The sequence below is a fragment of the Bradyrhizobium sp. Gha genome (assembly GCF_900113735.1).
Taxonomy (GTDB): Bacteria; Pseudomonadota; Alphaproteobacteria; order Rhizobiales; family Xanthobacteraceae; genus Bradyrhizobium.
On the sequence record NZ_FOQM01000016.1, the window covers coordinates 1 to 163,194 of the forward strand.

Consider the following 163,194-nt stretch of genomic DNA (forward strand, 5'->3'; position numbering starts at 1 on the left):
CCCGGCTCCGCCATGCGCGAACTCGCGCTGACCCGCTTGTCTTCCTTCGGCATCAAGAAGGCAAACGCAATGGCTTTGCGTCGCCCAGTCGACCCCGACGAACCATTGTGCACCGTCGACCATGATAGGGATCTCCTCCTCGTTCTCGAAGCGGGCCACCGCGATCCTGATCGATCCCTGTACTGGCGCTCTCGGCGCAATGACCTCCTACTGGATCTCGATCGCGGCCGCTCCGTCGGGGCGCGGTTCCTACGCAGGTGCTCAGGCACAGGTGGATAAGGCTGCTCCCGGCAGATCGGCCCGTGCTGCCAGTCTACATCATTGGACTGGCGCCGAACGACAAGAAGGGTACAGGGTGGGTCAGGCGAAGCCGTAAGCCACCACTTCTCTATCCGAGAAAGCAGAAGTCGTGGGTCGCGCTGCGCTAAGCCATCCTACGAGACCTTCTTCTTTGCTATAGTTCGACTCAAGCCCAACAACCCGGCGGTCGAACCATGCAATCTCCACCCTCCATCGCCACCAAGTCCTTCACCGACGCGGGTCTTGCCGTCGCCCGTCTTGAGGAGATCTACGAACGCAACACCAAATTCCTGCGCGACCGGTTCGAGGCTTATGTCGCCGGCGAGGCGATCACGACGCGGGTGCGGGCTTATTATCCCTTTGTCCGTCTCACCACTGCGACGCATGCGCGGCTGGATTCGCGTCTCGCTTATGGCTTCGTCGCCGGTCCAGGCGTGCATGAGACCAGCGTGACGCGCCCGGATCTGTTTCGCGCCTATCTGACCGAGCAGATCGGCCTGTTGATCCAGAACCACGATGTGCCCGTCGAGATCGGCGAGTCCGCCGAGCCGATCCCGATCCACTTCGCCTATCGCCGAGACATCAACATCGAAGCCGCCATCACCACCAGCGAGAATTCGCCGGTCGCGCGATCGCTGCGCGATGCGTTCGACGTGCCTGACCTGGCCACCATGGATGATTCCATCGCCGACGGCACCTTCGAGCTTCACCCCGGCGCGCCGGAGCCGCTGTCGCTGTTCCGTGCCGCCCGCGTCGATTATTCGCTGCGGCGGCTCTACCACTACACCGGCACTGATCCCGAGCATTTCCAGAATTTCGTGATCTTCACCAACTACCAGTTCTATGTCGATGCCTTCGCGCAGCTCTGCCAGCAGCGGCTTCAGTCCGGCGAGATCGGCCTCGAAGCATTCGTCGCGCCCGGCAACATGATCACGCATAGCGGCGGCGCAACGACCGGAGACGCGCCTGCGCGTGCGCCGCAGATGCCGGCCTTTCATCTGAAGATGCCCGGCTATCGCGGCATCAGCCTGATCAATATCGGCACCGGTCCGTCCAATGCGCGCAACGTCACCGATCATGTCGCGGTGCTGCGGCCGCATGCCTGGCTGATGCTCGGACATTGTGCCGGCTTGCGCAACACGCAACGGCTCGGCGATTACGTGCTCGCGCATGGTTACGTGCGCGAGGACCACGTGCTCGATCGCGAGCTGCCGCTGTGGGTGCCGATCCCGGCGCTGGCCGAGATGCAGGTCGCGCTGGAGCAAGCGGTCGAGGACGTCACCGGGCTCGAGGGGTTCGAGCTCAAGCGCCTGATGCGCACCGGCACTGTCGCCAGCGTCGACAACCGCAATTGGGAGATTTCCGGGCCCGAAGTGATCCGCCGCTTGTCGCAGTCCCGCGCGGTTGCGCTGGACATGGAATCGGCCGCGATCGCCGCCAATGGTTATCGCTTCCGCGTACCCTATGGCACGCTGCTTTGCGTCTCCGACAAGCCGCTGCATGGCGAGATCAAGCTCGCCGGCATGGCCAGCGAGTTCTATCGCCGCCGCGTCGGCCAGCATCTCGATATCGGGCTGAAGGCGCTGGAACGGCTCAAGCAGCAGGAATCCGAGCGGCTGCATTCGCGCAAGCTCCGCAGCTTCGCCGAGGTTGCGTTTCAGTAAGGACAACAGAACTGTCATACGAACGCTGATGTCTCCATGCGCACAGCGCCCCGGAATATTGCCGTCGAGGCAGGGTTATCAATTCGTCCGGGGCCGCTTGAAACGTCACAGGAGACGAAGATGTTCGCGAGAATGATCAGGCTCGTCACGCTGGGTACATTTGCGGCAGCCTTATTGAACGCGCCGGCGTTTGCCGCGGGCGGCGGAGGTGGGGGTGGAGGCGGCGGGGGCGGAGGCGGAGCCGACCCCTTTGCTGCGGCGTCTTCGAGCCAGCAGCAACCGCAGCCGGTCTATCCAAAGCGGACGGGCACCAAGGCAACCCAGAAGGGCAAGAAGCCGCAAAACCAGTCCAGTATCGACGATCCCGCATTCGCGGCCGGCTACCGCATGGCCTATGACACCATCTACGAGCGCAACGATTATGCGACTGCGATCGCGCAATTGAAGTCGCTTGGTCATGACGACCATCCGAACGTCGCCAACCTCATCGGCTACTCCTACCGCAAGCTTGGGGACTACGAGCAGTCGCAGGTCTGGTACGAGCGCGCGCTGAATGCGGATCCGAACCACGTCCTGACGTGGCAGTATTATGGTCTGTGGCAGCTCGAGCGTGGTAACCGCGAGCAAGCGCTCTATCACCTCAGCCGCATCGCAGCCATCTGCGGGACGGATTGCGAGGAGTATCGATCGCTGGCCGCGGCCCTCGACAAGCCGACCGGAACTGCGTTCGCCTATTGACGTCAGCGAAGCGCCCGCGCTGTTGCGGGACTCCGCATGACGGCCTGTCTCCTGGCGTGGATGGTGACAAAGCGCCAGATTTTCAGCATTGTCCCGTTCGGGGGAGCGAACGGGACAAATGGATGCCGCTGACGCGCGACAAGATCATCGGCCATGACGTCGAACGTCTGGCCTTTCGCTTCACCATGATGAGCGGCGACGAGGTCGTGCAATGCCAGATCAGCGATGCCGCGATGGACGAGCTCGCCGGCATGCAGGGCACCGAGAGCAGCGCGCGGCAGGCGCAATTTACGTCACTGCGCCAGACCATCGAACGGATCGCGTCGGATCTTTACGACGAGGCGCCGCGGTTCAAAGGCTATGTGGTGCGGATTTTTGTGCGGCATTTGGCAGGGTGATTGCTGCTGGCGCTCGAAAGCTCACCCCTCCAGCTTCCTCAGCAACAGCTTCAACGCAGAGGCGGCGAACACCTGCATGTTGGCGAACCTGTCGTTGCTCCCGGTCTCCAGCGTCATCACCTCCGCTGCCGGTCCGGCAACGGCCATGCAGCTATGGCCGGCGGCATCGCCGTAGCGGTTGCCGGTCGGGCCGGCCGCGCCGGTCTCGGACAGGCCCCAGTCGGAGCTGAAGCGGCCGCGCATCTGCTCGGCCAGGAGCTTCGCATAGGGCTCCGAGGACGAGCGAAACCCCTTCATTCCTTCGTCCGAAATATCCATCAGCACGCGCCGGGCGTCACGGGTATAGACCACCGCGCCGCCAAGGAAATACGCTGACGCGCCGGGAACGGCGAGCAGGCTCGCCGCGATCAGACCGCCGGTGGAGGATTCCGCGACTGCAATGGTCTGCTTGCGCGCGATCAGTTTTGCTGCGACCTGTTCCGCAATGCCGACGAGTTCTTTCATTCCTTGACCTCTTATTCCTGCGCAAACGAGCTCAGCCTTCCTAGCATATGCCAGCGGCCTTGGCCGAGTTGCGGGTGACGGGCAGGCCTGCTTGAATAGCGACAACGCGGAGCGGCCGGGTACCGCCCGCGAGAAGAGGAAACGTGAGAAGGGAGACGTGATGGCGTCCCTGATCGCGGGTGGCGTGGATTGCGATGTGCATCCAGCCGTGCCGCATCTGACCAGCCTGCTACCTTACCTGAACGACTACTGGCGCGACCAGGTGACGACGCGCGGCATGGTCGATCTCGTCTCGCAATCCTACCCAAAGAACTCGCCGATCGTGGCGCGGCCCGATTGGCGCCCAGAGAATGGCAAGCCGGGCGAAAGCCTGGCGGACATGCAGCGTCATGTGCTCGATCCCTTCCAGCTCAAGCACGCCATCTGCAATCCGCTCTATGGCGTGCAGATGGTGTTTTCCGAAGACATGCAGACTGCCTTCTGCCGCGCGCTGAATGAGTGGCTGGCGAAGGAGTGGCTCGATCGCGATTCCCGGCTGCGCGGCTCGATCGTGATCCCGACGCAGACCGTCGAGAAATCTGTCGTCGAGATCGAACGCTGCGCGCAGGACAAGCGTTTCGTGCAGGTGCTGATGCTTGTCATGGGCGACACGCCGCTCGGCAAGCGCGCGCTGTGGCCGATCTATGAGGCGGCGGAGCGGCTCGATTTGCCGATCGGCATCCACGCGGGTTCCGCCTATCACAATCCGCCGACTGCGGTAGGCTGGGGTTCCTACCATATCGAGGATTATGCCGGTCAGGCCCAGGCGTTCCAGACCCAACTCACCAGCCTCATCGTCGAGGGCGTGTTCGCCAAATATCCGCGGCTGAAAATGGTCATGCTGGAATCCGGCGTCTCCTGGCTCTCGCCCTATCTCTGGCGCCTGCACAAGTTCTGGCGCGGGGTGCGGATGGAGACGCCCTGGGTCGATCGCGCGCCGCTCGAGATTGTGCGCAGCAACATCCGTTTCTCATTACAGCCATTTGATGCGCCGCCGGACGAGGCGACATTAATTCGCCTGTTTGATCATATGCAGTCCGACCAATTGGTCCTATTCTCCACGGACTATCCGCACTGGCAGTTCGACGGCCAGGACGCTCTGCCCGCGGGTCTTACCCCCGATCTCGTGCGCAAGATCATGATCGACAATCCGCATGCAACCTATCCCCGTCTGACGTGAGCCCGCTGCCAAAGGAGGCAAGGCGATGAATATCCAGTTCCGTGAGAGCCAAGAAGCCGCTTCCCCCCTGATATCAAAGACTGCGATTGCGGACTGCGACATCCATCCGGCACGCGCAACGCGGACCGAGCTCTATCCTTATTTGGCCAAACGCTGGCAGCATCACCTCGAAGTCTACGGCGTTCATGCCTATCAGGGCATGATGGAAGGACCGCCTTATCCGAAGGCCCAGCCAAACGCGTCGCGCCGCGACGCCTATCCGCCGGAAGGCGGGCCGCAGGGATCGTCGCTCTCCTTCATGCAGAAGCAGCTGCTCGATCCGAACAATGTGCAGCTTGGCGTGCTCAATCCACTCAACACCGGGCAGGGTATCCGCAATCACGACCTCTCGGCGGCACTCTGCTCGGCGGTCAACGACTGGCAGATCGACAAATGGACCAGCAAGGACAAGCGGCTGAAAGCCTCGATCGTCGTCGGCAATGAAGACGGTTTGTCGGCCGCGGCCGAAATCCGGGAGCGCGCCGGCGACAAGAACTTCGTTCAGGTGCTGCTGCTCAGCCGCAATGTCGAGCCGCTCGGTCAGCGCCGCTACTGGCCGATTTATCAGGCCGCGGAGGAGGCGGGCTTGCCGGTCGGTGTCCACGCTTTCGGCTTTGGCGGCAACCCGATCACGCCGTCAGGATGGCCGTCTTATTACATCGAGGAGATGGTCGGGCATTCGCAGTGCCAGCAATCGGCGTTGGCGAGTCTCGTGCTCGAAGGCGTGTTCGAGCGCTTCCCGAAATTGAAGATGGTGATGATCGAGGCCGGTTTCGGCTGGGCGCCGTCGCTGGCTTGGCGGCTCGACAAGGTCTGGCAGCGCCTGCGCAGCGAGGTGCCGCATGTGAAGAGGCCGCCGTCGGAATATATCCGCGAGCAGGTGTGGTGGACGACGCAGCCGATGGAAGATCCTGAAAGCCGCGAGGACCTGTTCGATGTCATCAAATGGATCGGCTGGGATAGATTGTTGTTCGCGACCGACTATCCGCATTGGGATTATGACGAGCCGTCGCGCGTGCTGCCGGCGGGCGTGAGCGAGGCCAACCGCGAGGCGTTTTATCTTGGGAATGCACGCGCGCTCTACGGGATCAATTGATGGCGCGGCATGTGATTGCCGCGGTCGATGAGCTTCCGCCCGGCACGCGAAAATTTCTGGAGATCGACGGACGGCCGATCGCGGTCTTCAACATCAAGGGCGAGTATTTCGGGCTGATGAACCGTTGCCCGCACCAGGGCGCGGCGCTGTGCGAGGGACCGCTGATCGGGCTCGCGCAGTCAAAGGAACCGGGCGAGATCGCGTATACGAAGCTCGGCGAGATCATTCGCTGCCCCTGGCACGGCTGGGAGTTCGACATCCGCACCGGCCAGTCCTATTGCGATCCCCGCCGCTTTCGCGTGAAGGCCTACCCGGCGCGTGCTGAGCCGGGCGCGGCTGTGGTGAAGGGGCCGTATGTCGCCGAGACTGTCACGGTGAAGGTCGAGAGCGACTACGTGGTGGTGGAGCTCTAACCCTAGTGTCCTGCCGCCGGCTCCGTTGCCGTATCGTATGCCGGCACCGCCTGCTTGCCGCCGCGATAGACGATCAGTGCGGCGATGATGCCGAGCGCCGCGCCGAACATGAGCCAGTATGCCGGCGAGGCTTTGTCCCCGTTGGTCGCGCTGATCAGTTTGGTCGCGATGGCGGGCGTGGACGTGCCGAAGATGCCGGCGGCCAATGCGAAGGCGATCGAGAAACAGGTGGTCCGGACATGTGCCGGCACGATCTCGACCAGGCATCCCAGCATGGTGCCGCTGTAGACGCCAAAGTAGAACGAAAACATCATCTGCACCGCCAGCAATTTGCCGAGGGTTGGCTCCGCGGCGAGCCAGCGCAACGCCGGATACGCGGTGAGCAGCGAGAGGATGGCGATGGTGACCAGGACTGGCTTGCGGCCGATCCGGTCAGATACCGCGCCGCCGACCGGATTCCAGATGAAGTTGGTTACCGCGACCAGAAGGGTCACCAGCAACGTCCCCGTCGGTGAGAGGTTCAGCTGCTTGCCGAAGCCGGGGGCGTAGACCGTGATGAAGTAGAAGGTTGTCGTGGTCAGCACGGCGATCATCATGCCGAGGATGACGATGCGCCAGTTCGCGATCGCCGAAGCAAACACTTCGCGCGCGGTCGGATGCTTCTTCATGGCCAGGAAGGCCGGCGTTTCCTCGAGCGAGCGCCGTAACATGAAAATGACGGGGATGATGATGCAGCCGACGAAGAACGGGATACGCCACTTCGCGATTCCGCCGAAGACATCCAGGAAGGTGTCGCCCGGCATGGCTTCTCTCAGGATGAAGCCGATGATCGCCGCGACGAAGATCGCGACCTGCTGACTGGACGACTGGAACGAGGTGTAGAAGCCGCGATTGCCTGGTGTCGCGATTTCGGACAGGTAAACAGAGACGCCGCCAAGCTCCACGCCGGCCGAGAACCCCTGGATCAGGCGGCCGATCAGGACGATGACCGGAGCGGCAACACCGATCGCCGCGTAAGACGGGCAGAACGCGATCACCACGGTGCCGAGCGCCATGAGCGCCAGCGTAACGATCAGGCCCTGGCGTCGACCGATGCGATCGATGTAGGAGCCGAGCACGATGGCGCCCACGGGGCGCATCAGCGCGCCGAGCCAGAACACGCCATATGCGTTGAGCAGCGCGGCGGTGTCGTCGGCAGCAGGGAAAAACGCCTTCGCGATGTCCTGCGCATAGAAGCCGAACAGGAAAAAGTCGAACTGTTCGAGGAAATTGCCCGATGTTGCGCGCAGGATCGCGCCGATGCGAGACTTGATCTGGGGCGGATTGGTTGATGCGGCTGGTCCGGCCATGACGCTATTCCCTCAAAACGTGGCCGGACCGAAGCTGGTTTCTCGCAGCATGCGACAGATGTGTGGTGCGGCAATCCGACATACCCCTGCGGGCTGCCCATCCCGGAGTCAATGAATTTCAGGCTCCAGGCTGTTGATTCCGTGAGTCTTATTTTGCGTTGCAGCAATCAGCCATTGCCGGAACGCAGCGAGCTTCGGTGTCTCGCGGCGGCCGTCCGGTGAGACGAGATAGAAACCGGCATTCGACGGCAGCGCGATTCTGAAGGGCACCACGAGACGGCCTTTGGCGATGTCGTCCTGCACGTAGGACGTCCGTCCCATCGCGACCCCCATGCCGTCGATTGCCGCCTGCACGGTCATGAACGTCATGTCGAAGGTGATGCCGGGCTGCTGCGACATGCCCGTCGCGAGGCCCGCCGCGGTCAGCCAGAGGCGCCAATCATCGCTGTTGTTGGTGTGTAGCAGCACGTGGTCTTTCAGATCCGCAGGTGTACGCAACGGCTTGTCGCCACGCAGCAGCGACGGGCTGCACACGGGAAACAACTCATCCGCCATCAACCAATCGGCTCGCACGCCCGGCCATTGGCCGCGCCCATAGCGGATGGCGGCATCGACGTTGTCGCGCTGGAAATCGACCAGGCTCGTCGATGTGGTGATGCGGACGTCGATGCCGGGGTGGCTCTCCTGGAAATCGGTCAGCCGCGGCAGCAGCCACTTTGCGGCGAGGGATGCAATGGTCGAGACCGTCAGCACCTTGTCGTCGTCCTTGCGCAGCAGACGGTCGGTGGCCAGACGAAGGTCATTGAACGCGGCGCGCACACCCGGCAGGTAGTCGCGCGCTTCCGGCGTCAGCGCCAGTGCGCGGTTCTGCCGGATGAACAGGCGGATGCCGAGTTCCTCCTCCAGCCTGCGGATCTGATGGCTGATCGCGGTCTGGGTCACGTTCAGTTCGCTTGCCGCCAGCGTGAAGCTGAGATGGCGCGCCGCAGCCTCAAACGCCCGCAATCCGTTCAGGGAGGGTAATCTGGCAGTCATTTGGCAGCAGGGTGCATGAGCTTATATCATGCGAAAGGGTACAAAATGTCGTTTGTGGCAGCGCACTGAGAAGCAGATATTAGCCTGCAAGTTAGCTCAAGGCGCTGAAAATGTCCACTTTGACCCACAATTCAATGACAAATCGTCATGCACCGGGCCTGATCCAGCAGATCGGCGAGACCCTCCATATCTGGCATGAGCGCTACCGGACCCGACGTGAGCTGAGCAATTGGACCGCCCGCGACCTCCATGACGTCGGCCTGTCCTGGACCGACATTGCCTACGAGGCCGACAAACCCTTCTGGCGGGCCTGATTGGCCGCCAGGCCGGCGTCGCCTGATCACAGGGGCGCCGGCGGTCCCTTCTTCAGACATTCTCCCTTCAGGGCTCATGTCATGAGCACTTATCGCCTGGAAGACCTGGCGCAATATTCGGACAGGCTGCGCACCCGGCAAGGCGAGGCCCTCAACGTCCGCTTCGTCGAGCCTGGCGACACCGACGAGCTTCAGCATTACTTCCGTTCGCTCTCGACCCGCTCCCGCTACAACCGCTTCTTCGGCGCGATCAGTGAGCTGCCGAAGGGGCTGTTGCACGACTTCCTCGCGGTCGGCGAGCGTGAGCGTTTCACCGTCGTTGCGACCAGGGCGGTCGATGGCTTCGAGACGATCGTTGCCGAGGCGCGCTATGCTCTTCATGAGGAGACATCGACGCTCGAGTTCGGCCTCTCGGTCGACGACCGCTGGCATGGTCACGGCATCGCGACTGCGCTTCTGAAAAATCTCGAATGCCGCGCCGCCGCGCTCGGCGCCCAGCATATCTTCGGCGACACGCTGCGCTCCAACCAGACCATGATCTCGCTCGCGCGCAAATCCGGGTTTGCTTTCGTCAATCATCCCGACGACTGGAAGCTGGTGCGCTTCGAAAAGGAGATCCACGTCGCGCCAAAGGACATTCCGTGCGCGAGTTGGCGTCTCGCCGCACTTTCCCGTCAGGCCGAACGCCCCTCAGCCTCGGCCTGACATCACTCCAAGCCCGGCCTGGCCAAGCCAGAGCCGGGCTTTTTTTGCTCTCACACAGCGAAGCGCCTACTTCCCCGTGAACACCGCTTTCCGTTTCTCGATGAACGCCTGCACCGCCTCCTTGTGATCCGCTGTCGTGGTCAGGCGGATCAGGCGTTCGGCTTCGTGATCCCTGGCGGTCTCGAAATCGAACTGCAGGGCCTCGTCGAGATTGTCCTTCATGTAGCGCAGCGCCAGGCGCGGGCCCTCGGCGAGGGATTTTGCCAGGGCGATCGCCTCGGCTTGCAGCCTGTCGTCGGGCACGACACGGTTGACGAGGCCGATCGTCTCGGCGCGCGCGGCATCGACGCGATCGCCGGTGAACAGCAGCTCGCGCGCCCGCGCGGTGCCGACAAGGCGCGTCAACAGCCAGGCGATGCCGTAATCGCCCGAGAGCGCGACGCGGGCGTAGCCGGTGGCGACGAAGGCCGATTGCGCGGCAATGCGGATGTCGCAGGCCATGGCGAGGGCCAGCCCGGCGCCGACCGCGGGGCCGGGCAGGGCTGCGATGGTCGGCTTGCGCACCGACACCAGCGCGCCGGTCAGCAGCCGCTGTCGCTCCTGGAGATCGGCGACACGATCCTCCAGCGACATTTCCAGCTTCTTGGGGGCGCGATGCGCACCCATGCCCTTGACGTTGCCTCCGGCGCAGAACGCCGCCCCGGCGCCGGTGATGAGCAGTGCGCCGACATCGGGATTCTCGCCGCAGCTGCGGATCATCGTCCGCAGGGCCGGCGTCAGGGTGTCCGACAGCGAGTTGCGCGCCTCCGGCCGGTTCAGCGTGATCACAGCGACACGGTCGCGAATGAGGCAGAGCAGTTCGCTCGTGCCGGTATCGATGGTGGTTTCCGTGCTCATGCTACGTCCCTCAAAACTTCTCGACCCAGGGACGCAGCTCCAGCTCCCAGCTCCAGGCGCTGCGTGGTTGCTGCAATACGTTCCAATAGCTCTGCGCGATCGCATCGGGATCGAGCATCGAATCCGGCCTGTCTGCTGCCTCCGCGCGTGTCGCGCTGCGGATGCCCCCGTCGATCACGAAATGCGCAACATGGATGCCCTGGGGCGAGAGCTCCCGCGCCATGCTCTGCGCCAGCCCGCGCAGCGCGAACTTGCCCATCGCAAATGGGGCGGATTGCGCATAGCCCTTGACGCTGGCCGAAGCGCCGGTGAACAGGATCGCGCCATGCTTGCTCGGCAGCATGCGCTTCGCCGCCTGCTGCGCCACCAGGAAGCCGCCATAGGCGCTGACCGCGATCGCGTTCGCGACGTCGGCCGGAACCAGGTCGACGAACGGTCCGCGGGCGCGGCCGCTGGCGTTGTAGACGACGAGATCGGGCGCGCCGATCTCGCGCTCGACCAGGCCGAACAGGCGTTCGACCTCCTCGGGCTCGGTGGCGTTGCAGGCATAGGCCTTGGCGCCGATCTCGCCACAGAGCGCGCCAAGCTTCTCGATCTTGCGCGCGGCCAGCGCGACGCGGATGCCTTGCGCGGACAGCAGCCGCGCCAGCGAGGCGCTCAGGCCTTCGCCGGCGCCGACGATGAGTGCGATCTTGTATGTCGGGTGTTCCATGATGTGGTCTCTGGCGTGATCTCTCGGGGACGGGAGCCGCTGATCTATGCATCCGCTATGCGGGCAACCAGCCGGGGCGTTGGAGCAGTCGATCACAATTCCGCAGAGCGAATTGCTCCTTCATGGCGATCATGCCTCCTTGACAATTTGCGGCTTTATCGCTGCTCGCGGCGGGAGCATGATCGACATCATCTCAAGCGGCAAGCGTCAAGAATGCCGCCGGGCGGAAGCGAAGAGGACGATCATGCACGAGCCGGTCACAGCGCAGCCGAATGATGTCGCGGCCGCACCGTCGGGTCTCCTGGCGCCCGATACATCAGGCATGAACTTCTATCGTGCCGATCAGGCGCTCACTGATGTCCTGCGCATCCATCTGCCGGACAGCCTTTTCCGCCATATCGAGCCGCATCTCGATCGCCTCGGCGAACTGGCCGGCGGCCGTCTCGACGAATGTGCGCGGCTTGCCGACCGGCACACCCCGGTGCTGCACCAGCGCGACAAGTTCGGTCGCGACGTGCAGTGGATCGAATATCATCCTGCCTATCGTGAGCTGGAGAACGCCGCCTTTGGCGAGTTCGGCATCCATGCGCTCTCGAACCGCAAGGGCATCATGGGCTGGCCGGACAAATATCCTGTTGTGGCCAAGCACGCCTTCACGTTTCTGTTCAACCAGACCGAGTTCGGCATGGGATGCCCGGTCAACGTCACCGACGGCTGCGCCAAGCTGCTGGCGAACTTCGGCAGCGAAGCGCTGAAGGCGAAATATCTCGATGGCCTGACCCAGACCGACATGAGCAAGCTGACCCAGGGCGGCCAGTTCATGACCGAGAAGGAAGGGGGCTCCGACGTCGGCACCCTGACCACGCGCGCGGTGCAGGAGGGTGATCATTGGCGCCTCTATGGCGAGAAATGGTTCTGCTCGAACGCCGATGCGAAAGTCGTGATGCTGCTGGCGCGGCCCGAGGGCGCCGGCCCCGGCACGCGCGGTGTCGGGCTGTTCCTGATGCCGCGCTTCCTCGATGACGGCTCGCAGAACCAGTACCGGATCGTGCGTCTGAAAGACAAGCTCGGCACGCGTTCGATGGCCTCGGGCGAGATCAAGCTCGAAGGCGCGATCGCCTATGCCGTAGGCCGGCTCGACCGCGGCTTCGTGCAGATGGCCGAGATGGTCAATTCGTCGCGGCTCTCCAATGGCGTGAAATCGACCGCGCTGATGCGCCGTGCCTATCATGATGCGCTTGCCGTGGCGAAGAACCGCGTCGTGTTCGGCAACCGTATCATCGATCTGCCGCTCGGCCGGCGCCAGATGCTGAAGATCATGCTGCCGGTCGAGCAGGCGCTCTCGATGAGCTTTCTGACTGCCGACGCGCTCGATCGCGCGGAAGCCGGTCGCCAGGATGCGGCGGCGCTGCTGCGTATCCTGACGCCGACGCTGAAATTTCGCGCCACCCGTGACGCGCGAAAAGTCTGCGGCGATGCGCTCGAGATGCGTGGCGGCATCGGCTATATCGAGGAATTCGCCACGGCGCGTTTGCTGCGCGACGCGCATCTCGGCTCCGTCTGGGAAGGCACCGGCAACATCGTCGCGATCGATGCGCTGCGGCGCGCCGTCGGCCGCCACGGCGCGGAATCCGCGCTGGCAGCCGATCTGCATGCCCGGCTGGACGACAGTGCCTCCGTGCCGCAGGTCTGGCGCGACAAGCTGCGCGGCTTTGTCGATCGGGCCGTCGGCTTTGCGCGCGAGGTCGCTGGCAAGGCTGACAACGAAGCCGATGCGCGCCGGGCGACGAGCCTGCTCTATCACGTCGCAAGCGCGGTCGCGCTGGCCTGGGAAGCGCACCGCATCCACGAGATGCGGGGCGACGCGCGCCGGCTGCTCTTGTCGCGGCTGGTGATCGACCATCGCGTGATGCCGAGCGATCCGTTCCGGCTGACGGAAAATGTTGCGCGGGCGAAGATCGCGGAGCTGCTGCTCGGCGATCGCCACGCTTCCATGAGCGACGTTGGCGAACTGGTTGTGGCGGCGTAGGCTTACTTCACCTCTCCATTCGGGAGAGGTGAAGAGCCGACGACAAACGACAAAACAGCAAACGAGGGAGCACTCGATGAAGGCCGCCGTCCTTTATGAAGTCAACACGCCGCTGGTCATCGAGGATGTCAGCCTGCCGAAGCCCGGCCCGCGCGAGGTGTTGATCCGTACCGCGGTCGCGGGCCTTTGCCACTCCGACCTGCATTTCATGGAAGGCCTTTATCCGCATCCGCTGCCGGCGGTGCTCGGGCATGAATCGGCCGGGATCGTCGAGCAGGTCGGCTCGGATGTCACCTACGTCAAGCCCGGCGACCACGTCGTGACGTGTCTTTCGGTGTTCTGCGGCACCTGCGATAATTGCACGACCGGCCGCACCGTGCTCTGCACCGACACCACCGTGAAGATGTTGCCGGGCGCGTCGAACCGGATGCAGTGGAACAGACCGGAGAAGCTGAACCAGTTCCTCAACCTCTCGTCCTTTGCCGAGCAGATGCTGGTGCACGAGAACGCGATCGTCAAAATCCGCGAGGAGATGCCGCTCGATCTCGCGGCGTTGATCGGCTGCGGCGTCATCACCGGCTACGGCGCAGTGGTGAACACAGCGAAGGTGACTGCGGGTGAGACCGTCGCCGTGATCGGCTGCGGCGGCGTCGGCATGGCCACGATCAATGGCGCGCAGATCGCCGGCGCCGGCCGCATCATCGCCATCGACACCAATCCGGCCAAGCTGCAACTCGCGACCAAGCTGGGCGCGACCGACATCATCAATCCCGCTGACGGCGACGTGGTGAAGCAGGTGCGCGATCTCACCAACGGCGGCGTGCATCATTCCTTCGAGGTGCTCGGCCGCAAGGAGACCGCCGAGCAGGCGTTCGGCATGCTCGCCTCCGGCGGCACCGCCACCATCGTCGGCATGATCCCGTTCGGCCAGAAGATCGAGCTGCACGGCTTTGACTTTTTGCGCGAGCGCCGGATCCAGGGCTCGTCCATGGGCTCGAACCACTTTCGTGTGGACATGCCGCGCCTGGTCGATTTCTACTTGCGCGGCCGGCTGCACCTGGAGGACTGGATTTCGGCCAAGCTGAAGCTCCCCGAGATCAACGAGGGTTTTGCCAACATGAAGGCGGGCAAGACGCTGCGCAGCGTGATTGTGTTCGATAGCTGAGCCACGAAGCGCGAACGGGCGCCGTCATTGCGAGGAGCGCAGCGACGAAGCAATCCAGATTGCCGCCGTGGAAAGATTCTGGATTGCTTCGCTGCGCTCGCAATGACGAGGCGGACGTCAATCGTCAAACATCTTCGGCGGCACGAAGCCGCCGAATTCGCGCTCGATCAGCTCGGCAAGCTTCAGCGGCGTGCGGTCTTCCAGCCACGGGCCGACGATCTGGACGCCGACCGGCAGTCCGTCCGGGGCAAAGCCTGTCGGAATCGCGGTCGCGGGCAGGCCGGGCAATGTCGCGATGCCGGGCCAGGCGAGCTGGTCGGTATAGACCCGCTCCTTGCCGTCGATCACGATTCGGCGCTGCTCCTGATCTTCCGAGTGATCGTGAGGATAAGCCGGCGTTGGCATGATCGGGCAGATCACGGCATCGAAGGATTTGAACAGCTCGTGCCATTGCGCGCGCAGCCGCGTCCGGCCGCCGCGGGCGATCAGCCAATCGCGATGGCTGAGCGCGATGCCGCGCAGGCGTTCGGCCTGCAGGCTGTTGTTGTCGGCCGGCAATGTGGCTGCTGCTGCAACTGCGCCGGCGTAGAATTCGGGCAGAAAGCTGGCAGCGAGGAACGACAGCAGCATCCGCATATAGAGGCGCGAGGACGCCGCGAAATCCGGCAGCAGCGGACTGCTGCGCTCGATCTTGACGCCAGCCTTGGCGAGGTTGTCGGCGAGCGTGTTGATGCTGCCGCGCACGGCGGCGTCGGTCGGTAGCACCGGATCGGTGTCAATCACGAGGACGCGGAAGTCTTTCAGCGAGCCGTGACGCGCGGCAGGAAGTTCGAGCCGGTAGGCCTTGCCGTTCTCGAGCGGATCGGGGCCGGCCATGACGTCGAGCAGCAAGGATAGATCGCCGGCGCTCCGTGCCATCGGGCCGATCACCGCGAGATCGCGCTCGTAGGCCAGGGGCGGAGCAGGCGGTGGCGTATGGCCGCGCGATGGCAACAGATCGAAGGTCGGCTTGTGCGCGTAAACGCCGCAATGAAACGCCGGCACGCGCAGCGAGCCACCGATGTCGGAGCCGATCGAGAGCGGACCATAGCCCGCGGCCAGCGCCGCAGAGGAGCCGCCGGAGGATCCGCCGGGCGTGCGGCCGAGATCGTAGGGGTTGTTGGTCGTGCCGTAGACGTCATTGTAGCTCTGCCAATCGGCGAGCGCGAGCGGCACGTTGGTCTTGCCGAGCACGATGGTGCCGGCGTCCTTCACGCGCGTGACCGGCAGCGCGTCTTCCTCGGCAATGAAGTCCCTGTGCGCGGGATCGCCCCAGGTCGTGGGCAGGCCGGCGATATTGTAGGATTCCTTCACCGTCATGGGCAGGCCGAGCAGCGGTTTCCGCTCGCCGCGGGCCAATGCGGCGTCAGCCTCGCGTGCGGCGTCCAGCGCGCGGTCGAAGTCGCGGACACAGATCGCGTTGACCTTGCCGTCGTGACGTTCGATGCGGTCGATCGCATCCTGCGTGAGCTCGACCGAAGAAACCTTCTTCGCGGTCAATGCGGCCGACAGCTCGATCGCGCTCTTGAAACTCCATTCCGATTTCGCCACGGCATGCTCCTGCGCTTGACTGAGAAATGATGCGCAGTTTTATCCCATGTCGCAACCGCTGTTTGATCGTGGTTGATCTGTCTGGAATGTCATCCGGGCAGCATTCGCTGCATCACGCGGTCGCGATAGACGAAGATATGTACGAGCGCGGACGCGATGTGAATGCCGATGGTGACGAGCAACGCCCATTCCATGGCCTGGTGGAGGCCATCAATGGTCCGGCCGGCCGCCGCATTGTCGGACGCGAGCATCGGCAGCGGCACGATATAGAAGAACGAGACGGACCAGCCGCGGAAGGACGCAAACAGCCAGCCCGAGACCGTCGTTGCCAGCACCAGCGCGTAGAGCAGCCAGTGGACGGCCTCCGAGGACAAGCGCTGCCAGCCGGGCAGCGAGCTTTCAGGCGCGACGGGATGGGTGAGACGCCAGATAAGGCGGAGCGCTGTCAGCAACAGGACCGTCAGGCCAATCGACATGTGAAAGGTCATGCCGGCCCCCGGGTTCATGCCGCGATGGATATCCGGCATCAGCCAGCCGATGGGGTATTGCACGGCCAGCAGGGCCACGATGAGCCAGTGGAAGAACTTGGCGGGCGTGCCGTATTGAAGGCGGGTGGTCATGAGGATCCTGGCATTGAGCGGTCGCGCCCGTCAGGGCTGGAAGCCGCGCACGGCAGCATGGGTGAACGGATTGACTGGTCCGCTCATGCGATAGCTCCCCTCCGGCTTTTGTCCCGGCACGGGAAAGGCATAGCCGATGATGGTCTTCACCACGAAACGGTCGGACGCCGGCGTCAACCCGTAGCCGACGCCAAAGTTCACATCGAACACGCCGGCCTTGAAGTCGGTGACGGCAAACAGCGTGTGCTGCTGGTCGGCGAGCTTGCTGAAATTTCCGATCTGGCCGAAGTCGGCGTAATATTCGAACCCGGCAAAGACATCGTTGCCGAGATTGCGGGCCAGCCGGGCGGCGGGTGCAAAATCGGCTTCACCCTTGCTGCCGAAGCCGATATCCACGATCGGGTTCACGATGAATTCATATTCCGAGTTGCGCACGCCGATGATGGGGCGGATCTCCAATCCCCATCGTGTCTGCGCGAATTTCGGCATTTCGTAGCTCAGCTCGAAATTGACGCCATAGAAGAAATTTCGTTGTTCGGCGTGTGGCGAGACGAACAGCGTGCGCAGCTTGAACGCGTCGGACAGGAATTGCCGGTCCTGCACCGCGAACGGCAGATAAAGCCCGAGCTCCCACCAGTCGGTCATGCCGTAGGCGAATTCGGGCGTACCGTTGAGGCTGTGGTTGGACGGAAAGCCTCCAGGGAACGGCGGATCCTTCTGTCCGAGCGCCACATAGTTGAGATGTTGCTGGATGGTGAACTGGCCCACCTCGGCAATGCCGGCATTGTAGACCTGGATCTCGTCGGTGGCGCGAGCGTTCGACGCAAGCAGGATCAATATGCTAGCCAGGCTCGCGACAGCAAGAACATGTGAACGGTGTTGCTTCATCACGCTCGCCTCAGGCCGCCCCGATCAATATCCCCACCGCCAGCACGATCGCGCCGCCGAGCACGATCTGGAAGACGGCCTGCAGGAACGGCGTATCCATATAGCGCGCGCGGATGAAGGCGATCGCCCACAATTCGAAGAACACGACGATGCCGGCGATTCCGGTCGCGATCCAGAATGCGTTGGCCCAATGGTCGGGCACGAGATAGGGCATGGTATGGCCGAGCCCGCCGAGCGTCGTCATCGCGCCGCAAGTGATGCCGCGCAGCCAGGGCGAGCCGCGTCCCGTGAGCGAACCATCGTCGGACAGCGCTTCCGCAAAGCCCATGCTGATGCCCGCGCCGATCGAGGCGGCGAGGCCGACGAGGAAAGTCTGCCAGTTCTGGTGCGTGGCGAAAGCCGCCGCGAACAATGGTGCCAAGGTCGAGACCGAACCGTCCATCAGGCCGGCGAGGCCCGGCTGCACATATTGCAGCACGAACATGCGTCGCCGCGTGCGGTCTTCCTCGGCGCGCACATCCGGTTTCAAGATCTCGTCGGTGAGCGCGACCGCGCGGTTCTCGTGATGTTTTTCTTCCTCTGCGAGGTCGCCGAGCAAACGGCGCACGCCGACATCCTCGGCCTGCTCGGCGGCACGCGCGTAAAAGCGCTCGGCCTCGAGCTCCATGGTCTCGACCTCTTTCCGGATCGTGTCGAGCGGCAGGTTCTTGGTCAGCCAGATCGGGCGCCGGCGCAGAAAGCCTTTGACGTCCTCGCGGCGGATCGGCGGCAGATGCGCACCAAACCGTTCTTCATAGAGCTTCAGCAGCCGATGCCGGTGTCCCCGTTCTTCCTCGGCCATTTCCTCAAATATCTTGGCCGTATCAGGGTAGCGCTCCCGCAGGTCCTCGGCGAAGCTCATATAGATGCGGCTGTCCTCCTCCTCGGAGGCAATCGCGACCGCAAGCACCTCGCGCTCGGTCAAATCAGCAAAGCTCTTCACCGGATCGCCCTGTTTAGGTAGTTTAGAATTGTTCTAAACTCATATAGGCCGCAATTCGTTCAGGGTCAATTCACGCCTCCTGCGCGAACGCTTGCATCCGAAGGGGCATGACAATGTTAGTTCAATGCATTCAGACGGGGCCCGGCTTACGGCTTCGAACTTTGCAACTGTGGCTGGACGGGTGAACGATGGACAAGGTCAAGTTTCGTCTCAACAATCCGCGGCTGGCGCCGCGTCGCACCAAGCTTGAAATCCCCGGGTGGGCCGGCAAGCGTGAGCCTCGTGCGGATGGTTCGCGAGAGCAGGTCTGGCATTGCGTGCCTTTTTCCGAGGGTGCGCAATACGGCATCGAGCTGTTCTATCCCTATGATTTCGAGCTTCACGTCACGACCAAAGCTGGTCAGTTGCTGCTCGAGGCCGATTGGGGTGATCCGCCGGAAGGCGGCGCGGAATGGCCGCCGTTTCGCAAATTTGGTGACGCCTTCTACACCTATCAGATATTGCTCGATCTGAAGGTCGAAAAAGGCCTGGCGGTTCGTACCGAGCCGCATCCGCGATTCTATACGGATCCGACTGACGCAGTGCCGATCGCCGTCCCTGCGCTGATCCGCAATTGGTGGCCCATGATGTTCTTCTGCGTCTTCAAGGCCCCGGCGGAGGGGCGAACCCACATCTTCCGGCCCAACGAGCCCTTCGCGCAAATCATCGTCATTCCCGAGGAAGCCAATTTCGAGCTGGAGCACATGGGCGAAGAAGAAGCGGCAGAGCGCGAGCTGCAGGCGCGCCGCATCTACCACAACAGGCCCAAACTAGCGGCCGGGACCGAGTGGACCTCCTCATCTGATACGGTGTTCGACGGCACTTACCGGCACCTGCATCGCGCGGCAAAGGACAAGGCTCGCAACGAACAGGGCGGATGATGTTTCTGGCCGTGGTCCTTCGTCCGGAATAAGTGTTCCCGGCGCTGATGCGCGATTCTGCTTAAATTTCTTGGTTTCCGGCCAACGAAAACAAAACAGGACCCGGAGGTCCTGTTCGTCTCATTGCTGACGTCGCGCCTTCAGTAGTCGCGGCGATAGAAGCTGTGGTGGTGATGATGGTGATGATGGTGGTAATACCGCCGATACCGCGGCACCACGACGACCGGCGCTTCGTCGTAATAGCGATAGCGCCGATAGAAGCTGTGGTGATGATGGTGATGATGGTGGTGGTAGAATTGAGCCACCTGAACATTTTCGCTGGCTTTTGGCCGGGGCGCTTCATCGATGGCTTGCAGAATGGCGCCGGCGTTTGCGATCGGCTCCAGCAAATCGGCGTAGGAATTCGCCTGTAGGACGTCCGTCGGTGCAGGCGCCGCTTGGGCGGTGCCGAGCGTTCCGAGCGTCGCCACTGCTCCCAACAATCCGGCGATCTTCTTGTCCAATGTCGTTCTCCATCGTCGCCGGACCCAATTTCCGGTATCTCGCAACGCCAGATGTTGCCGGATGTTCCCTGAACCGCAGATTAATCCCTTATGGCGAGAGCTTGGCGTCGCTTCAGCCGAAAGAGGGTGCGGTGCGGTAGAGAAATTGTAACAACAGGGCGCTCACCTCGGCCGGCTGCTCCTGCTGCACCCAATGGCCGGCGCCATCGATGAGATGGCAGCCGAGCATCTTCGTGCAGCCTCGCCCCTGCATGGCCTCAAACACGCCGGGGCGCTGATAGGTGCCCCAGTCCTGTTTGCCGGAGATGAAGCAGGAGGGGACGTCGATGCTGCGGCCTGAGAACAGCTGCATCTCGTCGTTGAGCATGCCTGACGTCACGTAACGATACCATTGCAGTCCGCCCTGGAATCCGGTGCGGCCATATTCGGCAGTGTAGAAGGCCAGATCGCTGTCCGGCAGCCATTGGTTGGCCGCGATCGCGGCGGGCGAGGGCATTTCCTTCGCAACCGTCTCGGCCATCGTCTTGCCGAGGTCCATCACGTAATAGGTCGGCAGCTTGGCGAGTTCGTCCGCTGACCACGACTTCAGCGGGTATGGCTCGTTGCCGGCCCAGTCCGCGCTCTTGTGATGATAATAGGCGCGCAGGAAATCATGCACGCCTTGCGGTGCATGCTGCATGTCGGCGTTGGCTGGGCGTGTCGCATAGTACCATTGATAGTGGATGCGCGGACGCGGTAACGCGGCGAGCTCGCGATGCACGTGGTCTTCGACCGCCGGCTTCGCTGGCGCATCGGCGGTGTTGAACGGCAACGGCGGTGCTCCGCCGAACGGCGCGCTCATCAGCGTCACCGAACGAAACACGTCGGGCCGGATCAGCGCGCACCAGGCCGCGACCGGACTGCCGAAATCGTGTCCGGCGAGATCGACCTGCTTGTAGCCGAACGCCGATACCAGCGAGAGTGCATCGCGCACCAGGTTGAGGAGCGAGAACGGCGTGAGATCGTCATCGTAATCCGCTTGCCATCCGGTGGTGCGGCCATAGCCGCGCTGGTCGGGCGCGAGCACGTGATAGCCGGCGGCCGCGAGTGTCGGCATCACCTTGCGCCAGGAGAAGGCGAGCTCGGGAAAGCCGTGCAGCAAGAGGATGCAGGGTCGGCCCTTGGTCTCAAAGCCGGCTTCCAGCACATGCATGCGCAAGCCGTTGACACCCTCGACATAGCGCGAGCGGATACCGGCCGGTAGGGGGATATCAGGGAGTGCTGTCATCGTTTCTGTCTACCCTACGGAATCTCGCTAAACCGCCGCACACACAAACGCGTTGCCCTTGCGCTTGATCTTGCCGACCGAGGGAGAGGGGAAATGCGCGGTGCAGCACAGGGTATCCGTGTCAGCATAGCGCTCCAGAAACCTGCGGCGCGTCGTGGCCGCCTTGACCGGATCGACATCGAATTTGATCGACAGCTCCGGATAAAGCGTCTGCAACGGCGAGTGCATGAGGTCGCCGGAGAACACCGCGTCGTCCTTGCCGCGTCCCATCACGATCGCGACGTGGCCGGGCGTATGGCCGGGCGTCGGCACGATCCGGACGTGGTCGCCGATCTGGTGATCATTGCCGACCAGCTCATGCCTGTTGGCCTCGACCACCGGCAGCACGCTATCGACGAAGGGCGGGATCGCCGTCGTCGCATTCTGCTCGAACCAGTGATCGTATTCCTGCTTGGCGATAAGGTAGCGCGCCCTTGGGAAGGTCGGCACCCAGCGGCCGTTCTCCAGCCGCGTGTTCCAGCCGACGTGATCGACATGCAGGTGCGTGCACATCACGAAATCGATGTCATCGACCGAGACGCCGGCGGCATTGAGCGCGCGCAAATATGTGTCGTCGGTCTTCATGTTCCATTTCGGACGATTGGGCCGCGGCTTGTCGTTGCCGATGCAGCTGTCGATCAGGATGGTGTGATGCGGCGTCTTCACCACATAGGACTGGAAGCACAGCATCAGCACGTCATTGTCGTCGAGCGCTTTGGCCTGCTTCATCCAGGCGCGGTTCTCGGCCAGCAATTCCGGCGTCAGCCCGGGGATCATCTCCAGTGCCGGGACGAACGAGGTCTCCTGCTCGATGACACGCTGAATGCTGAGATCGCCGACCGCATATTTCAGGCTCATGCTCGCTTTCCTTCGTGATCAATGCGCATCGCGCACGGATGGAATGACGATATTGGAGAGGATGTCCATCGCGGCCAGGCCTTCCTTCGGTTGGCCGTATTGCGCGGCTGAAGTCATCATCACGAGATCAAGCTCGGGCACGATGAAAAGGCGCTGACCGCCCCAGCCGAAGGCGGCGACCCATTTGATCTCCTTGCCGCCGGCCAGCGAGCGGCCCATCCACCATTGATAGCCATAGAACAGCGTGCCGCCGAAATAGCCGACCGCCTGGAAACGCGGCGTGACCGATTGCGCGATCCAGTCGGTCGAGACGATATGTTGGCCCTTCCACGCGCCGCGATTGAGCACCAGTTGGCCGATCTTGGCCGCATCGCGCGGCCTCAGGCGCAGGCCGGCGGCCGCAGCGATCTTGCCGTTCTTAAAAGGCTTCCATTCGAGATCGGCGATGCCGAGCGGCTGGAACAGTGCCTCGCGCGCGAACGCCTCCAGCGGCTGTTTCGAAACGCGCTCGATGATGTTGCCGAGCAGTTCCGTGCCGCCCCCACTATAGGTCCATAGCGTGTCGGGCGGTGCTGCGATCGGTCGCGACAATATGTAGCCGAGTGAATCCGGCTCGGTGACGAGATGCGGCTCGTCGTTATCAGGATCGGTCCAGGCCCGCGCCTCGTCCCATTTGAAGCCTGATGACATCGTCAGCAGATGGCGCAGCGTGATGGCGTCCCATCCCGGCTGCTTCACCGCCGCGTAGTCGGGAAAGAATTTCAGGACGGGCTCATCGATGCCTGCGATGAGCTTGCGGTCGATCGCGATTCCAACCAGCAGTGACGTCACGCTCTTGCTCACCGAGCGCATATCGTGCTTCGTCGTTGCGGCGAATTCGTACTGGCCGTCGGGCTGTCCCCAAGGCTCGTCGTAGCCGGGAAAATACTGCTCGAAGACGAGCTTGCCATGCCTGATGACGACGACCGAATGGACCGCGGTTGCCCGCTGAGCGAGTCGCGGGGCGATGGCGCAAAGCTTCGCGGCGTCCATGCCCACACTGTCGGGCGAGGCGATCTCCCAGCCATCGTCGATCGCTGCAGGCGCTCCGCAGGCCTGATCGGTCGGTCCAGGCGGCATGCTCTCCGCCCATAGATTGGTGGCTGAGACGGAGAGCGCGAGCACGAGGCTCGCACTGAGACTTGTGAGGCGGGAGAAGCGATCGCGCATCCTTACCCTGCCTGTTCCCACTACGCCGCTGGCGGCACCGAGATCTTCACCGAGTGTCGCTCCAGCATCTTCTGGTGGAAGGCGTCGAGTTTCGGATAGGCCTTGCGCCAACCGCAATCGGCGAAGCGGAAGTCAGCGTAGCCGAGCACGCAAACAAGGCCGATCTGCGAAATGTCGAACGGGCCGTTCAGCACATCGGGCATGTTCTCGAAGCGCGCCATGCCGGTCCAGGCCCGGTTCCAATGGTCATCCGACCACGCCTGCCATTGCAGGCCCTGCGGCCGCACCATCTTCTCGTAACGGCACAGCAGCATGGAATCGAGCATGCCGTTGATCAGCGAATGATTGGTCTTGGCTTTCCAGCGCCGCGGACCGTAATCCGGGATCAAGCTGCCGCCGGCCATCTCGTTGAGATATTCGACGATGACATAGGAATCCAGAATGACGTCGCCGTCATCAGTGATCAGCACCGGCAGCTTCTTCAGCGGCGTGATCTTCGAATAGTCCTCGTTGACCGTGCCGGGCGTGACCGTTGCCGGCGTGAATTCGATCTTGTCGATCAGCCCGAGCTCGATCGCGGCGATGCGCACCTTGCGGGCGAAGGGCGAGGCGGGGGAGAAGGAAAGTTTCATGGGAAATGTCCTGCGGGGTGATCGGCAGTTGGCTTTCGTCATTGCGAGCGAAGCGAAGCAATCCAGTCTGTTTCCGGCGAAATAGTCTGGATTGCTTCGTCGCCAGCGCAAAGTTGCTTCGCAATTTTGTCGCGGGCTCCTCGCAATGACGAGGAGAGAGCGCAGCCTTACGCCGCCACGATCTCCTGGCGCTGCTCGCCGAGGCCTTCGATGCCGAGCGTGATGACGTCGCCGACGTTGAGGAAGGTCGGCGGCTTCATGCCGAGGCCGACGCCGGGCGGGGTGCCCGTCGTGATGATGTCGCCCGGCAGCAGCGTCATGAACTGCGAGACGTAGGAGACACACTTGGCCATCGAGAAGATCATGGTCTTGGTCGAGCCGGTCTGGCGCCGCTGGCCGTTGACGTCGAGCCACATCGACAGGTTCTGCACGTCCTTGATCTCGTCCTTGGTGGCGAGCCAGGGCCCGAGCGGGCCGAACGTGTCGTGCGACTTGCCCTTGGTCCATTGGCCCAGGCGCTCGGTCTGGAAGTTGCGCTCGGAGACGTCGTTGCAGACGCAATAGCCGGCGACGTGGTTCAGCGCGTCGGCTTCCGAGACGTATTTGGCCTGGGTGCCGATGATGGCCGCGATCTCGACCTCCCAGTCGAGCTTGGTCGAGCCGCGCGGCTTCTCGACGTTATCGTTCGGACCTGACAGTGAGGTGTTGGCCTTCATGAAGATGATCGGCTCGGACGGAATAGCGGCGCCGGTCTCCTTGGCGTGGTCGCTGTAATTGAGGCCGATCGCGACGAATTTCGAGATGCCGGTGACGGGCGCGCCGAAGCGCGGCTTTCCGGAGACGGCGGGCAGGGAGGCCGGATCGATGGCCGCGAGCTTCTTGAGGCTGTCAGGCGAATAGGCCTCGCCGGTCAGATCCTTCACATGCGCCGACAGGTCGCGCAACTGGCCGGATTTGTCGATCAGGCCGGGCTTTTCCGCACCCTTTTCGCCATAACGAACAAGCTTCATTCTCGTCTCTCCCTGAGTGGACTGATCGGTTGAACAGCTTCATGGAACAGGGCCGCGGTAAATTCAACCGCCGAAAAGGACGCGCATTGCAGCCCCCTTAATTCGGTGGGACGAGCGAGGTTTCTTGCCTCGGACGCTTCTCCGCGTCCGGGACACGGCATCATCCCAGCGCCACAAATTTGAACGCCTCTCCCTCCCGCCTGACATGCCCGGCCGAGAAATGCCCGCCGATCACCAGCGTCGGCGTATCGGCAAATCGGCCGAACAGCGCGGCCCGCGTCGCGGCCGACTGAGCTTGGTCGGAATCCGCGGTGGAGGACCAGCCGAGATGTGCCATCTGGCAGGGGTGATGGGCGACGTCGCCGGTCAGGAGTCCCTGTTCGCCGTCCGAATGGATCAGGATGCTCATATGGCCGGGGCTGTGGCCGGGTGTCGGGATCGTGCTGATCTCGTCCGAGAGGCGGTGGTCGCTCGGGATCAGATCGGCGCGGTCGGCATCGACGATCGGCTTCACGGAATCGTTAAAGACGGCCTGCTTGTCCGGCTCGGACGAATTCTCGCGCCAGTGCTCGTACTCGGTGCGGCCAAACACGTAGCGCGCCCTTGGGAAGGCCGGCAGCCATTCGCCGCCGACCAGTTTCGTATTCCAGCCGACATGGTCGACATGGAGATGCGTGCACAGCACGGTATCGATGCTGTCAGGCGGAAAGCCCGCAGCCGCCATGATCTCCAGAAACGGCGTGTTGCGGTTATTCCAGGTCGGGACGCCGCGGCCCTGCTTGTCATTGCCAAGGCCGGTGTCGACCACGATGCGCCGCGTCGGCGTCTCCACCACCAGCGAATGGATCGACATTTTCAGCCGGCCTTCTTCGGTGGCGAAATGCGGGATCAGCCAGGGAAGCTTCCGAATTTCATCATTGGTCGCGGCCGGCAGGATGAACCGGGTCGAGCCGACCGTCTCCATCTCCACCACTTTGGTGATTTTGACCTTGCCCACCTTCCACTGCATCGGGCGTCCCTCGTTTTCTTGGTTTCGCGAAAGATGCGGCGTCGCGCCCTCGAACGCAATGGATCATCTGCCGTGATGTCGCGTTGTCTCGGGAACCTGAAATCAGTCACGCCACGAGCTAAGGGGAAACTCATGCCAGAGCTTGCCATTTCCGCCGACAAGATCGCTTTTATCATCGAGAAGGCCCGCGAATTCGACGTCAAGGAATCCGCCACCGATGAGGATTCCGGCTCGAATGCCACCGATGACGACGAAATCGACGTGCTGGAGGACACGGCCTCCGACCCGGTCGCAGCCGAGCTCACTGGATTCATCCGGGCGCTGAACGAAGACGAGCAACTTGACCTCGTCACGCTGATGTGGCTCGGCCGCGGCGATGGCAACGTGGACGAGTGGGACGATCTGCGTAGCCGGGCGATCGAGGCCCGCGCCGGATACAAAGCGCCCCGGCGCGAAGTGGTGCAATATCTGCTGGGCGAGCCGATGCTCGGTGATCTGCTCGCCGACGGCATGGACGAGCTCGGCATGAACTGGACGGACGAGCGAACCACGCCGGTGTCATAGCGCGTTGTGATGTCACCTCTCCAGCCAGCGGGAGAGGTTGCAGCATCACGCTCTCACAGGGTGCCGGGGAAGGCGCCCCCGTCGAGCAGGATGTTTTGTCCGGTGATGAAGCCCGCCTTGGCGCCGCAGAGGAAGGCGCAGGCATAGCCGAACTCGTCGGGCTGGCCGAAGCGACCGGCTGGATTGAGCTTGGCGCGCTCGGCCAGGATCTGCGCCGGCGTGACGCCACGCTTGTCGGCTTCGCCCTTCGCGGTGCTGGTCAGGCGATCCGTTTCGAACGGGCCCGGCAACAGGCCGTTGATGGTGACGTTGTTGATCACGGTCTTGCGCGACAGGCCGGCGATGAAGCCGGTGAGGCCGGCGCGCGCGCCGTTGGAGAGGCCGAGAATGTCGATCGGCGCCTTGACCGCCGCCGAGGTGATGTTGACGATGCGGCCGAACTTGCGCGCCATCATGCCGTCGACGGTCGCCTTGATCAGCTCGATCGGGGTGAGCATGTTGGCGTCGATCGCCTTGATCCAGTCGTCGCGAGTCCAGTTGCGGAAATCGCCGGGCGGCGGGCCGCCGGCATTGTTGATGAGGATGTCAGGCTCGGGGCAGGCTTTCAGCACGGCCTCGCGGCCGGCTGGCGTGGTGATGTCGCCGACGATCTCGGTGACCTTCACGGCGGGAAAGGCCTTGCGGATTTCGTCCGCCGTCTTCTTCAGCGCCTCGGCGCCGCGCGCGGTCAGCGTGACGTCAACGCCGGCGTCGGCCAACGAGAAGGCGCAGGCGCGGCCGAGGCCCTTGCTGGATGCGCAAACGATGGCGCGGCGACCTTTGATCCCAAGATCCACTTGTTTCACTCCCATAGTGTCAGGCAAGTTTTTGGATGGCCGGCACTCTAGCCAACTGCGGTGCCCCTGATAAGGGACGGGCCCGCGTCAAAATGCATGGCGCGGCGCTTGGCGATGCAAATGCGCAGACATGATCCGTGGGTTTTCCGCAAGGTTCATGCCCAAGAACGATCAGATGCGCCGCTCCTGCTTGAGGCGATCGATTGCCTCGGCCGCCTCTGGAGGGAGTGACTTGAAGCCCATCTGCCCGACCGCCGAGAACAACGGCCGCAGATGCGAGCCCGCGAGGAAGGGCGGCTGGCGATTGGCGGGCACGATCTGGTCGAACACCAGCACCAGCGAGGTCGCGACGAGCCCGACCCTGACGGCGCCGAGCGCGGCGCCGCCGAGGCGGTCGCCGATCCCGGCGTCCCGGATGGTGTCGTCCAGGACGAAGCGACCGATATATCCCAGCAACATGCCGACCACCATGAAGATGCCGAAGAACCAGATCCAGCCCTGGACCAGCGGCACATTCGGGTTGCCCGCAATTTGCGGCGCGATCATCGGCATCAGCGAAACCGCGATCGGGGCGGCAAGGAGATAGGCGAGAATGGTCATGGCGCTGCGGAGCAGGCCGGTTTTGAAGCCGAAGCCGATCGCGATTGCCAGCGCGGCACAGACCGCGAGATCGAAACTGTTCATGAGCGAACCCTGCCGATGGAACGAATGGACGGCGAACCGGTCGTTCGGTTTCAGATCGCTAAAATCGTCTGTATTGTTGTTGGCTCCAGAGGGACAAATGCTGCGCCTTTCAGTATTACTCGAGACGGGTAAAGAAAACATCTTCTGGTTGTCGTCGCACCCTGGTGCGTACTTGCGTAGGGGCTGCGACCCATAGCCTCAGGTGCTGGGGAGAGCGTCGCCCTACCGCATCTCCGCCCGGATCATATCCGCCGCCTTCTCCCCGATCATGATGGTTGGCGCATTGGTGTTGCCGCCGATCAGCGTCGGCATGATCGAGGCGTCGACGACGCGCAAGCTCTCGACGCCGTGCACTTTCAGTTTCGGATCGACCACGGCCATCGCATCAGTGCCCATCTTGCAGGTGCCGACGGGGTGGTAGACCGTGTCGACGCGATTGCGCAAAATGTTGCGGATGTCGTCGTCCGTCCTGACATCGGTCGTGAACATGTCCTTCTTCTGCAACGCGCGCAGCGCCGGCGTCTCCATCAGCCGCCGCGTGGTCTTGAAGGCGCCGACCATCGCCTCGAGATCCTCCGCCTCGCCCAGGAAGTTCGGATCGATCATCGGTGCAGCGAGTGGGTCGGCAGTTTTCAGCCAGACGCTGCCGCGGCTCTTCGGCCGAAGCAGGCAGACATGGCATGAGAAACCGGCCTCCTTGTGCTTCTTGCGGCCGTGATCGTCGAGCATCGCGATGACGAAGTGCAGCTGAATATCAGGCACGTCGAGGTCGGGGCGGGTCTTCAGGAAGCCGCCACATTCGGCGAAATTGGTGGTCATCAGGCCGCGCCGTTCGCGTCGATAGCGCTGGATGGCACGGAGCAGGGACGGCAGGCGGCCGAGCGATGCGTGCACGAAGTGCGGATAGTCGGAGGCGTAGACGAACACGAAATCCGGATGGTCCTGAAGATTGCGCCCGACGCCCGGCAGATGATGCGTGACGCTGATGCCGTGCTTGCCAAGCGCCTCGCCATCGCCGACGCCCGACAGCATCAAGAGTTGCGGCGATTGGAACGCGCCGGAGGCGAGGATCACCTCGCGGCGCGCGCGCAGCTGCTTTCTCTGCTTGCCCTGCACATATTCGACGCCGACGGCGCGTCTACCCTCGAACAGGATTTTCGTGGCGTGCGCCCCGGTCTCGACGCGCAGATTGGTTCGCTTGTCCAGGTGCGGATTCACGTAGGCCCGCGCCGCGCTCCAGCGCTCGCCCTTGTGCTGCGTCACCTGATAGCTGCCGAGCCCCTCGTGGTCCGCTTCGTTGAAGTCGTCGCGGATGCGGAACTGCGCCTCGCGCGCGGCCTGGTGGAAGATGTCGTGGATTGGATTATCCGAGCGCAATTTATTGACATGCAGCGGGCCGCCCTTGCCGTGATAGTCGCCCTCGAAATCACTGTTGTTCTCCGAGCGCTTGAAATAGGGCAGCACGTCCGCATACGACCAACCCGCATTGCCGAGTGCAGCCCAGTGGTCGTAATCCCATTTGTGGCCGCGGATGTAGACCATGGCGTTGATCGCGGAGGAGCCGCCCAGGCCCTTGCCGCGCGGCTGATAGCCGATGCGGCCGTTCAAGCCCTTCTGGGGCACGGTGTCGAAGGCCCAGTTGGCCGTCTTGTATGGCAGCGCGAGCCCGAAGGGCGTGGTGATGCGCCAGGTGTCGTTGCGCCCGCCGGCATCGAGCAGCGCCACTGACGTCGCCGCATCCTCCGACAGCCGCCCCGCCACCGCGCAACCGCCGGAGCCCGCGCCCACGACGACGAAATCGAATGTGTCAGTCACTGACATGTCCCCCTTGGAATTGTTTCTTCTCGTCATTGTTAGCGCGCGACCATGGTCTGAAAGCTGTCCGGGAGCGGCGCCAGGGGCGCTCGCAAGGGGGCGGTCCATAATCCATTCATTGGCGGTCCTCCCGATCAGGCGTTTTCGCCGCTGTTTTGTTGCCGCAGGCTGGCTCTTTGTGGAACTTCTGGCAAGTCCGTGGCATTCGGCCGAAATCCACGCCCGTTCCCTGTCACAAAGTCGAAAAAAACGTCCTCGCAGCCCTTTCCAAAGACGGTCGGGGTTGGTACATACCGCCCGCACCCGACGGGTTTTGCCCGGGGTTGCCTTCCAAGGAAGCCTTCGGGACGGGAGAAGCAAGCCACGCGCACAGCGTCGGCCCTCAATCCACCGTCCCCGGCCTTTTCACGAGGGCAAGGCAACAGTTTAACGCGGGGTGGAGCAGCCCGGTAGCTCGTCAGGCTCATAACCTGAAGGTCATAGGTTCAAATCCTATCCCCGCAACCATCGCCCCCTGCGACTCTCCGGCCCCGGTCACGGTGTCGGAAAGTCGCAGGATCGCGGCAAGTTGGCCGTCAATTTCGATCCCTACCGGCTCACCCGGCCCGCGCGGATGGATCGTCACTTTCTCGACAATCTCACGGATGCCGGCGAACGCGGCCTGACGCGCCTCATCACCCGTGCCAGCCAACCACTTCTTGAGCGACCTGATCTTGAGCCGGTAGGCGTCGGCCGCGTTCGGATGGAACTCGACGGGATCGGCGCCGACGGTCGCGCGCTCGCGCTCGATCTCGTCGCGCTCGGCCTCAAGGGCCGCAAGGCGGTCTTGCACCGCGCGGGCCGGGGTGCCCGATACGATCGCATCGACAAGGCGGCCGATCGCTGTGTTGACGGTCGAGAGGCGTTTCTCGATCGCCCGGATTTTGCCGGCGGCTTTGCTGTTCAATTCGCGGCTCATGCGGTGAAACTCGGCGACATACTCGGCGACGAGATCGGGATCGGCGAGGTGTTGCTCGATCCCCTTGAGCACGCGATCCTCGACAACGGATCGCGGCACGCCGAGCGCGTTGTCGCACAAGCCGGTTTCCTTCCGGCGAGAGCACATCAGGCGGATACCGTCTTTGCCCGAGCCGCACGCGATCATGCCCGAACCGCACTTGCCGCACTTCACGAGGCCCGACAACAGATGCACCGGCCGCGCCTTGTGTGGCGTGCCGGCGCGATCGCCGACGCGGCCTTGCGCGCGCGCCCATGTCTTTTTGTCGATGATGCGCAGATGCTCGGCCTCGGCCTGCATCCATTGGTCACGCGGATTGGGCCGGCTGATCCGTCGGCCGGTTTCCGGGTCTTTGACGAACGATTGCCGGTTCCAGATGATGCGACCGGCATAGAGATCGTTTTGCAGAATGCCGTTGCGACGCGTGCGACTGCCGCCGATCGTCGAGGCGTTCCAGACGCCGCCGCGAGGGCCGGGCACGCGTTCTTTGTTGAGCCGAGCGGCGACGTCGCGCGGCGTATTGCCGTCGAGGTATAGCTCGAAAATGCGTCGCACGGTGTCGGCTTCGGCCTCGTCGATTTCCAGAATGCCAGGGCGGCCAAGAACGGGGCGATAGCCGAAACTGCGCCCGCCATTGTGGCGGCCGTCGCGCACGACACCGGCTTGCCCGCGCCGCGTCTTTTGCGCGAGGTCTTTGAGGTAGAGGGCGCCGACGAGTCCTTTGACGCCGACGTGAATCTCGCCGACCGTGTTATCGACGAATGTTCTGATCTCGACGCGGGCGAAGTTCAAGCGCTTATGGATGCCGGCCAAATCTTCCTGATCGCGCGAGATGCGATCGAGCGACTCGGCGACGACGACGGCAAACTTGCCGGCCTTGGCGTCGCGCATCATGCGTTGCAGGGCAAGGCGGTTAAGGGTCGAGGCGCCGGAAATGCCGCGATCGGAATAGACCTGCACGACAGTTAAACCGTCGCGCGCACACATCGCGCGGCAGAGCGCGACTTGATCCTCGATCGACTTGTCGGTTTGCTTCTCTTTGTCGCTAAACCGGGCGTAGATTGCTGCTTTCAACGCCGCCCCCCTCAACATTGCCATTCCGGCACTGATAATCCTCGATCGCGTCGGCTCGCGCAAGCGCCCGTACAAGCGCGCGCATAGCCTCGCTCGGCCCACCACTGGCGGCGCCTTTCTTGGCGCGCGCATCTGATGGGCGTTTCGAGGTCATGGGTGATTTTGGTCCTTAGGAACCAAAAACCCCGCCGGTGAGGGCGGGGTCTTCGAGGAGAAGGTCAGCGTTTGGCCTGAGGCCCTCGAGCACTTCGAGTAGGCTGGAGCACTCGTTAAATTGCGGTGGTCTCGACAGCTTTGTCGGTGCGTACCGCGAGGTATCTTGCGGCCGCTTTCGGCGGAAGAAAATCAACGCCCGACCAGGGCATCGCCGCGACTGTTGGCCCCGTTGGCTCGAACGCGTCTAATTTGCCGGCGAGCCCAAGCGCAAGGGTGCTCATGGCGCGGTACCATGCCACGTATTCTGCTCGCGCCTCAGCAATCGCGAGAGGAGATGGATCGCACCATTCCAGCGGAGACCGAGGCGAGAGAGCGATTGCATATTCCCCGTCACGTTTGCGCGCCCGGCCTTCGTTGCGTTTCAATTCGATCAGATCGCCCGCAGTGTCGATGCCGTACACTAACGGTCGTGGGCGTCCTGCTGTCGGCACGAACCTTTGATGCGGTTTAGGCGCGTCGAAGCGCCAATTAGGCCGCTTACCCTGCGCAGCGTTACTAACGACGATTGCTTGCGGATTAAAGGTCGATGACAGGATTGCGATCAAGGCGTCGTCGGCGACGATGTTGGCGAATTCGCCGAATAACCGCAGTGCCTCAGATCGACCTGAGAGCCGTACCTCGGTATCAAGTCTTCCGATAGCATCCGCCACGCGGCGAGCGTCAGCACATGGTTCTCCCGGCACATAACCCATCGATCCAATATCGATGGTTGGCGTTCGGCCCAAACTACGAGCGATGCTGCCCGGACGGATCGGGCTGCGACCGATTGCAAAGCCGATGTCAGCCAACACCGGGCGCCCTTTCGGCAGCTCTTCACGAACGGCCCACTGCACCAACCGTTCGACGTCGATCCCGGCTTTCATGCTTCCTAGCTTCTTTTGCGGGTAACTTACGTGAGGTGCACATTGGGTATTTGAACCTTTCCTTCCAGTCAAAGACCCCCCTCAACCTGGTGGTATCGAAAATGCAAAAAGTGCCTGCCCCGCAGGGACATCTCAGACTTATTTTTGTCGAATATTGAACCAGCGAAATTGGGCTCAGGGCGAATCACGCAGTTGCTATGTCGATAACACGTTGGCAGGTAAACCAGATTTCGCGAACGTACTTTTGTATTAACTTGCACGCGAATTCTCGCGTTCGTTACGGAAAAGCTCCGATGCTGGAGCGGCGAAATGCTGGGTGGTTTCGTACCCAGTACGAGGAAACTCTCGCTCTTCAGCGACCCTGGGCGGGAGGCTGGTTCGGCCACGTCTGTCGCCGCACCCGAAGGTTTAAGTTCGCATCGCTCCGGCAGTAGTCTGGATAAATGTCAGCGGCCCAAAAACCTCGCTTGTTATGCACAAATGATGCATTTTTGGCGATCGTTTTCCGTCGCAGTTTCTATGGGGCGATAGCCTCCAGACAGGATTGAACTGTGATGGAGTGCACGTTATCTACTGAAACTATTGAGGTTTCTCGCCTCGCCAATTGCGCGTGTGTATCAGCGGTGGGAGCAGCGCGCAAGCGGGTTGCGCTGAATGCAGTTAGCTTCTACCCGGCCGCCTCGTTCTCATATGTCCGTCGTATGGGGCGTCAGCTGGTGAACGATTTCTGCCCCAGGCGGTAGACTCTTGAATTCCCGATCGCGGCCGCTAGGCCAAGAATTCGTCTGCGCTAAAATGAGATCAGCAACAGGTAGCGCCACCGTCTGTCCGGTCGAGAGCGGCGATCCAATGTGTCGGTAAATCACTCGCTTTCCGACACCTGAGTACGGCGAAACTGCAAGCGAGCCCCCGTGAGAGCCCGTATTGCAAACGACGACGTTGCAAAAGATCATTCGGGAAAGAGCCTCGGCCGCATGGTCGAACGTTGGCAAGTCGGTATTGTAGGCCAGAATGAACAAATGCTGGATACCGAGGCGATACATTGCAACGCGCTCGAGGTCTAAGAAGTCGTAGCAAACAGCAACGGCAAATTTACCTAGGCTCCCCGCGTTGAATACCCAAACCTCCGGAATCGACTGGAAAGTGTAGCCGTGCGCCTTTAGATGTTCTTTCTCTCGCCAAGCCGCGTACGTCTTTCCCACGTATCGAACTGTAGCTCGTGACGAAACTTTGTCCGTTCCCCACGCGTTTGGGATGACTACGGCGGCTCGATTTCTAGCAATCTTTGCCTTCCTTGAAGCGATGTTGAAATCCATCCCGGCGATGATGACTGCATTCATTTGCGCCGCAATGACTCTCAGGCTGGGCAAAAATCCTGTGGGAACCGTAAGCTCCGGTAACAGCACGATCTGCGGCCTTGTGGACTGTTGCGCCAGAGAAGCTAACTGGTGCTGAATCTGGGCGATCACGGCCCGCTCCTCAACGGGGGCCATGTGTAGTGTGCCATTCCAAGCGTTTTCGGAGTGCACCGTTGTCTGGATTATTCCCAGTTTAAGAGACTGCTCAAATTGGATCATTCTTGATCATCCGGAAAAAGATCTAATGGAGTGGCCACTCGTGTGAGCTGAAAAACATTCATCGGCACCAGTTGGCGAGGGGCATGATGCAGGACGCTGATTTGCCGCCCTTCTAGGACGGTCTGCGCGGCGCGAATCTCTTTGAGCAGCGCCTCAACGTCCGAAATGAGGGGCGGATCCGTTGCAGTATCATTTACAGTCTCGGACTTCCGAGATCCGAAGAAGATCTGTGGATTGAATCGAATAAGCGCGGTTTCAACGCTCCTCGACAAGAGCGCGGCTTCGATGATGCCTTGTGTCCGAGATGAGATCGTCGCTTCCTCTAATCGAACCCTGACGTATCTGCCGACGTCACGTTCTGCTCCTCTAATGTTCCATGCTGCCGGAAGCGCTAGATTCTTGCTGCATAAGCCGAGTAGCAATAGGCCGATACCTCTCAAGCGTCTGAGCCAAAGGTGCTCGGGATCGCTATCTTCATTTGGCTCGGTTAGATCACGGCGAAAGTCAGATATCGGAGGCTTGACGATAGCCACACTCGCCCCATTCTCGCGAATTACTTGCTTCCAAGACTCCCATGTCCACCGTGGCAATGTGAAATTACCGGGCGGTTTAGGTTCGCGCCAACTCGCCGGAACCATGATGTTGGATGGATGAAGCTCATCGAGTGTCTCGAGCCTTCCGGTGGGAAATATCTCTACGGCTGCGACCAACTGTCGAATAATTTCTAGTGCCGTCCACTCGCCAACGCGTGGGTCGTCACTCGGAAGCTCGGTAATGAGAGCGACCCAGTCTTCAAGCGAAAGCCCTCCCGACCTTTCCAATGCGCGGGTGTGGCTGACAATCTTGCGAAAGAGTGAGGAACGTCTCGACGTCTCCTCAATTCGGATGGGATACTCGGATCGTCTCTGTTCGAGTAGCCAGCCTGCATCCGACATGTTCAAGAACCGTGGATGCTCGCCCCAGAAAGCAGAGCCTCGTGAGGACATCTGCTGAGGGCCCTTTCTCAAGCTATTGCGGTCAAATAGATCGCTTGGGTCGTGGCTATCGCGCGACAGTTGCCACGCTAAGCCAGGGCCAAACTCTCTGTCGGGACGAACAGAGTCCAGCCAATGCACCCACACGCCGATCGGCGAGCCAGTGCGAGCAAGCCATCGCGACGAGGCTGTTGTTAGGCTCGGCGCGTCCAAAAACGCGGCAAGCGCCTTCATCTTCTCTTTGGATCGCTCATGCTCAATTGCTTCGGTGGCGTACGAAACTGCGGCTAACAGCGCATTTCTTGATGCCACTCCGGCGAATGTATCCTCCTCTAGCGCTAAGATTTGGCGCAGCAGAAGCTGCGTCGGCTTGCGAGTTAGGCTGATTAGGTAACTTCGTGCGGCCCTCCTTTGTCGTTCGAGCAATTGATAGTCTGACATATCGAAGGCAGCTGTCACGATATGGCGAGCTATCGTCTGGATCGCTAACGGGCCAAGATAGGTGGCGAGAGGCCTCTTTGAACTAGTCTCAAGCTCAGAGACGATCCACTTCAATAGCTCGGGTGTTCCCCTCTGACCCGTGGTCCGGCAGTAGTCCAGTGCGCGAATGAACAGCCGGGGCTTGTCCGGATAGTCATGGAATGCCTGAAGCAGCAGTTTGAAATAGTGATTGAGGCGACGGCGATCCGAATTTGCCTGTGATAGCCGCTGTTGATTTGCAATATTTTGGGCCTCGGCAATGAGTTCTCTGTTGGCTTGCGGCTTGGCTTGTAGATCTGACAATCTTCTGTGGCTCTCTAGCAATTCGATCGAATGATCAAATGACATTGGAACCAAGGCGGATATTCTGCCTGCTGCGAATGCGGCTCTAGTATCAGAGCGAATTTCATCGTCTGGCAGGTTGGCCAGCAAGAGCCACTCAAGCTCGCTCAGCCTTTGCTCACGAGCATGATCAGGCATGATCTCGAAGCCTGCGCCAGCCAAGTCTGAAACAAGAGCAAGTGTCTTCGTCATAAGCTTGGCCGGACGCAGGCCGTCGATCTCGCACTGAGCTTTAACCGCATCTGCTGCTTCAGTTGGCGCGTCTGCATTAATCACCGCCGCGAGATTGGCTGGGCTGTATTTCTTGTCGGAGATGATGGGCCCGATCGAAAATGCAGCGAGATCGCTCTTGTAGGCCCGAATCCAATCAACCAAATCCTCGAAGCGATATGCCAGAATGACGTGATCGTCGACAAACCGAAAGTGCGCTATTCGCCTTCGCTCTTGAACTCTGGCGTTGATTGCCAGATCGAGAGGAAGCATTGCTGCATTCGATAGGAAGCCAGCTACCATTAATCCCGTTGGAATCCCGCGGAATGCGCCGGGCCTTGTCTCGGGCTGGCAGATGGGGTCCCGCAGATAAGCGCTGCGTCGAGTTCCAATGGTGAACGAGAGCATCCTCGCTAGTAGCGCCTGAAGGTCTTGCTCTTGTTCGTATTCATCGAGATTCTCTTTTATCCCGCGAAGTACAGCCTCGATCGTAGTGTTGGGATAGAACCTCTCCAGGTCGATCGACGCGTAGTATAGTTGATGCCCTTCCGTCTTCGGCCAGAATCCTTCGTTTAGATATGTTGGTCGTTCGGCAAAATTCAAAGCATTTCGTTCGGAAGCATCTAGTTGCTCTTGGTTGTCCAAGCCGTTCGCCATAGCCCTCGCAGTCAGCGACACATGTCTTCTGAATAGCGGCCAGCTGTGTTTGAAGCGACGATAGAGTTGTCCGCTTGAGTGTCTGTAGGGGCCTGTTTCCAGCCGATGTTGGCCGCGCTCCGTTTCGTACCATGCAGCTTTGTAAAGTCGATGCCCATAACTCCAAGCGGGCATCTTTGAATCTAGGTGTGGTCCGACCGCATTCGCTATTGCAATCCAAGCGACTTGATCGCGCACGGCTACATGGAAACTCTGGCGCATCTGGGGATTTCCCTGCGCGTCGGATTTCTTTGGCTGTGGCAATAGAACGAGAGGCGTTAGCTTGTACGAGAGGGATCTAAATGCTCTCTGTATCGATTCCAGTTCATTTTCTAAGTTGAGTTCGAATGCCGAAACCTCAGCAATGTCGTACACGCCGTCGGCCATTCGATATAGCCGCCGAGCTTTTTGCCACGCCCAATTAAGGTTTTCAGCGCTGACAAGAAAATCGAAAATCCTGCTCACTTCTGTTTCCGCCATACCAGGTAGTCGTTTAGATCTTTTCCGTGCGGTACCCGTTGCACTACGAATTGAATCCCGGCTCGTCGAAATAGCGCGGTGACGCGGGCCTCCATCGCTTTCCCGGCTTCGTCATTGTCAGGAATGATATATGCCGTTTTACTCCGCATCGATCTCAAGAGATTGGTCGAGAAAGTTGTGCTGGCACCAGTCAGGCCGATGGCGGTCAACCCCATCTCGGTGGCGGAGAGGGTGTCTGTTACGCCTTCGCAGATGTAGATGTTCTTAGCCTGAGACACTGCGTCTTGATTGAAGATCAGTTTGCGGACGCCATTGAGGCCCATCCAACGTCTTGTAGAGTTGGAAATAGAGCGGCTCTGAAAGTACACAATCTCGCCGCCAGTGACGAACGGAACTAGAAGGCTTCTGCTCGGAAAGACCAGTTCGGGTGCCTTGTCTGGAAATATAAGCCCACAGCTCACCAGCGCCGCCGTTCCATATTTGCTCAGTAGCCGCTTCAAGACATCGTCGCTGTTCCCAATAAAGCCGATGCGAAATGATTTTTGTGTGTGCTCCGATATTCCTCGATTGAGCAGGTACTGTTGTCCACGCTCTGCAGGGGGGCATAACGAAGCGAAATGATCAAAGATCGCAGGGTTGGCGACACATTGCGCATCCTCCGTCTCAGGCTCTTCTGCGGGAGCGATCCTCGAATATTGGTGTGAACTCGTCTTGGATTGCCGAATTGACTGGCTTAGCCAAGAAACGACTTCAGAAGATGACTTTCCAGTTATGATGGATGCAAAATCAATGACCGATCCGCCTCTCCCGCAACCGTGGCAAAAGCAGAGGTTCTTCTTTCGATCTATCGAGAATGAAGGGTTCTTATCTTTATGGTCAGGGAACGGACATCGCATTCCAGCCCGGCGCGAGAGTGGAACACCGAGCCGTTGTGCCACTTCGTCGATGGGAATTCTTTTCACCTCGTCCCAACGTGATGACATTCGCCTAATTCAGTATGTTGCGAAAACGGTTTCGAGCACTCATGGAAAATGTCTCCGGCAATACGGAATCGCCTAAACCTCTCAGAAATGAGATCTCATCATCCGCATCAGTCGGGGCGACGTCCCGCCACCATGCCCTTGGATACTGATTGATGCTGCCATTCCACCGATAGCCCCTCCGCTTAAGTAGAAGACGAAGCTCGAACGGTGCGCCTGTTGCAAAAATGCGAGTCTCTATACGGCGAGCTCTAGTTAGCAATGCGCTCATCGCTAGTTGCCCGGACTTTGGCAAAGTCAGAGATAGAACTTCGGCAACTGCGTTGCAGTCGTCCTCGGCTCTGTGGGCGTCATAGAAGAAGTCGAAGCTTTGCGCGATGTACTCCAGTCGTGATCCGACGATGCCCTCGTCCCGCCAAGGAATCTCCGTGGCTGAGCACCCCCACGGATATGAAGCGAAGAGGTTTGAAAGCTTTTCACAAAAAGGTCGATCGAATGCAGCGTTGTGGGCTATTATGAGCGCTGCATCGCCAAGAAAATCATGGATATCTTGTTCTGCAATTCGCTTTCCGGCTACCATCTCGTCGGTAATACCGGTTAGGTCTGTAACTGACGACGGTATTGGCTTCTGCGGTTCATTGAATGCCCGGAAAGAATCCAATACGGCGCCTATGTGACCTTCGCGATCGAAGTTGAACTTAAGCATCGCAAGCTCGATCACTTCATCTAGTTCTGAATCCAGGCCAGTCGTTTCAACGTCCAAGATAATGCCCACCAACTTTTCAGCTGCTAGGTCTGCATTCGTCTTGGCAGTTGGGACAAGTCGTCGGAGAACTCGGAATTCGGAGCTCTTCTTCAAGACGGCGGCGGCTTCCTCTAGGCTGATATTTGGCACCCGAAATCTCCTGGCGTGACGCCTGAACGCGGCAGTTTAACACGCGCACTCGATGCCCGCGACGCGGACAGGATTTCCAAGCGGGCGTTTACTTGCATTCAAATCTGGAGTTATCGGGAAATAAGGAATGGGCGATCTCCGGTGGTGCCAGCATTAGTGCGATTCGGATCGACTTCGGATAGAAGCATAGTTTTCCTACACGTAAATGGAAATGCGCCAAAAGTCTGCTAGTTTACCCCCAATCTTTGCGCTGCGCCTGCGAACGCTCGAGGTAGTACTATGCCCGTACATGCTTCTAAGTTGCGTCTTCGTTGGGCGTGGGCCTACTCACCTGGCTTCAGAATCTGCATCGGAACTGACGGCAAAACGGCTCGCCGAGCATCTAACCGGGATGAAACTCATCGTCCTGGACGAACTGGGCTACTTGCCCTTGGCGCAGTCCTGTGGCCAGCTTCGCTTCGGTCGGCTCTATGAACGCGGCTTGCGCGGACCAATCTCGCCTTCCAGGTGCAATCGGTGCCGACCTACCGCGGCGCCCGGCGGCCCGACTTCGCATCCTGAGAACCAGCGTTCTCAACGGAAGGATTGCTGGGCTGGCCCTTCTGTTTTTCTACTAGCCGGCGCTATCACCCATTTAAGAACGAAAGCGACAGGCATGAGCAAATTATTGGAAGGCAAAGTGGCTCTGGTGACAGGGGGATCGCGAGGGCTGGGTGCCGCGACGGCTTTGCTGCTCGCTGAGCGCGGCGCACATGTCGCGATCAGTTATGTCAATTCAAGTGAAAAAGCGGACGCGATTGTTCGGCAAATCACTGACAAGGGTGTCAGGTCGATTGCATTCAAGGCCGATCAAGCAGATCCGGCGGCCGCTTCAGGTTTAATCGGAAGCGTGGTCGAGGAGTTTGGCCGCCTCGACATTCTGGTGAACAATGCTGCCTTGGCTATTCCCGGCAAGGTAGACGATGTAGGTGCCGACGTTTCAGCCTTGGACCGGCAGTTTGCGGTCAACGTCACCGGTGTCATCGCGACTATTAGGGCAGCCTCTCAAGTTATGCGTGATGGCGGTCGGATCATCACCGTGGGATCGGGAGTCGCGGTTCGCACTGGAAGGCCGGGCACGGCAGACTACGCCGCAACGAAGGGGGCAATCTTAGCATACTGCCGTGGGGCGGCGCGCGACCTCGGATCCCGCGGCATTACGGTCAATATGATCCATGCCGGCCTGATGGAGACCGACATGACTGCACCTTTTGCAGCCGTTCTTCCCACGATCGTCGCTCAGCTGCCGATTTCCCGTATTGGCAAGCCCGAGGAGATTGCGGAGGGGATTGCCTTCTTTGCAGGGCCCAATACCGGATACATTACGGGCGCCGTGCTAAATATCGACGGTGGCCATAGCGCCTGAGTTCGTGCGGAAAGGAATGGGCCGCCCCGTCGATCGTCGTCAAATCGGTCTAGGGCCGCTATCCTCGAGCGAATTTCTTCTGCACGACAGCTCGATCCGTACCGAGTTGAGACGTACAAAGCTTAGCATCTCCCGCATGTGAGCAGAACGCTCTCTTGGTGCACCGACAAGACAAGATCGTCAGAAGGTCGGTGAGAGCCTGGTGCTCCACGCCTGCGGCGACGCTGGAAACGGTAGTCCGACCGAATTCGGTCGGACTTGGGAACGCTAAGTCACAGCTCGGAAAGCGTCCCGTACACGAGCAATCGAGAGGCCTCCTTGCAGAGCTTGGGTTTAGTAACCTTCAAGGCCGGAATCCGTCGCGGCCCGCGATGCGAGAAGCAGCGATATACGCGAAAGTCATTGCCGGTCCGAGTGTAACGCCTGCACCGGGATAAGTACCGCGCATCACGCTGCCGGAATCGTTGCCGACCGCATAAAGGTTCGGGATCGGCGCTCCTTCCTTGGAGATCACTTCAGCTTTTTCGTTGGTGCGGATACCCGCGAATGTGCCGATGTCCCCTGGAATGATCCTGAGTGCGTAATAGGGTGGGGATTTGATCGGCGCTATGTTGGGGTGATATCCTCTTTCGTGCATCGCGCCATGTATTCGCTGATATGCGTCGTTCCCACGCCCGAAGGCTGGGTCTTGGCCGAGCTCGGCAGATCGATTGAACTCCGATAACGTGTCGACCAACCCGCCTGGATCCATTCCCAAAAGCTTCGCTAGACCTTCCACCGTGGATGCGCGCTTGAGATAGCCACTTCGTAGGAATGGCGCGATGCTGAGCGGTGATGGCGGAGCTGCCCCCATTCCCCACCGTCGGACGGACTGATGATCGGCGATTATGAACGCCTCGACGGTTTCATCATTCCGGCAAGCGTCCAACATCAAGGGAACAAAATCGTGATAGGACACGGTCTCATTGCAAAAACGCCGGCCCCTTTTGTCGACCACTATGAAGCCCGGCTTGGCTCGGTCGTTGAAATGAGGAAATCCGATCGTGGAGCCGTCGGGCTGCGGGACTTCCGATACCGGTGTCCATGCCGCATAATGATGGACGTCAAAGTCGGTGCCCGCTCCCATCGAGCGCGCAAGCCTGAGGCCATCACCGGTGTTTGTAGTCGGCGCGAGAGAGCGAAAGCGGATGCCGTTGTGTACGTCGCGATCTAACTCTTGCCGCTGCTCTTCGTCCGCTGGAAAGCCGCCGGTGGCGAGGATCACGGCCTTCTTTGCAACAACTCGGATGTCTTCGCCGTCCTTCGAGACGATGGCTCCGTGAACAGCACCGTTGTCGCTAATCAGTGCGGAGACCGGCGAGGAGCGCCATATAGCGATCTTGCGATCATTGGCCGTCAAAAGGAGCGCAGCGATGAGCGCATTGCCGTTGGTGAGGCGCGTTCCTCGGTCATGGCTGATACGATCAAGGCAGTATCGCGCGAACATTTTCGCCGCATGGCTAAACGACGACAATGACCTTTTGAAGTTGTACAGGTGCGGAAGATCCGCGCTACCGACCATCATCCCACCGAAGATGGTCATCGTCTTAATGGGCGGCCTGAGGGAGGCGAAGCTTTCGCCGAGCCGCCGACCGTCGAAAACGCGCGGCCTCAACGACCGGCCACCCTTTGATCCGCCGGGATAGTCTGGATGGTAGTCAGGCATTGATGGCAAGGCGTCGAACTGAGCCTGGCTTTTGGACTGCATGAAGTCGAGCATTTCCGGCGCGTAGTGAATATAAGCGGCCGCCTTTTGCTCGTCGATCTTATTCCCGGTTTCGGACCGGAGGTATCGGATCGCGTCTTCGGGCGTATCGATGACGCCAAGCTTTCGCGCCGGCCCGTTGTTCGGAATCCAGATCACCCCGGCGGAAAATGCGGTGGTACCGCCGATGAACTCGGTCTTCTCGACAAGCAGAACCCGTAGCCCAGCTTCTTCAGCGGTGATCGCAGCGGTAAGGCCGGCTGCACCGGACCCGACGACAAGGACGTCGCAATCTACTTCGCGCATAATTTCCCCGTGGTTCTTATCTAGCTCGAACTAACTGTTAGTCCGAGACGTCAGTGACCGCCGTTCGAAAATCGCGAACGGGCGATAAGGTCCGACGACCGTTCGACCCTTCGCGTTCCGAGAAAGGCTATTCCATCACAGCGACTCGACGACCCCGAGGCTGTCGTCGTAGGCCTTGAGATAAGCACAGCTGCTGGAAAGAGCTTATAATTATGGCCGATGAGGAACTTGCGACTATTCGACAGATGCTTTCGGAGGCGCCGCCACCACAGTCGCTAGATGATCTGCGGCGTCTCGTTGATCTCGATGCCGAGCGATATCCTCTGGTCGGCTTTAAGGTAGAAAAGGTTGATGCGGGAGGAGTAGCAGGCGAATGGGCCGCTGCCGAGGGTGCGGATAAGAGCAAAGTTGTCCTATATCTCCACGGTGGAGGTTACGGATTCGGATCGATCCTCAGTCACAGGCATCTTGCCGCGGAGATTGGAAAATCCAGCGGTTGCCGATCGCTGATCGTCGATTACCGGCTCGCACCAGAGAATCCGTTCCCAGCGGCGATCGAAGATGCCGGCCGCGCTTATCAATATCTCTTGGATGTAGGTGTCGACCCTCGAAATATTGCGGTCGCGGGGGACAGCGCGGGGGGAGGCCTCGCCGTCGCGACGATGCTTTCATTGAAAAACGCCGGAAAGCCGCTACCGGCGTGCGCTTGGCTGATCTCCCCTTGGGTCGATTTGGAAGCCAAAGGCTTGAGCTTCGACACACAGGCGGCGGTCGATCCAATGGTCAAGCGCGAAATGATTCTGCAGCTTGCTGGATCCTATTTGAATGGGAGCGATCCAAAAGAAGATCTTGCTTCGCCAATCCATGCGGATCTGCGCGGCCTTCCCCCCATGTTGATTCAGGTCGGAGCTGCGGAGGTTCTGCTTGACGACGCTGTGGGTCTGGCCAGACGTGCGGGCACTTGCGACGTTGAGGTCCAACTGGAGATCTGGCCGGAAATGATCCACATCTGGCACACGTTCTTCCCCGTACTTGCAGCGGGGCGGCGGGCGATCGCGCGCGGTGCCGAGTTCGTTTACCGCTCAATGTGCGACACGGTATCTCACGATGGAGTAAGAAAATGAAGAAATTCGATGGAGATGCGCTGGTCGGCTCCTGGGAGTTCGTCTCCGACATCAACAAAATGGCGCAAGATCCCACCAAAACGATGGGCTTCTTTGGATCTAAGCCGAGTGGCATATTTATCTTTCTGGCGAATGGTCGTTACTCAGTGATTCTGATGCATCCAGATCTGCCGAAATTTGTGGCGAACGATCGCCTCAAAGGAACGGACGAAGAGAACATGGCGATCATCAGAGGTGTATACGCGCACTTCGGTCGTTATTCCTTCGAGGCAGAGTCGGGAAAGCTCTCGTTTTTTGTCGAGGGTAGCACTTTTCCGAACGAGCGAGGTCGCGAGACCCGTAGACAGGTTGTGCAACTCGACTCGGAAAAACTCGTGTTCACAAACGACACGCCGCCAACCGGCGGAGACTCTCTCAAGGCTGCCACCGAACTTCGTCGGACAGGTTAGATACGGCGATCGAGTTGTTCTCTTTGCGCGAACGACGTTTTACCTGAAACGATTCGACTCACTCCGTCACACCGTTAGCTTGTCAGTCGGTGTCCATCGAACGACCAATAAAGCTTACTGATTGTGGGGAGGGTTAATTGACTGTCGGCGCGGCACGTCAGCTTTTGTCCGTGGAAGATGTCGGCATCAGGTTCGGCGGGGTCGTCGCGCTCGATGGCGTGACATTCGATATTCGCGAGCGTGAGATCCTGGGACTGATCGGGCCTAACGGCGCAGGCAAGACTACGCTGTTCAATTGTCTAAGCCGTCTATACCAGCCCACCAACGGTGATATTCGCATCGGCGGCCGTAGCATCCTCAAGTGTCCTGCTCACGCAATCGTTCACGAGGGAATTGCGCGAACGTTCCAAAACGTAGCTCTCTTTCAAAAACTGTCGGTCCTCGACAATGTGAAAATCGGCGGGCATTCGCGCGGGCCACGCAGCGTAACTGCAGATGTGTTTGCATTGCCGTCATGTGGCCGGCGGGAGCGTGAATTGACCGCGCAAGCCAGGGACGTAATTGAATTTTTGGGTCTCACGGAGGTCGAGAAGAAGACGGTCTCCGATCTTCCGTTCGGCACACAGAAGCGCGTTGAATTGGCGCGTGCTCTAATCTCGCGCCCCAAATTACTTTTGCTAGATGAACCCGCCGGCGGACTCAATCATGAGGAGGTATATGCGCTTGGGGACGTCATAAAGCATATCCGAGACAGGATGGGCGTAACCATTCTTCTGGTCGAGCATCACATGGGCCTCGTCATGTCCATAGCCGACCGCGTCGTGGCGTTGAATTTCGGAAGAAAGCTCGCGGAAGGAGCTCCGTCCGAGATACAGACTCATCCAGACGTGATCCGTGCATACTTGGGAGGAGATAAGAAATGACGGCGTTGCTCGAAGTCAACGACTTGCGGGCGCAATACGGTGCTGTCCGCGTATTGCACGGAATGTCGTTCGCTCTGAATGAAGGCGACGTGACGGCCCTTTTGGGCTCGAACGGCGCTGGCAAGACGACCACGCTCAGAGCGATCTGCAATTCGGTCTCCCATACGGGCGATATGGTCTTCGACGGCATCGCATTACGGGGCAAGAGCACTGAGGCGATCGTAAAACTCGGCATTGCCCATGTGCCGCAGGGGCGAGGAACTTTCACCAAGCTGACAGTTGAGGAAAACCTGCAGTTAGGAGCGATGGTACGAAGAAACCGGCCCGACATCGTCTCAGACATGGACCGCATGTACGGCTACTTTCCGAAGCTCAAGGAGCGTCGGACGCAGCAGGCCGGCACTCTTTCCGGCGGAGAACAGCAGATGCTCGCCGTCGCTCGCGCACTCATGCTCCGCCCGCGCCTGATGTTGCTTGATGAGCCCTCGTTCGGGCTCGCACCGTTAATCGTGCAATCGCTTTTCGACATCCTTCGAAAGATCAACGTAGAGGAACGGGTCACAGTCCTGGTTGTCGAGCAAAACGCGAACCTCGCGCTTCAGATTTCGAGTCGCGCTTACGTGGTGGAGACTGGCTGCATAGTACTAAGTGGGAACGCAAGCGAAATCGCGAGCAACGAGGCTATTCGCAAGTCTTATCTAGGTTGTTGAGGGGGTCATGGAACTATTTTCCAATCAAGTGCTGGCTGGGCTCGCAACTGGAGCGATATACGCCTGCATGTCTCTCTCCATCGTCATGATTTATCAGGCGATCGATCATCTGAACTTTGCGCAGGGCGAAATGGCGATGGCTTCGGCCTTCATCGCTTGGCAACTGATTCAATGGGGCCTCCCGTACTGGGTGGCGTTCGGCTTGACAATCGGCCTGTCGTTTGGAGCCGGTTTCGCCATCGAGCGGTCGCTTTTCCGACCGCTGGCGGATGCGCCCGTACTGACCCATGTGGCCGGCTTCATTGCACTCTTCGCCATCGTAAATAGCGGCGCGGGCATGATTTGGGGCTTCACGATCAAGGAATTTCCCAGCCCGTTTGGCAACGGTCAATTCCTCGGCAGTGAACTTTTGAGTGCGCATCAGGCGGGCATGATCGGTGCGACCGCGTTGCTTCTGCTCAGTCTGTATGTGTTCTTTGAGTTCACTAGAGTGGGCCTTGCGATGCGAGCGGCCGTTTCCAATCCGGAATCAGCGCGTCTCGTTGGGGTCAATGTTAGTTGGATGATCGGATTGGGTTGGGCGTTGGCCGCAGGCATTGGGGCGGTCGCGGGAATGTTTATCGCTCCATTGGTATTCCTTGAGCCGAACATGATGGGCGGCATTCTGGTGTATGGCTTCGCTGGGGCCGTCTTGGGTGGGCTTTCGAGCCCGCTGGGGGCCGTTCTTGGCGGCTTCATGATCGGCGTATTCGAGAACCTCATCGGGACATACGTCCCGGGCGCTGGCAATCAACTAAAATTGCCGATAGCGCTCTTTCTGATCATCGCAATCCTTCGCTTGAGGCCGCAAGGTCTCCTTGGGCGAGCGTTCGTGGAGCGGGTGTGATATGTCGGTGCTTCCGGACACGTCGATTGCAAGAAACGACAGCACATCATCGATCGGCATCAGAACGATACTTCTGCGATGGTCTCGGCCTCTCGCATTACTGGTGCTGGTATTGCTTCCATTGGCAGCCAGCGATTTCGTCACATTTCAATTGACGATGTTGCTCGTCTATGCGGTGGCCTTGATCGCTCTCAACGTATTGACGGGCTTCACCGGACAATTTTCTCTTGGGCAGAATGCCTTTTTCGGGATCGGAGGCTATTCGGCCGTAATCGTTGTCGAGCACTTTCATCTTAGCTACCTCCTGGGCATTCCGGTCGCGGGGGTAATCGCAGCGATCGCTGGAATTCTGTTCGCATTTCCCGCATTGCGTCTGAAGGGGGTCTACTTGGCTCTTGCCACGTTCGCGCTCGGCACGACGATACCGCAGCTTCTGAAGCTCGATTACATCGAACAATGGACCGGCGGCGTTCAGGGCATGATGATCGAAAAGCCTATGACGCCGCTAGGCTTGCCGCTCTCTCAAGACGCGTACCTTTATTACTTGACGCTGACGATTGCTCTCGGGATCTACATTCTGTCCGTCAACCTCCTTCACAGTAAGACTGGTCGGGCGATGTTGGCCATTCGCGAAAACGAAACTGCGGCCGCGGCAATGGGCGTTGACGTCGCATACTACAAAACGATCGCTTTCGGACTCAGTGCTGCCTTCACTGGCGTTTCCGGGGCGCTCGGAGCGATCGTGATCCAGTTTGTGTCGCCTGACGCGTATACGATCCAACTGGCGGTCGCGATATTTTTGGGAATCGTCATTGGTGGAGTTGGTTGGCTACCAGGCACCATTGTGGGCGCCGCATTCATAGTCTTCGTTCCTAACGTGGCGGAATCAATTTCCAAAGGCCTGTCCGGTGCCGTTTTCGGAGTGCTGATCCTACTCGTGATCTTCGTCTTTCCTCGAGGAGCTCAGCAAGTCTGCGATCGTCTGTTGGGTGTCGAGCATAAAAAGGACTAGGGAGTGCCGCTGACATCCGCAAATGCATGGTTCTCGCGCAGCGCGGCGAACTTGGCGGTAAGGAAGTCGAGAAAGACGCTGAGTTTCGGTGGTACGTGCGGGCTCGCCGGCCAAACTGCCCACCAGACTATTTCCCGGTGCACCTCTTTCTCCAGGACGCGTGCAAGCTCGCCCGACCGCAGATGGCGATCGACCGTGAAGTCAGGGATACAGGCTATGCCTAGTCCTGCTCGCGCGGCCTCAATCAGCATGAGGTTCTCGTTGGAAATGAGTCGAGCGGGCAGACGCGCAAGAGAGGTTTCGGCGTCCTCAGGGACGGGCCACTTCGCGATCTTTCCACTGCGCACATACCGAAAATGCAAGCAATCGTGAGCGGAAAGGTCCGAGACAATCTTCGGGGTGCCTTTCTTGGCCAGATAGTCGGGAGAAGCGGCGAGGATCAAGCGGAACGACCCGCACTTCCTCGCCATCAGGCGCGAATCGTCAAGATCGCCAACTCGAATGGCAAGATCGAATCCCTCTTCGATCAAGTCCACATACTTGTTCGTGAAATCCAAGTCTAATTCGATATCGGAATATTGCCGCATGAAATCGGCAAGCATAGGAAGCAGAAGGCCGCTAGCCAGCGGCAAGGATATTCGCATGCGGCCGCGCGGAGTGCGTCTTGCACCGGATAGTTCCGCCTCGGCCGTCTTGAGCTCGGACAGGATCCGCCGGCAGCGGTCTAAGAAAGTGGCCCCCTCCTGAGTCAACCTGATGCTGCGCGTACTCCTGTGGAAAAGCCGGACGCTCAGACGTTCTTCTAGCCGCGATACGCTTTTCCCAACAGCCGACGGAGATACGCCCAGAACTCGCGCTGCTGCCACGAAACTTCGCAGCTCGGCGACCTGCACAAAAACGGCGACACCGGAAAGGTCGGACATTCCGGACATAATGGTCCGCTAAGAATGGAATTCAAGACATATTTTCATCTCTACTACCCGCTCCTAGGTTCGAATTGGATCCTCGAAGCCCAGAAAAGCGGCAGAGCGGTCCGCGCAAACAGGGAGGATATGCCATGGACCGACGTCTCGTCCGCGATCTGGACATCTTGACGCTTCAGCTGTTCGTCGCGATTTGCGAGGAGGGCAGCCTTACTCGTGCGGCGCGCCGAGAAGGGATTGCGCCCTCTGCGGCGAGCAAGCGGTTGTCCGACTTGGAGAAAGCCCTTCAATCCGAATTATTCCACCGCGGCACGACCGGTATGGTCTGCACCTCGTCCGGTGAAACCGTGCTCAGATACGCGCGAAGCATGTTGCACACCGTTCAGCAGATTCGGAGCGAGCTGAAGGATTACGCCAAGGGCAAAAGAGGGTTCGTCCGGGTTAGAGCGAACATGGGTGCCGTTGTTCAATTCCTGCCCGAGGAGCTCGCGGGGTTTTTCTCCGAGCACCCTGAAATCAAGGTCGACCTTGCGGAGCGATCCAGCCAAGCGGTTATCGACGAGATCGAGAAAGGTACGGCCGATATCGGACTCTGCTCCAGCATTGTCGATAGCCGGCAGCTTGTACGCATACCTTACAAGACTATGCGACTGGTTCTCGTGGTTCGCCCAGATCATGTCCTGGCGGAGAAGGACAGCGTATCGGTCAGCGATGCGCTCGATTATCCACAGATCGGCCTGCAATCGTATAGTGCATTACATCAGTTGATGGCGTCATATGCCCAGCACGTGGTGAAACATCTGAACGTAAGGCTTCACGTCACCGGATTCGATGCCCAGCTTCGCATGATTCAATCCGGGCTTGGTGTTGGTCTGATGCCCGACGGCGCATTCGAAGCGATCGGTAGGCCGATGAACTTGACGGCGATTGCGCTGACCGACGATTGGGCTCGCCGGCAAATCGACGTGGTTCATCGGGGAGACAACGCGTTGTCTGCAGCAGGAAAGCTGCTCCTGAGGCATTTGACGGGCGAGCCCGAGCGGCGATCTTCGGTCGCCCAAGGTGTTACCCGCCCGCTTCTTGCCGGACTTCCTGAATGGCCGAATGAAGGCCATCACAGTATCCAATGATCAAGCTCGGGAGAGCAAAGAGCTCTCTCCGTGGTCATTCTCCTCGCGGGAATAGCCGTTCTTGCAGAAAGTTTGGACGGCGCCGGCGAGAATGCCGATTACTTGTCTGCGGCATTTTCGTCGGACCAAGGGGAGAATTGAATGTCCATCGTCGATACGGATGTCCTTGTCGTTGGAGCGGGACCCGCTGGTCTTACGGCTACAGCGCTTCTCGCGCGCCTCGGTGTGAAGGCGGTCACGGTGACGAAGTACGAAGGCACGGCAGACTCGCCCCGAGCGCACATCACTAATCAGCGGACGATGGAAGTCTTCCGCGAATTGGGTATCGAAGCCGAAGTCGCTGCGCGCGCGCTTCCACAAGATAAGATGGCTACTCAAGTCTTCGCGACTAGTTTCGCCGGTTTGGAGCTTTGCCGCATGATGACGTGGGGAGGCGGCGCGGACCGAAAGCAAGATTATGAGAACGCAAGCCCGACCTCGATATGCAATATCCCTCAACATCTGCTCGAGCCAATCATATTGTCAGCTGCGAAGAAGTACAGCGCCGACGTTAGGTTCGAGTTTGAATTGACTTCGGTTACCCAAAATCGAGACTTTGTGGAGGCAACGGTTCTCGATCGAAATTCGCGGGAAATCAGCAAGATTCGCGCGAAGTATCTGATTGCTGCCGATGGTGCCCGAAGCGTAGTGGGCAAAAGCGCAAACTTCGAATACGAGGGTGAAACTGCCCTTGGAAACGCTGTAAGCGTGTGGCTGAAGGCAGATCTACGAAAGTTCGTCGAGCATCGATCTGGCGCGTTGACGTTCATCTGCCATCCCGGAAGTGATATCTGGATGAGTGTATGGCCATGCGTGAACGCTTGGGACGAATGGAATCCCTTTTTCTTACGCTACAATCGAGCGTTCGGCGATGCGTCTGAAGACACGCTACGAAAGCACATTCAAGAGGCGATAGGAGATCCTTCCGTTCCATTCGAGATCAAGAAGATCACGCGTTGGCAGGTCAATCATATGGTTGCAGCGCGCTATCGAAATGGTCGAATCTTCTTGGTGGGGGATGCCGCACATCGGCATCCTCCGTCGAACGGGCTCGGTAGCAACACTTCCGTTCAGGATTCCTACAATCTAGTCTGGAAGATAGCTATGGTTCTCAGTGGAAGTGCAAGCGAAGGCCTTCTAGACAGCTTTAACGACGAGCGGCAGCCTGTTGGTCGACAGGTCGTCGATCGAGCGATCAAAAGTCAGAAGGACATGATTCCTTGGGCCGACGCGATCGGTTTACGGGAAGGACAGTCCAGAGACGAAGCCTGGCACGTAATCAACGATATCTTTGGTTCGTCCGAGCAGAGCGCAAAACGTCGTCGACGGATCGCTGAGGGAATCGATCTAATGAACTGGCAATTCAACGCCCATGGCGTAGAAATGGGCCAGAGGTATTCGTCCAGCGCGGTCGTTCCTCGAGATGCCGAATGGCCGCCGTTCGAAAGAGATCCTGAGTTATACTACCATCCGATCGCCCGGCCTGGTGCGCCGTTGCCCCATGTTTGGTTGCAAACGCCCGAGGGCCCCGTTTCCACTCTGGATCTAACCGCATACGATCGATTCACTTTAATCACCGGGATCGGTGGAGATGAGTGGAGGCAAGCCGCCTCCGATGTCGCGGCTGAGCTTGGGATCACGATCGAGGTACGTGTCGTCGGTCCGAGGCAGGCGTTCGATGATGCTCTCGGGGGCTGGGCGCGCGTACGTGAGATATCCGACGGGGGCTGTCTACTGGTCAGGCCCGATCGAATAGTCGCGTGGAGCGCTGACCGTGCATCCTCGGGTGCCACCACCCAGCTGCGAGAAGCCATGAAGAGCATTCTTTCTCGCCTGGAGCAGTCGGTCGTAGAGCCGGTCCTGGCCACCTCCCATTGAAAAGGAAATAGCCGAATGAAATTCGTCATGTTCAATGAAGGCCGGCTCGGCTTACTCGAAAACGATCAAGTGAAAGACATTACCGAGATCGTCGCGCAAGGAAGCGAAGTTGCAAGGGAGAATTTGCCTCTAGCCCTAATCGGATCATTCGATAAGCTAAGGGAGCGCATCTTGGGCGATCGAGGTAGCTTCCTCTCCTTAGCCGAGGTAAAACTCGGTCCGCCAGTTCCTCGGCCGGGGAACATCCTCTGCATGGCAGTCAACTACAATGATGGCCTCATCACATCGCCCCATGTAAACGCCTTTCATAAGGCCGCGAACGCGATCATCGGGCCCGGCCAATCCATGGTCCTGCCGAATATCCCGGCGACCGCCTTCGAAGGCGAGGCAGAACTTGCGGTGGTTATCGGCCGCCAAGCGAAGAACGTGCTTCCAAAAGACGCGATGGAGTATGTCTTTGGCTACATGAATTTCATTGATGGTTCCGCCCGCGGCGTTCAGCCTGCTACGAATTCCTTCTTCCAGATGAAATCTCGCGATACGTTCGCTCCGATTGGACCATACCTCGTGACGAAGAACGAAATCGCCGATCCGCAAAATCTTGACATCAGAGCCTGGGTGAACGGGCAACTGAAGCAGGATTTCAACACAAGAACGATGACCACAACAATAGCGGAGAGCATCGCCTGGCTGAGCGAGATCCAAACGCTGATGCCAGGCGATATCGTAGCCACGGGCACGGATCATTGCGGCCTGAATGCCTTCCAAGACGGAGACTTAGTCGAGATGGAGGCGCTCGGCTTGGGACGCCTTCATATACTGGTTAAGGACGATCTGAAACGTACGTGGTCACGGGAGACGCGGATAGATCGTAAGAACCAAGGCTTCGCCGGAGCCGAGACAATCGCGCCTCAACTATCGGGCAAGTACTCCAAGGCGGACCAACTTTAGCGTTCAGTTCGCGAAGTGCCGCGCCACAACGACCGCTCGCTGTCGCCGACAAGCGGCGTTCTCCGCTCGTGAACGTCCCTGAATATTTACCGATTCGACAGTTGGTCGTTGACGAGCCTAATTTGCGCTCGTTGACGACCCGCGAGGAGGTCTGTCGACCTTGAACAAACCAAGGCTGGGTTCCCCGCGGAAGTGCGTTTAGAAGGGCGCATCGAGTGCGGGAGCCCGAATGACCTCGGCTCAATGAAGCATGAGTTCGGTAGCGACCGGCGGGGCAATACATTTTGGATAAGCGTAACGACTCCGCCGAGGATGAGAACCTTCTCGCGATCGGGGGACGGATCGCCGAAAGTTCAACGTTCGGACGTCGACTTCGAGAGGGATTTGCGCTTTCGGTTCTGGCCAGTGCGTCAGCCATGACCGCGCTTCATTTCAACATCGTTATCCTGGCTCTTCCCCACATCGCCCGGAGTCTTGATGTGCCGCTGGCGAAGCTCCAGTGGGTCGTAACCGGATTTTCGCTCGCTTACAGCGGCTGCTTGATGCTTGGAGGGCGAGCAGCTGACCTGCTGGGTCGAAGACGTACCTTCGTCTTCTCTCTAATCGTGTTTGGGATAGGATCGGTGATCGGCGCCGCCGCGAAGTCGATAGAAATGGTAATCGCCGCTCGCATCGTCCAGGGCGTCGGAGGGTCTATATTGTTTCCTTCGACTGTCGCCTTGATAAACACCATCTTCGCAGAAGGCGTTGAGCGCAATCGGGCTCTCGGAGTATGGAGCCTTATCTCTTCGTCTGGTGCTACGATGGGCGCCTTGGCGGGAGGTGTCCTCGTCGCCTCGTTCGGCTGGCAGTCGGTCTTTCTCATAAACGTTCCGATCGCGGCCGCGACCGCGATTAGTGCATTATTCGCCCTGCCTACTGACGGGAGGAGCATACGTCGGCGATCGTTTGATATCCGCGGTGCGATAGCAGCTGCCGCGAGCGTGACGTTGCTGTTGTGTTTTTTAACGAGCGCGCCGGTCGATGGACTAATTTCAATGCGTTCGATGTTGCTTTTCGGCGGTTCGATCGCAAGTGCAATCATCTGCATTGCTGTTGAGCGATCGGTGGCCGATCCGCTCATCGATGGAGCGCTTTTACTTTTGCCCGGTGTCCGAATCGCGATGGTGTTGGCCGCGGTTTTGATGGGCACATTCATGACGGTGCCCTACTTTCTTACACTAATGTTTCAGAACGCATACGGCTATTCGCCGATCGAGACGGGAGCAACCCTTTTTGTTCCGAGCCTAAGTATCATGCTCGGTACACAGATGGGTGCTCGCATGGAGGCGCGTGTCGGTGTGCGCAAGCTGCTAGTTTCGAGCCTGCTCGTAGGGGCCGCAGGTACATTCAGCCTTGCTCTCGCTATCGATCCTGCGTACGGGCTCATTCCGATGATTCCCTCGCTTCTCTTGTTCGGCTTCGGCCAAGGGGCGACATGGAGTGGTTTGTGGATCTTGGCAGGGCAAGGTGTTTCTTCGGATCGTCAAGGCGCGTCTTCCAGCCTTGTCTCAACAGCGATGTGGATCGGCGGCGGCACTGGACTAGCTCTGCTGGTGGGTATCGCCCATTGGGCTCGCGTCTCGTGTGTCGCCTGCTCCGGGATATCCCAAGACGTCACTGGTACGAGGGCCGTGTTGATCACTGCGACCGCCTTCATTTTGCTTGGTGCGCTTACTGCAATGGCCGCGCGGTCCAATCGAGCAACTTGAGGTCTACGCCAAGACGCCGCCATCGATGACATTGACGGATCCAGTGATCATCGCCGAGGAGGGCCCGAGCAACCAAACCACCAAATCCGCGACATCTTCGGCCAAGATCGGCTTGCCGAGAGGGCGATTGCGCAATTGAGAAGAAGTCGCCCGATCCCGCTCCGCATCGACGTCCACAATGCCATTGGAAGAGGATCGTAGTGCGTGCCATAGCTCCCGGCTCGGCCGATACACCACTCGGAAGCGGTATTGACGATTGATCCACTGGACAGTGCAATCACCGCTTTCGCGACCACCTGCAGCCCGAGCGGCATGCCAAACACATTGACATCGAAGACATCGCGATAGCTGTCGTCTGTGAAATCTAAGAGCGGCGTCCGCAGGCCAAGAACGCCGGCGTTGTTGTGGAACATATCGAGGCGGCCATAGCGATCGAGGGTCGCTTGAACCTAGCGTCCGACCTGGCGCCTATCGGTCACGTCCGCCTCGATAGTCAGAATTTCGCTTCTTGTTCCGAGAGCCGTTTGGAGCGCCGCACGGTCTCTATCGACTATGGTCAGCTTACTCCCCAAGGCCAAGAGCTTGGAAGCGATTGCCAGCCCGATGCCGCTTGCGCATCCTATAATTATAGCTGTCCGTTCCGCGAACCAATCGGCCATGTTGCACCTTTTTTCAGATTGGCGAAGTCAAAGCAAATTGTCCCCAAGTCGATTCGCAAGCTGAAAGCGGCCCTTCGGGCTTGGAGAATTCGGCGAGCGCGGCAAGCGAATGACTTTTCACGAAATGCGAATTGATCAAGCGGCGAGCTATGGGGTTAATTGAGCTACGTTCGGGCCGCTTCGCTTGGTGAATAGTAAGAAAACGATCGGATGGCTTGAGAGACATGGACCATTTTGACAGCGAGCGGATGCGTGACGAGGCGGAGATAAAGAATCTCTCACACCGTTACGCGCTTGCGTTGGATCGAAGCGACTTCGATGAGTGGCGGCAGCTCTTTACGCAGGACTCTGTTTGGCAAACGGCTGGGCGCCCTGCGTTCACTGGCCTTGACGAGATAATGGACGTTCCCCGTCGGCTTCATTCCACTTTTAGAAACACATTTCACGCTGTCCTCACGCAGGTCATTCAGTTCGGAGCAAGCGAAACCACGGGGGTCGTGTACTGCGCGGCCCATCATCTCTTCGACTACGACTTCGTATCGCCGGGCAGGGACCCCGTAGGCATGTCGTACCAGTTTTTGATGCGATACGAAGACGTTTATAGCAAAGACGATCGCCGATGGAAGTTTGCGGCGAGGAAGTTGATCATGGTCACAAGGCAGATTGAGCAAATCGTTCAATTTTCCCCCGGTGGGACTTGGTCGGCCGTGACCTAGTAGAGAGGAGGGCGGTCGTAGGATGCGCAGCGGCTTTGCGCCTCGACTATTGGGGGCGGCGGTCGCAAGAGGGAAATCTTAAAGATGCTCGACATGGTTCAGCGCAAAAGGCTCAATCGGATCAAATTGGCTCTCTTGGAGGGGCGTTCAGCGTGGGGAATTGGCGTGCAGACCAACTCCGCCGAAATCATCGAAATGGCCGCGGCGGCAGGATTCGATTTTGTCTATCTCGACTGCGAGCACGGTTCTTTCGGCTTCGACGGTCTGATTCCGCTGATTAGAGCGGCGGAAGCATCCGGGGTCACGCCGGTCGTAAGGGTGCCGGACCAAACTCCAAGCTTTATCATGAGGGTTCTCGACGCTGGCGCAATGGGTGTCATTGTCCCGAACGTCAAAAGCGCGGACGAGGCCCGCGCGATCGTATCCGCGGCCAAATACCTGGACGGTGCAAATGGTGGCACGCGAGGAGCGTGTCCCGGAACGCGGGCGACTTGGCATCAAGTGAGAGATTGGAAAGAATTCGCGACCACCAGCAACTGCGATACGACGGTGTGGCTGCTATTGGAGTCACCCGAGGCGCTGAAGTCTGCGAATGAGATCTCGGCCGTTCCCGGCGTAGATGCGATCATGCTCGGACCGTTCGATCTGGCGCATGCCCTGGGCCTGCCAGGTCGAACATCGCACGCTGCGGTAATCGAGGCTTGTCGAGAAATTGCTAACAGCGCGAGATCGAACGGCGCGGAAGTTGTGTGGACGATCTTCGGATCGGGTAGCTCCACTCAGGATCAAGAACTGATCGCATCGATGGGATCGAGGATCGTTGTGGCAGGCACCGATCGGCGGATTGTTATGAACGCGCTGCGGGGACGGTTACCGGAGGCCGTCCCGTCGTCCGCGAGTAGATCGGAGATGCACCATGAAAAAAGCGGATCGTAGGTTGAATGCGACCGAACGACGACGGTGTTTCCGGGAGCGTCTCGCGGAGCCGAACACGATCGTAGCTCCAGGAGCGTACGACGCCCTAAGCGCCAGGTTAGTTGAGAGCGAAGGTTTCCAGGCGGTCTATCTTGGAAGCTATGCCACGTCAGCGGCACGCTTCGGTGCACCGGACGTTGGATTGGTAACGTTAGAAGAGATGGCGTCGCACGCGTCGACCATCGTTCGAGCGGTGGACTTGCCGGTTATATGCGACGCAGAAACCGGCTGGTTCAATGCCGCAAATATCTGGAAAACCGTTGAAGCCTTTGAAACGAGCGGCGTTTGCGCGATCCATATCGAGGACCACGAATTTGGTAAACACGCTCAGGTCGCTCCAAGAATGACGACCACGAGTGAAGCTGCGGCTCGTATCCGAGCGGCAGTCGAGGCGCGCTCGGATCCAAATTTCCTAATCATCGCCAGGACGGATGCACTATGGATTTCCGGTAGCCTTGACGAAGTCGTAGATCGACTGAAGGCATACAGCGACGCGGGCGCAGACCTTGTGATGCCAACGCGGGTGTCGCCAGAGCAGGTAGTCCGCATCCGAGAACACATTTCAACTCCGATCGTGATCACCGACAAGCCGGGAGTCGCGCTGGCAGCCGAACAAGCCGCCGGCGCAAAGGTCGTGCTCTACTACGGCCTCGCGCTCTACGCCGCCTTCCTCGGGGTACGTGAAGTCTTGAGAGATTTTGCGAGACTGGAAAGCGCTGACGCGATCCCCGGTGTCCGAGACGTAGTTCCAGAGTTCGAAGCAACGCTCGACTACGCCATGTTCGCCGAGCGTGCCCGCCGCTACGGGTTGACCTGAACGCTCGAAGTGCAGACCCGATCGCCGTCCGTGGTCAAAAGATACGTTTGGGTGAATACTCGCGGCGGACATTTCGACGCAGGGCTTTACGTCCTCCTACTTGGTCGGCCGAACTGAAAAAAGCATTATCGAATGAACGAAGCCTCGATTGGCCGGTTTTGGCACGCCGCTCGGTCGCCGGCATAATTTGCCCGCTAGGGGCTTCGCCCGGTGCGAAAAGCAAAGCGCCACAGACAAATAGACCTCTAAAAGGTCATCGCCCTAAGGTCCACCGCGAATGGACATTTTCGGCCGGAGGGGAGTTGTGGCGATTCGATTTACCTTTAGACCGAAGGGCGGAAGCGCGAGCGATGCTAACGAAATGGCCCGACGTTCCGCGCTCGTCAGCTTCGTCGGGAGCATGCTTGAATACTATGACTTCATCATTTACGGCGCTGCCGCGGCGTTTATCTTTCCTAAGATATTCTTCGTAGGGCTGGACCCCGCTTCGGCCAGACTCGTCTCGCTCGCAAGTTTCGGGGTTGCTTTCCTTGCGCGACCTATCGGAGCTGTCGTCATCGGTCACTTCGGCGACAGAGTAGGGCGCAAGTCTGTTCTCGTTGTAACGCTTTTGATGATGGGAGTTTCCACGCTGGCCATCGGGCTTCTTCCCGATGCGAGAACGATCGGCAATGCGGCGCCGATTATTCTCGTCTTGCTCCGGCTCATACAGGGTCTTTCCGCAGCAGGAGAGCAATCGGGCTCGAACTCTCTGACGCTCGAGCACGCGTCCTCGGGCGATCGGGCGTTCTTCACAAGCTGGACGCTCAGTGGAGTTCAAGCGGGAGCGATATTGGCAAAGTTCGCTTTCATTCCCGTCGCGGCGCTCCCCCAGGAACAGCTTCTAAACTGGGGCTGGCGTATTCCCTTCATTCTTAGCTTCGTCGTGCTTGTCGTGGCCTATTTGGTCAGGCGAGGGATGCCGGAAGCGCCCGAGTTTGCGCGGCTGAAGGATCGGCGCGAGATCGAGAGATTTCCGATCGTTTTATTGATGCGAGACTACTGGGCGGACGTGAGCCGCGTCATTGTCTGTTCTCTAATCTCTTGCATCAGTTCGCTGACGACTGTGTTCGCGCTCAGCTATGGTACGTCGGAGTTTAAAGTGTCTGGGCCGGTCATATTATGGGCAGGCGTCATGGGAAATGCGCTGGCACTCGTAGTTCAGCCATTCTGGGCGATGCTCGGCGATCGTGTCGGCCGCAAGCCTATCTTCATCGTGGGCTCCGTAGGGTGCGCGTTGACGGTGTTTCCATATCTCATGGCCATCGCTCATGGCAACGCGTGGTTGATCGTTGGCGTCGCCATGCTCATGTCGGGCGTCTTCTATGGCGCTACCAATGCGATTTGGCCCTCCTTCTTCGGCGAGATGTTCGAGACACGAGTCCGCTACTCTGGCATGGCGGTTGGCACCAATCTCGGTTTCCTAGCAGCAGGCTTTACCCCCGCAATTAGCCAAAGTCTGGCGCAAAGCGGGCCGACGGGGTGGCTTCCCGTGGCGATCTTTATCGCGTGCTGTTGCGTCGCAGCTGCCGCTTCCGCTGCGACGGCACGGGAGACGCATAAGATCAAGCTGCATGATCTCGGGCGATAAGCGGAGGTAGCGAAACCCGCGGTCCCGTCTCGGCAAATGACTGATCGTCCCGATGTGGCGGTGCGCCTTCGCGGAATGAGAAGGCGAGCACTCTTGAAACGAATCGACCCGGCGGCTCGCGCGCGCATAGCATCGCGAGCCTTTATGTTAGCCCTGCAGGAGCATTTCTTATGAACGAGAACTACACAAGCATTTGGACTGATTTGTGCAAATTGCCCCTGCGGCAGGATTACGTCGATGCCGGCGTCCGTACGCGGTATGTCAACGCAGGGCCCAAGTCGGCTCCAAAACTGATTATGCTGCATGGTATGGGGGGGAGCTGGGAGAACCTCTACTGTAATCTCGCAGCGCATGCAGAGCATTTCGATACGTACGGATACGACATGATCGGTCACGGCTTCAGCGGAAAGCCGGATCGAGCGAGGAGCACCGTGGAGTATGCCGAGCACCTCCGCGCATTTATGGACGCGATGTCGATTGAGAAAGCATCGCTGCTCGGCCTGTCACTGGGGTCGTGGGTCGCGACAAAGTTCGCATCTATGTACCCTGAGCGCGTCGAGAAGGTGACGATGTTGTCGGCTTGGGGGCGTCCCTATGTCGACGAAGCAGAGATCGAAAAGAACAGGAAGCTCATGGGCGCAAGCCGTGATCGGCGCATCGCCGCCGTCGTAAATCCGACGTGGCAGGCAATGGACGAGGTCTTTGCTCACTTGATCTCAGATCCGACCAAGCGGCCGGCCGATCTTCTCGCGCTGCGTCAGATCATCTATCGCCAACCCGAAATGAAGCGGGCGATGGAGAACATTCTGGATGGTCTCGATCCAGACACATGGAACAAGAACGCGATCAGCGATGAGGAAGTAAAGAAGATACAGGCGGAGTTTTTGATCGTTGCCGCTGTAAGCCACAAAGACGTATTCTTGGACAGCGCTTACGCTTACGCCAAGCTTCTGAAAAACTCGAAGATTGTAGAAATGACTGGCGTCTCCCACTTCCCGCATCTTGAAAAGGCGGACGAATTCAACCGCATCAACATCGAGTTTCTCCAGGCGAAATCGAAGGAGAAACGCGTCGCTTAAGCAGGAAAGCGCGTTGGACGCGGGGGGCCGATCGGGCTGGGGTCTTGCGGCCGCCAGCCCGAAAATCGTTCATCGGCCGCTCGAGGCGCTTGGCGCAAACACCGAACCCCTGATCTTGCTGATGCAGTAACTGAGGCAAATCGGCTCGCCTCCGTTCGTAGCCCAAAATCTGGGTCAGCACCACCGTCGGCTAACAAATCGATGCCGTTGAAAAAGCTGTAGCCCTAGCTAGGCAAGCGAAGACTTCGCTCACCCCCATCTCGCTAACCCGCGGCGCCCTTTCCCAATGATCCTGAAATGAAGCCCAAGCTTGTAAGCTCTGGCTTTCACGGCCGGTAACGAGCGACCAAGTTCCTGGCAGATCTCGACCAACGGCATGCCGGCGATGACCTGCGTCCGAAGCGCTTCGTCCGCGTCCGGCGTCCAAGGTTGTCTATCTTTGTTCATAACTCGATCGCAAAAGCCGCAATATGTATGGAAAGTCGACAGCAAAAGTGTCGGCGTCAGAGTGCCAGAAGTCCACCGTCCACCGGCAAAACGACACCAGTTATGTAAGTGGCGATATCCGACGAAAGAAACATCGCGGCATCGGCCACATCCCCTGGTTTCCCGACCCGCCGAAGGGGGGTGCGCTCGAGAAAGTAATTGACGTAGTCAGGATTTCGCCGCGCTGCGAGAGTCAGCGGAGTTTCGATCAGCCCCGGGGCAACCGCGTTGACTCTAATGCCGAACTCCGCGAGCTCGACGGCGCTGGCTTTCGTGAATTGCGCCACCGCGCCTTTAGATGTCGTGTAAGCCGAACTTCGAAAGGGGAGCGCGACGAACGATTGGATCGACGCGACGTTCACGATTGTGCCGCGTGACTCTCGAAGGTGCGGCAGGAACGCCTGCGTAACGTTCACGACGCCATGAACATTGACTTCAAATATCCGCCTGAACTGCTCGGTGAATTGATCGCCACCTATCACGCTTCGTCCTGCGATGCCGGCATTGTTGACTAGGCCCGCGATAAGAACTCCCTCCTTTTTCAAGGATTCGGCGAGCTGAGACGCAGCGGAAAGATCGCCGACGTCGAGCGGCTTTGCGATCGCATCTCCGTGGGCGGAGCGGATCTTGGAGGCGACCGCTTCGGCGGCGTCACCGTCGTGGTCCGTTACGATGACTCGCGCTCCCGCCTCAGAGAAAGCCATTGAGACAGCCCGACCAATGCCGCTGCCCGCGCCGGTTACGAGCATCGTTTTGTCCGTAAAATTAAAGCCGTTCTGCGGCATAGTACGAAGTCCTCATTCGGGGTGAAGTCTTGTAAAGTGAAGCACGAACGACTGAGTGTGGTCTCCTATTACGTGGCGCTCTCTGTTTCAATTTGAAGAACGGCCGTTAGTTGTCGGCGCATCACCCTAAACATCTGCCAATAAGTTGAGGGCGACGCCTCTCACTCGGGAGGAACTGATGGCAATTCGATCGCTAGCGAGAGCATCCAATCTTTTTGGCGTTCGTGAGCGGCGAAATTCCGTACCTTTCTTACGATTGGACGCGCGGACGGGGTCTCCTTACGAAGGAATTCGGCGCTATCGAAGTAAGGGGGCTGCCATGATTGTTGAGATGCGAACCTACACACTGAAGCCGGGCTCGACCAAGCAGTTCGAGGCCAACTTCGAGAAGGGATTGACCGTTCGCCTGCCGCTATCACGCCTAGGTGCCTTCTGGCACACAGAGGTTGGCACGCTCAATCAGGTAATTCACCTCTGGCCGTACAAAGACGTTGCCGAACGCGATAGCGTTCGGCAGGCAGCATACAAACTGCCAGGCTGGCCGCCAGACATCCGTCCGTTCGTCGAGGAGATGGAATCGAAGATTCTCATCCCCGCGCCCTTTTGTCCCCCGCTGTCGGACCGCAACGTCGGACCGTTGTTTGAAATCAGCACATTTACGTACTCTCTTGGATCGATGCCCCTTGTCATTGAATCCTGGGGTGAGAAGATTGAGGCGAGAGCCGAAATGTCACCACTTGTTGGTGCCTGGCGCACCGAGATTGGCGCGCTGAACCAGTGGATTCACATCTGGGGCTATCGTGACGCTGCAGAGCGACAGGATATCCGATCGCAGGCCATGGCCAAGGGCATTTGGCCGCCGAAGCTCCATCCGGACGCTAGAATAATGAGGCAGGAAAGCATTCTCGCGATGCCGAGCAGCTTCTCGCCGATTCGCTAAAGAGTACAGGAGATCAAGCCATGACAAGCCAAGCAGAGAGCAAGCAGGCGCCCACCAAGCCAGTCATGCCAAGTGGTATGAACCACCTGGTTTTGAACGTGTACGACATCGAGGAGACGCACAAGTTCTGGACCGAGGTCATCGGTCTCAAGCAGGTGGGCCAACTAGCCGCCGGATTAGGACCAAACGGTCGTGTTCGCCCGAAGATGCGGTTCTACAGCGGATACGACGAAGGTGCGCGCCGACACCACGATATTGCGTTCGTCGAGAACGCAAATCTGCCTCCGAGGCCGAAAGAGGGGTGGGATATCTATACTTCGCCGAACTCTATCAACCACATTGCGATCGAGCTCCCGACCCGCGATGCCTGGCTTGAGCAGTTGCAGTACATGCAGGCCATAGGCGTGAAGTTCAATCGAAAGATCGATCATGGCATGTCGCACAGCGTATACGTCAGTGATCCAAACGGATATGGCGTCGAGCTTCTCTACGAACTGCCGCGGGAGAATTGGGAAAATGACCTGAACGCTGCATTCAATTACGCTCGCGAGCGCCCGTCCGAGGGACCGGAAGCTCTTTTGGACGAAGGCGAAGTGCCGAAGTTCGGCTAGCTCAAAAGATAGCGCTATGAATCAACATTCGTCTACTTCGCCGCTGTTTCGCGGCATCGAACACATCGGGCTCTCGGTTCCTGACCTCGAGGCCGCAACTCAATTCTTTTGCGACGTGTTGGGGTGCCGACTTGTTCATTCGCGTGGTCCGACCGCGGCTGCTGATCCCACGCGATCGAAGGAGGCGCTCAAATTTCTGCGGGACAATCTGGGGGTCCATGAGGGGACCACGGTCACGGGAATTGCAATGCTCCGTTCCGGGCACGGAGCAAACATCGAACTGTTCGAGTTCAAGAGCTCTGCCCGTCGGGAGGAGATGCCCAACAATGCCGATATCGGCGGTCATCATCTCGCATTTTATTCGGAGGATATCGGCCGTGCGGTTGAACATTTGAGCGCGAGCGGCGCCAGGATACTCGGAGAAGTTAAGACCGTAACGACGGGACCTGAAGAGGGAATGTCGTGGGTCTATTTCGTCGCACCCTGGGGCCTTCATATGGAGCTTGTCTCCTATCCTCAAGGAAAGGGATACGAGAAATCGGATCCCCCCGTGAGGCTTTGGACACCGACTAGGCCGGCCGACTAACTGTCAGCCTTTCGTTCGCCGGAGAACAACCCAACGACATCGATCCTTGGGTCGTTGATCTGATCGCAGGCGCGGTCTGCGCGCTCAAATTCCGTTGGAAGAAGTTTCGCAAGCGTGCGCGAGTAACGTCTAGATACTGTCCCCGGAGCGGTCATCCGTTCTCGGTGGGCGAACAGCATTTCGACGGAGACGATTCGACCTGGCGAATGCTGCATCGGATAGATGCAAGAATCCAGAAGAATAGAGGCCGGTCGCGGGATGACCGGCGATAACAGGGAGATGATCGTGCGCTTGATGATGCCTTCTATATTGCGTTCGAGCGCATTTTTGCTCGGCTTTCTTACTGCAACAGGTAGCTTCGCCGCCGGCAAATACGATCCTGGAGCGACCGATAGCGAAATTAGAATCGGCCAAACGATGTCGTATAGTGGCCCAAATTCATCGTTCGCGACCATAGGAATGGTTCACGACGGATACTTTCGCAAAGTCAACGACGAAGGCGGTATTAATGGCCGCAAGATAAATTTCATCTCCTATGACGATGCATTCAATCCAGCAAAGACTGTCGAGCAGACGCGGCGCCTCGTAGAAAGCGACCAAGTCCTCTTCACGTTCGGCTCACTCGGAACTGCTTTGCAGTTGGCTGTTCAGAAGTACCTGAACAGCAAAAAAGTGCCGCAGCTCTTCGTCAGCGCGGCGTCTTCGAAATGGGAGGACCCTGAGCACTTTCCATGGACGATCGGATTTGTGCCGAGCTATCGTGCCGAAGGGCGCATCTACGCCAAAATGATCCTCGCGCAGAATCCGAATGCGAAGATCGCGATCATCTACCAGAACGACGACTACGGTCGAGACTTGCTTCGCGGTGTCAAGGATGGTCTTGGCGAGCGCAGCTCGATGATCGTTGCGGAGGATAGCTTCGAGATCACCGAGCCGACGATCGATACTCACATCGTAAAGCTGAAGGCCTCGGGAGCCGATACGCTGTTCGACTTTACGCCTCCTAAATTCGCGGCCCAGGCCATCCGTAAGGTGGGGGAGCTTGGCTGGAAGCCGTTTCATGTGCTGAATACGGTAAGTTCCTCGATCGGGACCGTGTTGAGGCCGGCCGGCTTCGAAAACGCACAAGGCATCGTTTCCACGGCCTATCTGCGAGATGTGAGTGATCCGAGATGGCAGAATGACTCGTCTATTGTTCAGTACAAAGAGTTCATCAAGAAGTATGCCCCTACGGCCGACCTCGGCGACCTTCCCGCTTGGAATGCTTACGGAGCGGCGCAAACCTTGATCCAGGTGCTCAAGCAGTGCGGCGATGACCTCACAAGAGAGAACGTCATGAGGCAGGTCGCCAACATCAAGGGATTTCATCCCGACACCCTTCTTCCTGGGATCGATATCGATACAGGTCCGCTTGACTATGCTCCTATGGAAAGCCTCCAACTGGTCAAGTTCGAAGGAAATCGGTGGGTGGCTATAGGTGATGTCCTTAGCGGCCAAGCGGAGAAGCGGTGACGGCGGGATGCGGAGCACCGTTGGAATCCAAGGTGCTGCCAACGGGCGGCGCCTTTGTTTCTGGATATTCCTCGTATCGATTTCCCTCGAACAAGACTTCGATGATCGAGCCGGGAAGGACAGCACAAATTCGTCGTTCGATAAATTGAGGTCGTAAACCTCTCGCGTCAGAACGTTCGAGCTATAATTCACTGTGCTGGCCGAACCGATGATGCTAGTCACGTTTGCGATGGAAGAGAGCGAATAGCTCTCGTTGCTGTCAGTCACGTCGCAAGCGGCAACGTTCAACGGGCGATAACCCGAGATGTGAATCGGCGCGGCGTTTGACCCCGATCTGCGCTCTGACGTTGACCCCGCTTGATTAAGCGCCCGCATCCACTTCGAATTGGAGCATTGGGCGGCGGTCAATGTTGGAAGCCAAAAGGGGTCAATGTTCGGAGCCACGACACAGTCAACCCGGCCGGCGGCTGGGCTGGACCTCGGCGGACGAAGAGACGAAGATCGATTAGGAGGATCGCGGTTGAGCCAAGTGATCGGCCAGGAAATCGCTTAACGCTTCGATTTTTGCCGGACGAGTGCGAGCCGCGGGTGTGATGAAGTAAACCCCGCCTCCGGAAAGCTTCCAATCTGGCAGCAAGACCTTGAGTGCGCCGCCGCCCAGGTGAGGGTCGGCGACAAAGGAAGGAAGCTCGGCGATCCCGATCCCATCTAAGAGCGTGGGCAGCAAAGCATCGATGTTCGTCACGGAGAGCTGCCCGATGGGGGTCACAGAGGCCTCTCTTCCGTCTGGATGCGTAAAGCGCCAGCTGCTCGTTCGCGCGCGGTAGGCATAGCCGAGGCAATGATGCGCATTGAGTTCAGCGGGCGACTGCGGCGCCCCATAACGTTTGATGTAGGAAGGCGCAGCCACAATCACGCGGCCCATAGTCCGAAGGCGGCGGGCAACCAAAGACGAATCCGGAAGTGCGGCAATCCTGATTGCTGCATCGAACCCCTGGCCAATCAAATCCACAGTCGCGTCGCTCAAATGCAGATTGAGCGATATCTCCGGATATTGCCGCAGGAAAGCAGGCACGATCGGAGCTATCTCGCGCAAGCCGAATGACATCGGGACCGCGAGATTAATCGTACCGCGTGGCAGGCTCGATAGCTCGCGTGCTGCCGCTTCAGCCTGCTCCGCCTCTGCCAGTACCCTGGCGGCTCGTTCGGCAAGGCGTCGGCCAAAATCCGTGAGCGCGACCTTCCGTGAGGTTCGGTTGAACACCTGACCGCCAAGACGATCCTCGAGGCGCGTGATGGCCCGAGAGACGGTAGCCACCGATAACTTCAGGGACCGAGCGGCGCCTGCGAAGGAGCGTTCTTCGGCGACTTTCGCGAGAAGCGCGAGCCCTTCGAAATCGGGGAGTTTTGACATGGTGACGACAATCCTGCAAAGATGACTTTCGATCATTTCTATATCGAAATGATGGGGGCGTTGTCATCTTGTGTGTGTGCAACATGCAGGAGTGACCAACATGTCTCAGAAACTTAATGGAAAAATCGCCGTCCTTACCGGCGGCACCAGCGGCATCGGCCTCGCCACGGCTAAGCGTTTCGTTGCAGAAGGTGCCCAAGTCTTCATCACTGGCCGCCGAAAGGCCGAACTGGATGCCGCCGTGACCGCGATCGGTCGAGGTGCAACGGGTGTTCAGGCAGACGCCTCGAAACTTTCCGACCTCGATCTGCTCTACCAGACGGTCAAGGCCGACGCGGGTCGGATCGACGTGCTCTTTGTGAATGCGGGTGGTGGATCCATGTTGCCGCTCGGTCAAATAACCGAACAACAATATGCGGACACTTTCGATCGTAACGTCAAAGGTGTGCTGTTCACGGTTCAGAAGGCGCTGCCGCTGATCCAGGACAGTGCCTCGATCATCTTGACGGGCTCTACCGCCGGAACCGAGGGAACGGCTGCATTCAGCGTCTATGCCGCATCGAAGGCTGCGGTTCGATCTTTCGCCCGCAACTGGATCCTTGACCTCAAGGAACGGCGCGTGCGGATCAACACGCTTAGTCCCGGCGCTACGAAGACACCAGGCCTGGTCGAACTGGCAGGGCCGGACCCTGCTCAGCAGCAGGGGCTGCTCGATTATCTCGCCTCCCGCATTCCTATGGGGCGCGTCGGTGAGCCCGATGAAATTGCCAAGGCCGCAGTGTTTCTGGCTTCCGACGACGCCAGCTTTGTGAACGGCATCGAGCTCTTCGTCGACGGCGGCCAAGCTCAGATCTGAGCTGGGCACAAGCACCAACTGCTCTCTCTTCATCCCGGATGGCGCCGCAGATCCTCAGCTGCGTCGCCAACGATACTACGGAATCTGAAAGGACCGACTATGACCGAGAACGAACGCATTATCCGCATACTTTACGATGTCGCAGAAGCCCAGGATTCTCGCGCATTCACCGACCTATTCACTCCCGATGGATATTTCTGGGACGTGTCTGCCGGCCAACGCTATTTCGGTGCCGATATAGGTAAGACCGTCGATATCTACGCTAAGGCCTTCCCGGATATGCATCGCGCGCTCGAAGTCATCTACGTCACCGGAGATGTGGTGATCGTGGAGCTATCCCTGAACGGAACCCACAAAGGTCCACTTGCTCTTCCAGCCGGCACTATTCCTGCGACCGGAAAGGAAATCCATGCGCCGTGTTGCGATGTCTTTCATCTCGAGAACGGGAAGGTGAAGTCCTTCCATTGCTACACCGCCGCGACCATTCTGATGGGACAGCTCGAGGTGCTGGGGAATCTTCAAGCGGCAATAGCCGGCTAATTTATTTGCCAGATCGTCGGCGTCTATAACTTTCAAAACCAGGGCGCGCCTTCTAGGCGCGCCAGCCCTTCAAAGGAGCAAGCCCAAGCCGAGCTGAGAACCGGACTACGACCGTATTCTGCATTCAAATCTGGAACGCGTTTTCAACGACAGGATGCCGCAAAGCTGTGAATCGGCGCGGCCTTTGACCCTCGATTGCCGCTCAACGTTGACCCCGCCTGATATGCAGTAAGCGCCTGCATCCATTTGAATTGGAGCATGGGCTGGGTTCAATGTTGTAAGCCGAAAGGGTCCAATATTTGGGAGCCGCGACACACCCATGACATGGAGTGTCGAATGAGCCGCCTGGAGCGATGGTCAGATAAACGGCTAGAGCTTGAGCTGTATGTGCATATGAAGTTAAATCTTAGCGTCGATAGCTGAGTTCCTGTAGGCGCACTCGATCATCCGCGGGGAACCGGGCTTGTGGTCCGGATTGCTGCCTCCGTATCGAGTCCCAGAATTCATTCGAGCAGAGATGGAAGCGACATTGGCGGTCTCCGGATAAGACGTGAATCAATTGCTTTGCTGATCGGCACTTACCGAGGTTATTTTGATCGGCTCGGAAGCGGCTTGCTGGCCAGCTATCGCTCCAAAAGCGGTGGCCAAGCCCATCGTGGCACCGGGACCCCAATAGGCGCGACCTCCGGGTGACGCTATACAGTTTCCAGCACCATACAGGCCAGGGATTGGATTTCCTTCATTATTGAGCACGCGGGCCTTGGCATCGATCACGGGACCGCCATTGGTGTCGAGAAGGCTTGGCGCGATGATGATGCAGCAGTAAGGACCGGAAGATTGAAACGGGTGCATCGTGATGTTAGGCAGATCATGGGTCGGCCAAGAAGTATCTTTCCGCGCAATTGAGAACACTTCCCGATGCAACTCGATGTCGTAGATGTTTGATCCGCGCTGAAATTGGGTGTCACAACCCGAGCGGGCGCTCTCGTCGAACGTTAGAATTGTACCCGCGAGATTTTCAGCGAAATTGACACCCAGCATGAAGGGCGGAATGTTTGGAATCAGAGAATCGAGTCTCCTCTGAATCTCCACCGCGAGCTGCTCAATAGTCTCAGCCTGGATAACGTAATCCGCATGCTCTCCGGGGTGAGGAAGCGGATAGTTGCCCGCGAAGACTTCCGCGCAGCGGCGGTCGTAGATCATAAACAGGAACTGATTGGTGAACTCCGAGTCGACGGCATCCCAGACCGAGTGAGCCAGAGATACTTCCGGTGGAGCGCGCTTTTCGTTTACCACGCGAACACCATTCTTGTTCACTAACATGCAGCTGTCTCCGGGTGCTTGCCAGTAATGCCTTGGTACTCCGGACGGTTGTAGGATGTGGCTCGGTGAGTGCGGTTCGCGCAACGCTTGTTCCAAAACGATTTGCGAGCGCCAACCATGGGCCATGTTTCCCAGCTTTGCCCCTATTCTTCCAGCTATGCGAACAAAGTCGCCCTGCACGCTCGGCACCGCGGTTCCCCCGTAGACGGGGCTAGATTGATGGGCAAGTACGAGCTCAGCGTCGTGCACAAATCCACCGCTGGCGAAGACAACCGCTTTACGGCTCACGATCCTTCGGTTGCTGCCTTCGGGCGTGGTGACCCGTACCCCGGTCACTTCGCCGAATGCGTTGAATTCAAGGGAAGTAACACGATGCCCGAGCAAGATCGGAATTCGGTGTTTCTCCAGGTAACTGGAGATCTGCATCATGATGTCCTCTCCGAAGCCCCTGGCTCCATCGGGCTTCTTGACGACCAATATGCGTCCCCGAGACACTTTGTTGAACGGCGAATGGTCGAACATGTCCGTACGGTCAGCGTGACGCGTGACCAAAGCACCGACATCCTCCAATTTCTTGAACGCCTTAGATGCCTCGTCGTAGAAGGCCTCAACGAGCGAATATCGAAGCTCGCCCACCCCGTAGTAGCGCGCCGATTCACAAAATTGAGTAGGGTACGCCGTGGACGCCATGAATTTGATGGCATCTTCGCGTGTGTCGCGGACTCCCTTCTGTTGCTGGAAATGATTGTTCGGCAGCCAGAATGCGCCGTCGGACCAGCCGGTCGTTCCGCCGGGAGCATTCGCCTTTTCTACGATCAGAACCGAGCACCCCGCCAGAGACGCAAATATAGCGGCCGTGAAGCCCGCCGCTCCTGAACCGACGACGATAACGTCAGCCTCTGCTTGCGACTGAGATTTCATGTCAGGGTGGGTCATTCTCGAAGCTCCGTCCTACGAATTCCCGCCGAGCTTATTTCCATGAGAAGAGCTGTCCATTCCTCGTATGTTACGAACTGTTCTTCCGGATCGAAGGCCAAAGTCGGCGGGCAGCTGAGCATCGCTGCACAGTCTTGGCTGTATTCCCAAGTCCTACGTGCGACCGCTTCTCCGACCGCGAAGAGTCGTTGATGTCAAAGGGTTGGACATCCTCGCCTTGCTGCGCCTCTTATCGGCGTACACGATAACCGCACTGGAACAACATGGCTGAATGGTTTGACCAAAAGATCGCAATCGTGACCGGAGCCGCGAGCGGTATTGGGCGAGCGGTTGCAAGCGAGCTCGTCGCTCTTGGTTCTCGCGTTACGCTTGTGGACCGCAACGCAGAGGCTCTCGATCACCTTAAGGAGGAATTTAGCTCAGACTCCGTTCTGCCAGTCGTGGCAGACGTGACCGTCGCCCGCGACGTCGAGATGTATGTCGCCAAGACCCTCGATCGATGGGATCGTATCGACTTGTTTCACAACAATGCTGGGATTCTGGGGCCGTTGCGGAAGTTGATCGAGCATAGCACGGAGGAGTATCGTGCCATATTCGATACGAACGTGCTCGGTGTACTTTTGGGACTTCAGCATGTCGCGCCTGTCATGATCAAACAGGCGGAGGGCAGTATCGTAAATACTGGTTCGGTCGTCGGCCTACGCACGGTGCCAGAGAACGGACTGTACGGTGCGTCGAAGGCCGCGGTTCTTCGACTAACACAGCAGGCGGCTGTCGAGCTCGGACCTCACAACGTCCGCGTCAACGCAATAGCGCCGGGTTCGACGGACACGCCGATGTTCAGGAACGCATTTCGCGTTGAAGGCAGATCTACTAGGGAAGCCGACGAATTGGTCGATGGCATGCTCTCTACAAGGCCCTTGCGGCGCGCAATCCAGGCCGCCGATGTCGCGCAGCTCGTTCTCTGGCTGCTGGGGTCCGAGTCGAAAATGATCACGGGCACGATCAGCGTCATCGACGGTGGGGTCTCCGCTTAGAACGTCGTATCGTTCGGCTTTCACAGTATCTTCAGGGGGTCGACTGCGAAGGCTGAAGCGCGGCTGACAAGGTCCCTCATCTTATGGAGCCCCTCCGAGACAACTTGGGCTGCACGTTCACGATCTTCAAACCACAGTTCGACGAAGCTGTCTGGCCCAGATGATTCATTCTTAAGTCCGGCCCGGAAGCCAATCTGCGACGTCCAGTTGAAGCACCGTTGCTGGACCCCATCAATTTTTGAGGAATACGTTGCTTCCAGTTGTGACTTGTAGTCGACGAGGGCGACGCCTTCGCGACGCTCGGATATTACGATGGTCTTCCAAGAGGCTTCAGATAGGCTCAGATCTTCGCCGACCGGATCGACGACGCATTCGGTCAGTCCATCAAGAAAGCGCAGCTCGTCCGCGATCATCGCCTGAACCGCGCCAGACGTCACCGCGCTAGCAGGCGGCTTGGGCGCCGGCACGTGCAATTCGACGATACCGTCGACCTTGAAGGCATCTCGCAATCGAGAAATTTCCTGGAGCGTCTGTATCACGCGATTTTGCGTGTAGCGAACTGTGTCCGGTGAGGGAAAGTGGGCGATGATGCCCTTAATGATTTGAGCGTGAGGGCCGGCCCAATGCGCTTTGAATTGTTCGGCCGACAGGTCGCGCCGGCCGGTCAAAAGGACGAGCTTTTTGATCATCGGAGTCGAGTGTTACCTGACTAATGCAGCTCGGATTGACCGCTAATGACGGCACCAAGAGGCACCCAGTGATCCTTCTCGAACTTGACGATCTGAAGGTTTTCCATCGGAGCATAGTCCGTAGGGCTGGTGTTGATATCAATCCCGGGCAACTGTCCATCAGGATGAAAATCCTTGATGTTGGCAACCTGCCTCATGACGTTCTCCCTTGTCAGGTCATCCCCGCACTGCTCGAGAACATGCACGATAGTTTGAACTTCGTCATAAGCGTTTAATGCGATCAGATCGTTTAGGTTGATTGTAGGCGCATACTTCTGGACGAACGCCTTGAACTTCACGATACCCGGATCGCTGTCCCATCGGGGATCGCTCGCATCTTTCAGATAGGCCGTCGATACAATGCCTTCGGCATTCTCCAGGCCTGCCGGTTTGAGAACGGTCGCGATTGACGAGCTTACCGTATTCAACACATGAAACGGATGCCAGCCAATTTCGGCGACCTTGCGGATGGACTGCGCAGCGAATTTTGGAGGCGTGAAGTCGAACAATGTGTCTGCTCCGGATGCTTTGAGCTTCACAATGTGCGTATCCATGGTCGGCTCGGTGATGTCGAAGCTCTCTTCAGCGACGATCATCGAGGCTCGTTCGCCGAGGCCCTCTTTTACGCCACGAAGAAGATCTCTCCCGTAATCATCATTCTGGTAGATGATGCCGATCTTCGCGTCGGGCTTTTCCTTAAGGAGCATCCTAGCGTAGACTCGTCCCTCTGAACGATAGCTCGTGACGAATCCCATCGTCCAAGGAAAATGCTCGGGATCTTCCCATCTGGATGACGAGCCATTGATGAAGAGCTGGGGTACTTTCTTTCCGTTCATATATTTCTGTACGGCCAGTTGCAATGCCGTCCCAAGCGATCCGACCGTAAAGAGTACTTGATCGCTTTCGATCAGCCTTCTCGTCTGCTCGACCGTCTTTGCCGGATTAAACCCGTCATCATACGAGATAAAATTGATCTTGCGGCCCCGAATGCCGCCCTCCTCGTTGATTTTGCGGAAATAGCCATCGTAGATCGTTCCGATCACAGCAAAGGGCGAATTAGGGCCGCTGTAGGACATCGTTTGACCGATCTTGATCTCGGAATCATTCGCGCCAGGATCATACTTTCCGGCCGCCAAGGAGCTGGTGGCAAATGTAGCGCTCGCAAGTAGCGCGGTAGCGGCGGAAAGCTCCAACAGTCTGGACGGTCTTTGCATATATCTCACTCGCCTGATTTCTTGTTGCCGAAGCGTGGAGGCCGACATCAGTGGGCCTCTCCAAATGCCGACGAATTAAACTGTGCGACGGCCTGAAGGTCGAGTCATCTGCTACTAACACTCATTCGTCGGCCACGAAGGCCGCGTTTTCGAGCGTCGGCCTTGAGATTGTCAGGCCGGTTCATGGCACCCGGTAGACTACGTTGCAAGCCTGAGGTGTCAACCTGACAACCGTGTCAACCCAGAATCTGAAATCTGCGGCTGGCAAATTTCCGGGGCGCGCTTGGGCCGTGTGGGGTGGGGGTGCGGGAAGGACCCGCGCCGCCTACAGTTTGCCTCGCCTGATCATGTGCGAAATTGCGCGGCCGGCATCGGTCGCGCCCCATGAGAGACGGCCATCAATGCCGGGTTGCACCGAGTACATCGCAAGTTTCTGACGGACGAGCTCTCTCAACTCTTCATCAGCAATCTCGCTAGCGCTCATGTAACAGTCAAACATGCAGAGAGAGTTCAGCACCCCGCGCTGTTTGATGGTCATCACCTTTGCGAAGTCGATTTGCAGTCTGGTAGGCTTAGTCATTTCAATTCCTCAAAAAGAAAAGGCCCCGCACACCGGGGCGTCGTCATGACACCTCGGCGGACAGAGCCCGTTTGGTTGGTTGTGAGTTTGCGTCTAGGGAGTCTAGGCACCGGCATGATGCCTAGACGGGAGAAAACCCCTATAAATTAAGGGTCGGTCTAGGATGTCTAGGCAGTCTAGGGAAAAGAGAAAGTCAGAACAAAACAGCCGACCTCAATTTGAGACCAGACCGATAATTTTGCTTACACGCGCGCGACCTAGACTCCCTAGACATCCTAGACCGGCGTTTGATTTTGCTGATGAATTCGTGTCTAGGCACGCTCGCCTAGCCTAGACTGCCTAGACTGGAAAATTGTCATCCGGCGACGGGCAGCGCGCTCGCTCGCCCTCTCCCGGGGGAAGCGCCGGCCAATCGATCGGCTGGCCGACGCATTTATCGAATGCGTTTCGACACTCGTCAAGAGAAGGCATTGAATAGCACCACGTTCGTTTAACAACACCGGGCTCTCTTTCAAGCGAGGGCCGAATATCCCCGATGCCGGGAATAAGCTTCTTAAGCCGCTTGCCAAAATCAGCGCTGCTACGCTTGCGGCCAATGCCCATGCGAGAAGCATCCTTCAGATACTCCTCGTACAGGTCATCCCTAACAACAGTGCCGCGCCAGCCGTCGTCGCCGTGGAGCCATGATCCTGCGTAAAGTCGATTGAACACGAAGTCGTCGATTGGATCGAGCGACCTTAGCTTTTGATCGAGCAGCGCCTTTGTTTGCGGAATGCGCCAGATGTTGAACTCGCTGAGATCGAACGACAAAAGTTCATGCAGCAGCTTTTCACGGCCGCCCTCGTCCAATTCCTCGTACATCTCTGCGAAATATTCGTTGTTCTGCTCGGCGTAGGAGCCAACGTCGAGCACGAAAAATCGGCGCTCGTCGCCGGTTGCAGGAACAACCCAATCCTCATTAGACGTCATGATGACGCGGACCCGGTTTTCCATTCTGATCGGATCAACGCCTTTTTGTTCGATCATTTGGATTCGAGAGGTAAGCAAGCCCTTAAGCCGGCCCTCGGCGGCCTTGTCGCCCGCCCACATCGCTTCATCGGCCTGCAACAGCAAGCAAGATGACATGTGGGCGTTGAATTGCCCCGTGAGATACCTCGCGTCATCAACCGGGAAATAGTGCGGCGCGAACAGCGATCCCAACACCTCGCCGACCACCGTCTTACCTGTGCCCTTCCTACCGCGCATCACCAAGGCGATACCCGGCCGCTCTCGCGGCCGTTGCACAAGGTGAGCCATCCAGCCGAGCAGATACTGGTAATATTCGTCGTTATCTCGGCAAACATTCACTCGGAGGTGGTCCAGAAATCGGCCGCAAGAGCCCTTTGGGGACGGCGTGACGCTGAATCCGCGCCAGAGGTTGAGATAGTTGGGTGTGCTGGCGGTGCCGTCCGGATTGGGGAAGAACTCCACGCCGTCATATTGCCGTCGATCCCGGTGTTGGTGCCAAGCCTTCGCCCAGGTTACCGACTTGATCTTGCCGTCGCTTCCCACGATCTCGGTCTGCCGGTTCGCGAACCATGAATTCATCGATTCGAAATTCATCAGCCGCACCCGATCGTTGAGCGGTCCGTGAGGCTGCTCGTTCACCACCAGCGCCTTGCCGCCCCAAATCGCCAGCGCGTAGCTGCGGTTGATTTCCTCGACATCGAACCCCCAGGAACGGGGGGACGCGTTTGGCGCATCCACGGCGCTCTTGTCGGCGCTTTGCTCCCCCTCCGGGCGGGGGTCGCCAGCCGCGAAGCCGGACAATTCGGTGTCGCTGTCGGTGTCGGTGGACTCGATCCAGTCCGCAATCCGCTCGTGCGGCGGAATGTCGTCGGAAACGGGTTTTGTGGCGGCCTCGGGGAGGCCACCGAACGCAGTATCGGTCATTTCGGTCTTTTACCTCTGGGACGCCAAAGAAGCGCTAAGCGACGTCCTCAATTCCGGGCTCCACAACCCATTGAATTTATGCAGTAAATCGAAGCCGTGGTAATCGCAGGGGGCGCTTGTTGCGTGTCCCCGCAACCAAGTTGATAACCCCGGCAATGTGATTTGCCGGGGTTATTTTTTGCGTCCGAATTTGGTCATCGCCGGGTGTGCCCGCATCGCGATGCCGCGACGCGAATTTATCTTCGACGCCTGTAACTCTTTCGCACCTGAATCCGAACCTTGGAGCATGAACCCGGCGGCGCCTGCCGGGATGTCATCAGCGACCAGGAGATTGCGATGCGCTTTTCGAGAACGATGGCTGCGGCCGTGTTGGCCCTGGGCCTGTCTGCGGGACTGGCGCCCGCTTCTTTCGCTGCGACGGAGATGCCGTTCACAGCGCAGGCATTCGATGCGGCCCAGCACGAGGGTAAGCCGATCCTGGTCCACATCACCGCCCCCTGGTGTCCCTATTGCGCCAAGCAGAGGCCGATCCTGGACAGCATCGAGAGTGAGGCGGCGTTCAAGCATCTCGTCGTCTACAACGTCGACTTCGACACGCAAAAGGACATCGTCCGGAGTTTGGGCGCCCAGAAGCAAAGCACGCTCATCGTATTCCACGGCGCCGCCGAAAAGGGTCGCTCGACCGGCGATACCGATGCCAACTCGATCAAGACGTTGCTGCAGAAGGCGAACGACTAGCTCGGCTCGTTGGTTCCGGCGCGCTCTCGTTCCTTCCAGCGCTGGTTTCGCCAGGACGTGCTGCATGAGGAAATATCGGAGTGACCTTGTCATTCGTCAGCGTGGGGTTCGGCTTTATCGCCGGCATGCTCTCGACCTTGTCTCCTTGCGTCCTGCCGTTGCTGCCGCTCGTGCTCGGGCCTGCGCTGGCCGCGCATCGTCTGGGTGTGCCGGCACTGCTCGCAGGTCTGGTGCTGTCTTTCACCGGCATCGGAATCTTCGTCGCCACGATGGGTTTCGCGATCGGTCTCGATGGTGACGTGTTCCGCGACATATCTGCCGTTCTGCTCGCCGGATTGGGCGGCATCCTGCTCAGCGACGTCCTGCAACAGCGGTTCGCGTTGGCCGCCAGCGGTGTCAGCAATGCCGGGAGCCGGCTTATCGCCCGTATGAGTCCGACCGGCCTCAAGGGGCAGTTCGCGGTGGGCATCCTGCTGGGAGCGCTCTGGAGTCCCTGCGTGGGACCCACGCTCGGAGCCGCATCGCTGCTTGCGTCCCGCGGCCAGAATCTCGTCAGCGTGACGGCCGTCATGATTGCCTTCGGGCTGGGAACGGCGGTCCCCTTGCTCATCGTTGGGGCGCTGTCCAGAACAGCGTTGATGCGCTGGCGGGGCAGAATGATGAATGCTGGAAAGGGCGGCAAGTTCTTGCTCGGTGCCAGCGCGGTGACAGTGGCAGTCCTGATCCTGACCGGCGCGGATCATGTCCTGGAAGGCGCGCTGGTCGCCGCGTCGCCGGCTTGGCTGGTCGATTTCACCACGCGGTTTTGAAATGTCCGGCTTGCGCGCGGCGGATCCGCAGGAGTGGACGGCGCTCATGGTGCAGGGGCAACGCGGCGATACACATGCCTATCACCGGCTGTTGCTCGGCATCACACCTTATCTGCGGGCCATTGCTCACCGGGTGCATCGCAACCCGAGCGATGCGGAAGATACTGTACAGGATATTCTGCTGACTCTGCATGAGGTTCGGCAGACCTACGACCCGGCACGCCCGTTCAAGCCCTGGCTGGCCGGCATCGCGAGACATCGTGTTGCCGATCGCTTGCGCGCGCTAGGGCGGGTGGCCGCAGGAGAAGTGATGTCGGACATCGAACATGAGGCCTTTGCGGCCGTCGACAAGAGCGGCGACGCGGCACTGAACAGCCGGGCCGTGGAAGCAGCGCTGCTGGCGCTTCCGGCGGGCCAGCGCCAGGCCATCACGCTGTTGAAGCTGCAAGAACAATCGTTGAAGGAGGCCGCCGCGCAGAGCGGGATGTCCATTGCATCTCTGAAGGTGTCTGCTCATCGTGGCATCAAGGCGCTCAGGCGTCTTCTGGGCGAGGGATACCCGTAGATGGAGACCTCCGATCTCATTCAGTCCCTTGCGAATGCGGCGCGGCCGATACGCGTCATTCGCCCCCCGCTGCTTCGCGCGGGCTGCTGGTTGCTGATCGCGCTCGTCGCTCTGGTTCTGCTGGCCCTCGAACATGGTCTTCGGTCGGATATCGCGAACCAGCTGCGCAACCCGTCTTTCGTCGTTGGGACGACGGCCTCTTGCCTCACCGGCGCGCTGGCCGCCCTCGGTTGCCTGATGGCGAGCCTGCCGGACCGTTCGCGCTATTGGCTGCTGCTTCCACTGCCGCCGCTCGCCGTGTGGACGGCGACCCTTGGATATGGTTGCCTGACAGATTGGGTTAGCTACGACGCCGGTGGCCTGCGGATGGGCGCGGCGTTTCAGTGCTTCGCCACGGTTCTCCTCGTCAGCTTGCCGCTTTCGGCGTCCATTTTCGTGATGCTGCGTCATGCGGCCCGCCTGCGTCCGACCTTGCTGACGCTGGCGGCAGGATTGGCCGTAGCGGGCATGACGTCGACGGCCATGTCGCTGCTCTATCGTCTCGATGCGACCGTCATGAACCTGATCTGGAATCTTGGAACGGCCACGCTGATCGTGCTCATCGAGGCCATCGTTGGACGGCGGGTCCTGACGCGAATGGCGAAGGCGGCCGGACGCTGATCCGACCGGATTCAACGTGCGGAAGCGGTCTGCTCTAAAGCGCCGAGTTTGTCTCGCGCTTCAGGTTATTGTTTGCGCATGGTCTTTTCGGAAAACCGCTGCACACTTGTCTGGAACATGCTTTAGCTGAGATCGTGCAGATCCTTGCCGAGCGGCGCTTCCAGGGAAAATCCGGTGAAGGTGACCGGCAATCCCGCGCGTTCGGGTGTGCAAGCCATGGGACCGACGAGATAGGATTGCGCTCTGGTGAAAGGAGCCAGTCGCACGAGCGGCCAGCTTTTGCCGTCCGCCGAGGCCTGCAACCGAACGACGCCGTCGGAGACGGTGACGCGCATCCGGAAATCGCGGGCATCGTGCTGATACGGGGCCGTTGCCCAATCCGACTGCCCAACGGTCAGTACGCTCGACAGCATGGCGCGGCCGTCCGAAAACTCCATTCCGGCCTTGATCCAGTGCTCGGCGTCGATACGCACCATGATGCCGGCCTGATCGTAGAGGTCCTTAAAATCGCACTGGACGCGAAGCTCGGCCGTAAACGCCTCCGCGGTCCGAAAGCCCAGAAAATGGCCGTTGTCGCGGCAGAACCCGTAATGCGTCTTCTGCCAGAAATCGGTGGCGTTGTCGGTGACGATCTCGAGCCTGTCGCCCTGCGCGCTCCACCGCTCCGGTTCATTCAGCCAAACTCCGTCGTGCCTCGCGAAGATGGCAGCGCTCATGTCAAACCTCGATGAAAGTTTTCGATTCCGCCTGACGTCGATCTGGCGCGGAAACGCAGGACGAACGGAGAGTCGCGGTCGCGATGGCGACCCGGCTCTCCGAGACGTATGTCAGGGCCTCAAATCACAGCAGCCCGTTCTTCTTCAGGATCTCAGGCGCGTTCTCCTTGGTGATCAGCATGGTCGGCAAGGTGATGACGGGCTCGAGCTTCTCGCCCTTGAGCAGCTTTGCCGCCTGCCTCAATCCTTCCGCACCGGGCGTTGCGTAGAGGAAGGTCGCGGCGAGCTGGCCCTTGGAGACCCAGGTGACGCCTTCGTCCGGCAATCCGTCGATGCCGATGATGAACTTGATGTCCTTGTCGCGGTTGGCGTCCTTGGCGGCGAGATAGGCGCCGTAGGCCATCGGATCGTTATGGCCGTAGACCATGTCGATCTTCTCGTTGTTGCGCAGCGCCGTCGTCATGATGTCGTAGGCTTTGTCCTGCTTCCAGTCGCCGGACTGGTTGTTCAGCAGGTATTTGATGCCGGGCTCCTTGTCGGTGAAGGCATGGAAGCCGTCGTGCCGGTCGTGCGCCGGCTGCGTGCCCATGCCGCCCCAGATTTCGACGACGTTGCCGGCCGCCTTGCCGGGGCCGCCGAGCAGCTTCACCGCGTGCTCGCCGGCCGCCTTGCCGATCGCGACGTTGTCGCCGCCGATGAACTGCGTGATGCGCTTGGTATCGACATTGCGGTCGAGCACGATGACGGGAATCTTGGCGTCGATCGCCTTCTCGACCACGCCGGTCAGGCCGGCCGATTCCTTGGGTGAGATCAGCAGCACGTTGACCTGCTGCACGATCAGATTGTCGCAATCGGCGACCTGCTTCTCGGTCTTGTCCTGGCCGTCCGTAATGATGAGGTCGATATCCGGATGGTTCTTGGCCTCGGCCAGGATGTCCTTGTTGAACTGCACGCGCCACGGCTCCAGCGTGGTGCACTGGCTGAAGCCGACTTTCGACTTGCCGGCGGCCTTCGCGGGCGTCCAGCCGGCCGGCAGATAGATGGTCATTGCGGCACCTGCCGCGGTGGTCGACAACTTCAAGAACTCACGACGCTTCATCGAGATCCTCCCTTGCGAGTTGGGCCTTTGCGGCGCTTGGCAGCCGATGGGACTCGGCTGTTTTCGGATCGGCCTCTGCCTCGCCCGATCGGCGGAACCGCCATCGCGCGACGAGCTGACCGAGATTCTGTTCCTGCACCAGCACGGTGCAGACGATGATCAACCCCTTCATCACGAGCTGGACGTTGGAGTCGATGTTCTGAAGCTGCAGGATGTCGGAGAGCAGGCCGAAGATCAGGACGCCGACGAAGGTGCCGGCGAGGCCGCCGCGGCCGCCCATCAGGCTGGTGCCGCCGATCACGACGGCGGCGATCGCATCGAGCTCGAGGCCGGTGCCGGCGTCGGGCTTGCCCTGCCGGTATTGCGCGACGAACAGCACGCCGGCGATGCCCGCGAGCAGGCCCGACAACAAATAGGCGGTCAGTTGCACCTGCGCGACCTTGATGCCTGAAAGCTTGGCGGCCTCGACATTGCCGCCGATCGCATAGGCATAGCGCCCGAACGCGGTGAAGCGCAGGATCGCGCCGAACAGGCAGATGGCCGCGAGGAAGAACACGCTCGGCACCGGCAGCACGCCCCAGAGCATCGAGCGCAATAGCTCGAAGGCCTCGGTCGCATTGGTGCCGGTGTAGACAGGGACCACGGCGTTGTCGGACCCGGCCGTCAATCGCGCAATGCCGAGTGCGCTGACCATCATCGCGAGCGTCGCGATGAAGGGCTGCAGCCGGCCGGTGACGATCAGGAGCCCGTTGACGCCGCCGAGCACCATCGCGAGGCAGGGCGCGATCAAGAGGACACCGAGCACGCCGAATTTCGCCGGCACCTGGTTCACCGTCCACCAGCCGATGGCGATGGCGGTGACAAGGCCGAGCAATCCCGGAATGCCCATGCTCTGCCACCGCGTCAGCGCGATCTCGCGCCGCCGTCCGGCACTGACATCGCGGCCGCGCGCGAGGCCGGCGAACACGAAGCGCGCGGTCAGCGCCACGGCCGCGCCGCCCACGAGGATCGCGGCCGGCACGCCGATCACGGATGCCGAGGTCCAGCCGCGCTTGGTCAGCAGCATCGCGCAGATCACCGTCGAGAAGCCCATCACCGAGCCGACCGACAGATCGATGCCGCCGAGCAGGATGACCATGGTCATGCCGGTCGCGACCAGTCCGGTGATCGAGACCTGGCGCAGAACGTCGGTGAGATTGCCGTAGGACAGGAAGATGTTGTGGCCGGACGAGGTGTGCGGCGAGGTGAGGGCGCCGACCAGGCAGATCAGCAGCAGACCCCAATAGAGCTTGGTGCGGGAGAGCAGGCGGAAGAGCGCTTTCATGACGCGGCTTCCTGCGACCATCTCGCCATCCCCGGTGTCGCAAGGCGCATCACCGTCTCCTGCGTCGCATTCTCGCGCGCCAGGATGCCGGTTTGCCGTCCCTCGCACATGACGAGGATGCGGTCGGACAACAGCAGCAGCTCGGGCATCTCCGAGGTCACCACGATGATGCCGAGCCCCTGCGCGGCGAGATCGAAGATCAACCGGTAGATCTCCTGCTTGGCGCCGATGTCGATGCCGCGGGTCGGTTCGTCGAGCAGCAGGATGCGCGGTTCGGTCGCCAGCCATTTGCCGATCACGACCTTTTGCTGGTTACCGCCTGACAGCGCGGCGGCCTCCTGACCGATGCCGGTGCAGCGAACCGAGAGCCGCTTGACCATGTCGGCCGCGAGTGCGCGTTCGCGGGCGAAGGTTCGCAGGCCAAATCGCGACAGCACGCCGATCGAGGGCAGCGCGACATTGTCGCAGATCGAGGCAGCCAAATGCAGGCCGCGCTCCTTGCGGTCCTCGCTGACGAGCGCGACGCCGTGATGGTAGGCGTCGGAGGCAGAGACGATGTCGACCGCCGCACCGTCGATCGCGATGCGCCCCTCGCGCCAGCCGCGCGCCACGCCAAAAATCGATTCCAGGATCTCGGTCCGCCCGGACCCGAGCAGGCCGCCGATACCGAGGATCTCGCCGCGCTTCAGCTCGAAGCTGACGCCGTGCAGCGTCCTTCGCCATCCGTGCGGCCCAAGCGTATCCAGCGTCAGGCCCTGCACCGAGAGGACGACCGCGCCGTCCCGCGCCGTCGCGCCGCGCTCGTTCGCGGTCATCTCGCGGCCGACCATCGCCGAGATGATGGCGCCGCGCGAGAGCTCGTCGATGGGTGCGGTCACCACGCGCCGGCCGTCGCGCAGCACGGTGACGCGGTCGGCAAGCTCCAGCACCTCCTCGATGCGATGCGAGGTGTAGATGATCGCGACGCCTTCGCGCGCGAGCTGGCGCACGATCTTGAACAGCGTGTCGCATTCCGACGACGACAGCGCGGAGGTCGGCTCATCCATGATGAGGATGCGCGCGTTGAGCGACAGCGCCTTGGCGATCTCGACGAGCTGCTGCTCGCCGACGCGCAACCCCGCGATCCTCGTGTCAGGCGCGATGCCGACGCCGAGGCGCGCCAGCAGGCGTCCGGCCGCCCTGATCATCCGGCGCCGATCGATCAATACGCCGCCGATCAGCGGTTCCCGGCCAAGGAAGATATTGTCGGCGACGCTCAGCTCGGGAACGAGGTTGAGCTCCTGGTGGATGATGGCGACGCCGGCCTCTTCGGCATCGCGTACGCCGCTGAAGGATGCAGCACGGCCTTCGACCAGAATGGTGCCGTCGTAGCTCGTGTGCACGCCGGCAAGAATCTTCATCAGGGTGCTCTTGCCGGCACCGTTCTCGCCCATCAGCGCATGCACTTCGCCGTGGCGCAGATCGAAGTCGACGTCGTGGAGCGCCTGCACGCCGGCAAAGGATTTGGAAACCCGCTCCGCGCTGAGCACGGCATGTCCATCCGGCACGCCGGCGCGGCTGCCAAGCTCGACCACGCGAGAGGAGCGCGGTGCACCACGCTCGTCGTCTGCCCCGAGCGCGCCGAAGCGTGTCTCCATCGGCTTTTCCTCCCGGCGTGCCCTCAATCCTTGGCAAGACATCGAGCCGCAGGTGATGGTTTATTTGTTGACTGATATGCTAGTTATATCAGTTGATGCTCGTCAAGCCTTTTGGTCAGCGCGATTGGCGTTGCGCCATCGAAATGTGTAGATCGGCCGGGGGATCACAGCATGCATTCAGTCGGCGGGTTCAGTGGCGGCGCGAGGCCAGCGCGTGGGCGCAGCGCAGGCGGGTCAAAGGTCGACCAGGCCTATCTTGCGCTGAAACGCGCCATCGTCTCCGGCTCGCTCGCGCCCGAAACGCCGATCGACAAGAACGAGTGGTGTGCACGCTTCGACGTGTCGAAGCTGTCGATCACCACGGCGATCAACAGGCTCGCCTTCGAAGGACTGGTCGTGGTCGAGCCGCAGCGCGGCTCCTATGTCGCCAGGATTCATCTCGAGGATGTCAGGCAGTGGATGCTGATGCGCCGCGCATTGGAGGTCGAGGTCGTCGGCGTCTGCGCGTCCAGCATGTCGGATGACGCGATCGGCGCGCTCAGCCAGAATCTCGCCTATCAAAAGGCTGCGATCGCGAGCGGAGACCTCGAAGGCTTTCATGAGCTCGATACCAGGTTTCATCACCAGATGACCGAGCACCTGAGCCTCGCGCGCGTCGGCGAAGTGCTCGATCCGATCCGCACCCATCTTGAACGCGTTCGCCGCACGCTGCTGCCGGAGCCTGGCCGGCTCAAGGGAACATACACGGAGCACGAGGCGATCTACCGCAGCATTGCCGATCGCGATCCCGAAAGAGCAAGGGCAGAGATGGCCAACCACCTCGACCGCGTCGCGCGCGAGCTGCATGCATTCGTGGAGAAGCATCCGGGGTTCTTCGACAGTTAGGCTTGGGTGTGGTGCTTATCGCCGCCGCGCCAGTCAACGAGAACAATCTACGAGGAAGCGCCATGACGACCAGGCTGATCGACATCTCCGTCCCCCTCCAGAACGACGTGCCGGCCGACCCGCCCGGCAATCATCCGACGATCCAGTATATCGATCATCAGCAGGGCCTGCCGCGCATGCTGCAGTTCTTCGAGGGACTGAAGGCCGAGGATCTGCCTGATGGCCAGGGGTGGGCGGTGGAACAGGTCACGCTCTCGACGCACAACGGCACGCATCTCGACGCACCCTGGCATTTTCACCCGACCATGAATCGCGGCGAGCGGTCCTGGACCATCGACGAGGTGCCGCTGGAATGGTGCTTCCAGCCCGGCGTGAAACTCGACTTCCGGCACCTGCCGGACGGCTATGTCGCAACGGCCAAAGATGTCGAGGCCGAGCTCAAGCGCATTGGTCATGAGCTGAAGCCGCTGGAGATCGTCGTGGTCAACACCAGCGCCGGCGCCAAATATGGCCGGCAGGACTACGTCACCTCGGGCTGCGGCATGGGCTATGAGGCGACCATGTATCTGCTCGAGCGTGGTGTGCGTCTGACCGGCATCGACGGCTGGAGCTGGGACGCTCCGTTCGTCCATACCGCGAAGAAATACGCCGCGTCGAAGGACGCCAGCCTGATCTGGGAGGGCCACAAGGCCGGCCGCCACATCGGCTATTGCCATCTCGAGAAGCTGCACAATCTCGACCTGCTGCCGTCGACCGGCTTCAAGGTGTCATGCTTTCCCGTGAAGATCGAGCGCGCCTCGGCGGGTTGGACGCGAGCGGTCGCGATCTTGGAGGGCTAGTCTAGCTTCTCCGGCCTTCGCGCGCGCCGAACAGGTGTGGAACGGGAATCACCGCAAATTGGTCCGCATCGCGGTACGCGGCCGGAGGAGAGGGACGCGCCTCAATACCTCTTCACGTGCGCGCCGAACACCAGCCACAGCGCCATTGAGGCGAGACCGAAGCTGCCGAGCAACAGGAAGGTCGGGCCATAGCCGATCCACTGCGCGATCCAGCCGCCGAGTGCGGGGCTCAGGCTCGCGCCTACGCCTTGGACGGTGATGACAGCGCCTTGGCCGAGATTGATGCGGCCGGTGCCGTCGAGCGAGCGCGCGACCATGCCGGGCACTGCAACTGTTTGCAGTCCGGTTCCGATGCCGTCGAGCACCTGCATCGGAACGACGCCCCACCACCCTGTCACGAAGAACGCCAGCACGCCGCGGATCGGCAGAAACATGAAGGATACCAGGATCACCGGCCAATAATTGCGCTTTCCTGCGACCTGCATGGCAATGAGCGACGTCACGACCATGACGCCCTGCGCGATGACGACGGTGGTTGCAACGAAGCTCGGGCCGTTGGCCTCTCCCTGAGCCACCGCCGCAAGGCCGTAGAGCGGAACGATCGCCGCATTGCCGAGATGGAAGACGGCAAGCGCGAGCGCCAGCACCAGGAGCGGCTTGTGCTTGAGGAGGACGGACATGGCATCCGGCGGGTTCTTGCTTTCGTCCTCCTTGCTGCCGCGGGCCTGGCGATCGTCGATGGATTTGGCAGGGATCATCAACACGCAGGCGATCGCGATGGCGCCGAACACCGCCGCCAGCACGAACACGGCGACGTAACCGAACTTGTAGCCGAGATATCCGGACAACGCCGCGCCAACCATGTTGCCTGCATGGTTGAAGGCCTGATTGCGCCCGTTCAGCGCGTTGAAGCCTTTTTGCTTGGCGATGCCGAGCGTGATGCCGGTGACCGCTGGAACGATTGCAGCACTCGCCAACGACTGCGCCACTTGCGAGAACGTCACTGCCCAGAAATTTTGCGAGACCAGGATGATCGTTGAGGCAAGGACGACGCAGATTCCGGGGATGATGACCCACAGCCGCTTGTTGCGACTGGAATCGATGAAGCCGCCGATCGGCGTCGTGACCAGCATGCCCGCGACATTGCCGATCGTCAAAGCCGTGCCGATCAATCCGGTCGCCCAGCCGCGCTCTTGAAGGAATACGCCGACGAATGGTCCGATGCCCGACTGCATGTCGGCCATGAAGAAATTGACGGCGAACAAGGGCCAGATTCGGGAAGGGCGCGACATCATCGAGACTCTGAACGTGATGCTGCGGAGCGCATGGGGTCTCGTGCAAGCGGAGATGGCTGACCAATCGTGCCCAAGGCGGACAGAAAAGTAACATGCGCTCGTCGCGTTGGTTCCTTCGGACTTGCGATTGGAGAGCCGCCATGCCACCTCACAGGTGTCCTGTTCTCCTCCGGATCACAGCCATGCCTCTCTGGACCTGCGAAACCTGCGGCGCGCAATTCCCGAACAGCGGAAAGCCGGCCGCATCCTGTCCGATCTGCGAAGACGAACGGCAGTATGTGAATTGGAAAGGGCAGACCTTTCTGACCCGTGAGACGCTCGCCGAGCGCCACCGCCTCGTCTGGCGCGACGATCTCGGCCTCACCGGCATCGCGCTCGATCCGAGTTTTGCGATTGGCCAGCGCGCGTTGCTGATTCCCAATGGCAGGGGATGCGTGATGTGGGACTGTATTCCGCTGGCAACCTCGGAGGCGATCGCACACGTCAAATCGCTCGGCGGACTGACAGCGATCGCCATCTCGCACCCTCATTACTATGGCGCGCTCGCCGACTGGAGCGAGGCCTTTGGCGGCGTGCCGGTCTATCTTCATGCTGATGACCGTCAATGGGTGACGCGTCCGCATCCTTCGATCGTGCACTGGGCCGGCGATCAACGTCGCATCTCTGAAGATATTCTGCTGCTGCGCACCGGCGGGCATTTTGCAGGCGCCACCATGTTGCACCATGCGCGCGGTGCCGAGGGCAAAGGCGCGCTGCTCACTGGCGATATTGCGCAGGTGGCGATGGATCGCCGCTTCCTCAGCTTCATGTATTCCTATCCGAATTATATCCCGCTCAACGCCGCCGCGGTGCGGCGGATCGCGACGGCTGTAGAGCCGCTCGCCTTCGACCGCATCTATGGCGCCTGGTGGGGCCGCAACATCGCCGCAGGCGCCAAAGCTGTCTTCGCGGCGTCGGTGGAGCGATACATCGCCGCCATCGCCTGAGCCGGGCAAAGGCGGGACTCCCCATTGCCTTTTCCAAATAAATGGACTAATAGTACAGTTATTAGGCGCGACGCAACGATGCGTTTGCTGGTCCGGCATGATCGATGCATCGTCGTCGCGGCGGGGCGCACTCCGCGCCGCGTGAGCGGGAGTTGGGCAAGTGACCGGGCATCGCGGCTACGAGATCTTTGAGGCCGGCGACGTTGTGCTTCAGTCGGGCGCGGTGTTCCCCGCCATGAAGCTCGCCTACAAGACTTACGGCACGCTGAATCAGGCAAAGGACAATGTCATCCTTTATCCGACCTCATTCAGCGCGCAACATTTTGATACCGAATGGTTGATCGGGCCCGATGGCGTGCTCGACCCTCTCAGCTATTTCGTCATCATCCCGAACCTGTTCGGCAACGGACTGTCGTCCTCGCCCTCGAACTGCGGCGCCAGGCCGTTTCCGCAGCTCACCTATCACGACGCAATTGCGGCCCAGCATCGGCTGTTGACCGAGCACTTCGGCATTACAAAGCTGGCGCTGGTCTATGGTTGGTCGATGGGCGGCATGCAGACCTATCACTGGGCGGCGCTACATCCGGATATGGTTGAGCGCGCCGCGGTGGTCTGCGGCAGTGCGCGTTGCTCGCCCTACAACCATGTTTTTCTCGAAAGCGTGAAGGCTGCGCTATCGGGCGATCCCGGCTTCCGCGACGGCCGCTTTGTCGAGAAGCCGACAGCCGGCTATCGCGCGATGGGCCGCGTCTATGCCGGCTGGGCCATGTCTCACGGCTTTTACCGTGACGAACTGTGGCGCGAGGCGGGATTTACGTCGCTTGAGGATTATCTCGTCCGACATTGGGATTCGACCTTTGCCCGGCGCGACGGCAACGATCTGCTGGCGCAAGCCGGCATCTGGCAGCGCGGCGACATCAGCGCTTGTGCAGCCTTCGGCGGCGATCTCAATCGCGCGCTGGCGGCGATCAAGGCTCACATGCTGCTGATGCCGGGCGCGACCGATCGCTATTTCGACGTCCGCGACAACGAGGACGAACTCGGCATGCTGATCAATGCGAAATCGGCCGTGCTGCATCCGATTCCGTCGCTGCACGGCCATCGCGCCGGCAACCCCGTCAACAATCCGCGCGACCGGGCCTTCCTCAAGGCCGAGATCGCAGAGCTTCTCAACAAGTAGTGCAGGTCCCTGCTCATGACTGACGCGACCATTTCAGAACCCGGCGACCGCCTGAAGCCGTTGTCCCCCGCGATGCTGCGCGAATTGTCGGTTCGCTCCGATCTCCAGGGTACCCTGCGCAGCCTCTGCCACTACGCCGTGGTCGTGCTGGTCGGATCGTCGATCTGGAAGGTGAGCTCAAGCTTCGGGATCCTTTGGGCCTCACCGCTGATGGTGATACAGGGCTATTTCATCGCCTTTCTGTTCATGGCGCTGCACGAGACTGCGCACAAGACCGCGTTCAGGAGCCGCGGCCTCAACCTCGCGGTAGGCTATCTCTCGGCCTTCATCATCGGGCAACCTTACGAATATTACTGCCTGTTCCACTGGGACCATCATCGCTACACCCAGAATCCGGAGAGGGACCCCGAGTTGATCGTCGGCGTGAAGCCCAAATCCGACACCCAGATCGCGCTTGCCTATAGCGGCCTGCTCCAGGTTGCGGGCCGCCTCCGGCTGATGCTCGGCCATGCCGTCACCGGCAAGGTCACGGTGCCCTGGATTCCCGAGAACAAGCGCGCCATTATCGTCACAGAGGCGCGCGTCTATGCCGCCCTCTATGCTCTGCTGCTCACGCTGTCACTGTGGTTTTCTTCCGCGCTGCTGCTCGAGGTCTGGATCGTCCCGCTCCTCATCGGGCAATTCTTCTTAAGGCCCTATCTCCTGGCCGAGCACACCGGCTGTGAGCGCACTCGCAACGCCTTCCAGAATACCCGCACCACCTATACCGGCGTGGTCGTCAAGTGGATTGCGTGGAACATGCCCTACCATGTCGAGCATCACGCGTACCCTTCAATTCCGTTTCATGCGCTGCCAAAGCTGAACAGCATCGTCGACGGCGAGATCGTCTATCGCGGCCGCGGCTACATCAGAACGACGCGCGAGACCTGGGCGTGGTTTCGTCGGAATCGACAGAGCGCCCAGGACTGACGCAAAACTCCGGCCGCGGCGCGACCGGAGCTTCGAAGGCGTGACATCAGAAAACGGTGTACCCGCAGACATTCACGACGCGCACGCGTGCGCCGTGGCGGGTCTGGATCACGCGCTCCTGGTAGCAATTGTTGAAGCCGGTGTTGACGTAGATGCCGCCATAGCCCCAGCCGGGACCCCAGTAGTGGTGGAAGCCGTGCGCCGACGCGGCGGTGGGCGCGAGAGCGGCAGCGCCGAGCGAGCCGGCGGCGATCAGACCGAGTGCAAGCTTACGAAACATCTTCATTCTCCAGTGTGGCGCGAAGCCGTTGTTGTGTCCCTGCTTCTCGGTCGAGGCGAAGCGCGATTACGTTCACATGGAGGCGGGAGAATCGTGTTTCAGGATTGTTTCGCCGGCCGCGGCGAGATGCGCCGCGATCCGGCTTTGCGCGCCGTGCGATAGCGCGCGGCCATCGCCTGCGTCATCTCGGCCATCTTCTCGCGGAGATCGGCGGGCTCCAACACTTCAGCTTCGGCCCCGAGCCGTAGCAACTCAGACGCGGCATGCCATGACGTTTTCCCCGTCGGCACTCTTGCAATGCGCCAGCCGTCGGCATCGGTGGTCGCGTCGAGCTGCGTGCGCGCCCTGACGTAAGGCTGGGTCAGCGCATCGAGCAATTTCACGCCGAACGGCGACAGCCGCACGATCGCGACATTGGGATGCATCTCGGCTTCGAGCCGCAGCGTCGCGTCCTGCCAATAGGCGGCGAGATCGAAATCGGCGGGACGGTCGAAGCGCTCATCGAGCGCGGTGCAGTCGAGCACGCGCGCGATGCGATAGGTGCGCACGCTGCCGTCGACTTGACCCGCGAGATACCAGCTGCCGCCCTTCAGCACCAGACCGAGCGGGGCAACGCGGCGCTGCTTCTCGGCACGCCAGCTCTGGTAGCGGATCTTTATAAGAGTCCCGCGCAGTGCGGCGCCGGCGATGGTGCGCAGATGTTTTGGCTCTTCCGTCTCGCCGAACCAGCCAGGAGCATCGAGATGGAAACGCTCTTGCATCCGGCCGGCATCTTCGCGCAAGTTCGCGGGCAGCGCCGCCATCAATTTGTTCTGCGCGGCGATCATCGCCGCATCCAGCCCCAGCGCCGCCGCCGGGCCGGGGATCCCGGCGAGGAATAGCGCGCCGACCTCGCTCTGCGACAAGCCGTTCAGGCGCACGCGATAGCCGTCGAGGAGGCGATAGCCGCCCTCAGCACCACGGTCGGCATAAACGGGGACGCCGGATGCGGCGAGCGCATCGATGTCACGATAGATCGTGCGCACTGAGACTTCGCAGGCATCCGCAAGCTCAGGCGCAGTGACCTGTCCCCTGGCCTGCAGAGTGGTGAGGATCGACAACATCCGGCTCGCGCGCATGACCTCTTAAACCATACCTGACACAGGATGTCGGGTATGCCCGGCTACAAGATGAGCCATCGCAGCCGGCCAGATGGAGCCTCGCCATGACCAATCCAAACCGAATCACCTTGTATTACTCGCCCCAGAGCCGGGCCACCGCCACGCGGGTGCTGCTGGAGGAGCTTGGCGCGCCCTATGATCTCCATATCCTCAACATGAAGGCCGGCGAGCAGCGGCAGCCCGCCTATCTTGCCGTCAATCCGCTCGGCAAGGTGCCGGCCGTCAGGCACGGCGGGGCGCTCGTGACCGAGCAGGTCGCCATCTCCATCTATCTCGCCGACTTGTTTCCGGAGGCTGGGCTTACGCCCGCCTTGAACGATCCGCTCCGCGGTCCTTACTTGCGCTGGACCGCCTATTACGGCTCCTCGTTCGAGCCAGCGCTGATCGACAAGTTCATGCAGCGCGAGCCCGCGCCGATCACGCAGTCACCCTACGCCGATTACGACACAATGCTGGGTGCGCTCGAGGCGCAGCTGTCGAAAGGGCCATATCTGCTCGGCGAGCGCATGACCGCCGCCGATGTGCTGTGGGGCGTCGCGTTCAACTGGACCATGATGTTCGGCATCGTGCCGAAGAAGGATGTGTTCGTCCGTTATTCGGAGCGCATCACCTCCCGGCCGGCGTTCCAGCGCATCAATGCAGCTGATGACGAGATGGCGGCACAGCATGCCAAGGCTCTGGGTGGGTGAAGGCTCTCGGTGCGTGATCAGAACCTCGGCAGCCGCTTCTCCGCGAAGGCCCTGATGCCTTCCTTGATCTCGTCGCCGCGCATGCTGTCGCGGTGGCGCTGGTCAGCGGCTTGCTCATCGAGCGCGCCGCGGGCGAATTCGTTGATGGCACGCTTCATGCCGCGCATCGCGTTCGGAGCATTGCCGGCGAGGATGTTGGCGAGCTTGTCGACCTCCTCGTCGAGGGTTTCCACCGGCACCATGGCCGTGAGATAGCCGATCCGCAGCATCTCCGGAGCGGTGATCTTCTGCGCTGTCAGGAACAGCTTTTTGGCGTTATCCACTCCCAGCCGGGTCACGTAGCGTTTGATGCCGCCCTGTAGTAATGCAAGCCGAGCCGGGCCGCCGGCATGAACATCTCGGCGGTGTCGACGCCGATGCGGAAATCGCAGGCGAGCGCGAGATCGGTCGAGCCGCCATAGACGCCGCCATTCAGCCGGCAGATCGTCGGCACGCCGAGATCCTCCAGGCGGTTGACGACGACCTCGAAGGCCGAGCCGGCGCTCTGCTGCTCGTTGGGGCTCACCGCCCGCTCGGCGACAGAATTCAGATCATAGCCTGCGGAGAACGCTCGTCCCGTGCCGGTCAGCACCAGAACCCGGATATCAGGATCGCTCTCCACCCGGTCGAACAGCTTGACCAGCTCACCCAGATCCTCCGCCTGGAGCCGGTTGAGATGCTTTGGCCGGTTCAGGCGGATGGTGGCGCGTGCACCGCTGAGTTCGAGCACGGGGGGACTTGCCGCGTCGGCTATATCCGACATTCTTGCCTCCATTTACGTGTTTTCGAGCGCGCGGCGCTTGGCTTCGGCGTCGATGGTCTCGGCGAGATCAGGGTGCCGTGCCATCAGCACGCGGAAGTCGACGAGGTCGAGCACCAAAAGCCGCGACACTTTCGTGGTCGAGACGTTGGCGCCGCGCACGTTGTTGCCGAGCAGCGCCATCTCGCCGAAGAAGGCGCCTTCGCCGAGCTGTACTTTCTTGCCCGGGAGATCGACCTCGACGGCGCCGGCCGCGATGAAATACATGCAGTCGCCCTGCGCACCCTTGCGGATGATCATGGTGCGCGCCGGCAGCTCCATTGTGCGCAGCACGTGGGTGACGTCCGCGATGGCCGCTGGCCCCAGCGCTGCGAAGAATGGCACCTTGCTGACGGATTCCCAGGTCTTGAGGAAATTGTCGCGCCGGGTTTCCGCTGCGAACCCGGTCGCCAGAATACCGGTCCACAGGCCGAACACGCCGAGGCCCGAGATCATGACCAGGGCTGCCACCATGCGGCCGAGCGGCGTGACTGGCACGACGTCGCCATAGCCGGTCGTGGTCAGCGTGACGACCGCCCACCACAGGGCGGCCGGGACGCTGCCGAACGTTTGCGGCTGCACGTCCCGCTCCAGGAAATATTCAGCGACGGAGGCGAGGAAAACCACCATCAGGAAGATGACCAGCACGCTGATCAACGGCCCGGATTCGAGCACCAGCACGCGGCGGAGCTGGCGCAGGCCAGGAATGCCCGGCACCACTTTCAGCACCCAGAGCACGCTCAGCAGCCACGCGGTCTTGGGTTCGGCGCCGAGGATCAGCGCGACCGGCACGGCCAGCGCCCCCAGCGCGTCGACCAACCCCGCGGAGGAGGAGATGTAGAGCCCCAGCCGCTGCTGCCGCGCCATGTGGCGCAGCCGGACGAGCCATTCGAACACGAAATAGATCAGACAGGCCCACAGCAGGACATCCATCCAACGGTGCGCGGTGTCATAGGCCGGGTCGACCGTCAGCAGGGCCATGCTGAGCACGCCGACTGTGACGGCCACATAGGCCGCCTTGGTCATGTTGCGGCCGGCGGTCGCGGCCATGAATTGGGCCAGAGCGGAAAACATCGGCTTGGACATACGGGACGGCGGCTCGGTCTGGTTCCTGCGGTCCCGGGCTGGGACTTCGGCGCCAAGGTGCCCGCCCGCACCGGGGCCGTCAACGACAGGCCGGGCAGCGGCGCCATCCGCTCAGGTCAGGGACGGTCAGGATGCTTTGGGGGCAGATGCCACCGCGAGTGGTCGTTATTTGAAATGCGGAGGCTCATCATAGCCGCGGCGGCTGCTCCAGAACAGCAGCATCATCAAGCCGACGCCGACGACCACGGAGAACCCTGCCCCCAGCGCCAGTGCCACATAGCCTTCGGTCGGGATCGGGTCGCCTGCAACCGACATGGCTGAATAGGCGAAGTACCCGACGGCAACCAGCATTCCCAGCAGGATGATGACAAGGAGCATACGCATCGTGCGTTCTCGGGTTGTGCCAGTAACCAACGGTTGCGCCGCCGAAACGGTTCCGGGGCGGGAAGCGATTCGCTTGAAATGCGAGAGCCCCCGCGGCGCGAAGCACGAATCGATAGGTCAGGCACTCTGAGCTGTTTTCACCACCACGACATTGGTGTCGTCATGCGGGGGAGGGAGGGCTCCGATGGCAACCTTCTCGATCTCGCTGGCGTGGCGTTTCAGGAAGTCGCGACGCATGCCGATTTCGTCGCGGACGAAGTCGTAGCCGAGCTTGAAGGTGTCGAGCCCGTCTGTGCTGATCGTGCCGTCGCGCAAGCCGATGATCGCGCCGCGCAAGATGCTCTCGAGCTCGTCCTGCAGACATTCGAGCTGATCCAGCGAATGCGCATGCTCGATGCGTTCGCCGATATCGAGAATGGCGGTGGAGAGCTCGCTTGCCTTCTCCGGAGCGATGCGGGTGATCTTGGCGTAGATGGCGGCGAAGATCGAGCCGATGACGCTGAGCGCGGCTGCGCCCAGATACATCATGTCGCTATACTTATCCATGAACGACTTGGTGTCGTCGTTGATGTAGTCGGCCGCCCCCTGATGCGCCATCACGTAGGCGTCCTTCTCGACGGAGGCCGGTTCGATGTGCGTCGCAAAGCCGTCGTCGAGCCCGAGCGCGGACTTGTTCTCGTAGACGATCCGCGCAATGTCGCCCGCGGTGGTCGCCGACATCCTGGATTGCGCGACGAGCAGCCATTCGAGGCCGATCGTGTCGAGATCGTCATCGGGAATTTCCGGCGAGGCGGACAGCGTGCCTGCCGACAGCGTCTCATCGGAGATACCGGGGAATTTGAGCGCCAGTGCCTTGGCCTCGTCGATCGCATTCAGCGTGAAGCCGCCGTGCCTGGCGACCTGCTCATAGGCCTTGTCGCGCACGGCCTTGGAGGCATGGACGATCGCAATCACCGCGCTGAAGCCGCCGGCCGGCGCGAACAACCTGTCCAACGTCGCGCCCTGCGGCCCCATCTGGATCCTCGCCGCGTCGGGACCGTCGGGGATGTCGAGCAGGCTGCGGACGAATGCGAGCGAAGAGTCGTTCTCGGCGAGAACCGCGACCTTCTTCTTTTTCAACTCGGCCAGCGCTTTGATCTTCTTGTTGCCGGCACCCAGCAGCAGCACGAGATCGTGCTCCAGGATCGCCAGCGTACGTGCTCGCAGCGGCACCTTGGCGTCGGTGCGGAGGACGGCAAGATCGGCCTGCCTACGATCGAATTGCGCGAGCGCCTTGGCGTTATCGGCATTGTTGACGATCTTGATCCGGAAACGAGAGGCGTTGTTCTTCAGCAGCGTGGCGAGCTTGGTCGCGAACAGCGCCTCGTCGCTGTTGGGAGGGCCGACAGCAAAGGTCAGCGTCTCCGAATTGTGCAAGAGGGAGCGGCCGGCCCAGACGGTCGCAAGCGACAGCAGCAGGGTCAGCACGACATACAGCAGGACCTGCTGCTGATTGGTCTTGATGACCTTGGGGCGGCGCGGCGGTGGGAGCTCGGTCGACGAGGTCGGGCCTTCAGTACCCATGGCAGCCCCCTGGCCTTATTCCTGAAAGGGCGGGCGGCGCGGCCCCCGCCGGCGGCCTGCGCGAAAAATTTGCAAGCGTCTGAAAAATAAGAACGACAATCCGCAGCTTGGGAATGATAGCGCGCCGGCGAGAGAATGCAAATTCCGCGCCGGAGGTAACCTTACTCGACCGATCCGCGCCGCTTGGCCATCCTATTACCCTTTAGCCACAGTTCGCGATTTTCCGGTTCCCCCTAGCTGCATTCCGGCACGGGAGGTGTCATAAATCATCGGTCCCGATGACTTGACGGGTCCAAGAAGAAGTTGCGCTGAACGCTCCATTTTTTCTTTTCGGGTCAATGAGGGCGTCAGCTTTGTCGTTTCCACCCCTGTCATCGGCGGTTCCGGTCGAAGCGCTTATTGGCTGGATGTTGCTGCTCACCTTCAAGCACGTCATCGCCGATTTCGTCTTGCAGACGGCCTGGATGGCGCAAGGCAAGGACCAGAAGCACGGCTGGGCATTGCCGCTTCTGGTGCATTGCCTGATTCATCTTGCGGTTGCGTTGCCGCTGATCCTGATCGCAGCGCCGAGATTCTGGTTCGTGGCTCTGATCGATTTCGTCATCCACATCACGATCGACCGGGCCAAGGGACTCGTCTCGGCCAATTTCGGCGTCAACCAGGAGCACCCCTGGTTCTGGACCCTGATCGGCGTCGACCAGGCGCTGCATCACCTGACCGGCTTCGGCCTCTCGATTTTCATGGCGGCGAACTGAGGCTCAAGACTCATCCTGAGAGCCCGCCGAATGCCGGCATCTCGAAGGATGGCTGCAACCCCGTATTCAACCCGATAGGGCTCCCCTTGAATCGCGGCAGGATGGCAAGGACCCCGGGTGACTACCGCCCAGGGTGGTTAACCTTTCATTAGAGAATTGCGCTGCATCTTCCCTTCACGAGGGAGAACTGCAATGTTTTCAAGCCGCGACGCTTATGAAAGCGATTTCTGCCCGGTTCGCGAAGAGCTCCTTGGCGAGATGTACCGCGCCAGCGAGGGTGGCCTGCCGAGGCTGATTGAGAGTGTTTCCCCTGACGCGCGCGCCAGGCTGGCGCTGTTTTGCTATCGCCGCAGCCACCTTCATTCGCTGGCCGTCGCGATCGCAGGAAGCTGCAGCGAGCGCGACCTGATCGAGAACGGCGGCCGTGTCGGCTCGACGCTCTATGCGCTGTCGCGCGGGAGCTCGGTCAAATCGTCACCGTCACTGTCGGGAGGCCGCAAGCCGATCACGCTGTCGACCAAGCCGCTCTCGGTGCTCGCACCGCTTGATGACGAAATCGACGACGAGATCAGCGAAGCCGTTCCGGCCTAAGGGCTCTATTTGTTTGCGCATGATCCGGCGGAAAACCGCTGCACACTTTTCCGGATCATACGCTCTCGATCACAGGCAGCCCGAACTTTCGCCGCGCCATCGCGCATTCGGCATCGCCCGGCATGCAGGTGCGGCACACTTCGGGCCGCACTGCGTAGACGCCGCACGCGGTGGCTTTTCCAATTTCGCCCTGCAACGCCGAACAGCGATCGCCCTCGCAGCGCATCCCGGATTGACGCTCGTTGACGAGCGCCTCAGGGATCGCAGCGAGCTCCTCGTCGCTCTCGATCGAGAATCGCGGCCAGTTCTGCGAATAGCTGCAGCAGGCGCCGCAGCTCTGGCAACAGCTCGACAGATCGATGCTAGAGGTCTCGTCCATCGCCGTCACGTGTCCTTTGGCGGCCCCCAGACCAGGCTCTGCCGCCATTTCGCGCGCAGCACGTCGCGCCTCTCGGGATATCTTTCGTCGAGATAGGTGGCGTCCACGACGCGGTCGGTGCGGAAGCTGCGGAAGTCGCTGCGCAGCTCGCACCACGCCGCAAGCAAACGCACGGCTTCGAGATAGCCGACCGAGATCGGCCAGATCATGCGCTCGCTGGAGCGGCCCTGCTCGTCGCGATAGCGCAGCATGATCTTCTTGCCTTCGTGGATCTGGGTGCGCGTGCGCGCCATGTCCAGCCGGTCCGGCTCCCTGTTCCAGCTCGGCCGTGCGCGGCTCGCCGGCTCCAGCACGAAGGGGCGCAGCCGCTCGGGCACGGTGTCGGCGATCTTGGCCATCAGATCTTCGGCCGCGCGTGCCAGCGTGGAATCGGCATGGCCGGCGACCCATTGCGCGCCCAGCACGGCCGCCTCGATCTCGTCAGGTGTCAGCATCAAGGGCGGCAGGTCAAAACCCTTCTCCAGGATGTAGCCCATGCCGGCTTCCCCGCGGATCGGCACACGCTGGCCCATCAGCGTTGCGATGTCGCGATAGATGGTGCGCTTCGACGTCTCGAGCTCGGCGGCAATCGCGTCCGCCGTCAGCGGCTTACGGGTGCGCCTCAGCACCTGGATGATCTGAAACAGCCGGTCGGCGCGTCTCATGACAATTCTCTCATCGGGGGCGGATCAGAAAATGGCGCGTGGCTGCTGACAGGATGTTGGCAGCAGGGGAGTTCTATACCGGGACAACACATCGACTGAAGAGGATTTGTCCATGATCATTCCAAGCCATTTCGGTCCGGCCGGTCCGCTGTGGCGGGCACAGGCCTCACTGCACGGGTTGCCGTATGCCCGGGCCTTCAGCCGCCTGATGTTTTTCGATCTCACAATCGTCGACCTCCGCGTGGCGCTCGTGACCATGCTGGCACGCTCGCTGATCCGGGCTGCGGACGCGCTGGTCCGCCATGTCATGAGCCGCGCCTGGCAGGGGGCCCGTTTCGCAGAAGATATCACGGCTGCTGCCACCATGGTGGCAGCAGCGCGTCACTAGGTTCCGTCAACTCTTTCGGTCGTTCAGGAGAGCTCGCATGATCACGCTTTATGGCTTTGGCGCCGGCTTCGGCCTGCCGGAAATCAGCCCCTTCGTCACCAAGACGGAGGTGCAGCTCAAGATGGCGGGCTTGCCCTACCGGAAGGAGCGTGCGATGCCGCCGGCATCGCCGAAGGGGCAGCTGCCCTTCATCGACGATGGTGGCGAGGCCGTGGCCGATTCCACCTTCATCCGCGCCCATGTCGAGCGCCGCTACGGCTTCGATTTCGATGCCGGTCTCTCATTGCAGGAGCGCGCGCAGGCCTGGGCGTTCGAGCGCATGATCGAGCATCACGTCTATTGGGCGCTGGTCGGCGCACGCTGGGTCGATCCGACCAATTTCGCCAAGGGCCCTGCCCATTTCTTCGACGGCGCGCCGGAACACAATCGCGAAAAATTGCGCGAGGATGCGCAGTTCCGCGTCGCCGAGAACTATCTACTCTCCGGGCTTGGTCGCCATGGACCCGACGACGACGTCGAACTGGCGGTGCGTTCGGTGTTCGCATTGTCCGTGCAGCTCGGCGACAAGTCCTATCTGATGGGCAACAAGCCCAGTGGGGTCGATGCCACGGCGTTCGGCGCGCTGGCCGGCATTTTGACGCCGTTCTTCGAATCGAGCCTGCGCGAGCGCGCGGAAGGATTTCCGAACCTCACCGCTTATGTCGACCGGATGATGGACATCTACTACCCGGAATTCGCCTGGACGCCGCTGCGGCAGGCGGCCTGACGCGTACGCGGGCCGCAAAAAGAAAAGAGCCGGCCCTGTGGGCCGGCTCTCGTCGTTTCGGCAACGGCGGCTGCTTATTTCGCGAGCGTGTATTTGCCGTCCTTGACCGTCAGCAGTATGCGCGAGCGGTCGTCGAGGCCGTAGCGATCCTTTTCGGTGAAGTTGTAGACGCCCTGGCTGGCGGCCATCTCCCGCTCCGACAGCAGTGCCTGACGGATGGCATCGCGGAATTCCGGCGTGCCAGGCTTTGCGGTCTTCAGCGCAACAGGGATGACGCGCTTGAGGATCTCAAACGCATCGTAGGAATGGCCGGCGAACTGGCTGCGGCTGTTGGGGCCGTATTTGGCCTCATAGGCGGAGTTCAGCGCCAATCCCGGCTTTTTGGTGAGGGCGCTGTCAGGCTGATCTTCGGGATCCATGACGGGGCCCGACGCCATCAGCACGCCTTCGGCGGCCTTACCGGCGATACGGATGAAGTCCATGCTGGCCGCGCCGTGGGTCTGGTAGATCAGGCCCTGATAGCCGCGCTCGCGCAATTCGGTCTGCGGCAGTGCTGCGGCAGTGCCGGAGGCGCCAACCAGAATCGCGTCGGGATTGGCGGCGACGAGCTTCAGCACCTGTCCAGTGACCGAGGTATCCGGACGTGCAAACCGCTCTTCGTCCGCGAGCGCGAGGCCCATCGGCACGCCCTGGGCCTTGAAATCGTTGAACCAGAGGTCGCCGTAGGAGTCGGAGTAGCCGATATAGCCGACCGTCTTCACGTTATGCGCCTTCATGTGCTCATAGAGCACCTTGCCCATGATCGGAATCGGCTGTGGCATCGCCACGGACCACTTCATGCGCTCCGGGGTGATCGGAAAAGGCGCGAGCCCGAAATGCGGAATGCCGGCTTCATTGGCGACGTTCGAGACTGCGATCGTCGGCGGCGTCAGCGCCGATCCCATGATGATGTCCGCCTTGGACTCGGTCACGAAACGGCGGGCGTTGGTGGTCGCGGTGGTCGGATCGCCGCCGTCGTCGAGCACGATCACTTTCAGCGGCACGCCGCCGATTGCCTTCGGCACGAATTCCAGCGCGTTGCGCTCGGGGATTCCGAGCGCGGCGCCCGGACCAGTTGTCGTGGTGGTGATGCCGATGGTGATCTCGTTGGTCTGGGCCAGCGCGGGCAGAGCCGGCAGCGCCAGCGTCGCCGCCGCGATCGCGGCGGTCAGGTAACAGCGTTTCATCAGTTCCTCCCTTGACGTTTTTCCTTGAAAGCAGAATTCGGGGATGAGTTCAGCCCCGTCTTTTGTCGATGCGGCGATTTAGCTCCGGACTAGCTTCCCGTGAATTTGGCGACCATTTCCGGAGGGAATGGCGCCGACTTCAGTCTGTCGGGGTTGTCCGGGTCGCGGCCGACCAGAACACGCGTCTCGAACCCTTCGATGGCGAGCGCCTCGCCCTTGTAGACGTTGTGCTTCACCTCGAAGCTCGAGCGCTTGATGCTTTCGATCTTCGTCTCGATGGTGATCCAGTCGCCATAGGTCGAGGGGATGTAGAACTTCGACCTGGTATCGACCATGGGGATGCCCACCAAGCCGTATTTGCGGACCAGGTCCTGCTTGGAGAAGCCGGCGACTTCGAACAGGGTTGACGTCGAATCGTCGAACATCGCGAAGTAACGCGGATAGTAGACGATGTTGGCGGGGTCGCAGTCGCCCCACTGGATCTGGACGTCGCGCCGGTTCACGAACATGCGTTGCGCGCCCTATTTCGGCGCCATGCGCAGCGAACCGTCGAGGCGCACCACTTCGCCGTTCAGGTAGGAGTTCTCGACCATGTGCAGCGCCAATGCCGCGAACTCGTCAGCGTGGCCGAGCCGGCGCGGGAAGGGGATCGCCGCGGCAAGCGAGTCCTGGGCTTCCTGAGGCAGGTTGGCCAGCAGCGGCGTGAGGAACAGGCCGGGTGCAATGGTCAGCACGCGAACGCCGAACTGGGCGAGCTCGCGCGCGATCGGCAGCGTCATGCCGACGATGCCGCCCTTGGAGGCCGAATAGGCTGACTGGCCGATCTGGCCGTCATAGGCGGCAACGGAGGCCGTGTTGATGATGACGCCGCGCTCGCCTGTTGCCTGCGGCTCGAGTTTGGACATCTCGGTCGCAGCGAGACGCAGCATGTTGAAGGTGCCGATCAGATTGACCTTGATCACCTTGTCGAAATCCGCAAGTGCCATCGGCCCGTCGCGACCAACCACGCGCTTCGCCACGCCGATGCCGGCGCAATTGACCAGCACGCGGGCCGGGCCGTGGGCCTTGGTCGCCTGTGCGATCGCAGCCTCAGCCGAGGCCGCATCGGAGACGTCGCAGGTCACGGCCACGCCCTTGATCTCGGCAGCAACGGTTTCCGCGAGCTTGGCATTGAGATCGCACACCGCGACCTTGGCGCCCTGCGCCGCCAGCTTTCGCGCGGTCGCCGCGCCAAGCCCAGATGCGCCGCCGGTGACGATGGCTGCCTGATCCTTCAACAACATGGCGTTCTCCTTCGATGAATTCTTTAGCCGACCGATATCACACGGTCCGATGGATTGGCAGCATACAGCTCCTCGATCAGAGCGCCGCGATGCTCGAGCACCGCGCGCTGGTTGATCGAGCCCTTGTCCGTGACCTCGCCCTTGTCGATCGAGAGTGGCGTGTCCATCAGGATCGCGCGTGTGACCCGCGTCGAGGACCCGGTGGCCTGGCTGAGGAAGTGCGTCAGCCGCTCGCGGAAGGCTTCGCGCACCAGGCGGTCGCGTGCGGTCACGGTGAGATTGTCGGCCGGCAGTGTCGGGTTGACCAGGCGGCAGCCGTCGAGATCGAGCAGCACGAGCGCGGAAACTTCGTCGCGATTGATGCCGGCGATGACGACGTCGCGCACCAGCGGCGCGCAGGCCGCGGTGAGGCGCGCGCGCAGCGGGCCGACGCTGACCCAGGTGCCGCTCGCGAGCTTGAAATCCTCGCTGACACGTCCGTCGAAGTCGAAGCCGGCGTTGAGATCATCGGGATCAGCGGGCTTGAGCGCATCGCCCATCTTGTAAAATCCTTCCTCGTCGAAGGATTTCGCGGTGATGTCGGGTTGACGCCAATAGCCGGGCATCACGTTCGGCCCCTTGGCTCGGACTTCCATCTTGCCGTTGTTCGGCACCAGCTTGGCGTCATTGCCGGAAACAGGAAGGCCGACATGGCCGGAACGGCTGGTGCGCGGATTGACCGACATGAAGAACGGCGCGGTCTCGGTCGCGCCAAGTCCGGTCAGCATCGGCACGCGATAGCCCTTCTCCTTCACCGCCAGTTCGTCGAGGCTGTCCCAGACGAAGGGCGATAGTGCCGCGCCGGAGAAGAACATCGCGTGCAGGCGGTCGAAGAATTTGGCGCGCAGCCCCTGGTCGTCGCGCAAATAAGGCAGCAACGATTCGTAGCCCTTGGGCACGTTGAAATAGACCGTCGGCGAAATCTCCTGGAGATTGCGCACGGTCTCCTCGATGCCGCCGGGCACCGGCTTGCCGGCGTCGAGATACATCGAGCCGCCATTGTACAAGGTCAGTCCGATATTGTGGTTGCCGCCGAAGGTGTGGTTCCAGGGCAGCCAGTCGATGATGACGGGCGGCTCGTCCTTGAGGAAGGCGAGCGTCTCGCGCAGCATCACCTGGTTGGCGCAGATCATGCGCTGGGTGTTGATGACGGCCTTGGGGTTGCCGGTCGAGCCCGACGTCAGCAGGAACTTTGCGATCGTGTCGGGGCCGATCTTGCCGTGCACAGCGTCGAGGTCGTCACGAACAGGAGTTGCCATGAGGTCGGCGAGCAATGTGACGTCGCGGCCCGGCACGCTGCCGTACGACGCGGCGATCTCGGTGCCGAGCGAGACATTGGCGGCGAGCGCATCCGCGAACTTGCCGGCATCCTCTGCGAAAACCAGGCCCGGCGTCAGCAGCTTCATCAGATAAGAGAGCTTGCCGTAATCCTTCGACACCAGCGAATAGGCCGGCGACACCGGGCAGAACGGAACGCCGGCATAGAACGCGCCGAAGGCGAGCAATGCGTGGTCGATCGAATTGCCTGACAGGATGACGACCGGCCGCTCTGCCGAGAGGCCGCGCCGGATCAATCCCGAGGCAATATGCCGGCTCGCGGTGAGCAGCTCGGCATAGCTGATCTTGCGCCAGCCCCGGCCGCCTTCGCGCTCCGCCATGAACACGCGGTCCGGCGTCGTGATCGCCCAATGATGCAGGCGGTCGGTGATGCGGACGGGATAGTCGCCGAGCGGGTGTTTGGGCCGCAGATAGATCGTGCCATCGGCGCGATGTTCGATGTCGACGACGGGATCGCCGAACGAAATGGGCCGCAGCGGAGAATTGCTCACGCCGCGCTCTGTGCTGGAAGAGGACGGCTGGGGGCTCATGATTTCGGCTTCACCTTGGCGGTCTTGTGCTCGAGGAACTCGCGGATCCTGCGTTTTGCCTCTTTGTCGCTCTGCGCAACCGTCGCCATCAGCGATTCCATGAGCAGGCCAGTCTGCGGATTCGCTTCCGCGATCATCGGCAATGCCTGGAGCACGGCGAAATTCGTCAACGGCGCGTTGGATGCGATCTTGGTCGCGAGTTCCAGCGCCTTGGCGAGGCCGTTACCGGCCTCCGTGACATATTGTGCAAAGCCGTAGGATGCGCCTTCCGTCGCGGAATAGACGCGCCCCGTCAGCATCATGTCCATCATGCGGGCGACACCGATCAGCCGCGGCAGCCGCACCGAGCCGCCGCCGCCGACGAAGATGCCGCGCTGCCCTTCCGGCAGCGCGAAATAGGCCGTGGGCTCCGCGACGCGAATATGGGCGGAGCAGGCAAGCTCGAGCCCGCCGCCGATCACCGCGCCCTTGAGCGCCGCAATCACGGGCACGCGGCTATATTGGATGCGGTCGAACACCCGGTGCCACATCTGCGAGTGCAAGAGGCCGCCGGTGGCGTCGTGATCCTGCAGTTCGGAGAGGTCGAGACCGCTGGAGAAATGGTCGCCAATGCCGTGAATGACGACCGCCCCGATGTCCTCGGGCAGGGACGTAAAGCATTCGCCAATTTCGAGGATGATGCCGTCATTGAGCGCATTGCGCTTGGCCGGCCGGTTCAGACCTAACGTCAGAACCCGGTCCACCCTCTCGATCTGAAGCAACCCGGAGGCGCCCGCGCCAGCGGTCTCGGCGTTTCCCTGTGTCATTTGCGTCCTTATCAGAATAGTTATGTTGTATAACGAATTCCGCAGGAGTCAAGGAGGCCCTCCGGTGGGCTTCACATTGGGGTCGTCCCGGCCAGCGCCGGGACGACGGCGGAGCGTGTATTCACAGCACCTGATGCACGTCGATCACCACGCGATCCGAATGCCGTGCGGCTGAGCCGATAAAGATGTGCTCCATCAGCCAGCGATATTTCTCGTGCCCCGTCTCGAATTTCGGCACGGTGCGAAAATAGATCAGTTTCGGATCGACCGGCTCGCCGCGCTTCAGCTTTTGCAGCAGCTCGACCGGCCCGAAGCGCATGCCCTTGTTCTCGACGTAGACGATTGCGCCGTCGTCGGTCTCGAAGGCGTATTTGGCTTCCAGGTCGATCAGCTCGTTGGGGCGGATGGTCTGGAAGTCGGCGCCGAACGGCAGCACCTTGCCTGATATCGCGCCCGACACCGCGCCGCCGAGGATGGGGATGATGCGGCGGACGCCGGTGCCGGTCTCGCCGGCGGTGATGACGTCGCCGATTTCGGCGGTGATGGTGAAGACGTATTTCGTCGCGAGCGTCGGCGTGGTCATCGCTTCATCTCTCTAGTGTGCCATCATCCGCGTCGGCAGCCAGGTCGCCAGTAACGGGAAGGTGATCAGGATCACCAGGCGTACGAGATCGGTCGCTACGAACGGGATCACGCCCTTGAAGATGGTGGCGAAGGAGACGTCCTTCACCACGCTCTTGATGACAAAGACGTTCATGCCGACAGGCGGATGGATCAGGCCGAGCTCGACGGTCATGACGATGATGACGCCGAACCAGATCGGGTCGAAGCCGAGATGCATGATGACCGGGAAAATGATCGGCACGGTCAGGATGATCATCGCCATCGCGTCCATCAGGCAGCCGAGCACGAGATACATGATCATGATCAGTGCCAGTACGCCGTAGGAGCCGAGGCCGAGACCGGTGAGGAATTCCGTCACCTTCTGCGGCGTCTGCGTCACCGTCAGGAAGTAGCCGAAGATCAGCGCGCCGATCAGCACGGTGAAGACCGCGGCGGCCGTGCGCGTCGCCTGCAGCAGCGACATCAGCACCTTCTCGCGGTCGAGCCGCCCGGTGACGATGCCGATGATAAAGGCGCCCGTGGCGCCGACGCCGCCGGCTTCGGTGGGCGTGAAACGCGGCAGGAAGGGCAGGCCGTAAAGGCCGCCGATCACGAACACGAACAGCAGCACCGGCGCCCAGATCTCCTTCACGCCCGCGAAACGCTCGCGCCAGGGCAGCACCTTGCCCTTGGGCAGGAAGTCTGGGCGGAAATAGCCGATCAGGAAGATCGTGATCATGTACATGGTCATCGCCAGCAGGCCGGGGATGATGCCGGCGATGAAGAGTTTTCCGATGTCCTGCTCGGTGATGATGCCGTAGACCGCGAGCACGGTGGAGGGGGGCAGCATCGCACCCAGCGTGCCGCCGGCGGCGATCACGCCGGTGGCAAAGGACTGCGGATAGCCGAAGCGGCGCATCTCGGGATACGCAACGGCGGAGAAGGTCGCCGCGGTGGCGACCGAGGAGCCGCAGATCGCGGCGAAGCCGCCGCAGGCGCCGACCGTGGCGATGCCGAGGCCCCCGCGCAAGTGGCCTACGAAGCCGTTGGCGGCGCGGAACAGCTCGCGGCTCATGCCCGAATTGCTGACGAACGATCCCATCAGCAGGAACATCGGGATCACGCCGAACGTGTAGTCGGTGACGGTGCGCATCGAAGTCTGACCGACCAGCTTCAGTGCAGGTGTCGCACCGACGAGATAGGCGAAGCCGGAGACGCCGACGAGGCCCATGGCCATGCCGACAGGCACGCGCAGCAGCATCAAGGCGAAAAGGGAAACGAAGCCGAGAACGGCGACGACATCGGTGCTCATGACTACTCCGTCGCCTTCAGCTTGGGGTCGTGCATCTCTTCGGGATGGAAGATCAGTCGGTAAGTGCGGATTGCGATCAGCAGCACGGCCGAGACGTCGCCGATCCATGCAATTGCGAAGAATGGCCAGGTCGGCATGTGCATGTCGAACGTCTGGACGTTGTCCTTGTAGGTGCCGCGGACCTTGTCGAACAGCGTCCATGTCTGCACGGTGACGACGAATAGCAGCACCAGGGTCGCGAACACGTCGATCCAGCGCTGGTAGCGTGGGCCGACATTGCCCCAGACCAGGTCCACCGTGATGTGCGTGCCGCGATACGAGGTCGCCGCAATACCCCAGAAGATGAGGATGCCGAGCAGCATGCGGCCGATGTCGAAACTGTCAGGAATCGAATAGTTGAGCGTGTTCCGCAGCAGCACCGACAGAAAGATGTCCAGCGCGACGAGGCCGACGAACGCGGCCGCGATCCATTCGATCGTGTCGATGATGCGATCCATCCAAGAGCGCTTCATGGGTGGAGGCCCTCAAGTTTGCAGGAAAACGGCGGCGGGAGGATTCCCGCCGCCGTTTCTGTTTCGTGAAACCTATTCCGCCAGCGCGTTGTACTTCTTCAGCGACGCCTTCAACTCGGCGAGGGCAGCGTCGGGATCGATGCCGGCCTTTTTGGCACCTTCACCCCAGGTCTTGACCAGCGGCTCGGCCGCCTTCTTCCAGGCGGCGGTCTGGTCCGGTGTCAGCTTGTAGATCTCGTGACTTTCTTCCGCCTTCACCTTGTCGATTCCGGCATCCTCGAACTTGCCCCAGTGCTCGCCAACTACGCCGGCCATTTCGGTCGTGCAGTTCTTGTCGATCGCGGCCTTTTGCTTGTCGGACATCGCGTCGTACTTGTCCTTGTTCATCACGAACACGAACGTGGTCGTGTAGAGTGGTGCGTCCATGTCGTACTTGGTCACCTTGTCGATGCCGAACAGCACCAGCGAGCCCCAGGGGAAGGTCACCGCGTCGGCAACGCCGCGCTCGATGATGTCGCGCACTTCAGGTGCCGAGGACTGCACGTTGGTGCCCCCGAGCGCGGTCACGAAATTCGCCATGGTGGCATGGGCGGGCCGGATCTTCATGCCCTTCACGTCCTCCGGCACCACGATTTTCTTGGTGCGGGAGTGGAACGAGGAAGGTGAGTGGACGAAGGCGAGGCAGTATTTGACGTCCTTCATCTCCTTGGCTGCATATTTGCGATACCAGGCGTCCAGCCCCTCCGACCCGCCCTTGGCATCCGAGACCAGGAAGGGCAATTCGCCGGCGCCGATGATCGGGAAACGACCGGGCTGGTAGCCGGGATTGACATAGGTGACGTCGGCGATGCCGTCGCGGGCCATGTCGTAATGGTCGAAGGCCTTGCCGAGCTGCTGGGCCGGGAATACCTTGCCCGTGATGGTGCCGCCGGAGTCCTTGTTCACCGCGGCCACCCAGTCTTCCAGCGACTTTTGCAGCGGGTGCGAGGCCGGCACCCAGTGCGAGACCTTCAGATCGATGGTCTTGTCCTGCGCGAACGCAGGCGTCACGCTTGCTGCCAGCAGCAAAGCCAGACAGGCTTTCCTCATCACGTGTCTCTCCCTCATTGTGACGGCGGGCTTCGATGGCCCGGTTTCGTTAATTAACATGTTATCTAACTGGCTGGCGCGTTCAAGCCGGAACTGCTGCGTCGTCTACGTCAGTGATGCTGCATGGATTTGTCGCTGCCCCGGCGACCGGCCTCCCCTTTTTCCAACCGTTATATGATATAATTATCCTGGGCGGATCAACGCGACAAGCGAGCCGCGACGAAAGCCTACAGGATCGGGAGGAGCAAGTATTGCGGACAAAAGTCGCAATCATCGGGGCCGGGCCGGCAGGATTGTTGCTTGGGCAACTTCTGCATCAATACGGTATCGACAACGTAATTCTCGAGCGGCAGAGCCCGGATTACGTGCTGGGTCGCATCCGTGCCGGCCTTCTGGAGCAGGGAACGGTTGGACTGCTCGACCAGATCGGCGCCGGCGCGCGGGCGCATGCCGAAGGGCTGTTGCATGAAGGCATCGAGCTTGCCTTCGCCGGCCATCGGCATCGCATCGACATGAAGGCCGCGACCGGCAAGACGGTCATGATCTATGGCCAGACCGAGGTCACCCTCGACCTGATGGACGCGCGGAAAGCGGCCGGCCTCACCACCGTCTACGAGGCCAAGGATGTGCAGCCGCATGATTTTGATGGTAGCCGCCCGCGCGTAACCTGGGTCAAGGACGGCCTCACCCACACGCTCGATTGCGATTTCATCGCCGGCTGCGATGGCTTTCACGGTGTCAGCCGCGCCAGCGTACCCGCTTCGGCGATCGAGGAGTTCGAACGGGTCTATCCGTTCGGCTGGCTCGGTATCCTCTCGGAGACACCGCCGGTCAGTCACGAACTGATCTATTCCAACCATGCCCGCGGCTTTGCCCTCTGTACCATGCGATCGATGAAGCGCAGCCGCCATTACCTGCAGTGCTCGCTCGACGACCATGTCGATCAGTGGTCCGACGATCGCTTCTGGGACGAATTGAAGCGCCGGCTCGACCAGGAAGCGGCCGACAATCTGGTGACGGGCCCCTCGATCGAGAAGAGCATCGCGCCCTTGCGCAGCTTCGTCGCCGAGCCGATGCGTTTCGGCAAGCTGTTCCTGTGTGGCGATGCCGCCCACATCGTGCCGCCGACCGGCGCCAAGGGGCTGAACCTCGCGGCCAGCGATGCGCATTATCTGTCGAGCGCGCTCCGCGAGTTCTACGACGAAAAATCGAGCGCCGGCATCGAGGGCTATTCCGCCAAGGCGCTGGCGCGGGTCTGGAAGGCCGTGCGCTTCTCCTGGTGGATGACCTCGATGCTGCACAAATTCCCCGACAATGGCAGCATCGGCGCGCGTATCCAGCTCGCAGAGCTCGACTATGTCACGCAGTCGCAGGCCGCGATGACGTCGCTGTCGGAGAATTACGTGGGCCTGCCGTTCTAGGAATGGTGCTCTACGTCATTGCGAGCGAAGCGCTTCGCTTGCAATGACGGGAGTGGGCGCGTTTCAAGCACCCGCGCAAATCCCGTTTAAAACTTTGTAATTGATGCGTCCGTCACATCCATCGCGTTCAATGGCAACAATCATTGCAACGCATGGGACTGACATGCCTGATATTCCCGACGGCTTCGAGCCGCTCTCCCGCAAGAGTCCGCTCACCGAACCCTGGGAGCCGCTCTACGCAAAGAAAACGGAGAGGACCGTTTTCATCGGCCTCCGGTTGGCAAGGCCACACACCAATGGTCGTGGTCTGATCCATGGCGGTCTGATCGCCGCGCTCGCCGACAATGCCATGGGCTACAGTTGCGCGCAGGCGACGGGCTGGACGATTTCGTTCGTGACGGTTTCGCTGTCGATCGATTTCGTCGGCTCCGCGGAGATCGGCCAATGGTGCTCGATCGAGAGCGACGTGATCAAGACCGGCAAGACGATCTGTTTCGCGCAAAGCCTCATCAAGGCCGACGGCGTCGTGATCGCGCGGGCGAGCGGGACGTTTCGGGTGGTGCCCAAGAAAGGGTGATGCTCCCTCGTGTCCCGGACGCGGTGCGGCGCGAAGTGCCGCTCCGCAGAGCCGGGACCCATGTCTTGACGGATACCAGGCCGCCTTCTGGGTTCCGGCTCAGCGCAGCAACGGTACGCGTTGCAGCGCGTCCGGAACACAGCCACTACCCAAACCGCCAATCGGCCGTCTCCACCACGAGATCGATGAACGCGCGCACCTTGGCCGAGAGCAGGCGCGAGGTTGGATAGACGATGTGAATCGGCAGCGCCGGCTGCTCGTATTTCACCAGCAAAATCTTCAGCCGTCCGCGCTTCAGCCCGTCTGCGGCCTGATAGGCCAGCACGCGCGTGATGCCGCCGCCGGCCTCGGCATATTGCAGGGCGGCATCGGCGCTGTTGCTGGTGAATCGCGGCGACGGCGTCACCTCGAGGTCGCGGCCGCCTTGCGCGAAGCGCCACGCCGTCGCGGGACCGAACAGGATGGTCCGATGCTCGGTCAGCGCCTCCGGCGTCTTCGGCTCGCCATGGCGCTTGAGATAGCCCGGCGCTGCCACCGTGATCCGCCGCATCTCGCCGACCTGGCGCGCGACCAGGGAGGAGTCGGCGAGGTGGCCGATCCGTACCGCGGCATCGACAGCGTCTTCCACGAGGTTGACGAGGTTATCCGATAGCCGGAGTTCGCAGGCCACGCCGGCATAACGCTTCAGATAGGCGGTCATGACCGGACTGACATGCAGCCGGCCGAAGCCGACCGGCGCCGACACCACGAGGCGCCCGCTTGGCCGGTTGCGCTCCTCCCGCGCGGAGCCGTCGGCTTCCTCGACATCGGCGAGGATCCGCCGGACGCGTTCCAGATAGCGCGTCCCGACGTCGGTCAGTCTCACCTGCCGCGTGGTCCGTTGCAGCAGCCTTGCGCCGAGATGCTCTTCAAGCGACGCGATCAGTCGCGTCACCGCCGAGGGCGACAGCCGCAATTTTCGCGCTGCCGGCGCGAAGCCACGCAGGTCGGCGACGGTGACGAAGACGTGCATGGCTTCCAGCCGGTCCATCCGCATTATTGCATATGGCGCAATGATGAAGTGTCAACAGGTAAGATTGTTTTGATAGGTGGAAGGTCCATTTTAGCCGCCGATAGACGCAGCAATGCGCCGGAATTTCAGGAGATGTTCCGATGACGGCAACTCACGCCTACGCCAGCGATGTCGCCTTCTCGCCGGCAGTAAAATCGATCCAGACCCGAAAGGGGTCGCGCGCAGGCTATGCCCAGGCCGAGCAGCGGGGGTGGCGCACCGAGGTCGATGAGAATCTCGCGGCTTTTCTTGCGGATGCCAATAGCTTCTATTTCGCCACGGCCTCGGCCGACGGCCAACCCTATATCCAGCATCGCGGCGGGCCGAAGGGCTTTTTGAAGGTCTTGGACAAGCAAACGCTGGCCTTTGCGGACTACGCGGGCAACCGGCAATACGTCACTCAGGGTAATCTCTCCGAGAATTCCAGGGCCTACATCTTTGTCATGGATTACGCCCATCGCCGCCGGGTGAAGATCTGGGGCGAGGCACGGGTGGTCGAGGATGACGATGCGCTGACGGATGCGCTGATGCCGAAGGGCTATCGCGCCCGGCCGGAGCAGGTGATCGTATTCAAGATCGCCGCCTGGGACACCAACTGCCCGCAGCACATTCCGCAAAAGTTCGACGCCCCCGATGTGGCGGCGGCGCTGGCGGCAAGAGACCAGCGCATTGCGGAGCTCGAGGCGCAGCTTGCCGAGCTGAAGGGGCAGGCAACGGCAGAACGGGGCTAATCGTCGACGTCGTCCTGCGTGCGGCCGAACAGGTGCACGATCCCAGGTGTCGCGATGGTCACGAACACGAAGCGCGAGAGGTGATGGGCGCCGACGAAGATCGGGTCGATGTGCAGCGTGAGCGCCAGGGCCAGCATTGCGTCCATTGCGCCGGGTGCGAAGGCGACGACGACGTCGGAGAACTTCACCTGGGTGGTGAGCGCGACGATGCCGACGAAGACCGCGGACACGGCGATGGCCACGGCAAACGAGCCCAGCGCGGCGTTGATGTGGCCGGCCAGCGTCTTGATCCGCATCCGGGCGAAGCGGCTGCCGATCAGCGCGCCAATGCCGACCAGCGACACGCCGCGGACCCAGTTCGGAAGACCGCCGTCGACCCAGCCGGCGCCATGCAGCACGCTCGAGGCGATCATCGCCCCGAACATCCAGCTCGCCGGAAACCTGATCAGCCGCAGCACCAGCGATGCCGCCAGCGAAGCGGCGACCAGTTCCAGAAGATCGAGCGGTGAAGCGATCGTCGTTGTCAGCGACGGTCCGACAGAGGGCGCGATGCCCGCGATTGCCAGCACCATCGGCAGCGCCGCCGTGAGGATGATCACGCGCATGGTCTGCACCACCGCGATTCCAGGCAGATCGGCGCCGCGCTCAACTGCCAGGATGGAGATCTGCGACAGCGCCCCGGGGCTTCCCGCAAGGAAGGCCGAGGTGCGGTCCCAGCCATGGACGCGCTGAAGGTAATAGCTCGAGCCGAAAGTCGAGCAGAAGGTGGCGAGCGCCAGGAGCCCGATGGTCAGCGGATAGGCGCTGACCTGTTGGATCAGGTGACGGGAGACCACGGAGCCCAGCGAAATCCCGAGCAGCACCAGCACCGTCTGGGTCAGGAGCGCCGGCACCGCAACCTGGCGTCCGGCTATCGCGGCGATCCCGACCGCGATCATCGATCCGGAGATCAAACCGCCCGGCAAGCCCGCGGCCAGAAAGGCCAATCCGCCGGCGGCACCGATGACGAGCGTCTCCGCAGTGCTCAAAAACTTGGCACGGCTCGGCCATTCGAACGGAAGGAGGGAGGCGGTGATTTGCTTCACGCCGCCTTATCGCAAATCGGCGAGAGGCGCACAATTGCGGGCTCGTCATGCCGCAATGCGCGCGCCTCTCGCCAAAGGCGAGGAGAGAAATGTGACGGATTTACTTCTTGTCGGCGGCGGCGGCGGCAGGCGCGGCGCCGGCCTTGGCGGTCTTGATGCACTCGGAGCGGAATTTCTTGCGCTCCTTGCCGTGCAGGCCCTTGGCGTCCGCCTGCTTGGAGCATTCGAGGGATTCGGCCGAGTGCTCCTTCGGCGCCTTCTTGTCGGCGGTCGTGGTGGCATCGGTCTTGGCGGCCGGCGCCGCGGTCTGGGCGTAAGCCGTGCCGGTGGCGAACAGGGAGGCAATGGCAACGACGGCGAGGCGGGAGGCGAGGGTCATGGTGTTGCACTCTTCTTGCGGGAATTGCGAAGGGACGCAAACCTCGGCCCGCGTTGCTGAACGCGACATGAATAATCTGAACGGCGCGGGCACTATATTTTGGCCCCGGCCCCCATCGCTTCCTTGTCGGAAGGCGTCGACACGCTAGGATAGCAACCCTCGTTTTGCTTCCCGGAGGGAGACCAAGGATGACCATTCAAGCCAAATTGTTGTGTGCAATTGCGGTGTCGGGCGTTGCCGCGCTGGTGGCGAGCGCGCCGGCCCAGGCGCTGACCTCGCAGGAGTGCAGCGCGAAATATCAGGCGGCCAAGAAGGACGGCTCGCTCGGTACCATGAAGTGGAATGACTTCCGCAAGGCCCAGTGCGGGGCTGATGCGACGCCGGCCGCTGCACCGGCTGCGGCCGCGCCTGCGCCTGCTGCCGAGCCGAAGCAGGCCAAGAAGGAGGCAGCGCCCGCTGCTGCTCCGGCGCCGGCCGTGCCAGCCGGCCCCGCGATCTTCCCGAACGCGGTCGATCCGAAATATGCCAAGGAGACGGCCGGCAAGGCGCGCCTGCACACCTGTGTCGACCAGTACAACGCCAACAAGGCCACCAATGGCAATGGCGGCATGAAGTGGATCGAAAAGGGCGGCGGCTATTACAGCGAATGCAACAAGAAGCTGAAAGGCGCCGCCTGAGGTTTCGAAATGACGCCGAGGCCGGAGCCAAGCTCCGGCCACTTGTTTAGTCCAATGGCCTCTCGGCCAGTTTCGGCACCAGCTGCGATCGCTTCCGCGGGCCCACTGCCGGATCGCGAGCTCGGTAGATCCGGCCGCGACCCAGACGTCGCTCTTGCGTCATTCATGAAGGAAGACTCGCTTTTCAGGCGACGAATACGATCCAGGCCTAGCCTGAACGGCCCCATGCACTCGTTCGCGGAGCCCGCCCGCCGCCACGCTGCTGCTGCGATGACATCGTCCCCGTGACACTCTATATGGGGCGTAACATTTCCCGGTTCCGACGCGTATCTGCAGAGATGGGACCGAAACGGGACGAGATATGGCTGGATTTAGGAATAAGGGCCTTGATGGAGGCCTTCGGCCGACGCGCCGTACGGCGCTGACGTTGATCGGCGTAGGCGCCTTCGCGGCCGGCGGTATGACCCTGGCGCGTGCGGCTGCCGAAGATGATGAGGTACTGACCGAAGCCAAGGTGCTGCGTGATCCCGACGTTCCCGTCGCCGGCAATCCCGATGGCAACATCTCCATCATCGAGTGGTCCGACTATAATTGTCCCTATTGCCGCAAGCTCGAGCCGGAGCTGCGCCAGGTTATCCAGGACGACGGCAAGGTCAGGCTGGTGTTGAAGGACTGGCCGATTCTCGGGCCCGTCTCGGTGACGGCGGCGCGGATCGCGCTGGCCGCGAAATTCCAGGACAAGTACCATCAGGCCCATGACGCCATGATGGGCGTCAGCTCGCGCCTGACCGAGTCGCGCGTCAACGAGCTGCTCGCATCCGCCGGGGTCGACATGGACCGCCTCAAGAGCGACCTCAACGCGCACGGCAAGGACATCGAGGCGATCCTCAAGCGCAACAACGACCAGGCCGAAGCCTTTGGCTTCCGTGGCACGCCGTCCTTCATCGTCGGCAAGTACCGCGTGCCGGGTGTGCTCAGCATGAGCGAGTTCGAGCAGGTCATTGCAGATGCGCGCAAGGCCAAGATGAACTGACCTATCGCTGCGCTGGTCGCAGACAAGACAAAGGCGCCGCCGCGGACCCGCGACGGCGCCTTGTTCATGTCAGGTCGACGGAAGACTACTTCGACGAGATCCGGACCCAATCCTTGTGCGCACGATCGCGCAGCAGATCCCAATCGGCTTTCGCGACATCCCAGTTCACGATGGTGCGATTGCTGGTCGCGACCTCGCCATTGGCGACTGACGACGTCTGCATGGAGTCATAGACATAGACGCCGCAAGCGAGCAGCAGTGCGCCCAAAATCATTCCGAAAAAAGTCTGCATGCGAACCTCCGGTGACGGGCGATAACGTCGGCCCGGAGTGATGGTTCCGCGACAGTGCGGCGCAGGTAAGGACGGCTGGTTCATCCCTCGTTCAGCCAATCCAGCAGCTCCGCGTTGATCTCGCGGGGATAGGTGTGACTGAGATCGTCGATTTCGCGATAGGTGACGTCAGCGCCGGCGGCCGTGAGTGCGGCTTGCGTCTGCCGCGCGCTCTGCACGGGAAACATCCAGTCGAGCTTGCCGTGGGTGATGAAAACAGGCAGCCCTTGCAGGCGCGTGGCGTCGGCCATTTCAGCCATCAGCGGATGGAAGGTTGCCGACACCGGAGCGAGATGAGTGAACGGTGAGGCGCCATCGAGCCCGCTGACATAGCAGAAGGTGCCGCCGTCGCTCATGCCGGTCAGCAACATGCGCGAGGGGTCGATGCTCCAGCGGCTGCGCACGGTTTCGAGGATGCGCATGAGGTTCGGCGTGTCGGTGTCGTCGCCCATCAGCGCCCAGGTCTGTCCCGTCGCCGTTGGCGCGACCAGGATCGCGCCGAGGCTGCGGGCATCGCGCAGCCAACTCCACAGGAAACCACGTCCGTTGCCGCTGCCGCCATGCAACGCGATCACCAGAGGCCAGGCTCGATCGGCTGTGTAATATTCGGGCACATACACCGAGAAGCCGCCGCGGCTGCCGGGCTCGTTGTGATCGTGCAGGATACCGGTGTTGTCCCCCGCGCCGGCTTCGAGCAGCGTCAGCAGATCGCTGTTCCCGCGGGCGGCCGGATTCAGGAAGAAATTGCTGACCGGCGGAAACTGCAGCGACAGCGGATAAAGCGCCTCCTGGGCGCGCGGCAGATGGCGCAGCGCGCGGAACACCGCGACGAGATCGCCATTGCCGCGCTCGACGTCGCGAATCCCGGCAAAGGCGGCGAGCGTCTCGTTGCAGCTGCGATCGAGCCGTTCGCGCAGGCCGGTGAACTGCTCCGGCCATTGTCCGATGGCAGCGTGTGTCGTCTGCAGCGCATCATCAGGCGCGCCGATTGTGTTCATCACCGAGCCGAAAGCCGGCGGATGCAAATGCCGGGCGAAATAGCCGAGCGCTTCGAGCGCATCGAGCAGCGGCGGCAGCACGGCCACGATGTCGTCAATGACGGCCTCGGTCATCGCCGCTTCCTTTGCTTGGCGTCAGTTCGGTCTGGTCAGTGCAGCTTCGGTGCCTTCAGAAGCTTGAAGCGGTCGGTCGACGTGACCGTGACGTCGAAGGTGACGCCTTCATGATGCACGGTGAGTGGCACGTCGACCCCGGCGGTGCCGAGCGCCCACAACTTCTTGTAAAAGGCCGTCTGGCTCGTGACCTTGTCGCCGTCCACCGCCAGAATGATGTCGTCGGTCTTGAGCTCGGCACGGGCGGCAGGACCGTTGGCGGAGGTCCCGATCACCACCACGCGGTTGTCGATCTCGGTCGAGTAGAGTCCGAGCCACGGCCGCGCCGGCTTGTTGACGCGACCGAACTTGCGGAGATCGTCGAGGATCGGCTTCAAGAGGTCGATCGGAACGATCATGTTGACGTGCTCGGCCCTGCCGTCGCGTTCGCGCTCGAGCTGGAGCGAACCAATGCCGATCAATTCGCCCCGGTCGTTGAGCAGCGCGGTGCCGCCCCAATTCGGATGGGCGGGGTAGGTGAACAATGCCTCGTCGAGCAGATACTCCCAGTAGCCGGCAAATTCCTGCTTGGCGACGACCTGGCTCGCGACCGATCGCGTCCGCCCACCGGCGCCGCCGACCACGACGCTGTCGCCGAGCCGGGTCTCTGCCGAGGAACCGAGCGGCAGCGGTTCGATCTCGAGCTGGCCGAGCGCTTGGACCAGGCCGAAGCCGGTGACGCCATCGAAGCCGAGCACGTGTCCCGCCACCACGCGGCCGTCGCCGAGATGCAGCCATACCGACTCGGCCTCTGTGATGAGGTAGCCGATGGTGAGAACCAGCCCGTCATCGATCACGACGCCGTTGCCGGCGCGTTCGGTGCCGAGAGTTTCGGCGGTGAAGGCATCCGACGGGATGATGGCGTGCAAGCCAACGACGGATGCGAGCACGCGGTCGAGATCGAAATCGTAATCGCTCGCATGCGGCTGGTTGGCCGGCGGCACTCTCCATTCAGTCAGAGCGGGCATGGAGTTCTCCTGGCTGAGAGCATTGCTCCGCCGTGGCTGCGGGACGACGCGCGAAGCAAGCATAATTTACGCCGGAGGAGGCCGTCTTGAAAGGCTTGACCGCAACTATTCCAGACTGGTGACGCGATTTGCGAATATGACAGGAATCGTTCGCCTAAAGCCGGTTGACGATTGCCTGATCCGGCAGCGGTCGCATGGCTGGTGTCCGGCGAGGTGCTAGGCGGGGTCCGGTGAAGCTGCTAACCATTGCCGCTTCGTTTGACCAAGAGATCACGGACCGAACCATGGACAATCGCAGCGACATCTGGCGTGGCATCGACACCATCAAGGGACGTTTCATCGACCTGAGCGACAAGGTCTGGGGCATGCCCGAAGTCTGCTACACCGAGGCGCGTTCCGCGGCCGAGCATCTCGCCGAGCTGCGCCACCAGGGTTTCCGCATCACCGAGAAGGTGGCAGGCATTCCGACCGCGCTCATGGGCGAATGGGGCGAAGGAGGTCCGGTCATCGCCTTCATGGGTGAGTATGACGCGCTGCCGGGACTGAGCCAGGAGGCGGGCGTTGCCGAGCACCGTCCGGTCGAGACCGGCGGGCATGGCCATGGCTGCGGTCACAATCTGCTCGGCTCTGCGGCGCTGCTGGCTGCGACCGCGGTCAAGGACTGGCTCGCCGAGAACAAGGTGCCCGGCCGGGTGCGCTATTACGGCTGCCCGGCGGAAGAAGGCGGTGCGGCCAAGGCCTTCATGGTGCGCTCCGGCGCGTTCGAGGACGCCGATATCGCCATCACCTGGCATCCGCACAGCTTTTGGGAAGTCGCGGTCACCCCGTCGCTCGCCAATACGCGCGCCGACTTCATCTTCACCGGCCGCACCTCGCATGCGGCGGCTTCGCCCCATCTCGGCCGCTCCGCGCTCGATGCGGTCGAGCTGATGAACGTCGGTGTGAACTACATGCGCGAGCACATGCCGAGCGACGCACGCGTTCACTACGCGCTGCTCGATACCGGCGGCATCGCCCCCAACGTGGTGCAGGCCCATGCCCGCGTGCGTTATTCCATTCGTGCCCGCGACCTTCCCGGCATGAACGAACTGGTCGGGCGTGTCAGCAAGATCGCTGAGGGCGCTGCCCTGATGACCGAGACCAAGGTCGAGATGAAGATCATCTCCGCGGTCTCCAATATCCTGCCGAACACACCGCTGGAGCAGGCGCTGCATCGGGTCATGGAAGAGCTCGGACCGCCGCATTTCGACGATACGGACAAGGGCTTTGCCAGCCAGATACGCGCGACGCTGACCGAGAAGGACATCGCGTCGGTCTATTACGCGATCGGCATGGAGCCGACCGATCGGCCGCTCGCCGACTTCCTGGTGCCGCTCGATGCCAAGCGCAACCCGCTGGTCGGCTCGACCGACGTGGGCGATGTGAGCTGGGTTGTGCCGACCGTGCAGGTTCACGCACCAACGGTTGCAATCGGCACGCCTTTCCACACCTGGCAGGTGGTGGCACAGGGCAAGAGCCCGCATGCCCACAAGGCCATGGTGCAGGCGGCCAAGGCCATGGCCGGCCTCGGAATCAAGGCGTTGACCGAGCCGGAACTGATCAAGGCTGCGAAGGCCGATCTGACGAAACGGACCGCCAAGACGCCTTATGTCTGCCCGCTGCCGGACCATGTCGCGCCGCCGCTCACGATGTCCGTGGCGTAGAATTCCATCTCGATACTTCGTCTGATCTCGCGAACAAATTTGTCGCAGTGCAACTTGGTTTCCGGCGGATTTTGACGCCGGAATGCCGAACCGTTGGGCTTGGAAGCGAAGTTTTGCTCAACGGACAGCCAGAACACCGTTTGCATACACACGGTCGCAGTTGACGTGCGCCCTATTCAGTGTGCCATCTACCGCCAGCGAAAATCAGGCGGCCTTCCCGCGGTCGCCTGCAATCCATCCGGGACCAGACGGGGGACAACCATGCTGGACAAAGAACTGCGTTCGATGATCGGTGACGTGAAGGACGGGCGGATGGATCGCCGAGCCTTCATCAAACGTTTGGCCGCGGTCGGCCTCACCGCGCCCCTCGCCAACCAGATACTTGCGCTCGGCGGCGTAGCCATGGCCCAGAGCCCGTCTCCGTATGCTCCGACCAAGCGCGGTGGTGGCGGCCCGCTCAAGCTGTTGTGGTGGCAGGGCCCGACCTTGCTCAATCCGCATTTTGCCACCGGCACCAAGGATCAGGACGGCTCGCGCCTGTTCTACGAGCCGCTCGCAAGCTGGGACATCGACGGTCACCTCAATCCGATCCTTGCCGCCGAAATCCCCTCGGTCGCGAATGGCGGCCTCGCAGCCGACGGCAAGTCGGTGACCTGGAAGATCAAGCCTGGCGTCAAATGGCATGACGGCAAGCCCCTGACGGCCGATGATTTCGTATTTACCTGGGCCTATGCCAGCGACCCCGCGACCGCGGCGGTCTCCATCACGGCCTACAGTGACTTGACCGTCGAAAAGGTGGATGACCTGACCATCCGCCTTCTGTTCAACAAGCCTACGCCGTTCTGGGCCAATGCGTTCGTCGGCGCTTACGGCTGCGTCATTCCGAAACATCTGTTTGCGGACTACAAGGGATCGAAATCCCGCGAGGCGCCGACCAACCTGGCTCCTGTCGGGACAGGCCCCTACAAATTCGTCGAGTTCAAGCCGGGCGATCTGGTCCGCGGCCAGCTCAATCCGGACTATCACATGCCCAACAGACCGTATTTCGACACGATCGACATGAAGGGCGGCGGCGATGCCGTCTCCGCAGCCCGGGCCGTGATCCAGACCGGAGAATTCGATTTCGCCTGGAACATGCAGGTCGAGGACGAGGTGCTGCTGCGTCTCGAGAAGGGCGGTAAGGGCAAGACCACCTATGCCGTGGGCGGCGACATCGAGTTCATCGCCATCAACTTCACCGATCCCAATACCGAGGTCGACGGCGAGCGGTCGTCGATGAAGACCAAGCACCCGACCCTGTCGGATCCCGCGGTGCGCCAGGCGCTCGCGCTACTGGTCGATCGCGCCTCCGTGAAGAAGGCCATCTACGGCCGGGCCGGACGCACCACCTCGAATTACCTCAATGGCCCCGACGACTTCGTGTCGAAGAACACGAAATGGGAGTTCAACGTCGACAAGGCGATCGCGTTGCTGGAGCAGGCCGGCTGGAAGGCCGGCGCGGACGGCATCCGCGAGAAGGACGGAAAGAAGCTGAAGCTTCTCTACCAGACCTCGACCAACGGTCCACGGCAGAAGACCCAGGCCATCGTCAAGCAGGCCTGTCAGAAAGCCGGAATCGACGTCGAACTAAAATCCGTCGTCGCCTCGGTGTTCTTCTCTTCCGACGTAGCCAATCCCGACACCTACTCGAAGTTTTACGCCGACATCGAGGAATTCCAGATCCCGATGACGCAGCCGGATCCGGCGCTGCACATGAAGCGCTACATCTCGAGCCAGGTGGCCAGCAAAGACAACAAATGGCAGGGGCAGAACTTCCCGCGCTGGGTCAACAAGGACTACGATGCCGCCATCGATGCGGCCGAGACCGAGATCGACCCGGTCAAGCGCGCCGCGCTCTACATCAAGTGCAACGACATGTTGTGGCAGGACACCGTGTTCATCCCGGTGATGCATCGTCTTACGGTTGATGCCTGCGCCAATACGCTGCGACCGGTCATCTCGGGCTGGGCCAACCGGACTGACAACATCCAGGACTGGTATCGCGAGGGCTGAGCACGGGCGTCTAAGCGGATTATTCGCTCATGAGTCAGTACGTCCTGCGTCGTCTGATGATCGCGATTCCGAGCCTGCTCGGAATCTCGCTGGTCCTGTTCGTCGTCCTGGCGCTTGCGCCAGGCGATCCCTTCAGCGAGCTCGCGACCAATCCGAACGTGCCGCCCGAGGTGCAAGCCGCGCTTCGGGCGAGGTTCGGCCTCGACGATCCGATCTACCTTCGCTATTTGCACTGGCTCAACGCCATGCTGCACGGCGACTGGGGCTTCTCCTTCGTCAGCCGGATGAATGTGGACACGCTCATCCTGCAGCGCCTGCCGGCCACGCTTTACGTGATCGGCTCGGCGCAGATCCTGGCGCTGCTGATCGCGATTCCCGTCGGCGTCTATGCCGCCACAAAACCCTATTCGCTGTTCGACCAGGTCGCGAACACGCTCGCCTTCGTCGGCTTCTCGCTGCCGACCTTCTTCACCGGCATCCTGTTCATCCTGATCTTCTCGGTGACGCTGGACTGGCTGCCGTTCGTCTACTCCACCGACATCAAGGCCACCGGTATCAACTATGTGCTGGAGATGATCCGGCAGGCGATCATGCCGGTGGCCGTGCTCGGCCTGTTCCAGGCGGCCTCGATGACGCGTTTCGTACGCTCGGCGATGCTCGACGTCATCAGGCTCGACTATGTCACGACCGCGCGAGCCAAGGGCCTCGGCCAGACCAAGGTCATCGTCAAGCACGTGATGCGCAACGCCATGATCCCGGTCGTGACGCTGATCGCGCTGCAGATGCCGGCGGTGTTCGGCGGCGCCATCGTCACCGAGCAGATCTTCCGCATTCCCGGCATCGGCTCGCTCCTGATCTCCTCCATCCTTTCCAACGACACGCCGGTGGTGATGGCCGTCACTTTCGTCTTCGCGTGCCTCGTGGTGCTGTTCAATCTCATCGCGGACGTCCTTTATGGCTGGCTTGACCCTCGCATCTCCTTCCGCTGAGCGGCGCGTTTACTCGCCCTGGCGCGAAACGTGGCGGCGCTTCAGCCGGCACAGGCTTGCCGTGGTCAGCGCGTTTCTGCTCCTCATCCTGATTCTGGCGGTGGTGGCCGGCCCCTTCGTCTGGCGCGTCAAGATCGACGACATCGATATCGTGGCGGGCCTGCAGGGGCCGTCGTTCGCCCACCCCTTCGGCACCGACGATCTCGGTCAGGACATCCTCGCCCGCATGATCTATGGCGGCCGTATCTCGCTCGCCGTCGGGCTCGCCGCGATGCTGGTGTCGGTGTTCATCGGCACGCTGATTGGTTCGCTCGCCGGCATGTCCCGCGGCGCGCTCGGGTACGGATTGATGTGGCTGACCGACCTGTTTCTGTCGCTGCCGCAACTGCCGCTGCTGCTGTTGTTGATCTATCTGTTCCGCGACGGGCTGAAGCAGGTGTTCGGCCCCGAGGGCGGCATCTTCATCCTGATCGTGCTCGTGATCGGCGGCCTGCGCTGGATGCCGGTGGCGCGTCTCGTCCGCGCTCAGTTCCTGTCGATCCGCGAGAAGGAGTTCGTCGAGGCCGCGCGCGCGCTCGGTGCGAGCCCGGTGCGTCAGGTGGTGAAGCACATCCTTCCCAATGCGCTCGGTCCGGTGATCATCGCCGGCACCATCGACGTGGCCGCCGCGATCATCGCGGAATCGACGCTGTCCTTCCTCGGCCTCGGCTTCCCGCCTGACACCCCGACCTGGGGCCGGCTGCTGTACGACGCCAAGGACTTTCTCGACATCGGCCCGCACTGGGCCCTGTTTCCCGGCGGCGCGATCTTCATCGCGGTCGTCGCCATCAACTTCATCGGCGACGGTCTGCGTGACGCGCTGGATGCGCGACGGGTGATCTGATGGCGGCGCTGCTCGAGATCAAAGGTCTCAAGACCCACTTCTCCACCGATGACGGCATCCTCCAGGCTGTCGACGGCGTCGACATCACCATCAACAAGGGCGAGACGCTCTGCGTCGTCGGCGAATCCGGCTGCGGCAAGACCGTCACTGCGATGTCGATCCTGAAGCTGATCGCGATGCCACCGGGCCGCATCGCGGCCGGCGAGATCATCTTCGAGGGGCGCGACCTGGTGCCGCTGACGAGCAACCAGCTCGACGACATCAGGGCCAAGGAGATCGGCTTCATCTTCCAGGAGCCGATGACCTCGCTCAATCCGGTGCTGACGGTCGGCGAGCAGATCGCCGAGAGCCTGCGCCGGCACGAGGCCGTGACCAAGAAGCAGGCGCTCGAGCGTACCATCGAGATGCTGAGGCTGGTGCAGATCCCGAACGCCGAGGGCCGCGTGCACAATTATCCGCATCAGTTTTCCGGTGGCATGCGCCAGCGCGTGATGATCGCGATGGCGCTCGCCTGCAAGCCCAAGCTGATCATCGCCGACGAGCCGACCACCGCGCTCGACGTCACCATCCAGGCTCAGATCCTCGATTTGCTGCAGGACATGAAGGAGCGCTTCGGCATGGCGGTGATGCTGATCACCCATGCCATGGGTGTCGTCGCCGAAACGGCACAACGTGTCGTCGTGATGTATGCCGGCAAGGTGGTGGAAGAAGCTGGTGTCGACGCGCTCTTCGCCGATCCGGGCCATCCCTATACGCAGGGGCTGATCCGCTCGATCCCGCGCATCGATCTCGACAGCGCGCACAAGACGCGGCTCGAGGCGATCGGCGGCTCGGTGCCGATCCTGATCAATCCGCCGGTCGGCTGCCGCTTTGCGCCGCGCTGCAAGTTCGCCATGAACGTCTGCACAGCGAAGGAGCCGCTGCTGCGCGAGATCGCGCCCGGCCATCGCATGGCATGCCACCTCGGCGATCCGCAGTTGGGAGGCGCGGCATGAGCGAGCCCTTGCTGCGCGTCAGCGGCCTGAAGAAACATTTCCCGGTGCTCGGCGGCCTGATGTCGCGCCAGGTTGCTACCGTCTACGCCGTCGACGGCGTGTCGTTCTCGGTCAATCGCGGCGAGACGCTCGGTCTCGTCGGCGAGTCCGGCTGCGGCAAGTCGACGACGGGGCGCTGTGTGCTGCGCCTGATCGAGCCGACCGAGGGCGAGGTCGTGTTCGACGGCCAGGACGTCGGCAAGCTCGACGGCAACGACCTGCGCGCGATGCGGCGGAACATGCAGTTGGTGTTCCAGGATCCGTTCGCCTCGCTCAATCCGCGCATGACGGTCGGCTCCATTCTCGGCGAAGCCTTTACCATCCACAAGCTCGCGGCCAACGCCAAAGAGCGCGAGGAGCGCGTGGCTGGCCTGCTGGTCAAGGTCGGCCTCAAGGCCGAGCACATGCGCCGCTATCCGCATGAATTCTCCGGCGGCCAGCGCCAGCGCATCGTGATCGCGCGTGCGCTCGCGGTCGAGCCGAAGCTGATCGTCTGCGACGAGCCGGTCTCCGCGCTCGACGTTTCGATCCAGGCGCAGGTCATCAACCTGCTGGAAGATCTGCAGGCCGAGCTCAACCTCACCTATCTGTTCGTGGCACACGACCTGTCGGTGGTCGAGCACATCTCCGACCGTGTCGCGGTGATGTATCTCGGCCGTATCGTCGAACTGGCCAAGGCGAGCGATCTCTATCGCAATCCGCAGCATCCCTACACCAAGGCGCTGCTCTCCGCGGTGCCGGTGCCCGATCCCAAGCTCAAGCGCAACCGCATCCGCCTCAAGGGTGACGTGCCGAGCCCGATGAAGCCGCCGCAGGGTTGTCACTTCCACACCCGTTGTCCGATTGCCCAGCCGCGCTGCGCCGAATCCGCCCCGGAGCTGAAGGAAGGCGCGGGCGGGCATTTCGTGGCGTGTCACCTCGTCTAAGTTGCGCGGTGCATAGATCTTCGGGGTCTTGATCGCAAGGGATCGGCTGGCGTAGGGGGATGCATGAGCCAGGTACAGGATGCGACTCTCGGCGCGGTGGAGATGGCGCGTGCGAGCGATCAGGACGTGGAAGCACGTCGGGCGCTGTGGGGATCGGCGCTCGGATACGCCATGGATGGGTTCGACCTGCTCATCCTCGGCTTCATGCTGACGGCGATTTCGAAAGACCTTCACCTCACGCAGCCGCAGGCGGCCTCGCTGGTGACCGGCACTCTGGTCGGCGCGGTCGTCGGCGGTCTCATCTTCGGTGTGCTGTCGGACCGGCTTGGCCGCGTGCGGGTTCTGACCTGGAGCATCGTGCTGTTCGCGGTCTTCACCGGCCTGTGCGCGCTGGCGCAGGGCTATTGGGACCTGCTGGCCTATCGGGCCATCGCCGGTATTGGTCTCGGCGGCGAATTCGGCATCGGCATGGCGCTGGTGGCCGAGGTCTGGCCGGCGAGCAAACGCGCGCGGGCCACGTCCTATGTCGGGCTGGGCTGGCAGTTCGGCGTGCTCACGGCGGCGCTGGTGACACCGGTGCTGTTGCCGATCATCGGCTGGCGCGGGATGTTTGCGCTCGGCGTGTTTCCGGCGTTGATCGCCTACGTGATCCGGCGCAAGCTGCACGAGCCTGACGTCTTCATTGCGCACAAGGCAAAGGCGGAGAGTGCTGGCTCGTCACTTCGCGCGCTCGTGGCCGATGCGGAGACGACCCGGATCGGTATCGGGATGATCATCCTCTGTTCGGTGCAGAATTTCGGCTATTACGGCATCATGATCTGGCTGCCGAACTATCTCTCGATGCGGTTCGGCTATGGCCTGACGCAATCGGCGGTCTGGACCTCAGGCACCATCGCCGGCATGGCGCTCGGCATCTTCCTGTTCGGTCATGCGGCCGACCGTTTTGGCCGCCGCGCGACGTTTCTGACCTATATGCTGGGTGCGGCCGTCATGGTGGTGGTCTATTCGCAGCTCACGACCGCTGCTGCGCTCTTGATCGGCGGAGCCGTGATGGGCTTCTTCGTCAATGGCATGCTCGGCGGTTACGGCGCGTTGATGAGTGAGCTTTATCCGACCGCAGCGCGCGCCACCGCGCAGAACGTGTTCTTCAACATCGGTCGGGCGGTGGCCGGCTTCGGTCCGCTGGTCGTCGGCATCATCAGCGCCGCCTATGGCTTTCCGACCGCGATCGCAGGACTTGCACTGCTCTACCTCATCGACATCGTGGCGTTGCTCGCGCTGATTCCGGAGCGGCGCGGCGTCGATCTGGCCTGATGTCGAATTCGCTCATCGCTCGCCAAGCAGGCCGTAACCCGAAAGGGCTTGCCTGAACGTGTCCACGGACGTGTGGTGATGCGCAAGCAGGCCGGCTTCCCTGGCGCCGGTGACATTGGCCGGGAGGTCGTCGACAAAGAGAACGGTCTCGGGTCTGACTTCGAGTTCTGAAACGCAGCGCCGGTAGCACAGCGGATCGGGCTTCGCCGTCTTGAACTGCGCCGAGGTGTAGATCTTGGTGCCGAACAGCGGTCGCAATTCAGGCAGCAGCGTATCGATGTGATCGGCAACCAGGGTGGTATTGTTGGTCAGGGCCGCAATATCTACGGTTCGGCGCAACTGCCCGACAATCTCCAGCATCGCGCGATCGGCCCGCATTGAGCAGCGCCGCGCCTCCACCCATTCATCGAGCGACAGCGGATAGCCGATGCGCTCGCCGAAGCCCCGCAGGTAGTCGACGGCATCGAGCGTGCCGGAATCGCCGAGCAGTTCAAAGCCGCTGTCCCAGATCGCCTGGTGAACGAATTCGTCGGTCGATCCCGCAAGCTCCGCCAGGCGCGCCACGCGCTTGCTCCTGTCGTAGTCGCAGAGGACGTTGTCGATGTCGAAGAGGACGAGCTTGATTTCGTCGGTCACTGCTGCGCTCGCGGATAGGCCGAACATTCGGCGACGACTGCAGTCATAGCCCGTCAGAACGTGGCCGACAATTCGTCACGCGCTCTTGGCGGGCCAGGGGACAACCTGCCCCGACATCACCAGCCGGTCGCGGCCGCTGTCCTTGGCCGCGTAGAGTGCGCGGTCGGCGGCGGCGACCAGCGTATTTGAGTCCGGGGCCTGGGATGGAAGGCTCGTCGCGGCGCCGACGCTGACGGTCACGAGGCGGGACGGCGGATTTTGCGCGTGCAGCATGGCGAGGTCGTGCAGTGCCTGGCGAATGCCTTCGCCGACCTCGGCGCAGCCGTCCGGACCGGTGTTCGCCAACAGCACGGCGAACTCCTCGCCGCCGTAGCGCGCGGCGAGGTCGGCGGGGCGCCTGGCGGTGGCGGATAGAATCCGGCCCAGCGCGCGCAGGCAAGCGTCGCCGGCCAGATGGCCGTAATGGTCGTTGAATTTCTTGAAATGATCGACATCGATCAGCAGGAGCGACAGCTGCGTTCCGTCGCGTCGCGCGCGCGCCCATTCGTCGGCCAGGCGTTCATCGAATGCGCGTCGGTTGGCAAGGCCGGTGAGGCCGTCGGTCGTCGCAAGCGAGGCGAGCTTGTCCTGAAGGTCCTTCTGCTCGGTCATGTCGCGCATGACGGCGACGACGCCGTCGATCTCACCGCTGTCAGACGCCAGGGTCACGTGCAGAGCCGCCTCGGCCCAGATCTCGCCCTTGTCGCGATGGCGCTGCCGATAGATGAACCGCGCCTCCTCGGCTTCGCCGTTCTTCAGCGCGGCGATGGCCTGCTCGACCCGTTCCACGTCATCCGGGTGAATGCCCGCCAGGGCCGACGTATCGAGCAGTTCGTCGGCCGACCACCCGGTGATGCGCACGCATGAGGGTGAGACGTAGAGCAGCCGGTTATCCAGCCCGATCCGGGTCACCATGTCGCTGGACTGCTCGGCCAGCAGGCGGAAATTTGCTTCCTTGGCGACCAGGACCTGTGCCGTGCGCTGCCGTTCCAGCAACTGACGGACCAGGTAAAAACCGATCACCGCGATCAGCAGCACGAGACCGAGGACGAAGACCATGCGCGCGCCCGCCGCGCGTCGCCATGGGGTCAGCACGTCGTCCTGCGACTTGCTCGCCAGCACCATCAGGGGATAACGGCTGCTGCGCTGATAGTAGCTCAGGCGCTGCACCCCATCGAGCGGCGACTTGAAGTAATAGACCGCCGCTTCGGGTCGGCTTCCCCGGTCCCTGAACAAAGGCGTATTGGACAGGTCCCGACCGACGAAAGCATCGCTCTTGTCACCGGTCCGGGCCAGCAAGATGCCGGCATTGTTGAGCAGCGATGCCGAGCCATTCGGTCCGAGGTCGAACCGTTCATAGAAATTCGAGAAATAGGTGACGTCGATCGTGAGCAGCGCGACGCCGGCGAAGCTGCCATCGGGATGGTTGATCCGGCGCGACGCCGTGATGATCCACTGGCCGCCGGAGCGGCTCTTGACGGGCCGGCCGATCAGCGTGCCCTTGTCCGGGGAGGCGCGGTGCTGCTGGAAATATTCGCGATCGCTGTTGTTGAGTCCGGAGAAGTCGACATGCTCGGTCGTGGCGAGCCAGCGGCCGGTCGCGTCATAGACGAAGATACCGCGGATGCGGTCCGATGATTTGCGTGTCGGCAGATAGGTCTGGAGCTTTGCGATCGTGTCCGGACCCAATCCGTCGAGCTCGAGCCGGTGCACCAATCCGACCAGAATCGTATCGGCGAGCTCGAACGTGTCGTCCGCGTGCTGGATCAGCGAATGCGCGAGATTGGCGACATCGATCTCGGCGTTCCTGAGCTCGGAATTGCGCGCTTCCCATTCGCGCCAGGCGCTCATGCCCAGGATTGTCACGCAAATCAGCGCAACGAATCCCGCCGCCCAGAGCGGAAGGTGGGTCTTGCCGAGTTCGCGGCTTGTGACCATCGGGTTTGCTCCAATTCGGGGCAAACCTCTCACTTTGGTCTTAACGGCCTGTTGCAAGAACTGTGATGATTGCGCGGGGCCGTACTCAACCGGTCGGAGTTTGTCGAGATTTGATCGACTCTCGTATGTGGATGTTAACCACGCAGCCGCGGTGGAATGGTCACCTCGCGCTCGCCGCTTCACTCATCGAGCGTGAATCCGACGCGCAGCGTGACCTGGTAGTGGCGCACCGCGCCGTTCTCGATGTGGCCCCTCGTCTGTACCACCTCGAACCATTTCATCTCGCGAACGGTCTTGGAGGCGCGGCCGATCGCGTTCTTGATTGCATCGTCGATCGAGGTCTCGGACGATCCGACCAGTTCCAAGATCTTGTAGACGTGATCCCTCTCGGCTGCGGGCATGGTGGACCTCCGTTTGCTGGCACCACGGCCCTCGCCGCGGCTTGGCCTCTCATCTGAACGGGCGCCGGCCATTCCGGTTCCGTCGTGCAAGTGCGGGAGGAAAGTTAGGCAGGCTCGCCGTGCAGGCGAACCGCGGCAGGGCCCGCCTGGCGCAGCAGGACCCACAGCAGCATCACGAGCACGGCCATGAGGGCGACGCCTCCGACGGCCGGCGTCATGGTGCGCTCAAGGCTGTCAGCCTGGGCGTTTTCCGCCGACAGCCGCGCCGATTGCAACAATCCGTAGGCGTTGGCCAGCAGCAGGAGCGCATAGATGGCGCCGCGTTCGCGCCGGCAAGCCAGGCGGGCAAGGTCGGGAAGCAGCAGCGCGAGACCGATTCCCACGATCGGCAAGTCATAGTCGTAGGCATAGGGGCTGATCATCACGGAGGTGACCGCGACGACGCCGAGCGCGAAGCGGGGGGACGGTCCGCGCGCAACCGCGAGTGCGACGGTGACGAGCGCCAATGCGGCCATGGCCATTTGTCCCCAGAACGCTCCGGCTGGTGGAACACCGGCATTGTACAAGGCCGCATAGGCCGAGATCATCCGAAACAGCTGATAGCGGCCTTCCTCCAGATAGCTCGCGGCTTCGCGGATGCTGCCGAGCCACGCGCTCCAGATTTGCGGGCCGAAGGTGAGCGCGCAGACGAGCGAGCTCGCGATCACCACGATTGCGGCGGTCAGCACCGCCGTCCAGCGGCGCGTCATCAGCACGTAGATGCCGGCCGCAACGGCCAGGTGAGGCTTGATGACCATGATTCCGAGGGCGATGCCCGAGAGCACCGGGCGCCGCTCCGCGTTGATGCAGATCAGTCCGATCAGTGCGCCGGTCAGGAGACCATTCTGCCCGATGCCGATGGTGATCGCGATCGCCGGGAAAAACACGACGAGCACGAGCGCAAGGTTGTTTCCAGCAATCACGCGGAGCGTCATCAGATAGGCCGCCAGCGTGACGGTCGTGAAGAGAGCATAGGCGGCCCAGCCCGGGAGGAACGCCAGAGGGGCGAGCAACAGATCGAATTGCGGTGGGTAAGTCCAGGGCATGACGCCGGTGGTGCCGCCGGCTGCTGCCATCTGCATCTTCGTGAACGCAGCGAACTGGTAGGTCAGGTCGAGGTCACCGAGCCAGATCCGCTGCGCGACTATGTGGAACGCTGCGAAGTCGACGGTCTGGCCGCCATACCAGAGGCCGCCCTCGAAGAAGCGGATCGCCTTGAAGACGAGGATGGCTGCCAGCAGTGTGACGATGGTGCAGACATAAATGGTCCGCTTTCGCGGCGAGGCCTGGATCTGCTCCAATGTTGCGGTGAGCATCGGTTCGCTAATCTCTACAAGGCACTTGGCCGGCCGATCTGTCGGCGAGATTGCGGACGGAGTCTTAAGGTCCGGTAACGAAAGGCTGAGGGTTGGCCGGCATGGCCGGACCTTGCCTGCGTTCCGTCGCTGCCGGGGAGGGCGACGAGACGAGGACGCAGCGATGCCTTACGGATCCAGCTCCGTATCCCAGTACAGGTAATCCAGCCAGCTGTCGTGCAGATAGTTCGGCGGGAACAGCCGGCCGTTGCGGTGGAGCTGGTGCACGGTCGGCGCGAACGCGCTCTGACGCGGAAACATCTTGGCTTGCGCCGGCGTCAGATTGCCCTTGCGCAGGTTACAGGGCGAGCACGCCGCGACCACGTTTTCCCAGGTGGTCTGGCCGCCCTTGCTGCGCGGAATGATGTGATCGAAGGTGAGGTCTTCGGGCGAGCCGCAATATTGGCAGGCGAAACGATCGCGCAGGAAGACGTTGAACCGTGTGAAGGCGGGATGGGTGGTCGGCTTGACGAAGGATTTGAGCGAGACCACGCTCGGCAGCTGCATTTGCAGCGTGGGACTGTGAACCGCCTGATCGTAATGCGCTACGATATTGACGCGGTCGAGGAACACCGCCTTGATCGCGTCCTGCCACGACCACAGAGACAGTGGGTAGTAACTCAGTGGCCGGAAGTCCGCGTTCAGGACCAGCACCGGCCAACTGCCTTGCGAGACATGTGCGTTCAAGTAACGCTCCCGGCCTCCAATATTCGCTGCGAAGCAGCATGTACTGACATACTACATGCAGCGTGACGGGATTGTGAAGCCCGTTGAGCGACTTATTCAGGCGCAAGCAATGCGGCGGCGGGGTGGCGAAACGCGCAAAAACGCCGCGATTGGGAGGGCTGCGCGGCGGTTGCGTTCGGGCCGGTTCGCATGGACTACCGCGCACCCGCGCCAGCTTCTACAGGCACCCCGTGCCGTGCATTTCCGCTGGCATCTCCTCGTCCGGTAAGTCGGTCTTCCAGTCACGCCGACCTCGCCGGCCCAGACGTGCCCTTCGAATCCCGCGGATGCCGCAGCGCCAGGAACTTTCCGCGCAACAGCATGGCGCGCACGCCCGGTGCGGATTGTTCCACGATGTTGAACTGCGACCGCACCGTGCACCAATGCACGACCGTATCAAAAGCGCTTTACCCGAACAGCGAGAGCATGTGCCCCTGCTCGGGCGGAATGCGCCCTTTCAACGTGTCGAGATAAACTTGCTGTACGGCGTCGGGCCCACGGCTCTCGACGACGCTCAGACATCTCTCCAGCATAGGAGCAAAGCCGGACCAGGCCGCCCCAAAACGTTGCTCGATGCCGCCCGGGCCCCACTCCTTGGCGCGCTTGCGGATGTGGTCGGGCGCAAAGAACCAGCGCGGCTTGGCGCCGGGCAGCACACCCTCGTTCGCATCGGTGGCGCGATGCGTCAATCCGACGCGCACGGAGCATTTCATCTGATCGCGGAAGTGCTGATGCAAGGCGGCCCGCAGCGCGCTGTTGCCGGCCATGTCGACGAAGGCGACCGGAATATCCGCCGGTACCGACGCGATACGGTCATAGGTGACGACATCGTCGTAGCAGCCGAGCTTCGAGACGAAGCCGGTATTGCCGGATGATGTCAGTCCGGTCACCTTGCGCCCGCGCGTGTGCAGGAGATGCGCGAGCCCGAACGCCGTCTTGCTCGAGGCGCTCGACAGCAGCACGGTGCGTGCGCCGAAATCGTCGTTCTCGGCGAGGAAGTCGTCGACCAGGAACGACAGCATGAACAGCGGCCGCAGCAGCGCCTGGTAATCACCCTGCCTGCCGGCATAGGCGGGATCGCCGCCGACCCGGGCGTAGGCGTTGTAGACCGGCGCCACGCCTTGGCGGTGCGCGGCACCGTCGCGCAAGCCGCGTTTGCTGACATCGGTGGCTTCGATCACGAGATGCGTCGCCATGGGGAAATAGCCGAACAGGCGCTCACCCGCGGGCACGCTCGGATGCGCCGAGGCGATCACCTCGCCAAAGCCCCACACCGGAATGTTGCCGAACCCCTGCGGCGCCGGAAAGATCTGCCAGTATTTCAGCTCGTCGCCCATCACGGCATAGGTGACGTTGTTGGCAGTGAATGCGAAGCGGTCGACCTTCACCAACAGCGTATCCGCGGGCAGTGCGGCCGCATCCGGAAGGGTAGTGTCGATCAGCTTGCATTGCTCGAGATCGTTGCGTGCGACGACGAAGTCGAACGATGTCATGGTGAAGATCCCCGTTTTCTCCGCGCCGGCACCTTCTCCTTGACGGCTGTGCGCTTTGCAACAGCAACATTGTTTGAAACAGCGTTCGCTTCGCCTGCGATGATGCCCTCGCGCTTCTTCACCGCGCGGTAGTAGCTCCACCACAGATGCGCGGCGGCACCCCGCAGCGGGCGCCAGGGCTCGGCGAGCGGGGCCATCTGTTTTTCCGTCGGCCGTGCCTGAAGGCCAAGGCCGATCTTGACGCCTTCCTGCACGGCGAGGTCGCCGGCCGGCCAAGCATCGCCATGACCGAGGCAAAACAGGAGATAGACGTCGGCGGTCCACGGTCCAATGCCGGGCAGCGAGATCAGCGTGTGATGCGCGGCGTCTGCATCTTCCTCCGCGAGCACGTCGAGGTTCAGCCGTTCCTCGATGATCTCGCGCGCGAGATGCTTCAGGGTCTTGATCTTGGCCGCGGAGAGGCCGAGCCGCCCCAGCCGGTCGGTCCGGGCGCGGCGTACCGCCTCGTGGTCGAACGGATCGAAGGCCGCGGACAGCCGCCCCCAGATCGCCGCCGCGCTCGCGGTGGAGAGCTGCTGCCCGCACACGATGTGCGCAAGCCCAGCAAAGCCCGGCTCGCGCCGCCGCAGTGCCGGCATGCCGGCGATATCAAGCACCGGCTTGAGCCGCGGATCGCGCTTGACCAGCGTGCGAACAGCTTCTTCGAGGTCGGATTGGGTTTCGAGGTGGATGGTCATGATGGCTCGGCAAACTCCCTCGGCGTCATGGCCGGGACTTGACCCGGCCATCCACGTCTTTCTATCCGCGCGTCATTATTAGCATGGTGCGTGGACATCGTGTTCGTTCGCGACCTTGACACGGTTGGTAAGTCGCACCGAAGAACGTGGATGGCCCGGACAGCCCGGCCATGACGAGATCTTTGCCTATGTCGCCACCCGTTTTCCGATTTGCCCCCAGCCCGAACGGCCATTTGCATCTCGGCCACGCCTACTCGGCGCTGCTGAACTTCGATCGCGCGCGGGGCAGCGGCGGGCGTCTGTTGCTGCGCATCGAGGACATCGACGCGACGCGCTGCCGGCCGGAATATGAGGCCGCGATCTACGAAGACCTTGCCTGGCTGGGCATCACCTGGGAAATGCCGGTACGGCGACAGTCGGAGCATCTTGCCGACTATCGCGCCGCGCTGGAAAAACTCTCGGCGCTCGGTCTCGTCTATCCCGCGTTCGAAAGCCGCGCCGAGATCGCCAGGCTGGTGACCGCCCGCGAGGCGGATGGGCCATGGCCGCGTGATCCCGACGGCGCGCCGCTCTATCCCGGTAACGCACGATTGCTGTCTGGCGGCGAGCGGTCACGCTTGATCGACAGCGGCGTGCCTTATGCCTTGCGCCTCGACATGGCAGCGGCCTGCCGGCGCGTCTCCAGCCTGACCTGGAACGAGCTGGGCGAGGGGCCCGATGGCGAGCGGGGCCCGGTCGCAGCGCGGCCTGAGGCCTGGGGCGACGTGATCCTGGCCCGCAAGGCCACGCCGACCAGCTATCACCTGTCCGTGGTGGTCGACGACGGGCTCCAGCGGACGAGTGAGATCGTGCGCGGTCAGGACCTGTTTCACGCCACCTCGGTCCACCGCCTGCTCCAGGCCTTGCTCGGCCTGGCCGAACCGGCCTATCGCCACCACGCCCTGATTCGAGACAGTGACGGCCGGAAGCTGTCGAAATCGGATCGCTCGACCGGGCTGCGGGAGTTGCGCGCAATCGGAGCCTCGCCCGCCCGTATTCGCCAGCTGGTGGGATTAGGTTAGATTTCTCTGGGGTTTAGCCCAACACCGCCGTGACTCCACCTATCCCGTCGTGCCATGCTTGCCTGACAGGCTGGGGTTCGAAGGGTACTGCTTCGAAGGGGACTCATGGCGGCAGAATCGCGCCCGGCGCGCACCACGCGGACGTCTAGGCGGTCGCCTCGGAAGCGACCCGGGCCGGCCGCGAAGGTGCGCAAGCGCAGCACCAAGGCGGTCACGCCGGACGTGGTCCAGGCTGCCCTCGCGGCCTTTGCCCATGAGGTCCGCACGCCCCTGACCGGCATTCTCGCGATCAGCGACCTGCTCGCGACCTCCGATCTCGGCGAGCGGGAACGGCGCTGGGCCGACACCATCAAGGCCGGCGCCGAGCATCTGGCGAGCCTTGCGACTCTGTTCGTGGACGCCGCCAGGACCGGCAAAGGCAACGGGAGCGGCGGCAGCACGCTGCGGGAGGATTTGTTCGATTTGGGTGCACTGGCTCGCAGCGCCGGCGATTCGCTCGCCGGGCGCGCTGCAGCCAAGGGCCTTCAGGGACAGGTCGATATCTCAGAGAAGCTGCCGGGGCTGGTGGTTGGCGATCCCGTGCGTCTGCGCGCCGCACTCGAGAACCTGATCGATAATGCGGTCAAATTCACCGACCAAGGGGGTGTGGCGTTCGCGGTCAAGCCTTGGCGTCCCGCCAAGAGCAGGAAAAGCGAGAAGCGCCGGGTGGGCGTTGCCTTTGCGGTCTCCGACAGCGGCATCGGCCTGACCATGGCCGAGATCAAGCGTCTATTCCGCCCGTTCACCCAGGCCAATGTCACCATCGCCTCGCGCTTCGGTGGCGCCGGGCTCGGCTTGTCCTCGGTGAAGCAGCTGGCGCGCGCGATGGGCGGCGACATCACGGTCGCGCCGCGCCGTGGCGGCGGCGCAACCTTTACGCTGACAGTCACGCTCGACGCGGCGGGGCCGGTGAAAAGGCGCAAGCCCGCTGGTGAGGCAGCGGATGCGCTGGCCGCGTTGCGCGTGCTCAGCGTCGAGGACAATCCGTTCGGCCGTGTCGTGCTCAACACGATCCTGACCGAGCTCGGCCATCATGCCGAGTTCATCGGGCGCGGTGAGGATGCGGTGAACCGGCTCGCGCAGGGCGGCTTCGATGCCGTGCTGATGGACATGGTGCTGCCCGGCATCGATGGCGTCGAGGCGATCAGACGGATCCGCACGATGCAGGGGCCGCTGGCTCGGATCCCGATCATCGGCGTGTCCGGTCGCGGCGAGGATGAGGCGGCGTCGCGCGAGGCCGGCGCGGACGCTTTCCTGGTCAAGCCTGTGTCCCCGCGTGCTCTAGCGACTGCGCTGCTTGAAGCGACACGCCGTGTGGAAGCCGTGACTTGATGATCGCGGCGTTGAGCTCGCCGCCGTAAACGAAGATCGCCGCGATGAAATACAGAAACACCAGGGCGATGATCACCGAGGCGAGCCCCGCATACATCGTCACGTAATTGTTGGCGAAGCGCGCCAGATATTGTCCGAACACCACGCCGGAGATCAGCGATGCCACCATCGTGAAGACGATACCGGGCAGGATCTGAAGGAAGCTGCGCCGCCCCGCCGGCAACCAGGCATGCAGGATGAAGAGCGCGACGACCAGCGCGGCGATGGTGATGCCGTAGCGCAGCCAGGTGAGGATGCTTTCGTTGGATTCGACGAACAGTGGAATATGGCGCCGCGCAGCTTCGATCAGCAGCGGCCCGAGTACGATCAGGAATGCCATGGCGAGTGCGGTGACAGCCGCCACCAGCGTGTAGCCGATCGATTCCAGCCGCAGCCAGTACCAGCGCCGCATCTCCACCACCGCATAGGCGCGGTTGAGCGCGACCCTGAGCGCCTCGACGCCGTTCGAGGCGAAATAGACCGACAGCACCGCGCCGATCGTCAGCACGCCGGAGCGGGTCGTGGTCAGCACGTCGTGGACCTCGCCCGAAATCGAATCGGACACTTGCTTGGGCCAAACCTGAAGCATCAGGCTGGCGGCCTGATCGGCGAGCTCCTTGGAGCCGAAGAAGCCGGCGAGCGAAGTCAACACGATCAGGAACGGGAACAGCGCCATCAGGGTCGATAGCGCGATGTGGCTCGCGATCGCCCAGCCGTCGTCGGCCAGGAAGGTGTAGAAGGCGTCCTCTACGACGACGTAGATGGTGCGGATTGCTCTCACTGCTTGCTCCGACTTCGCCTCTTCCCGCGTGCGGGAAGAGGCCGGAATGCGCGCCCAGCGCGGATTCCGGGTGAGGGGGAGTCTCCGGGAATCCCTCTGTCACCATCCTTGCGGAGAGCCCCCCTCACCCGCCGCGCGTTCCGCGCGTCGGCCTCTCCCCGCAAGCGGCGAGAGGCGAAGAGGGCCAGCGATGGGCGCGGATCGGAAATCATCTCATGAGTTTCTGATATTATCGTCTCAAACGCCAGATTGGGAACGCCATGGCGGAGCGCCGCACACGGTGTTATCACCCCCAAATGGCATCTCTCCTGAGTACTTTCATCCTGCCGGTGGCAGCCGGCGCCGTGGCGTTGGTGCTGTTGCTCGGCCTGGTCAACATGATGCGCGGCGGCTCGCCCAACACCTCGCAGAAGCTGATGCGTCTGCGCGTGCTGCTGCAGTTCGTGGCGATCGTCATTGCCATGCTCGCCGTCTGGATCATGGGACGCTGATCATGGTTATCCTGAACCGCATCTACACGAAGACCGGTGACGACGGCACGACAGCGCTCGGAACCGGCGAGCGCCGCCCGAAATACGATCTGCGCATCGCGGCCTATGGCACCGTCGACGAGACCAATGCCGCAATCGGCGTGGTCCGCCTTCATACCGAGGATGCTCCCGAGCTCGATGCGATGCTCGGCCGTATCCAGAACGATCTGTTCGATCTCGGTGCCGACCTGGCTGTGCCTGAGCGCGAGGGTAAAGCCGAGCGGCTGCGGGTGGTGGAGCGCCAGGTCGAGCGGCTCGAGCACGACATCGACGCGCTCAACGACAAGCTCGCGCCGCTGACGTCGTTCGTGCTGCCGGGCGGTACGCCGGCCGCCGCCCACCTCCATCTCGCCCGCACGATTTGCCGCAGGGCGGAACGCATGATCGTGGAGCTGGCCGCCCAGCCCGGAGAGTCGGTCGGTGCAGCTGGCATCCAATATATGAATCGCCTGTCGGACTTCCTGTTCGTGGCCAGCCGTGCCGCTAATCATGATGGCGCGGGTGATGTCCTCTGGGTTCCGGGCCAGAACCGCTAACCCATTGAGATCAGCATTTCAGGGGGCTAAAATTAGGCCTGCCGCGCGTTGACCGGGCCGGATCAGGCCTTTAGGTTCCGCGCCAGTTGAATAACCCCTCCCAAGTTGAGTGAAAGAGGATCGATGAAGGTCTTGGTGCCGGTAAAGCGGGTGGTCGATTACAACGTCAAGGTCCGCGTCAAGGGCGATGGGTCGGGCGTTGAACTCGCCAACGTGAAGATGTCGATGAACCCCTTCGACGAAATCGCGGTCGAGGAAGCGCTGCGCCTGAAGGAAGCCGGCAAGGCGACCGAGGTCGTGGTGGTCTCCATCGGACCGGCGCAGGCATCGGAGACGATCCGCACCGGGCTCGCCATGGGTGCCGATCGCGGCATCCTGGTGAAGGCCGAGGGCACCGTCGAGCCGCTCGCCGTCGCCAAGATCCTGAAGAAGGTTGCTGAGGAAGAGCAGCCGGGCCTCATCATTCTCGGCAAGCAGGCGATCGACGACGACAGCAATCAGACCGGCCAGATGCTGGCCGCGCTGCTCGGCTGGTCGCAGGCGACCTTTGCCTCGAAGCTCGAAGTTGAAGGCGGCGACTTCAAGGTCACCCGCGAAGTCGACGGCGGCCTGCAGACCGTGAAGCTGAAGGGACCGGCGATCGTCACCACCGATCTCCGTCTCAACGAGCCGCGCTATGCCTCGCTGCCCAACATCATGAAGGCCAAGAAGAAGCCGATCGCGGACAAGACCGTCGCCGATTACGGCGTCGACGTCACTGCGCGCCTCGAAGTTCTGAAGACGGCTGAGCCCGCGGGCCGCAAGGCCGGCGTCAAGGTGAAGGACGTCGCCGAGCTGGTGTCGAAGCTCAAGAACGAAGCCGGGGTGCTCTGATGACGACGCTGTTGATTGCCGAACACGAACACGAGGTCCTCAAGGACTCCACCAACAAGGCGCTGACCGCGGCCTCCCAGCTCGGCGGCGACGTCCACGTGCTGGTTGCCGGCGGCGGCCAGGGCACCAAGGCTGCGGCCGAGGCAGCCTCGAAGCTTGCCGGCGTCGCCAAGGTGCTGGTGGCCGAGGGCGAGGTTTACGCGCACGATCTCGCCGAGCCGCTGGCCGCGTTGATCGTCTCGCTGGCCCCGTCCTATGACGCGATCGTCGCGCCCGCGACCTCGCGCTTCAAGAACGTGATGCCGCGGGTCGCCGCACTGCTCGATGTCATGCAGGTCTCGGAGATCACCAAGGTGGTCGCCCCCGACACCTATGAGCGTCCGATCTATGCCGGCAACGCCATCCAGACGGTGAAGTCGAAGGACGCCAAGAAGGTCATCACGGTCCGTACCTCGACCTTCGCGGCGGCAGCTGCCGGCGGCAGTGCGCCGGTCGAGAGCGTCCAGCCAGCGGCCGATCCCGGCCTGTCGACTTTCGTTGGCGAGGAAGTCGCCAAGAGCGACCGCCCCGAGCTGACCTCGGCCAAGATCATCGTCTCCGGTGGCCGCGCCATGCAGAGCCGCGAGAACTTCGCCAAATACATCGAGCCGCTCGCAGACAAGTTAGGGGCCGGTGTCGGTGCCTCGCGCGCGGCGGTCGACGCCGGCTATGCGCCGAATGACTGGCAGGTCGGCCAGACCGGCAAGGTGGTGGCCCCCGAGCTCTATGTCGCGGTGGGCATTTCCGGCGCGATCCAGCATCTGGCCGGCATGAAGGACTCCAAGGTGATCGTTGCGATCAACAAGGACGAGGACGCGCCGATCTTCCAGGTCGCCGATTACGGCCTGGTCGCCGACCTCTACCAGGCGGTTCCGGAGCTGACGGCCGAACTCGGCAAGCTCGGCAAGTAAAACGCGTTAAAAACACCGGCCGGAGGCATAAACTCCGGCCGGTGTTGCATTTCTCACCCCTTTTCTTTGGCGTGGGCACGCCTTCGAAGCGATCCAATCTAGGTTTCGAGCAAGGATTCTGATCTAATCGGGTTTCTGATGAAATCAGACCTCCCGGCTCAGGGGATAGGCAGGGCGCGATATGCGCGCCGTTCCGGTGGATGACATTATGGCGGCAGTAATCAAGAAGGTCGGCGTGATCGGCGCGGGGCAGATGGGCAATGGCATCGCGCATGTCGCGGCCCTGGCCGGATTCGACGTGGTGCTCAACGATATCTCGGCCGATCGTCTCAAGTCAGGCATGGCGACCATCAATGGCAATCTGGCGCGCCAGGTCTCCAAGAAGGGGGTCACCGAGGACGACAAGGCCAAGGCGATCGGGCGCATCAAGCTCGCCGAGAAGCTCGACGACCTCGCCGACTGCGATCTCGTGATCGAGACCGCAGTCGAGAAGGAAGAGGTCAAGCGCAAGATCTTCCACGACCTCTGCGCGATCTTGAAGCCGGAGGCGATCGTTGCCTCCGACACGTCCTCGATCTCGATCACCCGCCTTGCCGCCGCGACCGACCGGCCGGAGCGCTTCATCGGCATTCACTTCATGAATCCGGTGCCGCTGATGGAGCTGGTCGAGCTGATCCGCGGCATCGCCACCGATGATTCGACCTTCGAGGCGTCCAAGGAATTCGTCGCCAAGCTCGGCAAGCAGGTCGCGGTCTCCGAGGATTTCCCGGCCTTCATCGTCAACCGCATTCTGCTGCCGATGATCAACGAGGCGATCTACACGCTGTATGAAGGCGTCGGCAACGTCGAGGCCATCGACGCGGCGATGAAGCTCGGCGCGCACCATCCGATGGGCCCGCTGGAACTCGCCGATTTCATCGGCCTCGATACCTGTCTGTCGATCATGCAGGTCCTGCATGAGGGGTTGGCCGACTCCAAGTACCGGCCGTGCCCCCTGCTGGTGAAATATGTCGAGGCCGGCTGGCTCGGGCGCAAGACCCAGCGCGGCTTTTACGACTATCGCGGCGCCAAGCCGGTTCCGACGCGGTAAGGCCGTCAATCCGCTCCGTGACAATTCATGTCCAGTTAACCCACTCCGCCTAGGCTATCGCGGGTACGAGGGTTGCGTAATGGACACCATGGCGATGGTCAGCACCATGCTGGCCTCTCAGCAAGGCGCGTTGCAGTCGAACATCGCGGCGACGCTGATGAAGCAGAACGCGGATGCGGAGAAATCCGCCGTCCTGACGCTGATGGGCGCCGGTCAGCCTTCGCTTGCCAATGTCGGCCCCGGCGTCGGCGGCAACCTCAATATCTCTGCTTAAAAGGACGCAGCCGCCGGTCCTAGCGCGGCCCGCAGCAGCTTGAGCGCGTCATCGCTCGCCCATTCCGCCGGCCCCGCGATTGTCGCGATCTCGCAGCCCTGCGGATCGACCAGCACCGAGGTCGGCATGCCCAGGGCCCGACCTATTGATTTAAGATCTTGAAAAACCTTCGCTTTCTGATCCGTGAAATAGCCGAGACGGGTCAGATTGGCGTCCTTCAGGAAGTTTTTGGGCTTCTCCGGGTCGCGGGTGTCGATGTTGATCGCCACCACCTCGAAGTCAGGGCCTGAAAGCTTGGTCTGGAGCTGGTTCAGCGCCGGCATTTCCTTGCGACAGGGCACGCACCAAGTGGCCCAGAGGTTCACCAGCAGCGTCTTGCCGCGGAAATCCGACAGCTTCCTCGGCTTGCCGTCGGCATCCTCGAAGGTCAGATCCGGCAGCTTGAGGGGCGCGCTCGCCATGGTCAGCGCCGCCACCTCGCCATGGGCAAGCGGAGCGATCTTCCGGGCCGTGGCGACAGCGGCCTTGCAGGCCGGATCGCCTGACGGGGCCCGGCTCAGGCCGAGCCCATACAGCGCGGCGAAGCCGGCCAGCCCACCGACCACTACGGTGGCGATCACGATGGGGATCCGGCGCGTGGCGGAGGGCTTCTGGTCGAGCATATCGTTTGTCATCCGGTCGCAGATATGGCTATCAGGGGCCTCTTAATACGGCTGGCTTCCGCCAGCAAACATGCGGCAAAGGCGTGAGCAGGGGATCATGAGCAACAAGATGTGGGGCGGCCGGTTCTCGGAACGTCCCGATGAGATCATGGAAGAGATCAACGTCTCCATCGACGTCGATCGTCACCTCTTTGCCCAGGACATTGCCGCGTCCAAGGCCCACGCCGCGATGCTGGCCAGCCAGGGCATCATCACGGCCTCTGATGCGAAAAATATCGGCAAGGGTCTAGACACGATTTTGTCAGAGATCGGCAAGGGCGACTTCGAATTCAAGCGCGCGCTCGAGGACATCCATATGAATGTCGAGAGCCGCCTGTCGGAGCTGATCGGTCCCGCCGCCGGCCGCCTGCACACCGCACGCTCGCGCAACGATCAGGTCGCGACCGATTTCCGTCTCTATGTCCGCGATATCGTCGACGAGACCGACGCCGCGCTCGCCGCGTTCCAGCAGGCGCTGGTGGATCGTGCGCTCGAACACGCCGGCACCGTGATGCCCGGCTTCACCCATCTCCAGACCGCGCAGCCCGTGACCTTCGGCCACCATCTGCTCGCCTATGTCGAGATGGCCGCGCGCGACCGCGGCCGTTTCCAGGACGCGCGCAAGCGGCTCAATGAATCGCCGCTGGGCGCCGCCGCGCTCGCCGGCACCTCGTTCCCGATCGACCGCCACGCCACCGCGAAGGCGCTCGGCTTCGATCGGCCGATGGCGAATTCGCTGGATGCGGTGTCCGATCGCGACTTCGTGCTTGAGACGCTCTCGGCGGCCTCGATCTGCGCCGTGCATATGTCGCGTTTTGCCGAGGAGATCGTGATCTGGACCTCGCCGCTGGTGGGCATGATCCGCCTCAGCGACAAGTTCACCACCGGCTCCTCGATCATGCCGCAGAAGCGCAATCCTGATGCCGCCGAGCTCGTGCGCGCCAAGACCGGTCGCGTCATCGGCGCGCTCAACGGTCTCCTGATCGTGATGAAAGGCCTGCCGCTCGCCTATCAAAAAGACATGCAGGAGGACAAGCAGGGCGCCATGGAGGGCTTTGCCGCGCTGTCGCTCGCGATCCGCGCCATGACCGGCATGGTCCGCGATCTCGTGCCTGACGAAGCTAGGATGAGGCTTGCTGCCGGCGAGGGTTACGCCACAGCGACCGATCTCGCCGATTGGCTGGTGCGGACGCTGAAGATGCCGTTCCGCGAGGCCCATCACGTCACCGGCCGCATCGTCGCCAAGGCTGCCGAGAGCGGCATGGCGCTGCACGAGCTGCCGCTGGCGGAGATGCAGGCGATCGAGCCCAAAATCACCAGGGACGTGCTCGGCGTGCTCTCGGTCGAATCGTCGGTGAAGAGCCGGACCAGCTTCGGCGGCACCGCGCCGAAGAACGTGGCGTCCCAGGCCAAAGCCTGGGCCAAGCGGCTGGAAAAAGAGCGAAAATTGGGCTGAGGACCGAAATTTGACCGACCTTCCGTGGCCTTCCGGCACTCGCCAGACCGGGCCAACCTCTGTATGGTGCGGCCGCATCGTGGGGATTTCGTCGTGACGTCAAAGTTTCGCCCGGCCGGCTCGGGGTGGGCCATCATCGTCTTGAGCCTGAGCGCGCTTGCGCTCGCCGGTTGTGGCCGCCGGGGCCCGCTCGACCTTCCGCCGACCGCCTCCAACGCGTCCACGGCCAACATCGCCGCGCCTGGTGACACCGAGACCGAAGCCCAGAAGACGCCGAGCGTGTTCAATCCGACCTATGGTTCGGAGGCACCGCCGGCGGCGGCCAAGGGCAGGAAGAAAACGTTTATCCTCGACCCGCTCCTGGACGAAACGCCCAGCCGGTAGGCTGGGGCAATCGAGCTAACGCCATGAACCATTTCGACTACCGCAACGGCGTGCTGCACGCCGAGGCCATCAACCTGTCCGAGCTGGCTGCGACCGTCGGCACGCCGTTCTATTGTTATTCGACCGCGACGCTGGAGCGCCATTACCGCGTCTTCGCCGATGCCTTTGCCGGCGAGAAGGTCCTGGTCTGCTACGCCATGAAGGCGAACTCCAACCAGTCGGTGCTGCGCACGCTGGCGAGGCTCGGCGCCGGCGCTGACGTGGTTTCGGGCGGCGAACTGAAGCGCGCATTGGCGGCCGGCATCCCCGCCAGCAAGATCGTGTTCTCCGGCGTGGGCAAGACCGAGACCGAGCTGCGTTCGGCGCTGGCCGCCGACATCCGCTGTCTCAATGTCGAATCCGAGCCCGAGCTGGAGCTGCTGTCGCGGCTTGCGACCGAGATGGGCAAGACCGCGCGCATCTCCATCCGCGTCAATCCTGATGTCGATGCAGGCACCCACGCCAAGATCTCCACCGGCAGATCCGAGAACAAGTTCGGCATTCCGATCGTGCACGCGCGCGAGGTCTACGCGCGCGCCGCGAAGCTTCCCGGCATCGAGGTAACAGGCGCCGACGTTCACATCGGCAGCCAGATCACTGACCTTTCGAAGATGGAGATCGCGTTCCGCATCCTCTCCGAATTCGTGCAGACACTGCGCGCCGACGGCCACAACATCAGCCACGTCGATTTCGGCGGCGGGCTCGGCATTCCCTATTACATGGATCGCGAGGCACCGCCGGCGCCCGATGCCTACGCCGCGATGGTCAAGCGCGTCAGCCACAATCTCGGCTGCACCCTGATGTTCGAGCCGGGCCGCATGATCGTCGGCAATGCGGGCATCCTCGTCGCCAAGGTGATCTATGTGAAGCACGGCGACGGCAAGAACTTCGTCATCATCGATGCCGCCATGAATGACCTGATCCGCCCGACGCTGTACGAGGCGCATCACGACATTCTGCCGGTGACGCAGCCGGCGAAGGGAGCGGCGACCATCATGGCCGACGTCGTTGGCCCGGTCTGCGAGACCGGCGACTATCTCGCGCTTGATCGCACTTTGCCGGCGCCGAAGCCGGGCGATCTCATCGCCATCATGACATCAGGCGCCTATGGCGCGGTGCAGGCCGGTACTTACAACACCCGCCCGCTGGTGCCGGAAGTGCTGGTGAAGGGCGATCAGTATGCCGTCGTGCGCCCCCGCATCGAGGTCGAGCAGCTCATCGCCATGGACACGCCCGCGCCTTGGCTGTGATGGGTTCGGGCCCTATTTCCCCGCCGATCCGCCCTTCGCTCCGCCGACCACGACGCCAGCCTTGCTCTCGATCGGCTTGATCGCCGCGGTGAAATCGGACTCGGCGCCTTCCGCAGCTATCACCGTTTCCCACAGCCGTCCGACGGCATCGGCAACCTCCATCGACAGGCCGAGCTGCTTCATCTCCTCCAGCGCGAGCCGGACGTCCTTCACCATCAATCCAGTGGCGAAGCCGAAGTCGAAGCTGCGCGGCAGCACCGAGCGCGGAAACTTGTCGCGGCTTGCAGTGTTCATGCCGGAGCCCGCATTGATGACGTCGATCATCACGGCCGGATCGAGCCCGGCTTTCACGCCCATCACCACGGCTTCCGAGGTCGCCACGATGGCGGTGGCCGAGAGGAAATTGTTGGCGAGCTTCATGGTCTGTGCCGCGCCCGGCTTCTCGCCGATGAAGAACACTTTTCCGATCACGTCGAGAACAGGCTTGAGCAGCTCGAAGTCGGCCTTGGGCCCCGATACCATCACCGCGAGCGTGCCCTTCTCGGCGCCGCCGACGCCGCCGGACACCGGGCAGTCGATCTGCACGATGTTGCGCGTGGCAAGACAGTCGTGAATCTTCGCTGCCATCGCCGAGCCGACGGTCGACAGATCGATGAAACGCTTGACGCGGCTCCCCTCGATCACGCCGTTCGCGCCCGTGGCAACGTCGAGCGAGGCTTGCAGCGATGGCAGGCTCGCCATCACGGTCTCGACCTTGTCGGCGACGTCCTTCGGCGATGTCGCAGCGGTGGCGCCGCGCGCCACAAGCTTGTCGACGACCTCGTTGCGGGTGTCGAACACGACGAGGGTGTGGCCGGCCTCGATCAGCCGCCGCGCCATCGGAAAACCCATGTTTCCGAGGCCGATGAATCCGATGTCCATGGTGCTGTTTCCTCAGGTCGTCATTGCGAGGATCGAAGCGGCGAAGTCAATCCAGGCTGTTTCTGCGGGGGGATCTCTGAATTGCTTCGCTTCGCTCGCAATGACGGAACGATACGTTGAATGCTTGGCTCACGCCTTACCCGTCGATCTCGGCGAATACCTCGCGCGCGATGCGGAAACTGTCGACGGCGGCCGGCATGCCGCCATAGATCGCGACCTGCATCAGGATCTCGCGGATCTCGTCGCGGCTGACGCCGTTGGTGAGCGCGCCCTTCAGATGGGCGCGGAATTCGTGCTGGCGGTTGAGGATCGCGATCATGGCGATGTTGAGCATGCTGCGGGTCTTGCGCGGCAGCTCCTCGCGGCCCCATACCGTGCCCCAGCAATATTCGTTGAGCATCTCCTGGAACGGACGGTTGAAATCGTCGACGTTCTTCAGTGCGTTGTTGACATAGGCCTCGCCCAGCACCGCCTTGCGGACTTCCAGGCCCTTGTCGTGCATCTTCTTGTCCATGACGTTTCCTCTTCTCGCTTCATTCCCCGAGGGATGGCGCCGCGGAAGTTACGGGGTTGCCCCTCGCCAGTCACGTCCCCGTGTTATGCGGGAAAAGGGGTCTCTCCCGTACGGGAACGGATGCCTCAGTGCTGCCGTTGTGGTACGCTTCTCTACCGGGCAACCTGGAGAGTTGATTGAACGGCGCCCCCCCCGACCCGTCAGACCCGATCCGTGATGGCGATGCTCTGTCGCGGTTGAAGCTGGCGCAGGCCCTCGATCGGTCCACCTACGCTATCGCATGGGAGCGGGCCTGGCCCGGTCTGGCGCGCGTCCTCACCGTTATCGGCCTGTTTCTGGTGGTGTCCTGGGCGGGCCTCTGGCTGGCTTTGCCCTCCGTGGCGCGCGCCATCGGCCTCGTCATGTTCGCGAGCCTTGCGGTCGCCGCGCTGTTCCCGCTGGTTCGTTTTCGCTGGCCGAGCCGCGAAGAGGCGCTCGCACGGCTCGATCGCGGTTCGGGCATCCGCCACCGTCCCGCCACGACACTCACGGACACACTGACCTCGCAAGACCCGGTCGCGCAGGCGCTCTGGCGGGCTCAGCGCGAGCGCACGCTGGCCTCGCTCAAGCGCATCCGGGCCGGTCTGCCTCATCCGCGGCTCGCCATCCACGATCCCTGGGCCCTGCGCGCGCTGGTCATGGTGATGCTGGTCGCGACCTTCTTTGCCGCCGGCGACGAGCGCGCGATGCGGTTGGGCGCGGCCTTCGACTGGAACGGCGTGCTGGCGCCGACCAATGTCCGCGTCGACGCCTGGGTCACGCCGCCGCTCTACACCGGAAAGCCGCCGGTGATCCTGTCGGCCGCCAACAAGGAGGCGGCGGCGCTGCCGGTCTCCGGCCCGCTCGCCGTTCCCGCGGGTTCGACCCTGATCGTGCGATCCTCCGGCGGCAGCCTGGATGTCGTGACCTCCGGCGGCCTGAAGGAAGTCGCGCCGACCGAGGCCGCACCGAAGGGCACCAACGAAAAGCATTTCACCATCGCCGGCGACGGCACCGCGCATGTCCGCGCGCCCTCGGGCCAGCCGCAATGGGCTTTCGCAGCGACGCCGGACCGTCCGCCGACCATCGCGCTCGCCAAGGATCCGGAGCGTCAGGCGCGCGGCGCGCTCCAGCTCGTCTACAAGATCGAGGATGATTACGGCGTCACCGGCGCCGAGGCGCAGGTTGCGGCGCGCACCAATGATGCCGCCAAGGGCGGTGACGGCAAGGCCGATAACAAGACCGACAAGACCGCGGCGCGACCGCTGTTCCAGCCGCCGCAATTCCCGCTCGTGCTGCCGAACGCGCGCACCCGTAACGGCGTCGGCCAGACGGTGAAGGATCTTAGCGAGGATCCCTATGCCGGCGCCGACGTCACGTTGACGCTCACCGCCAAGGACGAGGCCGGCAACGAGGCGCGAAGCGAACCCTTCAACATGCGCTTGCCGGAGCGTCTGTTCACCAAACCCTTGGCGCGCGCGCTGATCGAGCAACGTCGTATCCTCGCGCTCGACGCCAACAGGAATTCCGACGTCTATACCGCGCTCGATGCGCTGATGATCGCGCCCGAACTGTTCACGCAGGAGACGGGACAATATCTCGGCCTCTACAGTGTCACGCGCCAGCTCGAGGCGGCGCGCACCGACGACGCGCTGCGCGAGGTGGTGGCGAGCCTGTGGGCGCTCGCGGTGACGATCGAGGACGGCAACATCTCCGACGTCGAGAAGGCGTTGCGCGCGGCGCAGGACGCGCTCAAGCAGGCGCTGGAGCGCGGCGCCAGCGACGAGGAGATCAAGAAGCTCACGCAGGATCTGCGGGCGGCGCTGGACAATTTCATGCGCCAGCTGGCCGAACAGTTTCGCAACAACAAGGACGCGCAAAATCTCGCGCGCCCGCTCGATCCGAACACGAAGATCCTGCGCCAGCAGGACCTCCAGAACATGATCGACCGTATGGAGCGCCTGTCGCGCTCCGGCGACAAGGACGCGGCCAAGCAGCTGCTCGACCAGCTTCAGCAGATGCTGGAGGGGCTGCAGATGGCGCAGCCGGGACAGTCCGGCGAAAGCGACATGGAGCAGGCGCTGAACGAGCTCGGCGACATGATCCGCAAGCAGCAGCAATTGCGCGACAGGACCTACAAGCAGGGCCAGGATTCGCGTCGCGACCGCATGCGCGGCAAGCAGCAGGGCGACCAGTCGATGTCGGACCTGCAGCAGGACCAGCAGGCGCTGCGCGACCGCCTGAAGAAGCTCCAGGACGAAATGGCCAAGCGCGGCCTCTCGCAAAAGGGTCAGAAAGGCCAGCAAGGACAGAAGGGACAGCAGCAGGGCCAGCAAGGCGACCAGGGCCAGGACGGCGATCAGGACGCCGACCAGGGCGATGATGACGGCGGGCTCGATTCCGCCGACAGCGCCATGGGTGACGCCGGCTCGAAGCTCGGCGAAGGCAATGCCGACGGTGCAGTGGATTCCCAGGGCAAGGCGCTGGATGCGATGCGCAAGGGTGCGCAGAAGATGGCTGAAGCGATGCAGCAGGGCGACGGCGACGGCCAGGGAGATGGTCCCGGCAATCGCGCCGGCCGCCAGCAGAGTGGCGGGAATCAGACTGATCCGCTCGGCCGTCCGCTTCGCCGCGGCGATCTCGGTGACGATTACACGGTCAAGATTCCCGGCGAGATCGACGTGCAGCGCGTCCGCCGCATCCTCGAAGAGCTGCGCCGCCGCCTCGGCGACCCCTCGCGCCCGCAGATCGAGCTCGATTACATCGAGCGGCTGCTGAAGGATTTTTGAGGGCTAGGCTCTCGATACTCCGTCGTTGCGAGCGCAGCGAAGCAACCCGGAATCTTTCCGCGGAGAGATTTCATCGCCGTCACCCCGAGATGGCCCGCTTCTTCAGCGGCCCTCGAAGGGCGACGGCTCCACTGGTGCCCGTACATCCTTCGAGGCTCGCAAGAACTCGCACCTCAGCAATGACAGATCAGGAGTTGCGCTACGTAGGGGTCAGCCCTTCTTCGCCGCGAGCGCGTCCGCCACCGCCGTGCGGATATCCGCGACCGAGAACGGCTTGGTCACGACATCATGCACCAGCGCATTGAGGTTCGAGGCGCGCTCGCGCTGGTCGGCAAAGCCGGTCATCAGCAAAATGGTCAGCTGAGGAAATTCGCGCGCGGCGGAGAGGGCCAGCGCGATGCCGTCCATGACGGGCATCTGGATGTCGGTGAGCAGCAGGTCGAACGCGCCGTCCTCGCGGGTCAAAATTTCCAGCGCCTCGGCGCCGTCCTCTGCGGTGACGGTCTGGTGGCCGTCCATGGCGATGGCGCGCGCCACCAGCTGGCGCATCGAATCCTCGTCATCGGCGATCAATATTTTGGGCATGGGACAACTTCCCGTGCGGACTCTACAAGGCCTGATTACACGCTGCCGCCGGCAATGTCGCGCCGGTTGAAGAAGCGAACGTCGATATTGCGGCCTTCCGGCGGTGGCGAGGCCAGACGCGAGCGGAAGAAGGCGCGTTCGCCGGGTTGCAGCACGGTCTGCTCCAGCACCGAATTCCAGGCGTAGATCTCAGCGCCCTGCGCATCGCGCACCGCAAAACGCAAGCGCGGGACATCGAGCGGCTTCTTGCCCTGGCCAACGATCACGCCCTCGATCACCAGCACCTGCTTACCATCCACGGTCTCGCTCGAGAGCTTGACGTCCTTGAAGGCGAGGCCGCGCAGGTTCACGTCCAGCCCGACCAGTTTGTAGAAGGCCGCGGTCTGCGGAAGCAAGCGCACCATGTCGCCGCGCCAGATCACCAGCGCCAGCACCAGCGCGCCCATGGCGGCGCAGGCGGTCGGCAGGCCATAGTAGGATTTGCGTGGGGCCGCGGCAGGCTTCGGCCGGCTCACCTTCGCGCCGCGGCGGCTGAACAGGCCACGGAACCAGGATTGGTGCTGCGCGCCTGCAACTTCCTCCTCGGCTTCCCGGGCTGCTGCTGACCATTCGTCCTCAGCGGCATCCTCGGTCGGCCAGTCGCTGACGATCGAGGGGCTGTCGACCACCGGCGTCTCGGCGGTCGCGTCCGAGGCGTAGGAGTTCCACTGGGCGGCGAGGTCGGATTGATCGTCGGTCCGGCTGGCCGCGGCCATGGCCGGTACGGTCGCCTCCTCGATGGCATCTGCAGGATGCGCCATCCAGGTTTCCTTGCAGCGCGAGCAGCGGACCGTCCGCCCATTGGCCCCAAGGCTGGCAAGCTTGATGGCGTAGGAAGTCGTACAATGGGGGCAGACGATATGCATGGACGGCCTCGACGCTGACCCTGTCGCGGGGAACCTGGTGCCAAGATTGTCCCGAGGCAGGGTTCTCCTGAGAAGGGACTTCTAAGGATGCTGCCGGGGATGCTACAGGGCGACCGTTAACGAACCGGAAACCATAACGGTCGCACAACCCCTTGATCGCATGCGGCGAAACCTCGCTGGCCATGCGGCTTACGTCCCCTCTCGAACGGAGCTGAGCTTGGTTCGGTTCGAAAATGTCGGATTACGCTACGGTCTGGGGCCGGAGATCCTGCGCGACCTCAGTTTCCAGATCCCGGCGCATTCCTTCCAGTTTCTCACCGGCCCGTCCGGCGCCGGCAAGACGTCGCTGCTGCGCCTGTTGTTCCTGTCGCACCGGCCGACGCGGGGCCTCGTCAACCTGTTCGGCCACGACATCTCCACGCTTGGCAAGGACGAGATCGCCGATTTGCGCAAGCGCATCGGCATCGTGCTCCAGGACTTCCGCCTGCTCGACCACATGACGACCTACGAGAATGTGGCGCTGCCGTTCCGCGTGATGGGCCGCAGCGAATCCAGCTATCGCAAGGAGGTCATCGATCTCCTGCGCTGGGTCGGGCTCGGGGACCGCATGGATGCGCTGCCGCCGATCCTATCGGGTGGCGAGAAGCAGCGTGCGGCGATCGCGCGCGCGGTGATCTCGCGGCCGCAGTTGTTGCTCGCGGACGAGCCGACCGGCAGCGTCGACCCGACGCTCGGGCGACGCTTGCTGCGGCTCTTCATCGAGCTCAACAAGTCGGGCACGGCCGTGATCATCGCAACCCACGACATTGCGTTGATGGACCAGTACGAGGCGCGCCGCTTCGTGCTGCATCAGGGACGGCTGCACGTCTATGAGTAGGACCGACGAGCGCGGCGTATTGGTCGATCTCGGGCAGGAGCGTCCGCAGCTTCCGGCCAGGGCCCGCAACATGTCGCCGATCGTGCCGCGCGCCTCGATCCACGGCCGCGCGCTGGTTGCCGTCGTCGCCATCATGACCTTCCTCGCCTCGATGACGACGGGCGCGGTGCTGCTGGTCAGCGCGTCGGCTGCGGAATGGCAGTCGGATGTCGCGAGCGAGATCACCATCCAGGTGCGTCCGCAATCCGGGCGCGACATCGAGCGCGACACGGCTGCGGTCACCGAGGCCATACGCGCGCAGCCCGGTATCGTCGACGTCAAGCCGTTCACCAAGGAGGAGAGCGGCAAGCTGCTCGAGCCCTGGCTCGGCACCGGGCTGTCGATGGACGATCTGCCGGTGCCACGCATGATCATCGCGCGCGTGCAGCCCGGTACGGTGCTCGATCTCGGCGGCTTGCGCGCGCGCGTGACGCAGGTCGCGCCGAACGCCAGCGTCGACGATCACCGCGCCTGGATCGAACGGATGCGTTCGATGACCAATGCCACCGTGCTCGCCGGAATCGGCATCCTCGCGCTCGTCATCGTCGCGACCATCATCTCGGTCTCGTTCGCGACCCGCGGCGCGATGGCGGCCAACCGGCCGATCGTCGAGGTCCTGCATTTCGTCGGCGCCGGCGACCGCTACATCGCCAATCACTTCCTGCGGCACTTCCTCCGTCTCGGTCTCGAAGGGGGCGTCATCGGTGGCGGCGTCGCCATGTTGCTGTTCGGCTTCTCCGAGTCGATCGCCGGCTGGTTCTCCGGCACCCCGGTCGGCGACCAGTTCGCAGCCCTGCTCGGCACCTTCTCGCTGCGGCCATCAGGCTATGTCGTGCTCGCAGTGCAGGCCGTCCTGATCGGTGCGATCACCGCGGTCGCCTCGCGCCAGACGCTGTTCGCAACGTTGAATGACGTTGATTGAGCCCGATAAACCGGACTCCACTTCGTCTCAAAACGTCCTAAAATCATTCGGGAAGGGACTACCGACATCATAATGACCTCGCCGACCGACGATCGATCGCCGAAACTGCCGCGCGGCTGGCTGCGCGCGACCGTCGTATCGACGATCGCGTTCGCCTTTGTCGCCGCTGCGGCGGGATTCGTCGTGTTCCTGTCGCAACTGCGCGGCGCCGAGATCGCCCCTGACCGCAAGGCCGACGGCATTGTGGTGCTGACCGGCGGCTCTTCGCGGGTGCCGGACGCGATGGAGCTGCTGGCGGCCGGCTACGGCAAGAGGCTCCTGATCTCGGGCGTGCACCCGACCTCCACCGCCAATGACATCTCCCGGACGCTGCCGGAGAACCAATCCTTCATGGCCTGCTGCGTCGATCTCGACCGCACCGCGCTCACGACCCGCGGCAACGCGGCAGAGGCGCGGCGCTGGGCCGAGGAGCGAGGCTTCAAATCGCTGATCGTGGTCACCTCGAACTACCACATGCCGCGCGCGCTGGTGGAATTCTCGCATGCGATGCCGGCGACGGTGCTGGTCCCGTTCGCGGTGGTGGGTGACAAATGGCGCGAGGAGCCGTGGTGGACCTCGGGCTCGACGCTGCGGCTCTTGCTGTTGGAATATGTCAAGTACATCGCCGCCGAGCTCAGGGTTCGGCTGGAGGATTTCGGGATTGACCTTTCGCCCGAGATGTCGGAGCAGCCTGCGGGTCTGCAATCCAGGCGGCCTGCAACGGCGCAGGCGAATTGATCGGATTTTCGATGTTCCTGATTTTCCTCCGTTCGCTGCTGTTCAACGTGCTGTTCTACGTGGTGCTGGTATGCCTCGCGATCGTGGCGCTGCCGACCTTCGCGTTGCCGCCGCGTGCCATGCTGACGGTGGCCAAGTGGTGGGCAAAGGCCACACTGGTGCTGATGCGCGTGGTCTGCAACATCAAGGTCGAATTCCGCGGGGTCGAGAAGATTCCGCAAGGACCGCTGGTGATCGTGGCGAAGCACCAGTCGTTCTGGGAAACCTTCGTGCTGCCGGGCTTCTTTCACCACCCGATCTTCATCCTCAAGCGCCAGCTCATGCAGATTCCGGTGTTCGGTCAGTTCCTGGTCAAGACCGGGATGATCGCAATCGATCGCAATGCCGGCGTGAAGGCACTGCTGGACATGACGCGGCGCGCGCGCGAGGCCGTGCGCGCAGGCGGTCAGCTCGTCATCTTTCCCGAAGGCACCCGTCGCGCGCCGGGGGCGCCGCCGGATTACAAAACCGGCTTTGCGCAGATCTATTCGTCCTGCGGTGTGCAATGTCTGCCGATCGCGCTCAATTCCGGCCTGTTCTGGCCGCGCCGAACCTTCATGCGCTATCCCGGCACGTTGGTGGTGGAGTTCCTCGATCCGCTGCCGCCGGGCCTGCCCAAGGATCAATTTCTCACGCGCGTGCAGACCGCGGTCGAAGATGCGACCGCTCGCCTCGTCGAGGCCGGCCGTAAGGAGCAGGAGCAAATGATCGGCAGCGCGCCGAGTTATGCTCCGTCGGGCAGCTAGCGGCTGTCTCTATTTTCGTCAGGCGCCGGCGCGTGCGAAGTATGCGCATCACCATGCAGCATCATCGCGAGCTGATGCAATTGCGCGTCGCGAAAGCCCTCGGCCTCGATCGCCTTCACGGTCGCCGTCACGTAATCGCGGTTGGCGCCGGACTGGCCGTGGCCTTGCAGCACATGGCGGTGCTGGTCGGCGAGCGACAGCCGCCCGGCATATTGGACATGGCCGCGGTCGACGACGTAGGCGAGCGCCGAGACGCGCTCGCGCGCTTCGTTCTCCAGCCACACCGAGCGCATCACCTCGCGATAGACCGACGTCACCTGCTCGCGCGCGCGCAAGTAAGCGACGACGTCGGCGCGGTTCTTTTCAGCGACGCGGAACGCGATGCCGCGGCAGGCGCCGCCGCGGTCGAGCCCCAGCACCAGGCCGGGCTGTTCCGGTGTGCCGCGATGCACGAAGGAATAGACGCAGAGCGCCCGATGCTCGCCGACCAGCCGCGCCGGGACGCGCTCCTCGAATTCGAAGCCCGGCCGCCACATCAGGGAGCCGTAGCCGAACACCCAGAGGTCGCCCTTGGCTGATGTGACGGAGGGGAGGGTGATTTCCGACATTTCGGGCACGGCTACCAGAAGTGGTTGCCCAAGCGAAGCGAATTCTCCGCCTTTTGTCCGGGGCCTGCCTCGCTTACATTTGACAAAATCTGGGACCAAAGGGTCGCCGCATGTCCGATATGACCATTGCCGTACGCCGGCGCTCCCGTTGGGGGCTTTTCATTGCTCCCGTCCTCCTCCTGATCCTTGCTGCCGCCTGGAGCGGCTTCTGGTTCTATGCGGCCTCGCAGGCCGGGGTGGCGGTCGATGCCTGGCGCGCGCAGGAGGCCAAAGCCGGCCGCATCTATGATTGCGCCAAGCGCTCGATCGCGGGATTCCCGTTCCGCTTCGAGATTCAGTGCTCCGGCGCCAGCGTCGCCTTGGTTTCGCAGAATGCGAGCAAGACGCCGTTCACGGCCAAGCTCGACAACATTCTGGTCGTGGGACAGGTCTACGATCCCAAGCACGTCATCGCCGAGTTCTCGGCGCCCGCAACGCTGGTCGACGGCGTCACGCAAAACACCTTCGTGGTGAACTGGAGCAAGGGCCGCAGCAGCGTGGTCGGCCTGCCGGCCATCCCGGAGCGCGCCTCGATCGTGTTCGACGATCCCAGCATCGTCAGGGTCGACGGCGCGGTGCAGGTACCGCTCGCGCGCGCCAAGGAAATCGAGCTGCATGGACGCCTCGCGGACGGATCGTCGGCAGATCATCCTGTCATCGAGACCGTGCTCCGGATTTCGCAGGGCAGTATTCAGGGCATCCATCCGTTGCTCGCCGAGCCGTTCGAGGCCGACACGCGCGCGAAGATCACCGGGCTTTCCGATCTCACGCCGAAGCCCTGGCCGCAGCGCTTCCGGGAGATCCAGGCCGCCGGTGGCCATATCGAGATCGTGCAGTCCCGGATTCAGCAGGGCGAGATGATCGCGGTCGCGGCCGGCACCCTCGGCCTGTCGGCCAATGGCCGATTGGACGGCGAATTGCAGATGACGGTGACCGGCCTCGAGCGCATCATCCCGGCGCTCGGCATCGAGAAGATGCTGGAAGAAGGCGTGCCGCAGGCGACGCTCGATCGCGTCGCGCCGGGCGTCAAGTCGCAGGACCTCAACAATCTCTTCGGCGCGCTCGACCGGGCCGTTCCCGGCCTCGGCAAGGTCATCAAGCAGAACGCCAATGCCGGTGTCGCCGCCGGCATCAACTCGATCGGCACCGAGAGCACGCTCGAGGGCAAGAAGGCCCGTACCTTTCCGCTCAAGTTCGCCGATGGCGCCGTGCTGCTCGGCCCGATCAAGGTCGGGCAGATTCCGCCGCTGTATTGATGCCCTCGTCATTCCGGGGCATTGGCGAAGCTGAACCCGGAAGCTACGGCTTCTTGTCGAGCTGCCCGTGCTGGCGGCCGAAGTCGGCTGCGGCCGAATCCTGGCCGATCTCGACGATTCCGCGACGGATGGCGCGGGTGCGGGTGAAATGGTCGAACAGCGCCTCGCCGTCGCCACGGCGTATCGCGCGGGTGAGCTTGGCGAGATCCTCGGTGAAGGTGCCGAGCATCTCCAGCACGGCGTCCTTGTTGGCGAGGAAGACGTCGCGCCACATCGTCGGATCGGAGGCTGCGATGCGGGTGAAGTCGCGGAAGCCGCCGGCGGAGAACTTGATGACTTCCGATTCCGTCACCTGCGCCAGCTCGTCGGCGGTGCCGACGATGGTGTAGGCGATCAGATGCGGCAGATGGCTGGTGATTGCGAGCACGAGATCATGGTGATCCGGCGTCATCACCTCGACCCTGGCGCCCATAGCCGCCCAGAATGCGCGCAGGTGCGCGGTCGCCTCGGCGTCGGTGCCTTCAGGCGGGGTGAGGATGCACCAGCGGTTGATGAAGAGCTCGGCGAAGCCGGAATCCGGCCCCGAATGCTCGGTGCCCGCGACCGGATGTGCCGGCACGAAATGAACGGTCTCCGGCAAATGCGGCGCCATGTCCCTGACGATCGCGCCCTTGACCGAGCCGACATCCGAGATCACGGCGCCGGGCTTGAGATGAGCCGCAATCTCCTGCGCCACGGGCCCGCAGGCGCCGACGGGAATGCAGAGGATGACGAGATCGGCGTCCTTCACCGCTTCCGCATTAGTCGCCACGACCCGGTCGACGATGCCGAGCTCCAGCACCCGCGCACGCGTCTTCTCCGAGCGCGCGGTGGTGACGATCTCGCCGGCCAAACCCTGGCGCTTCGCAGCGCGTGCGATTGAGCCGCCGATCAGGCCGAAGCCGATCAGCGCGACGCGCTGGAAGTGCGGATCCACACTCATTTGCCGGCCATGAAGTCGCGCAAGGCGTCGACGACGAGGCGGTTGGCCTCCTCGGTGCCGATGGTCATGCGCAGCGCATGCTGCAGGCCGTAGTTCTTCAACGCGCGCAGCACCAGGCCGCGCTTGGTGAGGAAGGCGTCGGCGGCGTCCGCCGTCTTGCCTTCCTGCGGAAAGTGGATCAGCACGAAATTGGCGACGCCCGGCGTCACCTTCAGCCCGAGCTTGCCGATCTCCTCGGTGAGCCAGTTGCGCCAGGTCTCGGTGAACTGCTTCGACATCGCCTGGTGCGCGGTGTCCTCGATCGCGGCGACCGCGGCATACATCGCCGGCGTGGACACGTTGAAGGGACCGCGGATGCGGTTGACCGCGTCGATGATGTGTTCGGGCCCGAACATCCAGCCGACGCGCAATGCCGCAAGACCGTGGATCTTCGAGAAGGTGTGCGTCACCACGGTATTCTCGGTGGTGGCGACGAGCTCGATTCCCATCTCGTAATCGTTGCGCGAGACATAGTCGGCATAGGCGGCATCGAGCACCAGCAGCACGTGCGAGGGCAGGCCGGCGCGCAGGCGCTTGACCTCGTCGAACGGCACATAGGTGCCGGTCGGGTTGTTGGGATTGGCGAGCCAGACCAGCTTCGTGCGCGACGTCACTGCGTTGAGAATGGCGTCGACGTCGCAGGTCAGGTTCTTCTCGGCCGCGACCACGTTCTTGGCGCCGACCGCCATCGTCGCGATCGGGTAGACCAGGAAGCCGTGCGTGGTCGAGATCGCCTCGTCGCCGTGGCCGAGATAGGTGTGGGCGAGCAGGTTGAGGATTTCGTCCGAGCCGGCGCCGCAGATGATGCGGTTCGGGTCGAGCCCGAACGAGCGGCCGATCGCCTCGCGCAGCACGCGCGAGGTCCCCTCGGGGTAGTCTTCCAGATGCTCCGCGACGTGCTTGAAGGCCTCGATCGCCTTGGGCGAGGGTCCGAACGGCGTCTCGTTGGCCGAGAGCTTGAACACCTTGCGGCCCGGCTCGGCGACCGGGCTCTTGCCGGGCGTGTAGGGCGCAATATCGAGAATGCCGGGATTCGGCACGGGGCGGGACATCTTCAACTCCGAAAATGGTCTTGAGGCGGTTCGCGATCTACGATTTCGACCCGGTCGGGGGCACCGTATAGCGCGTTGCGTGGCTGCCGACGAGGGCCGTGGAGCGCACGGAGGCCCCCGCTGCGATCAGGGCCGCCTTGATCTTGTCGATGCTGGTGGCTGATGTGACCGAGACCAGCAGCGCTGCGCCGTCGAAGGCGGTATCGGGCACGGCCACGATCTCGGCGAGCGGCGACAGCGCCCGCGCGACCTCGGCGTTCCACCCCGAGACACGCACGCTGAAGGTTTCGACCTCCGTCACCACGGCACTGTCGGCAACGCGCGAGACCGCGAACACGGGCAGTGCGGCCGGATGGTCGGCGCGCTCGACGAAGGGCATGCGCGCGATGATCTTCGGCGCGCCGTCGGCTTCGAGCTCCAGCCACCACGGCGTGCGGCTCGAGGTCGCCGAGACCAGCGCCAGATCGCCCTTGGATTTCGCCACCGCCTCGACCGCCGCCTGTGCGCTGAAATGTGCGACGTAAGGAACGGTGAAGCCGAAATGGAAGCGCACGGAATCGCGCATCGCGGGCTCGCTCACCGAGATGTCGGCATGCACGGAGAACGGCGCCTGGACATAGGTGAAGGTCGAGATGATGACGCGCCAGATGCTTTCGACCGTGTCGAGCGGCAGGATGCCGCGATGGCGCTGCACGATGTCGCGCATCATCGAGGCCTCGCGCGCCGGGCGGAACGCGGAGCCGACCTCCTGGGTCTGCTTCACCTGGATCAGGCGGTCGATGATGTCGCCGCGCTGCATCAGCAGGCGGTGCATGCCCTCGTCGATCGCGTCGATCTCCTTGCGCAATTCCTGGAGCGATGGTGGCGCGGGCGGGCGTTGGGACATATCTGACGGGACTGTTGGGAGCTGCGGGCAATGTCCTGATTAGGCAGTCGGGGCCGAGAAAGCAAAGAGAAATGACGTCCTGCAGAGCTGCCCAGTGAGAGACGATTTTGGTTCACCCTGAGCGCGACTTGACGAAATCGGCCCAAGCCGGTAGGTTTTTGCCCGTTCCGTGGTCATTTGAGCCGGCCGGCTTGCAGCCACGTTAAAAAACTCGCTAAACAGGCCGGGGACGCTTTCGATCCCGGCCGAACCTATCGTTCAGGCCGGGTTTTTTCATGGCCTGATGTCAGTCGCGATCTGAAGTCCGATCGCAAACGAGGTCGATGGTCAGAGATGGTTGGCGTCAAGTCCGTACCCAGTCCCGCGATCAGTGCCGACGATCGGTCGCATGAGGTCGATCATCCGAGTTCGGAGGTCGCGCTGTTCGGCGCGGACCAGCCGCTGCGGCTCGATTGCGGTGTCGATCTCACCCCGTTCCAGATCGCCTACAAGACCTATGGCGAGCTCAACGCCGATCGCTCCAACGCGGTTCTGATCTGCCATGCGCTGACCGGCGACCAGCACGTCGCCAATGTGCATCCCGTCACCGGCAAATCCGGCTGGTGGGAGACGCTGGTCGGTCCCGGCCGGCCCCTCGATCCTGCCAGGTACTTCATCATCTGCTCCAACGTGATCGGCGGCTGCATGGGCTCTACGGGTCCTGCCTCGATCAATCCCGCGACCGGCAAGGTCTGGGGCCTCGATTTCCCCGTCATCACCATCCCAGACATGGTGCGCGCGCAGGCGATGCTGATCGACCGGCTCGGCATCGATACGCTGTTTGCCGTGGTCGGCGGCTCGATGGGCGGCATGCAGGTGCTGCAATGGACCGCGGCGTACCCTGCGCGCGTCTACTCCGCGCTGGCGATTGCCTGCTCGACGCGGCACTCCGCGCAGAACATCGCCTTCCACGAGCTCGGCCGCCAGGCCGTGATGGCCGATCCCGACTGGCACAATGGCGCCTACGCCGATCGGGGCATCCATCCGCATCGCGGCCTTGCGGTCGCGCGCATGGCGGCGCACATCACCTATCTCTCGGACGCCGCGCTGCATCGCAAGTTCGGCCGCCGCATGCAGGACCGCGAGCTGCCGACCTTCTCGTTCGACGCCGACTTCCAGGTCGAGTCCTATCTGCGCTACCAGGGCTCGTCCTTTGTCGAACGCTTCGACGCCAACTCCTATCTCTATCTGACCCGCGCGATGGACTATTTCGACATCGCCGGCGACCATGGCGGGGTGCTGGCGAAGGCGTTCGCCGGGATCGAGACGCGCTTCTGCGTGGTCTCCTTCACCAGCGACTGGCTGTTCCCGACCTCGGAATCGCGCGCGCTGGTGCACGCGCTGAACGCCTCGAGCGCGCGGGTGTCATTCGCCGAGATCGAGACCGACCGCGGCCACGACGCGTTCCTGCTCGACGTGCCCGAATTCTTCGACATCTCGCGTGCCTTCCTGCAATCGGCGGGCAAGGCGCGCGGGTTGACCGGCAAGAACGACTGACGAGGACGGCTGGCGATGTCTGTACAGGAAGTGCTGCCGTTCAACGGCCTTGCGTCGGAACAGTCCGGTCCGTTTCGCGCCGACCATCTGCTGGTCGCCGAAATGGTCAAGCCCGGCTCGAAAGTGCTCGACGTTGGCTGCGGTGACGGCGATCTGCTGCAGCTCTTGGAGACCCGCGGCATCGACGGCCGCGGCATCGAACTGTCGCGCGAGGGCGTCAACCGCTGCGTGGCCAAGGGCCTCGCGGTGGTGCAGGGCGATGCCGACACCGACCTCGTCAACTATCCCGACGATGCCTTCGACTACGTGATCCTGTCGCAGACGCTGCAGGCGACGCGGCAGCCCAAGATCGTGCTGGAGAATCTCCTGCGCATCGGCCGGCGCGCCATCGTGTCGTTCCCGAATTTCGGCTTCTGGCGGATGCGCCTGCAGCTCTTGATCGGCGGCCACATGCCGCGCACGGAGAACCTGCCGGCGAGCTGGTACGACACCTCCAACATCCATTTCTGCACGATCAAGGATTTCGTCGAACTCTGCGACGAGATCCACGTCAAGATGGAGCGCGCCGAGGCGCTCGACCTCTACGGCCGTCCGCTGCGGCTTCGGCTGCCATGGTGGGTTTGGAATCTGTTCGGCGAGCAGGGCGTGTTTCTTCTCACGCGCGGGCAGGGGAAGTAAAGGTCGCCTTGCCCTGAGGAACTCAGCTCCATCCTATGCGAGGAGCTCGCGACAAAATTGCAAAGCAATTTTGCGCTGATGCGACGAAGCAATCCAGACTGTCTCCGTGGATAAGGATTCTGGATTGCTTCGCTGCGCTCGCAATGACGGAATGCCACGTCGGACGGTGTGTAGCCGCGCGCAGAGTAGGTGATGCAGCGGTGACCGCGCGAGAAGTAGCGCATCTGCGGCTCCCAATTGGTGTAATCGGCCGCGAACTCGTGCAGAAAAAGTATCGGCGTTCCCTGACCCGCTTCCTCGAAATAGAGGCGGACGCCGTCCATGATCGTGGCGTGGGCATTAACTGTTTCCCTCTCTTCAAGCCGCGACTTGAGAATTGCAGTTAATGCAGATGTCGGCAATGAGGCAGCTTCACACCAGCATTGCCGCAAAATCATCGCAGCTATTCACGGCCATGGTGTCTTTTTGTCGCCACATCGGGCGGCTTAACGGCCTTTGTCGATGTCAGCCACCGCACGGGCCGACTTGGCAGGTTCTCTTGGGAAGTGGGGGTGTCAACGAGGATGAAGTATGGTTGAGTTGTTTGCGTCCCGCCCGTCGCGTTGTGTTGTCGCGCTGGCGTTCATCTTCGCGGCTTGTGCCGCGTTCGTTTCTCCGGCCTCGGCGCGGCCGCATCATCGCCACAGCGCGGAGCGGCACGGTTACGTGCATCATGCCAGGCATCATTATCGCCACCATGCACGCAGCTCGCGCTTCGAGCGCAGCGCGGCGCAGTTGCAGGCTCGTGGATTCGCCAACACGCAGGCCAGCTATGATCCGAGCGCCAATGGCGGCACGGTCGCGAGCGATGGCTTCGGCGGCGGATCGGGGCTCGTGTCCGAGGCGCGCCGCTATCTCGGCGGCAATCCCACGGGGCGCGGCAGCCTGTGGTGTGCGCGTTTCATGAACATGGTGCTTCAGAAGACGGGCCATCAGGGCACCGGGTCCGACATGGCGAGCTCGTTCGCGCATTACGGCACGCGCGTCTCCGGCCCGCAGGTCGGCGCCATCGCGGTGATGTCGCGCGGCCGCCGCGGCGGGCATGTCGGCATCATCACCGGCATCGACGCGCACGGCAATCCGATCATGATCTCCGGCAACAACGGCAATCGCGTCCGCGAGGCCCCGATCTCGCGCGGCCGCATCTACGCGTATGTGATGCCGAATTAGCGCGCGTCGCCGTCGTCCTTGCGAGCGAAGCGAAGCAATCCAGGATCCCTCGACGGAAACAGTCTGATCTTCCCCCGAAAAAGTGGACAGGGTTCAAGCCGATTTTAGCTCCATCTCGACCGGGCTGATATAGCCGATGGCCGAGTGTCTGCGGTGATGATTGTAGAAGCCCTCGATGTAGGTGAAGATGTCGCGCTCTGCTTCATTGCGGGTAGCATATTGGCGGTGATGGACCAGTTCGGACTTGAGCGTGTGGAAGAAGCTTTCCATAGGGGCATTGTCGTAGCAGTCGGCTCTGCGGCTCATCGAAGGCAGGAAGCCGGCGGCTTGCAGCGCTTGGCGATATTCGGTTGAAGCATATTGGGTGCCGCGATCG

The 163,194-nt window shown here is 61.8% G+C and carries 161 protein-coding genes, 1 tRNA gene, 4 pseudogenes and 1 riboswitch; of the genes and pseudogenes, 83 read left to right on the forward strand and 83 right to left on the reverse strand.

The annotated features are described in order from the left end of the window. Nucleotides 1-494: 494 nt before the first annotated feature. The 3 genes from BM222_RS19695 (at nt 495) to BM222_RS19705 (ending at nt 3,100) form a co-directional block, all read left to right on the forward strand. Entirely contained in the window at nt 495-1,964 is a 1,470-nt protein-coding gene (locus tag BM222_RS19695) for an AMP nucleosidase (protein ID WP_177243327.1), read from the forward strand. 120 nt (nt 1,965-2,084) lie between these two features. Next, entirely contained in the window at nt 2,085-2,702 is a 618-nt protein-coding gene (locus BM222_RS19700) for a tetratricopeptide repeat protein (RefSeq protein ID WP_092230571.1), read from the forward strand. 122 nt (nt 2,703-2,824) lie between these two features. Further along, nucleotides 2,825-3,100 (forward strand): DUF1488 family protein, encoded by a 276-nt coding sequence (locus BM222_RS19705; RefSeq protein ID WP_092230574.1) that lies wholly within the window; start codon nt 2,825-2,827, stop codon nt 3,098-3,100. Nucleotides 3,101-3,121: 21 nt separating this feature from the next. On the opposite strand, the gene BM222_RS19710 is transcribed toward BM222_RS19705, so the two are convergent. Beyond that, complete coding sequence (locus BM222_RS19710) at nt 3,122-3,604, reverse strand: CinA family protein (RefSeq protein WP_092230577.1); 483 nt, start codon at nt 3,602-3,604, stop codon at nt 3,122-3,124. Between the two features lie 160 nt (nt 3,605-3,764). Here BM222_RS19710 and BM222_RS19715 point away from each other — a divergent pair, with 160 nt between their 5' ends. The 3 genes from BM222_RS19715 to BM222_RS19725 are packed head-to-tail and all read left to right on the forward strand — an operon-like array spanning nt 3,765 to nt 6,371. Further along, nucleotides 3,765-4,823, forward strand: coding sequence for an amidohydrolase family protein (locus BM222_RS19715; RefSeq protein ID WP_092230580.1), 1,059 nt, complete (start codon nt 3,765-3,767; stop codon nt 4,821-4,823). A 25-nt stretch (nt 4,824-4,848) separates the two neighbouring features. Then, nucleotides 4,849-5,958 (forward strand): amidohydrolase family protein, encoded by a 1,110-nt coding sequence (locus BM222_RS19720; RefSeq protein WP_092230583.1) that lies wholly within the window; start codon nt 4,849-4,851, stop codon nt 5,956-5,958. Beyond that, nucleotides 5,958-6,371: a Rieske (2Fe-2S) protein gene (locus BM222_RS19725; protein ID WP_092230586.1), complete on the forward strand. Its 414-nt coding sequence runs from the start codon at nt 5,958-5,960 to the stop codon at nt 6,369-6,371. The genes BM222_RS19720 and BM222_RS19725 overlap by 1 nt, the downstream gene beginning before the upstream one ends. A gap of 2 nt (nt 6,372-6,373) precedes the next feature. On the opposite strand, the gene BM222_RS19730 is transcribed toward BM222_RS19725, so the two are convergent. Together BM222_RS19730 and BM222_RS19735 are read right to left on the reverse strand one after the other, a co-directional pair. Beyond that, complete coding sequence (locus BM222_RS19730) at nt 6,374-7,720, reverse strand: MFS transporter (protein ID WP_092230588.1); 1,347 nt, start codon at nt 7,718-7,720, stop codon at nt 6,374-6,376. A 108-nt stretch (nt 7,721-7,828) separates the two neighbouring features. Continuing rightward, entirely contained in the window at nt 7,829-8,755 is a 927-nt protein-coding gene (locus BM222_RS19735) for a transcriptional regulator GcvA (RefSeq protein ID WP_092230592.1), read from the reverse strand. 110 nt (nt 8,756-8,865) lie between these two features. On the opposite strand from BM222_RS19735, the gene BM222_RS19740 reads away from it, so the two are divergent. Next, nucleotides 8,866-9,069: a DUF1127 domain-containing protein gene (locus BM222_RS19740; protein ID WP_092230596.1), complete on the forward strand. Its 204-nt coding sequence runs from the start codon at nt 8,866-8,868 to the stop codon at nt 9,067-9,069. Between the two features lie 81 nt (nt 9,070-9,150). After that, the gene (locus tag BM222_RS19745) at nt 9,151-9,774 is read left to right on the forward strand and encodes a GNAT family N-acetyltransferase (RefSeq protein ID WP_092230599.1); all 624 of its coding nucleotides are present in this window, start codon (nt 9,151-9,153) and stop codon (nt 9,772-9,774) included. Nucleotides 9,775-9,840: 66 nt separating this feature from the next. Here the strand turns inward: BM222_RS19745 and BM222_RS19750 are convergent, their stop codons facing one another. Together BM222_RS19750 and BM222_RS19755 are read right to left on the reverse strand one after the other, a co-directional pair. Beyond that, nucleotides 9,841-10,671, reverse strand: coding sequence for an enoyl-CoA hydratase (locus BM222_RS19750; RefSeq protein WP_092230602.1), 831 nt, complete (start codon nt 10,669-10,671; stop codon nt 9,841-9,843). Between the two features lie 10 nt (nt 10,672-10,681). Next, a complete protein-coding gene (locus BM222_RS19755) occupies nt 10,682-11,383 on the reverse strand; it encodes an SDR family NAD(P)-dependent oxidoreductase (protein WP_092230605.1) in 702 nt (233 codons plus the stop codon). A gap of 244 nt (nt 11,384-11,627) precedes the next feature. Between BM222_RS19755 and BM222_RS19760 the strand changes: the two genes are divergently transcribed. Both BM222_RS19760 and BM222_RS19765 read left to right on the forward strand, forming a co-directional pair. Next, entirely contained in the window at nt 11,628-13,412 is a 1,785-nt protein-coding gene (locus tag BM222_RS19760) for an acyl-CoA dehydrogenase family protein (protein ID WP_092230982.1), read from the forward strand. 76 nt (nt 13,413-13,488) lie between these two features. Further along, entirely contained in the window at nt 13,489-14,577 is a 1,089-nt protein-coding gene (locus BM222_RS19765; RefSeq protein WP_092230610.1) for a Zn-dependent alcohol dehydrogenase, read from the forward strand. 117 nt (nt 14,578-14,694) lie between these two features. Here BM222_RS19765 and BM222_RS19770 read toward each other — a convergent pair whose 3' ends face one another. From BM222_RS19770 to mbfA, 4 genes are all read right to left on the reverse strand, one after another. Further along, nucleotides 14,695-16,167, reverse strand: a complete 1,473-nt coding sequence (locus tag BM222_RS19770) for an amidase (protein WP_092230613.1) — start codon at nt 16,165-16,167, stop codon at nt 14,695-14,697. An 89-nt stretch (nt 16,168-16,256) separates the two neighbouring features. Beyond that, the gene (locus BM222_RS19775; protein ID WP_092230616.1) at nt 16,257-16,787 is read right to left on the reverse strand and encodes a cytochrome b; all 531 of its coding nucleotides are present in this window, start codon (nt 16,785-16,787) and stop codon (nt 16,257-16,259) included. 30 nt (nt 16,788-16,817) lie between these two features. Next, entirely contained in the window at nt 16,818-17,675 is an 858-nt protein-coding gene (locus BM222_RS19780; RefSeq protein ID WP_092230620.1) for a hypothetical protein, read from the reverse strand. A 10-nt stretch (nt 17,676-17,685) separates the two neighbouring features. Beyond that, nucleotides 17,686-18,657 carry an iron exporter MbfA gene (gene mbfA / locus BM222_RS19785; RefSeq protein ID WP_092230623.1) on the reverse strand — a complete coding sequence of 324 codons (972 nt, stop codon included), beginning with the start codon at nt 18,655-18,657 and terminating at the stop codon, nt 17,686-17,688. Between the two features lie 188 nt (nt 18,658-18,845). Between mbfA and BM222_RS19790 the strand changes: the two genes are divergently transcribed. Then, the gene (locus BM222_RS19790) at nt 18,846-19,577 is read left to right on the forward strand and encodes a hypothetical protein (protein WP_092230624.1); all 732 of its coding nucleotides are present in this window, start codon (nt 18,846-18,848) and stop codon (nt 19,575-19,577) included. A gap of 140 nt (nt 19,578-19,717) precedes the next feature. Here BM222_RS19790 and BM222_RS19795 read toward each other — a convergent pair whose 3' ends face one another. The 7 genes from BM222_RS19795 to BM222_RS19825 all read right to left on the reverse strand — a co-directional run bounded on the left by BM222_RS19795 (nt 19,718) and on the right by BM222_RS19825 (nt 26,104). Beyond that, on the reverse strand, nt 19,718-20,080 hold the full coding sequence (locus BM222_RS19795) for a hypothetical protein (RefSeq protein WP_092230627.1): 363 nt from the start codon (nt 20,078-20,080) through the stop codon (nt 19,718-19,720). A 112-nt stretch (nt 20,081-20,192) separates the two neighbouring features. Then, nucleotides 20,193-21,347, reverse strand: coding sequence for an alpha/beta fold hydrolase (locus tag BM222_RS19800; protein WP_092230629.1), 1,155 nt, complete (start codon nt 21,345-21,347; stop codon nt 20,193-20,195). Nucleotides 21,348-21,374: 27 nt separating this feature from the next. Further along, on the reverse strand, nt 21,375-22,244 hold the full coding sequence (locus tag BM222_RS19805; RefSeq protein ID WP_092230632.1) for an MBL fold metallo-hydrolase: 870 nt from the start codon (nt 22,242-22,244) through the stop codon (nt 21,375-21,377). Between the two features lie 18 nt (nt 22,245-22,262). Continuing rightward, nucleotides 22,263-23,453: a serine hydrolase domain-containing protein gene (locus BM222_RS19810; RefSeq protein ID WP_092230636.1), complete on the reverse strand. Its 1,191-nt coding sequence runs from the start codon at nt 23,451-23,453 to the stop codon at nt 22,263-22,265. A 20-nt stretch (nt 23,454-23,473) separates the two neighbouring features. After that, a complete protein-coding gene (locus BM222_RS19815) occupies nt 23,474-24,085 on the reverse strand; it encodes a glutathione S-transferase family protein (protein WP_092230639.1) in 612 nt (203 codons plus the stop codon). Nucleotides 24,086-24,252: 167 nt separating this feature from the next. After that, the gene (locus tag BM222_RS19820; protein WP_092230641.1) at nt 24,253-25,095 is read right to left on the reverse strand and encodes a fumarylacetoacetate hydrolase family protein; all 843 of its coding nucleotides are present in this window, start codon (nt 25,093-25,095) and stop codon (nt 24,253-24,255) included. 160 nt (nt 25,096-25,255) lie between these two features. Next, nucleotides 25,256-26,104, reverse strand: coding sequence for an MBL fold metallo-hydrolase (locus tag BM222_RS19825; protein WP_092230643.1), 849 nt, complete (start codon nt 26,102-26,104; stop codon nt 25,256-25,258). Between the two features lie 132 nt (nt 26,105-26,236). On the opposite strand from BM222_RS19825, the gene BM222_RS19830 reads away from it, so the two are divergent. Continuing rightward, nucleotides 26,237-26,668, forward strand: coding sequence for a DUF3775 domain-containing protein (locus BM222_RS19830; RefSeq protein WP_177243328.1), 432 nt, complete (start codon nt 26,237-26,239; stop codon nt 26,666-26,668). Nucleotides 26,669-26,721: 53 nt separating this feature from the next. Here the strand turns inward: BM222_RS19830 and BM222_RS19835 are convergent, their stop codons facing one another. From BM222_RS19835 to BM222_RS19845, 3 genes are all read right to left on the reverse strand, one after another. Then, the gene (locus BM222_RS19835; RefSeq protein WP_092230649.1) at nt 26,722-27,504 is read right to left on the reverse strand and encodes an SDR family oxidoreductase; all 783 of its coding nucleotides are present in this window, start codon (nt 27,502-27,504) and stop codon (nt 26,722-26,724) included. A 171-nt stretch (nt 27,505-27,675) separates the two neighbouring features. After that, nucleotides 27,676-28,188: a CvpA family protein gene (locus BM222_RS19840; RefSeq protein ID WP_092230653.1), complete on the reverse strand. Its 513-nt coding sequence runs from the start codon at nt 28,186-28,188 to the stop codon at nt 27,676-27,678. A gap of 222 nt (nt 28,189-28,410) precedes the next feature. Further along, nucleotides 28,411-30,003: a GMC family oxidoreductase gene (locus BM222_RS19845; protein WP_177243329.1), complete on the reverse strand. Its 1,593-nt coding sequence runs from the start codon at nt 30,001-30,003 to the stop codon at nt 28,411-28,413. Between the two features lie 430 nt (nt 30,004-30,433). On the opposite strand from BM222_RS19845, the gene BM222_RS19850 reads away from it, so the two are divergent. Next, nucleotides 30,434-30,510, forward strand: a tRNA-Met gene (locus tag BM222_RS19850). Here the strand turns inward: BM222_RS19850 and BM222_RS19855 are convergent. The 6 genes from BM222_RS19855 to BM222_RS19880 form a co-directional block, all read right to left on the reverse strand. Then, on the reverse strand, nt 30,467-32,206 hold the full coding sequence (locus BM222_RS19855; protein ID WP_349509867.1) for a recombinase family protein: 1,740 nt from the start codon (nt 32,204-32,206) through the stop codon (nt 30,467-30,469). The two genes, BM222_RS19850 and BM222_RS19855, sit on opposite strands and share 44 nt — an antisense overlap. A 137-nt stretch (nt 32,207-32,343) precedes the next feature. Beyond that, nucleotides 32,344-33,153: a hypothetical protein gene (locus BM222_RS19860; RefSeq protein WP_092230660.1), complete on the reverse strand. Its 810-nt coding sequence runs from the start codon at nt 33,151-33,153 to the stop codon at nt 32,344-32,346. Nucleotides 33,154-33,839: 686 nt separating this feature from the next. After that, nucleotides 33,840-34,622 (reverse strand): carbon-nitrogen hydrolase family protein, encoded by a 783-nt coding sequence (locus BM222_RS19865; protein ID WP_143106000.1) that lies wholly within the window; start codon nt 34,620-34,622, stop codon nt 33,840-33,842. A 104-nt stretch (nt 34,623-34,726) separates the two neighbouring features. Then, nucleotides 34,727-37,897, reverse strand: coding sequence for an RNA-directed DNA polymerase (locus BM222_RS19870; protein WP_143106001.1), 3,171 nt, complete (start codon nt 37,895-37,897; stop codon nt 34,727-34,729). Beyond that, a complete protein-coding gene (locus BM222_RS19875; RefSeq protein ID WP_092230669.1) occupies nt 37,894-38,895 on the reverse strand; it encodes a toprim domain-containing protein in 1,002 nt (333 codons plus the stop codon). Before BM222_RS19875 ends, BM222_RS19870 begins: the two co-directional genes overlap by 4 nt. Before the next feature lie 4 nt (nt 38,896-38,899). Continuing rightward, nucleotides 38,900-39,787, reverse strand: coding sequence for a 3'-5' exonuclease (locus BM222_RS19880; protein ID WP_092230672.1), 888 nt, complete (start codon nt 39,785-39,787; stop codon nt 38,900-38,902). A 367-nt stretch (nt 39,788-40,154) separates the two neighbouring features. Between BM222_RS19880 and BM222_RS42175 the strand changes: the two are divergent. Together BM222_RS42175 and BM222_RS19885 are read left to right on the forward strand one after the other, a co-directional pair. After that, nucleotides 40,155-40,262 (forward strand): annotated as a pseudogene (locus BM222_RS42175) (IS21-like element helper ATPase IstB); the annotation flags it as partial. Between the two features lie 180 nt (nt 40,263-40,442). Then, entirely contained in the window at nt 40,443-41,192 is a 750-nt protein-coding gene (locus tag BM222_RS19885) for an SDR family NAD(P)-dependent oxidoreductase (RefSeq protein ID WP_092230675.1), read from the forward strand. 343 nt (nt 41,193-41,535) lie between these two features. Here the strand turns inward: BM222_RS19885 and BM222_RS19890 are convergent, their stop codons facing one another. Then, a complete protein-coding gene (locus BM222_RS19890; RefSeq protein WP_092230677.1) occupies nt 41,536-43,242 on the reverse strand; it encodes an FAD-dependent oxidoreductase in 1,707 nt (568 codons plus the stop codon). A gap of 212 nt (nt 43,243-43,454) precedes the next feature. On the opposite strand from BM222_RS19890, the gene BM222_RS19895 reads away from it, so the two are divergent. From BM222_RS19895 to BM222_RS19920, 6 genes are all read left to right on the forward strand, one after another. After that, the gene (locus BM222_RS19895) at nt 43,455-44,366 is read left to right on the forward strand and encodes an alpha/beta hydrolase (protein ID WP_092230679.1); all 912 of its coding nucleotides are present in this window, start codon (nt 43,455-43,457) and stop codon (nt 44,364-44,366) included. Then, complete coding sequence (locus tag BM222_RS19900; RefSeq protein WP_092230682.1) at nt 44,363-44,815, forward strand: lipocalin-like domain-containing protein; 453 nt, start codon at nt 44,363-44,365, stop codon at nt 44,813-44,815. Before BM222_RS19895 ends, BM222_RS19900 begins: the two co-directional genes overlap by 4 nt. Nucleotides 44,816-44,952: 137 nt before the next feature. Then, nucleotides 44,953-45,738 carry an ABC transporter ATP-binding protein gene (locus BM222_RS19905; protein WP_092230685.1) on the forward strand — a complete coding sequence of 262 codons (786 nt, stop codon included), beginning with the start codon at nt 44,953-44,955 and terminating at the stop codon, nt 45,736-45,738. Beyond that, nucleotides 45,735-46,448 (forward strand): ABC transporter ATP-binding protein, encoded by a 714-nt coding sequence (locus tag BM222_RS19910; protein WP_092230688.1) that lies wholly within the window; start codon nt 45,735-45,737, stop codon nt 46,446-46,448. Before BM222_RS19905 ends, BM222_RS19910 begins: the two co-directional genes overlap by 4 nt. Nucleotides 46,449-46,455: 7 nt before the next feature. Further along, nucleotides 46,456-47,334, forward strand: a complete 879-nt coding sequence (locus tag BM222_RS19915) for a branched-chain amino acid ABC transporter permease (protein WP_092230690.1) — start codon at nt 46,456-46,458, stop codon at nt 47,332-47,334. Between the two features lies 1 nt (nt 47,335). Then, nucleotides 47,336-48,346, forward strand: coding sequence for a branched-chain amino acid ABC transporter permease (locus BM222_RS19920; RefSeq protein ID WP_092230692.1), 1,011 nt, complete (start codon nt 47,336-47,338; stop codon nt 48,344-48,346). On the opposite strand, the gene BM222_RS19925 is transcribed toward BM222_RS19920, so the two are convergent. Beyond that, nucleotides 48,343-49,269: a LysR family transcriptional regulator gene (locus tag BM222_RS19925; RefSeq protein WP_092230988.1), complete on the reverse strand. Its 927-nt coding sequence runs from the start codon at nt 49,267-49,269 to the stop codon at nt 48,343-48,345. The two genes, BM222_RS19920 and BM222_RS19925, sit on opposite strands and share 4 nt — an antisense overlap. 134 nt (nt 49,270-49,403) lie before the next feature. Here BM222_RS19925 and BM222_RS19930 point away from each other — a divergent pair, with 134 nt between their 5' ends. The 4 genes from BM222_RS19930 to BM222_RS19945 all read left to right on the forward strand — a co-directional run bounded on the left by BM222_RS19930 (nt 49,404) and on the right by BM222_RS19945 (nt 55,018). Next, nucleotides 49,404-50,399, forward strand: coding sequence for a LysR family transcriptional regulator (locus BM222_RS19930; RefSeq protein WP_092230693.1), 996 nt, complete (start codon nt 49,404-49,406; stop codon nt 50,397-50,399). A 141-nt stretch (nt 50,400-50,540) separates the two neighbouring features. After that, nucleotides 50,541-52,316: an FAD-dependent monooxygenase gene (locus BM222_RS19935; protein WP_092230695.1), complete on the forward strand. Its 1,776-nt coding sequence runs from the start codon at nt 50,541-50,543 to the stop codon at nt 52,314-52,316. A 15-nt stretch (nt 52,317-52,331) separates the two neighbouring features. Then, nucleotides 52,332-53,267, forward strand: coding sequence for a fumarylacetoacetate hydrolase family protein (locus tag BM222_RS19940; RefSeq protein ID WP_092230697.1), 936 nt, complete (start codon nt 52,332-52,334; stop codon nt 53,265-53,267). Nucleotides 53,268-53,551: 284 nt separating this feature from the next. After that, nucleotides 53,552-55,018 (forward strand): MFS transporter, encoded by a 1,467-nt coding sequence (locus BM222_RS19945; RefSeq protein ID WP_143106002.1) that lies wholly within the window; start codon nt 53,552-53,554, stop codon nt 55,016-55,018. Nucleotides 55,019-55,021: 3 nt separating this feature from the next. On the opposite strand, the gene BM222_RS42835 is transcribed toward BM222_RS19945, so the two are convergent. Next, on the reverse strand, nt 55,022-55,255 hold the full coding sequence (locus BM222_RS42835) for an SDR family oxidoreductase (protein ID WP_349509865.1): 234 nt from the start codon (nt 55,253-55,255) through the stop codon (nt 55,022-55,024). Further along, nucleotides 55,207-55,677: pseudogene (locus tag BM222_RS42180) on the reverse strand (SDR family NAD(P)-dependent oxidoreductase); the annotation flags it as partial. The pseudogene BM222_RS42180 and the gene BM222_RS42835, both read right to left, overlap by 49 nt. A gap of 248 nt (nt 55,678-55,925) precedes the next feature. Between BM222_RS42180 and BM222_RS43350 the strand changes: the two are divergent. From BM222_RS43350 to BM222_RS19980, 5 genes are all read left to right on the forward strand, one after another. After that, nucleotides 55,926-56,393, forward strand: coding sequence for a nuclear transport factor 2 family protein (locus tag BM222_RS43350; RefSeq protein WP_502690906.1), 468 nt, complete (start codon nt 55,926-55,928; stop codon nt 56,391-56,393). An 84-nt stretch (nt 56,394-56,477) separates the two neighbouring features. Further along, nucleotides 56,478-57,329, forward strand: coding sequence for an HpcH/HpaI aldolase family protein (locus tag BM222_RS19965; RefSeq protein WP_092230711.1), 852 nt, complete (start codon nt 56,478-56,480; stop codon nt 57,327-57,329). Further along, nucleotides 57,310-58,185 (forward strand): isocitrate lyase/PEP mutase family protein, encoded by an 876-nt coding sequence (locus tag BM222_RS19970; protein WP_092230714.1) that lies wholly within the window; start codon nt 57,310-57,312, stop codon nt 58,183-58,185. Before BM222_RS19965 ends, BM222_RS19970 begins: the two co-directional genes overlap by 20 nt. A 361-nt stretch (nt 58,186-58,546) precedes the next feature. Next, nucleotides 58,547-59,815 carry an MFS transporter gene (locus BM222_RS19975; protein ID WP_283810248.1) on the forward strand — a complete coding sequence of 423 codons (1,269 nt, stop codon included), beginning with the start codon at nt 58,547-58,549 and terminating at the stop codon, nt 59,813-59,815. A gap of 170 nt (nt 59,816-59,985) precedes the next feature. Beyond that, the gene (locus BM222_RS19980) at nt 59,986-60,894 is read left to right on the forward strand and encodes an alpha/beta fold hydrolase (protein WP_092230720.1); all 909 of its coding nucleotides are present in this window, start codon (nt 59,986-59,988) and stop codon (nt 60,892-60,894) included. 503 nt (nt 60,895-61,397) lie between these two features. Here the strand turns inward: BM222_RS19980 and BM222_RS19990 are convergent. Next, nucleotides 61,398-62,165 carry an SDR family NAD(P)-dependent oxidoreductase gene (locus BM222_RS19990; RefSeq protein WP_092230727.1) on the reverse strand — a complete coding sequence of 256 codons (768 nt, stop codon included), beginning with the start codon at nt 62,163-62,165 and terminating at the stop codon, nt 61,398-61,400. 319 nt (nt 62,166-62,484) lie between these two features. Between BM222_RS19990 and BM222_RS19995 the strand changes: the two genes are divergently transcribed. The 4 genes from BM222_RS19995 to BM222_RS20010 all read left to right on the forward strand — a co-directional run bounded on the left by BM222_RS19995 (nt 62,485) and on the right by BM222_RS20010 (nt 65,814). After that, on the forward strand, nt 62,485-63,105 hold the full coding sequence (locus BM222_RS19995) for an NIPSNAP family protein (RefSeq protein ID WP_177243330.1): 621 nt from the start codon (nt 62,485-62,487) through the stop codon (nt 63,103-63,105). 20 nt (nt 63,106-63,125) lie between these two features. Next, complete coding sequence (locus tag BM222_RS20000; RefSeq protein ID WP_092230732.1) at nt 63,126-63,716, forward strand: VOC family protein; 591 nt, start codon at nt 63,126-63,128, stop codon at nt 63,714-63,716. 16 nt (nt 63,717-63,732) lie between these two features. Continuing rightward, nucleotides 63,733-64,302, forward strand: coding sequence for a VOC family protein (locus BM222_RS20005; RefSeq protein WP_092230735.1), 570 nt, complete (start codon nt 63,733-63,735; stop codon nt 64,300-64,302). A 297-nt stretch (nt 64,303-64,599) separates the two neighbouring features. Continuing rightward, nucleotides 64,600-65,814 (forward strand): ABC transporter substrate-binding protein, encoded by a 1,215-nt coding sequence (locus BM222_RS20010; protein WP_092230992.1) that lies wholly within the window; start codon nt 64,600-64,602, stop codon nt 65,812-65,814. Nucleotides 65,815-66,319: 505 nt separating this feature from the next. Here BM222_RS20010 and BM222_RS20015 read toward each other — a convergent pair. Next, on the reverse strand, nt 66,320-67,228 hold the full coding sequence (locus BM222_RS20015; RefSeq protein ID WP_092230995.1) for a LysR family transcriptional regulator: 909 nt from the start codon (nt 67,226-67,228) through the stop codon (nt 66,320-66,322). Nucleotides 67,229-67,328: 100 nt separating this feature from the next. On the opposite strand from BM222_RS20015, the gene BM222_RS20020 reads away from it, so the two are divergent. Both BM222_RS20020 and BM222_RS20025 read left to right on the forward strand, forming a co-directional pair. After that, nucleotides 67,329-68,084, forward strand: a complete 756-nt coding sequence (locus BM222_RS20020; RefSeq protein ID WP_092230998.1) for an SDR family NAD(P)-dependent oxidoreductase — start codon at nt 67,329-67,331, stop codon at nt 68,082-68,084. Between the two features lie 99 nt (nt 68,085-68,183). Beyond that, on the forward strand, nt 68,184-68,624 hold the full coding sequence (locus tag BM222_RS20025; protein WP_092230737.1) for a nuclear transport factor 2 family protein: 441 nt from the start codon (nt 68,184-68,186) through the stop codon (nt 68,622-68,624). 555 nt (nt 68,625-69,179) lie between these two features. On the opposite strand, the gene BM222_RS20030 is transcribed toward BM222_RS20025, so the two are convergent. Next, nucleotides 69,180-70,883: an FAD-dependent oxidoreductase gene (locus tag BM222_RS20030; protein WP_092230740.1), complete on the reverse strand. Its 1,704-nt coding sequence runs from the start codon at nt 70,881-70,883 to the stop codon at nt 69,180-69,182. Between the two features lie 263 nt (nt 70,884-71,146). Between BM222_RS20030 and BM222_RS20035 the strand changes: the two genes are divergently transcribed. Continuing rightward, the gene (locus BM222_RS20035; RefSeq protein WP_092230743.1) at nt 71,147-71,920 is read left to right on the forward strand and encodes an SDR family NAD(P)-dependent oxidoreductase; all 774 of its coding nucleotides are present in this window, start codon (nt 71,147-71,149) and stop codon (nt 71,918-71,920) included. Nucleotides 71,921-71,940: 20 nt separating this feature from the next. Here BM222_RS20035 and BM222_RS20040 read toward each other — a convergent pair whose 3' ends face one another. From BM222_RS20040 to BM222_RS20055, 4 genes are all read right to left on the reverse strand, one after another. After that, nucleotides 71,941-72,609: an EthD domain-containing protein gene (locus tag BM222_RS20040; protein WP_092230746.1), complete on the reverse strand. Its 669-nt coding sequence runs from the start codon at nt 72,607-72,609 to the stop codon at nt 71,941-71,943. Between the two features lie 20 nt (nt 72,610-72,629). After that, nucleotides 72,630-73,862: an ABC transporter substrate-binding protein gene (locus tag BM222_RS20045; protein ID WP_092231001.1), complete on the reverse strand. Its 1,233-nt coding sequence runs from the start codon at nt 73,860-73,862 to the stop codon at nt 72,630-72,632. A gap of 325 nt (nt 73,863-74,187) precedes the next feature. Beyond that, complete coding sequence (locus tag BM222_RS20050) at nt 74,188-74,442, reverse strand: hypothetical protein (protein ID WP_092230749.1); 255 nt, start codon at nt 74,440-74,442, stop codon at nt 74,188-74,190. Nucleotides 74,443-74,781: 339 nt separating this feature from the next. Then, entirely contained in the window at nt 74,782-76,374 is a 1,593-nt protein-coding gene (locus tag BM222_RS20055; protein WP_092230752.1) for a primase-helicase family protein, read from the reverse strand. 336 nt (nt 76,375-76,710) lie between these two features. Between BM222_RS20055 and BM222_RS20060 the strand changes: the two genes are divergently transcribed. The 4 genes from BM222_RS20060 (at nt 76,711) to BM222_RS20075 (ending at nt 79,146) form a co-directional block, all read left to right on the forward strand. After that, nucleotides 76,711-77,112: a thioredoxin family protein gene (locus BM222_RS20060; protein WP_092231005.1), complete on the forward strand. Its 402-nt coding sequence runs from the start codon at nt 76,711-76,713 to the stop codon at nt 77,110-77,112. An 80-nt stretch (nt 77,113-77,192) separates the two neighbouring features. After that, nucleotides 77,193-77,921 (forward strand): cytochrome c biogenesis CcdA family protein, encoded by a 729-nt coding sequence (locus tag BM222_RS20065; protein WP_502690905.1) that lies wholly within the window; start codon nt 77,193-77,195, stop codon nt 77,919-77,921. Next, complete coding sequence (locus BM222_RS20070; protein WP_092230755.1) at nt 77,854-78,486, forward strand: sigma-70 family RNA polymerase sigma factor; 633 nt, start codon at nt 77,854-77,856, stop codon at nt 78,484-78,486. The genes BM222_RS20065 and BM222_RS20070 overlap by 68 nt, the downstream gene beginning before the upstream one ends. Next, on the forward strand, nt 78,487-79,146 hold the full coding sequence (locus BM222_RS20075; protein ID WP_092230758.1) for an NrsF family protein: 660 nt from the start codon (nt 78,487-78,489) through the stop codon (nt 79,144-79,146). 122 nt (nt 79,147-79,268) lie between these two features. Here BM222_RS20075 and BM222_RS20080 read toward each other — a convergent pair whose 3' ends face one another. The 4 genes from BM222_RS20080 to BM222_RS20095 all read right to left on the reverse strand — a co-directional run bounded on the left by BM222_RS20080 (nt 79,269) and on the right by BM222_RS20095 (nt 83,922). After that, a complete protein-coding gene (locus BM222_RS20080) occupies nt 79,269-79,862 on the reverse strand; it encodes a DUF1349 domain-containing protein (RefSeq protein WP_092230761.1) in 594 nt (197 codons plus the stop codon). Between the two features lie 124 nt (nt 79,863-79,986). Beyond that, on the reverse strand, nt 79,987-80,910 hold the full coding sequence (locus BM222_RS20085) for a substrate-binding domain-containing protein (protein WP_502690907.1): 924 nt from the start codon (nt 80,908-80,910) through the stop codon (nt 79,987-79,989). A gap of 37 nt (nt 80,911-80,947) precedes the next feature. Then, nucleotides 80,948-82,285, reverse strand: coding sequence for an ABC transporter permease (locus BM222_RS20090; RefSeq protein WP_092231011.1), 1,338 nt, complete (start codon nt 82,283-82,285; stop codon nt 80,948-80,950). Continuing rightward, nucleotides 82,282-83,922, reverse strand: coding sequence for a sugar ABC transporter ATP-binding protein (locus tag BM222_RS20095; protein ID WP_092230767.1), 1,641 nt, complete (start codon nt 83,920-83,922; stop codon nt 82,282-82,284). Before BM222_RS20095 ends, BM222_RS20090 begins: the two co-directional genes overlap by 4 nt. A 171-nt stretch (nt 83,923-84,093) precedes the next feature. Between BM222_RS20095 and BM222_RS20100 the strand changes: the two genes are divergently transcribed. Then, a complete protein-coding gene (locus BM222_RS20100; protein ID WP_092230770.1) occupies nt 84,094-84,807 on the forward strand; it encodes a GntR family transcriptional regulator in 714 nt (237 codons plus the stop codon). A 62-nt stretch (nt 84,808-84,869) separates the two neighbouring features. Then, nucleotides 84,870-85,646, forward strand: a complete 777-nt coding sequence (locus BM222_RS20105) for a cyclase family protein (protein ID WP_092231013.1) — start codon at nt 84,870-84,872, stop codon at nt 85,644-85,646. 101 nt (nt 85,647-85,747) lie between these two features. Here BM222_RS20105 and BM222_RS20110 read toward each other — a convergent pair whose 3' ends face one another. Then, complete coding sequence (locus tag BM222_RS20110) at nt 85,748-86,941, reverse strand: MFS transporter (protein ID WP_092230773.1); 1,194 nt, start codon at nt 86,939-86,941, stop codon at nt 85,748-85,750. 182 nt (nt 86,942-87,123) lie between these two features. Here BM222_RS20110 and BM222_RS20115 point away from each other — a divergent pair, with 182 nt between their 5' ends. The 3 genes from BM222_RS20115 (at nt 87,124) to BM222_RS20125 (ending at nt 90,076) form a co-directional block, all read left to right on the forward strand. Continuing rightward, a complete protein-coding gene (locus tag BM222_RS20115) occupies nt 87,124-87,927 on the forward strand; it encodes an MBL fold metallo-hydrolase (protein WP_092230776.1) in 804 nt (267 codons plus the stop codon). Between the two features lie 160 nt (nt 87,928-88,087). After that, nucleotides 88,088-89,107 carry an alpha/beta fold hydrolase gene (locus tag BM222_RS20120; RefSeq protein ID WP_092230778.1) on the forward strand — a complete coding sequence of 340 codons (1,020 nt, stop codon included), beginning with the start codon at nt 88,088-88,090 and terminating at the stop codon, nt 89,105-89,107. A gap of 15 nt (nt 89,108-89,122) precedes the next feature. Then, entirely contained in the window at nt 89,123-90,076 is a 954-nt protein-coding gene (locus BM222_RS20125) for a fatty acid desaturase (protein WP_092230781.1), read from the forward strand. 46 nt (nt 90,077-90,122) lie between these two features. Here BM222_RS20125 and BM222_RS20130 read toward each other — a convergent pair whose 3' ends face one another. Further along, nucleotides 90,123-90,356 carry a hypothetical protein gene (locus BM222_RS20130; protein ID WP_092231016.1) on the reverse strand — a complete coding sequence of 78 codons (234 nt, stop codon included), beginning with the start codon at nt 90,354-90,356 and terminating at the stop codon, nt 90,123-90,125. Nucleotides 90,357-90,454: 98 nt separating this feature from the next. Further along, nucleotides 90,455-91,474, reverse strand: a complete 1,020-nt coding sequence (locus tag BM222_RS20135; protein ID WP_092230785.1) for a helix-turn-helix transcriptional regulator — start codon at nt 91,472-91,474, stop codon at nt 90,455-90,457. 86 nt (nt 91,475-91,560) lie between these two features. Between BM222_RS20135 and BM222_RS20140 the strand changes: the two genes are divergently transcribed. Beyond that, nucleotides 91,561-92,205 (forward strand): glutathione S-transferase family protein, encoded by a 645-nt coding sequence (locus tag BM222_RS20140; protein WP_092230788.1) that lies wholly within the window; start codon nt 91,561-91,563, stop codon nt 92,203-92,205. A gap of 17 nt (nt 92,206-92,222) precedes the next feature. Here the strand turns inward: BM222_RS20140 and BM222_RS20145 are convergent. From BM222_RS20145 to BM222_RS20160, 4 genes and pseudogenes are all read right to left on the reverse strand, one after another. Beyond that, nucleotides 92,223-93,007 (reverse strand): annotated as a pseudogene (locus BM222_RS20145) (enoyl-CoA hydratase/isomerase family protein). A gap of 12 nt (nt 93,008-93,019) precedes the next feature. Continuing rightward, complete coding sequence (locus BM222_RS20150) at nt 93,020-94,129, reverse strand: cyclic nucleotide-gated ion channel (RefSeq protein ID WP_092230791.1); 1,110 nt, start codon at nt 94,127-94,129, stop codon at nt 93,020-93,022. Between the two features lie 165 nt (nt 94,130-94,294). Beyond that, a complete protein-coding gene (locus BM222_RS20155; RefSeq protein WP_092230794.1) occupies nt 94,295-94,513 on the reverse strand; it encodes a hypothetical protein in 219 nt (72 codons plus the stop codon). Between the two features lie 117 nt (nt 94,514-94,630). Next, a complete protein-coding gene (locus BM222_RS20160) occupies nt 94,631-96,076 on the reverse strand; it encodes a type 2 periplasmic-binding domain-containing protein (protein ID WP_092230797.1) in 1,446 nt (481 codons plus the stop codon). A 407-nt stretch (nt 96,077-96,483) separates the two neighbouring features. Here BM222_RS20160 and BM222_RS20165 point away from each other — a divergent pair, with 407 nt between their 5' ends. After that, entirely contained in the window at nt 96,484-96,831 is a 348-nt protein-coding gene (locus BM222_RS20165; protein ID WP_177243335.1) for a DUF3307 domain-containing protein, read from the forward strand. Between the two features lie 192 nt (nt 96,832-97,023). After that, nucleotides 97,024-97,422, forward strand: a complete 399-nt coding sequence (locus BM222_RS41175; RefSeq protein ID WP_177243331.1) for a hypothetical protein — start codon at nt 97,024-97,026, stop codon at nt 97,420-97,422. Between the two features lie 55 nt (nt 97,423-97,477). On the opposite strand, the gene BM222_RS20175 is transcribed toward BM222_RS41175, so the two are convergent. Next, nucleotides 97,478-97,801 carry a YkgJ family cysteine cluster protein gene (locus BM222_RS20175; protein ID WP_177243332.1) on the reverse strand — a complete coding sequence of 108 codons (324 nt, stop codon included), beginning with the start codon at nt 97,799-97,801 and terminating at the stop codon, nt 97,478-97,480. Nucleotides 97,802-97,806: 5 nt separating this feature from the next. Then, nucleotides 97,807-98,505 (reverse strand): helix-turn-helix transcriptional regulator, encoded by a 699-nt coding sequence (locus BM222_RS20180; RefSeq protein WP_092230805.1) that lies wholly within the window; start codon nt 98,503-98,505, stop codon nt 97,807-97,809. Nucleotides 98,506-98,617: 112 nt separating this feature from the next. Here BM222_RS20180 and BM222_RS20185 point away from each other — a divergent pair, with 112 nt between their 5' ends. Both BM222_RS20185 and BM222_RS20190 read left to right on the forward strand, forming a co-directional pair. Then, on the forward strand, nt 98,618-98,893 hold the full coding sequence (locus BM222_RS20185; RefSeq protein ID WP_092230808.1) for a hypothetical protein: 276 nt from the start codon (nt 98,618-98,620) through the stop codon (nt 98,891-98,893). 37 nt (nt 98,894-98,930) lie between these two features. Further along, the gene (locus BM222_RS20190; protein WP_092230810.1) at nt 98,931-99,659 is read left to right on the forward strand and encodes a glutathione S-transferase family protein; all 729 of its coding nucleotides are present in this window, start codon (nt 98,931-98,933) and stop codon (nt 99,657-99,659) included. Nucleotides 99,660-99,733: 74 nt separating this feature from the next. Here the strand turns inward: BM222_RS20190 and BM222_RS20195 are convergent, their stop codons facing one another. The 9 genes from BM222_RS20195 to BM222_RS20235 form a co-directional block, all read right to left on the reverse strand. Next, the gene (locus BM222_RS20195) at nt 99,734-100,885 is read right to left on the reverse strand and encodes an ABC transporter substrate-binding protein (protein WP_092230813.1); all 1,152 of its coding nucleotides are present in this window, start codon (nt 100,883-100,885) and stop codon (nt 99,734-99,736) included. An 89-nt stretch (nt 100,886-100,974) separates the two neighbouring features. Then, the gene (locus tag BM222_RS20200) at nt 100,975-101,394 is read right to left on the reverse strand and encodes an acyl-CoA thioesterase (RefSeq protein WP_092230816.1); all 420 of its coding nucleotides are present in this window, start codon (nt 101,392-101,394) and stop codon (nt 100,975-100,977) included. A gap of 12 nt (nt 101,395-101,406) precedes the next feature. Further along, on the reverse strand, nt 101,407-102,168 hold the full coding sequence (locus BM222_RS20205; protein ID WP_092230819.1) for an SDR family NAD(P)-dependent oxidoreductase: 762 nt from the start codon (nt 102,166-102,168) through the stop codon (nt 101,407-101,409). Nucleotides 102,169-102,191: 23 nt separating this feature from the next. After that, a complete protein-coding gene (locus BM222_RS20210; RefSeq protein ID WP_092230822.1) occupies nt 102,192-104,075 on the reverse strand; it encodes a feruloyl-CoA synthase in 1,884 nt (627 codons plus the stop codon). Continuing rightward, entirely contained in the window at nt 104,072-104,881 is an 810-nt protein-coding gene (locus BM222_RS20215; RefSeq protein ID WP_092230825.1) for a crotonase/enoyl-CoA hydratase family protein, read from the reverse strand. Before BM222_RS20215 ends, BM222_RS20210 begins: the two co-directional genes overlap by 4 nt. Before the next feature lie 121 nt (nt 104,882-105,002). Next, nucleotides 105,003-105,464 (reverse strand): DUF3237 domain-containing protein, encoded by a 462-nt coding sequence (locus tag BM222_RS20220; protein WP_092230828.1) that lies wholly within the window; start codon nt 105,462-105,464, stop codon nt 105,003-105,005. Nucleotides 105,465-105,476: 12 nt separating this feature from the next. Continuing rightward, complete coding sequence (locus BM222_RS20225; RefSeq protein ID WP_092230831.1) at nt 105,477-106,796, reverse strand: TRAP transporter large permease; 1,320 nt, start codon at nt 106,794-106,796, stop codon at nt 105,477-105,479. Between the two features lie 2 nt (nt 106,797-106,798). Beyond that, the gene (locus BM222_RS20230; RefSeq protein WP_092230834.1) at nt 106,799-107,308 is read right to left on the reverse strand and encodes a TRAP transporter small permease; all 510 of its coding nucleotides are present in this window, start codon (nt 107,306-107,308) and stop codon (nt 106,799-106,801) included. A 72-nt stretch (nt 107,309-107,380) separates the two neighbouring features. Beyond that, on the reverse strand, nt 107,381-108,397 hold the full coding sequence (locus tag BM222_RS20235) for a TRAP transporter substrate-binding protein (RefSeq protein WP_092230837.1): 1,017 nt from the start codon (nt 108,395-108,397) through the stop codon (nt 107,381-107,383). A gap of 251 nt (nt 108,398-108,648) precedes the next feature. Between BM222_RS20235 and pobA the strand changes: the two genes are divergently transcribed. Further along, nucleotides 108,649-109,818: a 4-hydroxybenzoate 3-monooxygenase gene (gene pobA / locus BM222_RS20240; RefSeq protein WP_092230841.1), complete on the forward strand. Its 1,170-nt coding sequence runs from the start codon at nt 108,649-108,651 to the stop codon at nt 109,816-109,818. Nucleotides 109,819-109,981: 163 nt separating this feature from the next. After that, the gene (locus BM222_RS20245; RefSeq protein WP_092230844.1) at nt 109,982-110,395 is read left to right on the forward strand and encodes a PaaI family thioesterase; all 414 of its coding nucleotides are present in this window, start codon (nt 109,982-109,984) and stop codon (nt 110,393-110,395) included. Between the two features lie 145 nt (nt 110,396-110,540). Here the strand turns inward: BM222_RS20245 and BM222_RS20250 are convergent, their stop codons facing one another. Beyond that, the gene (locus BM222_RS20250) at nt 110,541-111,425 is read right to left on the reverse strand and encodes a LysR family transcriptional regulator (protein WP_092230847.1); all 885 of its coding nucleotides are present in this window, start codon (nt 111,423-111,425) and stop codon (nt 110,541-110,543) included. A 122-nt stretch (nt 111,426-111,547) separates the two neighbouring features. On the opposite strand from BM222_RS20250, the gene BM222_RS20255 reads away from it, so the two are divergent. Continuing rightward, complete coding sequence (locus BM222_RS20255) at nt 111,548-112,177, forward strand: pyridoxamine 5'-phosphate oxidase family protein (RefSeq protein WP_092230849.1); 630 nt, start codon at nt 111,548-111,550, stop codon at nt 112,175-112,177. Here BM222_RS20255 and BM222_RS20260 read toward each other — a convergent pair. Together BM222_RS20260 and BM222_RS20265 are read right to left on the reverse strand one after the other, a co-directional pair. Next, on the reverse strand, nt 112,174-113,262 hold the full coding sequence (locus tag BM222_RS20260) for an AbrB family transcriptional regulator (RefSeq protein ID WP_092230853.1): 1,089 nt from the start codon (nt 113,260-113,262) through the stop codon (nt 112,174-112,176). The genes BM222_RS20255 and BM222_RS20260 overlap by 4 nt on opposite strands. A 100-nt stretch (nt 113,263-113,362) precedes the next feature. Next, entirely contained in the window at nt 113,363-113,641 is a 279-nt protein-coding gene (locus tag BM222_RS20265) for a PsiF family protein (protein ID WP_092230856.1), read from the reverse strand. 188 nt (nt 113,642-113,829) lie between these two features. Here BM222_RS20265 and BM222_RS20270 point away from each other — a divergent pair, with 188 nt between their 5' ends. Both BM222_RS20270 and BM222_RS20275 read left to right on the forward strand, forming a co-directional pair. Further along, nucleotides 113,830-114,318: a hypothetical protein gene (locus tag BM222_RS20270; RefSeq protein WP_092230859.1), complete on the forward strand. Its 489-nt coding sequence runs from the start codon at nt 113,830-113,832 to the stop codon at nt 114,316-114,318. A gap of 361 nt (nt 114,319-114,679) precedes the next feature. After that, entirely contained in the window at nt 114,680-115,351 is a 672-nt protein-coding gene (locus tag BM222_RS20275) for a DsbA family protein (protein WP_092230862.1), read from the forward strand. An 85-nt stretch (nt 115,352-115,436) separates the two neighbouring features. Here the strand turns inward: BM222_RS20275 and BM222_RS20280 are convergent, their stop codons facing one another. The 3 genes from BM222_RS20280 to BM222_RS20290 all read right to left on the reverse strand — a co-directional run bounded on the left by BM222_RS20280 (nt 115,437) and on the right by BM222_RS20290 (nt 117,801). Then, the gene (locus BM222_RS20280) at nt 115,437-115,643 is read right to left on the reverse strand and encodes a hypothetical protein (protein WP_092230865.1); all 207 of its coding nucleotides are present in this window, start codon (nt 115,641-115,643) and stop codon (nt 115,437-115,439) included. An 80-nt stretch (nt 115,644-115,723) separates the two neighbouring features. After that, nucleotides 115,724-116,794, reverse strand: a complete 1,071-nt coding sequence (locus BM222_RS20285) for a carboxylesterase family protein (RefSeq protein WP_092230868.1) — start codon at nt 116,792-116,794, stop codon at nt 115,724-115,726. A gap of 35 nt (nt 116,795-116,829) precedes the next feature. Continuing rightward, the gene (locus BM222_RS20290) at nt 116,830-117,801 is read right to left on the reverse strand and encodes a S1C family serine protease (protein WP_092231018.1); all 972 of its coding nucleotides are present in this window, start codon (nt 117,799-117,801) and stop codon (nt 116,830-116,832) included. A gap of 284 nt (nt 117,802-118,085) precedes the next feature. On the opposite strand from BM222_RS20290, the gene BM222_RS20295 reads away from it, so the two are divergent. The 7 genes from BM222_RS20295 (at nt 118,086) to BM222_RS20325 (ending at nt 126,702) form a co-directional block, all read left to right on the forward strand. Further along, complete coding sequence (locus BM222_RS20295) at nt 118,086-119,504, forward strand: M20 family metallopeptidase (protein ID WP_177243333.1); 1,419 nt, start codon at nt 118,086-118,088, stop codon at nt 119,502-119,504. A gap of 261 nt (nt 119,505-119,765) precedes the next feature. Continuing rightward, nucleotides 119,766-121,556, forward strand: a complete 1,791-nt coding sequence (locus tag BM222_RS20300) for a peptide ABC transporter substrate-binding protein (RefSeq protein WP_092230874.1) — start codon at nt 119,766-119,768, stop codon at nt 121,554-121,556. A 29-nt stretch (nt 121,557-121,585) separates the two neighbouring features. After that, nucleotides 121,586-122,545: an ABC transporter permease gene (locus BM222_RS20305; protein ID WP_092230877.1), complete on the forward strand. Its 960-nt coding sequence runs from the start codon at nt 121,586-121,588 to the stop codon at nt 122,543-122,545. Continuing rightward, nucleotides 122,511-123,428, forward strand: a complete 918-nt coding sequence (locus BM222_RS20310; protein WP_092231021.1) for an ABC transporter permease — start codon at nt 122,511-122,513, stop codon at nt 123,426-123,428. The genes BM222_RS20305 and BM222_RS20310 overlap by 35 nt, the downstream gene beginning before the upstream one ends. Beyond that, nucleotides 123,428-124,423, forward strand: coding sequence for an ABC transporter ATP-binding protein (locus BM222_RS20315; protein WP_092230881.1), 996 nt, complete (start codon nt 123,428-123,430; stop codon nt 124,421-124,423). Before BM222_RS20310 ends, BM222_RS20315 begins: the two co-directional genes overlap by 1 nt. Continuing rightward, the gene (locus tag BM222_RS20320; protein ID WP_092230884.1) at nt 124,420-125,388 is read left to right on the forward strand and encodes an ABC transporter ATP-binding protein; all 969 of its coding nucleotides are present in this window, start codon (nt 124,420-124,422) and stop codon (nt 125,386-125,388) included. Before BM222_RS20315 ends, BM222_RS20320 begins: the two co-directional genes overlap by 4 nt. A 63-nt stretch (nt 125,389-125,451) precedes the next feature. Continuing rightward, nucleotides 125,452-126,702, forward strand: a complete 1,251-nt coding sequence (locus BM222_RS20325; protein WP_244547194.1) for an MFS transporter — start codon at nt 125,452-125,454, stop codon at nt 126,700-126,702. 12 nt (nt 126,703-126,714) lie between these two features. Here BM222_RS20325 and BM222_RS20330 read toward each other — a convergent pair whose 3' ends face one another. From BM222_RS20330 to BM222_RS20360, 7 genes are all read right to left on the reverse strand, one after another. Beyond that, nucleotides 126,715-127,365 carry an HAD family hydrolase gene (locus BM222_RS20330; RefSeq protein ID WP_092230887.1) on the reverse strand — a complete coding sequence of 217 codons (651 nt, stop codon included), beginning with the start codon at nt 127,363-127,365 and terminating at the stop codon, nt 126,715-126,717. A 48-nt stretch (nt 127,366-127,413) separates the two neighbouring features. Continuing rightward, nucleotides 127,414-129,315 carry a sensor domain-containing diguanylate cyclase gene (locus BM222_RS20335; protein WP_092230890.1) on the reverse strand — a complete coding sequence of 634 codons (1,902 nt, stop codon included), beginning with the start codon at nt 129,313-129,315 and terminating at the stop codon, nt 127,414-127,416. A 179-nt stretch (nt 129,316-129,494) separates the two neighbouring features. Next, nucleotides 129,495-129,716, reverse strand: coding sequence for a dodecin (locus BM222_RS20340; protein ID WP_092230898.1), 222 nt, complete (start codon nt 129,714-129,716; stop codon nt 129,495-129,497). A 104-nt stretch (nt 129,717-129,820) separates the two neighbouring features. Then, nucleotides 129,821-131,071 (reverse strand): glycosyltransferase family 87 protein, encoded by a 1,251-nt coding sequence (locus BM222_RS20345; RefSeq protein WP_092230903.1) that lies wholly within the window; start codon nt 131,069-131,071, stop codon nt 129,821-129,823. 168 nt (nt 131,072-131,239) lie between these two features. Next, complete coding sequence (locus BM222_RS20350) at nt 131,240-131,797, reverse strand: HNH endonuclease (protein ID WP_008142962.1); 558 nt, start codon at nt 131,795-131,797, stop codon at nt 131,240-131,242. Nucleotides 131,798-132,243: 446 nt separating this feature from the next. Continuing rightward, nucleotides 132,244-133,329 carry a DUF2855 family protein gene (locus BM222_RS20355; protein ID WP_092230906.1) on the reverse strand — a complete coding sequence of 362 codons (1,086 nt, stop codon included), beginning with the start codon at nt 133,327-133,329 and terminating at the stop codon, nt 132,244-132,246. Beyond that, nucleotides 133,326-134,066 (reverse strand): DNA-3-methyladenine glycosylase family protein, encoded by a 741-nt coding sequence (locus BM222_RS20360; protein ID WP_092230910.1) that lies wholly within the window; start codon nt 134,064-134,066, stop codon nt 133,326-133,328. Before BM222_RS20360 ends, BM222_RS20355 begins: the two co-directional genes overlap by 4 nt. Before the next feature lie 188 nt (nt 134,067-134,254). Between BM222_RS20360 and gluQRS the strand changes: the two genes are divergently transcribed. Together gluQRS and BM222_RS20370 are read left to right on the forward strand one after the other, a co-directional pair. Beyond that, entirely contained in the window at nt 134,255-135,127 is an 873-nt protein-coding gene (gluQRS, locus tag BM222_RS20365; protein WP_092230913.1) for a tRNA glutamyl-Q(34) synthetase GluQRS, read from the forward strand. A 105-nt stretch (nt 135,128-135,232) separates the two neighbouring features. Then, nucleotides 135,233-136,498, forward strand: coding sequence for an ATP-binding protein (locus tag BM222_RS20370; protein ID WP_092230915.1), 1,266 nt, complete (start codon nt 135,233-135,235; stop codon nt 136,496-136,498). Here the strand turns inward: BM222_RS20370 and BM222_RS20375 are convergent. Further along, a complete protein-coding gene (locus BM222_RS20375) occupies nt 136,425-137,318 on the reverse strand; it encodes a YihY/virulence factor BrkB family protein (RefSeq protein WP_092230917.1) in 894 nt (297 codons plus the stop codon). The two genes, BM222_RS20370 and BM222_RS20375, sit on opposite strands and share 74 nt — an antisense overlap. A gap of 296 nt (nt 137,319-137,614) precedes the next feature. Here BM222_RS20375 and BM222_RS20380 point away from each other — a divergent pair, with 296 nt between their 5' ends. The 6 genes from BM222_RS20380 (at nt 137,615) to BM222_RS20405 (ending at nt 141,571) form a co-directional block, all read left to right on the forward strand. Continuing rightward, the gene (locus BM222_RS20380; RefSeq protein WP_092230919.1) at nt 137,615-137,809 is read left to right on the forward strand and encodes a twin transmembrane helix small protein; all 195 of its coding nucleotides are present in this window, start codon (nt 137,615-137,617) and stop codon (nt 137,807-137,809) included. Between the two features lie 2 nt (nt 137,810-137,811). Then, a complete protein-coding gene (locus BM222_RS20385) occupies nt 137,812-138,384 on the forward strand; it encodes a cob(I)yrinic acid a,c-diamide adenosyltransferase (protein ID WP_092230922.1) in 573 nt (190 codons plus the stop codon). A gap of 123 nt (nt 138,385-138,507) precedes the next feature. Then, nucleotides 138,508-139,257: an electron transfer flavoprotein subunit beta/FixA family protein gene (locus BM222_RS20390; RefSeq protein ID WP_092230924.1), complete on the forward strand. Its 750-nt coding sequence runs from the start codon at nt 138,508-138,510 to the stop codon at nt 139,255-139,257. Further along, nucleotides 139,257-140,207, forward strand: coding sequence for an electron transfer flavoprotein subunit alpha/FixB family protein (locus tag BM222_RS20395; RefSeq protein ID WP_092230927.1), 951 nt, complete (start codon nt 139,257-139,259; stop codon nt 140,205-140,207). Before BM222_RS20390 ends, BM222_RS20395 begins: the two co-directional genes overlap by 1 nt. Before the next feature lie 208 nt (nt 140,208-140,415). Beyond that, the gene (locus tag BM222_RS20400) at nt 140,416-141,297 is read left to right on the forward strand and encodes a 3-hydroxybutyryl-CoA dehydrogenase (protein WP_092231028.1); all 882 of its coding nucleotides are present in this window, start codon (nt 140,416-140,418) and stop codon (nt 141,295-141,297) included. A 79-nt stretch (nt 141,298-141,376) separates the two neighbouring features. Then, nucleotides 141,377-141,571 (forward strand): hypothetical protein, encoded by a 195-nt coding sequence (locus BM222_RS20405; RefSeq protein WP_092230929.1) that lies wholly within the window; start codon nt 141,377-141,379, stop codon nt 141,569-141,571. Here BM222_RS20405 and tlpA read toward each other — a convergent pair. Then, nucleotides 141,568-142,233 (reverse strand): thiol:disulfide interchange protein TlpA, encoded by a 666-nt coding sequence (gene tlpA / locus BM222_RS20410; protein ID WP_092231031.1) that lies wholly within the window; start codon nt 142,231-142,233, stop codon nt 141,568-141,570. The genes BM222_RS20405 and tlpA overlap by 4 nt on opposite strands. 97 nt (nt 142,234-142,330) lie before the next feature. On the opposite strand from tlpA, the gene argH reads away from it, so the two are divergent. The 3 genes from argH (at nt 142,331) to lysA (ending at nt 145,401) form a co-directional block, all read left to right on the forward strand. Further along, on the forward strand, nt 142,331-143,728 hold the full coding sequence (argH, locus tag BM222_RS20415; RefSeq protein WP_092230930.1) for an argininosuccinate lyase: 1,398 nt from the start codon (nt 142,331-142,333) through the stop codon (nt 143,726-143,728). A gap of 93 nt (nt 143,729-143,821) precedes the next feature. Beyond that, nucleotides 143,822-144,112 carry an LPS translocon maturation chaperone LptM gene (lptM, locus tag BM222_RS20420; protein ID WP_092231034.1) on the forward strand — a complete coding sequence of 97 codons (291 nt, stop codon included), beginning with the start codon at nt 143,822-143,824 and terminating at the stop codon, nt 144,110-144,112. Between the two features lie 23 nt (nt 144,113-144,135). Then, nucleotides 144,136-145,401, forward strand: coding sequence for a diaminopimelate decarboxylase (gene lysA / locus BM222_RS20425; protein ID WP_092230933.1), 1,266 nt, complete (start codon nt 144,136-144,138; stop codon nt 145,399-145,401). A 12-nt stretch (nt 145,402-145,413) separates the two neighbouring features. On the opposite strand, the gene BM222_RS20430 is transcribed toward lysA, so the two are convergent. Together BM222_RS20430 and BM222_RS20435 are read right to left on the reverse strand one after the other, a co-directional pair. After that, complete coding sequence (locus BM222_RS20430; RefSeq protein ID WP_092230936.1) at nt 145,414-146,322, reverse strand: NAD(P)-dependent oxidoreductase; 909 nt, start codon at nt 146,320-146,322, stop codon at nt 145,414-145,416. Nucleotides 146,323-146,458: 136 nt separating this feature from the next. Further along, entirely contained in the window at nt 146,459-146,836 is a 378-nt protein-coding gene (locus BM222_RS20435; RefSeq protein WP_092230940.1) for a carboxymuconolactone decarboxylase family protein, read from the reverse strand. A gap of 176 nt (nt 146,837-147,012) precedes the next feature. On the opposite strand from BM222_RS20435, the gene BM222_RS20440 reads away from it, so the two are divergent. Next, nucleotides 147,013-149,643: a TIGR02302 family protein gene (locus BM222_RS20440; protein WP_092230944.1), complete on the forward strand. Its 2,631-nt coding sequence runs from the start codon at nt 147,013-147,015 to the stop codon at nt 149,641-149,643. A 210-nt stretch (nt 149,644-149,853) separates the two neighbouring features. Here the strand turns inward: BM222_RS20440 and BM222_RS20445 are convergent, their stop codons facing one another. Together BM222_RS20445 and BM222_RS20450 are read right to left on the reverse strand one after the other, a co-directional pair. Further along, nucleotides 149,854-150,228 carry a response regulator gene (locus tag BM222_RS20445; protein WP_092230947.1) on the reverse strand — a complete coding sequence of 125 codons (375 nt, stop codon included), beginning with the start codon at nt 150,226-150,228 and terminating at the stop codon, nt 149,854-149,856. Between the two features lie 35 nt (nt 150,229-150,263). After that, nucleotides 150,264-151,133, reverse strand: coding sequence for an MJ0042-type zinc finger domain-containing protein (locus BM222_RS20450; RefSeq protein WP_092230950.1), 870 nt, complete (start codon nt 151,131-151,133; stop codon nt 150,264-150,266). A 217-nt stretch (nt 151,134-151,350) separates the two neighbouring features. On the opposite strand from BM222_RS20450, the gene ftsE reads away from it, so the two are divergent. The 4 genes from ftsE (at nt 151,351) to BM222_RS20470 (ending at nt 154,533) form a co-directional block, all read left to right on the forward strand. Continuing rightward, nucleotides 151,351-152,010 (forward strand): cell division ATP-binding protein FtsE, encoded by a 660-nt coding sequence (gene ftsE / locus BM222_RS20455; protein ID WP_057746699.1) that lies wholly within the window; start codon nt 151,351-151,353, stop codon nt 152,008-152,010. Further along, nucleotides 152,003-152,971 (forward strand): cell division protein FtsX, encoded by a 969-nt coding sequence (locus BM222_RS20460; RefSeq protein ID WP_092230952.1) that lies wholly within the window; start codon nt 152,003-152,005, stop codon nt 152,969-152,971. Before ftsE ends, BM222_RS20460 begins: the two co-directional genes overlap by 8 nt. A gap of 72 nt (nt 152,972-153,043) precedes the next feature. Then, the gene (locus BM222_RS20465; protein WP_092230955.1) at nt 153,044-153,748 is read left to right on the forward strand and encodes a YdcF family protein; all 705 of its coding nucleotides are present in this window, start codon (nt 153,044-153,046) and stop codon (nt 153,746-153,748) included. A gap of 11 nt (nt 153,749-153,759) precedes the next feature. Then, nucleotides 153,760-154,533, forward strand: a complete 774-nt coding sequence (locus BM222_RS20470; RefSeq protein ID WP_092230958.1) for a lysophospholipid acyltransferase family protein — start codon at nt 153,760-153,762, stop codon at nt 154,531-154,533. Here BM222_RS20470 and BM222_RS20475 read toward each other — a convergent pair. Continuing rightward, nucleotides 154,530-155,141: a gamma-glutamylcyclotransferase gene (locus tag BM222_RS20475; protein WP_177243334.1), complete on the reverse strand. Its 612-nt coding sequence runs from the start codon at nt 155,139-155,141 to the stop codon at nt 154,530-154,532. The two genes, BM222_RS20470 and BM222_RS20475, sit on opposite strands and share 4 nt — an antisense overlap. A 110-nt stretch (nt 155,142-155,251) precedes the next feature. Here BM222_RS20475 and BM222_RS20480 point away from each other — a divergent pair, with 110 nt between their 5' ends. Continuing rightward, nucleotides 155,252-156,436: a DUF2125 domain-containing protein gene (locus BM222_RS20480; protein ID WP_092230964.1), complete on the forward strand. Its 1,185-nt coding sequence runs from the start codon at nt 155,252-155,254 to the stop codon at nt 156,434-156,436. A gap of 43 nt (nt 156,437-156,479) precedes the next feature. Here BM222_RS20480 and BM222_RS20485 read toward each other — a convergent pair whose 3' ends face one another. The 3 genes from BM222_RS20485 to BM222_RS20495 are packed head-to-tail and all read right to left on the reverse strand — an operon-like array spanning nt 156,480 to nt 159,395. Then, entirely contained in the window at nt 156,480-157,418 is a 939-nt protein-coding gene (locus BM222_RS20485) for a prephenate/arogenate dehydrogenase family protein (RefSeq protein ID WP_092230967.1), read from the reverse strand. Continuing rightward, nucleotides 157,415-158,509, reverse strand: coding sequence for a histidinol-phosphate transaminase (hisC, locus tag BM222_RS20490; protein ID WP_092230970.1), 1,095 nt, complete (start codon nt 158,507-158,509; stop codon nt 157,415-157,417). Before hisC ends, BM222_RS20485 begins: the two co-directional genes overlap by 4 nt. A 37-nt stretch (nt 158,510-158,546) precedes the next feature. Next, nucleotides 158,547-159,395, reverse strand: coding sequence for a chorismate mutase (locus tag BM222_RS20495; protein WP_092230972.1), 849 nt, complete (start codon nt 159,393-159,395; stop codon nt 158,547-158,549). A gap of 159 nt (nt 159,396-159,554) precedes the next feature. After that, nucleotides 159,555-159,634: riboswitch (SAM riboswitch) on the forward strand. 94 nt (nt 159,635-159,728) lie between these two features. Here BM222_RS20495 and metX point away from each other — a divergent pair. Together metX and metW are read left to right on the forward strand one after the other, a co-directional pair. Further along, entirely contained in the window at nt 159,729-160,931 is a 1,203-nt protein-coding gene (gene metX / locus BM222_RS20500) for a homoserine O-acetyltransferase MetX (RefSeq protein ID WP_092230975.1), read from the forward strand. 15 nt (nt 160,932-160,946) lie between these two features. Next, complete coding sequence (metW, locus tag BM222_RS20505; protein WP_092230978.1) at nt 160,947-161,609, forward strand: methionine biosynthesis protein MetW; 663 nt, start codon at nt 160,947-160,949, stop codon at nt 161,607-161,609. Nucleotides 161,610-161,764: 155 nt separating this feature from the next. Here the strand turns inward: metW and BM222_RS42190 are convergent. Beyond that, a pseudogene (locus tag BM222_RS42190) lies at nt 161,765-161,932 on the reverse strand (alpha/beta fold hydrolase); the annotation flags it as partial. A gap of 247 nt (nt 161,933-162,179) precedes the next feature. Here BM222_RS42190 and BM222_RS20515 point away from each other — a divergent pair. After that, on the forward strand, nt 162,180-162,818 hold the full coding sequence (locus tag BM222_RS20515) for a TIGR02594 family protein (protein WP_092230981.1): 639 nt from the start codon (nt 162,180-162,182) through the stop codon (nt 162,816-162,818). Nucleotides 162,819-162,911: 93 nt separating this feature from the next. Here BM222_RS20515 and BM222_RS20520 read toward each other — a convergent pair. Continuing rightward, a partial coding sequence (locus tag BM222_RS20520; protein WP_143106003.1) for an IS3 family transposase occupies nt 162,912-163,194 on the reverse strand: 283 nt, incomplete at its 5' end.

Bases quoted from the DNA above. Each gene is read 5' to 3' on its own strand.
- BM222_RS19705 (WP_092230574.1), top strand. From the start codon at position 2,825: ATGCCGCTGACGCGCGACAAGATCATCGGCCATGACGTCGAACGTCTG.
- BM222_RS20105 (WP_092231013.1), top strand. From the start codon at position 84,870: ATGACGACCAGGCTGATCGACATCTCCGTCCCCCTCCAGAACGACGTG.
- BM222_RS19750 (WP_092230602.1), bottom strand. From the start codon at position 10,671: ATGAGCACGGAAACCACCATCGATACCGGCACGAGCGAACTGCTCTGC.
- BM222_RS20465 (WP_092230955.1), top strand. From the start codon at position 153,044: ATGACCTCGCCGACCGACGATCGATCGCCGAAACTGCCGCGCGGCTGG.
- BM222_RS19725 (WP_092230586.1), top strand. From the start codon at position 5,958: ATGGCGCGGCATGTGATTGCCGCGGTCGATGAGCTTCCGCCCGGCACG.
- BM222_RS19825 (WP_092230643.1), bottom strand. From the start codon at position 26,104: ATGCAGTGGAAGGTGGGCAAGGTCAAAATCACCAAAGTGGTGGAGATG.
- BM222_RS19885 (WP_092230675.1), top strand. From the start codon at position 40,443: ATGAGCAAATTATTGGAAGGCAAAGTGGCTCTGGTGACAGGGGGATCG.
- BM222_RS20430 (WP_092230936.1), bottom strand. From the start codon at position 146,322: ATGGACATCGGATTCATCGGCCTCGGAAACATGGGTTTTCCGATGGCG.
- BM222_RS19900 (WP_092230682.1), top strand. From the start codon at position 44,363: ATGAAGAAATTCGATGGAGATGCGCTGGTCGGCTCCTGGGAGTTCGTC.
- BM222_RS20215 (WP_092230825.1), bottom strand. From the start codon at position 104,881: ATGACACAGGGAAACGCCGAGACCGCTGGCGCGGGCGCCTCCGGGTTG.
- BM222_RS20370 (WP_092230915.1), top strand. From the start codon at position 135,233: ATGGCGGCAGAATCGCGCCCGGCGCGCACCACGCGGACGTCTAGGCGG.
- BM222_RS20485 (WP_092230967.1), bottom strand. From the start codon at position 157,418: ATGAGTGTGGATCCGCACTTCCAGCGCGTCGCGCTGATCGGCTTCGGC.
- BM222_RS20295 (WP_177243333.1), top strand. From the start codon at position 118,086: ATGGACAATCGCAGCGACATCTGGCGTGGCATCGACACCATCAAGGGA.
- BM222_RS19790 (WP_092230624.1), top strand. From the start codon at position 18,846: ATGGACAAGGTCAAGTTTCGTCTCAACAATCCGCGGCTGGCGCCGCGT.
- BM222_RS20480 (WP_092230964.1), top strand. From the start codon at position 155,252: ATGTCCGATATGACCATTGCCGTACGCCGGCGCTCCCGTTGGGGGCTT.
- BM222_RS20220 (WP_092230828.1), bottom strand. From the start codon at position 105,464: ATGACCACGCCGACGCTCGCGACGAAATACGTCTTCACCATCACCGCC.
- BM222_RS43350 (WP_502690906.1), top strand. From the start codon at position 55,926: ATGCGTGACGAGGCGGAGATAAAGAATCTCTCACACCGTTACGCGCTT.
- argH (WP_092230930.1), top strand. From the start codon at position 142,331: ATGAGCAACAAGATGTGGGGCGGCCGGTTCTCGGAACGTCCCGATGAG.
- BM222_RS20055 (WP_092230752.1), bottom strand. From the start codon at position 76,374: ATGACCGATACTGCGTTCGGTGGCCTCCCCGAGGCCGCCACAAAACCC.
- BM222_RS19745 (WP_092230599.1), top strand. From the start codon at position 9,151: ATGAGCACTTATCGCCTGGAAGACCTGGCGCAATATTCGGACAGGCTG.
- BM222_RS20020 (WP_092230998.1), top strand. From the start codon at position 67,329: ATGTCTCAGAAACTTAATGGAAAAATCGCCGTCCTTACCGGCGGCACC.
- BM222_RS20355 (WP_092230906.1), bottom strand. From the start codon at position 133,329: ATGACATCGTTCGACTTCGTCGTCGCACGCAACGATCTCGAGCAATGC.
- BM222_RS20400 (WP_092231028.1), top strand. From the start codon at position 140,416: ATGGCGGCAGTAATCAAGAAGGTCGGCGTGATCGGCGCGGGGCAGATG.
- BM222_RS20460 (WP_092230952.1), top strand. From the start codon at position 152,003: ATGAGTAGGACCGACGAGCGCGGCGTATTGGTCGATCTCGGGCAGGAG.
- BM222_RS20195 (WP_092230813.1), bottom strand. From the start codon at position 100,885: ATGAAACGCTGTTACCTGACCGCCGCGATCGCGGCGGCGACGCTGGCG.
- BM222_RS20210 (WP_092230822.1), bottom strand. From the start codon at position 104,075: ATGAGCCCCCAGCCGTCCTCTTCCAGCACAGAGCGCGGCGTGAGCAAT.
- BM222_RS19970 (WP_092230714.1), top strand. From the start codon at position 57,310: ATGAAAAAAGCGGATCGTAGGTTGAATGCGACCGAACGACGACGGTGT.
- BM222_RS19975 (WP_283810248.1), top strand. From the start codon at position 58,547: ATGGCCCGACGTTCCGCGCTCGTCAGCTTCGTCGGGAGCATGCTTGAA.
- BM222_RS19735 (WP_092230592.1), bottom strand. From the start codon at position 8,755: ATGACTGCCAGATTACCCTCCCTGAACGGATTGCGGGCGTTTGAGGCT.
- BM222_RS20300 (WP_092230874.1), top strand. From the start codon at position 119,766: ATGCTGGACAAAGAACTGCGTTCGATGATCGGTGACGTGAAGGACGGG.
- BM222_RS20470 (WP_092230958.1), top strand. From the start codon at position 153,760: ATGTTCCTGATTTTCCTCCGTTCGCTGCTGTTCAACGTGCTGTTCTAC.
- BM222_RS19860 (WP_092230660.1), bottom strand. From the start codon at position 33,153: ATGAAAGCCGGGATCGACGTCGAACGGTTGGTGCAGTGGGCCGTTCGT.
- BM222_RS20000 (WP_092230732.1), top strand. From the start codon at position 63,126: ATGACAAGCCAAGCAGAGAGCAAGCAGGCGCCCACCAAGCCAGTCATG.
- BM222_RS19915 (WP_092230690.1), top strand. From the start codon at position 46,456: ATGGAACTATTTTCCAATCAAGTGCTGGCTGGGCTCGCAACTGGAGCG.
- BM222_RS20205 (WP_092230819.1), bottom strand. From the start codon at position 102,168: ATGTTGTTGAAGGATCAGGCAGCCATCGTCACCGGCGGCGCATCTGGG.
- BM222_RS20435 (WP_092230940.1), bottom strand. From the start codon at position 146,836: ATGGACAAGAAGATGCACGACAAGGGCCTGGAAGTCCGCAAGGCGGTG.
- BM222_RS19810 (WP_092230636.1), bottom strand. From the start codon at position 23,453: ATGCGCGATCGCTTCTCCCGCCTCACAAGTCTCAGTGCGAGCCTCGTG.
- BM222_RS20030 (WP_092230740.1), bottom strand. From the start codon at position 70,883: ATGACCCACCCTGACATGAAATCTCAGTCGCAAGCAGAGGCTGACGTT.
- BM222_RS20130 (WP_092231016.1), bottom strand. From the start codon at position 90,356: ATGTTTCGTAAGCTTGCACTCGGTCTGATCGCCGCCGGCTCGCTCGGC.
- BM222_RS19840 (WP_092230653.1), bottom strand. From the start codon at position 28,188: ATGAACAGTTTCGATCTCGCGGTCTGTGCCGCGCTGGCAATCGCGATC.
- BM222_RS19855 (WP_349509867.1), bottom strand. From the start codon at position 32,206: ATGCGCGCGCCAAGAAAGGCGCCGCCAGTGGTGGGCCGAGCGAGGCTA.
- BM222_RS20125 (WP_092230781.1), top strand. From the start codon at position 89,123: ATGACTGACGCGACCATTTCAGAACCCGGCGACCGCCTGAAGCCGTTG.
- BM222_RS20330 (WP_092230887.1), bottom strand. From the start codon at position 127,365: ATGTTCGGCCTATCCGCGAGCGCAGCAGTGACCGACGAAATCAAGCTC.
- BM222_RS19890 (WP_092230677.1), bottom strand. From the start codon at position 43,242: ATGCGCGAAGTAGATTGCGACGTCCTTGTCGTCGGGTCCGGTGCAGCC.
- BM222_RS20155 (WP_092230794.1), bottom strand. From the start codon at position 94,513: ATGCGTATGCTCCTTGTCATCATCCTGCTGGGAATGCTGGTTGCCGTC.
- BM222_RS20380 (WP_092230919.1), top strand. From the start codon at position 137,615: ATGGCATCTCTCCTGAGTACTTTCATCCTGCCGGTGGCAGCCGGCGCC.
- BM222_RS20345 (WP_092230903.1), bottom strand. From the start codon at position 131,071: ATGCTCACCGCAACATTGGAGCAGATCCAGGCCTCGCCGCGAAAGCGG.
- BM222_RS20090 (WP_092231011.1), bottom strand. From the start codon at position 82,285: ATGAAAGCGCTCTTCCGCCTGCTCTCCCGCACCAAGCTCTATTGGGGT.
- gluQRS (WP_092230913.1), top strand. From the start codon at position 134,255: ATGTCGCCACCCGTTTTCCGATTTGCCCCCAGCCCGAACGGCCATTTG.
- BM222_RS19920 (WP_092230692.1), top strand. From the start codon at position 47,336: ATGTCGGTGCTTCCGGACACGTCGATTGCAAGAAACGACAGCACATCA.
- BM222_RS20395 (WP_092230927.1), top strand. From the start codon at position 139,257: ATGACGACGCTGTTGATTGCCGAACACGAACACGAGGTCCTCAAGGAC.
- BM222_RS20340 (WP_092230898.1), bottom strand. From the start codon at position 129,716: ATGCCCGCAGCCGAGAGGGATCACGTCTACAAGATCTTGGAACTGGTC.
- BM222_RS20085 (WP_502690907.1), bottom strand. From the start codon at position 80,910: ATGACCATCTATCTGCCGGCCGGCTGGACGCCCGCGAAGGCCGCCGGC.
- BM222_RS20015 (WP_092230995.1), bottom strand. From the start codon at position 67,228: ATGTCAAAACTCCCCGATTTCGAAGGGCTCGCGCTTCTCGCGAAAGTC.
- BM222_RS19720 (WP_092230583.1), top strand. From the start codon at position 4,849: ATGAATATCCAGTTCCGTGAGAGCCAAGAAGCCGCTTCCCCCCTGATA.
- BM222_RS20280 (WP_092230865.1), bottom strand. From the start codon at position 115,643: ATGCAGACTTTTTTCGGAATGATTTTGGGCGCACTGCTGCTCGCTTGC.
- BM222_RS41175 (WP_177243331.1), top strand. From the start codon at position 97,024: ATGTTTTCAAGCCGCGACGCTTATGAAAGCGATTTCTGCCCGGTTCGC.
- BM222_RS19935 (WP_092230695.1), top strand. From the start codon at position 50,541: ATGTCCATCGTCGATACGGATGTCCTTGTCGTTGGAGCGGGACCCGCT.
- BM222_RS20115 (WP_092230776.1), top strand. From the start codon at position 87,124: ATGCCTCTCTGGACCTGCGAAACCTGCGGCGCGCAATTCCCGAACAGC.
- BM222_RS19910 (WP_092230688.1), top strand. From the start codon at position 45,735: ATGACGGCGTTGCTCGAAGTCAACGACTTGCGGGCGCAATACGGTGCT.
- BM222_RS19925 (WP_092230988.1), bottom strand. From the start codon at position 49,269: ATGTCCGACCTTTCCGGTGTCGCCGTTTTTGTGCAGGTCGCCGAGCTG.
- BM222_RS20225 (WP_092230831.1), bottom strand. From the start codon at position 106,796: ATGAGCACCGATGTCGTCGCCGTTCTCGGCTTCGTTTCCCTTTTCGCC.
- BM222_RS20075 (WP_092230758.1), top strand. From the start codon at position 78,487: ATGGAGACCTCCGATCTCATTCAGTCCCTTGCGAATGCGGCGCGGCCG.
- BM222_RS19800 (WP_092230629.1), bottom strand. From the start codon at position 21,347: ATGACAGCACTCCCTGATATCCCCCTACCGGCCGGTATCCGCTCGCGC.
- BM222_RS20250 (WP_092230847.1), bottom strand. From the start codon at position 111,425: ATGGACCGGCTGGAAGCCATGCACGTCTTCGTCACCGTCGCCGACCTG.
- BM222_RS20255 (WP_092230849.1), top strand. From the start codon at position 111,548: ATGACGGCAACTCACGCCTACGCCAGCGATGTCGCCTTCTCGCCGGCA.
- BM222_RS20325 (WP_244547194.1), top strand. From the start codon at position 125,452: ATGAGCCAGGTACAGGATGCGACTCTCGGCGCGGTGGAGATGGCGCGT.
- BM222_RS20385 (WP_092230922.1), top strand. From the start codon at position 137,812: ATGGTTATCCTGAACCGCATCTACACGAAGACCGGTGACGACGGCACG.
- BM222_RS19695 (WP_177243327.1), top strand. From the start codon at position 495: ATGCAATCTCCACCCTCCATCGCCACCAAGTCCTTCACCGACGCGGGT.
- BM222_RS20180 (WP_092230805.1), bottom strand. From the start codon at position 98,505: ATGAGACGCGCCGACCGGCTGTTTCAGATCATCCAGGTGCTGAGGCGC.
- BM222_RS20010 (WP_092230992.1), top strand. From the start codon at position 64,600: ATGCCTTCTATATTGCGTTCGAGCGCATTTTTGCTCGGCTTTCTTACT.
- BM222_RS20305 (WP_092230877.1), top strand. From the start codon at position 121,586: ATGAGTCAGTACGTCCTGCGTCGTCTGATGATCGCGATTCCGAGCCTG.
- BM222_RS20320 (WP_092230884.1), top strand. From the start codon at position 124,420: ATGAGCGAGCCCTTGCTGCGCGTCAGCGGCCTGAAGAAACATTTCCCG.
- BM222_RS20150 (WP_092230791.1), bottom strand. From the start codon at position 94,129: ATGTCCAAGCCGATGTTTTCCGCTCTGGCCCAATTCATGGCCGCGACC.
- BM222_RS19805 (WP_092230632.1), bottom strand. From the start codon at position 22,244: ATGAGCCTGAAATATGCGGTCGGCGATCTCAGCATTCAGCGTGTCATC.
- BM222_RS20060 (WP_092231005.1), top strand. From the start codon at position 76,711: ATGCGCTTTTCGAGAACGATGGCTGCGGCCGTGTTGGCCCTGGGCCTG.
- BM222_RS20175 (WP_177243332.1), bottom strand. From the start codon at position 97,801: ATGGACGAGACCTCTAGCATCGATCTGTCGAGCTGTTGCCAGAGCTGC.
- BM222_RS19990 (WP_092230727.1), bottom strand. From the start codon at position 62,165: ATGCCGCAGAACGGCTTTAATTTTACGGACAAAACGATGCTCGTAACC.
- BM222_RS20035 (WP_092230743.1), top strand. From the start codon at position 71,147: ATGGCTGAATGGTTTGACCAAAAGATCGCAATCGTGACCGGAGCCGCG.
- BM222_RS20135 (WP_092230785.1), bottom strand. From the start codon at position 91,474: ATGCGCGCGAGCCGGATGTTGTCGATCCTCACCACTCTGCAGGCCAGG.
- BM222_RS20270 (WP_092230859.1), top strand. From the start codon at position 113,830: ATGACCATTCAAGCCAAATTGTTGTGTGCAATTGCGGTGTCGGGCGTT.
- BM222_RS19995 (WP_177243330.1), top strand. From the start codon at position 62,485: ATGATTGTTGAGATGCGAACCTACACACTGAAGCCGGGCTCGACCAAG.
- BM222_RS19715 (WP_092230580.1), top strand. From the start codon at position 3,765: ATGGCGTCCCTGATCGCGGGTGGCGTGGATTGCGATGTGCATCCAGCC.
- BM222_RS20360 (WP_092230910.1), bottom strand. From the start codon at position 134,066: ATGACCATCCACCTCGAAACCCAATCCGACCTCGAAGAAGCTGTTCGC.
- BM222_RS20290 (WP_092231018.1), bottom strand. From the start codon at position 117,801: ATGCCCGCTCTGACTGAATGGAGAGTGCCGCCGGCCAACCAGCCGCAT.
- BM222_RS20160 (WP_092230797.1), bottom strand. From the start codon at position 96,076: ATGGGTACTGAAGGCCCGACCTCGTCGACCGAGCTCCCACCGCCGCGC.
- BM222_RS20110 (WP_092230773.1), bottom strand. From the start codon at position 86,941: ATGATGTCGCGCCCTTCCCGAATCTGGCCCTTGTTCGCCGTCAATTTC.
- BM222_RS20165 (WP_177243335.1), top strand. From the start codon at position 96,484: ATGTTGCTGCTCACCTTCAAGCACGTCATCGCCGATTTCGTCTTGCAG.
- BM222_RS19765 (WP_092230610.1), top strand. From the start codon at position 13,489: ATGAAGGCCGCCGTCCTTTATGAAGTCAACACGCCGCTGGTCATCGAG.
- BM222_RS20275 (WP_092230862.1), top strand. From the start codon at position 114,680: ATGGCTGGATTTAGGAATAAGGGCCTTGATGGAGGCCTTCGGCCGACG.
- BM222_RS20005 (WP_092230735.1), top strand. From the start codon at position 63,733: ATGAATCAACATTCGTCTACTTCGCCGCTGTTTCGCGGCATCGAACAC.
- BM222_RS19775 (WP_092230616.1), bottom strand. From the start codon at position 16,787: ATGACCACCCGCCTTCAATACGGCACGCCCGCCAAGTTCTTCCACTGG.
- BM222_RS19780 (WP_092230620.1), bottom strand. From the start codon at position 17,675: ATGAAGCAACACCGTTCACATGTTCTTGCTGTCGCGAGCCTGGCTAGC.
- BM222_RS20040 (WP_092230746.1), bottom strand. From the start codon at position 72,609: ATGATCAAAAAGCTCGTCCTTTTGACCGGCCGGCGCGACCTGTCGGCC.
- BM222_RS20390 (WP_092230924.1), top strand. From the start codon at position 138,508: ATGAAGGTCTTGGTGCCGGTAAAGCGGGTGGTCGATTACAACGTCAAG.
- BM222_RS19875 (WP_092230669.1), bottom strand. From the start codon at position 38,895: ATGTCATCACGTTGGGACGAGGTGAAAAGAATTCCCATCGACGAAGTG.
- BM222_RS20310 (WP_092231021.1), top strand. From the start codon at position 122,511: ATGGCTGGCTTGACCCTCGCATCTCCTTCCGCTGAGCGGCGCGTTTAC.
- lysA (WP_092230933.1), top strand. From the start codon at position 144,136: ATGAACCATTTCGACTACCGCAACGGCGTGCTGCACGCCGAGGCCATC.
- metX (WP_092230975.1), top strand. From the start codon at position 159,729: ATGGTTGGCGTCAAGTCCGTACCCAGTCCCGCGATCAGTGCCGACGAT.
- BM222_RS19930 (WP_092230693.1), top strand. From the start codon at position 49,404: ATGGACCGACGTCTCGTCCGCGATCTGGACATCTTGACGCTTCAGCTG.
- BM222_RS19830 (WP_177243328.1), top strand. From the start codon at position 26,237: ATGCCAGAGCTTGCCATTTCCGCCGACAAGATCGCTTTTATCATCGAG.
- tlpA (WP_092231031.1), bottom strand. From the start codon at position 142,233: ATGCTCGACCAGAAGCCCTCCGCCACGCGCCGGATCCCCATCGTGATC.
- BM222_RS19760 (WP_092230982.1), top strand. From the start codon at position 11,628: ATGCACGAGCCGGTCACAGCGCAGCCGAATGATGTCGCGGCCGCACCG.
- BM222_RS20185 (WP_092230808.1), top strand. From the start codon at position 98,618: ATGATCATTCCAAGCCATTTCGGTCCGGCCGGTCCGCTGTGGCGGGCA.
- BM222_RS20235 (WP_092230837.1), bottom strand. From the start codon at position 108,397: ATGAGGAAAGCCTGTCTGGCTTTGCTGCTGGCAGCAAGCGTGACGCCT.
- BM222_RS19710 (WP_092230577.1), bottom strand. From the start codon at position 3,604: ATGAAAGAACTCGTCGGCATTGCGGAACAGGTCGCAGCAAAACTGATC.
- BM222_RS20335 (WP_092230890.1), bottom strand. From the start codon at position 129,315: ATGGTCACAAGCCGCGAACTCGGCAAGACCCACCTTCCGCTCTGGGCG.
- BM222_RS19895 (WP_092230679.1), top strand. From the start codon at position 43,455: ATGGCCGATGAGGAACTTGCGACTATTCGACAGATGCTTTCGGAGGCG.
- BM222_RS20070 (WP_092230755.1), top strand. From the start codon at position 77,854: ATGTCCTGGAAGGCGCGCTGGTCGCCGCGTCGCCGGCTTGGCTGGTCG.
- BM222_RS20515 (WP_092230981.1), top strand. From the start codon at position 162,180: ATGGTTGAGTTGTTTGCGTCCCGCCCGTCGCGTTGTGTTGTCGCGCTG.
- BM222_RS19965 (WP_092230711.1), top strand. From the start codon at position 56,478: ATGCTCGACATGGTTCAGCGCAAAAGGCTCAATCGGATCAAATTGGCT.
- BM222_RS20100 (WP_092230770.1), top strand. From the start codon at position 84,094: ATGCATTCAGTCGGCGGGTTCAGTGGCGGCGCGAGGCCAGCGCGTGGG.
- BM222_RS19940 (WP_092230697.1), top strand. From the start codon at position 52,332: ATGAAATTCGTCATGTTCAATGAAGGCCGGCTCGGCTTACTCGAAAAC.
- BM222_RS19700 (WP_092230571.1), top strand. From the start codon at position 2,085: ATGTTCGCGAGAATGATCAGGCTCGTCACGCTGGGTACATTTGCGGCA.
- BM222_RS20140 (WP_092230788.1), top strand. From the start codon at position 91,561: ATGACCAATCCAAACCGAATCACCTTGTATTACTCGCCCCAGAGCCGG.
- BM222_RS20445 (WP_092230947.1), bottom strand. From the start codon at position 150,228: ATGCCCAAAATATTGATCGCCGATGACGAGGATTCGATGCGCCAGCTG.
- BM222_RS20405 (WP_092230929.1), top strand. From the start codon at position 141,377: ATGGACACCATGGCGATGGTCAGCACCATGCTGGCCTCTCAGCAAGGC.
- BM222_RS20050 (WP_092230749.1), bottom strand. From the start codon at position 74,442: ATGACTAAGCCTACCAGACTGCAAATCGACTTCGCAAAGGTGATGACC.
- BM222_RS20265 (WP_092230856.1), bottom strand. From the start codon at position 113,641: ATGACCCTCGCCTCCCGCCTCGCCGTCGTTGCCATTGCCTCCCTGTTC.
- BM222_RS20095 (WP_092230767.1), bottom strand. From the start codon at position 83,922: ATGGAGACACGCTTCGGCGCGCTCGGGGCAGACGACGAGCGTGGTGCA.
- hisC (WP_092230970.1), bottom strand. From the start codon at position 158,509: ATGTCCCGCCCCGTGCCGAATCCCGGCATTCTCGATATTGCGCCCTAC.
- BM222_RS20045 (WP_092231001.1), bottom strand. From the start codon at position 73,862: ATGCAAAGACCGTCCAGACTGTTGGAGCTTTCCGCCGCTACCGCGCTA.
- BM222_RS19755 (WP_092230605.1), bottom strand. From the start codon at position 11,383: ATGGAACACCCGACATACAAGATCGCACTCATCGTCGGCGCCGGCGAA.
- BM222_RS20475 (WP_177243334.1), bottom strand. From the start codon at position 155,141: ATGTCGGAAATCACCCTCCCCTCCGTCACATCAGCCAAGGGCGACCTC.
- metW (WP_092230978.1), top strand. From the start codon at position 160,947: ATGTCTGTACAGGAAGTGCTGCCGTTCAACGGCCTTGCGTCGGAACAG.
- BM222_RS19980 (WP_092230720.1), top strand. From the start codon at position 59,986: ATGAACGAGAACTACACAAGCATTTGGACTGATTTGTGCAAATTGCCC.
- BM222_RS19740 (WP_092230596.1), top strand. From the start codon at position 8,866: ATGTCCACTTTGACCCACAATTCAATGACAAATCGTCATGCACCGGGC.
- BM222_RS20080 (WP_092230761.1), bottom strand. From the start codon at position 79,862: ATGAGCGCTGCCATCTTCGCGAGGCACGACGGAGTTTGGCTGAATGAA.
- BM222_RS19820 (WP_092230641.1), bottom strand. From the start codon at position 25,095: ATGAAGCTTGTTCGTTATGGCGAAAAGGGTGCGGAAAAGCCCGGCCTG.
- BM222_RS20230 (WP_092230834.1), bottom strand. From the start codon at position 107,308: ATGAAGCGCTCTTGGATGGATCGCATCATCGACACGATCGAATGGATC.
- BM222_RS20200 (WP_092230816.1), bottom strand. From the start codon at position 101,394: ATGTTCGTGAACCGGCGCGACGTCCAGATCCAGTGGGGCGACTGCGAC.
- BM222_RS20190 (WP_092230810.1), top strand. From the start codon at position 98,931: ATGATCACGCTTTATGGCTTTGGCGCCGGCTTCGGCCTGCCGGAAATC.
- BM222_RS20245 (WP_092230844.1), top strand. From the start codon at position 109,982: ATGCCTGATATTCCCGACGGCTTCGAGCCGCTCTCCCGCAAGAGTCCG.
- BM222_RS20025 (WP_092230737.1), top strand. From the start codon at position 68,184: ATGACCGAGAACGAACGCATTATCCGCATACTTTACGATGTCGCAGAA.
- BM222_RS20495 (WP_092230972.1), bottom strand. From the start codon at position 159,395: ATGTCCCAACGCCCGCCCGCGCCACCATCGCTCCAGGAATTGCGCAAG.
- BM222_RS20285 (WP_092230868.1), bottom strand. From the start codon at position 116,794: ATGACCGAGGCCGTCATTGACGACATCGTGGCCGTGCTGCCGCCGCTG.
- BM222_RS19815 (WP_092230639.1), bottom strand. From the start codon at position 24,085: ATGAAACTTTCCTTCTCCCCCGCCTCGCCCTTCGCCCGCAAGGTGCGC.
- BM222_RS20315 (WP_092230881.1), top strand. From the start codon at position 123,428: ATGGCGGCGCTGCTCGAGATCAAAGGTCTCAAGACCCACTTCTCCACC.
- BM222_RS20450 (WP_092230950.1), bottom strand. From the start codon at position 151,133: ATGCATATCGTCTGCCCCCATTGTACGACTTCCTACGCCATCAAGCTT.
- BM222_RS19730 (WP_092230588.1), bottom strand. From the start codon at position 7,720: ATGGCCGGACCAGCCGCATCAACCAATCCGCCCCAGATCAAGTCTCGC.